166 protein-coding genes, 1 tRNA gene, 3 pseudogenes and 1 other annotated feature (1 of these 171 only partly in view) are annotated in these 169,217 nt (G+C 37.6%); of the genes and pseudogenes, 116 read left to right on the top strand and 54 right to left on the bottom strand.

The window, feature by feature from the left end; all coding sequences use genetic code 11:
- A pseudogene (locus JOC76_RS15565) lies at nt 1-851 on the top strand (transposase); the annotation flags it as partial.
- 117 nt (nt 852-968) lie between these two features.
- Here the strand turns inward: JOC76_RS15565 and JOC76_RS15560 are convergent.
- From JOC76_RS15560 to JOC76_RS15540, 5 genes are all read right to left on the bottom strand, one after another.
- Nucleotides 969-1,163, bottom strand: coding sequence for a hypothetical protein (locus tag JOC76_RS15560; protein ID WP_205178930.1), 195 nt, complete (start codon nt 1,161-1,163; stop codon nt 969-971).
- Nucleotides 1,164-1,241: 78 nt separating this feature from the next.
- Nucleotides 1,242-2,312 (bottom strand): YheC/YheD family endospore coat-associated protein, encoded by a 1,071-nt coding sequence (locus JOC76_RS15555; RefSeq protein WP_205178928.1) that lies wholly within the window; start codon nt 2,310-2,312, stop codon nt 1,242-1,244.
- A complete protein-coding gene (locus tag JOC76_RS15550; protein WP_205178926.1) occupies nt 2,309-3,673 on the bottom strand; it encodes a YheC/YheD family endospore coat-associated protein in 1,365 nt (454 codons plus the stop codon). The genes JOC76_RS15555 and JOC76_RS15550 overlap by 4 nt, the downstream gene beginning before the upstream one ends.
- Entirely contained in the window at nt 3,651-4,754 is a 1,104-nt protein-coding gene (locus tag JOC76_RS15545; RefSeq protein ID WP_205178924.1) for a YheC/YheD family endospore coat-associated protein, read from the bottom strand. The genes JOC76_RS15550 and JOC76_RS15545 overlap by 23 nt, the downstream gene beginning before the upstream one ends.
- 1 nt (nt 4,755) lies before the next feature.
- Complete coding sequence (locus tag JOC76_RS15540) at nt 4,756-6,108, bottom strand: YheC/YheD family endospore coat-associated protein (protein ID WP_205178923.1); 1,353 nt, start codon at nt 6,106-6,108, stop codon at nt 4,756-4,758.
- A gap of 171 nt (nt 6,109-6,279) precedes the next feature.
- On the opposite strand from JOC76_RS15540, the gene JOC76_RS15535 reads away from it, so the two are divergent.
- The 3 genes from JOC76_RS15535 to JOC76_RS15525 all read left to right on the top strand — a co-directional run bounded on the left by JOC76_RS15535 (nt 6,280) and on the right by JOC76_RS15525 (nt 9,498).
- The gene (locus tag JOC76_RS15535; protein ID WP_205178922.1) at nt 6,280-6,627 is read left to right on the top strand and encodes a YlbF/YmcA family competence regulator; all 348 of its coding nucleotides are present in this window, start codon (nt 6,280-6,282) and stop codon (nt 6,625-6,627) included.
- Nucleotides 6,628-6,749: 122 nt separating this feature from the next.
- Entirely contained in the window at nt 6,750-7,619 is an 870-nt protein-coding gene (locus JOC76_RS15530) for a Cof-type HAD-IIB family hydrolase (protein WP_205178921.1), read from the top strand.
- Nucleotides 7,620-7,986: 367 nt separating this feature from the next.
- Entirely contained in the window at nt 7,987-9,498 is a 1,512-nt protein-coding gene (locus JOC76_RS15525; RefSeq protein WP_205178920.1) for a coproporphyrinogen III oxidase, read from the top strand.
- Between the two features lie 38 nt (nt 9,499-9,536).
- Here JOC76_RS15525 and JOC76_RS15520 read toward each other — a convergent pair.
- Nucleotides 9,537-9,665, bottom strand: a pseudogene (locus JOC76_RS15520) (IS3 family transposase); the annotation flags it as partial.
- A gap of 670 nt (nt 9,666-10,335) precedes the next feature.
- Between JOC76_RS15520 and JOC76_RS15515 the strand changes: the two are divergent.
- Nucleotides 10,336-11,127 carry an enoyl-CoA hydratase gene (locus JOC76_RS15515; RefSeq protein ID WP_205178919.1) on the top strand — a complete coding sequence of 264 codons (792 nt, stop codon included), beginning with the start codon at nt 10,336-10,338 and terminating at the stop codon, nt 11,125-11,127.
- Between the two features lie 34 nt (nt 11,128-11,161).
- On the opposite strand, the gene JOC76_RS15510 is transcribed toward JOC76_RS15515, so the two are convergent.
- A complete protein-coding gene (locus tag JOC76_RS15510) occupies nt 11,162-11,347 on the bottom strand; it encodes a YhzD family protein (protein ID WP_205178918.1) in 186 nt (61 codons plus the stop codon).
- A 169-nt stretch (nt 11,348-11,516) separates the two neighbouring features.
- Here JOC76_RS15510 and JOC76_RS15505 point away from each other — a divergent pair, with 169 nt between their 5' ends.
- The 6 genes from JOC76_RS15505 (at nt 11,517) to JOC76_RS15480 (ending at nt 19,326) form a co-directional block, all read left to right on the top strand.
- Complete coding sequence (locus JOC76_RS15505; protein WP_205178917.1) at nt 11,517-12,416, top strand: ABC transporter ATP-binding protein; 900 nt, start codon at nt 11,517-11,519, stop codon at nt 12,414-12,416.
- Nucleotides 12,409-13,662, top strand: coding sequence for an ABC transporter permease (locus tag JOC76_RS15500; protein WP_205178916.1), 1,254 nt, complete (start codon nt 12,409-12,411; stop codon nt 13,660-13,662). Before JOC76_RS15505 ends, JOC76_RS15500 begins: the two co-directional genes overlap by 8 nt.
- 118 nt (nt 13,663-13,780) lie before the next feature.
- The gene (locus tag JOC76_RS15495) at nt 13,781-15,001 is read left to right on the top strand and encodes a metallophosphoesterase family protein (RefSeq protein WP_205178915.1); all 1,221 of its coding nucleotides are present in this window, start codon (nt 13,781-13,783) and stop codon (nt 14,999-15,001) included.
- Nucleotides 15,002-15,018: 17 nt separating this feature from the next.
- Complete coding sequence (locus JOC76_RS15490; RefSeq protein ID WP_205178913.1) at nt 15,019-18,018, top strand: ATP-binding protein; 3,000 nt, start codon at nt 15,019-15,021, stop codon at nt 18,016-18,018.
- A gap of 55 nt (nt 18,019-18,073) precedes the next feature.
- Nucleotides 18,074-19,018 (top strand): 3'-5' exoribonuclease YhaM, encoded by a 945-nt coding sequence (gene yhaM, locus JOC76_RS15485; RefSeq protein WP_205178943.1) that lies wholly within the window; start codon nt 18,074-18,076, stop codon nt 19,016-19,018.
- Nucleotides 19,019-19,137: 119 nt separating this feature from the next.
- Nucleotides 19,138-19,326, top strand: a complete 189-nt coding sequence (locus JOC76_RS15480) for a sporulation YhaL family protein (protein ID WP_205178911.1) — start codon at nt 19,138-19,140, stop codon at nt 19,324-19,326.
- A 39-nt stretch (nt 19,327-19,365) separates the two neighbouring features.
- Here the strand turns inward: JOC76_RS15480 and JOC76_RS15475 are convergent, their stop codons facing one another.
- Complete coding sequence (locus JOC76_RS15475) at nt 19,366-20,244, bottom strand: peptidylprolyl isomerase (RefSeq protein ID WP_205178910.1); 879 nt, start codon at nt 20,242-20,244, stop codon at nt 19,366-19,368.
- Between the two features lie 218 nt (nt 20,245-20,462).
- On the opposite strand from JOC76_RS15475, the gene JOC76_RS15470 reads away from it, so the two are divergent.
- A complete protein-coding gene (locus tag JOC76_RS15470) occupies nt 20,463-20,549 on the top strand; it encodes a YjcZ family sporulation protein (protein WP_180960339.1) in 87 nt (28 codons plus the stop codon).
- Between the two features lie 33 nt (nt 20,550-20,582).
- Nucleotides 20,583-20,675, top strand: a complete 93-nt coding sequence (locus JOC76_RS15465) for a YjcZ family sporulation protein (protein WP_205178909.1) — start codon at nt 20,583-20,585, stop codon at nt 20,673-20,675.
- An 83-nt stretch (nt 20,676-20,758) separates the two neighbouring features.
- Here JOC76_RS15465 and JOC76_RS15460 read toward each other — a convergent pair whose 3' ends face one another.
- Nucleotides 20,759-20,938 (bottom strand): hypothetical protein, encoded by a 180-nt coding sequence (locus tag JOC76_RS15460; protein WP_205178908.1) that lies wholly within the window; start codon nt 20,936-20,938, stop codon nt 20,759-20,761.
- A 256-nt stretch (nt 20,939-21,194) separates the two neighbouring features.
- Between JOC76_RS15460 and JOC76_RS15455 the strand changes: the two genes are divergently transcribed.
- Nucleotides 21,195-21,533 carry a DUF1878 family protein gene (locus tag JOC76_RS15455; RefSeq protein WP_205178907.1) on the top strand — a complete coding sequence of 113 codons (339 nt, stop codon included), beginning with the start codon at nt 21,195-21,197 and terminating at the stop codon, nt 21,531-21,533.
- 15 nt (nt 21,534-21,548) lie between these two features.
- Here the strand turns inward: JOC76_RS15455 and JOC76_RS15450 are convergent, their stop codons facing one another.
- Both JOC76_RS15450 and JOC76_RS15445 read right to left on the bottom strand, forming a co-directional pair.
- A complete protein-coding gene (locus tag JOC76_RS15450) occupies nt 21,549-22,124 on the bottom strand; it encodes an HTH-type transcriptional regulator Hpr (RefSeq protein ID WP_205178906.1) in 576 nt (191 codons plus the stop codon).
- Nucleotides 22,125-22,271: 147 nt separating this feature from the next.
- On the bottom strand, nt 22,272-22,637 hold the full coding sequence (locus JOC76_RS15445) for a YtxH domain-containing protein (protein ID WP_205178905.1): 366 nt from the start codon (nt 22,635-22,637) through the stop codon (nt 22,272-22,274).
- A gap of 124 nt (nt 22,638-22,761) precedes the next feature.
- On the opposite strand from JOC76_RS15445, the gene yhzF reads away from it, so the two are divergent.
- On the top strand, nt 22,762-22,953 hold the full coding sequence (gene yhzF, locus JOC76_RS15440; protein WP_205178903.1) for a membrane protein YhzF: 192 nt from the start codon (nt 22,762-22,764) through the stop codon (nt 22,951-22,953).
- A 38-nt stretch (nt 22,954-22,991) separates the two neighbouring features.
- Here yhzF and JOC76_RS15435 read toward each other — a convergent pair whose 3' ends face one another.
- Both JOC76_RS15435 and JOC76_RS15430 read right to left on the bottom strand, forming a co-directional pair.
- Entirely contained in the window at nt 22,992-23,537 is a 546-nt protein-coding gene (locus tag JOC76_RS15435) for a tryptophan transporter (protein ID WP_205178901.1), read from the bottom strand.
- A 160-nt stretch (nt 23,538-23,697) separates the two neighbouring features.
- Nucleotides 23,698-24,117, bottom strand: a complete 420-nt coding sequence (locus JOC76_RS15430) for an HIT family protein (RefSeq protein WP_205178899.1) — start codon at nt 24,115-24,117, stop codon at nt 23,698-23,700.
- A 636-nt stretch (nt 24,118-24,753) separates the two neighbouring features.
- Between JOC76_RS15430 and JOC76_RS15425 the strand changes: the two genes are divergently transcribed.
- The 3 genes from JOC76_RS15425 (at nt 24,754) to JOC76_RS15415 (ending at nt 27,789) form a co-directional block, all read left to right on the top strand.
- Nucleotides 24,754-25,494: an ABC transporter ATP-binding protein gene (locus tag JOC76_RS15425; RefSeq protein WP_205178897.1), complete on the top strand. Its 741-nt coding sequence runs from the start codon at nt 24,754-24,756 to the stop codon at nt 25,492-25,494.
- A complete protein-coding gene (locus JOC76_RS15420) occupies nt 25,487-26,698 on the top strand; it encodes an ABC transporter permease (RefSeq protein ID WP_205178895.1) in 1,212 nt (403 codons plus the stop codon). The genes JOC76_RS15425 and JOC76_RS15420 overlap by 8 nt, the downstream gene beginning before the upstream one ends.
- 368 nt (nt 26,699-27,066) lie before the next feature.
- A complete protein-coding gene (locus JOC76_RS15415) occupies nt 27,067-27,789 on the top strand; it encodes an EcsC family protein (protein ID WP_205178893.1) in 723 nt (240 codons plus the stop codon).
- A gap of 19 nt (nt 27,790-27,808) precedes the next feature.
- Here the strand turns inward: JOC76_RS15415 and JOC76_RS15410 are convergent, their stop codons facing one another.
- Nucleotides 27,809-28,984 carry a M20 family metallopeptidase gene (locus JOC76_RS15410; RefSeq protein WP_205178891.1) on the bottom strand — a complete coding sequence of 392 codons (1,176 nt, stop codon included), beginning with the start codon at nt 28,982-28,984 and terminating at the stop codon, nt 27,809-27,811.
- Nucleotides 28,985-29,129: 145 nt separating this feature from the next.
- Here JOC76_RS15410 and JOC76_RS15405 point away from each other — a divergent pair, with 145 nt between their 5' ends.
- Nucleotides 29,130-29,768, top strand: coding sequence for a phosphatase PAP2 family protein (locus JOC76_RS15405; RefSeq protein WP_205178889.1), 639 nt, complete (start codon nt 29,130-29,132; stop codon nt 29,766-29,768).
- Nucleotides 29,769-29,804: 36 nt separating this feature from the next.
- The gene (locus JOC76_RS15400; protein ID WP_205178887.1) at nt 29,805-30,182 is read left to right on the top strand and encodes a hypothetical protein; all 378 of its coding nucleotides are present in this window, start codon (nt 29,805-29,807) and stop codon (nt 30,180-30,182) included.
- On the opposite strand, the gene JOC76_RS15395 is transcribed toward JOC76_RS15400, so the two are convergent.
- A complete protein-coding gene (locus JOC76_RS15395; RefSeq protein ID WP_205178885.1) occupies nt 30,174-31,571 on the bottom strand; it encodes a putative NADH:ubiquinone reductase complex subunit in 1,398 nt (465 codons plus the stop codon). The two genes, JOC76_RS15400 and JOC76_RS15395, sit on opposite strands and share 9 nt — an antisense overlap.
- A 124-nt stretch (nt 31,572-31,695) precedes the next feature.
- Complete coding sequence (locus JOC76_RS15390) at nt 31,696-32,196, bottom strand: antibiotic biosynthesis monooxygenase family protein (protein WP_205178883.1); 501 nt, start codon at nt 32,194-32,196, stop codon at nt 31,696-31,698.
- Nucleotides 32,197-32,442: 246 nt separating this feature from the next.
- Here JOC76_RS15390 and hemE point away from each other — a divergent pair, with 246 nt between their 5' ends.
- From hemE to JOC76_RS15360, 6 genes are all read left to right on the top strand, one after another.
- The gene (hemE, locus tag JOC76_RS15385; RefSeq protein WP_205178881.1) at nt 32,443-33,489 is read left to right on the top strand and encodes a uroporphyrinogen decarboxylase; all 1,047 of its coding nucleotides are present in this window, start codon (nt 32,443-32,445) and stop codon (nt 33,487-33,489) included.
- 147 nt (nt 33,490-33,636) lie between these two features.
- Entirely contained in the window at nt 33,637-34,569 is a 933-nt protein-coding gene (hemH, locus tag JOC76_RS15380; RefSeq protein WP_205178879.1) for a ferrochelatase, read from the top strand.
- Between the two features lie 427 nt (nt 34,570-34,996).
- A complete protein-coding gene (locus JOC76_RS15375) occupies nt 34,997-35,731 on the top strand; it encodes an MBL fold metallo-hydrolase (RefSeq protein ID WP_205178877.1) in 735 nt (244 codons plus the stop codon).
- 15 nt (nt 35,732-35,746) lie between these two features.
- Complete coding sequence (gene lplA / locus JOC76_RS15370; protein ID WP_205178875.1) at nt 35,747-36,736, top strand: lipoate--protein ligase; 990 nt, start codon at nt 35,747-35,749, stop codon at nt 36,734-36,736.
- 87 nt (nt 36,737-36,823) lie between these two features.
- Entirely contained in the window at nt 36,824-37,600 is a 777-nt protein-coding gene (locus tag JOC76_RS15365) for an enoyl-CoA hydratase-related protein (protein WP_205178873.1), read from the top strand.
- Between the two features lie 315 nt (nt 37,601-37,915).
- Nucleotides 37,916-39,187 carry a M48 family metallopeptidase gene (locus tag JOC76_RS15360; RefSeq protein ID WP_205178871.1) on the top strand — a complete coding sequence of 424 codons (1,272 nt, stop codon included), beginning with the start codon at nt 37,916-37,918 and terminating at the stop codon, nt 39,185-39,187.
- A gap of 81 nt (nt 39,188-39,268) precedes the next feature.
- On the opposite strand, the gene JOC76_RS15355 is transcribed toward JOC76_RS15360, so the two are convergent.
- Nucleotides 39,269-39,505, bottom strand: a complete 237-nt coding sequence (locus JOC76_RS15355; protein WP_205178869.1) for an IDEAL domain-containing protein — start codon at nt 39,503-39,505, stop codon at nt 39,269-39,271.
- Between the two features lie 193 nt (nt 39,506-39,698).
- Between JOC76_RS15355 and JOC76_RS15350 the strand changes: the two genes are divergently transcribed.
- Nucleotides 39,699-40,259, top strand: coding sequence for a competence protein ComK (locus JOC76_RS15350; protein ID WP_205178867.1), 561 nt, complete (start codon nt 39,699-39,701; stop codon nt 40,257-40,259).
- On the opposite strand, the gene JOC76_RS15345 is transcribed toward JOC76_RS15350, so the two are convergent.
- The gene (locus JOC76_RS15345) at nt 40,260-40,628 is read right to left on the bottom strand and encodes a YhjD family protein (protein ID WP_205178865.1); all 369 of its coding nucleotides are present in this window, start codon (nt 40,626-40,628) and stop codon (nt 40,260-40,262) included.
- Nucleotides 40,629-40,903: 275 nt separating this feature from the next.
- Between JOC76_RS15345 and JOC76_RS15340 the strand changes: the two genes are divergently transcribed.
- The 5 genes from JOC76_RS15340 (at nt 40,904) to addA (ending at nt 50,783) form a co-directional block, all read left to right on the top strand.
- Nucleotides 40,904-41,845 (top strand): LCP family protein, encoded by a 942-nt coding sequence (locus JOC76_RS15340; protein WP_205178864.1) that lies wholly within the window; start codon nt 40,904-40,906, stop codon nt 41,843-41,845.
- A gap of 25 nt (nt 41,846-41,870) precedes the next feature.
- The gene (locus JOC76_RS15335; RefSeq protein ID WP_205178862.1) at nt 41,871-42,536 is read left to right on the top strand and encodes a TVP38/TMEM64 family protein; all 666 of its coding nucleotides are present in this window, start codon (nt 41,871-41,873) and stop codon (nt 42,534-42,536) included.
- The gene (gene lepB, locus JOC76_RS15330; protein ID WP_205178860.1) at nt 42,526-43,080 is read left to right on the top strand and encodes a signal peptidase I; all 555 of its coding nucleotides are present in this window, start codon (nt 42,526-42,528) and stop codon (nt 43,078-43,080) included. Before JOC76_RS15335 ends, lepB begins: the two co-directional genes overlap by 11 nt.
- Before the next feature lie 436 nt (nt 43,081-43,516).
- Nucleotides 43,517-47,011: a helicase-exonuclease AddAB subunit AddB gene (addB, locus tag JOC76_RS15325; RefSeq protein ID WP_205178858.1), complete on the top strand. Its 3,495-nt coding sequence runs from the start codon at nt 43,517-43,519 to the stop codon at nt 47,009-47,011.
- Nucleotides 47,004-50,783, top strand: coding sequence for a helicase-exonuclease AddAB subunit AddA (addA, locus tag JOC76_RS15320; protein ID WP_205178856.1), 3,780 nt, complete (start codon nt 47,004-47,006; stop codon nt 50,781-50,783). The genes addB and addA overlap by 8 nt, the downstream gene beginning before the upstream one ends.
- A 39-nt stretch (nt 50,784-50,822) precedes the next feature.
- Here addA and JOC76_RS15315 read toward each other — a convergent pair whose 3' ends face one another.
- The 6 genes from JOC76_RS15315 to JOC76_RS15290 form a co-directional block, all read right to left on the bottom strand.
- Complete coding sequence (locus JOC76_RS15315) at nt 50,823-51,041, bottom strand: spore germination protein (RefSeq protein ID WP_205178854.1); 219 nt, start codon at nt 51,039-51,041, stop codon at nt 50,823-50,825.
- A 55-nt stretch (nt 51,042-51,096) separates the two neighbouring features.
- Nucleotides 51,097-51,483: a spore germination protein GerPE gene (locus tag JOC76_RS15310; protein ID WP_205178852.1), complete on the bottom strand. Its 387-nt coding sequence runs from the start codon at nt 51,481-51,483 to the stop codon at nt 51,097-51,099.
- Nucleotides 51,464-51,670 (bottom strand): spore germination protein GerPD, encoded by a 207-nt coding sequence (locus JOC76_RS15305; protein ID WP_205178850.1) that lies wholly within the window; start codon nt 51,668-51,670, stop codon nt 51,464-51,466. The genes JOC76_RS15310 and JOC76_RS15305 overlap by 20 nt, the downstream gene beginning before the upstream one ends.
- Complete coding sequence (gene gerPC, locus JOC76_RS15300) at nt 51,667-52,284, bottom strand: spore germination protein GerPC (RefSeq protein WP_205178848.1); 618 nt, start codon at nt 52,282-52,284, stop codon at nt 51,667-51,669. Before gerPC ends, JOC76_RS15305 begins: the two co-directional genes overlap by 4 nt.
- A 109-nt stretch (nt 52,285-52,393) precedes the next feature.
- Nucleotides 52,394-52,636, bottom strand: a complete 243-nt coding sequence (locus JOC76_RS15295) for a spore germination protein GerPB (protein WP_205178846.1) — start codon at nt 52,634-52,636, stop codon at nt 52,394-52,396.
- 18 nt (nt 52,637-52,654) lie between these two features.
- On the bottom strand, nt 52,655-52,876 hold the full coding sequence (locus JOC76_RS15290) for a spore germination protein (protein WP_098529793.1): 222 nt from the start codon (nt 52,874-52,876) through the stop codon (nt 52,655-52,657).
- Nucleotides 52,877-53,099: 223 nt separating this feature from the next.
- On the opposite strand from JOC76_RS15290, the gene JOC76_RS15285 reads away from it, so the two are divergent.
- Nucleotides 53,100-53,459, top strand: a complete 360-nt coding sequence (locus JOC76_RS15285; protein ID WP_205178844.1) for a DUF1516 family protein — start codon at nt 53,100-53,102, stop codon at nt 53,457-53,459.
- A 54-nt stretch (nt 53,460-53,513) separates the two neighbouring features.
- Here JOC76_RS15285 and JOC76_RS15280 read toward each other — a convergent pair whose 3' ends face one another.
- Nucleotides 53,514-54,077, bottom strand: coding sequence for a DUF2777 domain-containing protein (locus tag JOC76_RS15280; RefSeq protein ID WP_205178842.1), 564 nt, complete (start codon nt 54,075-54,077; stop codon nt 53,514-53,516).
- A gap of 222 nt (nt 54,078-54,299) precedes the next feature.
- Between JOC76_RS15280 and asnB the strand changes: the two genes are divergently transcribed.
- Both asnB and JOC76_RS15270 read left to right on the top strand, forming a co-directional pair.
- Complete coding sequence (asnB, locus tag JOC76_RS15275) at nt 54,300-56,147, top strand: asparagine synthase (glutamine-hydrolyzing) (RefSeq protein WP_205178840.1); 1,848 nt, start codon at nt 54,300-54,302, stop codon at nt 56,145-56,147.
- Nucleotides 56,148-56,270: 123 nt separating this feature from the next.
- Nucleotides 56,271-57,770 carry an alpha-amylase family glycosyl hydrolase gene (locus tag JOC76_RS15270; protein ID WP_205178838.1) on the top strand — a complete coding sequence of 500 codons (1,500 nt, stop codon included), beginning with the start codon at nt 56,271-56,273 and terminating at the stop codon, nt 57,768-57,770.
- A gap of 37 nt (nt 57,771-57,807) precedes the next feature.
- Here JOC76_RS15270 and JOC76_RS15265 read toward each other — a convergent pair whose 3' ends face one another.
- Both JOC76_RS15265 and JOC76_RS15260 read right to left on the bottom strand, forming a co-directional pair.
- Nucleotides 57,808-58,680, bottom strand: coding sequence for an SDR family oxidoreductase (locus JOC76_RS15265; RefSeq protein ID WP_205178836.1), 873 nt, complete (start codon nt 58,678-58,680; stop codon nt 57,808-57,810).
- A 107-nt stretch (nt 58,681-58,787) separates the two neighbouring features.
- Complete coding sequence (locus JOC76_RS15260) at nt 58,788-59,279, bottom strand: YajQ family cyclic di-GMP-binding protein (RefSeq protein WP_205178834.1); 492 nt, start codon at nt 59,277-59,279, stop codon at nt 58,788-58,790.
- 171 nt (nt 59,280-59,450) lie between these two features.
- On the opposite strand from JOC76_RS15260, the gene JOC76_RS15255 reads away from it, so the two are divergent.
- Complete coding sequence (locus JOC76_RS15255; protein ID WP_205178832.1) at nt 59,451-60,314, top strand: CvfB family protein; 864 nt, start codon at nt 59,451-59,453, stop codon at nt 60,312-60,314.
- 74 nt (nt 60,315-60,388) lie between these two features.
- Nucleotides 60,389-60,520: a DUF3941 domain-containing protein gene (locus tag JOC76_RS15250; RefSeq protein WP_081810752.1), complete on the top strand. Its 132-nt coding sequence runs from the start codon at nt 60,389-60,391 to the stop codon at nt 60,518-60,520.
- Nucleotides 60,521-60,686: 166 nt separating this feature from the next.
- Here JOC76_RS15250 and JOC76_RS15245 read toward each other — a convergent pair whose 3' ends face one another.
- On the bottom strand, nt 60,687-61,541 hold the full coding sequence (locus JOC76_RS15245) for a DegV family protein (protein WP_205178830.1): 855 nt from the start codon (nt 61,539-61,541) through the stop codon (nt 60,687-60,689).
- 122 nt (nt 61,542-61,663) lie between these two features.
- On the opposite strand from JOC76_RS15245, the gene JOC76_RS15240 reads away from it, so the two are divergent.
- On the top strand, nt 61,664-62,506 hold the full coding sequence (locus JOC76_RS15240; protein ID WP_205178828.1) for a YitT family protein: 843 nt from the start codon (nt 61,664-61,666) through the stop codon (nt 62,504-62,506).
- Between the two features lie 56 nt (nt 62,507-62,562).
- Here JOC76_RS15240 and JOC76_RS15235 read toward each other — a convergent pair whose 3' ends face one another.
- From JOC76_RS15235 to JOC76_RS15225, 3 genes are all read right to left on the bottom strand, one after another.
- Nucleotides 62,563-62,748, bottom strand: a complete 186-nt coding sequence (locus JOC76_RS15235; RefSeq protein ID WP_205178826.1) for a DUF3813 domain-containing protein — start codon at nt 62,746-62,748, stop codon at nt 62,563-62,565.
- Nucleotide 62,749: 1 nt separating this feature from the next.
- Nucleotides 62,750-62,902 carry a hypothetical protein gene (locus JOC76_RS15230; protein WP_205178824.1) on the bottom strand — a complete coding sequence of 51 codons (153 nt, stop codon included), beginning with the start codon at nt 62,900-62,902 and terminating at the stop codon, nt 62,750-62,752.
- Nucleotides 62,903-63,034: 132 nt separating this feature from the next.
- On the bottom strand, nt 63,035-63,844 hold the full coding sequence (locus JOC76_RS15225) for a Cof-type HAD-IIB family hydrolase (RefSeq protein WP_205178822.1): 810 nt from the start codon (nt 63,842-63,844) through the stop codon (nt 63,035-63,037).
- 308 nt (nt 63,845-64,152) lie between these two features.
- Here JOC76_RS15225 and JOC76_RS15220 point away from each other — a divergent pair, with 308 nt between their 5' ends.
- Both JOC76_RS15220 and JOC76_RS15215 read left to right on the top strand, forming a co-directional pair.
- Nucleotides 64,153-64,461 (top strand): metal-sulfur cluster assembly factor, encoded by a 309-nt coding sequence (locus JOC76_RS15220; protein ID WP_205178820.1) that lies wholly within the window; start codon nt 64,153-64,155, stop codon nt 64,459-64,461.
- Nucleotides 64,462-64,639: 178 nt separating this feature from the next.
- Nucleotides 64,640-65,767 (top strand): TIGR04053 family radical SAM/SPASM domain-containing protein, encoded by a 1,128-nt coding sequence (locus JOC76_RS15215; RefSeq protein WP_205178818.1) that lies wholly within the window; start codon nt 64,640-64,642, stop codon nt 65,765-65,767.
- Nucleotides 65,768-65,821: 54 nt separating this feature from the next.
- Here the strand turns inward: JOC76_RS15215 and JOC76_RS15210 are convergent, their stop codons facing one another.
- On the bottom strand, nt 65,822-66,520 hold the full coding sequence (locus JOC76_RS15210; protein WP_205178816.1) for a Crp/Fnr family transcriptional regulator: 699 nt from the start codon (nt 66,518-66,520) through the stop codon (nt 65,822-65,824).
- 303 nt (nt 66,521-66,823) lie between these two features.
- On the opposite strand from JOC76_RS15210, the gene moaA reads away from it, so the two are divergent.
- Nucleotides 66,824-67,840, top strand: coding sequence for a GTP 3',8-cyclase MoaA (moaA, locus tag JOC76_RS15205; protein ID WP_205178814.1), 1,017 nt, complete (start codon nt 66,824-66,826; stop codon nt 67,838-67,840).
- Between the two features lie 317 nt (nt 67,841-68,157).
- Here moaA and ric read toward each other — a convergent pair whose 3' ends face one another.
- Entirely contained in the window at nt 68,158-68,856 is a 699-nt protein-coding gene (ric, locus tag JOC76_RS15200; protein ID WP_205178812.1) for an iron-sulfur cluster repair di-iron protein, read from the bottom strand.
- A 221-nt stretch (nt 68,857-69,077) separates the two neighbouring features.
- Between ric and JOC76_RS15195 the strand changes: the two genes are divergently transcribed.
- The 3 genes from JOC76_RS15195 (at nt 69,078) to JOC76_RS15185 (ending at nt 71,916) form a co-directional block, all read left to right on the top strand.
- Complete coding sequence (locus JOC76_RS15195; protein ID WP_205178810.1) at nt 69,078-70,343, top strand: molybdopterin molybdotransferase MoeA; 1,266 nt, start codon at nt 69,078-69,080, stop codon at nt 70,341-70,343.
- Entirely contained in the window at nt 70,331-70,873 is a 543-nt protein-coding gene (gene mobB, locus JOC76_RS15190; protein WP_372441957.1) for a molybdopterin-guanine dinucleotide biosynthesis protein B, read from the top strand. Before JOC76_RS15195 ends, mobB begins: the two co-directional genes overlap by 13 nt.
- A gap of 314 nt (nt 70,874-71,187) precedes the next feature.
- Nucleotides 71,188-71,916: a YwiC-like family protein gene (locus JOC76_RS15185; protein ID WP_205178807.1), complete on the top strand. Its 729-nt coding sequence runs from the start codon at nt 71,188-71,190 to the stop codon at nt 71,914-71,916.
- A gap of 532 nt (nt 71,917-72,448) precedes the next feature.
- Here the strand turns inward: JOC76_RS15185 and JOC76_RS15180 are convergent.
- On the bottom strand, nt 72,449-73,141 hold the full coding sequence (locus JOC76_RS15180; protein ID WP_205178806.1) for a Crp/Fnr family transcriptional regulator: 693 nt from the start codon (nt 73,139-73,141) through the stop codon (nt 72,449-72,451).
- 266 nt (nt 73,142-73,407) lie between these two features.
- On the opposite strand from JOC76_RS15180, the gene JOC76_RS15175 reads away from it, so the two are divergent.
- Both JOC76_RS15175 and clpB read left to right on the top strand, forming a co-directional pair.
- Nucleotides 73,408-73,587, top strand: a complete 180-nt coding sequence (locus tag JOC76_RS15175) for a YjzC family protein (protein WP_205178805.1) — start codon at nt 73,408-73,410, stop codon at nt 73,585-73,587.
- A 120-nt stretch (nt 73,588-73,707) separates the two neighbouring features.
- The gene (gene clpB / locus JOC76_RS15170) at nt 73,708-76,305 is read left to right on the top strand and encodes an ATP-dependent chaperone ClpB (protein WP_205178804.1); all 2,598 of its coding nucleotides are present in this window, start codon (nt 73,708-73,710) and stop codon (nt 76,303-76,305) included.
- Nucleotides 76,306-76,356: 51 nt separating this feature from the next.
- On the opposite strand, the gene JOC76_RS15165 is transcribed toward clpB, so the two are convergent.
- Entirely contained in the window at nt 76,357-76,542 is a 186-nt protein-coding gene (locus JOC76_RS15165; protein ID WP_205178803.1) for a YjzD family protein, read from the bottom strand.
- Nucleotides 76,543-76,727: 185 nt separating this feature from the next.
- Here JOC76_RS15165 and JOC76_RS15160 point away from each other — a divergent pair, with 185 nt between their 5' ends.
- From JOC76_RS15160 to JOC76_RS15150, 3 genes are all read left to right on the top strand, one after another.
- On the top strand, nt 76,728-77,450 hold the full coding sequence (locus JOC76_RS15160) for a lipase family protein (RefSeq protein WP_205178802.1): 723 nt from the start codon (nt 76,728-76,730) through the stop codon (nt 77,448-77,450).
- Between the two features lie 82 nt (nt 77,451-77,532).
- Nucleotides 77,533-78,366 carry a hypothetical protein gene (locus JOC76_RS15155; protein WP_205178801.1) on the top strand — a complete coding sequence of 278 codons (834 nt, stop codon included), beginning with the start codon at nt 77,533-77,535 and terminating at the stop codon, nt 78,364-78,366.
- Between the two features lie 243 nt (nt 78,367-78,609).
- Nucleotides 78,610-78,810, top strand: coding sequence for a ComZ family protein (locus tag JOC76_RS15150; protein WP_307784731.1), 201 nt, complete (start codon nt 78,610-78,612; stop codon nt 78,808-78,810).
- Between the two features lie 19 nt (nt 78,811-78,829).
- On the opposite strand, the gene JOC76_RS15145 is transcribed toward JOC76_RS15150, so the two are convergent.
- Nucleotides 78,830-79,102, bottom strand: coding sequence for a hypothetical protein (locus JOC76_RS15145; RefSeq protein WP_205178800.1), 273 nt, complete (start codon nt 79,100-79,102; stop codon nt 78,830-78,832).
- 203 nt (nt 79,103-79,305) lie between these two features.
- On the opposite strand from JOC76_RS15145, the gene JOC76_RS15140 reads away from it, so the two are divergent.
- The 4 genes from JOC76_RS15140 to JOC76_RS15125 all read left to right on the top strand — a co-directional run bounded on the left by JOC76_RS15140 (nt 79,306) and on the right by JOC76_RS15125 (nt 83,353).
- Entirely contained in the window at nt 79,306-80,238 is a 933-nt protein-coding gene (locus JOC76_RS15140; protein ID WP_205178798.1) for a beta-ketoacyl-ACP synthase III, read from the top strand.
- Between the two features lie 45 nt (nt 80,239-80,283).
- A complete protein-coding gene (gene fabF, locus JOC76_RS15135) occupies nt 80,284-81,522 on the top strand; it encodes a beta-ketoacyl-ACP synthase II (RefSeq protein ID WP_205178797.1) in 1,239 nt (412 codons plus the stop codon).
- 122 nt (nt 81,523-81,644) lie between these two features.
- Complete coding sequence (locus JOC76_RS15130; RefSeq protein WP_205178796.1) at nt 81,645-82,436, top strand: DUF2268 domain-containing putative Zn-dependent protease; 792 nt, start codon at nt 81,645-81,647, stop codon at nt 82,434-82,436.
- Between the two features lie 170 nt (nt 82,437-82,606).
- On the top strand, nt 82,607-83,353 hold the full coding sequence (locus tag JOC76_RS15125; protein WP_205178795.1) for a YjbA family protein: 747 nt from the start codon (nt 82,607-82,609) through the stop codon (nt 83,351-83,353).
- A gap of 65 nt (nt 83,354-83,418) precedes the next feature.
- Here the strand turns inward: JOC76_RS15125 and trpS are convergent, their stop codons facing one another.
- Together trpS and JOC76_RS15115 are read right to left on the bottom strand one after the other, a co-directional pair.
- On the bottom strand, nt 83,419-84,411 hold the full coding sequence (gene trpS, locus JOC76_RS15120; protein WP_205178794.1) for a tryptophan--tRNA ligase: 993 nt from the start codon (nt 84,409-84,411) through the stop codon (nt 83,419-83,421).
- Nucleotides 84,412-84,462: 51 nt separating this feature from the next.
- Nucleotides 84,463-84,722 (bottom strand) — a binding site (T-box leader).
- A gap of 54 nt (nt 84,723-84,776) precedes the next feature.
- On the bottom strand, nt 84,777-85,133 hold the full coding sequence (locus JOC76_RS15115) for a DUF3899 domain-containing protein (protein ID WP_205178793.1): 357 nt from the start codon (nt 85,131-85,133) through the stop codon (nt 84,777-84,779).
- A gap of 224 nt (nt 85,134-85,357) precedes the next feature.
- Here JOC76_RS15115 and JOC76_RS15110 point away from each other — a divergent pair, with 224 nt between their 5' ends.
- From JOC76_RS15110 to JOC76_RS15090, 5 genes are all read left to right on the top strand, one after another.
- Nucleotides 85,358-87,031 (top strand): peptide ABC transporter substrate-binding protein, encoded by a 1,674-nt coding sequence (locus tag JOC76_RS15110; protein WP_205178792.1) that lies wholly within the window; start codon nt 85,358-85,360, stop codon nt 87,029-87,031.
- A gap of 111 nt (nt 87,032-87,142) precedes the next feature.
- Nucleotides 87,143-88,072: an oligopeptide ABC transporter permease gene (gene opp3b / locus JOC76_RS15105; RefSeq protein ID WP_205178790.1), complete on the top strand. Its 930-nt coding sequence runs from the start codon at nt 87,143-87,145 to the stop codon at nt 88,070-88,072.
- A complete protein-coding gene (gene opp3C / locus JOC76_RS15100; protein ID WP_205178788.1) occupies nt 88,072-89,100 on the top strand; it encodes an oligopeptide ABC transporter permease in 1,029 nt (342 codons plus the stop codon). The genes opp3b and opp3C overlap by 1 nt, the downstream gene beginning before the upstream one ends.
- A 16-nt stretch (nt 89,101-89,116) precedes the next feature.
- Nucleotides 89,117-90,160, top strand: a complete 1,044-nt coding sequence (locus JOC76_RS15095) for an ABC transporter ATP-binding protein (protein ID WP_205178786.1) — start codon at nt 89,117-89,119, stop codon at nt 90,158-90,160.
- A complete protein-coding gene (locus tag JOC76_RS15090) occupies nt 90,161-91,099 on the top strand; it encodes an ABC transporter ATP-binding protein (RefSeq protein ID WP_205178785.1) in 939 nt (312 codons plus the stop codon).
- 55 nt (nt 91,100-91,154) lie between these two features.
- Here the strand turns inward: JOC76_RS15090 and JOC76_RS15085 are convergent, their stop codons facing one another.
- Nucleotides 91,155-91,340, bottom strand: coding sequence for a hypothetical protein (locus JOC76_RS15085; protein ID WP_205178783.1), 186 nt, complete (start codon nt 91,338-91,340; stop codon nt 91,155-91,157).
- A gap of 535 nt (nt 91,341-91,875) precedes the next feature.
- Here JOC76_RS15085 and spxA point away from each other — a divergent pair.
- The 5 genes from spxA (at nt 91,876) to pepF (ending at nt 98,073) form a co-directional block, all read left to right on the top strand.
- Complete coding sequence (spxA, locus tag JOC76_RS15080) at nt 91,876-92,271, top strand: transcriptional regulator SpxA (protein ID WP_205178781.1); 396 nt, start codon at nt 91,876-91,878, stop codon at nt 92,269-92,271.
- A gap of 275 nt (nt 92,272-92,546) precedes the next feature.
- Nucleotides 92,547-93,218 carry an adaptor protein MecA gene (gene mecA / locus JOC76_RS15075; protein ID WP_205178778.1) on the top strand — a complete coding sequence of 224 codons (672 nt, stop codon included), beginning with the start codon at nt 92,547-92,549 and terminating at the stop codon, nt 93,216-93,218.
- Between the two features lie 76 nt (nt 93,219-93,294).
- On the top strand, nt 93,295-94,806 hold the full coding sequence (cls, locus tag JOC76_RS15070) for a cardiolipin synthase (RefSeq protein WP_205178941.1): 1,512 nt from the start codon (nt 93,295-93,297) through the stop codon (nt 94,804-94,806).
- Between the two features lie 108 nt (nt 94,807-94,914).
- On the top strand, nt 94,915-96,111 hold the full coding sequence (locus tag JOC76_RS15065; RefSeq protein ID WP_205178776.1) for a competence protein CoiA: 1,197 nt from the start codon (nt 94,915-94,917) through the stop codon (nt 96,109-96,111).
- A 141-nt stretch (nt 96,112-96,252) separates the two neighbouring features.
- The gene (gene pepF, locus JOC76_RS15060; protein WP_205178774.1) at nt 96,253-98,073 is read left to right on the top strand and encodes an oligoendopeptidase F; all 1,821 of its coding nucleotides are present in this window, start codon (nt 96,253-96,255) and stop codon (nt 98,071-98,073) included.
- A gap of 38 nt (nt 98,074-98,111) precedes the next feature.
- On the opposite strand, the gene JOC76_RS31080 is transcribed toward pepF, so the two are convergent.
- From JOC76_RS31080 to JOC76_RS15045, 4 genes are all read right to left on the bottom strand, one after another.
- Nucleotides 98,112-98,261, bottom strand: a complete 150-nt coding sequence (locus JOC76_RS31080) for a hypothetical protein (protein WP_504739419.1) — start codon at nt 98,259-98,261, stop codon at nt 98,112-98,114.
- 720 nt (nt 98,262-98,981) lie between these two features.
- On the bottom strand, nt 98,982-99,878 hold the full coding sequence (locus JOC76_RS15055; RefSeq protein ID WP_205178772.1) for a ClpXP adapter SpxH family protein: 897 nt from the start codon (nt 99,876-99,878) through the stop codon (nt 98,982-98,984).
- Nucleotides 99,847-100,257 (bottom strand): globin domain-containing protein, encoded by a 411-nt coding sequence (locus JOC76_RS15050; protein WP_205178940.1) that lies wholly within the window; start codon nt 100,255-100,257, stop codon nt 99,847-99,849. Before JOC76_RS15050 ends, JOC76_RS15055 begins: the two co-directional genes overlap by 32 nt.
- A gap of 93 nt (nt 100,258-100,350) precedes the next feature.
- Nucleotides 100,351-100,941, bottom strand: coding sequence for a CYTH domain-containing protein (locus JOC76_RS15045; RefSeq protein ID WP_205178770.1), 591 nt, complete (start codon nt 100,939-100,941; stop codon nt 100,351-100,353).
- Between the two features lie 155 nt (nt 100,942-101,096).
- Between JOC76_RS15045 and JOC76_RS15040 the strand changes: the two genes are divergently transcribed.
- From JOC76_RS15040 to JOC76_RS15025, 4 genes are all read left to right on the top strand, one after another.
- Nucleotides 101,097-101,465, top strand: a complete 369-nt coding sequence (locus JOC76_RS15040; protein WP_205178769.1) for a UPF0738 family protein — start codon at nt 101,097-101,099, stop codon at nt 101,463-101,465.
- Nucleotides 101,466-101,519: 54 nt separating this feature from the next.
- Entirely contained in the window at nt 101,520-102,158 is a 639-nt protein-coding gene (gene yjbM, locus JOC76_RS15035) for a GTP diphosphokinase (protein WP_205178768.1), read from the top strand.
- Nucleotides 102,159-102,325: 167 nt separating this feature from the next.
- Complete coding sequence (locus tag JOC76_RS15030; RefSeq protein WP_205178767.1) at nt 102,326-103,120, top strand: NAD kinase; 795 nt, start codon at nt 102,326-102,328, stop codon at nt 103,118-103,120.
- Between the two features lie 18 nt (nt 103,121-103,138).
- Entirely contained in the window at nt 103,139-104,044 is a 906-nt protein-coding gene (locus JOC76_RS15025) for an RluA family pseudouridine synthase (protein ID WP_205178766.1), read from the top strand.
- A 36-nt stretch (nt 104,045-104,080) separates the two neighbouring features.
- Here JOC76_RS15025 and prpE read toward each other — a convergent pair whose 3' ends face one another.
- Nucleotides 104,081-104,821 (bottom strand): bis(5'-nucleosyl)-tetraphosphatase PrpE, encoded by a 741-nt coding sequence (gene prpE / locus JOC76_RS15020; RefSeq protein ID WP_205178765.1) that lies wholly within the window; start codon nt 104,819-104,821, stop codon nt 104,081-104,083.
- A 92-nt stretch (nt 104,822-104,913) separates the two neighbouring features.
- Between prpE and JOC76_RS15015 the strand changes: the two genes are divergently transcribed.
- The 8 genes from JOC76_RS15015 to spoVIF all read left to right on the top strand — a co-directional run bounded on the left by JOC76_RS15015 (nt 104,914) and on the right by spoVIF (nt 110,846).
- Entirely contained in the window at nt 104,914-106,773 is a 1,860-nt protein-coding gene (locus JOC76_RS15015) for a monovalent cation:proton antiporter family protein (protein WP_205178764.1), read from the top strand.
- 108 nt (nt 106,774-106,881) lie between these two features.
- On the top strand, nt 106,882-107,646 hold the full coding sequence (gene fabI, locus JOC76_RS15010; protein WP_205178762.1) for an enoyl-ACP reductase FabI: 765 nt from the start codon (nt 106,882-106,884) through the stop codon (nt 107,644-107,646).
- Nucleotides 107,647-107,872: 226 nt separating this feature from the next.
- Nucleotides 107,873-108,310 (top strand): YhcN/YlaJ family sporulation lipoprotein, encoded by a 438-nt coding sequence (locus tag JOC76_RS15005; protein WP_307784732.1) that lies wholly within the window; start codon nt 107,873-107,875, stop codon nt 108,308-108,310.
- A 16-nt stretch (nt 108,311-108,326) separates the two neighbouring features.
- Nucleotides 108,327-108,806 (top strand): stage V sporulation protein AC, encoded by a 480-nt coding sequence (gene spoVAC / locus JOC76_RS15000; protein ID WP_205178758.1) that lies wholly within the window; start codon nt 108,327-108,329, stop codon nt 108,804-108,806.
- Complete coding sequence (spoVAD, locus tag JOC76_RS14995) at nt 108,807-109,832, top strand: stage V sporulation protein AD (RefSeq protein WP_205178756.1); 1,026 nt, start codon at nt 108,807-108,809, stop codon at nt 109,830-109,832.
- Nucleotides 109,833-109,836: 4 nt separating this feature from the next.
- Nucleotides 109,837-110,193, top strand: coding sequence for a stage V sporulation protein AE (gene spoVAE / locus JOC76_RS14990; protein WP_205178754.1), 357 nt, complete (start codon nt 109,837-109,839; stop codon nt 110,191-110,193).
- A 107-nt stretch (nt 110,194-110,300) separates the two neighbouring features.
- On the top strand, nt 110,301-110,417 hold the full coding sequence (locus tag JOC76_RS14985; RefSeq protein WP_144567498.1) for a YjcZ family sporulation protein: 117 nt from the start codon (nt 110,301-110,303) through the stop codon (nt 110,415-110,417).
- 174 nt (nt 110,418-110,591) lie between these two features.
- Entirely contained in the window at nt 110,592-110,846 is a 255-nt protein-coding gene (gene spoVIF / locus JOC76_RS14980; protein WP_205178753.1) for a sporulation-specific transcription regulator SpoVIF, read from the top strand.
- A gap of 22 nt (nt 110,847-110,868) precedes the next feature.
- Here spoVIF and JOC76_RS14975 read toward each other — a convergent pair whose 3' ends face one another.
- From JOC76_RS14975 to JOC76_RS14955, 5 genes are all read right to left on the bottom strand, one after another.
- Nucleotides 110,869-113,172 (bottom strand): ATP-dependent helicase, encoded by a 2,304-nt coding sequence (locus tag JOC76_RS14975; RefSeq protein WP_205178752.1) that lies wholly within the window; start codon nt 113,170-113,172, stop codon nt 110,869-110,871.
- A 109-nt stretch (nt 113,173-113,281) separates the two neighbouring features.
- Nucleotides 113,282-113,728 carry a GNAT family N-acetyltransferase gene (locus JOC76_RS14970; protein WP_205178751.1) on the bottom strand — a complete coding sequence of 149 codons (447 nt, stop codon included), beginning with the start codon at nt 113,726-113,728 and terminating at the stop codon, nt 113,282-113,284.
- 6 nt (nt 113,729-113,734) lie between these two features.
- Complete coding sequence (locus JOC76_RS14965) at nt 113,735-114,247, bottom strand: YjcG family protein (protein ID WP_205178750.1); 513 nt, start codon at nt 114,245-114,247, stop codon at nt 113,735-113,737.
- 112 nt (nt 114,248-114,359) lie between these two features.
- Nucleotides 114,360-115,082, bottom strand: coding sequence for an alpha/beta hydrolase (locus tag JOC76_RS14960; protein ID WP_205178749.1), 723 nt, complete (start codon nt 115,080-115,082; stop codon nt 114,360-114,362).
- A gap of 99 nt (nt 115,083-115,181) precedes the next feature.
- Nucleotides 115,182-115,406 carry a hypothetical protein gene (locus tag JOC76_RS14955; RefSeq protein WP_205178748.1) on the bottom strand — a complete coding sequence of 75 codons (225 nt, stop codon included), beginning with the start codon at nt 115,404-115,406 and terminating at the stop codon, nt 115,182-115,184.
- A 176-nt stretch (nt 115,407-115,582) separates the two neighbouring features.
- Between JOC76_RS14955 and JOC76_RS14950 the strand changes: the two genes are divergently transcribed.
- From JOC76_RS14950 to JOC76_RS14940, 3 genes are all read left to right on the top strand, one after another.
- Nucleotides 115,583-115,655, top strand: a tRNA-Val gene (locus tag JOC76_RS14950).
- Between the two features lie 605 nt (nt 115,656-116,260).
- On the top strand, nt 116,261-116,617 hold the full coding sequence (locus tag JOC76_RS14945) for a hypothetical protein (protein ID WP_205178747.1): 357 nt from the start codon (nt 116,261-116,263) through the stop codon (nt 116,615-116,617).
- Nucleotides 116,618-116,944: 327 nt separating this feature from the next.
- Nucleotides 116,945-117,679, top strand: a complete 735-nt coding sequence (locus tag JOC76_RS14940) for a cytochrome c biogenesis CcdA family protein (RefSeq protein WP_205178746.1) — start codon at nt 116,945-116,947, stop codon at nt 117,677-117,679.
- 72 nt (nt 117,680-117,751) lie between these two features.
- On the opposite strand, the gene JOC76_RS14935 is transcribed toward JOC76_RS14940, so the two are convergent.
- A complete protein-coding gene (locus tag JOC76_RS14935) occupies nt 117,752-119,113 on the bottom strand; it encodes a sensor histidine kinase (RefSeq protein ID WP_205178744.1) in 1,362 nt (453 codons plus the stop codon).
- A 378-nt stretch (nt 119,114-119,491) separates the two neighbouring features.
- Here JOC76_RS14935 and copZ point away from each other — a divergent pair, with 378 nt between their 5' ends.
- The 3 genes from copZ (at nt 119,492) to JOC76_RS14920 (ending at nt 122,853) form a co-directional block, all read left to right on the top strand.
- Nucleotides 119,492-119,698: a copper chaperone CopZ gene (gene copZ / locus JOC76_RS14930; protein WP_205178743.1), complete on the top strand. Its 207-nt coding sequence runs from the start codon at nt 119,492-119,494 to the stop codon at nt 119,696-119,698.
- Between the two features lie 84 nt (nt 119,699-119,782).
- On the top strand, nt 119,783-122,197 hold the full coding sequence (locus JOC76_RS14925; protein ID WP_205178742.1) for a heavy metal translocating P-type ATPase: 2,415 nt from the start codon (nt 119,783-119,785) through the stop codon (nt 122,195-122,197).
- 152 nt (nt 122,198-122,349) lie between these two features.
- The gene (locus tag JOC76_RS14920) at nt 122,350-122,853 is read left to right on the top strand and encodes a DUF6803 family protein (RefSeq protein WP_372441956.1); all 504 of its coding nucleotides are present in this window, start codon (nt 122,350-122,352) and stop codon (nt 122,851-122,853) included.
- A 78-nt stretch (nt 122,854-122,931) separates the two neighbouring features.
- On the opposite strand, the gene JOC76_RS14915 is transcribed toward JOC76_RS14920, so the two are convergent.
- Nucleotides 122,932-123,825 carry a LysR family transcriptional regulator gene (locus JOC76_RS14915; protein WP_205178741.1) on the bottom strand — a complete coding sequence of 298 codons (894 nt, stop codon included), beginning with the start codon at nt 123,823-123,825 and terminating at the stop codon, nt 122,932-122,934.
- 156 nt (nt 123,826-123,981) lie between these two features.
- On the opposite strand from JOC76_RS14915, the gene JOC76_RS14910 reads away from it, so the two are divergent.
- The 4 genes from JOC76_RS14910 to JOC76_RS14895 all read left to right on the top strand — a co-directional run bounded on the left by JOC76_RS14910 (nt 123,982) and on the right by JOC76_RS14895 (nt 127,641).
- The gene (locus JOC76_RS14910; RefSeq protein ID WP_205178740.1) at nt 123,982-124,713 is read left to right on the top strand and encodes an SDR family oxidoreductase; all 732 of its coding nucleotides are present in this window, start codon (nt 123,982-123,984) and stop codon (nt 124,711-124,713) included.
- Nucleotides 124,714-124,753: 40 nt separating this feature from the next.
- The gene (locus JOC76_RS14905) at nt 124,754-125,599 is read left to right on the top strand and encodes an SDR family NAD(P)-dependent oxidoreductase (RefSeq protein WP_205178739.1); all 846 of its coding nucleotides are present in this window, start codon (nt 124,754-124,756) and stop codon (nt 125,597-125,599) included.
- Nucleotides 125,600-125,700: 101 nt separating this feature from the next.
- Complete coding sequence (locus tag JOC76_RS14900; protein ID WP_205178738.1) at nt 125,701-126,885, top strand: MFS transporter; 1,185 nt, start codon at nt 125,701-125,703, stop codon at nt 126,883-126,885.
- A gap of 48 nt (nt 126,886-126,933) precedes the next feature.
- Nucleotides 126,934-127,641: an SDR family NAD(P)-dependent oxidoreductase gene (locus tag JOC76_RS14895; RefSeq protein ID WP_205178736.1), complete on the top strand. Its 708-nt coding sequence runs from the start codon at nt 126,934-126,936 to the stop codon at nt 127,639-127,641.
- Between the two features lie 80 nt (nt 127,642-127,721).
- Here JOC76_RS14895 and JOC76_RS14890 read toward each other — a convergent pair whose 3' ends face one another.
- Entirely contained in the window at nt 127,722-128,129 is a 408-nt protein-coding gene (locus tag JOC76_RS14890; protein ID WP_205178735.1) for a MerR family transcriptional regulator, read from the bottom strand.
- A gap of 297 nt (nt 128,130-128,426) precedes the next feature.
- Here JOC76_RS14890 and JOC76_RS14885 point away from each other — a divergent pair, with 297 nt between their 5' ends.
- The 3 genes from JOC76_RS14885 (at nt 128,427) to JOC76_RS14875 (ending at nt 131,875) form a co-directional block, all read left to right on the top strand.
- On the top strand, nt 128,427-129,467 hold the full coding sequence (locus JOC76_RS14885; protein WP_205178734.1) for an NAD(P)-dependent alcohol dehydrogenase: 1,041 nt from the start codon (nt 128,427-128,429) through the stop codon (nt 129,465-129,467).
- 213 nt (nt 129,468-129,680) lie between these two features.
- Nucleotides 129,681-130,274 (top strand): YdeI/OmpD-associated family protein, encoded by a 594-nt coding sequence (locus JOC76_RS14880; protein ID WP_205178733.1) that lies wholly within the window; start codon nt 129,681-129,683, stop codon nt 130,272-130,274.
- Between the two features lie 173 nt (nt 130,275-130,447).
- Nucleotides 130,448-131,875, top strand: coding sequence for a glycoside hydrolase family 1 protein (locus tag JOC76_RS14875; protein ID WP_205178732.1), 1,428 nt, complete (start codon nt 130,448-130,450; stop codon nt 131,873-131,875).
- A gap of 62 nt (nt 131,876-131,937) precedes the next feature.
- On the opposite strand, the gene JOC76_RS14870 is transcribed toward JOC76_RS14875, so the two are convergent.
- Nucleotides 131,938-132,813, bottom strand: coding sequence for a MurR/RpiR family transcriptional regulator (locus JOC76_RS14870; RefSeq protein ID WP_205178731.1), 876 nt, complete (start codon nt 132,811-132,813; stop codon nt 131,938-131,940).
- A gap of 474 nt (nt 132,814-133,287) precedes the next feature.
- On the opposite strand from JOC76_RS14870, the pseudogene JOC76_RS30035 reads away from it, so the two are divergent.
- Nucleotides 133,288-133,610, top strand: a pseudogene (locus JOC76_RS30035) (hypothetical protein); the annotation flags it as partial.
- 85 nt (nt 133,611-133,695) lie between these two features.
- On the opposite strand, the gene JOC76_RS14865 reads toward JOC76_RS30035, so the two are convergent.
- The gene (locus JOC76_RS14865) at nt 133,696-134,547 is read right to left on the bottom strand and encodes a DNA-3-methyladenine glycosylase family protein (RefSeq protein WP_205178938.1); all 852 of its coding nucleotides are present in this window, start codon (nt 134,545-134,547) and stop codon (nt 133,696-133,698) included.
- 274 nt (nt 134,548-134,821) lie between these two features.
- Here JOC76_RS14865 and JOC76_RS14860 point away from each other — a divergent pair, with 274 nt between their 5' ends.
- From JOC76_RS14860 to JOC76_RS14730, 27 genes are all read left to right on the top strand, one after another.
- Entirely contained in the window at nt 134,822-135,340 is a 519-nt protein-coding gene (locus JOC76_RS14860) for a methylated-DNA--[protein]-cysteine S-methyltransferase (protein WP_205178730.1), read from the top strand.
- A 228-nt stretch (nt 135,341-135,568) separates the two neighbouring features.
- Complete coding sequence (bglB, locus tag JOC76_RS14855) at nt 135,569-136,654, top strand: beta-galactosidase BglB (RefSeq protein WP_239557744.1); 1,086 nt, start codon at nt 135,569-135,571, stop codon at nt 136,652-136,654.
- A gap of 17 nt (nt 136,655-136,671) precedes the next feature.
- Nucleotides 136,672-137,685: a sugar kinase gene (locus JOC76_RS14850; RefSeq protein WP_205178726.1), complete on the top strand. Its 1,014-nt coding sequence runs from the start codon at nt 136,672-136,674 to the stop codon at nt 137,683-137,685.
- 41 nt (nt 137,686-137,726) lie between these two features.
- Complete coding sequence (kduI, locus tag JOC76_RS14845) at nt 137,727-138,557, top strand: 5-dehydro-4-deoxy-D-glucuronate isomerase (protein WP_205178724.1); 831 nt, start codon at nt 137,727-137,729, stop codon at nt 138,555-138,557.
- Between the two features lie 652 nt (nt 138,558-139,209).
- Nucleotides 139,210-140,019, top strand: coding sequence for a sugar phosphate isomerase/epimerase family protein (locus JOC76_RS14840; protein ID WP_239557743.1), 810 nt, complete (start codon nt 139,210-139,212; stop codon nt 140,017-140,019).
- A gap of 24 nt (nt 140,020-140,043) precedes the next feature.
- The gene (gene kduD / locus JOC76_RS14835) at nt 140,044-140,799 is read left to right on the top strand and encodes a 2-dehydro-3-deoxy-D-gluconate 5-dehydrogenase KduD (RefSeq protein ID WP_205178722.1); all 756 of its coding nucleotides are present in this window, start codon (nt 140,044-140,046) and stop codon (nt 140,797-140,799) included.
- A 130-nt stretch (nt 140,800-140,929) separates the two neighbouring features.
- Nucleotides 140,930-141,958 (top strand): glycoside hydrolase family 88/105 protein, encoded by a 1,029-nt coding sequence (locus JOC76_RS14830; RefSeq protein ID WP_205178721.1) that lies wholly within the window; start codon nt 140,930-140,932, stop codon nt 141,956-141,958.
- 84 nt (nt 141,959-142,042) lie between these two features.
- Nucleotides 142,043-144,133, top strand: coding sequence for a glycosyl hydrolase 115 family protein (locus tag JOC76_RS14825; RefSeq protein WP_205178720.1), 2,091 nt, complete (start codon nt 142,043-142,045; stop codon nt 144,131-144,133).
- A gap of 74 nt (nt 144,134-144,207) precedes the next feature.
- Entirely contained in the window at nt 144,208-146,253 is a 2,046-nt protein-coding gene (locus tag JOC76_RS14820; RefSeq protein ID WP_205178719.1) for a beta-galactosidase, read from the top strand.
- The gene (gene rhaM / locus JOC76_RS14815) at nt 146,219-146,533 is read left to right on the top strand and encodes an L-rhamnose mutarotase (RefSeq protein WP_205178936.1); all 315 of its coding nucleotides are present in this window, start codon (nt 146,219-146,221) and stop codon (nt 146,531-146,533) included. Before JOC76_RS14820 ends, rhaM begins: the two co-directional genes overlap by 35 nt.
- Before the next feature lie 145 nt (nt 146,534-146,678).
- Complete coding sequence (locus JOC76_RS14810; protein WP_205178718.1) at nt 146,679-147,980, top strand: Gfo/Idh/MocA family protein; 1,302 nt, start codon at nt 146,679-146,681, stop codon at nt 147,978-147,980.
- 219 nt (nt 147,981-148,199) lie between these two features.
- Nucleotides 148,200-149,990: a cache domain-containing sensor histidine kinase gene (locus JOC76_RS14805; RefSeq protein WP_205178717.1), complete on the top strand. Its 1,791-nt coding sequence runs from the start codon at nt 148,200-148,202 to the stop codon at nt 149,988-149,990.
- The gene (locus JOC76_RS14800) at nt 149,968-151,527 is read left to right on the top strand and encodes a response regulator transcription factor (RefSeq protein WP_205178716.1); all 1,560 of its coding nucleotides are present in this window, start codon (nt 149,968-149,970) and stop codon (nt 151,525-151,527) included. The genes JOC76_RS14805 and JOC76_RS14800 overlap by 23 nt, the downstream gene beginning before the upstream one ends.
- Before the next feature lie 24 nt (nt 151,528-151,551).
- Entirely contained in the window at nt 151,552-152,850 is a 1,299-nt protein-coding gene (locus JOC76_RS14795; protein ID WP_205178714.1) for an ABC transporter substrate-binding protein, read from the top strand.
- Between the two features lie 191 nt (nt 152,851-153,041).
- Nucleotides 153,042-154,367 carry an ABC transporter substrate-binding protein gene (locus JOC76_RS14790; protein WP_205178712.1) on the top strand — a complete coding sequence of 442 codons (1,326 nt, stop codon included), beginning with the start codon at nt 153,042-153,044 and terminating at the stop codon, nt 154,365-154,367.
- A 136-nt stretch (nt 154,368-154,503) separates the two neighbouring features.
- The gene (locus JOC76_RS14785) at nt 154,504-155,418 is read left to right on the top strand and encodes a carbohydrate ABC transporter permease (protein ID WP_205178935.1); all 915 of its coding nucleotides are present in this window, start codon (nt 154,504-154,506) and stop codon (nt 155,416-155,418) included.
- Between the two features lie 18 nt (nt 155,419-155,436).
- Complete coding sequence (locus tag JOC76_RS14780) at nt 155,437-156,276, top strand: carbohydrate ABC transporter permease (RefSeq protein WP_205178710.1); 840 nt, start codon at nt 155,437-155,439, stop codon at nt 156,274-156,276.
- 150 nt (nt 156,277-156,426) lie between these two features.
- Entirely contained in the window at nt 156,427-157,071 is a 645-nt protein-coding gene (locus JOC76_RS14775) for a YesL family protein (protein ID WP_205178708.1), read from the top strand.
- Nucleotides 157,072-157,181: 110 nt separating this feature from the next.
- The gene (locus JOC76_RS14770; RefSeq protein ID WP_205178706.1) at nt 157,182-158,297 is read left to right on the top strand and encodes a glycoside hydrolase family 88/105 protein; all 1,116 of its coding nucleotides are present in this window, start codon (nt 157,182-157,184) and stop codon (nt 158,295-158,297) included.
- A gap of 52 nt (nt 158,298-158,349) precedes the next feature.
- Nucleotides 158,350-159,777: a glucuronate isomerase gene (gene uxaC, locus JOC76_RS14765; protein ID WP_205178704.1), complete on the top strand. Its 1,428-nt coding sequence runs from the start codon at nt 158,350-158,352 to the stop codon at nt 159,775-159,777.
- Between the two features lie 56 nt (nt 159,778-159,833).
- Nucleotides 159,834-161,300 (top strand): tagaturonate reductase, encoded by a 1,467-nt coding sequence (locus JOC76_RS14760; RefSeq protein ID WP_205178702.1) that lies wholly within the window; start codon nt 159,834-159,836, stop codon nt 161,298-161,300.
- Between the two features lie 11 nt (nt 161,301-161,311).
- Complete coding sequence (locus tag JOC76_RS14755; protein ID WP_205178700.1) at nt 161,312-162,805, top strand: UxaA family hydrolase; 1,494 nt, start codon at nt 161,312-161,314, stop codon at nt 162,803-162,805.
- An 18-nt stretch (nt 162,806-162,823) separates the two neighbouring features.
- On the top strand, nt 162,824-163,486 hold the full coding sequence (locus JOC76_RS14750) for a bifunctional 4-hydroxy-2-oxoglutarate aldolase/2-dehydro-3-deoxy-phosphogluconate aldolase (RefSeq protein WP_205178698.1): 663 nt from the start codon (nt 162,824-162,826) through the stop codon (nt 163,484-163,486).
- Nucleotides 163,487-163,792: 306 nt separating this feature from the next.
- A complete protein-coding gene (lutA, locus tag JOC76_RS14745) occupies nt 163,793-164,509 on the top strand; it encodes a lactate utilization iron-sulfur protein LutA (protein ID WP_205178696.1) in 717 nt (238 codons plus the stop codon).
- A gap of 52 nt (nt 164,510-164,561) precedes the next feature.
- Nucleotides 164,562-165,986: a LutB/LldF family L-lactate oxidation iron-sulfur protein gene (locus tag JOC76_RS14740; RefSeq protein WP_205178694.1), complete on the top strand. Its 1,425-nt coding sequence runs from the start codon at nt 164,562-164,564 to the stop codon at nt 165,984-165,986.
- A gap of 2 nt (nt 165,987-165,988) precedes the next feature.
- Entirely contained in the window at nt 165,989-166,708 is a 720-nt protein-coding gene (locus JOC76_RS14735) for a LutC/YkgG family protein (protein ID WP_205178692.1), read from the top strand.
- A gap of 646 nt (nt 166,709-167,354) precedes the next feature.
- A protein-coding gene (locus JOC76_RS14730) for a bifunctional aldolase/short-chain dehydrogenase (RefSeq protein WP_205178691.1) crosses the window boundary here: on the top strand, nt 167,355-169,217 show its 5' portion. 207 nt of this gene lie beyond the right edge of the window; only the first 1,863 of its 2,070 coding nucleotides appear in the window; its start codon is at nt 167,355-167,357; its stop codon lies beyond the right edge, outside the window.

Below are 169,217 nucleotides of genomic sequence, written 5' to 3'. Positions count from 1 at the left end.
TCGTGAAACAGGTATATGATTGGATCGAGCGAAAGCAGAAATATCAAAAAGACTTCGAGATATTTGGTACAAGGAATAGTTATTCAAAAACAGACTACGATGCTACATTCATGCGAATGAAGGATGATTATATGCAAAACGGCCAATTAAAGCCTGGTTATAATCTTCAAGTAGCGTCGGAAGGACAATATACACTTGCCTACGGCATTTTTTCTAATCCAACGGATACAAAAACACTTACACCATTCCTTGATCAAATTGAAGAGCAGTACTTTTCATTACCTGAACATATCGTCGCAGATGCCGGCTACGGTAGCGAACAAAATTACGATGACATTTTAACGAAGCGTAAACGTACACCGCTGATTACATACGGTCACTACTTAAATGAACAGAAGAAAAAGTTTAAAAACGATCCGTTTAAAACGAGTAATTGGTTGTACGATGAAGAAAATGATGCCTATACTTGCCCAACCGGGCAACAAGTAACGTTTAAATACAATTCAATTCGAACAGACAAAACAGGTTTCCAGCGTACGTTTAAAATTTATGAATGCGAAGACTGTACGGATTGTCCACTTCGAATAAATTGTACAAAGGCACAAGAAGGAAATAACCGTAAGCTCATGGTAAATGAGAAGTGGGAACAACAAAAAGAATTTATTAGAGAGAAGCTTTCAGAAGAAAAAACTGGTGCCATTTATCGTCAACGTAAAATTGACGTGGAACCAATTTTTGGATTTCTGAAGGCTAATTTAGGTTTTACCCGATTTTCAGTCCGAGGAAAATCGAAAGTTGAAAACGACATCGGCCTCGCACTAATGGCCGTAAACTTAAGAAAATATGCAGCAAGATCGTAAGATCTTGCCCACTTAGATAAGAAAAAAATAAAAAACGTGAAATTGCGGCTGCAATTTCACGTTTTTTATTTATAGATAATTTTTATGTCCCAGCCTCCTTTAAACATGTTATTCAATTTCATTTGGGGGTTGTTCTTTAGGGAGATCATGTGCTTCCTCGATATTAGTGGTATCATGACGGGCATGAACTGAACCTCCGGACAATCCCTCATTGATCATTCGGTCAATATCGACATAGGCTTTATCTCTGCCTTCATATGCAGATTCATTATTTGGTGAGTTCTCTTTCTTCAAAAGTGTCATCCTTTCTGTTGAAATACGTTGCCCGAATTACGTCTGTTGCACAGTGTATGTTCTCGAGCAAATAAGTTGTTGATTTCCCTAGTTTTCGAGATATGGCAGATTTTCATGCATTTTTTTTTGATTTATGAGTTGAAGAAATAACTTGCAAAGGTTTTCGATTTTACTTTCCTCAATCTCGATTTCATCAAAGCTCATCGGTTTTGAATTGACCTCGAAAATATAATAACGTCCTGTTTGGCTTAACCCGGCATCAATTGAAAACTCGCCAAAGTATCCAATGTGAGCTGTAATTGCATGACCGACCTTTGAAACAATAGTCTGAAAAAATTCATCATGATCGTTTGATTGCAATTGTTGATAAGGGATAAGCCGACCTCCTGAAGGGATATGGGTTGTGACATCCTGCTTCTGTGATAGTCTAACGCCCACTCCTGTAAGAATATACTCCTCCTGATTGGCATGTGCTAAAATTCGGAAATCAAACCGAGTGCCTTCATACTCTGCAGAGAGTATCTCTTCTTGTGCTATATAGGTCTTCAAAAGTAATTCCTCATTCCATTCATTCCAAAAATGAGTGAAAGAAGGGTAGCGAGTATGCCTGTTGATTCCCTCTAGCAAAAGTTCAGAATGACTGTCCATTCTGATTCGGAAAATCCCTTTTCCTTTAGAGGATTGTACTGGCTTTAAATAAATTCCCATAAATTTTTTTAGAAAATGAAACAAATCTTTTTGATTCTTTACAAGAATTGTTTCAGGTAAATACTGAGCAATCGAGCTGTCCTTTTTTAATAATTGAAAAAGTTCATATTTATCGATAAAGCATGGGTTGAAAAAGGGGATATTTTTTTCTTTTAAAATGGAAAATAATTTTTGACTATTCTCTTCCTTTTCTGATTTTCGAAACGGGATTCGATTGTAAACCAGATCAGGGTAAGGGAAACGAGCCTTTCTCCACTGGTTTTCCTCTGGGGAAAAGGTATACCCGTTAATATACTCTTCCGAAACGTCTTCAGGAGTAAAGACAAAGCTTATTCCATTTAGTGAAATAAGCTTTTTTTGTAATGCTAAAAAGAGCGGACCATTTCCGCCAATCGTGCCATTCAATTTGCGCGAGGTTACGATGCCAATCAATGGTGTAAAGTCATTCATTTAAATATTTCCTCTGGATGTGATAAGGACTGCTCTGTCAAAAAGACAGCAAATGCAATCGATAATTTTCTCGTTAAAAAATCAAAGTCTTTTAGTTCCGGATGACTGAAAATGGACCTTCCTGGCTTTGAATTTGCTTCAAAGAGCCAAACATCCCCATGCCGGTCAATGCCTAAATCAAAACCAATTTCACCCACAATTCCTTCAATGTTGTTATCCAGTGCTGTACTTAATAAAAGAGCAACATTACTTAATTTATCAGTATAGATTTTAGATTCTTCCTTCGTAAAAATCTCGTCAAGGGTTTTGATATCTCCACCGCTTCGGGCATGGGTCGTGACACTTCCCTGACCAGCTATTTTTCCAGCGATGGCCGTCACACGCCATTCACCCTGGTCATCTTTATTGGTATGGACACGGAAATCGACCGGACGCTGATCTTTTCGAATTAAATGGATTCCTTGTTGGACCAACATGCGTTCTAGTGATTGGCTGGCAAACACCGATTGGAATAATCGCTCGAGGCTCGAATATTTTCTTAAACGATTTTGCCCTGTTTCATCTTGATAACGGCAAAAATAATCATCGGTTTGTTTATCATAAATAATTTGATGAATTCCATGTCCAGAACTTCCATTTTTGGGTTTTATAAAAACATGACCATATTTAGAAAGCATAACTTCGATGGACGAAAAGGATGTAAAAGGATAGGTTTCAGGCAGAAATGGTGTAATAGAAGCATCCTGTTGAAGTCTTTCATAAATATCCAGCTTATTAAAAAATCCGGGATTGTACCATGGAATGAGATATTCCTTTTGGAGACGATTTCTTACCTTCATTAATTTAGGGTTTGCCTCACTCTTGCGATTTGGCAGTCGGTCATAAATGACATTAGGGAAAGGGACTTCCACTGATTGCCAAGCATTTTCATAGAAAAAAAAGCCTTCAATGGTTCCTTGTTCCCAATCAATATGCTGCTCTCCGAATACAAATGGCAAGGCTCCAACAGAACGACTAACAGATAGCAGCTTGGAAAAGAATAAGGTCCGCTCGCCTATTGGCTGATCAGGGTATTCAGTAAATCCCGCTGTAAAGATACCAACTAATGGACCAATATAGAGGATTTCCTTTTCAAGAAACGCATGCAGAGGCACTTTAAAATACGGGAACTGAATCTTTTCTTGAATTTTCCTACTAATGACAATTCGATCATCCTTGTCTGGGTGGGGGAGGAATTCAACTTCCATTGATTTTGAACCAAAGGCGATTCGTTTAATCGACTTCTCTTTTATCAACTTGGCAGGACAAAAGACAATTTGTTGATCATTTTGTGCTACTTCAATGAGATAATGTTTTCTCATAATAGGTCTTCCTTTCTGTCTGATCCGTTTCCGAAAGGTATCTTCCATAAAGAAGTGGTTTAGTATAAAGGGTTTCTTGTATTTCTGGATTGGTGGATAATAGAACCTTTCTGCCTGGTTTGGAGTTAATATCAAGAATCCAAATCGACCCGTCTTTTGCAATGCCAATATCAATGCCTATTTCAAAAAGCGGCAGAAATGCATTCTCCAAAATAGTTGGCAGGCTGGTTAGAATATAATCTAACTCTTGGCGTATATAATCGCCTTTTGCTGGAGGAAGGGAAATTAGCCATTCTTTAAAGGTCATGACCCGTCCTCCAGCAGCTAAGTTTGATAGAATTCCCCCTGTACTGCCAATCCGAATCCCTCGTCCCTGTTCCTCCCAGCCACCGGTCTCATTTTTTTGTAAAAGGACACGAATATCAAACGGCTGCTGATTGTTATTAGAGAGTTCCAAATATGGCTGTAATAAATAGGTTCGTTGTTTTAATAACAATTCTAACCATTGAATGAGCTTGGTTTCATTTGGAAAGATCCTTGAAATAATTCTTTTATGTTTTTCGGTTTTAACATGTATGGTTTTATCATTTTTCTTTAAATAATAAATTCCATATCCTTGAGATCCATTTGTTGGTTTTAAAATGATTTTTTGCTTCACGGCTAGTTCCTTCAACACACTGTCTACGTCAATCACTGCTTGTGTTACTGGCAAATAGGATGAAAGTGTCGTATTTTTTAATGTTTGATATAATTCCCATTTATTGGGTAAACCGTAACCTAAAAAGGTCAAATCAGGTCTGCTCTTTAACCAGGTTACGATGGGCAAACATTGTTTAGAATGCTCATCCTCCCCATAAAAACAGCGATCATAGATGATGGTGGGGATGGGTCCTTCAAAGTCGCTCCATGTTTTGGTTTGGGGGACAAACTTCCTTCCTTTTACATGTAGTGTATGGGGATGAATTTCAGATGGGATGAATCTAAAAACCTCCATCTCGCATGATTTTGCTCGCACGGCCAATGCATCTATATAATCTTTTTCGCTTTCCAAATTTAATGTCATAATTCCAAATGTAATCAATTTATAAATCCTCCTTAATCACAACAGTATCGAAGGCAAGAATCGTACAAAACTCAATGATGGCTCTTGCAGAAGGCCTTATTTTAGTTGTACCATCCTCAAAATTTTTGGATGGTTTAGAATTTACTTCAATTAGCCATGGGTTTCCAGCTTGGTCAATCCCGATGTCAATTCCAAGTTCTCCGATAATCCCCTGTGAATTTTGGCTTACGATTGATGCCGCTTCTATCGCCAATTCCTTCATTAGGGCTAGTACTTCTCGAGATTTGTTATGGTCCATACTGGTCCTTAAAGCATTTAATGGTCTTGTAAGGGTACCGCCTCTTGCTAAATTTGAGACAAATTCTTGTTTTGCTGCAATTCTTGCCACCGTAGAGGTTACAATCCAATCGTTTTGGCGATTTTGATGGCAGAGCACTCGAAAATCCATCGAAGCTGTTTGGAAAGTCATCAATGGGATCCCTTGTTGAACGATATATATTTGATTATGAAGAATCGGTTTAATTTGTTGGTATAGTTCATCTAAGGAAAACTTTTCTTCTTTTTTTGCAGGGACGAATTTTAATGAGGTTTCAAGAGAATAAAGTGAGTCTGCAACGCGATTTACTTTTATAATATTTCGACCTTGACTTCCATGAATTGGTTTAACGAAAAGGGTGTCATATTTCTGTGCCAAGTCAAAAAAATGTTTTTTAGAAAATAGTTTTGTTTCAGGTATATAAGAATCAAGCTTTGGCTCTTCTGTTAGTTGTTCGTAGACTTCCCATTTAGAAAGAAATCGATCGTTAAAAAACGGAATCATTAATTCGTTAAGCTTTTGGCGGAATTCCTTAAATTTCGGTTTATGCTCAAGCACCCTGGAATGGATCCGATTATAAATTACATCAGGGGCAGGAAGCTGAGCTTTTTTCCACTTGTCATTTTCAAAAAAATACCCTTGCTTTAAAAACTGATCATAAGAAAATACATAGAAAAATCCACCTTGTTCTCTAATGCCCTGCTGCAGTTCTTCACAAAACAAATGAATGGAACGAAAGTAGGGACCTTCGCTTTTGTTTGTAATTGAATCGGTTAGTAAAGCAACGATAGGTCCTAGCTTTAATGTTTGGCTCTCAGGAAGAACGATTGCTTGAAATTTTAGGGGTTGAATAGGAAGGAAAAAGGATTGCATTAAATGTTCGGAAAGGTGAATGGTATGATCAGGCAAGTCTTCAATTTGAACTTTGGCCGAAATCGTTTTTTGTCCGATCGAAATGTGTAAATTTATGTGATTATTTAATTGTAGTTGTTTATACAAATTAGCAGACATATGGATACTCTTACCCTTGTCTGTTAATTTTATTGGTTTGATCATAACCTGGGGTGTTGATACTAACATAATCACTCCTCATTTTCTCAAAGTTTGGGCATAAGTTGATATAAGTAATCTATGTAGAGTCGGGCAGAATGGTGATTTGAACATTCTCGCATTATATTGAATAGTTTGTTATAGTTGATTAGATGTTAAAAAAAGGAGTGGCTCAAAATGGCAGTTAATTTATATGATACAGCCTATGGATTGGAAACCGCAATTCGTCAAAGTGATGAGTATAGACACTTACAAGAGGCATATACTGAAGTAAACAAAGACCCTCAAGCAAAACAAATGTTTGACCAGTTCCGGCAAATGCAAATGAATTTGCAGCAAAAACAGATGATGGGCCAAAATATTTCTGAGCAGGAAGTTCAGCAAGCACAATCAACAGTTGCCCTTGTTCAGCAGAATCAAAAAATCGCAAAGCTAATGGAAGCAGAGCAGCGAATGAGTATGGTTATTGGCGAATTAAACAAAATTATTATGAAACCATTAGAAGATTTATACGGAAATATGTAAGTCTTTAAACGAAAGTCTTCGGGTCCTTAATGCCCGAAGGCTTTTCTTTTATGTTCTATCTAGAGGTGAAAAATCATAAAAGTGATATAAAGGCAATTTCACCAAGAACAGGGGGCAACATTATGATTTACCGCTTGCTTGCGTTAAATATTGATGGCACGCTTCTACAATCAAATGGAAAAATTCATAAATCAACAAAAGAAGCAATCGAATATGTTCAACAAAAAGGTATATATGTTACATTAGTAACATCGCGAAGCTTTCCTTCAGCCAAGAAGGTGGCTAAAGCGTTAAAAATTACAACTCCGCTGATTACTCATCAAGGAGCATTTATTGCAAGTTCTATAGATAAACCGATTTTTGTCCAAAAAATCAATGAAGAAATTACGTATGATACTATTCGGTTTTTAGAGGCATTTCCTTGTCAAATTCGTCTCGTCCACGAGCAATTTTCATTAGCGAATAAACAAAAGCTTAATAATCAATTGCTAGCTAAAACGGTGTTTACATCTGGGGATCCAGTTTTTTATTCTCAGCAATTTGTCACTTCTTTAAGTGCTTATTTACACGATCAGCCGATGACTCCGCCTAAAATAGAGGTCTATTTTGAAAATAAACGGGATTTAAATGATGCAGTCCAGGCATTTGGAACCATGTTTACGGAAATTGATGTGATACAATTGGATTCACTCCGGTTAGATATTGTTCCAGCAGGGGTTTCCAAACTTACAGGATTATCCTATATAGGCAATCAACTAGAAATAAAGAAAAGTGAAATGGTATATATTGGTGACGGACTAGATGATATTCCATTAATTGAAGCTGTTGGTCTTGGAGTTTCGATGTGGAACGCCGACTTTGAGGTGAAACGGGCATCCGACTGGGTCACAAGGTCGAAAAATGAACATGGTGTCGCCTATATGGTAAAAGAACACTTCCGTAAACAGCAGCCAATAGAATTTTTAAGAAAAATGAAGATTATTAAAAATTAAGCTGTGATAAAGGCAATTGTTGATTTTGTAACAATGTTGATTGGAGCGGAAGGCGCTCGACTTCGGCGGGAGTACGGGGCTGGGGAGACCCCGCAGACGCTTTCAGCGTCGAGGAGGCTCCCCGGCACGCCCGCGGGTTTGCTGAGCGCCTGTAGCGGAAATCAACATTCAAGTTTAACACAGCCAAAAATTAAAGTATCCAGAGATATCTTGGTTAAGCCCAGATATCTCTTTTCTTATATATACCAATTCCCACTATGTTGACCGTAATATCTTGATTTTGTACACTTAAGAGAGTTTAGAATGGATAGAGCAAGCAGCCTTAAGCTAAAGGTCAGTTCTGCTTTTTAATGAAAGGTGATTAATTTTGCGAATTTCAATAATTGGGTTAGAGGATGAAAGATTTAACCGGCAGTTACAGAACATTGCCAATTTATTCTTTGAGGAAACAGACATCTTAATGGCTAATGATACAAGTGCGGATGTTCAAATAAAGTTCGATCTACAGATCCAGGAAAAAATAACGGTATCGGGTGAATTAAAGGATCAGAATGGTCAAGTATGGGTTTCCCATTATCAGAAGGATCAAAATCTCTCTGTTTCTGAAAAGGAACAGTTTAAACAAATAAAAAATGCAGTGGCACATGTGTATTTAACCGTGCTTCAGGACTGGACAGGCATTATCCAAAAATGGGGCATACTAACAGGGATCAGACCTACTAAATTACTTCATCGGAAAGTACAGGAAGGCATACCGTTAAATAAGGCTCACCAGCAATTAAAGGATGATTATCTAATTAGTGATGAAAAGATCCAGTTAATGCAGCATATTGTTGACCGCCAGCTCGCTGTTGTTCCAGATCTATATTCGCTGCAGAAAGAAGTCAGCATTTATATTGGAATCCCGTTCTGTCCGACAAAATGCGCCTATTGTACCTTTCCTGCTTATGCTATTAACGGCAGACAAGGCTCTGTTAATTCATTCTTGGGCGGGCTTCACTATGAAATGAGCCAAGTAGGTGCTTGGCTAAAGAAAAATGGTGTTAAGATTACAACCGTTTATTACGGGGGAGGAACCCCAACTAGTATTTCAGCAGAAGAAATGGATATGCTCTACGAAGAAATGTATTCTTCGTTCCCTGATGTTGAAAACATCCGCGAAATTACAGTAGAGGCAGGGCGTCCCGATACCATCACTCCTGAAAAATTAGATGTTTTAAAGAAGTGGAATATTGACCGGATTAGTATCAATCCACAATCTTACACACAAGAAACATTAAAGGCAATTGGAAGACACCATACTGTTACAGAAACAATAGAAAAATATCATATGGCGCGCGAAATGGGTATGAATAATATTAATATGGACTTAATTATCGGTCTTCCTGGTGAAGGAATAAATGAATTTACTTATTCTTTAGCAGAAACGGAAAAATTGATGCCTGAGTCATTAACTGTTCATACACTATCATTTAAGCGGGCATCTGAAATGACTAAAAATAAAGAAAAGTATAAGGTTGCTACACGCGAGGAAGCGGAAAAGATGATGGAGCTTGCAGAAAATTGGACCAAAGATCATGGTTATGTACCATATTATCTCTACCGTCAAAAAAATATCCTAGGAAATCTTGAGAATGTCGGTTATGCATTTCCTAATCAAGAAAGTATCTATAATATTATGATTATGGAGGAACAGCAGACCATTATTGGGCTGGGATGTGGTGCTGCAAGCAAATTTATTGACCCGATTACAGGGAAAATCACCCACTTTGCCAATCCAAAAGATCCGAAATCTTATAATGATAATTTTGAAGCATATACACAAGATAAACTAAACATTTTAGATGAATTATTCTCAGAAAAAGGGTCTCCTGCTTAATTTCATAAAGGGATCTGTTTTGAGGTGACCCCGAAAAGTTAGAGTTTATATTTAGTAGGTAATTGGTTGGTATGGGTACGGTATTGAACCGGACTCATACCAGCCAATTTTTTCTTTATGCGTTTGTTATTATAATAATTGATATATTCTTTAATTCTTGTCCTTAATCTAGTAACCTGCAAAAGTAAAATAAGCGGAGATTTTTCGGTTAGATGTAGCATGGAGCTCGTTTTCGGGGTAAATAAGCGGAGGATTTCCGGTTATGCAAGGCAAAATTCCTTATTTTTGCATTTTTCGAGTCAATAGGCGGAATTTCTCCGTCTATTTAAGCTTTTTTTAGAAATAATTATTAATTAAACGGAATTTTTCCGTCTATTTATCAGATCGGGTGCTTAACCTGATCCCCCAACCGATAAGCAGCCCCACTCGATCCTAAATGCGGGAATCAGCAGCTTTTTATCGACCATCTTATAAAGATCAATAAAATAGGTACTCAAAACAGCACTGCAAACGACAGAAGTTTTGACCCACTTTTTTAAGTGTACAATACTTATTGTCCATTAAAATAGTAATGTCAATTGCTATGCCAAAGTTAATGAAATTTCGTAGAAAATCTTGATAAATAAAGAAAAAGACGTATGCCAATTCATACTTCAATCGTTGTGTTTTTTAATAAGAAAGCACTCGAAAACGGAAACCTTTATTAATTTCAGCAGGGGATTTTTTCATGGCCTTGCCTTTCTAATGAAAATTCAATAAATTTAAAAGCTTGTTTTTATTCTAACAATTTCCATATATAATGGGAGTGAGTGAATAATAAAGGGAGGGAGATATCCCATGACCATCAATTTTGTAACGGAAAAGGTGAATTTGCGAGTAAATGGCCGTGTTGCTACCATTGAAATTAACCGACCTGAGACATTAAATGCAATGGATACAGACGTTTTAAAGGGGCTTGTTTGTAAGCTGAAGGAGATAAGTGAAACAGATGAGATTGATATTGTGGTCTTAACAGGAAAAGGAAAAGCTTTTTCTTCTGGCGGTGATATTAATACCATGCTTTCTAATAGGGATGAACGTAATTTTTTCCCTGTTATGGATTGCATTAGTGAATTAATTATGACTTTGTATAGCTTACCTAAACTGACGATTAGTGCTGTTTCCGGTGCAGCTGCTGGTCTTGGTTTTAGTATGGCACTGGCAACAGATTATATTATTGCAGATAAAACCAGTAAGCTAGCGATGAATTTTGTTGGAATCGGTTTGATACCTGATGGCGGAGCTCATTTCTTTTTGGAAAAAAGATTAGGAGAAACACGAGCAAAGCAAGTTATTTGGGATGGGAAAATGTTAAGTGCTGATGAGGCTTTCGAGCTTGGCTTAATCCAAGAGGTAGCCGAAGGTGACCTTCAGCAAGAGTTGGAGGCAAGAATAAATGATTGGTTAAGCAGACCAACCCAGGCTATGATTAAAACTAAAAAAATAATGGCAGAAAAAAACCGACCACAATTACTAAAAGTACTTGAATTGGAGAAATATGGGCAGCAAAAAATGCGTGAAACAATTGATCACCATGAAGGTATCAGGGCTTTTATTGAAAAAAGGAAACCGATCTTTATTGGAAAATAATCGACAACAAAGAAGCCCTAGGGCTTCTTTGTTATTACGAATGAAATAATAGAAGCTTGCCGCTCTGGGATGTTAATCGATGTGTTTTTTCTAGTAACTGTTTTTCTGCCAAAAACTGTTCTCCTTGTTTTTTAGCAGCATCATCATTTTCCGCTTGAATGCTTTCATCTAATATTTTTTCACCATTTGCCTCAAAAGCCGTTAGTTTATAAGTTTTCATGAATAAATCCTCCTTTGAAAATTAAGGATTAATAGGATTGCGTGCGTGTCACCAGAACTGACAGAATCTCCTGTGTTTATTTTCACACAATTCAATCAATTTTTCAAAAAGAAAAGATTGAAAAAAAATTATGGATTATTCGTAATAAAGAAGGAAGGGAGTGTTCAATATGGCCTTGAAAATAGAAAATGTTACTAAAAGGTTTGGTCAATTTACGGCGGTCGATGACCTGTCGTTAACGATTCCTGAGAAAGAGATGTTTGGTTTTCTCGGTGCAAATGGGGCTGGTAAGACAACAACCTTTCGGATGATTTTAGGTCTGCTAGATTGTTCAGACGGTCAGATAACTTGGGACGATAAACCGATAGACTATTCTTCAAGCCATTTAGTTGGTTATTTGCCAGAGGAAAGAGGTTTATATCCAAAGTTAAAAGTACGTGATCAAATTGTCTATTTAGCTAGATTAAGAGGAATGCAGAAGAACGAGGCATTAACTGAACTAAAGAAATGGTTAGAACGCTTTAAAATCACAGAATACGAGAATAAGAAGGTTGAGGAACTGTCAAAAGGTAACCAACAGAAAATCCAATTTATTGCAGCAGTTGTCCATAAACCAAAGCTACTAATCTTGGATGAGCCGTTCAGCGGACTTGACCCTGTTAATGTAGAGATGCTGAAGGAAGCTGTGTTAGCTCTGAGAGAAAATGGCGCAACCATTGTCTTTTCTAGTCACAGGATGGAACATGTGGAGGAGATGTGTGAACACCTTTGTATTATGCATAGAGGGAGTCCGGTTGTTAGCGGTTCTCTAAAAGAGATAAAGCGGGAGTTCGGCAAAAAGAATCTCGTTATTCACGCAGACTTTTCTTTAGATTCGTTGAAGAATTTTCCCGGTGTCGTTAAATCCAAAGTGACAATGGAAGGTCTTCACCTGCAAATTGAAGGTGAAGAAGTAGCGGGAAAAATCCTTAAGGAAATTGTGGATAAAGGATTTATTCGCAGATTTGCACTCGAAGAGCCATCTTTAAATGATATTTTTATTGAGAAAGTAGGTAATTCGTATGAATAGTTTCTGGATTATCTTATTTCATACATATCTAAACAAACTCAAAACGAAATCGTTTCTAATAACAACTTTATTGACAGTGGTTATTGTTTTAGTGATAACCAACATTAATAATATTATTGATTTATTTGATAAAAATGGAGGTAAGGTTAAGGTTGCCGTAATGGACCAATCAGGGCAGCTATATGAGCCGTTTAAGCAGCAAGTAAAAAGTATTAATAAAGATATTCAATTGACTTTCTATAAAGGGAGTGAAAAGCAAGCTGAAAAATTGGTGGAGAAAGGTGAACTCTCAGCCGTCATTCAGCTGCGGAAGAACGATCAGAACCTGCCAGAAGCAACTTATAAAGCAATGAGCATCGCAGACTCATCTTTATATACTGACCTTCAAACAAGCTTACAGCAGTTAAAAACAATGCTTGCGGCCACTCAAATTCATTTGGCACCAGCTCAGCTGCAAAAACTTTATGAACCGGTTTCCTTTCATAAGGTAGCACTAAAGAAAAATGCTAAAACAGAAGAGGAACTAAATCAGGCACGGGGTCTAGTTTATGTTCTGTTATTTGTTATTTATTTTGCTGTCATTATGTATGCCAATATGATTGCAATGGAAGTGGCAACTGAAAAATCTTCCCGCGTTATGGAGATCTTGATTTCAAGTGTTTCTCCGATTAAACAAATGTTTGCTAAGATTTTGGGTATTGGGTTATTAAGTTTGACGCAATTGGCTGTATTTTTACTTGTAGGGTATTATTCATTTACAAGAAATATGGAGTCATTAAAGGGTGGATTTTTCGGTGTATTTGGATTTAGTAATATCCCCGTTGAAACCATTGTGTATGCCGTTATTTTCTTTATTCTTGGTTATTTTCTTTACGCCACACTCGCAGCCTTTTTGGGATCGCTAGTCAGTCGTATTGAAGATGTTCAGCAGATGATTACCCCAATGACTTTAACAGTGGTGGCCGGATTTATGATTGCTATGTTTGGTCTTGGTAAGCCGGATGCACCTTTTATTACAGCTACATCTTTTATCCCTTTCTTCACACCAATGATTATGTTTTTGCGAGTGGGCATGTTAACCATCCCAACCTGGGAGGCGATCATAGGAATTTTAATCCTTATGGCAACCATTTCAATACTTGCTATATTTGGAGCTCGCGTGTACCGCGGCGGTGTCTTAATGTATGGAAAGTCCAACTCCTTTAAAGATATTAAAAAGGCATTACAGTTAACAAAAAATGAATAAGTGTGTTAGAGCTTTACCATAACGGTAAGGCTCTTTTTAATTATCTATATAGAACGTGCATTCGCATTTTGGTTTTAAAGGTGATACAATGGAGAAAAGATGGTGAAAGGATTATTCTATGAAAAAAATATCGTTTATACATGCAGCTGACCTCCATTTGGATAGTCCGATGGTTGGATTAAAGCATCTACCAGCAAATATCTATAATCGAGTAAAAGAGAGCACGTTTACTTCCTTAAAAAAACTATCAGATACGGCTATTGAGCGGAAAGTTGATTTTGTCATCATTGCGGGAGATCTATTTGATGGAGAGGATCGCAGCTTACGAGCACAATCCCTTTTTCGGAAGGAAATGCTTAAACTTAATGAAAATAAAATCCCTGTTTATATCGTACACGGTAATCATGACCATTTAAACGGTTCATGGGTACACCTAGACATGCCCGAAAATGTTCATGTATTTAGCAGCAAGGTTGAAACAAAGAAATTACAGACAAAAAGCGGAGAAGTCATTCATCTTTACGGATTTAGTTATGGTACTAGACATGTGTTCGAGCGGAAAATTGATGAGTACCAAAAAGTGGATGGGGCCGATTACCACATCGGCATACTGCATGGTAATGAAAGTTCCGGGACAGAGCACGATAATTATGCTCCATTCACAGTTAAGGAACTTGACGAGAAAAATTTTGATTATTGGGCACTAGGCCATATTCATAAACGGGCCGAGCTGTCTTTGCACCCACCAATCATTTATCCGGGGAATATTCAAGGAAGAAATAAGAAAGAGTCTGGAAGTAAAGGGTTTTATCATGTTTCTTTTCTAGATTCAGATGCCAAATTAGATTATGTTGAAGCTTCCGATATCATTTGGGAGGATGTTACGGTCAATGCTGCAAAAGCTGTTAGCTTTGATGATCTCTATCATTTATGCCTGAAAGTAATTAGTAGGATTAGAAAAGAACGTAAAGGAACATTCATTACTCTTAGCTTGAAAGATACGCAATTAGCTGATGTTCGTGGACAGAGCAGTATCAAAAGTGATTTGCTTGAGCTGCTCTTAGAAGATGAAAAGGATGAGGAATCCTTTGTATGGGTATCCGATTTGAAATTGACCGAAAAATTGATGATTGATAAAGAAAAGTTAATAACAGAAGCCAATTTCTATGGGGAGTTGTTTGAAACTATAAATCATTATGTTCAAGTTGAAAAAGCATTAGCGCCTTTGTTTGAACACCCTATAGGGAGGAAGTACTTACATCCATTATCAGTGACGGAGAAAGATGAATTGCTAGAGAAGGCAGAAAAACTATTAATTGAATTACTCTATCAGGCTTAATTAAAGGAGAAAAAGGGATGAAAATTCTTGAAATATACATATATGGATACGGTCAATTAGAAAATGTAATCATTAATTCTCTCGCCGATTTTCAAGTTTTCTACGGCGAGAATGAAGCTGGCAAATCTACTTTGATGGCATTTATACATGGGGTATTATTTGGTTTTCCTTCAAAACAGTCCTCTGAGCTACGGTATGAACCAAAGCATAGTACCAAATATGGAGGAAAGCTAAGAATTTTTCATGAAGAGCATGGTTTTGCTGTCATTGAACGTGTAAAAGGGAAAGCAGCAGGGGATGTAAAGGTAATGATGGATAGTGGAGTGATTGGCGGTGAAGAGCTACTAAAAGAATTAATCGGAAACTTTGATAAAAGCCTGGTCCAAGCCATATTTTCCTTTAACTTACAAGGGCTTCAGAACATTCATCAAATGAAAGGGGAAGAGATTGGTAAGTTTTTGTTCTCAGCTGGAACATTGGGGACAGAGCAGTTATCAAAAACCGAAAGCTTCCTACAAAAAGAATTAGAGGTACGTTTTAAGCCATCAGGAAAGAAGCCAATCTTAAATGAAAAATTACAGGAACTGCATGAATTAAAGGTCCAATTGAAAAAGGCGGCAGCCAAAAACAATGAATATGAAGAACTTCAAAAGAAAAAAACCAGTTTGGAGCAAGAAATGCTTCAAATTAATAAGATGCTTCAAGAAACAAGTGAAACCATCAATAAATTAAAAGAATGGAAGAGAATAGAATCATTAGTTAAAGAAGAAAAATTAGCCAAAAAAGAGCTAAACGAATTAGGAACAAATGACTTTCCAATCCGCGGGATTGAAAGGCTGGAAAAAATAAATCAGCTTATCCACCCCTATAAAGCGGAAATTTTGAGCATTAGGAACAGAGTGGAAAGTTTACAAGAAGAAATGGCAAATATCCAACCTAGTACAGAGCTGCTTGAAGCTGAGCCTTCCATATTAACTTTACTTGACCAAGTTCCCATTATCGAACAATTAAGAAGCGAGAAACAGCAGTGTGAACAGAAAGTCTCAGAGTTAAATGAAAAGCTTTCAATTACAAGAGAAAAGCTTCATTTGCCATTAGCGGAGGAAGAATTACTTAAGATTAATACGAATATTTATATGAAAAACCAGGTAGAAATGGTTTCACGAAAAAAACAAAAGCTTGAAGAAATGAAGGAAGAATTAGAAGAACAATATCAGGATGAAAAAAAGGCCCTTACTCAAATAGAGGAAGAGATTCGTAAAGCTGAAAGTAAGATTCTATCACAAAGAGAAAGAATTCAACTGGAGGAGCAGCTAAATCAGAAGAATGACAAAAACAGTCTTGAGTGGGAATTAAGATCAGTTCAGGAGCAAATCAAGTTTTACCAACATGAAGATGAGCAAAATCAAGCTGCAACATCTAAGAGGAACAATGAACGAAAGCTTCAGATGATCCTCTATGAATTGATTTTATTCGGTGTACTTTTATACGGATTTTTTAGCAAGCAATGGTTTTTACTTGCCGTTGGTTTGGCAGGATGTATAATTCTTGCACTTTATCTAGTAAAGGGAACGCAACAGACTATAGACAATCGTTTTCAACTCACGATAAAAAGCTTAAAAGAAAAGGAAAAAACTCTGCAGCAAAAACTTCAATCTGAAGAATATCGGGATATTAAAACACTTGAGAATCAATTAATGGTCGACAATCAAAGACGGCAGGAACTGCAATTGTTAAGATTGAAACTAAAACAGCAGGAGTCACAATTTGAGAAAATTATCCGTAAATTCGAAGACTGGGAATTGGCACAAGCTCAAAATAAAGAAAATCTCCTCTCTATAAGTAAACAGTTAAATATTCCTGAATATATTGCAACCAGCTTTTTAGCCCAGGCATTTGAATATATTGAACAATATAAATCCATTTGCCGAGACAAAAAACAACTTCTACTAAGGATGAAGCAAATGAATCAGCAGGAATCAGAAGTTGAGGAAAGTCTTAAACAATTTGAAACTCGCTTTTTACAAGAGAGGGGTCATGATACACATACAAGGGCCTATTTATTACGAAATAAACTAAAACAAGAACATGAGAAGTTAATTAAGAGTCAGGAGAGAGCAGATAAGCTGCAAGAACTAAAAGAAAATTTACACCAAAAAGTGCAGGAGCTTGAGCTTTTACAAACGGAATATAATAAACTTTTAAATGCTGCAAAGGTAGACACAGAGCAGCAATTTTATGAAATGGGAGAAAGGGTAAAAAAACAAGAAGTGCTGCTAGAAAGAAGTCGTCAACTGCAAGATCAACTTCAGTATTCATTTCTTACTGAAAAGGAAAGGGAAGGATTTTTGTCGACTCAAGAAAGTGATGAACTAATTAGACAAATGGATTTTGAAATTCAGAATTTAAAAGATAAATTGAAAAATAAACAAGATGAAAATGCAGCTATCAATTATGAAATTCAGGTTCTTGAAGAGGGTGGAATTTACTCAAACATTCTCCATCAGTTTAAACAAAAGAACTATGAGTTTGAAGAGGCAGCAATAGAATGGTCTGTCTATCGTCTAGCACAAGATCTTTTGGTTCAGACAATTGATAAATATAAAACCGTACACTTACCAAGGATGTTATCTAAAGCAGAGGAATTCATGTTATTTTTAACAGACGGCAGATATATAAAAATCCATTTGCAACAGACTGGGACGGGTTTTCTAGTTGAAAGGGATGACCACACCTTATTTGAAGCAAATGAACTAAGTCAAGCAACAACAGAACAGTTATATGTTTCGATTCGATTGGCATTAGCTACAACTCTTTATGAAAAATATCAGTTTCCTATTATGATTGATGATAGCTTTGTTAATTTTGATGCAAAAAGGACTCATAAAGTAATTGAGCTCCTTAAAGGATTGAAATCGAACCAGATTCTATTTTTTACCTGTCATCCCCACCTTTTGTCATTATTTCAAAAGGAAAATGTCCTCAGTTTGGAAAAGGGTACTGTTCAGATTACTTAATAGAGTCGTAGCTGTATATGGTATACTCTAAATATCGGAAGGGAGAGTGGAGATGTTGAGCAAAGGGATATTACAGTATGATGTGGGTGAACAAGTTGAATTATATCTCCTTATCAAAAGTTCAACAAAAGGTATTGCTAGTAATGGTAAACCTTTTTTGACCTTAATTCTGCAAGATCAAAGTGGGGAAATTGAGGCTAAGCTTTGGGATGTAGGATTAGAGGATGAAAAGAATTATGCTTCACAGACCATTGTAAAAATACTAGGGGATGTCCAAAACTACAGAGGCAAAAGTCAGTTGAAAATCCGTCAAATTCGGAAAACTGGCCCTTCTGATGGAGTAAAGCTTGATGATTTTCTTGAGACAGCGCCCGTTAGTCAAGATGAAATGATGAGCAAGCTAACACAATATATATTTGAAATGAAAAATCCAAATATCCAAAGAATAACAAGGCATTTAATCAAAAAACATCAACATGCTTTTATGGAATATCCAGCAGCAACGAAAAATCATCATGAATTCGTTTCTGGACTTGCTTATCACGTTGTTAGTATGCTGGACTTGGCTAAAGCTATTACATCGTTATACCCTACTCTCGATAAGGATTTACTATATGCTGGAGTCATTTTGCATGATATGGGAAAAGTGATGGAGTTATCAGGTCCCATATCAACCGTCTATACAATAGAAGGTAATTTGCTAGGCCATATTACGATTATGATTACTGAAATTGCTAAAGCGGCTGAAGAATTAGGCATTATAGGAGAAGAAGTCATAATCCTTCAACACTTGGTGTTAAGTCATCATGGTAAAGCTGAGTGGGGAAGTCCCAAGCCACCTTTGATTAAGGAAGCGGAAATTCTTCATTATATTGATAATCTGGATGCAAAGATGAACATGATGGATCGGGCATTAGAAAGAGTCAAGCCAGGTGAGTATACGGAGCGGGTCTTTGCCTTAGATAACCGATCATTTTATAAACCGGTGTTCCATAAATAAATCAAAAATAACCCGAAATGGGTTATTTTTTTTGTTACAAATGAATATTTTAAAATCGAAAGAATAAGTTGTACTAGAGGAAATAAGTGGACAAACATTAGTGAAGGGAGCAGGAGACATTGACGGTACCTATTTGGATTTATGCAGTGGTGGCAGGAATTGTAATCAGTGCTTTAATGGCGATTAAGACAGGTCGAGAAGAGCGGCAATTAGAGATGGAAAGCATCGAGCGTGAAGGAGAAATTTATCTTAAGCGGCTCGAGGAAGAGAAAGAAAAGCGTGAGGACCTAAGAGCAACAGGTGAATAAATAAAGCGGAAGCTCCGAAAATGGGCTTCCGCTTATTTATTATTGTGAAGCAGATGTACTTGTGCTTGTGCTAAGAGCATCTTTTAAGTCTTTGTCATCGATTTTCACGTTTGCTGCTTTTAATTCATTTTGCATAGCTTTGTTGATATCATCACTTGTTAACTTAGATGATTTTACTTGGTATTCGATATCAGACTTCATATCATTATAAGATTTTTTCGCTTTTTTCTCGGTAACCTGAATGATATGATATCCAAATTGTGTTTTTACTGGTGCACTTATTTCATTTACTTTAAGGGCATAGGCAGCTTTAATGAAAGTCGCATCATATTGATCCTTATTGGTGTTGGTGATGGTACCTAAATCACCGCCATTTTGTGCAGAAGCAGTATCTGTAGAGTACTTTTTGGCAAGGTCTTCAAATTTTGCACCGCCATCAAGTTGCTTCTTAACATCAAGAGCTGTTTTCTCATCTTTAACTAGAATGTGGCGTACCTTCATATCAGGCTGATAGGAAGCATAATAATCCTTTAATTCCTTATCGGTTACCTTAACATCTTTGATTGCCGCTTTTTCTTGTAACATACCAAGTTTCATAGTTTTTTTCAGGTCCGCTTCGTCTTTGTAGCCGTACTGAGCAAGCGTAGCTTCAAAATTTGTACCAAGCTGATCCTTTAGCTCATTAACTTTGGCAGTTACCTCTGCATCAGTAACTTTGTACTTCTTGGAAAGAACTTTTTCATATACAAGTTGTTGAAGGGCTTGGCTACCGTACTTGTCCTTCATTGCATTGTACAGATCTTCTTGGGTAATATTCCCAACCTTACTTTCTGCCACTGTATTTGAACTTGATTGATTACAAGCACTTAGTGCAAGTACACCAGTAGCAACTGTAAGGGCTAAAATCCATTTTTTCATGATGAATCTCTCCTAAATAGTTAAATTCTGTGAATCAGGTTGTCCACAATGTTTACTATAACATAAATGCAGACGGCTGCAAAAATATAAGCTGAAAGCGAATAAATAAATTTCAAAACAGGTTATAGACTTTTCCATAAAAAATAAGCTAAGTGCCTAAACGAAATTAAACCAACATGAATAGTATATCTTAGCAAATGAAAAAGGAGGTTTTTTCGATGAGTGGAGGATATGGTGCTGGTTTTGCTCTAATTGTAGTCCTTTTCATCCTATTGATTATTGTTGGGGCTTCTTGGGTTTATTAATTTACGAAAATGACAATGAAGGGAGGTAGAAATATGTCTGGTGGTGCAGGTTACGGTGGAGGATTTGCATTAATTGTAGTCCTTTTCATCTTATTAATTATCATTGGAGCTTCTTGGATCTATTAATAAAAAAGAACTAAACAAAAAGCGATGAGAGCAGCCTCATCGCTTCGTTTTTTTATTACATATCCAAACTTTTTATTGCTGGATTATGTATATAAGATTTCCAAATATGATGAAATCAATAATATGGTGATGAGCACATTAATCGTACGGAATACTTTATGCTGATGCTCCTCGGGTATCTCCTTTTGAATACAAAGAGAATTGGTCATTTTATTTACATAAAATAAAATTAAAATGGCAAAGACAATAAAAATGGAGATCATCGATGATTCCCTCCTAGATGGTTTACTATTGATTTGTATAGGATGTGCTAATACATTAATGAAACAAAAATTCTTGCTTTTTGTATATACAATATCAAAAAAAAATAAAAAAAGATAGTAAAAAAGAGTGGAAGTTTTTTAGATTCTGTTCAACACCTAAATATTCCGTAAATATGGATAAAAAGGGTTTACTCATCTTCTTAATAGGTGAATAATAAACATAGGAAATGTACGGTATTAAAAAGAGGTGAGCAATTTGAATGAACATGAATTGTTAGTACAAAGGATTAATCTTTTAGAATTTCATCAAAGGTTGTTAGGAAACATGTTAAGAAATTCAAATTTTGATTTTTATAGGGTAATCATTGAAAACGGGATTACGGAACAGGAAGTCAAAAATTTCTACCAATTGTGCGAGAGCCTAAGCAAGAAAATGGCAGAACAAAAAGCGGAAGGGTACGTTCATTTCCATCCGCTTCTAATTGAGTTATCTGCATCATTACCAGCAAATCTAAAGATTGAAGAAATAGTTAAAGCCTGCTTGCAACAGAATTTATTCGAGCCGCTTTTTAAGGAGTTACATAAGTACGTTTAGGTAATACGGTCTTCTTTAAACTAGCTCTTGCTCAGCTTTTTTTGCTTTTTTTAACGTGCCATTTTCTTCAACAAACTCACTTTCAATATTATGAAAAGAACGTTCAAAGATTTCCATAAAATCTTCACCATAAATATTGCGGACAATGGCCATCATTTCGATAATATCAGGAAACTTGCCGTATAAATCACGGAGTGGTAATGCACCTGAAAAAGCAGCATTTCCATTAGGCTCATACGTTTCCATTGATTTAAGCAAAATCTCTTCGCCTTTGTCAGTTAGTTGAATATACGTATTTCGCTTGTCATTTTCTTTTTTTGAAAATTTCAGCAATCCTCTTTCTTCTAACTTTTTCGAAAAATTAAAAGCTGTTGAGACATGCATGACCCCAAATTTGGCAACGTCTGAAATAGAAGCACCATTCAAATGATAAGCGATCCAGAGAATATGATGTTCATTAATATTTAAATCATAGGGTTTAATCCATTGCTGCCAATCTTTTTCAATTGATTTCCATAACGCTTTGCTTAATTGTGTTATTCGTTGACTAAAAATCATCGCTTCCTTTAACGAATATTGTTTCTCGGTCATCCCCATTTTCACCTACTTTTAATTTCTCTATTTTCATTATGCCAATAAAATAAAAATTAATAAAGTATAAATTCACAAAATTTTTAGAAATCACACAATTTTTATCTTGATATTTATGTTTTTATGAAAATTTTACCGTTTATTAAGTCAAATCTTACGAGTATCTGGAATTTCCTCTTCTAGTTTATGAATGGTTTCTTTCAACTCTATAATATTTTGTTGAATCTGCTGTTGCTTTGGACGTACTTCTTCTTCCCAATGCGCTAGAGCAATTTTAACTTCAGATAAAAAGGCTACTATTTGTGCACGTCCCTCAGTTGATGCGTGAACAGCAGCGTCTTTAAGGTCCATTAGGTTCTTGTTTAGGATCTGTAATTGATTGAAGCCACGCTGGGTACTTTTTTTAATATCGCTTCTAGTTACCTTACCTGAATTTGGCGCAGTGAGTAAGATACTTATTCCAGCAGCGAGCCCTCCAGTCATAAATCCGAGCAAAAAAGGTTTAACTTTCATTTTACTTACTACCTCCAAATTAGGCTATTTCAAAAAATACAAGTTCTTCATAGGAATGGATGGTAAAACATATAAATAGTTACAACATTGTTCGAAATAGACTTAAAAATAGGGGGAGCAAGGGATGAAAACCGCTGCTATGACGTTTTTTATTTTAAGTGCTATCCTTCTCATAGGTACACTTAAATATTTAGTTGAATTAAAAAGACCTGGTGTGTATCCACCCAAACAAGTTTTAAAAAAAAGAACAGCCGGACTTGCCGGAATTACGTTCATTTTTTTGTTAATTGCATTTATTTCTTCACATTTTTCATAGAAGTAATTTAAGAAAAGAACCCGGGTGGGGTTCTTTTCTTAAATGGATCCCGTGGATTTCTTTTGAATCACGGTTGCTGATGTTAATTTGGTTCTTTTAACAATTGATTGAGCCACTGGATACAAAATAACCATTACGATCGTATTTAGTACAGTTGCCGGTAAAACAGCAGCTAAAAATAACGCTGTAAATGGGGCAGGTAAGCCTGCAATAAAAAAGGCTGCACCTAAAAATACACTACCTGATATTAGTGTACCGATTGCGGTTAAGACTCCGACGCTAATAATCGAATTTCGGTATTTGTTTAAGGCTAAAAATAATCCGAAAAAGACTAGTGCAGTGATCGGTTTTTCAATCATATTCGGAATGGTACCACCAGGAAAACTAGTTGTAATGCCAGACAATACACCAGTTACAATGGCAAGCAGCATGACACTCTTAATTTCTGGAATTAAGATAATTCCTAAGAACATCATCGCAAGCATCATATCAGGCTTAATACTTAAAAAGGCTGGCATGACTGTATGCAAGACAACCCCAATTCCCGCCAAAAGTGCTAATACCACTAGATTCTTTGTATTCATTTCTCATCTCTCCTCTGCTATCCTAAGCTATTTGTATTGGTTTCTCCCACAGTGCACTCATTGCCTGCAGCGAAAAACTTACACTCATTATACCATACTACAATAATATTTTTAAAGAAATAATTTTCAGAAAATTAATAATTACAGCTGTTAAAATAAACTAAATTTGTTTTTGTATTTTTGCAGCCATGTCTTGTAACATTTGTGGAGTATAATCACTTTGATTGTTTTTCCAAACAGCACCGAAGCCATCACCTTTTCCGTAACGTGGAATCAAATGTAAATGGAAGTGAAAAACAGATTGTCCAGCATCTGCACCATTATTATTGATTGAATTTAACCCAATTGGTTCAAATTCCTTTTTTAGAGCATTTGCAATCGATGGTACGACTTCATAAAGGTTTCTAGCTATTTCGGGTGTTAATTCATATAGGTTTTCTTTATGTACCTTTGGAATGACAAGGGTATGTCCTTTTGTTACTTGACTGATGTCTAAAAAGGCCACAACATGTTCGTTCTCGAAAACTTTTGCTGACGGAATTTCACCATTTACTATCTTACAAAAAATACAATCACTCATTACATACAGCCCCTTTTATAAAAAGTTTGTATTATTTTACCATAATTAAGCGAGAAAAGAAAAAGACAGGATTCGCGTGGGAATCCTGCCTTCTCGAAGGGGAATGCTTCAAATCTGCGTTCATTCAGGAATGTTCTTTGATAAACACCTCATTTTTTTAAGAGTGTTTTTTTAAAAGATACATCATTGTTCAAGCTGACCATCCCCTATATGTTTTTATTGGTTACTTACCTTTAAAAACGGGTTGTGATCTGCGGTAAACACCTCATTTGTTGTTTATTTTTTTAAGATAAACAGTTGGTGTTAATTGAACTCTAAATGGTTAGCATGCACATTGTACAAAACAACCATCCCCTTTTTTTGAAACGAATAGAAGCTCACTTGTTTGAAAGGAAATTGTCTTTGACAGACACCTCATCTCAAATTTTGATGAAATCACTTCATCGGTATAAGTTATCTCCCCTTCGAATATTATGATGTCCGATTGCCAGGGTTTTATTCAAAAAGAATGAAGAAAAGTTGAAAACTATTTTTATCAAGAGTTATTTGATAAAATTAGAAAAAAATGAAATCCATGGTTTTTACATGTATTGATGCTTTTATTTACGATAAATTGAAACGGAAGGACGTTTACAAATGGCTTTATTAACGATCGAACACCTTGTGGGAGGATACACAAGAAATCCGGTTTTAAAAGATGTTTCCTTTGATGTTAACGAAAAGGAAATCGTCGGTCTGATTGGTTTAAATGGGGCTGGGAAAAGTACAACCATTAAACATGTTATCGGACTAATGGAACCACATCAAGGTACCATTAAAATTAATGGTCAGTCCTTTATAGAAAATAAAGAAGCTTATCGTCGATTATTTACGTTTGTACCTGAGACCCCCATATTGTATGAGGAACTAACTTTGGAAGAGCATTTAAGATTGACGGCAATGGCTTATGGATTAAAGGATTCTGTCTATAAAGAAAGGATTGCTCCATTGCTTGCTGAATTTCGGATGGAGAAACGCTTAAAGTGGTTTCCGGCGCATTTTTCAAAAGGGATGAAACAAAAAGTCATGATTATGTGTGCCTTCCTTGTTCAGCCTGACCTTTACATAGTGGATGAACCATTTGTTGGGCTTGACCCTCTTGGGATTCAATCACTCCTTGATTTAATGAAGAAAATGAAAGAGAATGGTGCAGGTATTTTAATGTCGACCCATATTCTTGCGACTGCTGAAAGGTATTGTGACCGTTTTGTTATTCTTCATGAGGGGAAAATCAGGGCTAAGGGCACGCTTTTTGAACTAAGAGAGCAATTCTCGATGCCTGCCGCGTCTTTAGATGATTTGTATATTCAATTAACAAAGGAAGAAAATTATGTTTGAAGAGAAAAAGCTTTGGAAGGATCGCGCCGGGGGTCGGATGAAGGATTTAGGGAGATATTTACGTTATATTTTCAACGGTCATCTTGTGATTGTTTTATTATTTTTAATTGGTACTGCTGCCTTTTATTATCAAGAGTGGCTTAAAACGCTCCCTTCTAGTTTTCCAGCAGAGATTATTTTGGCGTTAATCCTGGGATTTTTTATTACATATAGCCCTGTTTATCATTTTTTGTTAGAAGCGGATAAGGTGTTTTTACTTCCCTTAGAGGAGAAATTAAAAGGGTACTTTTTACGTTCCGGAATGGTGAGTTTAATCTTTCAAGGATATATCCTATTAATGGCTCTTGCTGTTTTAATGCCATTGTATGTAAGGGTTAGTGGGAATGGATTTCGTTTATTTATTCCGTTTTTAGTCGTCTTACTACTAATAAAAGGGTGGAATATAGCAGCTTCTTGGAAGATTCAATTTTATGTTGAGTTGGCAGTTCATCGATGGGATTATTTAGTTCGTTATTTTATTAACATTGTATTTCTTTATCTTTTATTTAAACAGGCACATCTTTTCATTCTCCTTTTAATTGCAGTAATAATGGTCTTTTACTATTACTCTTTCCATATAAAGACCACTAAGATGGGGTTAAAATGGGAGCAATTAATTGAGGGAGAAGAAAAGAGGATGGCTCAATTTTACCGGTTGGCCAATTTATTTACCGATGTTCCAAAGGTAAAGGATATAGTTAAAAGAAGGAGATACCTTGATTTATTCATTAGCAAAATTCCATTTTCACAAGAAAAAACCTATTTGTATTTGTTCGCACGAACATTCTTACGTTCCTCTGACTATTTAGGACTGTTTGTCCGCCTAACAGTTATTGGAGCCCTTGCTATCTATTTTATTTCATTTGGAATCGGACAACTTATGCTTTCTCTTTTATTTTTATATTTAACAGGATTTCAGCTGCTTCCATTATGGAATCACCATCAGAATAAACTTTGGGTTGATTTATATCCTGTTTCACAGCAAGATAAGACAAACTCATACCATTTCCTATTAATGATCCTATTAGTGATCCAGTCGCTTATTTTTGCATTAATGATCTTGATAAAGGGAATATGGCTCGATTCCTTGCTTGTATTAGGCGTGGGGCTAGTTTTTAGCTATTTGTTTGTTTATGTATACAGTAAAATCCGTCTGAAGAAATAAATAACTTACTCTAATCCCTTTTTAAGGGATTTGATTGTCGAGAAGGGTATTTTTCTCGGCAATTTTTTATGTTGTTCAGAATTTATAAATTGTCCCTGCGAATGGGCCTGTTGATTTCCGCTACGGGCACTCGCTTACCGCGGGGAGGTCCTGAAGCCTCCTCGGCGCTTACGCTCCTGCGGGGTCTTCAGTGACCTTTCTATCCCGCAGGAGTCGAGTGCCCTCCGCTCCAATCAACAGACATGTTCCAAAGACTAAACTAAGAGTTTTTCGACAATCTAATCCCTTTATAAGGGATTTTTTTTTGAAACAATTGGGCGGTTCTCTCCGTATAGATTCATAATATAGTGTAAGAGGAGTTGGTCCAGTTGAACGAATATGAATTAAAAGTTTACGAAGAAGTAGAAGAATGGAAACGAAGAATGATTAGACGTTCAGGGATGATGAATAGGTTATCTAAAAAAGCTCAAGGGAAAATTAATGAATGGATACCTGAAAAGGTTCATGAAATGATGACGGAAAGCATCAAAGCAATGGTAAAGGCAACTTTATTTGGGTCACAGCTCACTACCAGTAAAGATCAGGTTAGAGGGTTAACTCTGGCTGAAAAGGACGAATTAGTTCAAAAAAAGATTTCAGTATATCAAAAAACAGCTATCGTTGAAGGAGCAGGAACAGGAGCAGGGGGAATCTTACTAGGGCTTGCCGATTTTCCATTACTCCTTACCATCAAAATGAAATTCTTGTTTGAGGCGGCTTCTATTTATGGATTTGATACTAAAAAATATGAAGAGAGACTATTTATCCTGCATGTCTTTCAATTAGCCTTTTCAAGCGATGAAATTCGAAAGGATACGTTAGCAGAAATTGAACATTGGGATGATCGGAAGAAAGCATTAGTAGAAATGGATTGGCGAAAGTTCCAGCAAGAATATCGCGATTATATAGACCTTGCTAAAATATTCCAGCTTGTTCCTGGAATTGGGGCGTTTGTTGGTGCCTATGCCAATAATAATCTTCTCAAAATCTTAGGTGAAGCAGCGATGAATTGTTATCGCTTAAGACTGCTGTCAAAAGCCCCTGAACAATAATGACAGGGGCTTTTGACTTTCAATTGTGATGGACATTTACTGCTGCTGTACCTAATGTCTTCGCAGCAATTAACATCGCTTTCTCATCAATATCGAATTTAGGGTGATGATGCGGGTATCCAACTTCTTCTCGCATGGGTCTAGCTCCGGTGAAAAAGAAGGTGCCAGGGGTATTTTCTAAATAATAGGCAAAATCTTCTCCGCCCATTTGTAGTTCAGTTTCTTCAATGTTTGTCACTTCTGGTACAACTTGGGCACAACGGATGAGAAATTCTGTTTCTTTTTCGTGGTTAACAACCGCTGGGTACCCTCTGATAAAATCAAATTGATAGGTACTTTCTGATGCATAACAAGTACCATGAATGATTCTTTCCATTTCCTCTTCGATAAATTGTCTTAATTCTTCCTTAAATGTACGAACGGTCCCTGAAAGCTTTGCCTTGTCAGCAATCACATTAAAGGCATTCTCAGCAATGAACGAGGCAACTGTAACGACTGCAGCATCCACCGGATTTACCTTTCGGCTGACAATCTGTTGAAGATTTACCACTAGCTGTGAAGCAGTCACAAGGGCATCACGAGTTTTATGAGGCTGTGCACCATGCCCGCCTTTTCCTTTTATCTCTATTTCGAACCGATCTGCTGCTGCCATAATAGGACCAGTTCGGTATTGGATTGTACCAGTCGGTTCACTTGCCCATAGGTGAGTACCGAAAATGACATCCACCCCTTCCAGACAGCCATCTTCAATCATGCTTGCGGCCCCGCCAGGTGCAAATTCTTCAGCGTGTTGATGAATAAATACATATGTCCCTTCTAATTCATCTCTAAGCTCATATAATGATTTTGCAAGAACAAGAAGGGTGGCAGTATGACCGTCATGTCCACAGGCATGCATCACACCAGGTACTAATGATTTATAAGGTACATCCTTTTCATCTTGTATCGGTAATGCATCAAAATCAGCACGTAAGGCAACAGTCTTACCCGGTTTTTTACCATATACTTTAGCAACTACGCCATTACCCCCGACTTGACCTTTTACTTCTATATTTAATTCTTCATAATAGGATTGAATAAATTTGGAAGTGTTGTATTCCTGAAAGGATAATTCGGGATGCTGGTGAAGATAGCGGCGGATGGAGACCATTTCATCATAGTAACCTTCTAATTTAGCAAACAAGTTGTTTATCATATGTAAACCTCCTTATGGTATAAGAATCTATTTTCAAACAATTTTAACATTTTTAATAGGATAATATAGATTTTTAAAGCGAATTTTCTTATACTTTTTTAAGTATGCAAAAAAGAGAACGTGAAGAGACTGGGGGGGTTGTTTCTTGAAAAATAAAAGTTTGGTTGTTTTTCTTATAATTGCTATTTTCATTGCAATATTTACTTCAATCAAGGTGATTTTGCATAGTGCATTTTGGATGGATATTAATGTTGCAGGCTGGTTCGCACACGTACCAAGTAATGTCATTCCTTTTTTTATTCAAGTATCAGAGATGGGAGATAAAATAGGGATTGGGATTGTTGCATTGATTATGCTAGTGTGGTTATTGCTGAAAAGACGTAACTACCCAGGTGCTGCGATGCTGGCTTTATCACTTGCGTTAGCAAATGAAGTGTATAAGATATTAAAAGATTTATTTGTTCGTCCAAGACCTGATTTAAAGTATCTTGTTCCAGTTGAAGGCTATAGTTTTCCAAGCGGTCATGCAATGCTTGGAATCGTGCTTTATTTTACGAGTGCTTATTTATTAATCGAGGCTAGCAAGTCGAAAGCTCTGAAATGGCTGTTTTCAATTTTAGCGCTAGTAGTAATACTTTTAATTGGGATAAGTCGAATCATTTTACATGTTCATTATCCTTCCGATGTGCTTGGAGGTTATGGCTTTGGCTTTATTTGGGCGGTAATTTGGATTTTCTTATACAAGTACTTTAAACAAAAATTTACAAAGAGGGGGCCGAGCTAATGCCGGCCACTATTTTTTATTAAGGCTGTGTTAAACATGGATGTTGATTTCCGCTTCTGGCGCTCGCTTTCCGCGGGCGTGCCGGGGAGCCTCCTCGGCGCTAAAACGGAGGGCACTGAAAAAGTGCTTTTCTGTTTAATTATGAAATTTCCGAAAAACCTAATCCCAAAATTTCACCGTTTTCCAATATCAAAGTGGGGGAATTCAGTCTATTTTACCACTAATTATAAACTGGAAGTGGGGATGGGATTTTCAGGAATTAGTTTCGCATTAAATTTCACAGACTTTTTCAGTGGCCTCGCTAAAACGCCTGTGGGGTCTCCCCATCCCCGTACTCCCGCAGGAGTCGAGCGCCTTCCGCTCCAATCAACATCGTTCCAAAATCAACAATATTCTTTACACAGCCTATATTAAAAACATCGCGACTATTGTTGTCACAACAAGGCCAATGACTACAGGGATTAGGTTTCGTCTGGCTAATTCAAACGGATCAACATTACAAATAGCTGCCGCAGGAATTAAGGCCCATGGTACAAGGGTTCCACCACCCACCCAAATGGCGGCAATTTGCCCAAGGGCAGTCAGTGTTGCGGCTCCTTTACCAATGGCTGCAGCAAACAAGCTGGCAATGGATCCTGCAAGCGAAATTCCTGAGAAGCCTGAACCGTCTAAACCAGTAATAGCGCCAACCGCTGTTAGTGTGACGGCTCCTACCACTTTACTAAGAGGAACAAGGCTGGCAAGAGCAACCCCTAAATCGTTCACAATTCCGTGGGAACCCTTTGGTAAATAATCTCCAATAATAGTAGTGAAACCACTATCCCCTAAATAAAAGAAAGCTGCTATTGGAATAACAGGACCAAATACCTTAAAACCAAACTGGAAACCCTCTATTAAATATTGAGTTGTTTTTTCTAGACCTTCGTTCTTGTGACTTGTGACGGTAATAAGCAGAAGGATAAAGATTGAGGTTCCGCCAATAAGGGCCGTTGCATCTCCACCTGTTAAATTAAGAATGGACATAGATACTACATCTGCAGCAAAAAGAACGGGTACTAATATAGCAAAGAAACGTCTTTGTGTGAGGGTTAAGAGGGTTGGATTATCACTGTTCTCCACAGGCGCATCGGCTAATGTGGACGAAGCTGTTTGTAGGGTTCCCCGTTTCATATCTCTCCTTAACAAGTAGAAAGCGCAAATCGTGGTCACTAACCCCATAATAAAGACTAATGGAATACTTGCATCAATAACATCCTGGATGGGAAGTCCTGCGGCATCCGCGGTAAGTTTCGGGGCTGCCTGGATTACATAATCTCCCGATAAGGCAATTCCGTGTCCAAACAAGTTCATGGCCATGGCAACCCCAAGTGACGGCAAACCCGCCCTTAAAGCAACAGGAAGCAAAACGGCACCAAGTAGAGCAACGGCAGGGGATGGCCAGAAGAACCAGGAAATCACCATCATTAAAATCCCAATGGTCCAATAAGCTAGCCCTGGAGTGCGGATTAATTTTCGGAATGGTGAAATCATTACATCATTGATTCCAGTTGTAGTCAATGTATGGCTCATCGCCACTATAATGGAAATAACAAGAATAGTAGATAATAATTCTGTAATGGCATAGCTGAAACTGTTAAAAATACTGCTGACGGAATGACTTAAACTCCCAGTAGCTGTGAGGGCAATTAAGAATATACCGATAATACAAACGATGGTTGTGTCCCTTCTCATAACCATAAAACCAATGATTAATATAATAAAGGCTACATAAATCCAATGCAGAGCAGTAAGTTCAATAAGCATCGTAAATCCTCCTTTCTGACCTCAGACGGGATAAAAGCCCATGTGAGTGTAATACAGAATATGTAATCTGTATCAAGTGGTGAGTTGGAGGAATAAAAAAATGGAGAATCATCTCCATTAATTATTACGATTCACTATTTTCAGCAATCGTATATTTGCTTGTATAGGGTGCATCTATGAATAAATTTTGTGGTCCATTAAAATCAGCCATTAGTGCATTAAATGTGGTGTTGGTACTCTGCCATTTTTGATACAAGTCTTTATTTTCCCATATTGTCATCAGAATGTAAGGATTAGAATTTAGAGAACGGAGTAATCGCAATGCAGTCAAACCTGAGGTATTTACTAATGTTTCTGCCTGTTGTTTAAACTGGTGTTCAAATAAGGGACGACCCTCATCGGTCACAGCAATGTTATTCATTACAACAAAACCTTCTTTCTTTAACTCTCCATAGGATTCCAAGACCTCGTACCTGCGTGGTTCGTTAAAGACGGTTTGTTCGTTGGTCTCATGAAGCAATAATGCGCCATTTTCATTTAACATAGCGAGCATTCTTTCAAGCGGATATTTCTTTTCAATTTTCTTTAAAAAATCAAGTGTTCCAGTCGTAATAAAAATCTTCATTTTCTTTTCACTCCTAAATGATTAGCCTTCGCTATTCTATACCATTTTATATTCCCTATGCTTTTGTTAATTTAAACAAATTAAGTAACCTAAAAACGACTTTTTTTTGACAGATAATACCCTACGCTATACACAATTAGGTTTAATAGATATAGTGAAGACAGCTATGTATACCAATGGTTTTTATTTTTTTCTCCGATATATTAAAATGAAACACAGACAGTCTTTGAAAGGTGGACATTCTTCATGACAAGAACAATTAATGAAACATTTTTAAAAGCCGCTAGAGGTGAAAAAACAGATTATGTACCTGTATGGTATATGCGCCAAGCTGGACGTTCGCAGCCAGAGTATAGAGAGATAAAAGAAAAATATTCTTTATTTGAAATTACGCATCAGCCTGAGTTATGTGCCTATGTTACACGACTGCCTGTAGAACAATATAACGTGGATGCTGCTATTTTATATAAAGATATTATGACACCGCTCCCAGCCATTGGGGTGGAAGTAGAAATAAAGGGCGGCGTTGGACCGGTTATTGATAAGCCGATTCGCTCTTTAGCCGATGTAGAAAAATTAGGGGAAATACACCCAGAAGAAGACGTTCCATATGTATTGGATACGATTAAATTATTAACACAAGAACAGTTAAATGTACCATTAATTGGTTTCTCTGGTGCCCCTTTTACGCTTGCGAGTTATATGATTGAAGGCGGTCCATCCAAAAACTATAATAAGACAAAAGCATTTATGTATTCCGAGCCAAAAGCATGGTTTGCTTTAATGGATAAACTCGGTGATATGATTATTACTTATGTAAAATCACAAATTAAAGCTGGTGCAAAAGCCATTCAAATATTTGATTCTTGGGTTGGTGCTTTGAATGTAGAAGATTATCGTTATTTCATCAAGCCAATTATGAAGCGAATCTTCACTTCATTAAAAGAGGAAAATATTCCATTAATTATGTTTGGTGTTGGAGCAAGCCACCTTGCCTTGGAATGGAATGAACTGCCGCTAGATGTTGTCGGTTTAGACTGGCGTTTACCTATTCGCCAAGCTAGAGAAATGGGTATCCAAAAAACTGTACAAGGCAACCTAGATCCGGCCATTTTATTAGCTCCTTGGGAAGTAATTGAAGAAAGAGCAAGAGAAATTTTGGATCAAGGAATGGCACATGATGGGTATATCTTTAATTTAGGCCATGGGGTTTTCCCATCCGTAAATCCTGAGACATTGAAAAGATTAGCATCCTTTATCCATGAGTATTCTTCACTTAAATTAAACCGTTAATATTTAAATATGAGTCATTAAGTTGGTAAGCCATCCATTTTTTTGGCACAATATAATAAGCTGTTTTAAAAAGGCATTAAGGATAAGAAGCCTATAATGCCTTTTTACATAATAAGAAAAAGCAGGATTCAAAATGAGGTGCGATAAATGACAAAGAAAAAAATGGGGTTGTTAGTCATGGCATACGGTACCCCATATACACAAGATGATTTAGTACCATACTATACCCATATCCGCCATGGTCGTAAACCAACACCGGAAATGATAGAAGATCTTCAGAATCGTTATGAAGCCATCGGGGGAATCTCTCCTTTAGCTAGAATTACGTTAGATCAAGCAGAAAAGCTTGAGAAACATCTTAACCAAGTCCAAGACGAAATTGAATTTAAAATGTATTTAGGTTTAAAACATATCAAACCATTCATTGAAGATGCCGTAAAAAAAATGGTTGAAGACGGTATCGAAGAGGCAGTAAGTCTTGTCCTTGCCCCTCATTTTTCTACCTTCAGTGTTCAATCCTATAATGGAAGGGCTGTTGAAGAGGCAGAGAAATTGGGTGGTCTTAAGATTAAAACGATTGAAAGCTGGTACCAGGAACCCAAATTTATTAGGTATTGGTCAAATCAAATAAAACATATTTATGATCAAATGCCGCAAGTTGAAAAGGAACAGGCTGTTTTAATTGTTTCGGCACACAGCTTGCCGGAGAAAATTCTTCAATACGGTGACCCATACCCAAGTCAGCTTCAAGAAACAGCTGATCTAATTGCTGAGCAAGCGGGGATTAAAAACTATGAAATAGGCTGGCAAAGTGCCGGAAACACGCCAGAACCATGGATTGGACCAGATGTTCAGGATTTAACTAGAGAATTATTTGAACGGAAACAGTATAAGTCCTTTATTTATGCCCCAGTAGGGTTCGTTTGTGACCATCTTGAGGTGCTTTATGATAATGATGTTGAATGTAAAATAGTAACGGACCAATTAGGAGCTAATTATTACCGTCCAGAGATGCCCAATGCAAAAGCTGAATTTATTGACTGCTTATCAACGGTTATTTTAAAAAGGCTAGAGCAATAGGCGTAATTGAACCATTATTATCGGGTATTTATGCTGGCGATATAGATCAGTTAAGTCTTATGTCTACGTTTCCGCAATTTTATGAAATTGAACAAAAATACCGAAGTTTAATCCTGGGAATCAAAAAAATGTCGTCAGCACAGCCAAAACAAAAGGATGTTAAGGATCAGAAAAAAGGCGGCTTTTTAACCTTCAAAATCAGGTCTTCAATCGTTTGTGGAAGCGATTGAGTCAAAGCTTAATCCCAATATGCTTATTGCTGCCACCCCACATCAGACTACCCAATCGATGTTTTCTGATTACGATGAATCCTGATTTCTCCATTAGCACAATCTCACCAGAAGCTGTTCAATAAGTGCAGCTTCTTATTTCTATCTCAGAAATCAAATGCAGGTTTTTATCTAGATCTAGAATTGGAGGAGATTTTATGAAATTAACGGTTATTGGTTATTGGGGAGGATATCCAAAGAAGAATGCTGCAAGTTCAGGTTATTTACTTGAGCACGAAGGCTTTCGATTATTACTTGATTGTGGAAGTGGCGTTCTCTCAAAACTACAAAATATCATTCAACCGGGGGAAATAGATGCGGTCATTCTCTCTCATTATCACTCGGATCATATTGCTGATATTGGCGTGTTGCAGCATGCCCGGTTAATACAGGGCTTCCTTGGAAATGATCTTCCTACCCTTCCTATATACGGACATACATTTGATCAACCTGAATTTGGCAAACTCACCTATAAATCCATCACAAAAGGGGTGGGCTATGAGCCTACAACCGTCCTTTCTGTGGGTCCCTATCAAATCTCCTTTTTAAGAACAAACCACCCGGTTCCCTGTTTTGCCATGAGAGTAGTGGCAGGTGGGAAGACCGTAGTTTATACGGGTGACAGTTCCTATAAAGAAGAATTTATTGAATTTAGTCATAATGCAGATGTCCTTCTATGTGAATGTAACTTCTATGGAAATCAAAGTGGCAAGTCTGCAGGTCATATGAATAGTATTGAAGCAGGACAGCTTGCAGAAAAAGCGAAGGTAAAACAATTAATCCTTACTCATCTGCCGCACTATGGGAACCTGGATGATTTAATGGCGGAAGCTTCTGGGGAGTTTGGCGGAACAACTAAGTTAGCAGAGGAATTTTTATCTATCTCACTATAAGGAGGGAAGAGGACGATGTTATTTATTGATAATAAAGGAATTACAGATCCACGGATCAATTTGGCCATTGAAGAATATGCTCTAAAGAATCTTGATATAAACGAAACCTACCTATTGTTTTACATAAATGAACCATCCATTATTATTGGCAAAAATCAAAACACGATTGAAGAAATTAATACCGATTATGTTGAAAAGAATGGAATTCACGTGGTCCGTAGATTATCCGGAGGTGGTGCAGTTTATCATGATCTTGGTAATCTGAATTTTAGTTTTATTACGAAGGATGACGGGGAAAGCTTCCATAATTTCCGAAAATTCACCGAGCCTGTTGTTGATGCATTGCAAAAATTAGGGGTAAATGCCATGTTGAGCGGCAGAAATGATTTGGAAGTTGGAGGCAGGAAAATTTCTGGTAATGCTCAATTTTCTACAAAGGGTCGAATGTTTAGTCATGGGACCTTAATGCTTAACTCAGAATTGGAAAACGTGGTGTCAGCCTTAAAGGTAAAAAAAGATAAGATTGAATCAAAAGGAATAAAGTCGGTACGGAGCCGAGTGGCTAATCTTTCAGAGTTCTTAACAGAGCAGATTAGTATCGAAGAATTCCGCTCCTTATTGTTAAAAAATATTTTTGATGGTCAAGACTCTATTCCGGAATATGTTTTAACCGAAGAGGATTGGGAGAAAATTAACCAACTATCAAAAGAACGTTATCAAAACTGGGAATGGAACTATGGTAAATCACCAAAATTTAATTTGCAACATTCGCATCGATTCTCGGTAGGCTCAATTGATGTCCGGTTAGAGGTAAATAAAGGACTAATCGAAAGCTGTAAAATATACGGAGACTTCTTTGGCGTTGGAGAAGTAAAGGATATTGAGGAAAAATTAACAGGAATTCGATATGAAAAAAGTGAAATAGAACAAGCCCTTTCTGACCTGGAGACAAACTATTATTTTGGGAATGTAACGAAAGAAGAGTTTATAAATTTAATCTATTAACTCTCTCAAAAGGTTAATCATTAAAATTTTTTTAAAAGGCAGGCATTTTGTCTGCCTTTTTGGAATTCTTTAATAGGGGGGAGAGAAATGGAGAATATACGAGCTGAAGTTAAAAAACATGTCGCAGTTGTCACGATTAATCGTCCAGACGCACTTAATGCTTTTAATTATGACACACTACTAGATTTAAAAAGTAAAATAGAATCGATCCGGTTTAACCAAGAGGTGAGGGCTGTAATTTTTACCGGTGCTGGAGAGAAAGCCTTTAGTGTGGGTGCGGATTTAAAAGAACGAAAGCATTTAACAGATGAGCAAGTGAAACGAAACTTGGATAAAATTAATGAGGTATTTAACGATATTGATCAGCTCCCACAGCCCACGATTGCTGCGATTAATGGTTTTGCATTTGGCGGTGGAATGGAACTGGCACTGGCATGTGATTTTCGGATTGCTGCTAATCGTGCAGTGATGGGATTAACAGAAACAAGTCTTGCGATTATTCCTGGTGCAGGTGGCACCCAACGGCTTCCACGATTAATTGGTCAGGCAAAGGCGCTGGAACTTATTTTAACGGCTCGACGACTGACAGCAAGCGAAGCCCATGATTATGGGGTACTGACGAAGGTCGTAAATCATAGCGATTTACTTCGTGAATGTTTGGCCTTTTGTTCATTACTTTTAGCTAACGGACCTGTAGCCCTACAGCAGGCTAAATTCGCAATAAAAAATGGGATGAATACGGATTTACATACTGGTCTGAAGATCGAACGAAAGGCATATGAAGTAACCCTTCCAACCGAAGATCGGATGGAGGCACTACAAGCCTTCTCAGAAAAAAGAAAACCAGTGTTTAAAGGAAAATAACATGGTGTCAGGCACCGTGTTATTTTTTTATCGTGTATGAAATTATAAAATTTTCGCTTGTGGATAAATGTTAATAAAAGGACTATCGACGTCCAGCTCCAGCGCCTAGCCCCTCGAGGTCATAAGTCACTCAGGGAATGAAGGCAAAGAACGCCTTCTTTCCCTGAGTGGCTTATGCTTGTCGGGGCTGTTCAAGGCGCTTGCGCTTTTGTTCTTTAGCCAGGTTTTTTAACGGGCTTTTTGCTTTACTGGTTCTAAATCCGCCTTTTTAAACTAAACTAGGTATAGAGGTTGTACAAAAAGGGGGACAAAATCATGGTACGGAAAATGGGGGTCTATGCGGTTTTGGCCTTTTGTTTATATGGTTTATTTATTTATTGGTATTTATTTCACTTTGCTAATACCTCATTACCATTTGAATATCAAGGATCCAAAGCAGACCCATCAACCTTTCTTAATGGGAGGGAATTGAGTTTAAGCGAAGAGTATTCTAAAATTAAGAACTTATTGTTCTTTTTATCGACTCCATTTGAATGGCTTTTTTATTTTCTTATCTTATTATTTGGGTTTTCAAGAGCCTTTAAAAAGTGGGCAGATCAGTCTGCAAAGTATAAGTTGCTGCGAATGCCAATTTATTTAATCTGGTTATCCTTCTTTGCATTTATTGCAACTTTTCCTTTGAATTATATTAGCTATTCATTGTCTCGGACCTATCATATTTCAACCCAAACCTTTGCCTCCTGGATGAAGGATGAATTAATTGATTTTTGGGTCAATTATGCTTCATGGCTGATTATTGTTCCAGTCCTCTACTGGGTAATGAAGAAAAGTCCGAAACGATGGTGGCTTTATGGCTGGCTGTTATCCGTTCCTTTTACCTTATTTATGATGTTTCTTCAGCCTGTTGTTATCGACCCGTTATACAATGATTTTTATCCACTAAAAAATAAGGAATTGGAAACAAAAATTTTAACTTTAGCAGAAAAAGCACATATTCCAGCTCAGCATGTTTTTGAGGTAAACATGGCGGATAAAACCAATGCATTAAATGCTTATGTTACAGGGATTGGTTCAAATGCCAGGATTGTTCTATGGGATACTACATTAAACAGGTTAAATGATAATCAAATTTTATTTATAATGGCTCATGAAATGTGCCATTATGTTGAAAAACATATTTATTTTGGCATAGCAGGTTATTTGCTTATGTCACTGCTGGGACTTTATTTAACTTATAAAATAATGAACTGGGCATCGAAAAAATGGGGTAAAGAATTGAAAATTAGCGATGTTCGAGATATCCGATCATTACCGTTATTTTTTATGATTTTGTCAATGCTGTTGTTTGCTTCCAGTCCGCTGACTAATTTAGCTTCGCGCTATGAAGAAACACGTGCAGATCGATATGCCATCCAGATGACTAAAAATCCAGAAGCAGCCATTAGCTCTTTCCAAGAATTAACCCGGTCTGGGTTAAGTGAGGTAAATCCGCCTTTCCTAGTGAAAATATTCCGCTACACCCATCCATCTATGTTAGATCGTATTTCCATGCTTGAAGAATATGAAATTAAGCACCAAAAACAATAATAATCTTTAGGGGCTAGAGAATATCTCTGGTCCCTGTCTTTTTGAAAAGAAAAAACCGCCAATGTAACGGCGGTTTACCATTTAGGTTCCGAATCGTTTGTTAATTTCCATTAGCTCAATAGATAGAAGTTGAAAGGTCTTTTTATCACGAGAATCAATGGCTTTGTCAATTCTAGACAACAGCTTTTCCTTTTCAACATTTAATTGGATTTCTGATAGCAGCATCTCAATGTATAAATCTTGGACAAAGTTCTCTTTCAGACGGGTTCGTTTCATGGCACCAATTTTCATTAATTCAGAGTACGACTTGTCGTTCATGAAAATCACCTCTAGAGCTTTTTTAAAGTATATGGACTTTTTCAAATAATATCAATACTTTTTAAAATTTTCTGATAGTTTTATTCTTGACATCTAATTATGAATATTTATCGAACAATCTGATGTAATTAAGGGTAGAAAAAGCAAAAAGTGGTAAGATATGGGGGGAATGCAAACGAAAGGGGTTGGGATTTTGTCAAAGGAACTTACGGAAGAGTATATTGTGAACTCGTGCACCAGGTACATACAGCCTAAAGAGTATGGAAATAAAGTATTTTCATTAATTGGTGAAGTTGAGGAAGAAGTCCTTAGTCCAGTAAAGCCATTTAATATTATTCAAAAAAGCTGTGCTTTTTATGGTGTTGATTATGAAGGCAGGAGGAAAGGAACGCGGTTATTAATTGATTATTCAAGAAAACTTCCAATCGTAATTGAACCCATTAACAATATCTATACATTTTGTTCTGCTTCTCCAGAGAACCCAAAATGTATCTGGTTCTTTGCTGAACATATTAAGGATTATCGGCGTGTTTCCACAAGGGAAACAATGGTCATTTTTCGAAATAATCAATCACAAATTTTCCCGGTTTCGTATAGTACATTTAATACCCAAATGTTACGAACTTCCTATTTACAAATGAAGTTAATGCAAAGAGTCGAATTTAATAAGGAAAAATTAGTTTTTTTACTCCATGGTCCAAGAAATTTAAAGGCCTCAGAAAGCAGCGAACTTTATTTAAATAAAAAAAATTAATTACGATCGGGATAGGTGTTTTTTTAATAAGTATACTTCTAATAATTCCTGGACTTTGTTTCGAATCCTAGGATTAAAATAATTGTGATTTTCCTCATAGCCCTTATAAATAAACATATACATTGTAAAAGCATCGTCCCGTTTAGTCTCCACCACCTGCAGCTTATTCTTTTTCATATATTGTTTTACCACGGCTAAATCCCGTTGAATTTCTTTCATCGTTTCTTCAATTAAATTCAGATAGGGTTTCTTTAATTTAAAGGGGCTGGTTTCCACAACGGCTAAATCCCGGTTTAGGACAATCAGAACCATTGGTAAATAAATAGCCTTTTCCATAATATCACGATCATCATCCGGTATTCTGGTCATCTTCATCCACACCTTTCTGTAGAAAATAATCGAACAAATGTTCCTTTATATTTTAGCAAAAGTGGTTTAATAAATGCAATAGGAGATTATTTTTTGGAGCTTGTCAATGGACAAGCTTTCTTTGTTGAAAAAAATAAGGCAATAAATGAGAAAGTTTTTATTAATAGAAGGATAATTGAAAGGGAAAAATGAATTAAATGAGAAAACATAAAGTTAACTCGTCGTAACATATTGGAGTTGAAGGCAAATAACGTGGACGAATGGGTGATAAACAAATGAGAGCAGATAAACATCAGAAAAAAAGAAAGAAAAGATGGCCGTCCATTTTACTTTTGTTTATCCTGTTAATAGGTGCTGGAGCAGGATATGCTTATTATCAATATAAACAGGGTATTAATCAATCATTAAAGGATATTAATACTGGAAATAAAGATACAAACGTGGTTTATGATTTTAAAGGACAAAAAGATCAGTACGGTGATACGAATGTCCTGTTACTTGGAAGTGATGCTAGAGGAAACGAAAAGTCCCGCGCTGATACGATAATGATTCTCCATTATAATGAAGATAAAAAAACCTTCAAACTAACATCGATAATGCGGGACAGCTATGTCGCTATTCCAGGACATGCTAAACATAAAATTAACTCTGCTTTTGCACGAGGCGGTCCAGAGCTAATGAGGCAAACGATTAAGCAGAACTTTGATATTGATTTACAATACTATGCGATTGTTAATTTTCAAGGCTTTGTCAAGCTAATTGATGAAGTATTTCCGAATGGTGTTGAAATAAATGTGGAAAAAGAAATGTCAGCGTATGTTGATACACCATTAAAGCCTGGTCTACAACGATTAAATGGGGCTCAAATGCTGAGTTACGTTCGTTTTCGTCATGATGCTATTGGTGACTTTGGACGTGTTCAAAGACAACAGAAAGCAATAAAAGCCATTAGAGAACAATTAAGCGGTCTTCAAACCATTGCGAAGCTTCCCAAATTAATTGGTGTGGTTACACCGTATATAAATACCAATATGGCAACAACAGATGGTTTATTTATGGCGAAAGAATTTCTTTCAAGTGACCAAGGAAATATTGAGACCCTGAGGATTCCAATCGATAATAGTTTTACGGAGCCAAGGATAAGCGGAGAAGGAGATGTACTTGATATTGATGTAGAGAAAAATAAAGAAGCGCTCCATCAATTTATCTCTAAGTAATAAATAGTATAAAGGAGAAAGCGGGATGGACTTAGAAACACTTAAAGCTTGGTTTACACTTGAACATATCATGAGCCTTATACGTGAGTATCGGGCTCTTGGACCTATACCAGGAATTTTATTGATTGTTGTGGAAGCATTTTTGCCGTTTCTCCCCTTATTTGTATTTGTATTAGCCAATGCCAATGCCTTTGGGCTTTGGTTTGGTTTTTTGTATTCTTGGCTTGGGGCTTGTTTAGGTGCCATGCTTGTTTTTCTACTAATTAGAAGATTTGGGCAAGAACGATTATTATCTTTTTTGCCCAAGCACCCAAAGGTCCGCAAACTGATGGACTGGGTAGACCGTCATGGGTTTGGTCCTCTCTTTTTACTAATCTGTTTTCCGTTTACCCCGTCAGCTGTTGTCAATATTGTTGCTGGTCTTTCAGGAATCCGATTTGCTCAATACGCTCTTGCGGTGTGTATTGGGAAAATGGTGATGATTTTTACCATTAGTTTTATCGGCTATGATCTTCATTCATTGATTACCAAACCTCTTCGGACGGTTATTGTTCTGTTAGTTATTTTTATTCTCTGGCTGGTTGGGAAAAGAATTGAGGTTAGACTGAATAAGCATATGGAATATGCCCATAATGGAGAAATAGATAGAAAGAAAGAGAACGAGAAACGGAGGAGTGTCAATGAAAACTGAATGGAAAAAAGAGGGGTTAGAATGGGTTAAGGCTTTCGCGATTGGCATTATTATTTTTGCTTTTATTCGAACTTTTTTCTTTTCCAATTATGTAGTAGAAGGCGAATCCATGATGCCAACTCTTCAGGATGGGAATAAACTCGTGGTCAATAAGCTCGGATATGAAACAGGCGAGCTAAACCGATTTGATGTGATTGTCTTTCATGCGAATGCAAAAGAGGACTTTGTAAAGAGAATTATAGGACTCCCAGGTGATAAGATTGAGTATCGGGATGATACACTATATATCAATGGTCACAAGTATAAAGAGTCATTTTTAGATATTTATAAAAAGAAATCCCCTGGCGTAAAATTGACGGGAGATTTCAGTTTAAAAGAAATTACCGGTGAAGAAACTGTGCCTGAAGGAAAATTATTTGTTCTAGGTGATAATCGGTTAGACAGCTGGGACAGCCGTCAATTTGGCTTTATAAAGGCCAGTCAGGTTGTTGGTAAAGTGGACTTGCGCTATTGGCCGTTAAATGAAGTAAATGTTCATTTTTAATAGTGATTATGATAACACGATTGCTTCAATCGTGTTTTTTTATTGAAGAATACTAAAGTATAAATTTTCGACTTTGAGAATTGTTCAGCTCCAGGCGCCATCGGCTCGAGGTCACAAGCATATCCAGTTGCGGCTCCTTGGGACTCGAGTCATAAGCCACCCCCTGAAGCAGGCAAAAAGCGCCTTCTTACAGTGGTCGTCTTAGCCTAGAGTCCCAGAACAGTCGCAACCACAATTAGGTCAATCCGACCAAAAGGTTAAAGAACAACCTTTCGGCCGGCTCGTCTTGTGCTTGTCGCCGAAAGCTAAGCGCCTTGCGCTTTTCTTATAAATTTACCATAATTGGTTGAAACCAGCCCATTTGAAATCCAAACATTTGTGCTATTTTATGATAGAATGAAAGATAAAGAGTATTTTTGGAGGAGGAGGTTTCTTTATGTCATTAAGAATGATCTCCGGTAGGTCAGGGAGCGGAAAAACAGCTTTACTCCTTGATGAAATCCGCGACCGTCTTTTAGAAGATCCAGAGGGAAAACCCATTATATATATTGTTCCAGACCAAATGACGTTTCTAACAGAATATCGTTTGGCGACAGACTCGCTCATCGGCGGGATGATTCGCGCACAGGTATTTAGCTTTACCCGTTTAGCATGGCGAATTCTTCAAGAAACAGGCGGAATAACCCGTAATCATTTGAATAGCGTTGGCATGAATATGTTACTACGTAAAATAATGGATGAGCAAAAGGAAAATTTAAATATATTTCAGCGGACGGCGGATAAGAATGGATTTGTTCAACAGCTTGAACAAATGATTATTGAATTTAAAAGGTATTGTATACGTCCGGAGGAATTAGTTCTAAGGTCCGCTCAGCTTGGAACGGATGGAGCTATATCTAAAGCATTGCACGATAAATTGACAGACCTAGAAAAGATTTATGCTCGATTTGAGGATGAAATCTTTGGTAAATATATTGATTCAGAAGATTATTTTCACCTATTAGCAGAGAAAATTTCAGCCTCAGCTTATTTAAAAGAAGCTGAGATTTATATTGATGGATTCTATAGTTTTACCCCACAGGAATATCGAATTATTGAGGAATTAATGAAGCAATGCAGCCGAGTTTCCATTGCAATGACAGCAGACCATTTAACGGTTGATTCACCTCGAGATGAACTCGATTTGTTCCGTACGTCGGAGGATATCTCGTACAACCTTTACGAAATGGCAAAGACGCATGGTATTGAATTAGAAGACCCTATCTTGCTGACAGAGCAAAAAAAATGGTCACACGCTTCCTTATGTCATTTGGAGAAACATTTCGATACCCGTCCAGCAGTAGCATTTGAAGGGGAAACGAAGATTCAAATTAGCCAGGCCGTTAATCGAAGAGCAGAGATTGAGGGGATTGCTAGAGAAATACGTGAGGTGGTTCAAACAAAGGGGTATCGTTTTCGGGATATCGCTTTGTTGATTAGGAATGGTGGCGAATATCATGAATTGGTCGAACCGATTTTTACCGACCATCAAATCCCTTTTTTTATTGACCAGAAAAGAACCATGCTCAATCACCCCTTAATTGAATTGCTTCGTTCAACGATAGAAATTATTAACTCATTCTGGCGTTATGAACCAGTATTTAGAGCGGTTAAAACAGAATTGTTGTATCCACTTAGAGAAAACCCTGCTAAAATGCGCGAAAAGATGGACAGGCTTGAGAATTATTGTTTAGCTTACGGAATCAATGGCAGTAAATGGACAAAAAAGGATCGTTGGGTATACCGGAGAATTAGAGGGCTTGAATTAACTGGGAATGTCCAAACCGATGCCGAAATCGAGATGGAAAATGAATTAAATGAATTAAAACTTATCATAACAGCCCCCATATTACGTTTATCAAGACGTTTGAAAAAAGCCGATACGGGACGAAAGCTGTGTGAGGCTATTTATTTATATTTAGAAGAGTTGGATATACCTGTTAAGCTTGAACATTGGAAATTGGCTGCTGAAGAAAAGGGAAATCTTGTAGGAATGCGTGAACACGAGCAAGTATGGAATGCTGTCATTGACCTGCTCGATCAATATGTTGAAATCTTAGGGGATGAGCCAATAAGCTTAAAGGCCTTTGCAGCGATTCTAGAGGCAGGATTTGATTCCCTGCATTTTTCACTAATTCCCCCTGCACTCGATCAGGTTTTAATAGGCGATCTTGAAAAATCACGGTTAAATGATATAAAGATTGTCTTTGTTGTGGGTGTAAATGAAGGGGTATTGCCAGCAAAAATCTCAGATGAGGGTATCTTAGCCGATGAGGATAGGGAATTGCTCTTAGCGGCAGGGACGAAGGTAGCGCCCAGCAGCAGGACCCGTCTGCTTGATGAGAATTTTCTTGCCTACAAAGCTTTTACGGCACCAGCTGAGTTTCTTTATGTCAGTTTTCCACTTGCCAATGATGAAGGGAAAGCATTAATACCTTCGTCTTATATTAAGCGTCTTAAGGACATGTTCCCAAATCATCAGGAGGCTTACTATGTGGCAGATCCGTCGGAACTTACTGATGAAGAGCAGCTCGGATTTGTGTCTAATTTTACAACCACCTTATCCTATCTAACTGCACAGCTGCAACTGAAAAAAAGAAACTATCCGATTAGTAATTTGTGGTGGGATGTTTATAACTACTATCTAAATAGCGAATGGAAAAAAGAGGCAGAAAAGGTATTCTCAAGTCTTTTTTATACCAACAGAACTGTCCAGCTGTCATCAGAGGTGGCGGATGCATTATATGGAGATGTCATTCAGGCTAGTGTTTCAAGAATGGAATTATTTAATGGATGTGCTTTTTCTCATTTTGCCCAACATGGACTAAAGCTTCGGGAACGGCAGATTTTCCGTTTAGAAGCACCAGATATTGGGGAACTATTCCATGCGGCCTTAAAAAAGATTGCTGAGACTGTAAATGAACAAAATCTGTCATGGGCGGAGTTGTCCCGTCAGCAATGTGAACATCTTTCAAAAGAAGCCGTTAAAGCCCTGGCACCGAAACTGCAAAATGAAATTCTCTTAAGTTCCGAGAGACATCATTATATTCAGCGTAAACTAGAACAGATCATTACCCGGGCATCGATTGTTTTAAGTGAGCATGCGAAGGTAAGTGGATTCTCGCCAATTGGATTAGAGTTAGGATTTGGACCTAATGGGGAAATGCCTCCGCTAAGTTTCACTTTGAAAAACGGAAAAAGAATGGAATTGGCAGGTCGAATCGACAGGATTGATCAAGCAAAAGCCGATGATGACAGTGTGTTTTTAAGGGTAATAGATTATAAATCAAGTGAAAAAGATGTTAATTTAACTGAAGTCTACTATGGACTAGCTTTACAGATGCTGACCTATCTTGATATCGTCATGACAAACTCTACTGAATTGGTAGAAATGAAAGCAAGTCCGGCAGGTGTCCTCTATTTTCATGTTCATAATCCATTTATCAATACGAAAAAAATGTTGACAATAGATGAAATTGAAAATGAAATCATGAAGAAATTTAAAATGAATGGATTAATGTTGAGCGATCAAAGGGTGATACAGTTGATGGACCAGACTCTTGAGTCAGGTGACTCGCACATTGTCGCAGCTGGAATTAAGAAGGACGGCCATCTATCGAAGAAATCAAAAGTGGCAAGTTTAGAAGAGTTTAATCAGCTTAGAAACCATGTTCGGACCATTTATCAAAAAACAGGTAACGATATTATTAACGGTAAAATCGACATTACACCATTTAAATTAAAAGACAAGAAACCTTGTACTTTTTGTTCCTATAAATCCGTTTGTCAATTTGATGAATCAATGGATAGTAATCAATATCGAATTCTTACACCATATTCTAAGGATGAAGTCTTGGAATTGATTAAAGGGGAGGTTTCTATAAATGAATAAAATTGTGATTCCTCCAAAACCTGAAGGGGTAACCTGGACCAATGACCAGTGGAAGGCCATAGCAGCAAGAGATAGGGATATTCTTGTCGCTGCTGCTGCAGGTTCGGGGAAAACGGCCGTCTTAGTCGAACGAATTATCCAAAAAATACTTTCTATTGATGAACCTATTGATGTGGATCAATTATTAGTTGTAACGTTTACGAGTGCTTCTGCTGCGGAGATGCGGCACCGAATTGGCGAGGCACTTGAAAAAGCCATTGATCAAAATCCAGAATCAAGAAATTTACGTAAGCAGCTTAGTCTCTTAAACAAGGCTGCCATTTCCACTCTTCACTCTTTTTGTATGGAAGTCATTCGAAAATATTATTATTTAATTGATATAGATCCTGGCTTCCGTATTGCCGATGAAACGGAGGCTCAATTAATTAGAGATGAAGTAATGGAAGAATTATTTGAAGAAGAATATGGGAAACAGGATAATGAATCATTTTTTAATTTAGTAGATTCGTTTACCAATGACCGTAATGATGCGGCATTAATGGATATTGTACGGTCCATCTACGATTTTGCACAATCAAATCCTACTCCAGACAGTTATTTAGAGAAAATTGTTTCTATGTATCAAGTGGAGGAGACTACTTCAATTGAAGAGCTTCCCTTTATTGATGCCCTTCTATTTGATATTAAATTGCAATTAGAAGCGGCAAAAGAAATGATTAAGCAAGCCCTTGAGCTTACAAAGCTGCCAAACGGACCTGCTCCTCGTGCAGAAAACTTACTAGATGATTTACAGGTGATTGACACCCTTATGTCAGCTAAGCAGGATTCGTGGAACACTCTATATCAGGCCATGCAAACTTGGTCTTTCACAAGAGCAAAACCGGTAAAAGGCGATCACTTCGATAAGGAATTAGCAGAAAAGGCACAGAAACTTAGAGACAAAGCCAAGAAGAAAATTCAAGGGATAAAGGATGAGCTCTTCATCCGGAGGCCTGAGAGCTTTTTACGTGATATGCAAGAAATGCTCCCTTTAATTGAGGCACTTGCTTATTTAGTAAAAGAGTTTTCAATGCGGTTTGCTAAGGCGAAACGAGAAAAAGGTCTAGTTGATTATAATGATCTAGAACATTTTTGTCTTGCGATATTAACCGAAAGCATCACGGAGCAAGGCGAATTCCTTCCATCCGAAGCAGCCAATTCTTACCGTCACCATTTCAAAGAAGTTTATTGTGACGAGTACCAAGACACAAATATGGTCCAGGAGACCATATTGAAATTAGTAACAGGGGAAGATGAAGAAACAGGTAATCTATTTATGGTGGGAGACGTAAAACAGTCTATTTATCGCTTTCGCTTAGCTGAACCTCAGCTCTTCCTTTCCAAGTATAACCGTTTCACAGTAGACGGCTACAAGTCAGGACTTCGAATTGATCTAGCTCAAAATTTTCGAAGCAGGAAAGAAGTCCTTGATGCTACTAATTATCTTTTTAAACAAATTATGGGGGTCAAGGTAGGGGAGATTCAATATGATGAGGCAGCAGAATTGCGAAATGGTGCGCCATATCCTGAAAACATTGAATATCCCGTGGAACTAATCCTTATTGACCAAAATGCTGAGAGTCAAAAGTCTGAAGAACAAGACACTGACAGTGAAATAGATATGGTTGAATTTGATGCAGCAGATCTTGAACAGTCACAGCTTGAAGCAAGAGGAATCGCAGCAAAAATTAAAGAATTAATTGGGAATGGAACGCCAGTATACAACACGAAAACGAAAGTGGAAAGACCATTAATGTATCGGGATGTTGTTATTCTTCTTCGTTCCATGACTTGGGCACCGCAGTTTATGGAAGAGTTCAAACAGCAAGGGATTCCGATTTATGCCAATTTATCATCTGGTTATTTTGAAGCGACAGAAGTATCTATTATGTTGTCCCTTTTAAGAGTGATTGATAATCCATATCAGGATATCCCGCTTGCCTCTATCTTGCGTTCACCTATCGTTGGATTAAACGAGGAGGAGCTTTCAAAGATACGGATTACTAGAAAACGTGGTTCTTTTTGGGAGGCTGTTACTGCCTTTTGTTTAAGTAAGACTGCTGAGGATAATGAACCGTTTTATCGTAAGGTGCAGACCTTTTTTGACTTATTAAAAGAGTGGCGCTCATTGGCAAGACAAGGTTCACTGTCAGAACTGATTTGGCAGTTATACAGGGATGCACAATTTTATGATTTTGTTGGCGGGCTGCCGGGCGGAAAACAGCGTCAAGCAAATTTACGGGCTTTATATGATAGGGCGCGTCAATATGAACAAACTTCATTCCGCGGATTGTTTCGGTTTTTACGGTTTATTGAGCGCATGGTGGAAAGGGGAGATGATCTGGGTGCTGCTAGAGCCCTTGGTGAGCAAGAGGATGTTGTCAGAATCATGACCATCCATAGCAGTAAAGGTTTGGAATTCCCTATTGTATTTATGGCTGGAATGGCCCGTAACTTTAATATGACTGATATCCGAAAACCATATATGCTTGATAAGGAACATGGATTTGCTTCAAAATATGTGGATGCCAAAAAACGTATTTCCTATCCATCACTACCTCAAATAGCTTTTAAGCAAAAGAAGAAGATGGAAATGCTTGCTGAAGAAATGCGCGTTCTTTATGTTGCGATGACAAGGGCAAAAGAAAAGTTGTATATGACAGCCACATTGAAAGATGCCGCAAAACAAATGGAAAAGTGGAAAGATGTTTCTGTTCAGAAAGAATGGCTATTAAAAGACTATCAACGTGTTTCTGCAATGAGTTATATCGACTGGATTGGACCCGCTCTAATTCGGCATCATCAATCCCATGAACTGTGGAATGGGGGAGATGGAAATAGCGAGATTCCGCTTGAGATTTCACACCATCCTTCAGCTTGGAAAATAACGATGCAACATGCTAACGAAATAAAAAAACAGGCGAATGAAATAGAAAGTGAAGAGGATTACTTGCTGAAAAAGGTTCAAAATTTAGAATCAGTACCATCAGCATCAAATCTAGCGGATCAAATCCATGCAAGGTTGACATGGGAGTATCCTTTCCCTAGTGCTGCGAGCCACCGTTCAAAGCAGTCTGTATCGGAAATAAAACGTGTCCGCGAGCAAACCGATGATTATAGTAGTACCGAGCTTGTCAGCCGTTTTCGTAAATCAATCCTGAAACGGCCTAAGTTTATGCAGGAGAAACAATTAAGCCCTGCTGAACGGGGGACGGCTATGCATATGGTCATGCAGCATGTGGATTTGACTAATGAAGTGAATGAAAAAGTAATTAGGGACCAATTGGACTGGATGGTTAATCAAGAATTATTAACTGCCGAACAAAGTGAAGTGATTGATGTAAAATTAATTGCCCAATTTTTTTCGTCAGCATTGGGTCAAAGGTTTTTTAAAGCCAAGGCTGTTCATAGGGAGATTCCTTTTACCGTTTCATTACCTGCAAGAGAGGTTTATCCAGATTGGAATGAAGCAGAGGAAGCTGTTTTTGTACAAGGGATCATCGACTGTATTTTAGAGGATGAAGATGGACTTGTGCTAATTGATTTTAAATCCGACGGTATAACAGATCGATATAAAGGCGGTTTTGAACAGGCAAAACCAATCCTCGAGGAACGCTACAAATTACAAATTAATTTATATACAAAAGCCATTGAACAAATTTGGAAAAGAGACGTAGCGGAAAGGTATTTATTCTTCTTCGATGGTGCCCATGTATTAAAAGTGGATAAATAAAAAAATGACATAGACCATTATGATGGTTTATGTCATTTTTTAATTATTTCCTGCTATAGGCTGATCAATCAGATTGGTGTCAAGTACATTGGTGCCACTTATACCGTTATTTGTGATGATGATTCCACCAGTGTTAAATCCACCTGCACCGGAATACGTTTTTGAACTGCTTTTTGGGGAGATATAAAGAGTATCACCGAATTGTACAATTCCTCCGCCTACATTAACAATTTGTACAGGTCCTAGAATTGCTGGCATGAAAAACATCCTTTTCTATTGTACTCCCTGTTGGGCCATATGATAATGTATGCTTTTATTCCGTTTCTTGTTCATTCCGAGGAAGCAACTGTCGGATATGTTTAATTCTTACTTCCATTGAAACATGCCTCGTGTTTCCAATATGGGCAATCGAAGAGTTTGAAACAGCTGTTATATGAATTTTATTCGTTTTGATTATGGGAGTTTGATTGTAGCGTGATATTGAAATACTTTCGTTAACTGGAGGCAGTGGAAGAGGCATTCGAAAGATGCCATAGGAAGGGAAGTTGCCTTCGTTGCCATGAAAAAACTCTACTTCCCTTTGGACGGCAAGTGCCCGTGAAAATCCATTTAGATAACAAGAATCTCCAAGTTGAATGATGGATGAGAAAGCAACCTGGTTAACGAATAACTGGTCAACATTAGAAGTTCGGGCTAGCATATCCTGGCGTCACATCCTGTTCTAATGGAACAAACGGGCCAATAATAAGGGATTCAGCAGGTGTATCAAAAACGGATGCTAATTGAATGGTTTCCGCATCGCCTATCATAAATAACGAGGAACTTGCTACACCGATAATCTTTATGTTCTCAACATGAAGGATGTGGTTGTGCACTTGAAAGATCATTCTGGTCTCATTCCTTTCATATTTTCAGGTAAATTATTTAAAAAAGTCCATACACCATTTTGAATTTCCTGTTTAATTGAATTAATGACCATTTCATCAATAGAAGCATTATGTTCTTCTGAACGATTTTTTTCGATGTTAGCCTTTAAATGAAAATCGATTCTGTTTGGAAGCTGTCGAATAATATCCTCTTTTATAAAGGCAAAATAGCTGTCATTTGGTTGAATGAATAACTTATTTTGAGCATCTAAAATGATTTGATGTAAGTCGGTTTCTAAATATTCATAAATCGCCTTTTCAATGTCCATTGAGCGCTGCATTTGTTCTTTTGGAGAAATAGGGGTGTTTAAAGACTGATTTTGGACAGCAAAGTCTTCAATTCCAGATAAATCATTTGGATTTAAACCAATATTTAATGTACCTTCAAGGGTCTCTACCTTCAATTGATCAAATTTATATTCAATTCTATCCACATTGATCATTGGTTTTTCTTGAACCTGTTTTAATTGTTTTTGTAACTGTTGGATAGCCTGTTCCAAAGCCACAATTCTCTGCTCGTGAGCTTGAATACACATTTGCATCCATTGAAGGTATTGGTTCAGATCCTGATACACGAGAATCACCCCCTGCAAGTTAACTATTGTTTTAACTATATGCAAAGGTATGCTTCGATTTGCTTATTTTTCATTAAGTCATGAAGACAAGATTCTTGTTAACTTTATTTTAGGTTGTTCTGATAGCAGCTTGTAACGGAACCGATGGCGCTAAAATTTGCCCACCAGGGGTTGTAAATTGCCCTCCAGGTTTTATACCTGCAGGTGCTGGTTTAGTGAAACCTCCCGTGTTATATAAATTAGCTTGAGGCTTTATTATACCGGCGCTGCCAATTTGTAAAACGGAGGAATTGGTAACACCTCCTATTTTTATAAAATGAATATGAATGGATTGCTGGATATAATAATTCATAAGTAGATCCCCCAATCATTACATATTAAGGAAATTGTTTTGATCAATAACATCTGGATCACTCGTATTTGTTGAACTTAATTGATTATGAACATTTAATTGTTCCCCTGTATTAAAGGACCCAGCCCCAGAAAATGTTTTAGCCGTCGCAAATGGCATGATTTTATAGACATCACCAATATGAAATACAGAACTGCTCCCAAGTGTAATCACTTGTGCAACTCCAACAATCGCTGGCATATACAACACCCTTTTCTATTGTATAGAGATTCTCTATTAGCATATGTCTGGGCTATTGTAATGTGAATCAATTGCCCAAATATATTTGGAGGACATCTGCGAAAGAATAGTCCTTATCATTATTATTAAGTTTGTTAGGATAACTGCCTTGTTTTATTTCGTATTTTGATTTCTGCTATGGTATGATTATCTCGAATAGGACATACATAAGGAGGAAGTAGTTGTGATACATGCACATGTAACAGCATGGTTTATAGCTCTCATTTTATTTTTTGTAGCGCTATCATTAAATAAAAAGGGTAAAACAAAGGGAGTTAAAGTTATTCAAATGATTTTAAGGGTACTATACTTGTTGATTATTGCTACAGGTGTAGGTCTTCTTTTATCAGTTTACAAAATTGATGTATGGTATATATTAAAAGCGGTTGTGGGAATTTGGCTCATCGGTTTATTTGAAATGATTCTTAGCCGTGTCATTAATAAACGAAGAACTTCAACTTTTTGGATTCAGTTTATTGTGGCTTGGATATTAGTACTATATCTAGGATTTGTAAAATTACCTATGTCAATTTTACATCCGTAAACCAAAAGCTGCCGGAAGATTTTAACCTCGGCAGCTTTTTTCATCTTTTTCTGACTAAGATATGATCTTCTCAATGACTAACCTTTTTCCTGTGTTTAGAGTGAATTCAAAGCGGTCATTGACTTTTTCGTAATAGCAAAAATGATGTTGAACATTGCAAATCTGTTCTTGATTATCAAATACCATAAAATTTACTCCATCTTTTCGATTTTCATCTGATAAGAAGGATAAATGGTTATAACAATAGATGCAATCATAAATGGAAAAATTTAATGAATTTAATGTCGTAACAAACTGGAAAAAAGCATCATCATTTACCCCTTCCAAAAGCCTTTCAAGAGAGTAAATTAAATCTTTTCTTATTCTAATGGTATCATGGTCGCGAAGCATAATCGCTTCTTTCCCACAATTGATTTTTCCAGGTTCTCGTAATATTCCTTTCTTCCAGCGATTCAAGCGGAAAACTTCAATTTCTTGATGAATAAAATCATCTAACATTGTAGCTTCCTCTGTTTCCTCATCGAAAAAAATCCACTGGTCATTAATTTGTTCCACGGTACCCAAATTGTAAGCTCTAGCTTGAAAATCATATAGTTTTAATCGTTGTTGTCGACTCATCATTTACCTCCGTGCAGTTGCTTTCATTTTCCTTTTTAGACATCTTCCAGTCTTTTTATAACCGGATTATTTTTAAATCTTAAGTATAAAAATGATCATCCCGAAGAACCTTGTTGTATTTGTACTATTCTAATTGGGACAATTAACCATTTAATCTGGGCTGAATAGTATAGAGCATGTAACAATAGTTCAGTTAGTTATTTGTAAGGGAGTGAGATGCAAATGTGCGGAATCTCAGGATGGGTTGATTTTGATAAAGCCATAAAAAATGAAACAGAAACCCTTGTAAAAATGGTGAATACATTGGCAAAGAGAGGTCCAGATGAAACCAATATCTGGCACAATACTCACGCTGGCTTTGGTCATAAAAGACTGATTGTGGTTGACCCTGAAGGGGGAAGACAGCCAATGACCAAACACAAAGAGGGTTATGATTACACCATTTGCTACAATGGGGAATTATACAACACTGAAGATCTACGCAAAATTCTCCTTACTAAAGGATATTCTTTTAAGGGTCATTCTGATACTGAAGTCCTGTTAACTGCCTATATAGAATGGGCGGAAGAATGCGTCAAACATTTAAATGGAATCTTCGCCTTTGCCATTTGGGATCCAAAAAGAGAACAGCTTTTTATCGGACGAGACCGACTTGGGGTCAAACCGTTATTTTTTACAGAACACCAAAAGGGAATTATTTTTGCTTCAGAAATTAAGGCCATCTTAGCACATCCAGAAATAAAAACAGAGATTACTCGTGAGGGGCTGGCAGAGGTTCTTGGAGTAGGGCCATCAAGGTCACCTGGGTCTGGTATTTTCAAAGGAATGAAAGAATTACGACCTGCCCATGCTTTAACCTTTTCACGAAACGGATTAAAAATATGGCGTTATTGGAACGTCAAAAGTGAGGAACATAAAGAAAATGTGGAGGAAACAGCCGAGAAGGTCCGCTATTTAGTGACCGATGCTGTAACAAGACAGCTCGTTTCCGATGTACCATTGTGTACTTTTTTATCCGGCGGCCTCGATTCTAGTATAATTACAGCCATTGCAGCAAAAGGATTTGAGGATCAAGGAAAAGGGCAGCTCCATACTTATTCAATTGATTATGAAGGTAATGACCACTATTTCACTTCGAATGAATTTCAACCGGATGCAGATGGAAAGTTTATTCAAATGATGACTGAAAAATTCGCTACCCAGCACCATAACAAGACCATCACCCAAGCCCAATTAGTTCATGATTTAATTGAAGCCACCTCAGTCAGAGATTTTCCTGGCATGGCTGATGTAGATTCCTCCTTACTTTGGTTTTGTAAAGAAATTAAACAGGACTTTGTTGTTAGTTTATCCGGAGAATGTGCTGATGAAATATTCGGAGGGTATCCATGGTTTCATCGTAAACAGGATCTAGAACGACCTGGTTTTCCTTGGATGCGTTCTGTTAATGAAAGGCAAAATCTGCTCAAGCCATATTGGCAGGAAAAATTAAATTTAAGTGAATTTTGTATGGATCAATATCAACGGGCTATAGCGGAAACTCCCAAACTAGAAGGAGAAAGCTTTGAAGAAGCAAAGCGAAGAGAATTATTTTATATCAATATGACTTGGTTTATGACCACACTACTTGATCGAAAAGATAGAATGAGCATGGGGGCCAGCCTTGAGGTCCGGGTTCCTTTTGCTGATCATCGTCTTGTAGAATATTTGTGGAATATCCCTTGGGATATGAAAATGTATCGCGGCAGAGAAAAAGGGCTTCTTCGTAAAGCCTTTGAGGGAATCCTGCCAGAGGAAGTTCTTTATCGAAAGAAAAGTCCATACCCCAAAACACATAATCCTGAATATACTGCAGCTATTCAAAAATGGTTGCAAACAATTTTACAAGATCAATCTTCTATATTGCATGAGATTTTCCAAAAAGAACAATTACAAAGTATTGTCGAGTCCGGCGGGGATTCTTTTAAGGAACCTTGGTTTGGCCAGCTTATGACGGGACCACAATTATTAGCTTATTTGGTGCAGTTCCATACGTGGTTTAAAAATTATAATATAAATATCATCAATTAATTTTAATCGAGAAGTTTATTTTGAAAAATAATTATAAAAATTTGGAATAAATACGGTATTCGATTAAAATATTTATTGGGAAGAGGGAACCTTACCTCTTCCTTTTTTAAGGAGGAAAAAGTCATGAAAAAAATAACGCTCTTTTTGTTAACCTTTTTACTTTGTTCATCTCTTCCCGCCCAAGCTGCTGTGAAAAAAGAAAATCGGTTATGGCAGGATGAGACCATTTATTCATTAATGGTGGACCGCTTTAATGATGGTGATACAACAAATAACCTTGATGTAAATGCAAAAAATCCGCTAACCTATAATGGCGGTGATTTCCAAGGAATTATTGACAAGTTAGATTACATACATGATATGGGATTTACGGCGATACGTTTAACTCCCATTTTTGATAATGCTAAAAATGGTTATCATGGTTATTGGGTAAAGGACTTTTATAACACAGACGAGCATTTTGGATCCATTACGACCTTTCAGAAGCTTGTAACCGAAGCACATAAACGTAAGATGAAGGTTATTATTGATTTTGTAGCGAATAATACGGCTGCTGATCATCCGTGGGTAAATGACCCTAGCAAGAAGGATTGGTATCATCCAAAACAACAAGTGGATAATGGGAATAATGGCTGGGTAGATGGTTTGCCAGACCTAAATCAGGACAACCCTGAAGTAAAAAATTATTTAATCGAAGCGGCAAAATGGTGGATTAACAAAACGGATATTGACGGGTTCAGCCTGCCGGAAGTTAATCAAGTACCACTAAGTTTCTGGACTGAATTTTCAAAAGCAGTTAAGAAAGAGAAAAAGAACTTTTTCCTATTGGGCGTTCCTTTAGAAAATACGTCAATAGATGTTGCAAAATATCAAAACGCTGGAATTGACAGCATGTTTAATGATGCCCAAAGTAAGGAATTAAGGAAAGCGTTTGCCACTACCAATCAATCCTTTTCAGCTTTAAATTCTGTTTCAACTAGGAGCGGAAATAATGAATTAATGGCAAATTTCTTTGATAATGAGTATACCGCACGGTTTACGAAAGACATTGTTGACAAGCGTCAATTTCCTGGGTCTCGTTGGATGACGGCATTAACATATCTTTACACTACCCCTGGAATTCCAATTTATTATTATGGGACAGATATTGCCTTAAATGGCGGTGAAATTCCTGATAATCGCAGGCAGATGAACTTTCGCTCTGAAAAGGACTTGATTGATTACACAACCAAACTGGCTGAATTGAGAAACGAGCTTCCATCCTTAACAAGAGGGACTATGGAAGTCCTTTATGATAAAGGAGGGATGCTTGTCTATAAGCGTTCCTATAAAGGTGAAACATCGGTTATTGCGATTAATAATTCCACAAAATCACAAAAAGTAATCTTAACGGACAAGCAGCTCGCTGCCAATAAGGAGTTGCGTGGTTTACTAGCTGGGGATTTGGTCCACAGTCAAAATAATCAATATATCCTTATTACCGACCGTGATCATTCAGAGATCTATGTCCTCGCTGAAAAAAGCGGGCTGAATATTCCTCTCGTTGCTGCAATTGCTGGTGTGGCATTTCTTACAATCATCTTCTTATTATTAATAATTAAGCGCGGGAAAAAAGTTGAGTAAGTTAGAGAAATCGGCGGAATTCGTTCCGCCAATTTTTTTATCCATTAATTATAGTGCCCCCATTAACATGAATCATTTGACCACTTACATATGTTGAGTCATCGGAAGCTAGAAAGACGTAACTTGGTGCAAGTTCGTGAGGCTGCCCTGCTCTCCCCATTGGCGTGTCGGAGCCAAAAGTTGCAACTTGATCCTCGGGAAATGTGGAAGGAATAAGCGGTGTCCAAATGGGACCTGGTGCAACTCCGTTTACGCGTATTCCCTGTTTGGCCAGTGACATGGAGAGTGAACGTGTAAAGGTGACAATAGCCCCTTTAGTAGCCGAATAGTCTAATAATTGTTCATTTCCATGATAAGCGGTTATGGACGCTGTATTGATGATTGATGCTCCTGATTTTAAATGTGGCAGTGCCATTTTGGTCATATAAAAGTAAGAAAATATATTAGTGCGGAAAGTTTTTTCCAACTGTTGGGAAGAAATATCTAACAAACTCTTTTGTGGGTGCTGTTCTGCTGCATTGTTGACAAGAATATCAAGTTTTTGAAACTCACTGATGGTTTTGCTGATAATATCCTTGCAGGTTTCTTCGGAGCCGATATCACCAGAGAAAAGAAGACATTTGCGTCCTTCTGCTTCAATAAGCTGTTTAGTCTCCTCTGCATCTTGATGTTCTTCTAAATAAACAATCGCAACATCGGCTCCTTCCTTGGCAAAATAAATAGCAACAGCCTTTCCTATGCCACTATCGCCTCCTGTAATCATTGCGGTCTTTCCAGTTAATTTACCGCTTGGTTTATAATTCGGAGCCACTGAAACCGGGCGCGGATTCATTTCACTTTCAACTCCAGGCTGATGATTTTGATGCTGCGGTGGAAAGGTGTTTTTCTGCTGTTTCTGATTATTGCTCATTTCCTAAAACCTCCATCTTTTTAATCACTGTTAGTGTTAGATAAATGAAGCAAATTATGAGAAAAATAAACAGGCTAAGGACAATTCCTTAGCCTGTAGTAATAATCTTAACGGTAATTGATGAATTGGACATCAATCGAGAGGTCAGCTTCACGTACAAGTGAGATAATTTTTTGCAAATCATCTCTACTTTTGCCAGTAACACGAACTTGGTCGTCTTGAACTTGACTCTTTACTTTCACGCCGCTATTTTTAATTATCGTATTAATTTTTTTAGCGTTTTCCTTATCGATGCCTTGGGCAAGTTTGGCACGTTGGCGAACGGTACCGCCCGATGCCTTTTCAATCTTGCCGTAATCGAGATTTTTAACCGGTACGCCGCGTTTAATTAATTTACCAAATAGGACATCCTTTAATTGATCCATTTTATATTCATCATCTGAAACAAGGACAAGTTCTTCCTTATCAAGTGTTACTTCACTTTTACTGCCCTTAAAGTCATAACGTGTCCCGATTTCTTTCATCGTTTGCGCAATGGCATTGGTAACTTCAGAGAAGTCTACCTTTGATACAATATCAAATGAGCTGTCTTTAGACATAGCCATACCTCCAGTTAATAATCATTACCTGCTAAAGTTTCCCTTTACGGGTACATTATAGTAAAATATAGCAGTTCGAACAAGCAAGAAAAGCTGAAGCGCCTTGAACAGGGAAAAAAGAGTTGATTTTTTCCTAGGGGCGACAGGCATTGAAAAAAGGAGCTTAAAAAGATGTCTTTAACTGAACTTATTGGTCAAACAACCACATTAACTGTAGCCCGAATTGCTGATTTTGGTTATTTCTTATCCGATGGCAATGAGGATGTTTTATTGCATAAAAATCAAGCACAGCAAGAATTAGCGGAAGGGGACGAGGTAGAAGTATTTTTATTTACTGATTCCCAGGGAAGAATCTCCGCTTCTATGACAATACCAGAGCTTTCTGTGGGTACCTATGCTTGGGTCAAAGTGACAGATACGAATTCGAAAATTGGTGTATTCCTAAACATCGGTCTTCCAAAGGATATTTTATTAGGTGCAGATGATCTTCCTGCCCACCAGTCGGTATGGCCGAAGGTAGGGGATATGGTTTATATTACTTTACGGGTAAATCGCAGTAACCTGCTTTATGCACGCCTGGCAAGTGATCAGGTAATCCAATCCATCTCGATTGATGCATCGAGAAAGGATTTTAATAAGAATGTACAAGGGCATATTTATCGAACCGCCAAGGTCGGCAGCTGGGTTTATACAATTGAAGGATTTAAAGGGTTTATACATGAATCTCAGCGCAAGGTGGAACCTCGCTTAGGCCAAAAGGTTGAGGGCCGGATTATCGATGTAAAGGAAGATGGTACAATTAATGTATCATTACTTGCGCGAAAAGAAGAATCTCAAGATTTAGATGCAGAAAAGATTTATGAATATTTGGTGAGCCGAAATGGTGCAATGCCTTATAATGATAAAAGTATGCCTGAAGATATTCAAGAGCGATTTAATCTAAGCAAAGGGGCTTTTAAGCGGGCCTTAGGAAAGTTAATAAAAGAAGGTAAAGTTTATCAGGAAGGTAGTTGGACTTACGCAAAAAAGGATTAGCTTTTTTCCTTACATACTCTTCTCCTAAATGACAGACAATAAGTCTTGCAAGAAATTATGAAAGGAGTAAGAATATGCCGCACACTTCTGATAACGATAAAAAAGCACAGGACAATAACGCCTTACGACATGAAAAAAATATGATGCGTGAAAAAAATCGTCAAGCAGGAAAAAATCAATACTCAAAGAAAACAGATCATAAATAAGAAAAGCGGAAGCGCCTTGCTCAGCTCCGACAAGCATAAGTCGCTCCCAAAAGTAAGGCGCTTTTTGCCTTCCTTTTGGGAGCGTCTGTAGACCATCGAGGGGCTAGGCGCTGTAGCTGGACAATTCTAACAAAAGAGCGGGGGAACCCTCGCTCTCTTTTCATGTTCATATTTGATTTAAAAAGAAGATAGAAATCGTTCCCGGGCCTGTATGGGATCCAATTGCTGAGCCGATGGAAGAGATATATACTTCCTTAGGGTGGAACTCGTCGATAATCATCTCTTTTACTTCTTGGGCAGTTGCTTCAGTATCTGCATGACTAATACCGATGATTTGTTCATTCAAACCTGAGCCCCGTTCCTTCATAATTTCAATAATCCGACGGAAGACTTTCTTTTGCCCTCTTATTTTTTCTATCGGAACAAGTTTTCCGTCTTCCATATTTAAAATCGGCTTAATATTTAGCAATCCGCCTAAGAATGCAGAAGCCTTAGAAACCCTGCCGCCTTTTGCCAAATAATCTAAATCCTCAACCGTAAAAATATGCTCCATATGTTCACTTCTAAATCTAACATCCGCTATTATTTCCTCTTTCGTTGCATTATGAAGAGCTAGTTTAGCTGCCTCCATGACAACGAGACCCACTCCAAGCGAGGCACACTTTGTATCAACAATGGTTAATTGAAAGTTTGGATATTTTTCTTTTACTTGGTCAAGAATCATAACAGCAGTTGAATATGTACCGGATAACTCAGAGGAAAAGGCGATATAAATTCCCTCTTCATTTTTTTCAGCCATCTCCGTAAAAACTTCCTCAAATAAAAGGGGAGAAACCTGGGAGGTCTTTGGAACAACTCCGCTTCTGATTGCATCATAAACGGTTTTAGAATCAATCGTTTTTACATCTTCATAGCCTTGGTCATTAATTTGTACCTTTAGTGGGAATAATACAACATTATTTTCACTATAAAAATTTAATGGCAAATCACATGCACTGTCAGCAAGTATTTTTACTGTCATAAGCTCACCTGCTTTCCAAACATATATTAATTAATTACAGTTTATCGGTTTCATCTTTAAATTACAATTTCAAAATGAAGAAGTATTCAGTTTGTAAATTCAATAAATAAGGGGGAGTTCCATTGCTATGGCTCCAAACTAAAAAACTCGTGATTGTTATCGCTGGTGCATTCATAAATGCGCTCGCCATGAACCTTTTTCTTATCCCGGCAAATGTTTATTCCAGCGGTTTTGCTGGTGTTGCTCAGTTACTCTCAAAGATACTAAGCGATTATACACCAATTAATGTATCGATGGGTTTTTTATTGCTTCTATTAAATATTCCGGTTGCCATTCTTGGTTGGAAAAAGGTTGGGAAATCATTTACGATTTACAGTTTTATTAGTGTTTTACTTACTTCCTTATTTCTATCTTTGATTCCCATTAAGGAAGTTTCACATGACATTTTACTCAATGCTGTTTTTGGCGGGGTTATACTGGCAATCGGGGTAGGGATCACATTAAAATGGGGTGCCTCTACAGGTGGAGTCGATATTATTGCAATGGTCCTTTCGCGGATGAAAGACAAACCTATTGGTCCCTATATGTTTGTCTTAAATGGAGTTATTATCCTGACAGCTGGTTATTTATATGGATGGGAAAAAGCTCTCTATACGCTTGTGACATTATATACTTCGACAAGGGTGATTGATGCCATTCATACTAGACACGCTAAATTAACCGCTATGATTATTACCAAAAAGGCGGATGAAATGAAAAAGGCCATCCATGCTTCTCTTGTTAGGGGGATTACCATGCTTCCTGCTAAGGGCGCTTTTTCCAATGAAGCACGAGATATGCTGATGATTGTGATTACCCGCTATGAACTTTTTGATTTAGAACGAATCATTCAGGAAGTGGATCCTAATGCCTTTACTAATATCATTCAAACCACTAGCGTTTATGGTTTTTTTCGGAAGGATTAAAACCAAGACTGTCAAGATAAAGTAAAGGCGCCCAAGTATGGACGCCTTCACTTTGATTATTTAATTTGATCTAGCTCTTCTTGCATTTGTCGGAGCTGGGCTTGTTCAGCTACAGTCGAATTAGCATAGGCTGAACTAAGTGCATTCTTTGCTTTTGCGACAGCAGAATCAAGGTCAGAAGGGTTGGCAGATCTCGCCATCTCCACAAATCGTCTGGCTTCCTGGAACAATTGGTTTCCCATGTTATATTCCTCCAAGCGAGGATTCATTCACATTGGCCATCTTCTGAGCTTCTGCTTCAGCATAGGTCATGTGATAGGGGATACGTTCATCATGCTTGCTGACCGTATCCACTCCTTGTTGGACAAAGCGTTTTGATTTGTTTCGTTTACCCATTCGAATCCCTCCAATATGCTAAAAAGCCAAGATTGAAACAGCTTTGCTGCCTCAAAACTAGTATGCACATATATGCTCCGGTTCATTTAGGTAAACAATGGCGAAAATCTGAACGTTTAAATAGCTCGTCTTTTATAGATTTAGCAAATCTGCTAAATATTCACCAACACCATTTTCTTCATTGCTGAGGGTGACATCTTTAGCAATATTTTTAACTTGATCAATCGCATTTCCCATCGCAATTCCGTGACCAGCATATTCAAGCATCTCTAAATCATTATCCTCGTCACCAAAGGCCACAATCCTTTCAGCAGGGATTCCATAATAATCAGCAGCCTTTTTTAAACCAACTGCCTTATTTAACCCACTTTTAATAATTTCAATTACATGCCAAGGTGCCGCCCAACTGCGTTGTTCGATGACTTCAGCATGGATTTCGGAGAGGTGATCACGAATTTTTTTAAGCTGTTCCTCTTCTGTATGAATCAGCATACTTGTCGGTGAATCTGTTAAATAGTTCGCTAAATCACCGGTTGTTATTTTGGGATTACCAAAACGAAAAATATCCAAAAGTTTTTCATCGTGGTAGTGGAAATAGACATCATCCATGACTTCAGCAATAATATTGTGAAAATGAAAGCTTCTACATGCTTCAACAATATCTTTTGCTACTTTAACATCGAGCGGTTCATGGTAGAAACCCCAGTCTTTATCGAGCGGGTGATGTGTAAACGCACCGTTAAAATTAACAATTGGGGTATCTAATTCTAATTCGCGGTAATACATTTCACTTGATCGGTATGGCCTTCCTGTCGCAATCATCACGATATGCCCTTCTGCTTTTGCTTTTTCGATAATTTCCTTATTTCTGTTGGAAATTGTTTTATCATCTGTTAATAATGTCCCATCTAAGTCTAGTGCAATTAAATGTTTCTCAGCCATTTGGACACCTACTTTTTATTTTTTAATCATAATGCTTTGATTTAGAAAAAAATTTGCTGGCATGGTACACTACAGTATGAACATGTTTCAATAAAAAATCGTCATGAAGTTACTATAGATACTATGTTAACAATTTTATAGCCAAACTGTAAAAAAATTCACACCATCTATTTGTTAAAAGCGATATGATTATTTTACCTAATTGGTTTGGCAAAGTTGATTACAAGTGAATAGGGCAGCAAAAAGCAGTGCATGGTAGTTTTAAGAGAAATAATATAAAAACAAGGTTTATTAAGGAGTGTTACCATATGAATGAAGAATTAAAAGAAAATATAATGGGCGCATTAGAGCTTGTTATTGACCCAGAATTGGGAGTAGATATTGTTAACCTAGGTTTAGTCTATGATGTGGAGCTGAATGAAGAAGGGTTGGCAACCATTACCATGACCTTAACAGCGATGGGATGCCCATTAGCAGGTACGATTGTTGATCAAGTAAAACGAGCTTTAGCAGACATACCTGAAATTAAGGAAACAGATGTTAATATCGTTTGGAACCCGCCTTGGAACAAGGAAATGATGTCACGTTATGCGAAAATCGCCTTGGGAATTCGCTAAAACAATATCGATTCAAAACAGTAGATAAAAATGTCTGCTGTTTTTTTTATGTCACAAAAGAGACAAATTAATTGTTCTTTATGTGAGATAGTTCACTTTTTATAAATATTAACATCATTATAATAGAGTTAATTGAGACCATTTGAAGTAAAATGGGCAGATTGGGGAGGCGATTCAATTGTCTTTTAATCGTGATTTTAATAAAGATCCGTTCATTGTCATTTGGGAATTAACACGTGCTTGCCAGCTAAAATGTTTACATTGCCGTGCTGATGCCCAGTACACACGGGATCCACGTGAATTAACATTTGAAGAAGGTAAAAATTTAATTGATGATATATATGATATGAATAATCCGATCCTCGTCTTTACTGGCGGCGATCCTTTAATGAGAGAGGATATTTTTGAAATTGCTAAATATGCAGTCGAAAAGGGAGTAAGGGTATCCATGACTCCAAGTGCAACTCCGAATGTAACGAAAGATGCAATTGAAAAAGCCAAAGAGGTTGGCCTTTCACGTTGGGCTTTTAGCATTGATGGACCAAATGCTGCGGTCCATGACCATTTTCGCGGAACAGCAGGTTCTTTTGATTTGACGATGGAACGAATTAAATACCTGCATGAATTGGAAATTCCTATTCAGATAAATACAGTTATTTCTCGATATAGTGTTGACTATTTAGAAGAAATGGCAAAAATGGTCGAGGATTTAAATTGTGTGCTTTGGAGTGTCTTCTTCCTAGTGCCGACAGGACGAGGACAAGTGAGTGATATGATCTCACCTGTGGAACATGAAAAAGTATTAAGATGGCTTTATGACTTAAGCAAGCGTGTGTCTTTCGATATAAAAACAACCGAGGCGATGCATTACCGCCGTGTTGTTATTCAGCAAAAAATGCGGGAAGCTCATACACAAACCAATGAAATTGAATATATAACTGCCTTAACTGAAAAAGGCTTAACGGGTTCAATTGACGGTCTTGGACGTGCTCCAAAAGGCGTTAATGATGGAAACGGCTTTGTGTTTATTTCACATATTGGGGATGTATATCCAAGTGGACTTTTACCAGTAAAAGCTGGGAATGTCAGGGAAACACCGTTAGCCGAAATTTATCGGGAATCGCCTATATTCAAAGCATTGAGAAATCCGGATAAGTTTAAAGGAAAATGCGGTGTGTGTGAATTCCGTTATGTTTGCGGTGGATCGAGATCTAGAGCATATGCGATAACAGGCGATTACATTGAAAGTGAACCATTCTGTGTATATGTTCCAAAGGCATATAGAGAAACTCAATCACGCAAATAAAGTGGCATAAAAAAAGGCTGACTCGGGTAAAGAGACAGCCTTCAATCCTACCTATTATTCTATATTGCAATATACCGCTGAACAGTTTTCGCAGCCAATTTCATCCTTTAAATATTGCAAGTTTAAAATAGAAATCTTGCCTTTTTTTACAGAAATAATTTTATCTTTTTTTAATTCACTTAAAATTCGATTGGTACTTTCACGGGAGGTACCACAAAAGTTAGCAAGTTCTTGATTCGTTAAAGGGAGATCAATTAAGATTTCCTCACCTTTTTGGATGCCATAACTATTTGTCATCCTTATAAGTGTGGAGAATAAGGCTCCTCGTTTACCATTTAAGACAAGATCACGAAATTTGGTTTGAGTTTTACGGAAGTGATCACTCATCCATTTCATGAATTCCAACGCTAACTTACTATTTTGAAAAATCTCAGTTTCGATAACATCTTTTTTTATGGCGACAACTTCGCCTTCCTCCAGCACTTTTGCACTTAATAAATATCTCGGATCGTTTGTGAATAATGTTAATTCGCCGCAGATATCATTTGCACCGCAAATTCTTAAGGAAAGTTCCCGACCGTCCGATGTAATTTTACTGATTTGAATTTTGCCGGAAAGAATAATGTAGAGCTCCTCTGCCACCATCCCTTCTTGAAAAAGAAAGGTTCCTCTCTCACTTTTAAATTTCCGATCCGCAAAGACTAGCAATTCTTTTATTTCAATGGAATGTGTGGGTTTCATACTCAGAGTCATTTCATTCACCTCTTCATTAAAAATAACGAGTCAAAGTCCTAATTTTAGGTTGTTAAACTCATTGTATCTTAAGACTGATTCCGATAACGAAGTAAACAATGACAATATAGTGAAAACCTATAAGCTTTTTTGAAATATGGCTTGTTGTGACCAAAAACAAACGTTTCTTCATTTAGTAACATCTGTTAAGATTAGATTAGCTAAAATGTAATCTAATAGTGAATAAAGTAACAGTCTAATCCTTTGTTATCCGTTACACTATATCATATAAAGCTTCCTGTCATTTTAATGGAGTTGATATAAATGGAAAAAAACATTATTAAAGATAAATTAAATAGACCTATGCATGATTTGAGAATCTCTGTCATTGACAGATGTAATTTTCGCTGTCAATACTGTATGCCTGCGGAGAAGTTTGGTCCTGATTTTGAATTTCTTCCACGAAGTGCCTTATTAACTTATGAGGAAATTGAACGTTTAGGAAAAATATTTGTTCGTTTAGGTGTAGAAAAAATACGTCTGACGGGTGGAGAACCACTTCTTCGTAAGGATCTCCCCCATCTTGTTGAAAAACTTTCCGCCATTAAAGGTCTCAGTGATATCGGGTTAACAACCAATGGAGTACTATTGCCAAAATTGGCCAATGAATTGAAGGCGGCTGGTTTGAAACGAGTAAATGTCAGCCTAGATACATTAAATGATGAATTGTTTGGTCAAATAAACGGTCGAGGAATCGGAACCGCTCCAGTATTGGAGGGGATAGAGGCAGCTAAACAGGCAGGTCTCGGGGTCAAAATTAATATGGTGGTAAAAAAGGGCTTAAATGATACGGAAATTATCCCAATGGCCAAGTTTTGTAAAGAACAGGGCTTAGAATTACGCTATATTGAATTTATGGACGTAGGTTCAACGAACGGCTGGAAAATGGATGATGTTATAACCAAAAGACAAATCTTTCATTTATTAAACGAAGAATTTGAGCTTGAACCAGTTGGTCCTGCATACTTTGGTGAAGTGGCTAAACTGTACAAATATAAAGATAAGGATGTAAATGTTGGCTTTATAACATCTGTATCTGAGTCTTTCTGCTCAAGTTGCACTCGCTCAAGGCTATCGGCTAATGGGCAAATTTTCACCTGTTTATTCAATGGGAATGGTCATGATATACGGAATTTCATGAGGAATGGAGCAACTGATGAACAATTAGTTGAACGAATTACCGCAATATGGAATGGCCGAGATGATCGATATTCTGATGAAAGGACAGCAGAAACCAATAAAAATCGTAAAAAAATTGAAATGTCCTATATCGGCGGTTAACTCTCTTTTAAAAAGAGAGTTTTTTTATAGGCTGTGTTAAAGGCAATTGTTGATTTTGAAACAATGTTGATTGGAGCGGAAGGCGCTCGACTCCTCGAAAATGCTATCGCATTTTCTTCGTGCGTGGGCGGACTCGAGGAAGAATTTCAATGTCCTGCGGGAGTACGGGGAAGGGGAGACCCCGCAGACGCTTTCAGCGTCGAGGAGGCTCCCCGGCACGCCCGCGGGTTTGCTGAGCGCCTGCAGCGGAAATCAACATTCATGTTTTACACAGCCTATAAAAAAATACCCGCTTATAAAAAGCGGGTTGGTCTGAATTATTGAACATATCTTGGAAATAAAATATTATTTTCAAGATGGACATGCATGAATGTTAAACCTTCTAACGCCTCAAGACGAGCAAATACTAAACGGTAAGTACCACATGCATCCAATGGAAGGGTATAATCAGACGTTACGGCACGGATTTGTCGTAAAATCTCCCCAGCATGGTCATGTTCTTTTTCAAGCTCGACAATCAGCTTTATTGCTTCCTCAGGATTTGGAGAAGTGCCATCTGCAAGCTGCTTAATAAGCGGGAACACAATTTCTTCTTCTTTAGACATATGGTCTAGCAATTCTTTTTTGAACTCATAAAAAAGTTCATTCATTTTAATAAGTTCCGGATGATGTTCGCCATGCACACGTGCAACCTTGGTTACATATGGGCTAAGAAGCGCCAACTCTTCCTCAGAAACACGATGATAATTTGTTATAACATGATCAATAATCGTATGGGAATCTGAGTCTGTCCACACTTCTACATTTTTCTCTGTGTTTTCATACTTTTCAAATACAAGTTTTAATTCTTCTAAAATATTATCAAGGGAAAGCCCGTTTTGTGCTGCAGCTTGTGATAATGGGATGTTTCCACCACAGCAAAAATCGATGCGGTTCTTCTTAAAAAGGTCACTTGCTTTTGGAAGTTCGTTTACTATATCTCTAACTAGTGAATTTGCTGTTATGGTAAATGTCATATTAATTCCTCCTAAGATCATATAAATCTTTTCTGACCTAATCATAATGCAAATCGTAAATATATTAGGTGACCTGCATCACACTAGGGCTATGTTTTTTCTTAATTAATTGTGACATTTGATACGTTTTCAAGTTTTCTATAGACTTATAATGAATACAAGCTGTTATAATCCAATACATAATCAGCAAATTTACCCTTTTTAGGCAGGAGATGATTTTATTGGTAGAAAAAAGAAATCCAATTCCAATTGGTGAAGCAGTAAGTCAAATTATGAACTATCGATTAAAGGGGAGTATAGAATACGTTTCAATAAATGAAAGCTATGGAAGATTTTTATCAGAAGATCTTATTGCTACCAGCAATGTTCCCCACTTCGACAGAGCACCATATGATGGATTTGCCGTTCGTTCAGTCGATACTGTAGAAGCTTCCCAATCTAATCCAGTTGAATTTGAAGTAATTGACCATATTGGTGCTGGAATGGTCTCCAATCGATTAGTCGGGGAAAAACAGGCGGTTCGGATCATGACAGGTGCTATGATGCCAAATGGTGCAGATGCAGTTGTCATGTTTGAAGTAACTAAAACCTATGAAAAAGATGGAAATCCGTTTATGTCCATCAAAAGAAAAATAGACAAGGGTACAAATGTTTCTTTTATAGGGGAAGATGCAAAAAAGGGTGAAGTACTCGTTGAAAAAGGAACTCTAATTAACCCAGGAATACAAGCGATGCTGGCTACCTTTGGTTATGATAAAGTACCTGTGGCAAAAAAGCCGGTGATTGGTCTGTTTGCTACAGGTACTGAATTGTTAGAAGTGGACGAGGAATTAGAGCCTGGTAAAATTCGCAACAGTAATTCTTATATGATTGCTGCTCAAATTGAACGGGCAGGGGGAATTGTCCAATATTATGGAAAGCTGCCAGATGTGTTTGATACATGTTTTGAATCGGTTAAAAAAGCTTTAGCAGAGGTAGATATATTGCTTACAACCGGGGGGGTATCTGTTGGTGATTATGATTACCTGCCGGCTATTTATCAGAAATTAGGTGCTGAAGTACTATTTAATAAAGTAGCAATGCGTCCGGGAAGTGTCACTACTGTTGCAGTGTATAATGGAAAAATCCTTTTTGGGCTATCTGGTAATCCTTCCGCTTGTTATGTTGGATTTGAACTGTTTGCAAGGCCCATAATACGGACGCAAGCTTTTTCTACTAAACCTCACTTGCGGAAAGAAAAGGCAGTGCTTGAAGTTGATTTTCCTAAGGCAAATCCGTTCACAAGATTAGTTCGAAGCAGCACCTTTATTGAGGAAGGAAGGTTAAAATCAACACCTAGTGGTTTAGATAAATCAAATATTATCATGAGTTTAGCTGGAGCTAATTCACTCATTATTCTTCCTGGGGGTACAAGAGGATTCCAGGCAGGGACTGAAGTCGAGGTACTGCTGCTTGAAGATCAGGTCGGAAGTGTGTGGCCTTGGTAAAACCATTTATTTTTCAAGTGGTAGGATATCAAAATAGTGGGAAGACCACGACAATAATCAAATTAATTCAAACACTTACAGAACAAGGTTTAAAACCTGTCACAATTAAACATCATGGGCATGGAGGAAAACCGGCAGTCATGGAGGAAAAAGACTCTTCATTGTATCTTCGTTCAGGTGCAATTGCCTCTATTGTTGAAGGCGCTGGAAGAATGATTCTTCAAGTTGACAACCTTAACGTAAGCCTTGAAAAACAACTGGATCTTCTAAAATACTTTCAAGCTGATGTTATTTTAGTCGAAGGGTATAAACAGGTGAACTTTCCCAAACTCCTTTTGTTAAGAGATTTAGATGATTTACCTTTATTAACTTCGTTAAACAATATTCAGGCAGTGGCTGTTTGGAAAGAAGATTTATTTCCGTTAATGGTTGAAGACTATCCTTTCTTCTCTATTCATGATACCGAAGTAATTAATTGGACAGCTAACTTTATTAAGGACCATGTTCATAGGAATGATGAAAAAAGTTAATAAAATTGTCAAATGTGTTACTTTTATCACAGCTTTAACATTTTGGTTGTCAGTATAATATAGACAGGGGTTATTGTTTGTTAATATAGGTACAAGGATTTTGAAGCAGAAATGCAGGCTTCATTCACAGTGTAAATACTCTAGAGAGGATTATTGTTACACCTAACCTGAATGGTTCTCTGTATTTCTATTCAAATCTGAAAGAGCAAAGAGGGAAATTGCCTTTTTTTTTTCATAATTTATGTGATTCTCTTCACTTTTTTTTCGATACAGGTCTTTTATAGTAAGGCTAAGATGAAAAAGGAGTGAGAAAGATGAAATTATTTTTACCGAAACAGCATGGTGCATGGGCAATGCTAATTCTCCCTTTTTGGCTTGGTGTTTTAAAAGGTGGATTTGTTTGGCAGGATATACCATTCTTTGCAGGATGGATTCTCTTATATTTTGCGACCTATCCAATGCTCTTATTATTTAAAAAGAAAAGAATACAATTTTATACAAAATGGACGATCTTTTATCTGGTCCCAGCATTATTGCTGTTGTTGTTCCCGCTTCTCAAAAGACCTTCTATTATTTTCTTTGGTCTTTTCATGCTTCCATTTTTTGCGGTCAATGCTTTTTATACAGCAAGAAATAAAGACCGTGCATTTATGAATGATTTGAGTGCGATCTTTGCATTTTCAATTGCCGGATTAGCCTCCTGTTATTTAGGGAGGGGGATTGTTAATCTAGAGACCTTGATTTTTCCATTTTTAACATCTGTATTATTTTTCATAGGCTGTACCTTCTATGTTAAAACGATGATTAGAGAAAAGAAAAATACTCGCTTTAAATGGCTTTCATGGTTATATCATTTGTTTGTAGTGGCTTTGTGGTTTATGAGCGGATTTTGGATTGCAGCGATTGCCTTCATTCCAAGCTTACTTCGTGCCTACTTTTTCTATGGCAAGAAATTATCACCACTGCAAATTGGTGTTTATGAAATCATTAATTCGGCGATCATCTTTACAATCCTTGCCATTCAAATAGTTATATTAAATTAAAAAATCGGTCATCATGACCGATTCAGATTGTCGAGAAAGGGTGTTTTTTCTCGGCAATTTTTATTTTAACAGAATCTAAATGGGCCTGTTGATTTCCGCTACGGGCACTCGCTTTCCGCGGGGAGGTCCTGAAGCCTCCTCGGTGCTTACGCAGAGGCCACTGAAAAAGTCTGAGAAATTTTATGCAAAACTAATTTCTGAAAAATCCATCCCCACTTCAAGTTTATAATTAGGGGTAAAATAGATTGAATTCTCCCACTTTGATATTGAAAAACGGTGTAATTTAGGGATTAGGTTATTCGGAAATTTCATTATTAAACAGAAAAGCACTTTTTCAGTGCCCTCAGCGAAGCGATGAGGAGGCTCCCCGGCACGCCCGCGGAAAGCGAAGTGCCTGGAGCGCCAATCAACAGACATTTTGAAGAGCCAATATTATACAAATTAACTCGGTAAATTATTTAAGAGAGTAAATAAAATAAAAGGCTATCGAACGTTTTTTTTCGACAGCCTGATCAGTCATGATGATAATTTTTTAATCTACTTTACATATCTCAACTGGACAATCCTCACAGTCGATTTCCTTTTTTATATAGTCTAAATCATGAATGGTAATTGATCCTTTATCGATAGAAATAATACCCGACTTTCTTAATTCACTAAGGAGCCGATTGACCACTTCACGAGAAGTGCCGCAGAAATTGGCTAGCTCTTGATTCGTAAAAGGTAATTCAACTAATATTCCTTTAGTGGTTCTGATACCATAACTATTACTAATCCGAATGAGGGTTGAATATAAAGCCCCTTTTTTACCATGAAGAACTAGATCTCGAAATTTGGTTTGTGTTTTTCGAAATTGCAGACTCATCCATTGAATGAATTCAAATGACAGGGCCAGGTCCTGAGAAAGCTTCTCCTCTAAGACATCCTTCATAATAACAGCGACTTCACCACTTTCTGCCACTCGGGCACTTAGTAAATAGCGAGAAGAAGGGGAAAATAAATTTAATTCACCCACAAAATCACCTTTGGAACACATTCTAATCGTGAGCTCTCTTCCATCAGGTATGATTTTGCTTACTTGAAGAATCCCACTCTGCACAATATACATTTCATCAGCCTGAGAACCTTCTCGGAATAGAAATGTCCCTTTTTCCATTTTTTTTATATGGTGAACGGTCTCAAAAAGACGTGACAACGTTACAGGCATTTCTTTTACCGACTGCATACGATAACCACCTTTAAGGAACAAATTAATTTTCCCAAAAAATGCAAGACATGGTTAATTAGATTTGTTAGATTATACTATAATTATATTGTTTACAAAGAATAATTATCAATATTTGTAGAATAAATTCATATAATCGTCATAAACTAATGGTTAGGTCATTACCCAGGAAATATTGTCGAAAAGTGTTGAATTTGAAAAAAATCCCTTAAATGCTCATAGATGAAACGGAGATAATAAGAATGTATTAAAAAGGGGGGATACGCATGGGACAAAATCATCAGTTTAAACCAGGGAAAAAAGCACCTAATAATGGCTTTTATATTGAAGTTGGCGATTCAGGGAGCAATGTAACAAACCCGAAAAAAATAAAGCTGAAAGCAGGAGACCCGTTTCCTGAGACATCCAATGATGATCGCGTTTGGTCTTATGTTCGAAAACCTTAATAATTGTAGAAAAAGTCATCTTTTTGGATGGCTTTTCTTATGGAATGATTTTACTTATCGAGAAGAAATCCTTATAATATAATTAAATAGGTCAGAAAAGGTCAAAGAGGAGTGAGCAAAATGGACCTAAACCGAATGACAGAAAGATTACAAAAAGGCCTTATGGATGCACAAGCGTTGGCCATAAAGGAAAATCATCAGGAAATCGATGAACCACACCTATTTTTATCGCTTATTAATCAGGAAGACAGCCTTATCGCATCAATATTAGAAAAAGCCGGGCTGCAAACTGAAAAGATAAAGAAATCTTTATTGGAGGAACTGGCAAAAAAGCCACAGGTATCAGGAAGCGGTGTAGAGCAGGGGAAAATGTATATTACCGCAAAGCTTCAAAAACTACTGGTGAGTGCAGAGGAATTCGCCTCCAAGTTTTCTGACGATTACATTTCTGTTGAACATATACTGCTAGCTGCCGCTAACGCAAATGATTCCGTTATGAAAAAGATTATTCGCTTAAATGGACTGACACCGGAAATGATTCTAAAAGTCATAAAAGAAATAAGGGGGAACCAAAGAGTGACTTCTCAAAATCCAGAAGCAGGGTATGAAGCTCTTAAGAAATATGGTCGAGACCTTGTAGCTGAAGCAGAAGCAGGTAAAATCGATCCAGTGATCGGCAGAGATACAGAGATTCGCAATGTTATTCGAATATTATCAAGAAAAACAAAGAATAATCCGGTTCTAATTGGGGAACCAGGTGTCGGTAAAACAGCCATTGTTGAAGGCCTTGCCCAAAGAATTGTTAGAAAAGATGTTCCAGAAGGGCTTAAGGATAAAACCATTTTTTCGTTAGATATGAGTGCATTAATTGCCGGGGCAAAGTTTCGTGGCGAATTCGAAGAACGGTTAAAAGCAGTCTTAAATGAAATTAAGAAAAGCGAAGGACATATTTTACTGTTTATCGATGAAATCCATACCATTGTGGGTGCCGGTAAAACGGAAGGTGCTATGGATGCCGGAAACATGTTAAAGCCGATGCTTGCTAGAGGCGAACTGCATTGTATTGGTGCAACAACATTGGACGAGCACCGGAAATATATTGAAAAAGATCCAGCGCTTGAACGCCGATTTCAACAAGTACTCGTACAAGAACCAAATGTAGAGGACACCATCTCCATATTAAGAGGACTTAAGGAACGTTTTGAAGTCCATCATGGTGTGAAAATACATGATCATGCATTAGTAGCTGCAGCCACATTGTCTGACCGCTATATAACGGACCGTTTTTTACCTGATAAGGCAATCGACCTTGTGGATGAAGCATGTGCGATGATTCGTACGGAAATAGATTCGATGCCAACTGAATTAGATGAAGTAACTCGCAGGGTGATGCAGCTGGAAATTGAAGAAGCTGCACTCCGTAAAGAAAGTGATGAAGGAAGTAAACTAAGACTTGATGCATTAATCAAAGAATTGGCCGATCTAAAAGAACAGGCAAATACAATGAAGGCAAAATGGCTTCAAGAAAAACAAAGTATACAAAAATTGCAAGAGAAAAGGGAACAGCTTGAGAAACTTCGCCGCGAGCTCCAGCAATCGGAAGACCGCTATGATTTAAACCGTGCGGCTGAATTAAGACATGGGCAAATTCCGTTAGCGGAGAAAGAACTTAAAGAGTTAGAAGAAAAGGCTGAAAAGGATGAGCGACTGCTTCGAGAAGAAGTTACTGGTGAAGAAATTTCAAGTATTGTTTCAAGATGGACGGGGATACCTCTTTCCAAACTAGTCGAAGGAGAGAGAGAAAAGTTACTTAAATTAGAATCCATTCTTCATCAAAGAGTGATTGGACAAAATGAAGCCGTTAACTTAGTTTCAGATGCTGTTCTTAGAGCACGAGCTGGAATTAAAGACCCTAACCGCCCGATTGGCTCATTTTTGTTCTTGGGGCCAACTGGGGTAGGAAAAACAGAACTCGCAAAGGCGTTAGCAGAGTCCTTATTCGATAGTGAAGAGCATATGATAAGAATAGATATGTCAGAATATATGGAGAAGCATGCGGTTTCTCGATTAATTGGTGCTCCTCCTGGTTATGTCGGCTATGAAGAAGGAGGTCAATTGACTGAAGCCGTTAGAAGAAGACCATATTCGGTTATTTTAATGGATGAAATTGAAAAGGCACATCCTGAAGTATTTAATATTTTACTTCAGGCCCTGGATGATGGTCGAATTACGGATTCACAGGGAAGAGTGGTAGATTTTAAAAACACCGTCATCATCATGACTTCCAATATAGGCTCACAATTTCTTCTTGAAAGAAGTGACAATGAAGTTGAAATATCAGATGAAACAAGAGAGATGGTTATGAAACTGTTGAGGTCTCATTTCCGTCCTGAATTTTTAAATCGAATTGATGAAACGATTCTCTTTAAACCATTATCATTAGCCGAGATAAAAAATATCGTTGTGAAGATGCTGAACGATTTGCAAATAAGGTTGAAGCAGCAGCAAATTGAGATAAAAATCAGTGAAGATGCGAAGGCGTTTATTGCTATTAATGGCTTTGATCCTATTTATGGGGCTAGACCTTTAAAACGGTATATTCAGAGAAATATTGAAACCAAGCTTGCGCGTGAAATGATTGCTGGCAGGGTACAGGACCAATCAACAGTGGAAATCACGATTGATGATGGTGCTATCGTAGTGAATGTACAAAATTAGTAGTGAAAACAAAAAAGAGGTCCTCCAGTTAGTCCGGAAGACCTTTTCTTTTTAATGCTTTTGTACAGGTTCGTTGGGGATGATTGTAGTAACAATTAAAATTAAGACTGTTACTACAACAGCAGCAATAGAGCCTTGTGCAAAATTATATACTGCACCTTCTGTCATTGAACTAACAACATATGTAAGCATTTGTACTAAAAGGAAAGACCAGAAAAAAGTCCAAAAGATACGCACTCATTTTCACCTCTTATTTATTTTACATTACTTTAAATACTACCATACAATAATAAAAAAATATATATAAAAACAATATTCCTGATTTTCTGTCTTTTAAGTTCAAATTTATGGGCAAACTCCCTTACATCTCTTGTGAAACGACATACAATACCTTGAGGAAATATGTAAAAGGAGATTTAGCGATGGAGAATCGTCATTTTCAGATGGATACCCAATGGAATATCATTCATTACCCCGAAAAGCCTACAGGATTTGGGATCTTAATTATTGGAGATGAAAGGCATTTTATCGATGAAGGCAAATGCTTTTGGACGCAAAACGAAGGAAAGCTGGCCATTATTAATGAATTAAAAGATGCCGGGTACACCATTTTTTCCTCAAATTTATATGGGCGAAACTGGGGGAGCGAAAATGCTGTCGAGCTTGCTCAAAGGTTATATCAGCATGTAATCAGAAGTGAAATTCTAAATAATAAAATTCATGTGCTGGCGGAAGGAATGGGCACATTAGTAGCATTAAAATTATTAGAAAAATTGCAGGGATGCATTCGTTCTGTCGTTCTGTTAAATCCGATCCTTTCTTTAAAACATCATCTCGAACAAGAAAAAGAGCACAAGTTCTTTTATAAAAAATTAATGAGGGAATTGTCCTCGGCATATCAAATGAGCCAGTCTTCCCTTGAAAATGAAATATTTAATATGGATGACATTGTGAATCTTGATTTTGATTGTCCGATTACGATTATCCAAGTATTAGCTGGAGGAAGGTCATATACTCAATCAAAACTATACCAGAGAATAATTCAAAGCCCCAAGATCAATCCCACCTTTATCCTTCCTGAGAAAAAGCCGCAGCTAGGAAAAATAATTATCAAGTTTTTTAATGGTCATGAAACCGTTCTATAATGATAATGTCTCCCCAAAATGAAATATTTCCTATTGAAATAGCATAGGATTCAGTAAGGTTTATTTTGGGGAGGAAGATGTAATGGACAAGGCCATTGTTTTGGGCATTTATGATTTTGTTAGTTTCCATCTAGGGAGTACACTGCTAAATAAGGGTTTTGAGGTTATTGGTATTCATCTAGAGAGAAATGATCCTATTCCATTTTTGGAGGAAAAAAGACTTGAGGTAGGCAGGAATGCAAACTTTAGAGAAATTAGCCTGTGTGGATTGGATGCCTATAGGGATGTGGATGACAATAAAACTACTTTGTTTCTATCCCTTTATGATTTATATATGCTAAAATCAGAACCCATTTTACAGGAGCAAGCAGTGTTAAAATCTTTACAACAATATCTTGCACCTAATAAAAATCTAACCGATATTGTATTTCTATTGCCTATTCAGATGCTAAGAACGAATGAGGGACAGATATTGGAGAAAGTAATTAACCAAGTGATTGAATGGGGAAAGCGTAATCGATTTTTTTATTTACCGACTATTTATGGTCCTTGGCAGCCACACAGTTTTCTGTTCCAACAAGCACTTCTTGCAAAATTTGACGAAAGCAAAATACAAGTAGGTGAACGGGAATGGACTGGAGATACCTTATTCGTGGAAGATGCAGTTGAAATAATTTTGTCATCAATGGAAAGTCAAAATGTCGTTTCAAACACGAAGTTTTTGATAGAAAGCGGCATTAAGGATTATTGGAATCAATGTGTTGAACAGCTGCAATTAGAAGATCGGATTAAGGAGATAAAAGAATCTAATCGACTAGATATTGATAAAAGTATTACAAGAGTGAAGCCTAAAAACTTAACACCATTCACTGAGGCAATTAATAAACAATTAGATTATCTGGATCGTTATATTTAACACTGAACACCCTCAAGGATGTGATATTGTGGCATGAAGGACTTTTCAAATAATGGATCAAAAGGTAAAATAAAGAGAAAATGAATGAAAAGTCAAAAGATCAGCATTGAATATGTCCAAATAGGGATGATAAGTAAAAGGCATTCAAGTGGCTGACCATTGGTCTTAAAAAAAAGTTTAAAGACAGCTGACTAGGCAAATTCTAAATAATATCTTAATCATTTAGTAAAAGGAGTACATATAGTGAATAATCAAGACAACACCTTACAATTTATGCAAATTGCGATGAAGTACTTACCCGAAGCTCAAGAGCAGCTAGAACAAGCTGGAATTGAATTATCCATGGAATTAATTCAGCCTTTTATGACGCTTTTTACCAAGGTCATGCAAGACGCCTATGAGCTTGGGAAAGAGGATGCCCTAAAGGAAAGCGTAAAAAAATAAGCTGCCATTTGTTGGCAGCCTATTTTTTTTTCCATATTTGCTGAATATATGGGGAAACTTTACTAAATAGTGGCTTTAGTCCTCGGAAAGAATCGAAAAGGGTATCAATATTCGTCATAAGTTCCTCATAATCAATGGTGGACTGGTTAGTCCTAAGTTCTTCATGGTGCTGTGGACTATTCCCTTTACTTGCTTTCCTAGGACCAAACATAAAACTAGTAAATCGATCTTCCGCTTCCCTTTCTTTTTGTTTCTGTTTCACAGAGCCTTCCCTATCTTCAAAATCTGCCATCCTTTTTGACCCCCTCATTAAAATTACCTCTATTGTAGAATATGAACAAATTGGGAAAAGGTATGTACATTAGCGGAGTATTAATGGGAAGAAACAGTTGCTTAAAATAGGAGTTATTTGATAAAATTAGTACCAAGTCATAATAATTGATATTAATCCTAAACGATAAATTGGGTCTAACTAAAATTAAAGGGGTTGGAATAATGAGAGCTGGTATTGTTGGAATGGGCAGATATTTACCTGAAAAAATACTAACGAATCACGATTTAGAAAAGATTGTGGATACATCTGACGAGTGGATTAGAACGAGGACCGGAATTGAAGAAAGAAGAATTGCTGCAGATGATGTAAATACTTCAGATATGGCCTTTGCAGCTGCAGAAAAAGCGATCCAAGATGCCGGTATAACTGCGGAAGATATTGATTTAATATTAGTAGCTACTGTTACACCAGATTCTCCTTTCCCGTCTGTGGCTTGCCGTATCCAAGAAAGATTAGGGGCAAAAAAGGCTGCAGCAATGGATGTAAGTGCAGCTTGTGCTGGATTTATGTATGGGATTATAACGGCTAAACAATTTATTGAGTCTCAAGTCTACAAATACGTTTTAGTGGTAGGGGTTGAGAAACTTTCAAAAATCACTGATTGGAATGATCGGAACACCGCTGTTTTATTTGGCGATGGTGCTGGAGCAGCGATTATTGGAGCTGTATCAGAAAATCGCGGGATATTATCTTTCGAGTTAGGTGCTGACGGAACTGGTTCTAAACACCTATATCAAGATGAGTACATTATTATGAACGGCCGTGAGGTTTTCAAATTTGCGGTTAGACAAATGGGTGAAAGCTGTATAAATGTACTAGAAAAGGCTGGTCTAACGAAGGAAGATGTTGATTTCTTAATTCCACATCAGGCTAACATCCGAATTATGGAGGCATCCCGGCAGAGATTGGAATTGCCAGTTGAAAAAATGTCTAAGACCGTTAATAAATACGGAAATACTTCAGCGGCATCGATTCCCATTTCAATGATTGAGGATGTAGAGGCTGGAAGAATTAAAGATGATGACATTGTAGTGATGGTTGGCTTTGGCGGCGGATTAACATGGGGTGCCATTGCAATGCGCTGGGGCAAATAAAATTATAAATTATCGATAATATAGAATAAAAAAGGAGATGTTTAAATGGAAAAACGAAGGGTCGTTGTTACAGGTGTTGGAGCAGTTACACCACTAGGAAACGATGTTGTGACCACATGGAAAGGGATTATTGAAGGTAAATCCGGTGTCGGACCAATGACAAGAGTCAATGCAGATGAATATCCTGCAAAGGTTGCTGCCGAAGTAAAAGACTTTAATCCAGAAGCTTTTATGGATAAAAAGGATGCTAGAAAAATGGACCGTTTTACACAATTTGCAGTCGCTTCTGCACTAATGGCGGTTCAGGATGCCAATTTGACAATCAATGAAGAAAACTCACACAGAGTGGGTGTTTGGATTGGTTCTGGTATTGGCGGGATGGAAACATTTGAACAGCAATTTGAGATTTTCCAAAAAAGAGGTTATAAAAGGGTTAGTCCATTCTTTGTTCCAATGCTGATTCCTGATATGGCTACAGGTCAAGTTTCGATTACACTTGGTGCCAGAGGTTTCAATTCCTGTACCGTAACAGCTTGTGCAACAGGAACTAACTCCATTGGTGATGCTTTTAAAGTCATCCAGCGTGGAGACGCAGATGCTATGATAACAGGTGGAGCAGAAGCCCCAATTACGAAAATGTCCGTTGCAGGGTTTTGTGCGAATACTGCTCTTTCAACAAACCCAGATGTGAATACTGCCAGCAGACCTTTTGATAAAAACCGAGATGGGTTTGTTATTGGTGAGGGTGCAGGTATTGTTGTTTTAGAAGAATTAGAGCATGCACTGGCCCGTGGAGCAAAAATTTACGCTGAGATAGTTGGATACGGTGCAACAGGAGATGCTTATCATATTACAGCTCCAGCACCTGGCGGTGAAGGCGGTGCCCGTGCAATGAAAATGGCCATTAACGATGGCGGATTGACACCGGATGCCATTGATTATGTAAATGCTCATGGAACCAGTACGGAATATAATGATAAGTATGAGACATTGGCAGTAAAGGAAGTATTTGGTGACCACGCTTATAAACTGGCTATGAGTTCAACAAAATCGATGACTGGACACCTTCTTGGTGCAGCAGGCGGAGTTGAAGCCATCATTACAGTTTTAGCGATGAGGGACAGTATTCTACCTCCAACCATAAATTATGAAACACCAGACCCAGAGTGTGATTTAGATTATGTAGTGAATAAAGCACGCTCGAAGGAAATTAATGTTGCCATGAGCAATTCGCTTGGTTTTGGCGGTCATAACGCTACAATTGTATTTAAAAAATATGAATAAAAAAAAAGCCAAACACGATGTTTGGCTTTTTTTTTTGAAGAAATACCCTCATTAACAAACGAACTTCTTTATATTTTTTATCATAGAATGACCAGAAGATGAATGTGTTTTGGGGTGAAAAGATGGGAATCATTAGGACTGATAGATGGCTTAAAGAAGATTTTGACAATCCATTAACTATCTGTGAAAAGCTTATGCCATATTTTAGGCGTCAATCTGCACGAGAAATATATCGTGAATTAGTCTCTTTTGGGATGTATCAGCCGTCAAGAACGACAAGAAATAATCATATGAGGATGTTAGAGCAGCAATCATGGGGTAAAGTAGAAGAGATTTTTTCAAAATATAAAAGTAAGTGGAATGGTCCTGATATACCTATTTTTCTCTTTCCAATTGCCCAAACAGGCGGTTTTTTTAGCAGAGAGGAAAAGGGAAAAGGCGGGGTATCTTTTCCAGATAAACTATTTCTATTTATATCGAATTTTGATTATCCGAAGGAAATAGAAGCACTTTTTGTTCATGAATATCACCATGTCTGCAGAATGAGACAGCTAGAAAAGAAAATAGAAGATTACACATTGCTTGATTCGATAATAATTGAAGGCCTAGCAGAATATACTGTTTATAAAAATTGCGGTAAAGATTTGCTGGCAACGTGGTGCAATATGTATTCAAAAGAAGAGTTATCAAAATTTTGGAATAGATATATAAAAGATGAACTTGGTATCAAGAAAAATGACAGAGGACATGACGAATTGTTATATGGGAGCCGAAGGATTCCAAAACTTTTAGGTTATGCAATCGGATTTGATATTGTAAAGAATTATTATAAAAAGCATCCCTTTAGTATGAAAGAAACATTTATTACACCTTCAGCAATTTATATAGAGGACCTGAAAGCAATTTATATATAGGACCTGAAAGCAATTTATATATAGGACTTTAGGTTCTAATAGTACCTAATTTCAAACGACAACGTTTTATTACAACGACGAGTTGGTGCAAAATATATAAAAAGGAATAAATTAACTGCGGTCTGCCCATACTGATTGACAAACAGTTTCTTGAAGTGAGGGGTTGTATAATGTTGTATCTTCATGATGTTTGGGTAAATTGGTTTGAGGGAGAGGAGAACGGGTATAATGTTTGCCACTTTCACGAATGGAGGAAGGACGATGGTGTTGAGCTGTTAGACCAAGTTCCGTTAGTAAAAGTGGAACCATTGCTATTTGGTTATATTGAGAATGATTTAGCAGAGTTACCGCAACAGCTTCTCGATGATATTTATCAAAAAGCATACTTGAGAAAGAACCATGAAAGAATTCAGTTAGATTATTGCTTTGTCGTGACAGATGGGACTGGAATATTAGCGGTGGATACAATTGGCTATAATATTCCGATTCGCAAGAGCAGATTAATTCCAAGACAAGAACAGTTAGTTTACGAAATGATTAGCCAACATGAGGCAGTTCCATATCATTTTTATTCCCAGCCTAAAACCAAGGATTTTCACATACTATCACCAGATCCAGAATTGATGAGGGGATTGACCAGAAAGGAACGACAGTTAAAACAACTGTTATTTATGGCTCTTGATCAATTACTAACTTCCAATAACGAAGCTGAAGTACGTTATTGGTACACGGAGTGGTGTCCGGAGCAATATTCAATTATTCAAGAAATGAATTTTGAGGATGCTTGGGAACAGTTATTTGACCAGACAAAAGATGGATGGTCAAAGCGTCATGAAACATTTTGCGAAAATTTAATAAAAGGGCAGCCCTTCTTTGAAAAACTCTGGGAAATGGAGCATGGTCCGAGGGTAAATTAAAAAACCTGACAGCAAAAGGTATGTCATGCCTACCTTTTGCTCGTCAGGTTTTTAAGTTGTACAAGTTATCTTCTTTTCTTACGCCCTAGTCCCATGGCATTTTCGATTTTTTTCAATGTTTTGCTAGCCACTCGGTTTGCCTTTTCAGCACCCAGGTCTAAGATATCGTCAAGTTCACTTGATTCTAACAAGCTATAGTATTTTTCTTGGATCGGTTGAAGGAAATTAACAACTACATCTGCCAAATCACCTTTAAAATCCCCATAACCCTTACCGGCATACATTTCTTCAAGCTCTCCGACTGACTTTCCACCAAGGATGGAATAGATAGATAATAAATTGGATACACCAGGCTTATTGACAGGGTCGAATTTTACAATACCATCTGAATCAGTGACAGCACTCTTTATTTTTTTCACAATCTGATTTGGCTCATCTAGTGGTGTAATAAACGCTTTATTATTTGGATCAGACTTACTCATTTTTTTGGTTGGCTCTTGAAGAGACATAACTCGAGCTCCGACCTTTGGTAGGCTAATTTCAGGAATGGTAAGAATATCATTATATTTCTTGTTAAATCGCTCAGCCAAATCTCTTGTTAGTTCCAAATGCTGTTTTTGGTCCTCTCCAACAGGAACAAGATCCGTGTTATAAAGCAGGATATCTGCTGCCATTAAAGGCGGATAGGTTAACAAGCTGGCTGAAACAGCTTCTTTACCTGATGATTTATCCTTAAATTGCGTCATTCGCTCAAGTTCACCTATATAGGAAATACATTGCATAATCCATCCAGCCTGTGCGTGAGCAGGAACCTCGGATTGAATAAACAAAGTTGCCTTGTCCGGATCAATCCCAAAAGCCAGATATAAAGCGGCTAGACTGCGTATATTTTTTCTAAGTGTTTGTGGATCTTGGGGTACTGTAATGGCATGCTGGTCCACGATACAGAAGAAGCAATTGTATTCGTGTTGTAATTCCACGAATTGTTTCATGGCACCAATATAGTTCCCGAGTGTAATGGTTCCACTTGGTTGAATACCTGAAAAGATTGTTTTCATTAAGTTTATCCTCCTAAAAATATATAAAAAAAACCATTCATTCCTATAGACTATAGGGACGAATGGTTCGCGGTACCACCCTAAATTACTCAAGCTTTGAGTCACTCAGTTTCAAAAATCATCTTTAATAGTTGATTTGAAAAACCTTATAACGTAAGGTTAAACGTCTGCTCCTACTATTTAAAATATGAAATAAAAAGTTCAGGCAGAGGCTCAAAAGTCCATTCGGTATTTATTCGTGTTTGTTTTCACCAGCCACAAACTCTCTAAAACGAAGGGAAATACGTACTACTCTTTTTCAATGCTTGTAAAAATATTTTTGTTTAGTACATTATATCTGAAAGCGAATATTAATTTCAAGTTTGTTAAAAATAATAGGCAATAAGGGCAGCTATCATTAATAACCCATTAAATAATCCATGAAATAAAAGTGGCTTTTCATCTAGTGTGATTAATTCTGATAATCCTGGTACATCTTCAAACTTTCTCTTTTCTCTATCTCTAGAGAAGGCGGTATTGAAGGATTTTGAAATGATGTCATAAAATCCACTATGAATCGTATAGAGGAGTAAAGATAGTAAAATGAAACCTGCAGTAAAGTAAAACGATATATCGATATAGTGAATCAAGGTGATTTTATGGTGGTATAGGAATAAAATAATAAGAATTATTAACTGTGTAATAGCAAGAATTATAAGATTTTTCTTAATGTTTTGTCTCATGCTAAAAACCTCCAAAGGCTTGATTTTTCAGGTGTTATTGGGGAATACTATACGGGAAATGACTGTATAAGTATAAATTATACCATATACGATTGTCATTAATACGACATGATTGTTGCAAAAATGAAAATTAATTTTCAAAAAGTAATTTACAATAAATTTAAACAATGTATAATAGAAAATGTAGTAATTTTTCAGAATAATAGAAAAGGGAGGTCTACATAGTGAAGAAAGCAAAAATTTCATTACTAGTTACATCAGCATTGGCAGCAAGCTTAGTTTTAGGCGCTTGTTCCGGTGGGTCAAGCAGTTCAAGCAAGAAACCTACAAGTTCTGCTGGACAGCTGGCAGACAAACAAGTTATTAATGTTTTGGAAACTGCCGAAATTCCTACTTTGGATAGCGTAATGAACCAAGACGTTCTAGGTAGCGAAGTCCTATCTCAAGTAAATGCAGGATTATACCGTTGGGACCAAACAGGTAAAAAGGTAATTCCTGATATTGCTGATGGAGAACCGCAATATAATGCTGATAAAACTGTGTTAACCATTAAATTAAGAAAAGATGCAAAATGGTCTAATGGAGATCCTGTAACTGCCAAAGACTTTGTTTATGCTTGGCAGCGCGGAATTGATCCGAAAACTGCATCACCATATGTTCCATACATGATGGATGGAAAAATTAAAAATGCAACCGAAATTATCAATGGCAAGGCTAAACCTGAAGAATTAGGTGTTAAAGCAATTGACGACAATACATTGGAAGTTGACTTGGTGAGACCGCTTCCTTATATTGATTCATTATTGACCTTCACATCATTCTATCCGCAAAACCAGAAATATGTTGAACAACAAGGCGCTGACTATGCAAAAGATGCCAGCCACTTGTTATACAATGGCCCATTTACATTAACAAAGTGGGATGGTCCTGCTTCTGAATCTTGGACATTGGAAAAGAATGCTGAATATTGGGATTCTAAGAACGTTACATTAAAACAAGTTAATTTTAACGTTGTAAAAGACCCTCAAGCAGCTGTTAACGCATATTCTGCTGGGCAAGCCGATATTACTGGAAGACTTGCTTCATCAGCAATTATTTCTCAGTATCAAGGGTCTAAAGATTTAGTTCAATATCTTGAGCCATCTATGTGGTGGTTGAAGATGAATGAAAATAACCCAGTATTGAAAAATGTTAAAATCCGTAAAGCAATTGCTACAGCAATTGATAAAAAAGCGTATGTTAATAATGTACTGTCAAATGGTTCAATTGAAGCTAACTTCATAGTACCGAAGGAATTCGCATACAATAACGGAAAAGACTTCCGTAAAGGCCAAGACGCTTATCTGAAAACAGATAAAGCACAAGCTAAGAAGCTTTGGCAGGAAGGCTTAAAAGAATTAGGTAAAACATCTGTAACATTCACTATGGTTGGTCAAGATACTGAAACTGCTAAGAAAGAGGATGCATTCATTAAAGACCAATTGGAAAAAACACTTCCTGGTTTAACAGTTAATATTCAAAGTGTTCCATTCAAAATCCGTATTGACCGTGAAGACAAACAGGATTATGATTTATTACATGCTGGTTGGGGACCTGACTATGCTGACCCAATGACATTCATGGATCTGTTCTTAACTGGTGGCGGTCAAAACCATATGAGCTACAGCAATCCGCAATATGATAAGTTAGTGACCGATGCTCAAACTACTCTAGCAGCTAAGCCAGATGAGCGCTGGAAAGCTCTACAAGATGCTGAGAAAATCTTGTTAGAAGATGATGCAGCCTTAGCTCCACTTTATCAGCGTACTGTTAACCTCTTAGTGAATCCAAAAGTAAAAGGTTTACAGCACAATGCTTACTCTGACTATAGCTTCCAGTGGATTAAAGTTTACAAATAAGAACCATTTTTAATCAAATAGAAAGAGAGTATATTATTAATATACTCTCTTTTTACCTGTATCAGAATTGTCGAAAAATGTCTAATATTTAGTTAATTAGGAGGTGTAGGCATGGCAAAATATCTTATTCAACGGATTGTCTATATGATTATTACGTTATTCATCGTTGTATCCGTAACTTTTTTCCTCATGAAGTTAATTCCAGGTACCCCTTTTAACAACTGGGAAAAGCTTTCAGATACCCAGCGCCACATATTAATAGTAAAGTATGGTTTTGATCAACCTGTACCTGTTCAATATGTACATTATTTAGCAAACATGTTAAAAGGTGATTTAGGAGTCTCCTTCCAGTTCAATAATACCCCAGTAACTGAACTTATCGGAAAAAGAGTTGGCCCATCTGCAATACTTGGTGCTCAAGCAATGATTGTCGGAGCAGTGTTAGGTATTATTTTAGGTGTTTTGGCTGCTCTAAGGCAAAATACTTGGGTGGATTATGTAGCTACGTTTATTGCAGTAATTGGAAAATCTATCCCAAGCTTTGTATTTGCTGGTTTGTTACAATTTTATGTTGCTGTAAAATTAGGATGGTTTCCTGTAATGTTCTGGAATGGACCGTCCTACACTGTCTTGCCAACGATTGCTTTGGCGATGTTTCCAATCTCTATCGCTGCCAGGTTTATGCGTACCGAAATGGTGGAGGTCTTGGCATCTGATTATATTACCTTGGCGAAAGCAAAAGGTGCCAGCTATTGGCAGATTAGTATCAAACATGCACTGAGAAACGCTTTAATCCCGGTAGTTACGGTTATGGGACCATTAGCGGTGAGTCTAATGACAGGTTCTCTTGTTATTGAAAATATTTTTGGAATTCCTGGCATAGGAGATCAATTTGTAAAATCAATTATGACGAACGATTATCCTGTAATTATGGGAACTTCCATCTTATTTGCAGCTTTATTTGTGTTTATTATTTTGGTTGTTGATATTCTTTATGGAATTATTGACCCGCGTATTCGTATTTCGGGAGGGAAAGGGTAATGATTAACAAAGAACCAATCATTTCAAAGGATATGTTTGCACCCGCCCATATCGACCCATCAAAAAGTGAGAAAATTGCCAAGCCAAGTCTTAATTTCTGGCAGGATTCCTGGCTGCGCGTTCGTAAAAATAAAGGCGCAGTTATCAGTTTAGTGGTTATCGTGATTTTACTTATTTTATCGTTTGTCGGTCCATTGATTACTCCTTATAAATTTGATACCCAAAATACGGATAACCATGACCTGCCTCCTCGGATACAGGGGTTGGAGAACATTCATTGGCTCCCGTTTGATGGCACCTTAACGAATAAAGCAGGTATAACATATAACGTCTACGAAGTCCGCCATGTAAAAGAGTATTATTGGTTTGGAACGGACGAGCTTGGCCGTGATGTTTTTGCCCGTACTTGGAAAGGAACACAAGTATCATTATTTATCGCTTTCATGGCAGGATTGGTCGATATGGTGATAGGTGTCGCATATGGTGCTATTTCGGGATATCTTGGTGGGCGAGTCGATAGTATTATGCAGCGGATCTTAGAAGTAATCGTTGGTATTCCGAACTTAGTTGTTGCGGTATTAATGATTCTTGTTCTAAAGCCTGGAATGATTCCAATTATTATTGCGATTACATTTACAAGCTGGACGAGTATGGCCCGGGTCGTGCGGGCACAAGTACTGAAGTTTAAAAACCAAGAGTTTGTGTTAGCAGCAAAGACTCTTGGGGCATCGAATGGCTCAATTATTTTTAAGCATATGATTCCTAACATGTTTGGGGTCATTATTATCAACACGATGTTTTCCATTCCAAACGCCATTTTCTTTGAAGCTTTTTTAAGTTTCATTGGACTAGGGCTGCAGGAGCCATTTGCCTCTTTGGGGACATTAGTCAATTCAGGCTACAAGCAAATGCAGGCATTTCCATATCAGATGATTATTCCTTCCATTATGATTGCTTTAATCATGGTATGCTTCAACTTAGTGGCAGATGGAGTTCGGGACGCACTCGATCCAAAAATGCGTGATTAGAAGGCAGGTGAATAGAGTGGAGAAAATATTACAAGTTAAGGATTTAAATATTTCATTTCATACCTTTGCTGGTGAAGTAAAGGCGATTAGAGGCGTAAGCTTTGATTTATTAAAAGGTGAAACATTGGCCATTGTCGGTGAGTCTGGTTCTGGTAAATCTGTTACCACAAAATCGATTATGCGCCTGCTCCCGGAAAATAACTCAGAAATAAAAAGTGGTGAAATTCTCTTCGATGGAAAGGATCTCACTAAGTTAACTGATAAACAAATGCAGAAAATCCGTGGTAAAGATATTTCCATGATTTTTCAGGATCCAATGACTTCCTTGAATCCTACGATGAAAATTGGTAATCAAATTACGGAACCGCTAATTAAGCATCAAAATATGAGCAGTCATGAGGCGAAGGAAAGAGCGGTTGAATTACTTCGGCTTGTTGGTATTCCAAAACCTGAAATTCGGGTGAATCAATATCCACACCAATTTTCAGGCGGTATGAGACAAAGGGTAGTAATCGCGATTGCTCTTGCGTGTAACCCAAAAGTTCTGATTGCTGATGAACCAACAACCGCTCTTGACGTTACGATTCAAGCTCAAATTCTTGAATTAATGAAGGACCTGCAGAAGAAAATTGATACCTCTATTATTTTTATTACACATGACCTTGGTGTTGTCGCTAATGTTGCCGATCGGGTTGCGATTATGTATGGAGGTAAGATTGTTGAAATTGGAACCGCTGATGAAATCTTCTATAATCCGCAGCACCCTTACACTTGGGGACTAATTAGTTCCATGCCGGATATGGATACAAAAGATGATGAGTTATATTCTATTCCAGGAACACCTCCGGATTTACTGGATCCACCAAAAGGTGATGCCTTTGCTCCACGTAATCCATATGCGATGAAAATCGATTTAGAGCAACAGCCTCCTTTCTTTAAGGTGTCCGAGACACATTATGCTGCAACATGGTTGTTGCATCCAGACGCTCCAAAGGTGGAGCCGCCTGAGGCAGTAAAGCGGCGCCAGAGTCAATACCAAGGGGGAAAGGGGGGAAAGTAAATGGCTGAAAGAAAAAAACTGCTCGAAATTAAAAATTTGAAGCAGTACTTTAATGAAGGAAAACCTAATGAAGTCAGAGCAGTTGATAACGTTTCTTTTGATATTTTTCAGGGAGAAGTAATGGGATTAGTTGGTGAGTCCGGTTGCGGCAAGTCTACAACAGGGCGTACGATTATCCGATTATATGACGCTACTGGCGGAGAGGTTTTATATGATGGTAAAAATGTACATGGGAAAAAGTCAAAAACTGAATTAAAATCATTTAACCGTAAAATGCAAATGATTTTTCAGGATCCATATGCATCATTAAATCCAAGATTAAAAATTGCGGATATCATTGCCGAGGGAATAGATATTCACGGATTGGCAAAAACAAAAGAAGATCGAATGAAACGTGTGTATCAGTTGCTGGAAACCGTTGGGTTAAACAAAGAGCACGCGAACCGTTATCCGCACGAATTTAGCGGTGGCCAGCGTCAGCGGATTGGAATTGCCAGAGCGCTTGCTGTAGAGCCTGAATTCATTATCGCGGATGAACCGATTTCGGCATTAGACGTGTCGATCCAAGCTCAGGTCGTTAACTTAATGAAAAAGCTTCAAAAAGAAATAGGGTTAACGTACCTGTTTATTGCCCATGATTTATCAATGGTAAAATATATTAGTGACCGGATAGGTGTCATGTATTTTGGGAAAATGGTGGAGCTTGCACCTGCTGATGAGCTCTATAAAAACCCGCTACACCCTTATACACAGTCACTTTTATCAGCTATTCCTTCTCCGGACCCGATTAGTGAACGGACAAGAAAGCGGAAAACCTATGATCCAGCAAGTCATAATTATGATAAAAACGAAGTGATTGAATTTAGAGAAGTTACACCTGGTCACTTCGTCCTTTGTTCGGAAAAAGAATTCCAAGAATATCAAGCTAAATCAAAGTAATAACAAAAAACGATCTCTATTTAATTGAGATCGTTTTTATGTGCTATCTTTACAATTAATTTTTTTTACCTCCGACCATTTTCCAGCCAGTTCGGTATTTAGCACTTTCATCGGTAAATTGGGTCCTGCGTTTACCACCGAAAATTTTTTCACCAATTCCGTTAGTAATAACCCCCATAAAAGCTGTTATACCAATAATTAACACAGCCACAAGCACAAAATCTGTAATATAGGCAGTCATTATGAACCCTCCATCAATCGCATTTAAGCAAAGCTTTCTTCCTTATTCTATTGTAAAAGAACTCGTATTTTATTGAAAGTAAAAAATAGAGAAAGTTCAAAGGAATTGTATGCGTTTTCAATATAGCTGGTATAAATGAGAATGAAATTTAAGCAAAATTTAAGAAAATACAAATAGAATAAGCACAGAAAGAAGGATGATAAATATCCAGAGATAAAAACTAAAAAGGTTATATCTTATAATGAATATTTTACTATGAAAGTTATATTTATTCTAATTTGCAAGCCTTTTAATAAAAATATGAAACTTTTTGGCAACATATTCGTCTAATTATTATAGAGTATGACCAGTTTATTGTGAATGATAATTTTTTAAAAAGGGATACCTTTTTTTAAAACAGTGGTGTATAATTAATAATAGAAATTACTTATTTATAATTATTTTAATTACGAAGAGGTTTTCCTCCACATAAAAATGGGTACATGACTATATAAGAAATTACTAGTATGTAAATTAAAGAGGAGTGTGAAGACGGATGGTAACACTATACACTTCACCAAGTTGTACATCATGTAGAAAAGCAAAATCATGGTTAGAAGAGCATGAAATTCCATACACAGAAAGAAATATTTTCTCTGAGCCATTATCTATGGAAGAGATTAAAGAAATTTTACGAATGACTGAAGATGGTACAGACGAAATCATCTCAACAAGGTCTAAAACATTTCAAAAATTAGATGTGAATTTAGATACGATGCCACTACAAGATTTATTTAAGCTGATTAAAGAAAATCCTGGCCTATTGCGCCGTCCCATTATTATCGATGAAAAACGGTTACAGGTTGGTTACAATGAGGACGAGATTAGACGGTTTTTACCAAGACGAGTTAGAACCTTCCAATTGCGTGAAGCACAGAAAATGGTTAATTAATTCAAAGACCTTCTTATGGAGGTCTTTTTTGACATAGACAAATAATTTGAATACTATTACTCATTTTGTTATGATAAAGGGAATATCTTATAACAATCACATTAGGCGAACTAACGGTTTTTTAGATTTTATGGTTTTTTATTTCCCATATTTGTACTTTTGTCATAAAATGAAAGTACAAGAGTATTTCCTTTTTTAAAATGTAAAGAATAATAGTATTATCTGCCTGGGGGTATTTAGTCCCTTCAATATCGAAACGGAAGGGAGAGGTTATGATGGAGATTGAACGAATTGACGAGTATACTGTGAAATTCTACATTTCCTATGGTGATATTGAGGAGAGAGGCTTCGATCGTGAAGAAATCTGGTACAATAGGGAACGTAGTGAAGAACTCTTTTGGGAAATGATGGACGAAGTTCATGGTGAAGAGGATTTTGTCGTTGAGGGTCCATTATGGATCCAAGTCCAAGCACTTGATAAGGGTTTAGAGGTTCTTGTAACAAAGGCCCAACTTTCAAAAGACGGACAAAAGTTTGAGCTCCCTATCCCTAATGACAAAATGAAGGACCTTCCCATGGATGATAAAATCGATGAACTCTTAGATCAGCATTTTAGTCATCACCATTCAGATGAAGATGAATTAATGCTTGAGGAAGGGACTCTGGAATTCCTTCTTGCCTTTAAGGATTTTGAAGATATTATAAGCTTGTCGAATCGAGAAGGATTAGATAAATTAGATACTCAGCTTTATCACTTTGATGGAAAATATTATTTATACACTGAATTTCCTGAAGATTTATATGAAGAAGAGGAAATTGACGATATTCTAAGCATATTACTTGAGTACGGCTATGAAACCCAATTAACAATTCATCGCATTCAAGAGTATGGAAAAAAAATCATTGCGGAAAATGTTTTCACAGAATTACGTAAATATTTTAGTTAAAAATCATACCGATTTCATATTTGAAATCGGTCTTTTTATCTTTTTGTATAATTGAAATTTTTGGCAGGTGAGTACACTGAAAAACACAGTAAGGGTGGTTTTATTTTTAGTTGTTTTATCCGGACTATTGTTTTTCTTTAAGGACCAACTGGAAAGCGGTATTTTTGGATTTTTAAGTGTTTTAATAACGTTGTCAGTTATTTTTATTGGGTTTGTGATTTTCTTTGAGAATCGACATCCTACCCAAACCATAACATGGTTAGTCGTATTAGGAAGTTTTCCGCTGATTGGCTTTATTTTTTATTTATTATTTGGCCGGAATTATCGAAAAGAAAAGATGTTTAGAAAGAAGTATTTCCTTGATAAACAAGCGTTTCTTACGGTAGAAGGGGAAAACGATCCTAGAAGCCAAGAGAAAAACAAATTAATGGGAGAGCACCAGGGAAAATTATTTAGACTGGCTCACAAATTAGGGAATAGTCCTATTTCTTTTGATACTTATACAAAGATTCTGACCAATGGAGATGAAACCTTTCAACATATTACCGACCAATTAAAAAGGGCAAGACATCATATTCACCTTGAATATTATATCGTGCGTCATGATAAGATTGGTCAGGAAATAAAAAATTTATTAATCCAGAAGGCAAATGAAGGGGTGAAGATTCGTTTTCTTTATGATGCAGTGGGATCTTGGCAGCTTTCTAAGCATTATATTAATGATTTAAGAAATGCGGGAATTGAAGTTGTTACCTTTGGACCTGTAAGATTGCCTTTTTTAAATAATAAATTTAACTTCCGTAATCACAGGAAAATTATTGTGATTGATGGAACGATTGGTTTTGTCGGCGGGTTGAACATTGGTGATGAGTACCTAAGCAGAAACAAAGATATCGGCTTTTGGCGAGATACCCATTTAATGCTTAAAGGAGAAGCAGTTCGAACACTACAGCTCATCTTTTTGCAAGACTGGTATTACATGACCAATCATAGTTTTTTAACTGCCGAATATTTATCCCCTCAAATAGACAATCAACGCCATGGGGGAGTACAGCTTATTGCTGGAGGACCTGATAATGAATGGAGCGTTATCAAAAATATCTTCTTTTCCATGATTGCATCTGCTGAGAAATCGGTTTGGATTGCATCCCCATATTTTATTCCGGATGAAGATATATTCTCGGCTATTAAAGTAGCAGCACTAAGTGGTATTGATGTAAGGCTGCTTGTTCCCAATCGCCCCGATAAACGAATAGTCTTTCATGCATCAAGGTCTTATTTTCCTGAGCTGCTAGAGGCAGGTGTGAAGGTATTTGAATATCAACGAGGGTTCATGCATAGTAAAATAGTAATTGTTGATAATGAACTTGCTTCAATTGGAACTTCTAACATGGACATGAGGAGCTTTCATTTAAATTTTGAAGTAAATGCGTTTTTGTATAAGACGGTCAGTACTGAAAAGTTAGTAGAAGAATACAACAATGACTTACAATATGCAAAACAGCTTGACTTAGAAACCTTTCAACAAAGGCATATTGGGTTTAGAATTCTCGAATCTACGGCCAGGTTATTATCACCGTTACTCTAAAAAGGAAAAGACAAAGAAACTCGTCGAATTAACGGCGAGTTTTCTTTTTGTGAACAAGGAGATTTAGGAAAAAAGTCGAATAATATCTATGAAAGGAGGAGAGTTATTTTGTTAACCGCACTAACCAAAACAGGTAAAAAAATATGTCTAGGCTATGATTACAGTAAGGAAACACTTCTGTTGCTGCGCAGTAAAGAGGAGTTTGTTTGTCCTATTTGTGGCGAAACTTTATTATTAAAATTGGGTGATCAAAGAATTTTTCATTTTGCCCATAAGAAGGTCAGCCAATGCCGTGATATTTACGAGAATGAAACGTTCGAGCATCTAGAGGGGAAGAAGCAGTTATTTCAGTGGCTAATAAAACAAAAAATCCCATCCGTTTTAGAGTACTATGACCGAAATATCCAGCAGCGACCTGATATACTGTTCCAATTTAAAGGACAGAAGTATTCATTAGAATATCAGTGTTCCTCCATATCTGATAAGGTCTTCAGTAAAAGAACCAGAACTTATTTAGACAATGGTTACACCCCACTATGGATTATGTCATCACAACACCCTCACCCAAAAAGAAAAGATCTTATGACATTGTCGAACTTCGAGTATTCATTTTTAAGGAGTTCACCATCAGGATGCCTATATATTCCAACCTATTGCCCCGAAAGTCATCACTTTCAATTAGTAGAATCCATTACTTCACTCACCATAAAAAATTGCTTTGCACACCTGACAACATACCCGCTTGAAAGTATTAGAATTGATTCCATACTTGAACCCAAAAAAACTTTTTCACTTTCTTTGTCATACTGGAAAAGGGAATTGGATAGAGTTCTTTTGAACTGGACACTTCATCCTCAAAATGGTCAAAAGGCACTCTTGCAGGAGGTATATAACAAAGGGTTAAATCTCTGCCTTCTGCCTCCTGAAATTGGCCTACCTGTTGCTCATTCTGTCCTAATCCAAACCCCTCCGTTTATCTGGCAAACCTATCTATATCTTGACGTTTTAGCCAACAAGAAACTTTATGATTTTATCACGTTAGATGAAGTCAAAGCTTCATTAGAAAAAAGAATTTATAAAAAACAGATTATCCTTCGAAACCTACCACAAATTGAAAATATACTTCCCATTACACCCCTAATTGAATACCTTCAGCAACTTGAAAGACTTGGCCTTCTTCTGCGGAAAGGAGGCTCTATCTATCAATTGTATGCGACTATTCAAATACCCAAATCGAATCGTGAAAAGGAAGAAGCAAAGCAGATTTTTTTATCCCAATATGGTAAAGTTCTATCTAAGTTTTAGATGGAGCATTATTATACTAATAATCCACTTATGGGCATAATATAGGAGAAGGATATTTCGTTTTTTTAAAGGAAATAAACGATAAATAGGAGAATTAGTTAGTAGAAAGTTTTTCCAATTAAAATGACTGGAGGATAAAAAATGGCGAATGAAACTAAAGTAAAGCAGCTGCCAGCAAGAAGTGAGATTTCTGTAGAAGACACTTGGAAATTAGAAGATATCTTTGCTAGTGATCAGGAGTGGGAAAAAGAATATCAAGAGGTTAAAAATCAAATTCCTGAGATTAAAGATTACGAAGGAAAATTAGGCGAAAGTGCTGAAACGCTCTATCAAGCTCTTCAATTTCAAGATAAGCTGCTAGAACGAATTGGTAAGCTCTATACATATTCACATATGCGCTATGACCAAGACACGACCAACTCTTTTTATCAAGGTCTAGATGATAGAATGAAAAATCTTTATTCCCAAGCTGCCAGTCAGTTAGCATTTATTGTACCGGAAATTCTCTCTATCGAGGAAGAGAAAGTTACAAGTTTTTTAAGTGAAAAACCAGAACTAAAATTATATGAACATGCATTAGAAGAAATCAATTTACAAAGACCACATGTACTTAGTGCTGAGCAGGAAGCGTTGTTAGCAGAAGCTAGTGAAGTAATGGATGCTTCTAGTAATACTTTTGGGATGTTAAACAATGCTGATATAGAGTTCCCAACCATAAAAGATGAAAACGGAGAAGAGGTAGAAGTAACACATGGGCGTTACAGCCGCTTCTTGGAAAGTGCTGATCAGCGTGTTAGAAGTGATGCCTTTAAAGCAGTTTATAAGACATATGGCTCTTTTAGAAATACATTTGCAAGTACTCTAAGCGGGAATGTAAAAAAAGATAATTTTAATGCGAGAATTCGGAAATATGATTCCGCAAGACATGCAGCATTATCATCGAATAACATTCCCGAGAGTGTTTATGATAACCTGGTGAATACGGTGACGGAAAATCTTCACTTGTTACATCGCTATATAAAGCTCCGTAAGAAGGTTCTTGGACTGGATGAGCTTCATATGTATGATTTGTATACGCCGCTTGTGAAAGATGTAAAAATGGAAATCAAGTATGAGGATGCCAAAGATTTAGTTATTAAGGGTCTTGCCCCATTAGGGGAAGAATATTCGAATATCCTAAAAGAAGGATTCGAAAACCGCTGGGTGGATGTTCATGAGAATAAAGGTAAACGAAGTGGGGCATACTCATCCGGTGCATATGGCACACATCCATATATATTGATGAACTGGCAGGACAATGTAAATAATTTATTTACACTTGCTCATGAATTTGGGCACTCTGTTCATAGTTACTATACACGCAAAAATCAGCCTTATGCTTATGGGAATTACTCCATATTTGTGGCGGAAGTGGCTTCAACCTGTAACGAGGCTTTGCTCAATCATTATTTATTGCAAACGATTGATGATGAGCAAAAAAGGATTTATCTATTGAATCATTATTTAGAGGGCTTTAGGGGAACGGTATTCCGTCAGACAATGTTTGCTGAATTTGAACATTTGATCCATCAAAAGGCACAAAATAATGAGGCCTTAACGGCTGATTCATTAACCGAAGCTTATTATGAGCTAAATAAGAAATATTTCGGTGAAGAGGATATTGTCATTGATGAGGAAATTGGTTTAGAGTGGGCAAGGATCCCTCATTTCTATTACAATTATTATGTCTATCAATATGCAACAGGATTTAGTGCAGCGACTGCTTTAAGCAAGCAAATTCTTGAGGAAGGCGAGCCTGCTGTACAGCGTTACATTAAAGAATTCCTAAGTGCAGGAAGTTCTGATTATCCAATTGAGGTACTTAAAAAGGCAGGAGTAGATATGACAAGTGCTGCTCCAATTCAAGATGCATGTAAAGTATTCGAAGAGAAATTAAATGAATTAGAAAAACTATTATCATAAAATAAGGGGATGGGGCCAATTAAGATGGCTCCATCCCTTTAAAAACCTCTAAAACGTCTCCGATCATTTAGGAACATGATAAAAATGAGGATAGATAGAAACAAGATGGGTGCACTAAACAGCATCGGGAAAATTTTAATAAGGGCTAGGAGATTTAGAAAAAAAGCAATTATGATAAAAAGGCACATGATGATATAAGGTAATTTCCTCATTTAATAAATTCCACCTTTACTAGTACTTATTAATACTCTATTGTCTATTTCGTGAATTTATTACTTTTTGACAATATTGTGAAATAAAGCACAAAGTTATTGTCACACCCTTGGCGAGCATGGTATATTTTATACGTGAAGTTGATCACAACAAACATATACCCCTTTGTTTGACCGTGAAAAATTTCTCCCATCCCCTTTGTTCGTATTATAGAAAAATGCCTTGCAGTATAAAGCTGCAAGGCATTTTGCGTTTTTACATATTCTTTATAAAAAGGCTCGAATAAACATTTTGTTTTTAAACTATGTTGATTGGAGCGGAAGGCGCTCGACTCCTGCGGGAGTACGGGGCCGGGGAGACCCCGCAGACGCTTTAGAGAGGGCACTGAAAAAGTGCTTTTCTGTTTAATTATGAAATTTCCGAAAAACCTAATCCCAAAATTTCACCGTTTTCCAATATCAAAGTGGGGGAATTCAGTCTATTTTACCACTAATTATAAACTGGAAGTGGGGATGGGATTTTCAGGAATTAGTTTCGCATTAAATTTCACAGACTTTTTCAGTGGCCTCCGCTTTAGAGTCGAGGGGGCTCCCCGGCACGCCCGCGGGTTTGCTGAGCGCCTGGAGCGGAAATCAACATCCCAGGTAATAACAGCATATAAAAAAACAAATGTTAATCATAGGATCAACATTTGTTTATTCATCAATATATCGCCAAAATGTACCGTATTTAGCTGGAATTTGTTCAACCACCTGTTTTAGCAACAACTTTTTCATTTCCCGTTCAATTTGTGAAATCGACATATTATAAACAACGGCAATCTCTTTAGAAGCAACCAGCTTAAAAAACTTTAAAAAAGATTCCAGTGGAGGGGGAGATGACTTCTCCGGTCTTTCAGAGAGCATCTCTTCTAATATGTGCACATACACTTCATAAGGGTAGGCACCGGCAATTTTAATCCCTTCGTCCTCAATATTTTCATTAAAAAATACAAGGGTTGGAATTTCCGTTACATCCATCTCAGAAGTTATTTTTAAATCACATTGAAAAGCTTTGGCCGCACTATCTGAATGGATGTCCTTCATGAATTCTTCAACATCTAAACCAGTACTCTCAGCACATTCCTTTAACACTTCAAGATTTGAAGTGTTTTGCTTTTCTAAAAATAACAATTCCTGAATTCTGCGAAAAAAACGTAAACCTGCTCGTCTCCCTTGTAATTCAGCTGCTTTAATGGCAATAGAGACTAGATAGGGATTATCAACTGGATTCTCTAACCAAAGGCTGCCATCACATGACATTCCCGACCTGCTCGCCGTTTTTTCCCAAACTTGAGCAATATTCTCATAGCTCTTCTTTTTCTTTTTACTTATATTCAAGTTAGTTATTCGCCCGCTTAAAACATGTTTAATTGAAAAATATCGACCGTACTCTATATGCAGTTTCTTTAAGATCGGCGATATTGCCCAACATTCTGGACATAATGGGTCAATAAACATATAAATTTCCAGCGGTTTTTTATCATTCCCATTAAATTGTTTCTTGGGACCTGGGGACGAATTATTCACGAATTTCACCTGATATCTCGCCATCGTCTGGCGTATTTATCATATGTTGTGCTGTAAGATATAGCCGCGCGTAAAATTCTTCTCTTACTGGGCCGTCTAATCCGATAAGATCCATTGCTTGTCTCATACAGGATAGCCAAGCCCTTGCACGAGTTGGAGTAACAGGGAATGGTAAATGACGTGCACGCATCATCGGATGACCATGTTCTTCTGTATAGAGGGGAGGCCCTCCTAAGTATTGAGTTAAGAATTGTTTTTGTTTCCGGGCAATTTCTGAGAATTGATTCGGAAATAAAGGCGCAAGGTCAGGAGATTGTGCAACAAGGCTATAAAATGTGTCGACAAGACGGTACAGCGTATCTTCACCAATTTGTTCAAAAGGTGTAAGCTTTTTCTCAATCATGTTGACATCTCCTTTAATCTCTTCTGTATTCATATTTTAACAATGCCTTTTTCATATCTCAAATGAATTGCTTCGAGATGCTTATTTTTTAGATTACATCTTTTTATTCTGTTTGTATTTTTGGTTGTAGAAGCGGCTGACTTTATTTTCTGTTTGTCGTTCTGGTATCATAAAGCGCTTAAGCAGGTTTTGAAAATTCCTTTTGCCTTCTTGATAGTTTTCTACTTCATACTCTAATTCATAATCCTCTTGATGAAGATAAATGCTGTGGTCCAAGACGAGGAGACCATCCTCGTACGGCAACTCCGTTCGTTTGGTTGTTAGCGAGCCGAAATAAATGATATTGGCAAACGAGATATTACTTGCTTCAATTACTTGCTTAATTTCCCCCTCAGGAAGGCAGTTATGATTAATTGCTGCATCAGCTTCCTCAGTTGTTAAAATTTGATTGGTTTCAAGCAATCCAATTTCTAAAGGTGTTTTAAGGGTCATTACATAGTCAGTTCCTTTTTTTCGAATCCTTAAAGCACTTTTAGCCTTTTTTAAAGCAAAATCAGGGGAATCAAAATAAAGATTTTCCTGTGTGAAAATATCATCTTGTCCAATGTGAAACTCGTTTAAAATTCTTTCATATTCTGCTTTGGTAAGCATATTTTTAAACTCTATTTCAAGATTTTGTGACATCCTTTTTCTCCTTTTATATGATCAATAATTTAATCATACTGATAAATTTAGGATGCTGTCTAGTTTCTGCAGTTTGATATACTTTAAACAGTACAATCCTTGGGAGAAAACGTCTACCTATGCTAAAATAGAGAAGTGAAGATGGAGGTTTAGATATGAACAAAAAAATAATAATCGAAACAGCAATATTGAATGATGGTAAATTAATCCTAGAAACAGAAGAAAAAATTAACGGGTTAATTCCTGCAGAACAAATTCTTGTGGATTCAGATCATAACTCATTTATATATTTAATGGAGAATCAAGAAGACTATACATATATTGTGTTACCAGAACAACTTTGGTCTTATTTAAAAACAGCAATAGAACAGGAAGTTACTGTCTTTCTTAAAGCTGAGCATGAACAAATAGAGCTGCCTAATTTTCTGGATGAATTAGAATATGTATTAAGCAACATAAAAGGAAACAGTAATTATGGTAATGAATTGGTAACAAAAGTGGAAGGATTTTTCTTATCTGTTTAGATGCAGGCAGAATTTGGCTTATCTAAACAATTTCGTTTTCTTCGAGGTGGTAACATGAAGAATTGGGATCAATTTTTAGCCCCATATAAGCAAGCAGTTTCGGAACTGAAAGTTAAATTAAAAGGAATGAGGGGACAATATGAACTAGATGCTTCTCATTCGCCGATAGAGTTTGTAACCGGAAGAGTCAAACCAATGGCGAGTATCCTAGATAAAGCCAGTCAAAAGGGTATATCGGTTGAGAATTTGGAAAAGGAAATGCAGGATATAGCCGGACTTAGGATTATGTGTCAGTTTGTTGATGATATTCATACCGTGGTAAATTTATTAAGAATCCGCAACGATTTTGAAATTGTTGAAGAAAGAGATTATATTTCCCATGAAAAAACAAGCGGATATCGTTCCTACCATGTTGTGATTCGATACCCCGTACAAACTATACACGGGGAAAAGAAAATCCTTGCAGAAATCCAAATAAGAACCCTAGCGATGAATTTTTGGGCGACGATTGAACATTCGCTTAACTATAAATATAAAGGTGCCTTTCCCTCAGATATCCGAATGAGATTACAAAGAGCGGCTGAAGCGGCCTTTCATTTAGATGAAGAAATGTCTTTAATACGTGGTGAAATCCAAGAAGCTCAAGCATTTTTTACAAGAAAAAAAGAAGCAACACAAGAAGAAAAAGAATGAAGTCTGCCTTCTAGAATTGTCCAGCTACAGCGCCTAGCCCCTCGAGGTCACAAGCCAATCCATCCAAAAGGTTAAAAGGCAACCTTTCGGCCGGCTTGTCTTGTGCTTGTCGGGGCTGACCAAGGCGCTTACGCTTTTCTCATAGCCTATTTGTAAGGAGATATAAGATGAAATTTGCGATTACTTCAAAAGGAGATCAAAAGTCCAATATATTAATGCATAAAATGAGGACCTATTTACTTGATTTTGATCTTATCTATGATGAAGACCAACCTGATATTGTTGTTTCTATAGGTGGAGATGGGACCCTTCTTTATGCGTTTCATCGCTATAGCAGCAGGCTGAGTAAAACAGCATTTGTCGGAATTCATACAGGACACCTTGGGTTTTATGCAGATTGGATTCCAGATGAAATTGAGAAGCTTGTCATTGCCATTGCCAAGACTCCATACCAAGTGGTGGAATACCCCCTCCTCGAAGTCATTATCCGATATACCCATGCAGGAAAAGAGTCACGTTATTTAGCGCTTAATGAATCGACTGTTAAAAGTGTTGAGGGAACACTTGTCATGGATGTTGAGATTCGCGGGGAGCATTTTGAACGGTTCCGTGGTGATGGTTTGTGTGTATCTACTCCGTCAGGAAGCACCGCTTATAATAAAGCATTAGGCGGAGCGATTATTCATCCTTCCATTTCAGCCATTCAGGTAGCGGAAATGGCTTCTATTAATAATAGAGTGTTTCGTACAGTGGGTTCACCACTGATACTGCCTGCTCATCATACCTGTATGCTTAAACCTGTAAAGCGCTCTGACTTTCAGATAACCATCGACCACTTAACATTCCTCCATAAGGATGTAAAATCGATTCAATACAGAGTGCCGGAGGAAAAAATCCGCTTTGCCCGTTTCAGACCTTTTCCTTTTTGGAAAAGAGTTCATGACTCATTTATCTCGGACTAAGCCGGAGGATCTAATGAAATGGCATCACAATTTGAATTGAACTGGGAAATTGATCAATTAAGTTCAGGTTTACTCATTAAGGACTTTTTAAAAAAAGAAGAAATATCGCGAACGGCTCTAACAGATATAAAATTTAAAGGCGGATCAATTCTTGTTAATGATGAGGAAGTAAATGTTCGGTATAAGCTTCATACAGGGGATGGGTTGAAGGTGATTTTTCCTCCTGAAATCCCGAGTGAAGGAGTGAAGGGTGAGGACATTCCGTTATCGATTTTGTATGAAGATGAATTTATATTGGTGGTAAACAAACCGGCAAAGATGAACACGATACCATCCCGAGAACATCCTGAAGGAAGCCTTGCAAATGCTCTTGTAGGTTATTATAACCATACAGGTATTCAAGCAACTTCACATATTGTCACAAGGCTGGATCGTGATACGTCGGGAATTGTTTTGATTGCCAAGCACCGTCATGTTCATCATTTATTTAGTCAAATGCAGCAGCAGGGGAAAGTAAAAAGGACTTATGAAGCTTTTGCAGGCGGGCTGCTGGAAAAAGATAATAGTACGATAATAGAACCAATTGGTCGTAAAGAGGATAGTATCATTGAGCGGGAAGTGCGAATAGATGGTCAGTATGCCTGTACACACTATCACGTCATCCAAAGGTATTCAGCTTTTACCCATCTTGAGCTAAGGCTTGAAACAGGACGGACCCATCAAATTAGAGTTCATATGTCTTTTGTAGGACATCCGTTGCTCGGTGATGATTTGTATGGAGGAGATACCTCGTTTATTAGCCGGCAGGCTCTTCATTGTAAAAAGATTCAATTTCTACATCCTTTTACGAAAGAGGAGATGACCTTTTTAGCTTCACTTCCAGAGGACATGAATAGTATTATAAAGGCTGGTCAGCTTAAATAGTGGCCAGCCTTTTTTGAAAAAAAATAGTCAATCCAATCAGTCAAAGTATCTAAACTTTTCCTCGACATATGGCATAGTAGAAGGAACAGAAACCAACTCCATTTCTGGATAGCGTAAGGCTGTTAGTCTGTTGCCAAATACAGCTCCAGTATCAATGTTATACGTATTATTAATCACTCGCGGTTCTTTAACAGGCGTATGACCATAGACAATACAGGCATCACCATTATAATTTTTTGCCCAATCTCTCCTAACAGGTGTCCCGTCTGGATTCTTTTGTCCTGTAATATCACCATATAGGACAAACTCTTTTACTTTACCATGTGTTTGACCGATATATTCCTTTTTGATTCCGGCATGGGCGATAACAAGCTTTCTATTATCTAAAACTAGGTAAAGAGGAGCTTTTTCGTACAATTCGATAAATTTTTTACGAATGGATTGCTGATCATCTTTATATAATGATTCATACTCTGCCGCTGTTGTTTCGAGTCCATGAGTCACTTGAACTTTATTGCCTAGGAAAAAGCGGTATAACTTATTGCAATGATTGCCTGGTGTATAATGAGCGTTTTGATGCTTAACTACCAATTGCCAAACGACATCAATTACTTTAAGTGATTCCGGCCCCCGGTCGGTTAAGTCGCCCACAAAGCCAAGAGTTCTTCCAGCAGAATGAACTGGCAGTCCTGTCTCCCAACTGTAACCAAGCTTTGAAGTTAGTTCTTTGAGTTCATTAAAACAACCATGAATATCACCAATAATATCAATTTTCATTTGTGAACACCCCCTATAAGTACGTGTTTATTTTTTGTATAAACTGTATATTTTATCAGAAAGATACTTAGGTATGAAAGGTGGTTAAAAAAATGGATCAGCATGTTTCTGTTATTTCACTGCTTGTTGTTGTCACGACCGCATTCTTGACCCCCATCCTTCTCCATCGTTTTAAATTAAATTTTATGCCTGTTGTGGTAGCTGAAATCATAATGGGTCTAATCATCGGGAAAAGCGGCTTAAATATGGTGGATGAAGATGCCTGGCTTTCCACACTTTCGACACTAGGATTTATTTTCTTAATGTTTTTAAGCGGGCTTGAAATTGATTTTACCGCATTTAGCGGAAGCAAAAAACGGGAAATTCTTGCGAATGGGAAAAAGGAACCTAATACGTTTGCAACGGCATCATCCATTTTTATTGGAGTTTTTATCTTTTCCTTAGGTCTGTCGTATTTATTTGTGATCGCAGGATTTATCGATAATGCCTTTTTAATGACCCTGATTATCTCGACCATTTCTCTCGGGGTGGTTGTCCCTACGTTAAAGGAAGCCCATTTGATGAAGACTGTAATTGGCCAAATAATTTTACTTGTTGCGGTCATTGCTGATCTTGTCACGATGATTTTATTAGCTGTTTTTGTTTCGGTTTTTGAGGCAGGGCATGGGAATACTTGGCTGCTGTTAATTTTATTTGGTGCTGGTATTATACTTTATTTTATTGGGAAAAAATTTAAAACACGTACCTTCATGGACACATTATCGACTGGAACCGTTCAAATTGGCACTAGGGCTGTTTTTACACTGATTATTGTTTTAGTTGGTTTATCAGAAACCCTTGGGGCAGAGAACATCTTAGGAGCTTTTTTAGCAGGTGTTCTAGTGTCATTATTATCTCCAAACCAGGAACTGCTGCATAAGCTGGATTCCTTTGGGTATGGCTTTTTAATACCAATCTTTTTTGTGATGGTGGGTGTTAAGCTTGATGTTTGGTCGCTTTTTAGTGAAAAAAAGCTACTTTTACTCATACCGCTATTATTAATTGGGTTGCTCTTATCAAAGCTTATTCCTGCCTATCTTTTAAAAATTTGGTATGATACCAAAACGGTTGTTTCATCGGGCTTTTTGCTTACCTCAACGCTCTCACTTGTGATTGCGGCATCCACCATTGGTGAAAGGATGAAAGTCATAACACCACAAATGAGTGGGACCTTAATATTGGTTGCAGTTATCACCTCTATTTTTACACCGATGGTTTTTAAAAAGCTATTTCCGTTTGAGGCGGCGGTAAGTAAAAAGGTTAGTGTTGCATTTTTAGGTGTAAACCAGGTCACCTTATCATTGTCACAAGAATTAAAAGGCGGACTGTATGCTCCAATTCTATACCATACGAAAATGGAAAAATCAGATAAACAGATTGCCGATTCACTGTTTGACATTGTAGAAATCGATGACTATTCAATTGAAACGATAGACAAGGCAGGGGTCTTTCAATCAGAAATTGCCGTGATTTCAACAGGGGATGAAACCATAAATGCAAGTCTGGCTATAGCAGTTAAGGAAAAAGGTGTCCCAAGGGTGATTGCGCGGATCGAAAGCTCGGAAATAGAACAAAGTCTGCGTGAGCATAACATTGAAGTATTCTCTTCCTTCCTTTCGACCAAGACATTGCTGCGGGCATTAATAGAATCTCCAACATTAATAAATATTTTAACCAATCAAGAAACCGGTCTATTTGAAATCATTATGATGAATTCATTTTTTAGTGGAATGCATTTAAGAGAATTTCCATTTACAGGCGATGTTATTTTTGTCCGTATATCAAGAGGGAAGGATTCTATCGTTCCACATGGGGATACGGAATTACTAATGAACGATCGTTTAATCGTAACCGGCTCAAAAGAGTATGTGGATGAATTGAAGCGGAAATTGGAATTTTGTGAGACCTGTTAAAGAGTTTGGAGAAGAATAGTAAGCGCACCTTTTCATTTTTGAAGAATTAGTGTAAAATTAGTACCAAGTACTAATATCATGTAATTATAGTAGGAGGACTATTTTAATATGAATCTTTCTGGAAAAACATTTGTCGTTATGGGTGTCGCAAATAAACGCAGTATTGCTTGGGGAATTGCTCGGTCACTTCACAATGCAGGGGCAAGATTGATTTTTACATATGCAGGAGAAAGAATTGAAAGCAGTGTCCGTGACTTAGCTAATTCCTTAGAAGCTGAAGGAACTTTAGTTCTTCCTTGTGATGTAACAAGTGATGAAGCAATTGCTACCTGTTTTGCAGAAATTAAAGAAGCAGTTGGAACCATTCACGGTTTAGCCCATTGTATCGCATTTGCGAAAACTGAGGATTTAAAAGGTGAATTTGTCAACACATCAAGAGATGGATTCCTGCTTGCACAAAATATCAGTTCCTATTCGTTGACGGCAGTGGCTAAAGAAGCACGTCCACTAATGACGGAAGGTGGCAGTATCGTTACCTTAACTTATTTAGGTGGTGAGCGGGCAGTTCCAAACTATAATGTTATGGGTGTTGCCAAGGCATCATTAGATGCAAGTGTCCGTTACTTGGCTTCTGATCTAGGTAAAGATGGTATTCGTGTTAATTCCATTTCGGCCGGTCCTATACGTACGCTTTCTGCAAAAGCAATTGGAGAATTTAATTCTATTCTAAGTGAGATCGAAGCAAAAGCACCATTACGCAGAACGACTACTCCTGAAGAAGTTGGTGACACTGCTGTGTTCCTATTTAGCGATTTTTCACGCGGAATTACCGGTGAAAACATCCATGTCGATTCTGGGTATCATATTCTTTAATTTTTTGGCCTGCTAGGATTTTAGCAGGCTTTTTAAATATCCTAAGTGACAATTGAAAGTAATGTAAAAAACTGCTGGAAAATCTGGCAGTTTTTTTTTATGTAGGTACTAGTATGAATTCAGTCATAATTTTGTTCTATATCGAAAAAAATAAAGAGGTATTCAAACACTTTACGAGATAAGGAAAGTGAAGCTAATGAAGGGAAGATATTGTTTTATTATATGTGTGTGTTTGTTTTTATTAACCGCATGTACACAAAAACAGCAGGTTAAGGATAGCCAATTGGCATTGATGAAAACGACTGATCCGACTCCGCTAAGTACAGTAAAGAATAAACATAATGACCAAGTGGAGGATATTAAAAGGGATGTAAGTTCTTTACCGGAACTTTATGATGTTGCGGTCGTAAAGGGAGACAAAGATACATTAGTGGTTTATAAGGTAAAGCATCTGCACCGATTTAAGATGAAAAAAATTGAAGCAGATGTAAACAAAATGCTGGAAGAAAAACATCCAAAGGAAAACTTTACTGTTTCGAGCGACTATAAAATCTTTTTGGAAGCCGTCAGGCTGAATGAAAAGATGAAAGAAGGAAAGTTATCCCATTCTAAAGCAGAAAAACGATTAGAGGAAATTGTTAAAATGACGGAGGATATAAAGTAAGAAAGGAAGTGTTAGAATGCCTAGTAAGAAGACGAAAAAAATGACTCCACAACAACAAAACTATCAAACACTTCAGCAAAAACATGAACTTAAGCGTCCTGTTCTTAAAAATTGTCTTAAGGCCTTTTGGGTGGGCGGGCTCATTTGTATGATTGGTCAAGCGGTTAGTTATTTTTACATATATTATTTTAATTTCACTGAGCAGAATGTTGGCAACCCGACTGTTGCTACGATGGTCTTTTTCTCCATGCTATTAACAGGGTTTGGTGTTTATGACCATATCGGGCAATTTGCCGGTGCAGGGAGTGCAGTACCGGTTACCGGCTTCGGTAACTCTGTCATCTCGGCAGCCATTGAACATCGGACTGAAGGATTTGTACTTGGTGTAGGTGGAAATATGTTTAAACTGGCAGGTTCTGTTATTCTGTTCGGCGTATTCTCTGCTTTTGTTGTTGCACTAATTAAGACGCTACTTGTGATGTGGGGGGTTTTGTAATTGTTAAAAGGGCACCAATCATGGGTATTTGACAATCGACCAATGATTACCGCAACTGGGGTAACAGGCGGACCATTCGAAGCTAATGGCAATTTAGCTAATGATTTTGACCTTTTATATGATGATTTATGGATGGGACAAGAATCTTATGAAAAAGCCCATCGATTATTGCTAGAAGAAGCGATTAAAGTAGCATTGAAAAAAGGGAATATCTCTAAAGAGCAAGTTCAGTTTTTATTTGCCGGTGATTTAATGAATCAAATTACCCCGACAAGCTTCGCAGCGAGGACCATGCAGATTCCCTACTTTGGTCTTTTTGGTGCCTGCTCTACATCCATGGAGGGCTTAGCGCTCTCATCTTTTGTCGTCAATTATCGTGGGGCTAACTATGTGTTGACCGGGGCGTCAAGCCATAATTCCGCTGTTGAAAAGCAGTTTCGATACCCTACCGAATACGGCGGGCAAAAACCTCCAACTGCACAATGGACTATAACAGGTGCAGGTGTGGCCCTTGTTGAAACAAATAAGCCTGGTCAAGACCTACCAGTAACAACTTCAGCAACGATTGGAAAAGTAATTGATATGGGCTTGTCGGATCCTTTTAATATGGGCGGTGCCATGGCACCTGCTGCTGCTGATACCATAATTGCTCATTTCCGCGATTTAGAATTAGATCCTTCTTATTATGATTTGATTGTTACGGGTGACCTAGGAAGAATTGGTCATAATACTGCTTTTGAATTAATTAATAAATCTGGATTGAAATTGGAGCAAAAACAGTTCCAGGATTGTGGATTATTGATGTATAAAAATGATCAGCCAGTCCAATCAGGTGGAAGCGGAGCAGGTTGTTCAGCAACTGTTCTATATGGTCATTTACTAAATGAATTGAAAAAGGGTACCTACAGGCGAATATTGGTGGTAGCCACTGGGGCGTTATTATCCCCGCTCAGTTTTCAGCAAAAAGAATCAATTCCATGTATTGCCCATGCGGTTTCAATTGAAATGAATGGAGTAAAGGGGTGAGTCGATGGTCGCGATGTTTTTTTGGGCGTTTGTAGTAGGGGGCATAATCTGTGTAATCGGACAATTATTATTTGATGTAGCGAAGCTTACACCTGGTCATACCATGAGCCTGCTGGTGGTTATTGGAGCAGTCCTTGATGGATTGGGGTTATATGAGCCGCTTGTTGATTTTGCGGGTGCCGGAGCGACCATCCCGATTACGAGCTTTGGAAATTCCCTTGTTCACGGGGCACTCCAGGACGCACAGGCTCATGGGATTATTGGGGTCCTAACAGGGATGTTTCAAATAACGAGCTCAGGTATTTCTGCCGCTATTATTTTTGGTTTTATCGGTGCGCTAATCTTTAAACCAAAAGGATAAAATACTCATTTTTTACCAATTTTCCTAATAGACTGTCATGCCTAGTACACATGGAAAAGTAATTTCATATGTTATTAATGAGATTACCGAAAGCGAGGTGACAGTCTATGTGCTTTGGATACGGCGGCTACGGCTACGGCGGAGGTTTTGGCTACGGTTCCACTTTCGTGCTTATCGTAGTATTATTCATCCTTTTAATCATTGTTGGCGCAAGCTTCTATTAATCAACAATGAAATGGAAGGGGATGGCCTAATAAGGCCAGCCCTTTCTGTCATACATAAGTGTATAACTACGGACAGACTGCGTTAGAAATTTAGGCATTTCATTCCATTTCATCACCTTTTTTCTCCTTCTTCATAAAATGAAAGTAGTTTATGAAGGAGCGTGAAATTTTAACATGGATAATGGGTTTTTTAAGAATATTGAAAAGAAAACTGGCGTTAATATGAAAGATATATTTGATTTAGCGAATTCTTTACAAAATGCCAATTTTAAAGATGAGAAAACAGTTCGAAGTGTCATCCAAAGAGTTTCGCAAATTGCTAATAAAAAGGTCAGCAAAGAGTTGGAAGATCAAATTGTGAAATCGATTGTTAATGATGGCAAACAGCTTGACTTTAATACGATTTCACAAATGATAAATAAAAAATAAAAAGAGGAAAGACCAATTGTTTTTACAAATTGGTCTTCCTCTTTTTATTTATGGGGGCTAAGAATCTGGAGCGATTGGCCTTTTTTCCTCTTCTATAATCTGGAATGGAAATCAAAAGGTGCTCTTTTGCTCTTGTCATGGCTACGTAGAATAATCTTCTTTCTTCTTCAATCGGCTCAATGTCGCCAGCACGGTAGGATTCAAGGGCAAAATCATGAGGCAAACTGCCATCAACAGCACCAAGGATATAAACGGTTTGATATTCCAATCCTTTCGCACGGTGAATCGTGCTTAGTGTGATGGCATCATTGAAATGCCTGCTCATATTCTTAATTTCCCTATTCATAGCTGACATATGTTGAGCGTGTTCAAGTAGCGCTTCAATCGTCGTAAAGCTTTTTGCCGCCACTTTTAAGTCCTTTAAATCATCAGAGCCTTTTTCTAGCTTACTCGACTCATTCCCACGTTTCTTAAGAAAATCAAGAAAACCAATTTCCTTTTCGATCTTTTCAATTGCGATAGATGGAGTTAAATGTTTTAACCCGCGGATGACGGTTACTGCCTTTTTTAATTTTTTTTCTTGAAAGGCATGTGCGGTTTTTAAGTGGGCAAGTGCCTCTAGAAGGGTGCAATCCTCTAAAATGCTGTTCGCCTTTAAGTCTTTCAAAACGGATTGTTTTAAGAATAATAATGGCAATAAGTCGTTCAACGCATTCGGATCGTCTTCATTTAAACTTACTCTTAAAAAGGCAAGGGCGCTTCTAATAATAAAGCGATCGTAAAAAGCCTCGGCATCCTGATCTATTTTAAAAGGCAGATTGGAGGCGGCTAATCTTTCAAAAACAGCCCGCGAGCTGACATTTGTCCGATAAAGAATAGCAAAGTCTCCAGGTTTTGCACCTTTCGAAATTTTTTCCTGGATATCCGTTACAATCATAGTGGCTTCTTCTTCTTCGTCAAAGGGAAAAAACAAATGAGGAAGGATACCCGAAGAATATTGTGCTTCCATGTGTTTGATTCTTCTTTTCTTATTAATTGCAATCATCTGATTGGCGGCACCAACAATTTCTTGTGAAGAGCGATAATTCTGTCCAAGGGTTACTATTTTTGCATTGGGAAAATCCTTTTCAAAATTCAAAAGATAGCTCGGGTCACTGCCCCTAAAGGAATAAATGGCCTGATCATCATCACCAACTGCACACACATTCTGATGCTTGCTGGATAACAGTTTGATTAACTCATATTGAACCCTGTTGATATCTTGAAATTCATCGATTAGAAAGTACTGAAAACGGTTTTGGTAATGTTCTAAAAGAGCTGGGGACGAAGTAAATAGCTGATAACAGCCAATTAACATATCATCAAAATCAAATAGTCCTTCACTCTGTTTATATTCTTCATATTTTTTATATAAAAAGACTGCATTCTCTTCCCAATCAGATAGGGGCTTAACCTCATGTGGCATGAGAAGGGAATTTTTCCAAAAACCAATTTGTTGAAGTGCTAAATCATAAGCAAATTCCTTATCAGACAATTGAAGCTCTTTTCCAGCTTCCTTAAGGATTTTATCCCGCTGCCAATCTTTCTTCAATAATTTATTAGAGGACCAATTGGCAGCATCATGAAACATTAATATGCGATAGAAGATACTATGAAAAGTACCGGTAACAAGCTGGCTGATTTTTCCCCGATGCATATTTGGATAAGATTGGAGACGGTTTTTCATTTCTGCGGCAGCTTTGGAGGTAAAGGTGACAAGCATCATAGAGCTAGGTTCGACTTGTTTCACCTCAAGCATATAGGCAGTTCTTGCTGTAAGCACCCGTGTTTTACCACTGCCTGCTCCCGCCAAGACTAGCAACGAGCCCTCTGTTTCCGTAACGGCTTTTATTTGGCTTTGATCGAGTATGACGCCATTGTCTGCTAGCTGTTGCAAGTAATTAGGCAGCTCTAGCCCTAGTGGTTTGTTAGTGGGAGTAAAAGGAACAGAGTATTCAATTGGTTTGGCAGACTGAAAAGGTTCTAGACCATCTTTGGCAACGGTAACGGTTCGTCCTTGGGGGATTTTAAAACCATTCCGCTCGATAAATGGTGGGGCTTCTTCATCTAAATTTATAATTGGTTCAGGTGTAAGACATTTCTTTTTAGGCGAATGGATATGAAAAAAATGTGGCTCTGGCTGAATTCCGAGAAACAATTTTACTTTTTCATGGCAGGAGGGACATTTAAGTTCACCATTTTTTCCTGCTAAATAGATCTTTTGGTATTGCTCTCGAGCTAATTGCGAGAGTGATATTAGCTGTTGCTGGTAGATAGCTGTTTTCATTTGTTTAAAACCTCTATTTCACGAAAATCACACATGTTCTATCTTAACAAAACCAGCTAGGTTCGAAAAGTGTTTGATGAATTATCCAGAAAAAAGAAACACCTGCCGATTATTCGGCAAGTGCTTCTGAAGGTATTTGTTTAACCATGGTTTTATGAGGTATACCAGCATCCAAAAATTCTTCTGAAACGACTTCATAGCCAAGTCCAGAATAGAAGGGGATAGCGTGGGTTTGAGCATTAAGTTTTAATTTGTGCAGGCCTTTTTCAGAGGCGTATTTTTCAATTTTCTCCATCATTGATTTTCCTGCCCCTGTCTTTCGGGCATCCTGTAGCACACAAATTCTTTCTACTTTCCCATAGCCATCCACTACTCGGAATCTTCCTGCAGCAATAGGATTAGAGGTATCTCCATACATAACAAAATGGACAGCTTCATCCTCATATTGGTCGATTTCCTCTTCAAGCAGGACATTTTGCTCTTCTACGAAAACAGTCTTTCGGACGGAAAAAGCATCTTCGAGTTCATTTTGATTTTCAACGATTTTAGCAGTCATGCTGTATTATTCCTTTCCAAGACGAAATGTTTCATAAACGGTCCAAGAACCATTTTCTAATTGATATAGCAGATGGAAGCGGTCAATTGTTTCCTCATGGTCGATTTTAGTCATCCGTAATGAGCCATAGACATCAGAATGTTCATCATTAGACAGCTTTTGACCAATCGTAATATGGGGGACAAAAGCATATTCTGAATTTTGTTCATTTAATTCACGATTGATATCCGAATGTAAGCTGGTCAATTCATCAGTTGGGTCCACCTTAAAGTATATTACATTATTGGCTGGCTTAAATGAACTAATCTTTGTCGTTTTTAAAGAAAATGGGCTCTTCTTACCAGCGATGATTCGTAATTGATCAGCAAATTGCTTTGCATCTTCTTCTGTTGCTTCAAATGCACTTTTTAAGGTCAAGTGTGGAGGAATAAGAGCATAATGCGGATCGTAGCGCTTACGATAAGAATTAACGATATCTTGAAGCTTTTTGGATGGGAAAATGACAACACCAAATTTCATGCGATTACCTCCATTATGAAATTATTTCGGGAAAGCATAAAAAAACGCTTTCTTGTAATATTATAGCAAATATTCTAACTATATTAAATGAATTAATATTCCTATCGAAATGCTAAAAAAACATTTTGAGCGCACGTTTTAGGTCTGGCTGCCAATAAGTCCATGTATGATTTCCATTATACTCTTCATAAAAATATGTAATAGGTTTCATTTTTATTTCTGTTGCGAGTAATCGATTAGGGCTTATAAAGTCTTTTATTTTTCCATCAGTTGTCGGAACAGCTGTTTCCTGGGTGCCTACCACATGGTAAATCTCCAAAAGTTGTCCCTCTTTAAAGTCTTTTACTAATTTAAGAACTTGCTCATCAACATATGGAGACTGAAGAAGTACTTTTCCGAAGGTATGTGGGTATTGTAACACCGTCATTAATGAAACAGCGGCCCCAAGGGAATCGCCGATTAAGGCCCTAGTAGATCCCATTTGATAGGTTGGAAACTCCTGATCGAGAAATGGTGCCAATTCGTGGGCTAGAAATCGAATATATTGCTGATTTTGATCACCATCAGGATGATACTTTCTCCGACGGTCCTCCACATTTTTATAGGGTACCCCAACAATGATTAAATTTTCAATTTCCTGTTGAAAAAACAGTTCATCTGCTAATCTCCCAATGCGACCTAGTTGAAAATAATCCTTGCCGTCTTGGGCGATTAGCAGCGAGTATTTATATAAGGGTGAAAAGTTAGCAGGCAGATAAATAAGAAGCTGCACTGTCTCTTGTAATTCTGTGCTTTGAAATGAATATTCTTTGATGGTGCCTTTTGGATAATTCATGTAACAGCCTCCCGAGTTTCATGGATACAACTGATTTTATCATAAATGGTACGACATATCTTATGGGAAGATTACGGTTGGTGGGAGGATGGAGTAGGCTTAATGGAGGTATGTTTTATGGAATCGAGATTCCGGCATAACAGATAAAATGTTTTCCCGTTTAAAGGTGCGCATTTGTTTCCGAAGCAAGCAATAGGCACGAATGTGGTCATCGTTGATTTCTTTTACAATGAGTTTTCTTTGGGAAAGCTCTTGGTTTTCAGCAAGATAAATCATCTCAATCGGCATATGCTCTTCAATAGAGCGAATTAAAAGTCCATCCATGGTAATCACTCCTTTTAGTTATATAGTTATATTATAACCGAACGTTAGTTCCTTATTCAAGAAAAAAGCGAACTTATGTTCCGTTAGGTAAAAAAATAATTCAGTTAATTTTAGAGAGAAAACAGTATTGACTTTTTTGAAATTTTGACTATAATTAAATTTGTAACTTAATAGTTGATCTGTTAGCTCAGCTGGGAGAGCGCAACCTTGACAGGGTTGAGGTCGGGGGTTCGAACCCCTCACAGGTCATAACTAGTCCTAACATCTAAATGATGTTAGGACTTTTTCTTTTAATTGGTTAATTACGAATCAATTATAACGCATAAATTCTTTCATTTATTCTGAACATAAAATGGGACGAATAAGGATAGAGGTGTACAGACAATGGCATTATCAATTTTTTGTATATCTAGCGTGGTTATGCATATCAGTTTTTTATGCTATGAAGAAACCATATTCAAAATTGGAGAATTCCGCATTGATTTTCTGCCTATTTATTATTGATCTTAACCGTGGCTGGATAACAATGATGAACTAAAATATATTACATATTCTATAGCACCACTAAATTATACAGCGTATATTGTTTATCGAACATTTATTACACCATTCCTTTTATTAATTGGCATAAATAGTATAGCTAGAACTTCTTCAGTAATAAAAAAAGTTATTGCCATCCTTATTTCTTCCTTTGTTTTCGTTCTCATCAATATTGTTTTACTAAAATTTGATGTGGTCTATTTCCATCAATGGAATTTGATTTATGATTATTTATACTACGTCTTATTACATTTATTAGGATATTTTATTTTATATTGCTACAAATCATTAGTTTTAAAAGGAGAGAAAAATAGATGATTTGGATTGGGCATTTTAGCTTAAGTGAAATATCATTAATTATTTTTAATGTTATCGCCTACGCAGTAATGTTTTTCTTACCGAAAAAACTTAGTAGAGATATAACGTGTATAAGTGTACTTTCAGGTTTAACAACAGGTATGCTGTTTGACATTACAATAGGTGGAGGTATCATAGATTTTTACAGGCAGAATGATACGAATCACTATGAACTATTTGACCTGTTTTATTATTCATTATTTGCACCGTTTGGATATTTTTTTATGTATTTGTACAAGGTCTTACGAATTAATAAAATGGCGTTTAACTATTCAAACACTGACAGGGATCTATTACGTGTTCATTACAAGTAATAAAAGTAGAAAACAGCGATTATTTATACTGATTTCATAGTATTTCTCTATTTTTCATTAATTTTAATTGTAAATTGATTTCTTAAATGTAAAAGAGGGAAACTTGTTCCCTCGTTATATTATTGATATTAAGATTTCAGTTAATTAATGTTGGGATCTTGTGTATATGGCCTAGAGAAACCCCGACTAATGCCCCCTTACAGATTATAAACTTACGTTTGGCTTAAATTAAAGTCTTAGTAAACTTAAATTCTTCAAACCTCCACAATTTCTGCAAATCTTTTATGGTAAGCTATTGCTATTAGAATAGTGTGTAAAGGTGATCATATGTATACTCTATTAAGCCAAATAAGTTCAGTATTAAGTAAACCATTTTTTAGTATGGCAAATAGCTTAGAATCCTGGCCCATTATTTTTGCATTAATTTTGGGGTTGGTAGGAGCACTTGCACCTTGTCAGCTTACAGGAAATATAAGTGCGGTAACACTTTATGGAAATCGTTCCATTCAAAAGAAGATAGCTTGGAAGGATGTTACTTATTTTACCTTAGGAAAAATTGTAGCCTTTTCTTTATTAGGGGTTTTGGTATGGTTGCTAGGAAAAGGGTTTGAACAAAATCTACCATTATACTTTCCTTGGCTAAGGAAGATGATGGGGCCTTTGTTAGTCTTCGTTGGTTTGTTTATGTTAGGCTTAATTAAATTATCGGGAACAATTAATCTATTGAAACTATCAAAAGAATATAAACACGAAAATCCTTTTGCTTCCTTTATGCTAGGACTTAGTTTTTCACTCGCATTCTGTCCTACGATGTTTATCCTGTTTTTGGTTACATTGATGCCAGTTGTGTTGTCTAGTTCCTATGGGTTTATTCTCCCCCCTATATTTGCGCTAGGAACAGCCATTCCATTATTGATCGTTATTTCAATTATTTGGTATCTTGGAGGAAGTGGGATTGTCCTAAAAAAAGGAAGAAAGTTTGGAATGGTTATTCAAAAGATTGCCGGTGCTCTAATGTTACTATTGGGAATTTTTGATACAATCACATATTGGTCTTTATAACAAAGAGACAAAATAAAAACAACGATTCAACCGTTGTTTTTGTTTTGTCTAAGCAATAAAAAATTCACATTTTTATAAGATAATTTTGAAGTAAGTTCCTTTTCCCAGCTCACTTTCAACTGTAATAGTCCCACCATGCGCTTCCACTAATTGCTTGACAATCGCAAGCCCTAATCCAAATCCCCCGGTAGCTCTAGAACGAGATTTTTCCACTCTGTATAAACGGTCAAAGATATAAGGAAGATCCTCTGGTGGAATGCCGATTCCTTGATCCTTAATGGTGATTTCAATTTTTCCATTCTCCTCAGTTGCTCCTATAAAAGTACTGGTATTCTCTTTTGAATATTTAAGACTATTATCTAACAGATTTAATATCACTTGTTCAAAACGGGTAGGGTCGATGTTTATATTAATCGGTTGCTGGCAGTCTAATTTTAGTGTAATTCCTTTATTCATAAAGGCGGGTAAAACCCTTTGATAGATGGAGTTTAAAAAAACGCTCAAATCAATTTGTTCTTTTGATATGGAGAACGTATTTTGATCCAATTTTGCCAGATCGAATAACTCTTTAAGTAAGCGGCTTAAACGTTGTGATTCCTCATGAATTATATCGAGATACTTGAATCTATCAGATTCAGATAACTCCTTCCTTTTAGCAATATCAGCATATCCATTAATATAAGTTAGAGGAGTACGAAGTTCATGAGAAACACTGGCCAAAAATTCGTTTCTCTCTTGTCTTAAATAGTTTAAGTCATTTGCTAGCGTTTGTATGGATTGTGATAGTTCACCAAGCTCATCGTTAGAAGGTCTTGGAAGTGTTACGGAAAAATCCCCTTTACTGAGCTTTTTTGTTGCTTCTTTCATTGAAATAAGAGGCTTTGTTAAGGCCTTAGATAAAAAGAAAACGGTTATGAGCATAAAGATCAGGATTAAACATGAGGCAAAAAGAAAATGTTTGTTCAATTCGGATATTAACTTTTGAACCTCGTCTGTTTTTCTAAACATATACACGTAACCAGCTTTTTTCCCATCCTTATTATTAAATGCTGTCACGGTAGCAATATATTTTTCGTTTTGCCAATCTGGTTGAAGAATTCTACCGTTTCTGGGAAGATTATTAATAGGTTTATCTAATAAGGCCTCCGTATATTGATTGATTTTAGTGGAAGAAGTCAAAATTACTCCTTTATTATTTGTAATCACTACTTCTGTATCAGTCTGTGACTCCATTAAAGCGATGTGATGGAGGGTTGCTGGCTCTGAATTGATTTCTAATACAGCACGGTGACTATTGCCTCTTGCTTGAAGTGCACTTAGCTCCTGGTGGACTTGCGAGTGTACTAATTTATTATGTAAGAAAATCATAGAAAAGGCTTCGATAAAAACGATACAAACAAAAAACCACAAACCTAATTTAATGGATATTTTCATGACGTGCACCTCTTGTTTTGATATAACTATTTTAAATGACAAATGTGAAGAATGTTTGCAGAAATGTGAATAAAGGTTAATTTATCCTTTAAAAAAACACCTTAACAGAGCAGGTTTTCCTTTATCACAGGGACATTTGAATAAATTGTGAAAATCGAATAAAAAAGTGAAGGATTTTTAAGCATGCCTATTTACATAGGGTGGGGGGGTATGGTAAATTTGTGTTAGAGAAGGATGGTAATGACTCATCACGATCCTGTTAACCTGAATCATTCTAATGTGTGGTGGAAAGAATTCTAGATAGCGACCATGAAGGTTGTAGAAGGATTGTTAATACCATACAGAGACTATAAAAAATATTAGTGAGGGAGTATTTAAATGGAAAAAGTAACATTAAATGTTCAAGGAATGTCTTGTGGTCATTGTGTCAAAGCAGTAGAAGGAAGTGTAGGAGCTCTTAAGGGAATCAATTCTGTGAAGGTTGATTTAAAGGCTGCTAAAGTGGATGTTGAGTTTAATAAGCAAGAGGTTTCAATAGATCAAATTAAAGAAACAATTGAAGATCAAGGCTATGATGTGAAATAAATAGTTTGAAAAGACGTGCTAGTTGATAGCACGTTTCTTTCAAAAAAAAATATACCTATATGGGGTATAAAAGGGTGGCTTTAAATGAGTCAAAATGTGAAAGAAACAAATATCCAGATCTCAGGTATGACCTGTGCTGCCTGTGCAGTAAGAATTGAAAAGGTTCTTAAAAGATTAGAAGGCGTGGAAGAAGCAAATATTAATCTTGCGATCGAGCGTTCAAATATAAAATACCATCCTGACAAAATAAATATGGAGGAAATTGAAAAAAAGATTAAAGATCTTGGTTATGAGGTAGTGAATGAAAAAGCGGAATTTGACATAACCGGTATGACCTGTGCTGCCTGTGCAACCAGAATAGAAAAGGGTTTATCGAGATTAAATGGTGTCGCAAAAGCAAATGTTAATTTGGCACTTGAAAGAGCGACTGTGGAGTATAACGGTGCGGTCCTAACGCCAGGTGAAATTATTAAAAAGGTAGAAAACCTCGGCTATGGTGCACATATAAAGGAAGATGTAATCGAAACAAGTGACCATCGTCAAAAGGAGATTGAAAAACAAACAGGGAAGTTGATCTTTTCAGCCATCCTTTCCTTCCCGCTATTATGGGCAATGGTGGGACACTTTTCATTTACCTCATTTATTTGGGTACCAAAAATGTTTATGAATCCGTGGGTGCAATTTGCTTTAGCTACTCCGGTACAATTTTTTATTGGTAAACAGTTCTATGTTGGAGCATATAAAGCATTAAAAAATAAAAGCGCCAATATGGATGTTTTAGTGGCCTTAGGAACATCGGCAGCTTATTTTTACAGTTTATATTTATCATTCATGTCGATCGGTGGTATGACGCATTCTGTAGAACTTTACTATGAAACTAGTTCTATTCTCATTACGCTAATTATTCTGGGTAAGCTTTTTGAAGCAAAGGCCAAAGGAAGGTCATCTGAAGCCATAAAAAAACTGATGGGCCTGCAAGCAAAGACAGCAATTGTGGAGAGAGACGGAGTAGAACAAGAAATCCCAATTGAGGAAGTAATAGTTGGTGACATTGTTCATATTAAACCTGGTGACAAGATACCAGTAGACGGCAAAGTCCTGGAAGGTCGTTCTGCGATTGATGAATCAATGCTGACAGGAGAAAGTGTTCCAGTTGATAAAACGATTGGTGACGAGGTAATCGGAGCAACGATCAATAAGAATGGATATTTAAAAGTGGAAGCAACCAAGGTGGGAAGAGATACAGCTTTGGCCCAAATTATAAAAGTAGTGGAAGAAGCACAGGGTTCAAAGGCACCCATTCAACGCCTTGCGGATAAGATTTCCGGTGTGTTTGTTCCTATTGTGGTTGCTCTAGCTTTATTAGCCTTTATCCTCTGGTATGTTTGGGTGGTTCCTGGCGATTTAGCTGCAGCACTAGAAAAATTGATTGCTGTGTTAGTTATCGCTTGTCCTTGTGCTTTAGGGCTAGCAACGCCAACGTCCATTATGGCCGGTTCAGGTCGTGCAGCGGAATATGGCATTCTGTTTAAGGGTGGCGAGCATTTGGAAATGACCCATAAAATTATGACAGTCGTCTTAGATAAAACAGGTACCGTTACAAACGGAACACCAGTTTTAACAGATGTATTCACGGCTCCAACTCAAACAGAAAATGAATTTTTATCATTAGTGGGATCCGCTGAAAAACAATCAGAACATCCACTAGCACAAGCTATTGTTCAAGGAATTAAGGATAAGGGGATTTCGTTAAAGGAAGTTATCGAGTTCGAAGCAATCCCTGGCTTTGGGATTAAAGCAAATGTTGAAGGAAAAGAAGTATTAGTTGGGACTAGGAAATTAATGAGTAAATACAATGTGGCAGTCGAACATGCCTATGATCAAATGAATGATTTAGAAAAGGTTGGGAAAACAGCCATGCTTGCTTCTATTGATGGTCGATATGCCGGTATGGTTGCTGTTGCTGATACCATTAAAGAAACCTCAAAATCAGCCATCAGCCGTCTAAAAAATATGGGCATTGAAGTCATCATGATTACTGGAGATAATCAGCAAACCGCGAAAGCCATAGCGAGTCAAGTGGGTATTGACCATGTTATTGCTGAAGTTCTTCCTGAAGGAAAAGCAGTTGAAATAAAGAAATTGCAAGGAGAAGGGAAGAAGGTCGCCATGGTTGGCGATGGAATCAACGATGCCCCGGCCCTTGCCATAGCAGACATCGGTATGGCTATTGGAACGGGGACGGATGTTGCAATGGAAGCAGCCGATATCACCCTTATTCGTGGAGATCTAAATAGTATTGCAGATGCCATCTTTATGAGTAAAAAGACGATTCGTAATATTAAGCAAAATTTGTTCTGGGCCCTTGCCTATAATACGCTCGGTATTCCGGTTGCTGCTCTAGGATTCCTTGCACCTTGGCTTGCAGGCGCCGCAATGGCATTCAGCTCCGTTTCTGTTGTACTCAATGCATTACGTTTACAAAAAGTCAAATTGTAAAGATGAGCATCATTTGAAAAGCCGTTATCCCATGGGATTACGGTTTTTTAGTCTTTTTCGACATTTTACACATATTCTTCAAAGTTTCTGCTAAATTTCTGCATACTTTTTTCCTATATTAGGAGTATCTGATAGATAGAGGAGAGTTAAACATGAATATGAACATGACGCATTATATGGGATTACTAGCAGACAATCAGCCTTGGAATTTATTAATTTTTATGGCGGTTCCAGTCATTTGCGCTGAGATATTGGCGATTTCAGAAATTGCTATTTTATTCACGAGAAAATTAGACGGTGCTTTGAAAAAATTAAATAAAGTAACTGGGATTTTTGCAGGAATCTATTTTACAGGTATCTTTATTTACTTAATGAAAACTGCCTATATACCGCTAACTGTTAATGGAGATTGGAAAGGGTGGATTGATGTAGTTGCTGTTACGTTCTATCTGCTTGGTATTATTCCATTCCTTGGTATGGCACTACTTGATCTAGGTCTTATTTATCGAAATAAAACGGAAGAAGAGAAACTCAAAATCCATGCCATTTTTGTTAGTATCTTCTTAGTCGTAGCTCATATTGCCATGATTTTTGGAATGATTGATCCTTCCCTGGGCTCAGGTTCTTCTGGTGGTCATGCAATGATGAATATGTAGTATTCTATCACTACATACTGAAAACATTAGTGAAACTAAAAATTTTAAGACTGTATCCCAATTTGAGGGATACAGTTTTTAATTAGAAAATTTCGCTTGAATTTCTTTTAAAAACAAATCAGCAGCAGCGGAAAAAACCTGATTCTTTTTCCAAACCATATTTAAGCCTGATTCAAGTCTTGGCTCTAGCGGTCTAAAACATAGGTTACTATCACTTGACGTATTCACTATTTTATCCAGGGTTATGGCATAACCAATGCCTTCATCAACCATAAGGGAAGCATTATAGGCAAGATTGTAGGTAGTCACGATGTTTAATTTATCAAAATCTTCCCCAAACCAATCTGCAAATTCATTTTTAGAAAATGTCTGTTTCATAGCCTGTCGTGAACAGATGAGCGGAACATTTACTAAATCCGCTGCTTGAATAGTATCTTTGCCAGCAAGAGGACTGTCCTTCCTCATCACAACACCCCAAACATCCTTGGCGGGGATATTGATATAATTGTATTTTGAAATATTAGCTGGTTGAATTAAAATACCAAAGTCAAGCAATCCTTTGTCTAGCCGTTCCGTTACATCGTCTTCGTTTCCGCTATAGAGGTGATACCGTATAGTTGGATAATGCAACTGTAAATCTTTTACTACCCGTGCAATCTGTTTCATGGCGTCTGTTTCCCCGCCACCTATATAAACATCACCACTTATGGTTTCTTCCATGGAATGAAATTCTGCCTCTAATTTATCGACCATCTCAACAATTTCTTCTGCTCTTTGTCGGAGGAGCATTCCTTCATCTGTGAGATTGATACTGTGACTACTGCGAATAAATAGTTTTTTTCCTAATTCTTGTTCAAGATCTTTTAATTGTCGTGACAAGGTTGGCTGTGTCACATGCAAAAAATCAGCGGCACCTGTAATGCTTCCCTCCCTTGCAACAGTAAGAAAATAGCGCAAAACTCTTAATTCCATTTAAAACTCCTCCTTCATAATGTTTTAGTATATCATTTTAGAAATGCCTATCAAGCATATCTTGATATAAGATATAAGTATTGGATATATACAAAAGGCACAGCTAAAATACATAACAAAGGGTCGAAACAACAGTAAGAAAGGAAGTCATATAAAATGTCTACTACTAATCAAGATAAAGTTGTTGTGATTATGGGAGCATCAAGTGGAATTGGTGAAGCAACTACTAAGAAATTGGCTGAAGAAGGAGCTAAATTAGTCATTGCCGCGCGTCGTGAGGATCGCTTGAAAGCTCTTGTTGAAACATTACCAAATGCTGATATTGCATATGTTGTTGCAGATGTTACGAATAAAGACGATGTTCAAGCAGTTATCAATTTGGCAGTCGAAAAATATGGTCGTGTGGATGTACTTTTCAATAACGCTGGAATCATGCCACAATCTCTTCTTTCAGATTTGAACGTGGAAGAATGGCGTCAAATGTTAGACATTAATGTTATGGGTGTTTTAAATGGAATAGCTGCGGTGTTACCTATCATGCAGCAACAACAATCCGGTCATATTGTGACAACCGCCTCCGAAGCGGGACATGTTGTTTTTCAACAAGGGGCTGTTTATAGTGGAACAAAGTTTGCTGTTCGTGCCATCATGGAAACATTGCGTCAAGAGGAAAGAAAAAACAATATTCGCAGCACACTCATCTCTCCAGGAACGGTAGACACTGAACTTCATCTAACCATTAGTGATCCTGAAAGACGTGAATGGATAGAAAATCTTCAACGTGAGGTAGGCTTACAAACAAGTGATGTAGCCGATGCCGTTGTGTATGCCATTGGTACACCTCCTACGGTTAATGTAAGTGAAGTTCTCTTGGTTCCGGCCAATTAAGTTGACTAATGGATATTGGGAACAATAGGAGGAATGAAATATGACTAATCATAATAAAGTTTGGTTTATCACAGGTGCGGGACGTGGCATGGGAGTAGAGTTCGTAAAAGCAGCCCTTGCCGCAGGTTACAAAGTCGTCGCCACGGGTCGTTATACCGAAAAAATAGCCAAAGTCTTTGGTGATAACGAAAACCTGCTAGTCGTAAAACTGGACGTCACCAGCCCGGCTGATGCCGAGGCGGCCGTCAAAGCTGCAGTTGATAAGTTCGGAAGGATTGACGTACTTGTTAATAATGCCGCGAACTTCTTTGGGGGTTACTTTGAGGAGTTGACCCCGGACCAAATTGACGTGCAATTAAAGACCGCCCTCATCGGTCCAATGAACGTTACCAGGAAAGTGTTGCCTGTGATGCGCAAGCAGCGTTCTGGTCACATCATCTCGATCTCATCAGGCGCTGGTCTTTCCGGATTCGAGTTTAATTCTGCTTACGCCGCGTCTAAGTTCGGTCTCGAGGGGTGGATGGAGTCACTGCAGCCTGAGGTCTCACCGTTCGGCATTCACACCACAATTGTCAATCCTGGGATGTTCCGCACCGAGCTTCTCACTATGGAGTCGGCGACCTACGCGGTTCCTTTGATTGAGGACTACTCCGGCCGCAGAGAAAGTAATCAGGATGCGTATAATGGCCAGAATAGAAAGCAAGCCGGTGACCCGGTCAAGCTCGCCGAGGCACTGATAAAAATCGCAAATGAAGAGCAGCCTCCACGTCGCTTCATTGCTGGGGCTGACGCCGTTGGCATCGCAGAGCAAAAGATTGCCGACCTAAAAGCGCAAATCAACGCCTACCGAGACATCTCGACGTCTATGGCACACGAGGATGCATAAGCTGTCAGACGGAAGTTAACTTAGTTCTTTGGGTAGAATGATTAAAATAAATGCCCCCATAGCTTTTTGGGGGCATTTTATTGAAGATAGGAGTTGTCTTTTTGACTAAACGAAATAACTTATTGATTTTTATATTAACGGTTGGAGTTTTTGGTATTTTAAATACTGAAATGGGTGTCATTGGAATACTACCCGCCATTGCTGAACACTTTCATGTCAGTATAGCAAAAGCAGGATGGCTGGTGAGTCTGTTCGCCATTGTTGTGGCAGTATCCGGTCCAACGATGCCTTTATTGTTTTCGGCAATCAATCGTAAAAAGGTCATGTTACTAGTACTCGGTGTTTTCGTATTGGGGAACATCGTATCGATATTTACAACTAACTTTACTATTCTATTAGTAGCTCGTATCATTCCAGCCTTTTTTCATCCTATTTATTGCTCTATGGCATTTACAGTAGCGGCTGCATCCGTAAGCAAAGAAGAAGCTCCAAAAGCTGTTTCGAAAGTATTTATAGGAGTATCAGCCGGTATGGTAGTTGGCGTACCAATCGCAAGTTTTATTGAAAGTGTAACTTCTTTACAGATGGCAATGGTATTCTTTGCGATTGTTAATGCTTTTTGTTTCATTGCTACTTTGCTTTTTGTACCATCTATGCCAGTTGAAGAAAGACTTTCTTATGGTACACAAATTTCCGTATTAAAAAAATCGATTACATGGCTATCCATCGTGACTGTCATTTTATTGAATTCGAGCGTATTTGGGGTTTATAGTTATCTTGCTGATTATTTGAAAACTGTGACGAATATCCCTACGAACACCATTAGTATCATATTATTCGTATACGGCGGAGCCAATATTATTGGAAATATTGTGGCAGGGAAAATCCTATCTAAAAATGCAAACAAATTTGTCGCAGTTTTTCCTTTTATATTAGGGATCGTTTACATCCTATTATTCCTATTTGGACAGTTTACCTTACCTATGGCGTTCATTACTTTAATTTGGGGAATATTAGGTGGAGTAGGGGGGAATATCAATCAATATTGGCTTGCGTCTTCAGCTCCCGAAGCGCCTGATTTTGCCAACGGCTTATTTATATCATCCTGTAACGTAGGAACAACCATTGGTGCAGCTGTAGGCGGGTTATTCATCTCAGAAATGGGCACACAATACGTTGTATTAGTAGGAATCCTATCATTGATATTAAGCTTGGTAACTATTTTTCTAAGAAATTATATATATATTCCTACAAAGCAAATCTCCTCTAAGGAGTTTACCCTATAAGGTTTATCGATCACACTCAGGTCAAAGAACGAGAAATGGAGGATTTAAATGGCACACGATAAACAGGTTGCACTTGTAACAGGTGGAAATCGAGGAATTGGATATGAGCTGGTTAAGCAATTGGCGTTGAAAGGCTTTCAGATCATTTTGACAAGCCGGGATCCAAAGAGGGGGCATGAAGCGGCGCAAAAACTGAAGGAATTCAATCTGGACGTTTCTGTGGTGGAGATGGATGTAAATAATCAAGAAAGTATCCATCAAGCAGCAATGACAATAAATGAGCGGTATGGAAGATTAGACGTATTGATTAATAATGCTGGCGTGTATCTGGAGGAGAATAAAAAGTTAGTAGCATTGGACCCTTCCATTCTGGAGCGAACAATGGCAACCAATTTCTTTGGTGCGTACCATGTTATCCGTTCCTTTATTCCTCTCATGGAAAAACAAGGCTATGGGAGAATTATTAATATATCTTCAGAATATGGGGCGATGAGCGATTTGTCCTATCCAGGGGTAGGCGCATATAAGTTGTCTAAATTCGCCCTTAATGGATTGACACAATTGGTAGCTGCAGAAATCAGTGGAGATATCAAAATAAATGCAGTCGATCCGGGCTGGGTAAGTTCAGATATGGGTGGGCCGTCTGCTCCTAGAACACCAAGGCAAGCAGCCGAGCTTATCCTATTGTTAGCGACGACTGGACCTGAAGGACCTAACGGGGGATTCTTCAGGGATGGAAAACAAATTCCTTGGTAAACATTGGTGAATGGTCGAGAATTTTTTCTTGAAATTTATACTGAAAATTCAAACGGCTCAGTCCAGTACTGAGCCGTTTACTATGAGATCTCTATTTTATTGTTTTTATGAATATCTTCCGTTCCGGCATCCAATGCAGTCTTGTAATAGCTGCATTTATGCTCGATAACTTCCAATGTGTTTTTTAATTCTTCTATCTGTGCTTCTACAATAGCTTTTCGATCGATAAACATGTCATATCTTTGTTGCAATGTGGAATCCCCTTCTGAACACCAATCAAAGAAATTTTTAATTTCCTTAATGGGCATCCCAGTGGATTTTAGACATTCTATTACTTTTAAGGTGCTGATATCGGATTCTTTAAACCGCCGTGTTCCGTTTGGTGTCCGTTCTACAAAAGGCATAAGCCCCTCCTTATCGTAGTAACGTAAGGTATATACTGTAAGATTCAATTCATTTGCAACTTCGCTGATCGTGTATGTCTTCATCATTTATCTCCAATTCTTAATGATATAAACTTCGAGTTAACTCTATGAATGAAGGAAATTTATCATGTTGTGTGCTAAATGTCAAATGATAACTTACAAGGAAAGTAGAATTAAAGATATGAAATTTTTTTTAAAATAGGTATTGACTTAGAGTTAACTATAGGGATTAAGATTGTTTTGCAAGAGAATAAAAAGCAGGGTAGAAATGAAAGAAAGGGAATTTGAACCTAAGTCATTCATTTATGCCCGAAATAAGCGTATCCTCTTGAAAATACATAAATATTGGAGGTTTTTTTAATGATAACTGCTAAAGCAAGAGCTGTAGATGGTCCTGATAAACCGTTTCGAGCTGCTGAAATTAAAAGACGAGACCTTGATTTGCATGATGTTCTGATTGAGATTAAATATGCTGGCATATGCCATTCTGATATCCATACTGCTCATGGTGAATGGGGTCCTGTGAATTATCCACTCGTGCCTGGACATGAGATTGCGGGAATTGTTACCGAAGTAGGAGCAGAGGTCACAAAATACAAGGTCGGTGACCGGGTCGGTGTCGGATGTATGGTTGACTCCTGTGGCGAATGTGAAAATTGCCGTAATGGTGAGGAACAATACTGCCTCAATGGAAATGTTCCTACCTACGCTGGTGTTGACAAATACGGTGAGCCTACTCAAGGTGGCTATTCAACTCACATAGTCGTAACGGAGGACTTCGCAGTCAGAATTCCTGACAGCATTGGGCTTGATGCTGCAGCACCATTACTTTGTGCAGGTATTACGACATATTCTCCATTAAACCATTGGGAGGCTGGTCCAGGGAAGAAAGTAGCGGTTGTTGGTATGGGTGGTCTTGGTCATATGGCTGTCCAAATTGCACATGCCATGGGTGCCGAGGTAACCGTTCTTTCACAATCATTGAAGAAAAAGGACGATGGCTTGGAATTAGGAGCAGACCACTACTATGCCACAAGCGATCCAGAGACATTTAAGAGTCTGGCGGGTTCATTCGACCTTATCATTAATACAGTAAGCGCTAAGATCGATATTAGTGCCTACCTTTCGTTGTTGGCACTAGATGGTACAATGGTTAACGTCGGTGCGCCAGCGGAGCCATTGTCACTTAACGTTTTCTCACTAATCGGTCATCGCCGTTCATTTGCAGGTTCAATGATTGGAGGCATCCGTGAGACTCAGGAAATGTTGAATTTCTGTGCAGAACATAAAATTGTTCCTAAGATTGAAGTCATTTCTGCCGACCAAATTGACGAAGCCTACGAACGCGTATTGGCTTCAGATGTGAAGTATCGATTCGTAATTGACACTAGCACCATTTAAGTTCCTTAAATAATCATTTTTAATGGTAATTTCGAGGATGTCCAATTAGCCTAGCTTTTTGGACATCCTTTTTTATATGTTGCTTCAAATTAGAATCAGGTCCAAAATGATTTATGCAGTTTGTGTATGATTTGTAGAAGGATAAGAAGATACAAATAAATGGGTTTGAGACATTTCACTTAACGATATAATTTATTTTAGGAGGAGATAACGATGACAAACAGTAAAATGAATCCTAAGGTAGATGAATTTTTAAGTAGGGCTAAAAAGTGGAAGGAAGAATATGAAAAGTTGAGAGATATCATTCTTGACTGTGGGCTGACCGAGGAATTTAAATGGATGCATCCTTGTTACACTCTTGAGAACAAAAATATCGTTTTAATACATGGATTTAAAGAATATTGTGCGCTTCTGTTCCACAAAGGTTCCTTATTAAAGGATCCACGTGGGATTTTAATCCAACAAACGGAGAATGTACAGGCGGCGCGCCAGATTCGTTTCACCAATGTTCAAGAAATAGTTGCCATGGAAACCATCTTGAAAGATTATATTTATGAAGCCATTGAAGTAGAAAAAGCCGGTTTGGAAGTGAATTTTAAAAAGAATTCAGAATACATAATTCCTGAAGAATTTCAAAAAAAATTGAATGAAATTCCAGCCTTGAAAACTGCTTTTGAAGCATTAACCCCGGGACGGCAAAGAGCATATCTTCTTCATTTTTCGGGGCCCAAACAAGCCAAAACTCGTGAGTCAAGGGTTGAAAAATGCATGCCGCAAATTCTCAATGGAAAGGGATTAAATGATTAGTCTTATCATTGTGCAACAAAATTTCATTCGAAGGTTAAAGATGGCCATTCTATAAAACATCCAACCAACTTGCTCCTAGAACGTTTACAACCTCAGAGGTGAATCTTATACTTACGTTATCAATTTACAACTACAGGTAATTGAAATAGATAAGTAACTTGGAGGTTCACATCATGGGAAATCAGTTTAAGGAAAACTTTCTATGGGGAGGAGCTGTCGCTGCCAATCAGGTAGAGGGAGCATACAATGTTAACGGCAAAGGGTTAAGTACGTCAGATGTCGTTCCCAATGGTCTGATGGGAGAGAAGCATTTTAAAGTTGAAGAAAATGTATATTATCCTAATCATGATGCGATTAACTTTTACTATAACTATAAGGAAGATCTCGCTTTAATGGCCGAAATGGGCTTTAAATGTTTTAGAACCTCCATCAATTGGACGAGAATTTTTCCAAATGGGAATGAATTGGTTCCAAACGAAGAAGGACTGAAATTTTACGATGACCTATTCGATGAAATGCTTAAATTAGGCATGGAGCCGGTTGTCACGATCTCTCATTATGAGACCCCTTTATATTTAGTTGATCATTATGGCGGATGGATGAACCGTAAACTAATAGATTTTTACCTGAATTATTGTGAAGTCATCTTTAATCGTTACAAGGACAAAGTTAAATATTGGATGACCTTTAATGAGATTAACGCTATTCATTTTATCCCTTTTGCAGCAGGAGGAATCAGGATTCCTGAAGGTGAAAATAAACTGCAGTATGTGTTTCAAGCGACCCACCACATGTTTCTTGCCAGCAGCCTTGCTGTTCAATTGGGGCATAAAATCAACAAAGACTTTCAAATTGGATGTATGCTGACATTAAGTACTATGTACCCGGCTACATGTAAGCCTGAGGATGTACTCGGCACCTATCAGATGAAAAGACGTTCTTGGTATTTCAGTGATGTCATGATGAGAGGGTATTATCCTAGTTATGCCAAGGACGTATGGAAGCAATATGATGTGGTTGTTGAAATGGAAGACGGTGACGAAGAAATCCTAAGAGCGGGGACTTGTGATTACATCGGTTTCAGTTATTACAGAAGTTCTTTATATGAAGATGGAATGGCCATTATGGGAAATACGGCAGGTAATACGGGAAGCAGTAACCCATATTTAGAAACGTCACCATGGGGCTGGCAAATTGACCCTAAAGGTCTTCGTCTGGTATGTAATGAAATCTACGACCGTTATCAGGCTCCATTGTTCATTGTTGAAAATGGTCTTGGCACGATTGACGTTGTAGAGGAAGACGGAAGCATAAACGATGATTATCGAATTGAATACACAAAAAATCATCTTAAAGAAGTATATATGGCTATGCAAGAAGGCTGTGATATTATCGGCTACACTTATTGGGGATGCATCGATTTAGTAAGTGCGGGAACAGGAGAAATGAAGAAACGGTACGGCTTTGTCCATGTTGACAAAGATAATGATGGTAACGGGACGTTAGCAAGAACAAAGAAGAAGAGTTTCGAATGGTACAAAAAAGTGATTGCAAGTAATGGTGAATGTTTGTTCGAAGAACCAGTCATTTCTCATTCCTAAGTGATTATTGTGGATTGGATTATTTGGCTGCATAAGCGGATCTGCCGTTTATGCAGCCTTTCTTAGTTATCTTCATCCAGCTGAGTTGGAGCATTGTAGAAGGAAGTAATTCTAGCAATTCTAGTCGAATAGTCTTTATTTTCCTCATAGTCTTTTCCGAAAATACCAGCATAAATAAAGTCTAAAATCATCAAAATGGAAATTCTCGACGAAAAGGTACCAATTTTAGAATAGACATTTTCTTTGGAAACTACGTTTAAAGAAACGTCGCTATATTTAGACAAAGAATTATTTCGCATACTGGTAATGCTGACAATAGGCGTGTTGGATTGTTTTAATATCTCAGCGTATTTTAGAACAGTATCATTTTCACCTGTATAGGAAATGATGAGGGCACAATGTGTTTCAGTGGAACGTGCAGCGTTAAATAACTGGTCTAGGTCATTTAGCGGCATCTCCACACGCCGGTTGATTCTTCTTAATTTGTAGTTAAAATCTGCGGCCATATGAATATTAATTCCGGTGCCATAGATATCAATGACTTCCGCTTGAGATAACATCTGAATTGCTTTTTCATATTGATCCAGTTCCACAAGCAGAAGCGTCTCATTAATAGCTTCCAATTGTAATTTAGACATCTTTTGGATGATAGTATTAAGATCATCCCCGGCATTAAAGGGATAGTTGGCATCAATATCATAGGTCGGGATGCTCATTTGACTATCATTTGCAAATTGAATCTGAAAATCATGATAACCAGAGAACCCAAGTTTTTGACTTAGCCGGACGATGGTAGAGGCTGAACTATGTGTAGCTTTTGCCAATTCTTTGGCTGTCGATTTTAACACAATATCCGGATTTTTAAGGATGAACTCAACAATAATTTGTTCGGTTTCTGAGTAATCCGTATACTGTTTTAATTTTTTTAAAACATTCATGATAGATCAATCCTCTTTTAAAATAGGCTTAATAATTTCATTTTATTTTAGCATGATTGTATATTAAGCCCAACTATTAGCTTGTTTATTTTCCTCATCACTTTTTCTAAACTTCCACATGTTTAAATAATATTAATCATCCCTTTTTTTATTGGCTATTCGCAGGTTATTGCTAGAGAAAAAGGATGTAAAAATTTGATGTAGATTAGTTATGCCTTGAAGATGTAAAATACTTCAGTTGGTAGGAGATGTATTTTGTGATTTGCTTCAACCAAAATACGTCGCTCATATTGTTAACTTTGGAGTCGTCAAACGAGATTTTCAGGCAATTCATCATTCAGCCGGAATGATGATATTGGTTACTTTCCTAAGATTATTGGTGGTGCTGGCTGTAATGTCTTTGCAAGTCGTGCTGCACAGAATTTTGGTGCGGACATAAGAGAGGCGCTTTACACAAAGGTTCAAACCTTTTCTTTTATTAGAAAGCTCCCTAAAGGGTACGATACGGCAATATGCGCCGGGGACAGTAATCTAAGTCAAGGCCAAAAGCAACTTTTGACCATCGCAAGAGCTGTGCTTGCCAATCCTTTGGAGAACTAGTTTTGTGATTGCTCGGGTTGGGTACCATTCGAGAGGCTGACACGATCCTCATAATCGATAATGGAGAAAGCATCGAAAAAGGACCGCATGAAGTGTTATTAAAGAGGAATGGATTTTATTTCAATCTTCATCAAAATCAATTGAAAGAAAATTGCTATATACAAAGAAGAGTGTCCTTAAAATTTATCTTACTTTAATTAGGACACTCTTTTTCCTTAAACAGGTTTAGGTTTGCTTGACCTTTTTATATTTAGCATGTTCATAAATTTAGTTTAAAAGGAACTAATAGAGAACCCTCCATAAGTAAAAAGTGGCATAAGCCTGCCAGCCTGACCAGTTTAATGAAAGCTCATGAAGCGCATCTTTTGTGGGCTTTTTTTCGGAGCTTTTTAAGAATTTTATAGCGTTATGTAATCCAACATCATCAATCGGAAATGCCGTGGGAAAACGAAGGCAGCGCATTAAGACATAATTCGCTGTCCATGGACCAATCCCACGAATCTTGATTAAGCTTTTTTCAGCATCTTTGAAATTCATTTTCATTAGTGATTCTTTAGAAAGTTCACCTCTTTCCATTAACTGTGCAATGCCGATAATGTATTCACTCTTTTTTACAGTCATTTTAATATCGGCTAAATCCTCAGGAGTTAATTTCGCAATTTCTTTAAAAGAAGGGAAAATCCAATATTTTTTATCACCCATTTCGATCGATGAACCAAATTTTTCAACAAACTGTCTTTTTAATGTGTAGGCAAATGCTAAATTAATTTGCTGCCCTAAAACTCCCCAACAGAGAGCCTCGAATAAATCAGGTACACCGATAACTCTTAAGCCATGAAAATCTTGAACAGGTATCTTTAAGAGCGGGTCCGCTTTTGCCAGTTTATAAAAAGGAGTTAAATTTCGATTTAAATCAAACCATTCTCGAATGAAGCGAACCACCTCGACCTGTTCTTCTGGAGCTGTTGGCAAAGAATCAATAAACTGAACAACCATCTGATTATCCTGATCCACTTGTATATGAATTAGTCTGTAGTTTTTCCCTGTATCAATCGCTCTTGTAATGGACAGATCTTCGATTTGAAACATACATTCATTATTGTTTCGACCTAAATAACCAAGGTTTGCCTCCATATTAAAATCTTCTGGTAAATCAATAATGATCTTTGTTTGATCGTTTATATTTGCATTAGTCAATTAAATCAGCCCAATCTATTTTCTCTTTTAACTTAAATATGAAGCCTTTATTTTGCCCTTCAATTTTGTAAATCACTATTTGGATTAATAGTACGTTATAATAATAAGGTGTCAAAAGCGTTTAATTAGAATTATATCAAATGGACAATAGCGGTAATTATGTAGAAGTAATTTTTCTATTATTAATTATTTAATATGGAGGAATTGGACAGTGAAACCTCAGACGAAGTCGACTATTTATTGGTCATTTTTAGATTATAAAGATTGGAAGATGTATATGGCGGCTACCTCGAAGGGGCTTTGCTATGTTGGTTCTCAGAATAGGCCGTTTGAAGAGTTAGCAGCATGGGCAGAGAAACGATTTCCTGGATGCCCGCTTGTTGAAAGTCAGGAAGAGCTACTAAAGTATGAGAATGAATTAATCGAATATCTCGATGGAAAACGAAAGGGCTTTACGTTTCCGTTTGATTGCCATGGAACGGACTTTCAACAAGCGGTATGGAACGCATTATGTGAGATTCCCTACGGAGAAACTAAGTCCTACTCAGAAATTGCTCATATAATAAATAAGCCGGCAGCCGTTCGGGCTGTTGGAACGGCAATTGGTGCAAATCCTGTCTTAATATCGATTCCTTGTCATCGCGTAGTAGGAAAAAATGGATCGCTAACAGGTTATAGAGGCGGATTAGAGATGAAGACTCGGCTGTTAAAATTGGAAAAGCAATGCTAATAGAGTTAGAAAAAAGGCCTGACAACTTATTTATCAATAAGTTGTCAGGCCTTTTTTATTGAATATATGGAAAGTAGTTTCAAGAAAACACTGTTTTTTAATAAAAGAAAACGGAATTTTAAATTTAATATAAAAAAGCGTTTCCATATAATTAAAAGTGAGTCCTTAACAGTAAATATAAAAAAATGCTTGTCCATAAATAACATTCAATCAGTGGAGGTAGTTAAATTGCACAGACTTGACATTGAGAAAAAAATAGAATTGTTAATTGATAACCTAGTGAACTTGAATGATCCAGATGGGAAGTATGCCATTCCACTTGCCGATGGCAGAAAAATAGACAATAAGAGCTTTAATTACTGGGAATGGACAGCAGGTGTTGGACTCTATGGAATGATGAAATATTATCAATTAACCAAAAATGAAAACGTATTAAATATTATTATCAAGTGGTTCGATGATCAATTTAAGGAAACTCCGGTTGAAAAAAATGTAAATACAATGGTACAAATGTTAACGCTTGCTTATTTGTACGAAGAAACCAACAATCCTACGTATCTTCCATACTTAGAAACTTGGGGGGATTGGCTCTATCACGATATGCCAAGAACAAAGGATGGCGGGATTCAGCATGTTGTATTCGGCTCGGAGAACTATCAACAGTTATGGGATGACACCTTAATGATGAGTGTTTTACCACTAACTAAAATCGGTTTATTACTGAATAAGCCGGAATATATTGAAGAAGCAAAAAAACAATTCTTGGTACATATTAAATATTTGTTTGATAAAAAGACAGGGCTTTGGTTCCATGGCTGGACATTCGAAGGAAACCATAACTTTGCGGAAGCATTATGGGGACGCGGAAATTCCTGGATAACAATCGCAATTCCTGAGTTTTTAGATCTAGTCAATTTACCGGACAACGATCCTGTTCGTCAAATATTAATAGATACATTAAATAGACAGATTGAAGCGCTTGAAACACTCCAAAATGAAAACGGTTTATGGCACACATTGCTGAACGACCCTACCTCCTATGTAGAAGCATCATGTACGGCAGGGTTTGCTTTTGGAACCTTAAAAGCGGTTCGGAAACGTTATTCCGATCAAAAATATTTAAACATGGGACTAAGAGCGATTCAGGCAGTGCTTGAAAATATTGATGGAAATGGTGAACTAAAGCATGTTTCTGCAGGTACGGCGATGGGAGAAACCAAAGAGTTTTATAAGGAAATATCTGTTACTGCTATGCCTTACGGACAGTCAATGGCAATACTCTCATTAGTAGAATACTTGTATTACAGAATATAGGCAGAGGGGCTTTTCAAATGAAAAAAATTGTGACTCTAGGAGAGATCATGCTGCGTCTCTCTACTAAATCAGGAGAAAGACTTTTTCAAACGGATAACCTGCTTATGCATTATGGAGGTGCGGAGGCGAATGTTGCGGTTTCACTTTCACAGTTTGGTCATGACGTCAAATTTGTCAGCAAAATCCCAAACAACCCCCTGGGTGCGGCGGTGGAAAGGCATTTAAAATCTTACAGTGTAGATACTAATTCTCTAATAAAAGGCGGAGAAAGGTTAGGAACCTATTATCTCGAAAGCGGTGTTGGCGGAAGAAGTGCTCAAGTTACTTATGACCGTAAATATTCTAGTTTTTCTCAATTATCCAAGGAAGAATTGAATTTAGATGAAATATTTTGTGATGCCGATTTGTTTCATGTGACCGGAATCACCTTAGCCTTATCACCAGCCTTAAGAGAATTGGTTTTATTGGCAGTAAGGACAGCCAAGGAAGCAGGAGTTATAACCAGTCTCGATTTTAATTACCGGGCATCGTTATGGAGCCAACAAGCTTGCTCGGAAGCCATAAAGCCACTTCTTGGTTACATAGACATCTGTTTCTGCGGAGAATTGGATGCTGTTCATTTATTAGCTATCAAACCTGCAAGTGAATCCCTTTTAAAAGATGAAAAGCTGAAATACTACTATGAAAAAATAAATGAGTTGTACCCAAATATTCGATACATGGCTTCGACTTTCCGGACCGTTCTTTCGGCTTCAACCAATAAATTGCAAGGAAACATCTATACAAAAGGTGAATTGTTTCAATCCAAAGAGCTTTTGATTGATCATATAGTAGACCGAGTAGGCGGCGGGGACGCCTTTGCGGCTGGCGTTATGCACGGCATTCTAGAAAGATGGCCATTATCACGCACCATTTCCTTTGCATCTATGGCATCCGCTCTCAAGCATACCATTCATGGAGATTGCAATGCCTTTAAAGAGGAAGAAATAATGAAAGTTCTTGATCAGGAAGCAGGTAAAATTGTCCGTTAGGGCTTTTATAAAAATAGTTTCAAAGAAAAGGAGAATGAAATATGGAAACTCGTTATGCACATCATCCGGATGATATGAAGAAATATAATACTGAGGAACTAAGAAGAGAATTTTTAGTAGAAACACTCTTCGAAGTGGATCAAGTCCATCTAACATATACCCATGTGGACCGCATGATATTCGGAGGCGTTACACCGGCAGAAAAGGAATTGACCATTAAGCTTGATAAAGAGCTAGGTGTTAGTTATTTCTTGGAACGCCGTGAGCTTGGAATAATTAATATTGGCGGAGACGGACTAGTTATTCTTGATGGTGAAGAATATGATATGCAGCGTTATGACGGACTCTATGTAGGAATGGGAACGAAAGAAGTGTTATTTAGATCAAATGACCCTAAAAATCCAGCAAAATTTTATATTAATTCTACCCCTGCTCATCATAAATATCCTACTGTCAAAATTGATATTAATGAAATCAAACCACTAGAGGCAGGCAGCCCTGGAACGTTAAATGAGCGGAAAATTCACCAATATATTCATCCAAATGTATGTGAGTCCTGCCAGCTTCAAATGGGATTAACAATGTTATCACCTGGAAGCGTATGGAATACCATGCCATGCCATACACATGAACGCCGTATGGAAGTTTATTTATATTTTGATATGGAACCGGAAACTCGTGTCTTTCACTTCATGGGTAAACCGGATGAAACAAGACATTTGGTTATGAAAAACGAACAAGCAGCCATCTCCCCAAGCTGGTCCATTCATACAGGAACTGCTACAAGCAATTACACCTTTATTTGGGGGATGTGCGGCGAAAACATCACATATGATGACATGGATCATGTCAAAATGGAAGACTTAAGGTAATTTACATCTAGGAATAAGTTAACTATCGGATAAGGGAGAGTAACTATTGGATAAGGTGGAGTTACTCTCGATAAGGGGAATTACTCTCGGATGAGGGGAGTTACTCTCGGTTGAAGTGGAGTAACTCTTGGATAAGGTGGAGTTACTCTCGATAAGGGGAATTACTCTCGGATGAGGTGGAATTACTCTCGGATAAGGTGGAATTATTTTCGATAAGGGGAATTACTCTCGGATGAGGTGGAATTACTCTCGGATGAGGTGGAATTACTCTCGGATAAGGTGGAATTATTCTCGATAAGGGGAATTACTCTCGGATAAGGTGGAGTAACTCCCGGATAAGGTGGAGTAACTCTCGGATGAGGTGGAGTAACTCTCGATAAGGGGAATTACTCTCGGATGAGGTGGAGTAACTCTCGATAAGGGGAATTACTCTCGGATGAGGTGGAGTAACTCTCGGATGAGGTAGAGTAACTCTCGGATGACGTGGAGTAACTCTCGATAAGGGGAATTACTCTCGGATAAGGTGGAGTAACTCTCGGATAAGGTGAAATTACTCTCGGATAAGAAGCAGTTATTCTCGGATAAGCTCGTTTTACTCTCGAAAAACAGAAAGTAGGTAATCTATTTGAACCTTGGTATAAGAGCGCATGATTTGGAAAATCGCCCCTTGGAGGAGTTGGTAAAAGAAATTTCCGGTAAAGGACTCACATCTGTGCAATTAGCTTTAAGTAAATCCTTTGATTATATAAAGCCCGAGCCCTGGACACTTAGTCCTGGTTTGGCACATCATATTGGCACAGCGTTCGCGCGAAAAAATGTTCAAATCGCAGTATTAGGCTGTTATTTTAACATGATTCATCCTGACCATGGAGAACGGAGAAAAGGGATTGAGCGTTTTAAAGAGCATATCCGCTTTGCCAGGGATTTTGGCTGCAGTATAGTGGGGACCGAAACGGGTAACGTCAATCCTGAAATTGTTTATACAGTTGAAAATTTTAAGGAAGAGCCATTTCTGGAAGTGGTTGAAAGTGTTCGGGAACTAGTGCGGGAAGCAGAGAAATTTGGAGTCATTGTGGGTATTGAAGCGGGTGTGAATCATCCGATTTATTCTTCGAAAGCGATGAAACGGCTTTTGGACATGGTCAATTCCAATAATCTTCAAGTAATTCTTGATCCTGTCAATCTATTAACGATTGATACTTATCATGATCAGGACAAAATTATCCAGGAAGCATTTGAACTGCTTGGTGACAGAATGGTCATCCTCCATGCCAAAGATTTTGTTGTAGAGGCTAACCAATTGAAGACAGTGGCAGTTGGCCAGGGACTATTAAATTATGATGTTGTGTTGAAACAGGTTAAACAGAAAAAACCGTATCTCAATATTTTAATGGAAGAAACGACAGAACCTTTTATTAATGAAAGTCTCGTGTTCTTAAAAAATAAGTACGAACAAGCCTAAAAAGACTTGTAAGGAGGAAGTAACATGAAATCTTTATTTTCATTAGAAGGGAAAGTGGCCCTTATCACTGGTGCAAGCCGGGGACTTGGTCAAGGCATGGCAATTGGTCTAGCCGAAGCGGGGGCAACCGTCATAGGTGCAGGCATGAGCGATATGTCAGCAACTCGTGAGCAGATTGAAGCAATCGGCGGAACTTTTCATGACCTTAAAATAGATTTGTCCAAGCAAGGGGCGCCAAGTGAGCTTGTTGTTGAAGCATTATCCGTTGCCGGACAAATTGATATTTTAGTAAACAATGCCGGCATCATTCGTCGTGCACAAGCGGAGAATTTCTCAGATAAGGATTGGTATGAAGTCATTAATGTCAATCAACATGCCGTTTTCCAATTATGCCGTGAAGTGGGCAAACATATGATTGAAAAAGGCTCAGGGAAAATCATTAATATTGCCTCCATGTTATCTTTCCAAGGGGGATTACGTGTACCTGCTTATACAGCCAGCAAACATGCGGTGGCAGGTCTGACAAAATCATTTGCCAATGAGTGGGCAGGTAAAGGTGTGAATGTAAACGCGATTGCTCCTGGTTATATGGCGACAGATAATACGGCGCCCATCCGCGGAGATGAAGGACGCAATGCAGCGATTACCTCTAGGATTCCACAAGGGCGCTGGGGGACTTCGGAAGATCTAAAGGGAGCAGTTATTTTTCTAGCTTCTGAAGCCTCAAATTACGTAAACGGTCACATCCTAGCAGTAGATGGCGGCTGGTTAAGCTCTTAATATTAAAAGTCTAAAAATAAATATTCATGATACCCATTATCAATTTGCTTTCTAACAATGATAATGGGGATTTTTATAGGTAAAAGAAGACGTTTTAATTAATTTTTACTTTGGGAGAGGAAAGATACGGATGGCTCAACTTGTCTTTGATGTAAATAAGGTAAAAGACGCTATCGAACTCGTCGTAGAGAGAACCTCGAAAATGGATTTCAGCTGGGATTGGCCAGGCGGGGTTGCCTTTTATGGTGTTGCTGAGGCCTATGAAGCAACTGGTGAGAAACGGTATTTGCAGTTTATTAAAGATTGGGTCGATGAGGAATTAGAGGATGGACTTCCCCCACTATCCGTAAACGCTTCATCTATCGGACATGCTCTTCTTACCTTATACAAAGCTACCGATGAGGAAAAATATTTAGACTATGCCGTCCAAATGGCAGATTATCTATTACATGATGCAGAGAGATTTGCAGATGGCGTTTTGCAGCATACGGTAAACGGTGTTCATAACGTCTTCCCTGAACAGGCATGGGTGGACACCATGTTTATGGCAGGCTATTTCCTCTTACGAATCGGTCATATGCTTGATCGGAAGGATTACATTGATTTTGGATTAAAGCAGTATCATGGTCATGAGCAATTTCTCCAAGATGACCTGACTAACCTTTACTATCATGGTTGGGATAATATCACACAAAACCATATGTCTGGCATTTTTTGGGCGCGAGGCAACAGTTGGGCCGCCTATACAATGGCTAGAGCATTGGAGCTTGTGAAGGTACAGCATCCATCCTATATGATTATTGATGGTTCACTCCGCGATCAACTAAGTGCATTAGTTCGCTTGCAAGATGAATCAGGGCATTGGCATACGATTGTGACGGACCCTGAATCCTATTTAGAAACATCAGGTACCGCTGGAATTGCAGCCGCCTTACTGACACGAGGAAAACTGTACCATAAATATGTACAAAAATCGATTGATGGAATCTTAAAGCAAGTCAAAGAGGACGGATCGATTATGAATGTATCTGCTGGAACGGCGGTTATGGATGATGCAGAAGGGTATAAGGAAGTTCCTGCTAAAAGAGTCCAGGGCTGGGGTCAAGGCTTGGTACTTGCCTTCTTGTCCTTATTATTGATACGCCATAGCCAAAAATAAGACTACTAGAAATGATTAACCTGTGAAAGGACCTCCCTTTCTCAGGTATTTTTAACATGATCAATAAAAGAGTCAGGGGGATTTATGATAAATCGTTCATTTGTAATCCTTGATGAAAACACAGTCATTCTTTCGCCAGAAACTATTTCAACTTCAGTGCAATATGCTTTAGACATGATTGTCAGGGATCAAAAAAAGGTATTTGGTAAACCGTCTATATTAACCACTTCCCCTGAGGCAGGCCCAAATTTAATCATACGATATGCTTCAAAGGAGGATGAAGGTCCCGATTGGCCGGAAGGTTTTGCTTTTCGGTTCAGTCAACAGAATGAGAAATGGGTGATGCACATTATCGGGAACGACGATCTTGGCATTATCTACGGACTCCTTCATTACAGCAGACATTATCTAGGTGTTGATCCATTTTGGTTTTGGGCGGATCTGTCTATTGAACCAAGAACCCAAATTAAAATACCTGTTACGAATTATAATTCGGCCAGGTCTAAGGTGCGTTATCGAGGCTGGTTCGTGAATGACGAAGTTTGTTTGATTGGATGGAAAGAGGAGTATCCACCCACGAAAGAAGTGTGGTTTCCCGTGTTTGAAGCTCTATTGCGATGCGGTGGAAATATGGTCATCCCAGGTACAGATCTTCCAAGACATGGAATACACACTGATTTAGCGGCAGAGATGGGTCTATGGGTTACCCATCACCATGCCGAACCATTAGGAGCTGAAATGTTCTTACGGGCCTACCCAGGCAAAAAACCAAACTATCAAGAAAATCAAGAACTCTTTGAAAATCTTTGGAAGGAAGCGATTGAGAAACAAAAACACCAAAAGATCATTTGGGTCCTTTCATTCAGAGGCCAAGGAGATGCCCCTTTTTGGCAGAATGCTCCTGAATTTGATACACCAGAAAAACGAGGGGACATGATTTCTAAGGTTGTCGAGAGACAGTATGAACTAGTCAGGAAGTCTGTTGAGCAGCCGGTTTGCTGTATGGCCCTTTATGGAGAAATTGCCGAATTATATAAGGAGGGGTATATTCGAGTACCTGATGGTGTCATTAAGATTTGGGCCGATAATGGATACGGGAAAATGGTGTCAAGGCGGCAAAATAATGAAAACCTAAGGATTCCTTCTTTACCGGATGTGAACGATCCCAGTGAACATGGAATTTATTATCATATTACGTTTCATGATCTTCAAGCCTCCAATCATTTAACCATGTTTCCTGCACCGACGGAAATGATTATTAAAGAAGTAGAGAAGGCTTTTGATGCAGGGGCATATTCGTATCTTTTGTTAAATAGCGGAAATATCAGGCCGCATCTGTATCCATTAGATATAATAAGCCAACTATGGAGTAAAGGAACAGTAAATCAGGATAAACACCTAGAAGAGTTTATTCATCGGTTATATCGAACTCATAACAATCAAATTCAAAAGCTGTATCAAAATTTTGCTAATCAATCGATTGGTTATGGTGAACATGAGGATGATAAAGCAGGTGAGGAATTTTATCATCATCCTGCCAGAAAAATAATCGGCCACTGGCTTCAGGGAAAGACGATGATTCCTTTAAGCAGCCTATACTGGGCAACAGGTGAAATTCCCTTTGAAGAACAAGTCCTTTGGTTTGAGAAGAAATGTGAAGAGGGTCTTAAGGGCTGGGAGGAATTATTACAGAAATGCAGGAGCTTGGAGCTTCAACTTGGAGAAGAGGATCAACAGAGGTTCTATGACCAATTCACACTGCATGTTGAACTACATGTTTCTGGTTGCAAAGGGTTTATTACTCTATGTAATGCTTATTCCCATTTTAGAAAACAAGAATTCCCGCAAGCATTTGTCCGTGTTTCACAATCCATTCGGTATTATAACAATAGTATTCTTGCATTAAAACGTGCGGAACATGGAAAATGGGAATATTTTTACCGTGCCGATTGGTTAACAAATATTAAAAGCACACTTTATTCGCTTGATGCGTTACGAAAGTTTATTAGAATGCAGGGAGATAGCCCTGACTTTTTCCTATGGTTTAAAGAATACCTAATGCCGGAAACAGAAAAATATATTTATTTGGAAAATACTCATCGGAATCCTTTATCCGATGATGAACTTTCTAGCAGGCTGGAAAAATTATTTTTTCAAAACCAAGACCTTTTTTAACTCAAAACAAAAAACTTAAGCTAATGATTGTTTCCTATATAAAAATAAAAAAGTAGAAATCGAGGTGATAACAATTGGGGAAAAAGCTATATCATGGAGCGGCATATTATCCTGAACTATGGGATGAGAGGACCATTGAAGAAGACATTCAGCTAATGAAACAAACGGGCATAAACGTGGTGAGAATGGGTGAATTTGCTTGGGCCACCGTGGAACCAGAAGAAGGTAAGTTTGATTTATCCTTTTTTATCAATGTTATTACTAAACTCTATGAAAATGGAATTGAAACCATTATGTGTACCCCTACTCCTACACCGCCGATTTGGTTCTCGGAGGGTCATCCAGAACGAATGTATGTGGAGCGTGATGGAAGAGTAATGGGACATGGCTCAAGACAGCATGCCTGCACCAATCATCCATATTTTCGAGAACGAGCAGCATTAATAACGGAACAAATTGCTAGTACGGTAGGAAGTATACCAGGTGTGATTGGCTGGCAGATTGATAATGAATTCAAATGCCATGTGAGTGAGTGCATGTGCGTTACTTGTAAGGAATTATGGCATAAATGGTTAGAAAAACGTTATGAAACTATTGATAATTTAAATGAGGCATGGGGAACAAAAATTTGGAGTGAATATTATCATAGCTTCGAACAGGTGCCGCAGCCAGGCCATGCGCCCTTTTTACACAATTCATCTTTAAGTACGATGTATCAGCTTTTCTCGATGGAGAAGATTGCAGAGTTCTGTGATGAGCAGGCAGCTATTATTCGGAAATTTTCTAGTGGTCCGATTACCCATAACAGCTCGGTCTTCTTTAGTGTTGATAATGAGCGCTTATATAAAAATCTTGATTTTGCCTCATTTGATACATATGCAACTATAGATCATTTTCCCTCTTTTCTAATCAACAACGATTTGTGGAGAAATTTTAAAAAAGGCAAAGTCTTTTGGGTAATGGAAACGAGTCCATCCTATGCAGCCTCACTTGAAAGTTATGCAAACCCGCATCCTAATGGTTATTTAAAAGCAGAGGCAGCTGCAGCCTATGCATTAGGAGCAGAAGGATTTTGTTATTGGCTCTGGAGACAGCAGCGGGCAGGCTGTGAGCAGCCACATGGTTCTGTTATCAGTGCATGGGGGAAACCCACAATAGGATATGCTAATGTGCTGGAAGTGGAAAAAATGCGGAAAGAAATTGAACCTATTATTCTAGCAACAAGACCTAGTCAAGCAGAATTAGCGATAACCTATTCCGACCGGGCCAAGGCCTTTTTAAAGACTGAACCCCATCGCGGGTTAAATCACCGTGCTCTCGTTACTGATTTTTATGAACGGATATTATCCTTAGGGATTTTTCGTGATCTCATTCCTGAAGGTGCAAGCCTGGATGGGTATAAGGTATTGCTGACACCGTTTATCCCTTATGTATCATCTGAGTTTTTAGCTCGTGCCAAACAATTTGTTGAAAATGGCGGCGTCTGGATTGTTGGGCCTTTAACAGGAGGAAGAACGGAGTCACATACTATTCATACGGACCGGGCGTTAGGCGAACTGGAGAATATATCTGGTGTTGAGGTTTTATTTACCTACCCAATGGACGACAGCGAAACCATCGGTCGTGCCTTTGATGTGTCTGCACCATTGGGAATGTGGAGTTCTGTATTCGAATATGACGAAGAAAAGTCAGTAGGAGAAATAGAAGAGGGACTTTCGAAAGGAAAATCCTTTATCACCGAGCATCAACTCGGAAGAGGAAAAATCATCATGCTCGGATCCATGCCAGTAGGTATTGAAGGAGACCTCATGCTACAGAAACTTGTCGATCATTATGCCAATGATGCTAACGTTTTGTTTAGAACGGACGTATCAAAAGGAACAATTGTAGCTCCAAGAAAGGGAGACGGCTATTCTGTTTGGTTTATTATCAACATGGATGGAAAAGGCGGCAGCGTTACGATACCTATTGAAGGAATTGATGTGTTTACTAAAGCGAACGTAACCGCTGGAAAACTAGAATTGGGAAAGTTTGAATATAGAGTCATTCGATTTGAAAGAAAATGTTTAAAAGGAGAGGATTCAGATAATTCGAAAAGCGACAGTTATGAAGGTATTTAACGGATTTCAGGAAGAATATAAGAAACGCCATGATGAAATCTGGCCGGAATTGGCACAAGAACTGAAAAATCATGGAGCCCATCATTATTCTATTTTTCTCGATGAAAAAACCAATAATTTATTCGCCTATGTGGAAATAGAAAGTGAAGAAAAGTGGAACGCGATGGCTCAAACGGAAATTTGTCAAAAATGGTGGGCCTATATGAAAGATATTATGGAAACTAATTCAGATAATAGTCCGGTTGCAAAAGAGTTAAAGCAAGTATTTTTTTTAGAATAAAACCAGCCTAAAACACTGTTATTTCAAAAAAGAAAACTGAATTTTAAATTTAATATTTAAAAGGGTTTAAATATAATTAAAGAAAGCGTTAACATTTGAGGTTGATAGACTCAGAAAATACTAATATCAAATGGAGGATTCAAGGATGAATAGAATTATTATTTGTGGACTAAGTAATCGGGCAATGGGGATGTTTATTGATCCTATCCTCACGAGCTTTTCGCATAACAATCAAATTGTAGGTCTATTAGACCCTGATTCCCGGCGTTTTGAATTGACTAAGGAAAGTTTCCCACAATTACATTCAATTCCTACCTACAGTCCCGAACAATTTCAACAGATGGTGGAAGAAACCCACCCGGATACAGTAATTGTTGCAAGCAGAGACAACACACATATTGATTATATTTTAAAGGGGTTGGAAAACCACTTAACTGTGATCACCGAGAAACCGATGGTAACAACTGCAAATGATGCCAGGAGAGTCATGGAAGCTGAAAAAAATAGTAACGGGAAAGTCATTGTAACGTTCAATTATCGTTATAATCCATTCCATCGTAAGATAAAAGAAATGATTTTAGATGGAAAAATTGGCCGAGTAACTTCTGTAGATTTGAATTGGTATGTGGATACCTACCATGGTGCCAGTTATTTCAAAAGATGGAATCGTAATAGAGAAAGCTCCGGTGGCTTATCGATTCATAAGTCAACACACCATTTTGACTTAGTGAACTGGTGGATTGACCAAAAGCCCGAGCAGGTTTTTGCCTTTGGTGCCCTAAACTATTATGGGAAGAATGGTGAGTTAAATCCAAGCCCAACTGATCACCGCTTTTGCAGTACTTGTGATGAAAAATATCAATGTCAATACTATATGCGCTGGTCAAACCGCAGAAATAATATATCAGTTAAAGACGATCATATTAAAGCAGACAGTATTGAAAAATCTGCCCAAAACTACACAGATTATCGCCCGGATTCTTGTATTTTTGATCATGAAATTGATATCGAGGACACTTATGCGGTAACGGTTAAATATGAACAAGGGGCCTTTTTAAATTATTCCGTTAACTTTTCACTTCCGTATGAAGGCTACCGTCTTGCTATTAATGGGACAAAAGGAAGAATTGAAACACAGGAATTTGATGAACCTAGCCGTGTTCCGTTTCCAATTCCGGAACAGACAATTGAATATTATCCGTTATTTGGTTCAAAGGAGGTTATTCACGTCCTGCTAAATGAAGGAGGTCATGGCGGCGGAGACCCATTACTTCAAGAAGATTTATTCTTAGGCGTGGATCCAACTAGACCATTTCCGATTTTAGCAGGTGCAGAAGCGGGAGCTTATTCAATTGCAATGGGTGAAGGTGTATGGCGGTCAAGTAAGGAGAACCGGCCCTTTAGGATTGACGAGCTGCTTCGTGAATCAAGCCATGTATCTAGTTAAAAGGGGAAAGAAGAAGTGTATCATTAGATTAAAAAAACGATTCTCTAATTTGGAGAATCGTTTCTTTATTATTTAGGAAAATATTTGATAGTTTAAAAATTCCGTCGAATGTTATAAAATAAACTCAAACTTTGTTGTTATCTTTTTACTAAAAAATGACCGCGCTTTCAATTTCGTCGAATTTCTAATTACAAACAGACTAAGTGGAGAAAAATACATATGGCACAATTTTTCACAGCTTTGAAAAAAAAATACGTAGATTTAAAAATAAAATACAAGCTGTTTATTTTAATTTCATGGATTATGATTATCTCATTTTCTTTTACCGTTTTTGGACTCCAGTATGCTTTTAATAGTTACGATAAGCAAATCTACAGTAAATCCTCTCAAGTCTTAAGCACTTCCTCTAACAGCCTTGAGTATGAACTAAAGAAGATAGAAGATCTTTCTTATAACATATTGACTGACCCCCAAATTTCGCAATATTTGATAGAAGAACGGGATCAAAGTAATGAATATGAAAAATTTCGTATTCGCACTAGTATGGCGGATAAACTATTAAACTATGTAAATAATGATAAATATATTCAGTCAATCAAATTAATTAACACTAATGGCGATGATTGGAACGTTGGTCCAAAAACATTTAAACTACCAGATGCTCCTAAAGAACAAATTATTAAAATGGCCATGAAGGCACATGGAACTAATATTTGGACTACTTCACCCGGTGACGATTTAACGCTTGTGTCAGCTCGGCAAATTCGCCAATACAATAACTTGAGTTTTAGAAATCTAGGAACGCTGATGATCTATATTAATATGGATCTGCTTGCAGGTAATCTTCTACAAGGATCTAGCAAGTTGGATGGAGATTTTTTAATTACCGATAAAAAGGGGCTTATTTACCCTAAAAAGGTTAATAGTGAAATTAAAAATGAAGCACTTACGTTAAACAAAAATTCTGGTTATCAAATAAAAAAGATAAACGGTAAAAATTATTTCCTGGTTCATATTAAATCCCATTACCTTGATTGGAATTATATTAATGTAATGCCTTTTGATGAAATTTTTAAAAATATTGAGATTCTAAAAAATATATTATTTATCCTATTTATTTCTATGTATTTTATTGTGGCGATTGTTGGATTAAGGTTTGCTAAGAACATCACTAGTCCATTAGAAAATCTGGTTGATGGAATGCAATATGCACAGCATGGGGATTTTAAGGAAGCTCAAAAAGGATTTTTAGAACCCTCCTTTTTACAAAATGACGAAGTAGGGAAGCTGCATAAAAACTTTCAAAGAATGATCCAGCAAATTGACGAACTGGTAAACGAAAACCTTTCAAAGCAGCTAACAATAAAAGAAACAGAGTTTAAAGCATTACAAGCTCAAATTAATCCGCACTTTTTATACAATACATTGGAGTCCATCAATTGGCTCGCAAAGGTGAATGACCAAGAGCAAATTTCCAGAATGGTAGAAGCACTGGGATTTTTACTTCGAAATTCTATTAGTCTAAAAAAACCTCTCATTACAATCGAATCTGAGCTGAATATAGTTAAAAATTACATTATCATTCAAAAATATAGATTTGAAGAAAGATTAGATTTTTCTATGCATGTGGATCTTGATGTATTTGATAACTATATCCCTAAATTGACACTGCAGCCTCTTGTAGAAAATGCGATACATTACGCGCTTGAGACAATGATTGAACCATGTAAAATTAGAATTTACTCCATTTTAAATAAAGAAAATTTCCAGCTAATTGTCGAGGACAATGGACCGGGAATGGAACCTGAAATTTTAGAAAAAGTAAAAAAGGGAGAAATGAAAACCCGGGGACAAGGAATTGGTTTGTCCAATATTGATGAGCGAATTAAGATTTCATTTGGCGCAGAATATGGCGTAAATATTGAAAGTAAGCCTAATCAAGGAACGAAAATCATTATACTTCTACCATACAACAGGGGGGAAGAACATGTACAAAGTAATGTTAGTTGATGATGAACGAATTATTATCGATGGGATATCAAAGGTAATTAAATGGGAGTCAATCGGAACGAGTTTAATAGGTACAGCTAAAAATGGAATCGAAGCATACGAATTTCTCAGCCAACATCAGCCCGACATTGTGATTAGTGATATTAAAATGCCAGGAATGAACGGGTTGGAATTAGTCAAGAAGGTTTATAACAACTTTCCAGAAATTCGGTTTATTTTGTTATCCGGCTTTAGCGAGTTTGATTATGCCAAACAGGCAATGGAGTACGGTGTTAAGCATTATCTGCTAAAACCATGTAACGAAAATACCATTATTAATGCATTAAGTGAGATTTGTATGGAATTAGATCAGGAGAAAGAGCGCGAATCCTTTATTAAAAATATGAAAGAAACACTTGAAACCGTCCTCCCATTTGCAAAAGAGCAAAAATTGAAGGAGTTTGTCACAAATATCTATGATCATGGTGACTTAAATACATATCAAAATCTCTATCAAATTGATTTGAGTAGTTCAAATGTTCGTTTAGTGTTATTCCAATTAGAAGGTCACTTTCAAATTGAACAATTATTGGCTTTAAAAAATATCACTGAGAAAATATTCGGGGAAAATATCCTATGTTGTACGGTAGGAGAATTGATTTTGATTCTAGTGGAAGATGAAGGGAATTATCCTCTCATTCAACAGAAAATAGAAAAGATTAGGGATACTTTTTTTCAATATTATCAACTTGATTGCACTATAGCTGTTAGTGAATTAGGAAAATTAAATGCTGCAAATAAATTATATTTGGAAGCGCTCGATTGCCTCCATTATCGTTTTTATTTAGGCGAAGGCAGTATTATTACCAGAAATGATATCAGTTTAATAGATAAAAGTGTTGAACAAGAGTTTTATTATGATGAACAAAAGTTTTGCCGTCTCGTTAAATCAGGATACTGGGAAGATGTGGAGAAAGAGATTGTCTCTTTCTTTAAGCGGTTTATCGATTTAAAAATGGATATCTATGCAACGAAGTCATACGTTATTCAAGTCTTTAATGCCATGATACGATTATGCGATTCTCCGACTATGAACACATACTTATCGAAATTACCCATCCTTATGGAACTAAACACGATCCAAAATATGCAATCTTTTTTTCAAAGTATTACAAAGGAAATTACCAGTGGATTTTATCAACAAAATAAAAATAAACATTCTACTATCATTAGCAAAGTGATCGATGTTGTAAACGAACATATCGATGACCCTAATCTAAGTCTACAATGGGTTGCAAATGAAATGTTATATATGAATGCGGATTATCTAGGCAAACTTTTCAAAAAGGAAACAGGAGAGAAATTTTCCAACTTTTTAACTCGAATTAGAATCGAGAAAGCTATTCAAATAATCGAAAACGAAAGTGATGTTAAGATTTTCGAGTTGGCGGAAAAGATTGGTTTTGGTGAAAATTCACAGTATTTTAGTCAAGTGTTTAAAAAGCAGACAGGTTATACCCCATCTGAATATAAAAGAGAGTCTGTCCAAGGTTTTTAAGATGTTGACAAAGGGGAATCGAAAATGAAAAAAAGTTTGATCTTAATGTTGCCCCTAGTATTTCTTATTGTTTTTAGCGGGTGTTCTAGTACTGAAACGGTAAAATCAGTCAAGAAAAAAGAGCCTGTCACATTGAAAATTGCTTGGTGGGGAGAGCAGCCAAGGCATGATTCGACAGAAAAGGTTATCAAATTGTTTGAAAAGAATAACCCAAATATTAAAATCGAGTATGAATATTCAAATTGGGATGATTATTGGAAACGCTTAGCTCCACTGGCTGCGGCTAATCAATTACCCGATATCGTCCAGATGGATCTGCTTTATTTGAAGTCATATAGTGACAATGATTTACTGGAAAATTTAACTCCTTATATAAAAGATAAAATAATTGATACAAAATCAATTGATAATAAGATTCTTTCAGGAGGTATGATCGGCAATCAATTATTTGGGTTTCCATTAGGAATAAATGCTCCTGTTGTCATAATGGATAAAAATTTAGTTTCTAAAGCTGGGGTGCCTATACCAAAAGAGAATTGGACCTGGAGGGATTTTGAAAATGTAGTTTCCGAAATTCATAAAGGTGGTAATATTTATGGATTTAATGGCATGGAATCGACCGAAGTGTTTTTCTCTTACTATTTGCACACAAAAGGAAAGAACTTATACAACACAGAGGGAACATCATTAGGATATAATAATGACCAATTGTTTATCGACTATTTTGATATGCAATTAAGATTACTTAGTCAAGGTGCACTGCCAAGTGTAAATGTAATGGAGCAGATTAATAGTATAGAAGATGAACCATTGGTCAACCATCAAGCTGCAATGACATTTAATCATTCCAACCAATATTATAGTTATACACAGGCTGCCAAAAGACCGTTAGAAATTCTTCCACCACCTGGGCCTGGGCAAGACATTGGTTTAATGGTGAAGCCCAGCCAGCTTTTCTCTATTACTAAAGGGTCAAAACATAAAAAGGAAGCAGCCAGATTTATCAATTTCTTTATTAACAATATTGAGGCGAATAAGATGATGAAAGGAGAAAGAGGTGTATCAGTTTCTTCCAAGGTAGCAAGTGAGGTTAAAAAAGAGTTACCAGAAGACCAGAGAAAGATATTTGACTATGTAATGAAGATTGAAAGAAGCAATAATCATATTGAGACAGCTTACCCGCTTGGCGCTACAGAGGTTGTTAAGACTTTACAGGACATTTCTAATCAGATATTATTCAAAAAAATAACGCCTGCCGAAGGAGCAGAGAAATTTAGAACGCAAGCAAACAATATCCTTTCAAAAAACAAAAAAGATAGCTAAAAAATAAGATTCTATCTCCACAGGTTCTCCCTGTAGAGATAGAATCTTATTTTTTATGCAGATATTGAAAGTACAATATAACTGTTTTTTAAACAAATAAAGTCGGTTATTTTTATTCAGAAAGTTATAACAGTACATTAAAATTAAAAATGTAAACACTTACATAAGTGAAAAAAAGGGGGAATTACTTAATGAAAATCAAAAAGTATGTAGCTGGCCTGTCATCACTGCTCCTTGTTGCTTCTTTAGCAGCATGCAGCGGAAGCAATACAGCAAGTACCACGAAAAGTGATTCAGCTAAAAGTAAGACGGCAAGCAAGAATGAACCTGTTACACTTCGTATCTCCTGGTGGGGTAATCAGCCAAGAACGGATTATACTCTAAAAATTATTGACTTGTATGAAAAGCAGCACCCAAATGTAAAAATCGAATCTGAATATGCCAGCTGGGATGATTACTGGAAAAAGCTTGCTCCAGAAGCAGCAGCAAATAACCTTCCAGATATTATTCAAATGGATACATCCTATGTTACACAATACGCTAATAACAATCAATTGGCAGATTTAAAACCATTCTATGGCAAGGAAATTAATACGAAAGAACTCAGCAATGATTATATCGATGCTGGAAAAGTAAACAATCACTACTATGGTCTACCTACTGGATCGAATGCTATTGGTCTTCAATATGACCCTGCACTGTTAAAAAAGGCAGGAATTGACTCAATCCCGCAAAAATGGACATGGACTGACTACCAAAGTATGGCTAAGAAAGCGGTTGCCGCAGGCTTGAAGTTTGATGATGGACCGAATCCGGCTCCAGATGTATTTTTTAACTATTATTTAAGAACTCAGGGAAAAAGACTTTACAGTAAAGATGGCACTACTCTTGGCTATAAAGATGACAAATTATTTGTAAACTTCTTTAAGATGTATGCTGAACTGACAAAAGAGAATGCCATTCTTTCACCTGATGAGAAAGCTCAGGTAAAAGGACTTGAAGATGATCCTGTTGTAAAACAGCAATCAATCGGTATTTTCCAATGGTCCAATCAGTTTGTTGGACTCCAGCAAGTAGTAAATCGCCCGCTTGAAATGGTCGGCATGCCAGGCCCGGGGGCTGATAAAGGATTATTCTTGAAACCAAGTATGTATTGGTCAATGTCTAACAGCTCAAAAAATAAAACAGAAGCTGCTAAATTTATTGATTTCTTGGAAAACAATGTTGATGCCAACAAATTAGCTCTTGGTGACCGTGGTGTTCCTGGTGCTACTTCCGTCCAAAAGGCGTTAGATCCATTATTATCACCTGCACAGAAACAAGTATTTGATTATGTAGCTTGGGCTGGGAAACACAGTACTGTATTTAATGGTCCGGACCCGATTGGAGCAGGAGAAGTAATCACCCTGTTACAGAACTTAAGCAATCAAATTTGCTATGGAAATCTTAAGCCTGGAGATGCAGCAAAACAATTTAGACAGCAGGCAGATGCTATTTTGTCTAAAAACAAGAAATAATTCAGAACCAAATCCGATAGCTGATCCTTTCTCGGTTCAGCTATCCCCCCTTCAATGAAAAGGGTGGTGGTTTAAGAGAAAAGGAGATGGCTATATGAGCGTGCAGATTGCCAATGAAGAAGTACAGCAGAGTATTATGCTTGCTCCTGAGAGTGTGCGTAAACAACAGAAAAGACGTGCTCTTAGGGAAAATTTAAAAGGTTATGCATTTATAAGCCCGTTTATTATTGGTTTCTTAGCCTTTACATTAATTCCAATTATTACTTCGCTATATTTATCCTTTACAAACTATAATCTATTTTCCACGCCTTCCTGGATCGGATTGGAAAACTATAAAAAAATGTTTACTGCTGACCCAAGATATTGGCATGCATTAAAAAATACCCTCATTTATGTATTTTGTGGAGTCCCATTGAGACTTGTATTTGCGCTGTTGATTGCGATGATGTTAAATACCGCATCACGGGCCGTTGGTTTGTACCGGTCATTATTTTATTTGCCATCCTTGATTGGAGGCAGTGTTTCCGTTGCCATTATGTGGCGTAATATCTTCGGGGATCAAGGAATTATCAATCTTTTGCTTCATTTTCTGGGTATTCCGGTTGTACGATGGTTTGGAAGTCCGACAGCAGCACTTTGGATGTTAATTTTCTTATCTGTTTGGCAATTTGGTTCATCGATGCTAATCTTTCTGGCAGGGTTAAAAGGTATTCCAAAAAGTTACTATGAAGCTGCTAGTATGGATGGTGCGAACGGGTGGAGACAATTCACCAGAGTTACACTCCCAATGTTAAGCCCGATTATTCTGTTTAACTTGATTATGCAAACAATCAGTGCGTTTATGACATTTGTACCTGCCTTTATCATTTCAAAAGGAACTGGCGACCCGATGGATGGTACCCTTTTATACTCACTTTACCTATTCGTTCAAGGTTTCTCATTCTTCAATATGGGTTATGCATCTGCAATGGCGTGGATCATGCTTATCTTCGTGGGACTGTTAACAGGTATCATTTTCTTAACATCAAAGTTCTGGGTTCATTACGAATGAGAAGGAGGAAGTTAACATATGCGAGTTAAATCAGTGAAGTGGTGGGCCTACCATATCCTTGTGGGCGGATTTGCCATCCTAATGCTTTATCCAATTATTTGGCTTATTATGAGCTCTTTTAAAGAAAGTACATCAGTTTTTACTACAGCCCAATCCATTATTCCCCATCCATGGATTTGGTCTAACTACTCGTCAGGATGGCATGGAATCGGCGGGAATTCCTTTGGGTTATTTATTAAGAACACATTGGTCCTTGTTATTACAACAATGATTGGCCAAATGATTTCATGTTCTTTGATTGCATTTGGTTTTGCACGGCTCGAGTTTAAAGGTAAAGCTTTTTGGTTTGCCTTGATGATGGTAACATTGATGCTTCCAAATGAAGTAGTTATGGTACCACAATACATTCTCTTTTCAAAATTGGGATGGCTTAATTCGATTAAGCCGCTTGCCATTCCTGCTTATTTTGGGCAACCATTCTTTATTTTCTTATTGGTTCAGTTTATTCGTACAATCCCAAGGGAACTTGATGAAGCTGCAACGATTGATGGGTGCAATACCTTTAATATTTTCTTCAAAATTATTTTGCCATTAATTAAACCGGCGTTAGCAACTACTGCCATCTTCTCTTTCTACTGGACATGGGATAACCTGCTTGGACCAGTTCTATATTTAAACAACCCTACAAAATACACGGTTTCAGTAGCTTTAAATATGTTCCTAAGCAATGAATCTGTATCAAACTGGGGTGCAATGTTCGCCATGTCAGTTGTTACATTAATTCCTGTATTAGTGATTTTCTTTATATTTCAACGTTATGTTGTTGAAGGAATCAGTACAAGTGGACTGAAAGGTTAATGGCCAGTTTTGTTTTATCAACATTGGTGTAATGCAGTAATTATAGGATGCCACTTCCTTCAAACACTCTTAAAAGAGGCGAAAGAAGAAGTGGCTACGTATCTTTCATGAAATTCCTATAATTTAAAAAGGGAAGAGGAGGTATTGGAAATGGAAACATTAGGAATTTGGGGCGGCCTTCATAAAATGATGGACTGGATTTCAAAAGTAGCTTTATTAAATGTTTTATGGATCAGTTTTTCATTATTTGGCCTGGTCATTTTCGGTTTCTTCCCTTCAACCATTGCAATGTTTGCCGTTGTCCGTAAATGGGTGACTGGAGAAGAGGATACACCGATTTTCAAAACTTTCTGGGCGGCATATAAAAAAGAGTTCATCAAAAGCAATCTTCTCGGTTTAGTTATTGTTTCAATCGGATTTGTGCTATTATTAGACCTTTTATTTCTCCAAAAGTTCCAAAGTAGTTTTACATCATTACTATATATACCATTTTTGGTTATTAGTTTAATTTTTGTTTGTATGCTGTTTTACACCATTCCAATTTTTGTTCATTTCGAAATGAAAATTTCACAGGTCATTAAAAATTCATTCTTTGTTATGATCATTAATCCAATAGAAACATTTTTTATGCTAATTGGAAGCTTTGTCATATGCTTTGCCCTTACATACGTTCCCCCAATAAGCCTTTTATTCAGCGGCAACCTTCTTGCCTTATTATTTATGAAGCCTGCATGTAATGCTTTCAACAAAATTGGCAATAAGCACCGCATGTACTTAGAAGAACGAAGAACATAAATTTCTGCAGCTTTAGACGTTAGAGAGTTCCCACGTTGATATTGGGGGATGATTTTAGAGTTTTTAATTGAGTGTTATAACAAAAGAATATTAATTTTGGAGGCTTTAACATGAATTTTTCAGAAGTAGTTAATACACAATTAGATAAAAGTTTACCTTTTACCCATGCCGAACGGGCATGTAAGGAATTAATGAATAAATTTACTCCAGAGAATCTTCCGCCTGCAAACAAATGGCATTACCATCAAAGTGTATTTCTTTACGGGATGCAAAGAGTATGGGAAAAAAACGGAAACAAGGAGTATTTTGAATATATAAAAGGGTATATTGACAATTTCGTAGACGAGGAAGGTAATTTTGTTTTTGCAAGAGATGAGCTTGACTCCATTCAGGTTGGTATTTTACTATTTCCTCTCTATAAAGCTACTAAAGATGAACGCTATAAAAAAGCAGCAATGAAATTAAGAAATTTGTATAAAACCTTGAATAAGACAAAAGAGGGAGGCTTCTGGCATAAGGACAAATACGCTTACCAAATGTGGCTTGACGGTCTTTTTATGGCTGGCCCATTTGCCTTAATGTATGCCCAAACATTTGGTGAGCCTGAATTAGTTGATATGGTTTTACTTCAAGAAAGCTTAATGCGAAAAAATATGAAAGACCATCAGACAGGTTTGCTTTATCATGCATGGGATGAAACAAGAACGATGCCGTTTGCTGATCCCATTACCGGCTGTTCACCGGAATTTTGGGGTCGGTCGGTTGGATGGTACGGAACCGCATTAATTGATATCCTGGATTTGCTTCCACCTAATCACCAGTCAAAAGGTGAATTAATCCAGGCACTTCTAGAATTAATTCAAGGATTAGCAAAATTCCAGGATGAGAAAACAGGTTTGTGGTATCAAGTTGTCGATAAGGGAGATCGTTCTGATAATTGGCTTGAATCCTCTTGTTCGAGCCTGTTTATTTACACGATAGCAAGGGCAATTGAAAAAGGATATGTTGAAAAAGAATTTGCTAGTTTAGCTGTTAAAGCCTATCAAGGTCTAATAAATGAGATGATCGAATCCAACGAGGAAGCATGGACTATGAAAGGGATTTGTATCGGAACTTCTGCAGGTGATTACGCTCATTACGTTTCACGCCTGACTTCGGAAAATGACTTACATGGCATTGGGGCATTCATTCTTGCAAGCATGGCATTATCTAATCTGCTTGATTAAAAAATAAGATTACCTATTTTATAGAAATTAGCAAAAAGAAAGAGGTGTCATTATGGAAAAATTTATGGGCCCTAATTTTTTACTAAAAAGTGAAGTCGCTATCAAGCTATTTAATGATTTTGTGCGTGACATGCCAATTATTGATTATCATTGCCATCTAAGCCCAAAGGAAATTTATGAGAATAAAAAATTTAAAAACATCTCAGAAGCTTGGTTATATGGTGACCATTATAAGTGGAGAGTGATGCGGGCAAATGGTGTACAGGAGGAATACGTGACTGGAGATGCCAGTGACTTTGATAAATTTTTGGCATGGGCAAGAACAGTACCTATGACCATAGGAAATCCATTATACAATTGGACCCATCTAGAGCTTCAGCGATTTTTCGGTATTGAAGAAATATTGAATGAAAAAAGCGCACCTGAAATCTGGAATAGAGTAAATGCCCAGCTAAATTCTGAAGGATTTGGAGCAAGAGATTTGATTGAAAAGTCAAATGTTAAGGTTGTCTGTACAACGGATGATCCTGTTGACAGCTTAGAATATCATCTATTGTTAAAAGAAAGTGATTTTCCTGTAAGTGTTTTGCCTGGTTTCAGGCCAGATAAAGGATTGGAAATTAATAGGGACGGCTATTTGGAGTGGGTGGAAAAGCTTGAAATAGCCTCTGGTCAATCGATTAACAACTATAATGAATTCCTTATTGCCCTAGAGTCGAGAGTGCGTTATTTCCATTCTTTAGGTGGGAGAGTTTCAGACCATGCGATTGATTCAATGGTTTATTTAGACACCACAATGGAGGAAGCATCCAGTATTTTTGCTAAAAGATTAGCAGGTAATCAGATTTCAATGGAGGAAGAAAAGAAATATAAAACGTTTACTTTAACTTACTTAGGCGGGTTATATGCGGAATTAAACTGGGCCATGCAATTTCATATAAATGCCCTTCGAAATAATAATACGAAAATGTTTGAGGTACTTGGTCCTGATACGGGGTATGATGCAATGAATGATCAGGAAATCGCAAAGCCACTGTGTCAATTGCTTGATGCGTTAAATAGGGAAAACAAACTTCCCAAAACCATTCTTTATTCATTAAATCCAAAGGATAACTATGTAATAGCCAGTTTAATTAATAGTTTTCAAGATGGAATGACTCCCGGCAAAATCCAATTTGGAACAGCATGGTGGTTTAACGATACAAAGGATGGAATGCTGGATCAAATGAAGGCGTTATCAAATGTAGGCCTCTTTAGCCGCTTTATTGGAATGCTGACGGACTCCAGAAGCTTTCTTTCCTATACTCGCCATGAATATTTCAGAAGAATTGTTTGTAATTTAATTGGTGAATGGGTTGAAAATGGTGAAGTTCCTTACGACCTAGAATTGTTAGGCAGCATTGGGCAAGGAATTGCCTATAACAATGCAAAGGAATATTTTCAATTTCAAGAACGAAGCTTATTAACTGAAAAGATATAGCAATACTTAATTAAGGAGTATAGTAGTTTGTTTGCAACCAAAGGAGATTGTGTGAAATGCAAAAACTGTCAAGAGCCCTTTATAAAAATGATCAGGAGTATCCGGAAAAGGTCCTTCAGTTTGGAGAGGGTAATTTTCTAAGAGCGTTTGTGGATTGGCAAATTCATGTATTAAATCAAAAAGCTGATTTTAATGGAAGTGTTGTAGTTGTACAGCCGCGCGGCTTCGATAAAATAAACAGGCTTAATGGCCAAGATGGACTATATACTCTTTATTTGCAAGGAATAAAGGATGGTCAACCGGTTAATGAGCATATGGTGATTGATTCAATTAACAGGGGGATTAATCTTTTTAAAGACTATAACCAATATATTCACTTAGCAGAGAGTCAAGATTTGAGGTATATCATTTCAAATACAACGGAAGCAGGAATTGTCTTTGATCCTACGGATAAATTAGAGGATGTTCCACCAAAAAGCTTCCCAGGGAAGTTAACAGCGTTCCTTTACCACCGATTTAAGGCATTCGCTGGAAACAAGGAAAAAGGCTGTATTATTATTCCATGTGAGTTGATTGAAAATAATGGTCAGGTTCTTAAAGAAGTGGTACTTCAATTAGCGGCCCTCTGGAAACTTGAAAAAGAGTTTATTGACTGGCTTAATGACGCAAACACTTTTTGTTCTAGCCTAGTAGACCGAATTGTACCTGGATTTCCAAAGGATTCTATTGATCAATTAACAAAGGAACTGGGCTATCAGGATGAACTTATAGTGGTTGGAGAGCAGTATCATAGCTGGGTCATTCAGGGTCCAGAATGGCTTAAAGAGGAGCTTCCTTTTGAAAATACAGGACTTAATACCATTATTGTGGATGATTTAACTCCATACAGGACCAAAAAGGTTCGAATTTTAAATGGTGCCCATACAGCAATGATGCCAGTAGCCTATTTATATGGATTAAATACGGTAGAAGAATCAGTAAATCATCACGTGGTTGGAGAATTTATTAAAGAAATGATCCACACAGAAATTTTGCCTATACTTGATTATTCACTGACAGAGCTTGAAGAATATTCTATTGCAGTTTTGGAACGTTTTAAAAATCCTTTTATTAAGCACTTTTTATTAAGCATATCCCTGAACTCCTTATCGAAGTTCAAAACAAGAAATCTGCCTACTCTATTAGAATATGTAAACAGGATGGGGAAGCCACCTAAACTGTTCGTGTTCTCACTTAGTTCCCTTTTCTATTTTTACAGAGGAAAAAGAGGAGAAGATGAAATCATACTTGATGACAAACCTGAAGTTCTGAAACTCTTTAAAGAACTATGGGGGAAATATGAAAAAAATCAAATCGATCTAAATGAATTTGCCGCTACGATACTTGCTGAAGAACAACTTTGGGATATGGATCTTACTATCATTCCAGGATTAACTCAGGATATAGCAAGGAATCTTCAATCAATCGACTCCAATGGGATAAAAGCTGCCCTGAAGGAAGTAACGGCAACATTCATTCAATAGGGGGGGCTCTTTTGAAGGACTATCTGCAGATCAACGACAAAGATAATATAGTTTTAGCATTAAAAGACCTGAAAAAGGGGACAGACATATCTGTAAATGGGACCGTGTTTCAATTGAATGAAGATATTTATAGAGGACATAAAATTTCGATAAAAAAAATCCCGGCGGGCGACCATGTTATTAAATACGGGTATCCAATCGGCCATGCGATAGTGGATGTTTTGCCAGGCCAATTAGTCCACACCCATAATACGAAAACCAATTTATCGGGCTCATTGGAATATCAATATGTTCCTAATCATACGGAAATTTCTTATCAAAAAGAAAACCTCACATTTCAAGGCTATCGACGAGAAAATGGAACGGCGGGAATCCGAAACGAGCTGTGGATTGTTCCGACAGTTGGTTGTGTAAATGGAATTGCTGAAAAGATTATTAGACGCTTTGAGAGAGAAGTAGGGGATATTAGTCCTTTTGATAATGTCCTAGTTTTAAAGCACAATTACGGATGTTCGCAGCTTGGCGATGACCATGAGAATACAAAAAGAATCTTGGCCAATGCAGTCCACCATCCGAATGCCGGAGGAATCCTAGTTTTAGGTCTCGGATGTGAAAACAATGAATTGCCGTTATTTAAAGAAGCCCTTGGTCACATAAATGAAAAGCGTGTTAAGTTTTTAATCTCTCAGGAAGTGACAGATGAGATAGAAGAAGGAGTTAAGTTAGTAAAAGAAATCCATGCTGCCGCGAAGCATGATAGGAGGGAGGAAATCCCTCTATCAGAATTAAAAATCGGTTTAAAGTGCGGTGGTTCAGATGGTTTTTCTGGAATAACTGCCAATCCCCTTTTAGGTAGATTTTCAGACTACCTAATTGCTCATGGTGGAACGACCGTACTAACTGAAGTTCCCGAAATGTTTGGGGCAGAAACCTTGCTAATGGAACGGGCAGAAAATGAAGAAGTATTTCATGAAATTGTCAACCTAATCAATGATTTTAAAGAATATTTTCTTAAACATGAGCAGCCAGTTTACGAAAATCCTTCACCAGGAAATAAGGCAGGGGGAATAACGACACTAGAGGATAAATCGCTTGGCTGCACGCAAAAAGCAGGTTCCTCTCCGGTATGCGATGTGTTGAAATACGGGGAAGTTTTGAAAAAGAAAGGCTTAAACCTACTAAGTGCACCAGGCAACGATTTGGTTGCTTCAACCGCGCTTGCAGCTGCCGGCTGCCAACTAGTTTTGTTCACCACTGGGAGGGGGACGCCATTTGGAACCTTTGTTCCAACGATAAAGGTATCTACTAATACAGCAATCTATGAATCAAAGCCTCACTGGATTGACTTTAATGCTGGGACTTTACTTGAGGATGAAGTAGAACCTGACCAAGTTTTAGAGGATTTTGTTCAATATATTCTTGAGGTAGCAAACGGCCGGTTTGTTAATAACGAAAAAAACGATTTTAGAGAAATGGCTATTTTTAAGAGCGGAGTAACTTTATAGTGCCTTAGGGAGGATTGTATGGAGAAATTTAATGTAATTAAAAATATAACCGAGTGCGGAGTAGTTGCCGTTGTAAGAGCGGATTCCAAGGAAGAAGCGCTTCTTATTTCGGAAGCGTGCATAAAGGGCGGAATATTAGGAATCGAGGTTACTTTTACCATCCAGAATGCAGAATCCGTTCTGAAGGAATTAACCAAAGTTTATGCGAATACAAATGTAGTCATCGGTGCAGGTACCGTTCTCGACTCACAAACAGCACGGATTGCGATTTTGGCTGGTGCCAAATTTATTGTTAGTCCATGCTTTGATAAAGAGACCGCCAAATTATGTAATTTGTATCAAGTCCCGTATATGCCCGGGTGTATGACCATTACTGAAATGAAGCAGGCATTAGAGTACGGTGCAGATATTATCAAATTATTCCCAGGGAACGCTTATGGACCCGATTTCATTAAAGCGATCAAAGCTCCTCTTCCACAAGTAAATATCATGCCGACGGGCGGCGTCAGCTTGGATAATGTTCATCAGTGGATAAAAAATGGATGTGTGGCAGTGGGCGTTGGAGGAAATTTAATTACTCCTGCAAAGTCTGGGAATTATGCCCAAATCACCGAGAATGCAAGAGAGTATATTCAAAAAGTCAAGGAAGCAAGAGACATCTATTATGAAAAAATCCTTTAATGTTTGTCTCTGTTAAACAAAATTGTTGATTTTATACTCTGTTGATTGGAGCGGAAAGCGAGCGCCTGCAGCGGAAATCAACTGCCAAGTTTAATAGAGCTAAATTTTTAAGAAATCGCGTATTGCTCTAATATTTTAATAATTTTTTAAAATCGATAGGTAAGATTCTATCGATAATTTTTTTATTTTAAGTACATAACTATTCAAAAATAAACAAACATATAATATAATAAAAACAAAAATAAATAAAAATACAAACCAAATAAAATAGGCTTTTTAGCTTCATATAAAGGGGATGGATTAAAAATGAAAGTGAGCTTATTTGCAACTTGCCTTGTCGATATGTTCCAAAGTAATGTAGGAAAAGCAACAGTTGAGCTGCTGGAGAGACTTGGTTGTGAGATTGATTTTCCAGAGTCACAAGTATGCTGCGGCCAGCCAGCTTATAACAGCGGTTACACGAAAGAATCAAAAGAGGCCATGAAACGGATGATTGATACATTTCAAGATGCTGAGTATGTGGTGTCACCATCAGGATCATGTGCCTTTATGTTCCACGAGTATCCACACGTTTTTAAAGGAGATCCCGTTTGGGAACCAAAGGCCAAAAAACTGGCCGAGAAAACGTATGAACTCACTCAATTCATTGTTGATGTTTTAAAGGTTGAAGACGTTGGGGCAAAATTTGAAGGAAAAGCGACTTATCATACCTCTTGTCATATGACAAGATTGCTAGGTGTTAAACGGGCACCGATGATTCTTCTAAATAATGTCCAAGGATTAGAGTTTACTGAACTGCCTGGAAAAGAACAATGCTGCGGATTTGGTGGAACTTTCTCGGTGAAAATGACGCAAATTTCTGAGCAAATGGTCGATGAAAAGGTTTGTCATGTAGAAGAAACAGAGGCTGATTATTTAATTGGTGCAGATGCAGGCTGTCTGATGAATATCGGTGGGCGGATTGATCGTCAAGGAAAGCCAATTAAGGTTCTGCATATTGCTGAAGTACTAAACAGCCGCTAATAGAATTTTTAGTGACCAAATACGAGAGAACTAGGAATGGGGGAAAAATAGCATGGCAATGAAAATCAGCGACCAGCAATTTAAGGAACGCGTTGATAAGGGGATTCATGACTCCTTTATGCGCGGAGCAGTGGCGGGTGCGCAAGATGGAATGGGTGTGAAAAGACGTGTTGCTGCTGAAGAGCTTGGAAATTGGGAAGACTGGCGTTCACATGGGGAAGAAATTCGCCAGCATGTCTTAGAACACTTAGATTATTATTTAGAACAATTAAGTGAAAATGTCGCTAAACGGGGTGGGCATGTCTTTTTTGCCCAAACTAAAGAAGAGGCCAATGATTATATTCGGGGCATCGTTCAGCAAAAAAATGCCAAAAAAATTGTGAAATCAAAATCAATGGTCACGGAAGAAATCAGCTTGAATGCCATGTTAGAACAAGAAGGCTGCGAAGTGATTGAAACGGATCTTGGGGAATATATCCTTCAGGTAGATGATCACGATCCACCGTCTCATATTGTCGTTCCTGCACTACATAAAAACAAGGAGCAAATTCGCGATGTGTTCACGGAGAAGCTAGGCTATACAAAGACTTCCAAACCAGAAGAACTAGCATGGCATGCACGAGAGACACTACGTCAAGAATATTTGACAGCAGATATTGGCATTACCGGGTGTAACTTTGCTGTTGCTGAAACAGGATCATTTAGTCTTGTAACAAACGAAGGAAATGCTGATTTAGTTACGGCCCTACCGAAAACCCAAATTACCGTTATGGGAATGGAGCGTATTGTCCCGACCTTTGAAGAGATGGAAGTGCTCGTCTCCTTATTAACCAGAAGTGCGGTTGGACAGAAGTTAACCAGTTATATTACGGTACTGACTGGTCCTAAGGAGGAATTGGATGTTGACGGTCCAGAAGAATTCCACCTTGTCATTGTAGATAACGGCAGGTCCAATATTTTAGGCGGCGAGTTTCAATCAGTCTTGCAATGTATCCGCTGTGCAGCATGCGTTAATGTTTGTCCCGTTTATCGTCATGTCGGAGGCCATTCCTATGGATCCATTTATGCAGGACCAATTGGAGCGGTCTTGTCACCATTGTTAGGCGGCTATGATGATTATAAAGAACTTCCATATGCGTCGACACTTTGTGGGGCTTGTACCGATGTATGTCCGGTGAAGATTCCGCTGCACAACCTTCTTCATAAACATCGTGAAGTAATTGTAGAGAAGGAAGGAAAGGCACCAATTTCAGAAAAACTAGCCATGAAGGCATTTGGCTTAGGCGCAGCCTCGCCAACGCTTTATAAAATTGGATCGAAAATCGCTCCTACAGCAATGAATCCTTTTACAGTGGGCGATAAAATTTCCAAAGGACCTGGACCATTAAAAGCCTGGACAGATATCCGGGAGTTCCCAGCACCAAATAAAGAAAGATTCAGAGATTGGTTTAATAATCGTGAAAAAGGGGGCAAATAGTCATGGCAGGAACCATACAAAATCGTGAGGCCTTTTTAAATCAAATTGCAACAAGGCTTGGACGCGGGCGCATTTCTACACCTGTTAAGAGGCCTGACTGGAATTTTCGTCCCCAAGATGAGGTTTTGAAAGATGCGACACAAGATGAATTGTTAGAAGTATTAAAAGAACAGTGTAAAAAAATTCATACCACTATTTATACAACTGATATGAGCGAGCTATCATCAACCCTTAATGAAGTGGTCACTAATTATGGCGGGGGGCCGATTGTCACCTGGAAAGATGAGCGCTTTTCCCAGTGGGGACTTGATTCGCTCATGAAACAAGAATGGCCAAAACAAGATTTCGATGTGTATGAATGGGATCATCTGAAAGGTGATGAAAATATTACGAAAGCAGAGAAGGCTAATGTTGGGATTACTATCAGCGAAATCACATTAGCCGAATCAGGAACGGTTGTGTTATTTAGTGATGAAAATAAAGGTCGTACGGTAAGCTTTTTACCGGCAACGTATATTGCCCTTATTCCTAAGAGTTCGATTGTAGCAAGAATGACACAAGCTGCTCAAAAAATGCGAGACATACACCAAAAAACAGGTCATGTCGCCTCGTGTATTAATTTTATTACTGGACCAAGTAATTCGGCCGACATTGAGTTAAATCTCGTTGTGGGTGTACACGGACCGGTAAAAGCGACTTATATTGTCATAAACGACCTATAATATAACTAAAGGACCCGTTTTCGGGTGATTGCTTATTAAAAGGCACAAGAATTGACGTATGAATTGGCATACGTCTTTTTTTTATTTATCAAGATTTCTACGGAATTTCATTAACTTCGATAAAACGCTGCTGATTCCCCCTCATCTGGGATTAAGAGAGTCCACTCTGATTAATAGACGGAAAAATTCCACTTAATTATTAATTCCAATCAAAAAAATGCCTAAATAGACGGAGATATTCTGCCAATTGACTCGAAAAACGTGAAAATGCGGGATTTTGCTTTGCATAAGCGGAAAACCTCCGCTTATTTCCTACGAAACGAGCTCCATTCTGCATTTAAGCGTAAAATCTCCGCTTATTTTCCCTTACCTGCTGGTTCCCCGATTAAGGACAAGACATCTTATTTAAAAGGAAGTCAAATATCCAAGAGAACCTCATTTTGATGTATTACGGTAAACCGAATCACAAGTAAGTGAGGATTTAAACGGACAGTTTGTTCTATTTTTATGGTAAAAACTCGGGCAAACAAAAATATTCAAAAAAAGTGAAAGATTTATGAACTTTCTATTCAAAAATAAACAAATATATATTATAATAAAAACAGAAGATAACAAACATAAAAACAAAACAAACGGAGGATTTAGGATGGTACAGAATCTTTGGAATAAAGAAACAGCATCACAAGTAACAATAGGGGTAGAAGAATTAGTATATCGTTCAAATTTAATTGGATCTGACCGTGCGGTATGTAACTATGGCGGCGGTAACACTTCCATGAAGACAATTGAAAAGGATTTCCGAGGCCGTGATGTTGAAGTTATGTGGGTAAAAGGAAGCGGTTCCGATTTAGCAACAATGAAAGCAAAGAATTTTACTGGTCTTAATTTAGAAGACATTCGTCCATTATTCGAACGTGACGAAATGACTGACGAAGACATGGTTGCTTATCTTTCACATTGTATGATCGACAGCAAGCACCCAAGAGCATCAATTGAAACATTATTGCATGCATTCTTACCTTTCAAACATGTGGACCACACACATCCAGATGCGATCATCAGCCTTTGCTGTGCAGACAATGGTAAGCAATTAGCCGAAGAGATTTTTGGAAATCGTTTTGTTTGGGTACCATATATTCGCCCAGGATTTACTCTTTCAAAAATGATCGCTCAGGGAGTATTAAATAACCCAAATGCAGAACTAGTATTAATGGAAAAACACGGCCTTGTAACATGGGGAGAAACTTCTGAAGAAGCATACGCAAAAACAATTCAAATTATCAATGAAGCAGAAGCATTTATTAATGAAAGAATTGATGAAGCATCTGTATTCGGCGGCCAAAAATATCAATCTCTTTCTGATGAAGAAGCAACTAGCATTCTAGCAAAAGTATTGCCAGTTATCCGCGGCGCGGTAAGCGACGAAAAGAAAATGCTTTTAACTTACGACCGTGGTGAAGATGTACTTCAATTTGTGAATAGCTACAATGCACCAGAACTTTCACAAATCGGTGCAGCGTGTCCAGACCATCTAGTTCATACCAAAATGATTCCACTTTATGTGAATTGGGATCCACAATCAAAAGATGTTGAAGCTTTAATTGCTAGTGTGAAAGAAGGAGTTGCTAGCTTTAAGCAATCTTACCAAGAATATGTTGAGCAAAATAAAAATGAAGGCGACAAAATGTTTGAACCAGCACCACGTGTTATCCTAATCCCTGGTATTGGTATGGTGAACACTGGTAAGGACGTTACAAACTCAAGAATCAGTGGCGCCTTATACCACCGTGCCATCGCTGTTATGAAGGGTGCTACTACATTAGGAAACTTTGTTTCTCTAAGTGCAAACGAATCCTACAATGTAGAATACTGGCCATTAGAGTTATATAAATTATCTCTTGCTCCAGCGGAAGCAGAATTTTCTAGAAAAGTAGCCTTTATTACTGGAGGAGCAGGCGGAATTGGAAGTGCAACAGCACGTCGTCTTGTATCTGAAGGAGCTGCCGTTGTGCTAGCTGACTTAAATCTTGAAGGTGCGGAAAAAGTAGCGGCTGAAATTAATGAACAATTTGGTGCTAACCGTGCGCTTGCTGTTAAGATGGATGTAACAAGTGAGGAAATGGTCCAAGCTGCATTTGATCAAACAGCATTAACATTTGGCGGTGTAGATATTATTGTTAACAATGCAGGTCTTGCAACTTCTAGCCCATTTGAGGAAACAACACTTAAAGAGTGGAACTTAAACATGAATGTGTTAGGTACAGGCTACTTCTTAGTTGCACGCGAAGCATTCAAGCAAATGAAAGATCAAGGCATTGGCGGTAACATGGTATTTATCGGTTCTAAAAACTCTGTGTATGCTGGAAAAAATGCAGCAGCATACAGCTCTGTAAAAGCCCTTGAAACACACTTAGCAAGATGTATTGCAGCAGAAGGCGGCGAGTTTGGCATTCGCGTAAACTCTGTTCTTCCGGATGCAGTTCTTCAAGGTTCAGCTATTTGGGGATCA

The organism is Neobacillus cucumis (assembly GCF_016908975.1).
GTDB lineage: Bacteria > Bacillota > Bacilli > Bacillales > Cytobacillaceae > Neobacillus > Neobacillus cucumis.
Note: the sequence above shows the minus strand (reverse complement) of the source record. Positions and strands in the feature narration are given on the sequence as shown.

Excerpts from the sequence above, each read along its gene's own strand:
- JOC76_RS15560 (WP_205178930.1), bottom strand. The coding sequence starts at position 1,163 with ATGACACTTTTGAAGAAAGAGAACTCACCAAATAATGAATCTGCATAT.
- JOC76_RS15555 (WP_205178928.1), bottom strand. The coding sequence starts at position 2,312 with ATGAATGACTTTACACCATTGATTGGCATCGTAACCTCGCGCAAATTG.
- JOC76_RS15550 (WP_205178926.1), bottom strand. The coding sequence starts at position 3,673 with ATGAGAAAACATTATCTCATTGAAGTAGCACAAAATGATCAACAAATT.
- JOC76_RS15540 (WP_205178923.1), bottom strand. The coding sequence starts at position 6,108 with ATGATCAAACCAATAAAATTAACAGACAAGGGTAAGAGTATCCATATG.
- JOC76_RS15535 (WP_205178922.1), top strand. The coding sequence starts at position 6,280 with ATGGCAGTTAATTTATATGATACAGCCTATGGATTGGAAACCGCAATT.
- JOC76_RS15530 (WP_205178921.1), top strand. The coding sequence starts at position 6,750 with ATGATTTACCGCTTGCTTGCGTTAAATATTGATGGCACGCTTCTACAA.
- JOC76_RS15515 (WP_205178919.1), top strand. The coding sequence starts at position 10,336 with ATGACCATCAATTTTGTAACGGAAAAGGTGAATTTGCGAGTAAATGGC.
- JOC76_RS15510 (WP_205178918.1), bottom strand. The coding sequence starts at position 11,347 with ATGAAAACTTATAAACTAACGGCTTTTGAGGCAAATGGTGAAAAAATA.
- JOC76_RS15505 (WP_205178917.1), top strand. The coding sequence starts at position 11,517 with ATGGCCTTGAAAATAGAAAATGTTACTAAAAGGTTTGGTCAATTTACG.
- JOC76_RS15500 (WP_205178916.1), top strand. The coding sequence starts at position 12,409 with ATGAATAGTTTCTGGATTATCTTATTTCATACATATCTAAACAAACTC.
- JOC76_RS15495 (WP_205178915.1), top strand. The coding sequence starts at position 13,781 with ATGAAAAAAATATCGTTTATACATGCAGCTGACCTCCATTTGGATAGT.
- JOC76_RS15490 (WP_205178913.1), top strand. The coding sequence starts at position 15,019 with ATGAAAATTCTTGAAATATACATATATGGATACGGTCAATTAGAAAAT.
- JOC76_RS15475 (WP_205178910.1), bottom strand. The coding sequence starts at position 20,244 with ATGAAAAAATGGATTTTAGCCCTTACAGTTGCTACTGGTGTACTTGCA.
- JOC76_RS15470 (WP_180960339.1), top strand. The coding sequence starts at position 20,463 with ATGAGTGGAGGATATGGTGCTGGTTTTGCTCTAATTGTAGTCCTTTTC.
- JOC76_RS15465 (WP_205178909.1), top strand. The coding sequence starts at position 20,583 with ATGTCTGGTGGTGCAGGTTACGGTGGAGGATTTGCATTAATTGTAGTC.
- JOC76_RS15460 (WP_205178908.1), bottom strand. The coding sequence starts at position 20,938 with ATGATCTCCATTTTTATTGTCTTTGCCATTTTAATTTTATTTTATGTA.
- JOC76_RS15450 (WP_205178906.1), bottom strand. The coding sequence starts at position 22,124 with ATGACCGAGAAACAATATTCGTTAAAGGAAGCGATGATTTTTAGTCAA.
- JOC76_RS15445 (WP_205178905.1), bottom strand. The coding sequence starts at position 22,637 with ATGAAAGTTAAACCTTTTTTGCTCGGATTTATGACTGGAGGGCTCGCT.
- yhzF (WP_205178903.1), top strand. The coding sequence starts at position 22,762 with ATGAAAACCGCTGCTATGACGTTTTTTATTTTAAGTGCTATCCTTCTC.
- JOC76_RS15435 (WP_205178901.1), bottom strand. The coding sequence starts at position 23,537 with ATGAATACAAAGAATCTAGTGGTATTAGCACTTTTGGCGGGAATTGGG.
- JOC76_RS15430 (WP_205178899.1), bottom strand. The coding sequence starts at position 24,117 with ATGAGTGATTGTATTTTTTGTAAGATAGTAAATGGTGAAATTCCGTCA.
- JOC76_RS15425 (WP_205178897.1), top strand. The coding sequence starts at position 24,754 with ATGGCTTTATTAACGATCGAACACCTTGTGGGAGGATACACAAGAAAT.
- JOC76_RS15420 (WP_205178895.1), top strand. The coding sequence starts at position 25,487 with ATGTTTGAAGAGAAAAAGCTTTGGAAGGATCGCGCCGGGGGTCGGATG.
- JOC76_RS15410 (WP_205178891.1), bottom strand. The coding sequence starts at position 28,984 with ATGATAAACAACTTGTTTGCTAAATTAGAAGGTTACTATGATGAAATG.
- JOC76_RS15400 (WP_205178887.1), top strand. The coding sequence starts at position 29,805 with ATGGATGTTGATTTCCGCTTCTGGCGCTCGCTTTCCGCGGGCGTGCCG.
- JOC76_RS15395 (WP_205178885.1), bottom strand. The coding sequence starts at position 31,571 with ATGCTTATTGAACTTACTGCTCTGCATTGGATTTATGTAGCCTTTATT.
- JOC76_RS15390 (WP_205178883.1), bottom strand. The coding sequence starts at position 32,196 with ATGAAGATTTTTATTACGACTGGAACACTTGATTTTTTAAAGAAAATT.
- hemE (WP_205178881.1), top strand. The coding sequence starts at position 32,443 with ATGACAAGAACAATTAATGAAACATTTTTAAAAGCCGCTAGAGGTGAA.
- hemH (WP_205178879.1), top strand. The coding sequence starts at position 33,637 with ATGACAAAGAAAAAAATGGGGTTGTTAGTCATGGCATACGGTACCCCA.
- JOC76_RS15375 (WP_205178877.1), top strand. The coding sequence starts at position 34,997 with ATGAAATTAACGGTTATTGGTTATTGGGGAGGATATCCAAAGAAGAAT.
- lplA (WP_205178875.1), top strand. The coding sequence starts at position 35,747 with ATGTTATTTATTGATAATAAAGGAATTACAGATCCACGGATCAATTTG.
- JOC76_RS15365 (WP_205178873.1), top strand. The coding sequence starts at position 36,824 with ATGGAGAATATACGAGCTGAAGTTAAAAAACATGTCGCAGTTGTCACG.
- JOC76_RS15360 (WP_205178871.1), top strand. The coding sequence starts at position 37,916 with ATGGTACGGAAAATGGGGGTCTATGCGGTTTTGGCCTTTTGTTTATAT.
- JOC76_RS15355 (WP_205178869.1), bottom strand. The coding sequence starts at position 39,505 with ATGAACGACAAGTCGTACTCTGAATTAATGAAAATTGGTGCCATGAAA.
- JOC76_RS15345 (WP_205178865.1), bottom strand. The coding sequence starts at position 40,628 with ATGACCAGAATACCGGATGATGATCGTGATATTATGGAAAAGGCTATT.
- JOC76_RS15340 (WP_205178864.1), top strand. The coding sequence starts at position 40,904 with ATGAGAGCAGATAAACATCAGAAAAAAAGAAAGAAAAGATGGCCGTCC.
- JOC76_RS15335 (WP_205178862.1), top strand. The coding sequence starts at position 41,871 with ATGGACTTAGAAACACTTAAAGCTTGGTTTACACTTGAACATATCATG.
- lepB (WP_205178860.1), top strand. The coding sequence starts at position 42,526 with ATGAAAACTGAATGGAAAAAAGAGGGGTTAGAATGGGTTAAGGCTTTC.
- addB (WP_205178858.1), top strand. The coding sequence starts at position 43,517 with ATGTCATTAAGAATGATCTCCGGTAGGTCAGGGAGCGGAAAAACAGCT.
- addA (WP_205178856.1), top strand. The coding sequence starts at position 47,004 with ATGAATAAAATTGTGATTCCTCCAAAACCTGAAGGGGTAACCTGGACC.
- JOC76_RS15315 (WP_205178854.1), bottom strand. The coding sequence starts at position 51,041 with ATGCCAGCAATTCTAGGACCTGTACAAATTGTTAATGTAGGCGGAGGA.
- JOC76_RS15310 (WP_205178852.1), bottom strand. The coding sequence starts at position 51,483 with ATGCTAGCCCGAACTTCTAATGTTGACCAGTTATTCGTTAACCAGGTT.
- JOC76_RS15305 (WP_205178850.1), bottom strand. The coding sequence starts at position 51,670 with ATGATCTTTCAAGTGCACAACCACATCCTTCATGTTGAGAACATAAAG.
- JOC76_RS15295 (WP_205178846.1), bottom strand. The coding sequence starts at position 52,636 with ATGAATTATTATATCCAGCAATCCATTCATATTCATTTTATAAAAATA.
- JOC76_RS15290 (WP_098529793.1), bottom strand. The coding sequence starts at position 52,876 with ATGCCAGCGATTGTTGGAGTTGCACAAGTGATTACACTTGGGAGCAGT.
- JOC76_RS15280 (WP_205178842.1), bottom strand. The coding sequence starts at position 54,077 with ATGAGTCGACAACAACGATTAAAACTATATGATTTTCAAGCTAGAGCT.
- asnB (WP_205178840.1), top strand. The coding sequence starts at position 54,300 with ATGTGCGGAATCTCAGGATGGGTTGATTTTGATAAAGCCATAAAAAAT.
- JOC76_RS15270 (WP_205178838.1), top strand. The coding sequence starts at position 56,271 with ATGAAAAAAATAACGCTCTTTTTGTTAACCTTTTTACTTTGTTCATCT.
- JOC76_RS15265 (WP_205178836.1), bottom strand. The coding sequence starts at position 58,680 with ATGAGCAATAATCAGAAACAGCAGAAAAACACCTTTCCACCGCAGCAT.
- JOC76_RS15260 (WP_205178834.1), bottom strand. The coding sequence starts at position 59,279 with ATGTCTAAAGACAGCTCATTTGATATTGTATCAAAGGTAGACTTCTCT.
- JOC76_RS15255 (WP_205178832.1), top strand. The coding sequence starts at position 59,451 with ATGTCTTTAACTGAACTTATTGGTCAAACAACCACATTAACTGTAGCC.
- JOC76_RS15250 (WP_081810752.1), top strand. The coding sequence starts at position 60,389 with ATGCCGCACACTTCTGATAACGATAAAAAAGCACAGGACAATAACGCC.
- JOC76_RS15245 (WP_205178830.1), bottom strand. The coding sequence starts at position 61,541 with ATGACAGTAAAAATACTTGCTGACAGTGCATGTGATTTGCCATTAAAT.
- JOC76_RS15235 (WP_205178826.1), bottom strand. The coding sequence starts at position 62,748 with ATGGGAAACCAATTGTTCCAGGAAGCCAGACGATTTGTGGAGATGGCG.
- JOC76_RS15230 (WP_205178824.1), bottom strand. The coding sequence starts at position 62,902 with ATGGGTAAACGAAACAAATCAAAACGCTTTGTCCAACAAGGAGTGGAT.
- JOC76_RS15225 (WP_205178822.1), bottom strand. The coding sequence starts at position 63,844 with ATGGCTGAGAAACATTTAATTGCACTAGACTTAGATGGGACATTATTA.
- JOC76_RS15220 (WP_205178820.1), top strand. The coding sequence starts at position 64,153 with ATGAATGAAGAATTAAAAGAAAATATAATGGGCGCATTAGAGCTTGTT.
- JOC76_RS15210 (WP_205178816.1), bottom strand. The coding sequence starts at position 66,520 with ATGACTCTGAGTATGAAACCCACACATTCCATTGAAATAAAAGAATTG.
- moaA (WP_205178814.1), top strand. The coding sequence starts at position 66,824 with ATGGAAAAAAACATTATTAAAGATAAATTAAATAGACCTATGCATGAT.
- ric (WP_205178812.1), bottom strand. The coding sequence starts at position 68,856 with ATGACATTTACCATAACAGCAAATTCACTAGTTAGAGATATAGTAAAC.
- JOC76_RS15185 (WP_205178807.1), top strand. The coding sequence starts at position 71,188 with ATGAAATTATTTTTACCGAAACAGCATGGTGCATGGGCAATGCTAATT.
- JOC76_RS15180 (WP_205178806.1), bottom strand. The coding sequence starts at position 73,141 with ATGCAGTCGGTAAAAGAAATGCCTGTAACGTTGTCACGTCTTTTTGAG.
- JOC76_RS15175 (WP_205178805.1), top strand. The coding sequence starts at position 73,408 with ATGGGACAAAATCATCAGTTTAAACCAGGGAAAAAAGCACCTAATAAT.
- clpB (WP_205178804.1), top strand. The coding sequence starts at position 73,708 with ATGGACCTAAACCGAATGACAGAAAGATTACAAAAAGGCCTTATGGAT.
- JOC76_RS15160 (WP_205178802.1), top strand. The coding sequence starts at position 76,728 with ATGGAGAATCGTCATTTTCAGATGGATACCCAATGGAATATCATTCAT.
- JOC76_RS15155 (WP_205178801.1), top strand. The coding sequence starts at position 77,533 with ATGGACAAGGCCATTGTTTTGGGCATTTATGATTTTGTTAGTTTCCAT.
- JOC76_RS15145 (WP_205178800.1), bottom strand. The coding sequence starts at position 79,102 with ATGGCAGATTTTGAAGATAGGGAAGGCTCTGTGAAACAGAAACAAAAA.
- JOC76_RS15140 (WP_205178798.1), top strand. The coding sequence starts at position 79,306 with ATGAGAGCTGGTATTGTTGGAATGGGCAGATATTTACCTGAAAAAATA.
- fabF (WP_205178797.1), top strand. The coding sequence starts at position 80,284 with ATGGAAAAACGAAGGGTCGTTGTTACAGGTGTTGGAGCAGTTACACCA.
- JOC76_RS15130 (WP_205178796.1), top strand. The coding sequence starts at position 81,645 with ATGGGAATCATTAGGACTGATAGATGGCTTAAAGAAGATTTTGACAAT.
- JOC76_RS15125 (WP_205178795.1), top strand. The coding sequence starts at position 82,607 with ATGTTGTATCTTCATGATGTTTGGGTAAATTGGTTTGAGGGAGAGGAG.
- trpS (WP_205178794.1), bottom strand. The coding sequence starts at position 84,411 with ATGAAAACAATCTTTTCAGGTATTCAACCAAGTGGAACCATTACACTC.
- JOC76_RS15115 (WP_205178793.1), bottom strand. The coding sequence starts at position 85,133 with ATGAGACAAAACATTAAGAAAAATCTTATAATTCTTGCTATTACACAG.
- opp3b (WP_205178790.1), top strand. The coding sequence starts at position 87,143 with ATGGCAAAATATCTTATTCAACGGATTGTCTATATGATTATTACGTTA.
- opp3C (WP_205178788.1), top strand. The coding sequence starts at position 88,072 with ATGATTAACAAAGAACCAATCATTTCAAAGGATATGTTTGCACCCGCC.
- JOC76_RS15090 (WP_205178785.1), top strand. The coding sequence starts at position 90,161 with ATGGCTGAAAGAAAAAAACTGCTCGAAATTAAAAATTTGAAGCAGTAC.
- JOC76_RS15085 (WP_205178783.1), bottom strand. The coding sequence starts at position 91,340 with ATGACTGCCTATATTACAGATTTTGTGCTTGTGGCTGTGTTAATTATT.
- spxA (WP_205178781.1), top strand. The coding sequence starts at position 91,876 with ATGGTAACACTATACACTTCACCAAGTTGTACATCATGTAGAAAAGCA.
- mecA (WP_205178778.1), top strand. The coding sequence starts at position 92,547 with ATGGAGATTGAACGAATTGACGAGTATACTGTGAAATTCTACATTTCC.
- pepF (WP_205178774.1), top strand. The coding sequence starts at position 96,253 with ATGGCGAATGAAACTAAAGTAAAGCAGCTGCCAGCAAGAAGTGAGATT.
- JOC76_RS31080 (WP_504739419.1), bottom strand. The coding sequence starts at position 98,261 with ATGTGCCTTTTTATCATAATTGCTTTTTTTCTAAATCTCCTAGCCCTT.
- JOC76_RS15055 (WP_205178772.1), bottom strand. The coding sequence starts at position 99,878 with ATGGCGAGATATCAGGTGAAATTCGTGAATAATTCGTCCCCAGGTCCC.
- JOC76_RS15050 (WP_205178940.1), bottom strand. The coding sequence starts at position 100,257 with ATGATTGAGAAAAAGCTTACACCTTTTGAACAAATTGGTGAAGATACG.
- JOC76_RS15045 (WP_205178770.1), bottom strand. The coding sequence starts at position 100,941 with ATGTCACAAAATCTTGAAATAGAGTTTAAAAATATGCTTACCAAAGCA.
- JOC76_RS15040 (WP_205178769.1), top strand. The coding sequence starts at position 101,097 with ATGAACAAAAAAATAATAATCGAAACAGCAATATTGAATGATGGTAAA.
- yjbM (WP_205178768.1), top strand. The coding sequence starts at position 101,520 with ATGAAGAATTGGGATCAATTTTTAGCCCCATATAAGCAAGCAGTTTCG.
- JOC76_RS15030 (WP_205178767.1), top strand. The coding sequence starts at position 102,326 with ATGAAATTTGCGATTACTTCAAAAGGAGATCAAAAGTCCAATATATTA.
- JOC76_RS15025 (WP_205178766.1), top strand. The coding sequence starts at position 103,139 with ATGGCATCACAATTTGAATTGAACTGGGAAATTGATCAATTAAGTTCA.
- prpE (WP_205178765.1), bottom strand. The coding sequence starts at position 104,821 with ATGAAAATTGATATTATTGGTGATATTCATGGTTGTTTTAATGAACTC.
- JOC76_RS15015 (WP_205178764.1), top strand. The coding sequence starts at position 104,914 with ATGGATCAGCATGTTTCTGTTATTTCACTGCTTGTTGTTGTCACGACC.
- fabI (WP_205178762.1), top strand. The coding sequence starts at position 106,882 with ATGAATCTTTCTGGAAAAACATTTGTCGTTATGGGTGTCGCAAATAAA.
- spoVAC (WP_205178758.1), top strand. The coding sequence starts at position 108,327 with ATGCCTAGTAAGAAGACGAAAAAAATGACTCCACAACAACAAAACTAT.
- spoVAE (WP_205178754.1), top strand. The coding sequence starts at position 109,837 with ATGGTCGCGATGTTTTTTTGGGCGTTTGTAGTAGGGGGCATAATCTGT.
- JOC76_RS14985 (WP_144567498.1), top strand. The coding sequence starts at position 110,301 with ATGTGCTTTGGATACGGCGGCTACGGCTACGGCGGAGGTTTTGGCTAC.
- spoVIF (WP_205178753.1), top strand. The coding sequence starts at position 110,592 with ATGGATAATGGGTTTTTTAAGAATATTGAAAAGAAAACTGGCGTTAAT.
- JOC76_RS14975 (WP_205178752.1), bottom strand. The coding sequence starts at position 113,172 with ATGAAAACAGCTATCTACCAGCAACAGCTAATATCACTCTCGCAATTA.
- JOC76_RS14970 (WP_205178751.1), bottom strand. The coding sequence starts at position 113,728 with ATGACTGCTAAAATCGTTGAAAATCAAAATGAACTCGAAGATGCTTTT.
- JOC76_RS14965 (WP_205178750.1), bottom strand. The coding sequence starts at position 114,247 with ATGAAATTTGGTGTTGTCATTTTCCCATCCAAAAAGCTTCAAGATATC.
- JOC76_RS14960 (WP_205178749.1), bottom strand. The coding sequence starts at position 115,082 with ATGAATTATCCAAAAGGCACCATCAAAGAATATTCATTTCAAAGCACA.
- JOC76_RS14955 (WP_205178748.1), bottom strand. The coding sequence starts at position 115,406 with ATGGATGGACTTTTAATTCGCTCTATTGAAGAGCATATGCCGATTGAG.
- JOC76_RS14945 (WP_205178747.1), top strand. The coding sequence starts at position 116,261 with ATGATTTGGATTGGGCATTTTAGCTTAAGTGAAATATCATTAATTATT.
- JOC76_RS14940 (WP_205178746.1), top strand. The coding sequence starts at position 116,945 with ATGTATACTCTATTAAGCCAAATAAGTTCAGTATTAAGTAAACCATTT.
- JOC76_RS14935 (WP_205178744.1), bottom strand. The coding sequence starts at position 119,113 with ATGAAAATATCCATTAAATTAGGTTTGTGGTTTTTTGTTTGTATCGTT.
- copZ (WP_205178743.1), top strand. The coding sequence starts at position 119,492 with ATGGAAAAAGTAACATTAAATGTTCAAGGAATGTCTTGTGGTCATTGT.
- JOC76_RS14925 (WP_205178742.1), top strand. The coding sequence starts at position 119,783 with ATGAGTCAAAATGTGAAAGAAACAAATATCCAGATCTCAGGTATGACC.
- JOC76_RS14920 (WP_372441956.1), top strand. The coding sequence starts at position 122,350 with ATGAATATGAACATGACGCATTATATGGGATTACTAGCAGACAATCAG.
- JOC76_RS14915 (WP_205178741.1), bottom strand. The coding sequence starts at position 123,825 with ATGGAATTAAGAGTTTTGCGCTATTTTCTTACTGTTGCAAGGGAGGGA.
- JOC76_RS14910 (WP_205178740.1), top strand. The coding sequence starts at position 123,982 with ATGTCTACTACTAATCAAGATAAAGTTGTTGTGATTATGGGAGCATCA.
- JOC76_RS14905 (WP_205178739.1), top strand. The coding sequence starts at position 124,754 with ATGACTAATCATAATAAAGTTTGGTTTATCACAGGTGCGGGACGTGGC.
- JOC76_RS14895 (WP_205178736.1), top strand. The coding sequence starts at position 126,934 with ATGGCACACGATAAACAGGTTGCACTTGTAACAGGTGGAAATCGAGGA.
- JOC76_RS14890 (WP_205178735.1), bottom strand. The coding sequence starts at position 128,129 with ATGAAGACATACACGATCAGCGAAGTTGCAAATGAATTGAATCTTACA.
- JOC76_RS14885 (WP_205178734.1), top strand. The coding sequence starts at position 128,427 with ATGATAACTGCTAAAGCAAGAGCTGTAGATGGTCCTGATAAACCGTTT.
- JOC76_RS14880 (WP_205178733.1), top strand. The coding sequence starts at position 129,681 with ATGACAAACAGTAAAATGAATCCTAAGGTAGATGAATTTTTAAGTAGG.
- JOC76_RS14875 (WP_205178732.1), top strand. The coding sequence starts at position 130,448 with ATGGGAAATCAGTTTAAGGAAAACTTTCTATGGGGAGGAGCTGTCGCT.
- JOC76_RS14870 (WP_205178731.1), bottom strand. The coding sequence starts at position 132,813 with ATGAATGTTTTAAAAAAATTAAAACAGTATACGGATTACTCAGAAACC.
- JOC76_RS14865 (WP_205178938.1), bottom strand. The coding sequence starts at position 134,547 with ATGGAGGCAAACCTTGGTTATTTAGGTCGAAACAATAATGAATGTATG.
- JOC76_RS14850 (WP_205178726.1), top strand. The coding sequence starts at position 136,672 with ATGAAAAAAATTGTGACTCTAGGAGAGATCATGCTGCGTCTCTCTACT.
- kduI (WP_205178724.1), top strand. The coding sequence starts at position 137,727 with ATGGAAACTCGTTATGCACATCATCCGGATGATATGAAGAAATATAAT.
- kduD (WP_205178722.1), top strand. The coding sequence starts at position 140,044 with ATGAAATCTTTATTTTCATTAGAAGGGAAAGTGGCCCTTATCACTGGT.
- JOC76_RS14830 (WP_205178721.1), top strand. The coding sequence starts at position 140,930 with ATGGCTCAACTTGTCTTTGATGTAAATAAGGTAAAAGACGCTATCGAA.
- JOC76_RS14825 (WP_205178720.1), top strand. The coding sequence starts at position 142,043 with ATGATAAATCGTTCATTTGTAATCCTTGATGAAAACACAGTCATTCTT.
- JOC76_RS14810 (WP_205178718.1), top strand. The coding sequence starts at position 146,679 with ATGAATAGAATTATTATTTGTGGACTAAGTAATCGGGCAATGGGGATG.
- JOC76_RS14805 (WP_205178717.1), top strand. The coding sequence starts at position 148,200 with ATGGCACAATTTTTCACAGCTTTGAAAAAAAAATACGTAGATTTAAAA.
- JOC76_RS14800 (WP_205178716.1), top strand. The coding sequence starts at position 149,968 with ATGTACAAAGTAATGTTAGTTGATGATGAACGAATTATTATCGATGGG.
- JOC76_RS14795 (WP_205178714.1), top strand. The coding sequence starts at position 151,552 with ATGAAAAAAAGTTTGATCTTAATGTTGCCCCTAGTATTTCTTATTGTT.
- JOC76_RS14790 (WP_205178712.1), top strand. The coding sequence starts at position 153,042 with ATGAAAATCAAAAAGTATGTAGCTGGCCTGTCATCACTGCTCCTTGTT.
- JOC76_RS14785 (WP_205178935.1), top strand. The coding sequence starts at position 154,504 with ATGCTTGCTCCTGAGAGTGTGCGTAAACAACAGAAAAGACGTGCTCTT.
- JOC76_RS14780 (WP_205178710.1), top strand. The coding sequence starts at position 155,437 with ATGCGAGTTAAATCAGTGAAGTGGTGGGCCTACCATATCCTTGTGGGC.
- JOC76_RS14775 (WP_205178708.1), top strand. The coding sequence starts at position 156,427 with ATGGAAACATTAGGAATTTGGGGCGGCCTTCATAAAATGATGGACTGG.
- JOC76_RS14770 (WP_205178706.1), top strand. The coding sequence starts at position 157,182 with ATGAATTTTTCAGAAGTAGTTAATACACAATTAGATAAAAGTTTACCT.
- uxaC (WP_205178704.1), top strand. The coding sequence starts at position 158,350 with ATGGAAAAATTTATGGGCCCTAATTTTTTACTAAAAAGTGAAGTCGCT.
- JOC76_RS14760 (WP_205178702.1), top strand. The coding sequence starts at position 159,834 with ATGCAAAAACTGTCAAGAGCCCTTTATAAAAATGATCAGGAGTATCCG.
- JOC76_RS14750 (WP_205178698.1), top strand. The coding sequence starts at position 162,824 with ATGGAGAAATTTAATGTAATTAAAAATATAACCGAGTGCGGAGTAGTT.
- lutA (WP_205178696.1), top strand. The coding sequence starts at position 163,793 with ATGAAAGTGAGCTTATTTGCAACTTGCCTTGTCGATATGTTCCAAAGT.
- JOC76_RS14740 (WP_205178694.1), top strand. The coding sequence starts at position 164,562 with ATGGCAATGAAAATCAGCGACCAGCAATTTAAGGAACGCGTTGATAAG.
- JOC76_RS14735 (WP_205178692.1), top strand. The coding sequence starts at position 165,989 with ATGGCAGGAACCATACAAAATCGTGAGGCCTTTTTAAATCAAATTGCA.